The 229,110-nt window shown below is 65.5% G+C and carries 192 protein-coding genes, 4 tRNA genes, 3 rRNA genes and 1 pseudogene (1 of these 200 running past the window's edge); 121 read left to right on the top strand and 79 right to left on the bottom strand.

The genetic code is table 11. The annotated features are described in order from the left end of the window. Window positions 1-153: 153 nt before the first annotated feature. From CJ010_RS19860 to CJ010_RS19840, 5 genes are all read right to left on the bottom strand, one after another. Window positions 154-1,431: a glutamate-5-semialdehyde dehydrogenase gene (locus tag CJ010_RS19860; RefSeq protein WP_141019656.1), complete on the bottom strand. Its 1,278-nt coding sequence runs from the start codon at window positions 1,429-1,431 to the stop codon at window positions 154-156. A 99-nt stretch (window positions 1,432-1,530) separates the two neighbouring features. Further along, a complete protein-coding gene (holA, locus tag CJ010_RS19855) occupies window positions 1,531-2,541 on the bottom strand; it encodes a DNA polymerase III subunit delta (protein ID WP_141019655.1) in 1,011 nt (336 codons plus the stop codon). Further along, window positions 2,538-3,050, bottom strand: coding sequence for an LPS assembly lipoprotein LptE (gene lptE, locus CJ010_RS19850; RefSeq protein WP_141019654.1), 513 nt, complete (start codon window positions 3,048-3,050; stop codon window positions 2,538-2,540). The genes holA and lptE overlap by 4 nt, the downstream gene beginning before the upstream one ends. 11 nt (window positions 3,051-3,061) lie before the next feature. Further along, a complete protein-coding gene (gene leuS / locus CJ010_RS19845) occupies window positions 3,062-5,683 on the bottom strand; it encodes a leucine--tRNA ligase (RefSeq protein WP_141019653.1) in 2,622 nt (873 codons plus the stop codon). Window positions 5,684-5,910: 227 nt separating this feature from the next. Then, the gene (locus CJ010_RS19840) at window positions 5,911-6,237 is read right to left on the bottom strand and encodes a hypothetical protein (RefSeq protein ID WP_141019652.1); all 327 of its coding nucleotides are present in this window, start codon (window positions 6,235-6,237) and stop codon (window positions 5,911-5,913) included. A 331-nt stretch (window positions 6,238-6,568) separates the two neighbouring features. On the opposite strand from CJ010_RS19840, the gene CJ010_RS19835 reads away from it, so the two are divergent. Next, entirely contained in the window at window positions 6,569-8,782 is a 2,214-nt protein-coding gene (locus CJ010_RS19835; RefSeq protein ID WP_141019651.1) for a UvrD-helicase domain-containing protein, read from the top strand. Between the two features lie 43 nt (window positions 8,783-8,825). Here the strand turns inward: CJ010_RS19835 and CJ010_RS19830 are convergent, their stop codons facing one another. Next, window positions 8,826-9,605, bottom strand: a complete 780-nt coding sequence (locus CJ010_RS19830; RefSeq protein WP_141019650.1) for a ParA family protein — start codon at window positions 9,603-9,605, stop codon at window positions 8,826-8,828. 345 nt (window positions 9,606-9,950) lie between these two features. On the opposite strand from CJ010_RS19830, the gene CJ010_RS19825 reads away from it, so the two are divergent. From CJ010_RS19825 to CJ010_RS19800, 6 genes are all read left to right on the top strand, one after another. Then, on the top strand, window positions 9,951-12,239 hold the full coding sequence (locus CJ010_RS19825; RefSeq protein ID WP_141019649.1) for an NADP-dependent malic enzyme: 2,289 nt from the start codon (window positions 9,951-9,953) through the stop codon (window positions 12,237-12,239). A gap of 161 nt (window positions 12,240-12,400) precedes the next feature. Further along, window positions 12,401-13,576, top strand: coding sequence for a phospholipase A (locus CJ010_RS19820; protein ID WP_141019648.1), 1,176 nt, complete (start codon window positions 12,401-12,403; stop codon window positions 13,574-13,576). A 25-nt stretch (window positions 13,577-13,601) separates the two neighbouring features. Then, entirely contained in the window at window positions 13,602-14,576 is a 975-nt protein-coding gene (locus CJ010_RS19815; protein WP_141019647.1) for a quinone oxidoreductase, read from the top strand. Window positions 14,577-14,617: 41 nt separating this feature from the next. Next, window positions 14,618-18,136 carry a DNA polymerase III subunit alpha gene (gene dnaE, locus CJ010_RS19810; RefSeq protein WP_141019646.1) on the top strand — a complete coding sequence of 1,173 codons (3,519 nt, stop codon included), beginning with the start codon at window positions 14,618-14,620 and terminating at the stop codon, window positions 18,134-18,136. Between the two features lie 122 nt (window positions 18,137-18,258). Continuing rightward, on the top strand, window positions 18,259-19,116 hold the full coding sequence (locus CJ010_RS19805) for a hypothetical protein (RefSeq protein ID WP_141019645.1): 858 nt from the start codon (window positions 18,259-18,261) through the stop codon (window positions 19,114-19,116). A gap of 30 nt (window positions 19,117-19,146) precedes the next feature. Continuing rightward, window positions 19,147-21,219 carry an LTA synthase family protein gene (locus CJ010_RS19800; protein ID WP_141019644.1) on the top strand — a complete coding sequence of 691 codons (2,073 nt, stop codon included), beginning with the start codon at window positions 19,147-19,149 and terminating at the stop codon, window positions 21,217-21,219. Between the two features lie 13 nt (window positions 21,220-21,232). Here CJ010_RS19800 and CJ010_RS19795 read toward each other — a convergent pair whose 3' ends face one another. From CJ010_RS19795 to CJ010_RS19780, 4 genes are all read right to left on the bottom strand, one after another. Further along, window positions 21,233-21,541 (bottom strand): acylphosphatase, encoded by a 309-nt coding sequence (locus CJ010_RS19795; protein ID WP_141019643.1) that lies wholly within the window; start codon window positions 21,539-21,541, stop codon window positions 21,233-21,235. Then, a complete protein-coding gene (locus CJ010_RS19790; protein ID WP_141019642.1) occupies window positions 21,534-23,225 on the bottom strand; it encodes a SulP family inorganic anion transporter in 1,692 nt (563 codons plus the stop codon). The genes CJ010_RS19795 and CJ010_RS19790 overlap by 8 nt, the downstream gene beginning before the upstream one ends. A 222-nt stretch (window positions 23,226-23,447) precedes the next feature. Then, the gene (metG, locus tag CJ010_RS19785; protein WP_141019641.1) at window positions 23,448-25,631 is read right to left on the bottom strand and encodes a methionine--tRNA ligase; all 2,184 of its coding nucleotides are present in this window, start codon (window positions 25,629-25,631) and stop codon (window positions 23,448-23,450) included. 69 nt (window positions 25,632-25,700) lie between these two features. After that, window positions 25,701-26,294, bottom strand: coding sequence for an OmpA family protein (locus tag CJ010_RS19780; RefSeq protein WP_141019640.1), 594 nt, complete (start codon window positions 26,292-26,294; stop codon window positions 25,701-25,703). A 194-nt stretch (window positions 26,295-26,488) separates the two neighbouring features. Here CJ010_RS19780 and apbC point away from each other — a divergent pair, with 194 nt between their 5' ends. The 3 genes from apbC (at window position 26,489) to CJ010_RS19765 (ending at window position 30,639) form a co-directional block, all read left to right on the top strand. Then, on the top strand, window positions 26,489-27,580 hold the full coding sequence (apbC, locus tag CJ010_RS19775) for an iron-sulfur cluster carrier protein ApbC (protein ID WP_141019639.1): 1,092 nt from the start codon (window positions 26,489-26,491) through the stop codon (window positions 27,578-27,580). 105 nt (window positions 27,581-27,685) lie between these two features. Further along, complete coding sequence (gene dcd, locus CJ010_RS19770) at window positions 27,686-28,252, top strand: dCTP deaminase (protein WP_141019638.1); 567 nt, start codon at window positions 27,686-27,688, stop codon at window positions 28,250-28,252. A 143-nt stretch (window positions 28,253-28,395) separates the two neighbouring features. After that, entirely contained in the window at window positions 28,396-30,639 is a 2,244-nt protein-coding gene (locus tag CJ010_RS19765; RefSeq protein WP_141019637.1) for an arginine/lysine/ornithine decarboxylase, read from the top strand. Window positions 30,640-30,712: 73 nt separating this feature from the next. Here CJ010_RS19765 and CJ010_RS19760 read toward each other — a convergent pair whose 3' ends face one another. Together CJ010_RS19760 and CJ010_RS19755 are read right to left on the bottom strand one after the other, a co-directional pair. Further along, entirely contained in the window at window positions 30,713-31,210 is a 498-nt protein-coding gene (locus CJ010_RS19760) for a dihydrofolate reductase (protein ID WP_141019636.1), read from the bottom strand. After that, on the bottom strand, window positions 31,207-32,001 hold the full coding sequence (locus tag CJ010_RS19755) for a thymidylate synthase (protein WP_141019635.1): 795 nt from the start codon (window positions 31,999-32,001) through the stop codon (window positions 31,207-31,209). The genes CJ010_RS19760 and CJ010_RS19755 overlap by 4 nt, the downstream gene beginning before the upstream one ends. Window positions 32,002-32,173: 172 nt before the next feature. Here CJ010_RS19755 and CJ010_RS19750 point away from each other — a divergent pair, with 172 nt between their 5' ends. The 6 genes from CJ010_RS19750 to rrf all read left to right on the top strand — a co-directional run bounded on the left by CJ010_RS19750 (window position 32,174) and on the right by rrf (window position 39,084). Continuing rightward, window positions 32,174-33,514 (top strand): hypothetical protein, encoded by a 1,341-nt coding sequence (locus CJ010_RS19750; RefSeq protein WP_141019634.1) that lies wholly within the window; start codon window positions 32,174-32,176, stop codon window positions 33,512-33,514. Between the two features lie 390 nt (window positions 33,515-33,904). After that, window positions 33,905-35,440: ribosomal RNA gene (locus tag CJ010_RS19745) — 16S ribosomal RNA — on the top strand. A 71-nt stretch (window positions 35,441-35,511) separates the two neighbouring features. Continuing rightward, window positions 35,512-35,588: transfer RNA gene (locus CJ010_RS19740), tRNA-Ile, on the top strand. Window positions 35,589-35,614: 26 nt separating this feature from the next. After that, window positions 35,615-35,690 (top strand) — tRNA-Ala (locus tag CJ010_RS19735). 278 nt (window positions 35,691-35,968) lie between these two features. After that, a 23S ribosomal RNA gene (locus CJ010_RS19730) occupies window positions 35,969-38,853 on the top strand. Between the two features lie 117 nt (window positions 38,854-38,970). Beyond that, window positions 38,971-39,084 (top strand): 5S ribosomal RNA (gene rrf, locus CJ010_RS19725). Together the 16S, 23S and 5S rRNA genes with 2 tRNA genes alongside form the textbook arrangement of a ribosomal RNA operon. A 131-nt stretch (window positions 39,085-39,215) precedes the next feature. On the opposite strand, the gene CJ010_RS19720 is transcribed toward rrf, so the two are convergent. Together CJ010_RS19720 and CJ010_RS25520 are read right to left on the bottom strand one after the other, a co-directional pair. After that, window positions 39,216-39,662 carry a MaoC family dehydratase gene (locus CJ010_RS19720; RefSeq protein ID WP_141019633.1) on the bottom strand — a complete coding sequence of 149 codons (447 nt, stop codon included), beginning with the start codon at window positions 39,660-39,662 and terminating at the stop codon, window positions 39,216-39,218. 265 nt (window positions 39,663-39,927) lie between these two features. Next, window positions 39,928-40,973: pseudogene (locus CJ010_RS25520) on the bottom strand (IS5/IS1182 family transposase). A 438-nt stretch (window positions 40,974-41,411) separates the two neighbouring features. Here CJ010_RS25520 and CJ010_RS19710 point away from each other — a divergent pair. From CJ010_RS19710 to CJ010_RS19680, 7 genes are all read left to right on the top strand, one after another. Then, window positions 41,412-42,794 (top strand): TIGR03013 family XrtA/PEP-CTERM system glycosyltransferase, encoded by a 1,383-nt coding sequence (locus CJ010_RS19710; RefSeq protein WP_141019631.1) that lies wholly within the window; start codon window positions 41,412-41,414, stop codon window positions 42,792-42,794. A 97-nt stretch (window positions 42,795-42,891) separates the two neighbouring features. Next, window positions 42,892-44,970 carry an XrtA/PEP-CTERM system histidine kinase PrsK gene (gene prsK / locus CJ010_RS19705; protein ID WP_141019630.1) on the top strand — a complete coding sequence of 693 codons (2,079 nt, stop codon included), beginning with the start codon at window positions 42,892-42,894 and terminating at the stop codon, window positions 44,968-44,970. After that, on the top strand, window positions 44,963-46,321 hold the full coding sequence (prsR, locus tag CJ010_RS19700; RefSeq protein ID WP_141019629.1) for a PEP-CTERM-box response regulator transcription factor: 1,359 nt from the start codon (window positions 44,963-44,965) through the stop codon (window positions 46,319-46,321). The genes prsK and prsR overlap by 8 nt, the downstream gene beginning before the upstream one ends. A gap of 2 nt (window positions 46,322-46,323) precedes the next feature. Next, the gene (gene prsT / locus CJ010_RS19695) at window positions 46,324-49,128 is read left to right on the top strand and encodes an XrtA/PEP-CTERM system TPR-repeat protein PrsT (RefSeq protein WP_141019628.1); all 2,805 of its coding nucleotides are present in this window, start codon (window positions 46,324-46,326) and stop codon (window positions 49,126-49,128) included. Between the two features lie 37 nt (window positions 49,129-49,165). Continuing rightward, entirely contained in the window at window positions 49,166-50,446 is a 1,281-nt protein-coding gene (locus CJ010_RS19690; RefSeq protein ID WP_141019627.1) for a nucleotide sugar dehydrogenase, read from the top strand. A gap of 38 nt (window positions 50,447-50,484) precedes the next feature. Next, a complete protein-coding gene (locus CJ010_RS19685; RefSeq protein ID WP_371415672.1) occupies window positions 50,485-51,429 on the top strand; it encodes a lytic transglycosylase domain-containing protein in 945 nt (314 codons plus the stop codon). Further along, on the top strand, window positions 51,426-52,229 hold the full coding sequence (locus CJ010_RS19680; RefSeq protein ID WP_141019626.1) for a serine protease: 804 nt from the start codon (window positions 51,426-51,428) through the stop codon (window positions 52,227-52,229). The genes CJ010_RS19685 and CJ010_RS19680 overlap by 4 nt, the downstream gene beginning before the upstream one ends. A 168-nt stretch (window positions 52,230-52,397) precedes the next feature. Here CJ010_RS19680 and CJ010_RS19675 read toward each other — a convergent pair. Together CJ010_RS19675 and CJ010_RS19670 are read right to left on the bottom strand one after the other, a co-directional pair. Beyond that, window positions 52,398-52,472 (bottom strand) — tRNA-Arg (locus CJ010_RS19675). A gap of 87 nt (window positions 52,473-52,559) precedes the next feature. Beyond that, a complete protein-coding gene (locus CJ010_RS19670) occupies window positions 52,560-54,614 on the bottom strand; it encodes a site-specific recombinase (protein WP_141019625.1) in 2,055 nt (684 codons plus the stop codon). 114 nt (window positions 54,615-54,728) lie between these two features. On the opposite strand from CJ010_RS19670, the gene CJ010_RS19665 reads away from it, so the two are divergent. After that, entirely contained in the window at window positions 54,729-56,645 is a 1,917-nt protein-coding gene (locus CJ010_RS19665) for an ATP-binding cassette domain-containing protein (protein ID WP_141019624.1), read from the top strand. 18 nt (window positions 56,646-56,663) lie between these two features. On the opposite strand, the gene CJ010_RS19660 is transcribed toward CJ010_RS19665, so the two are convergent. The 3 genes from CJ010_RS19660 to CJ010_RS19650 all read right to left on the bottom strand — a co-directional run bounded on the left by CJ010_RS19660 (window position 56,664) and on the right by CJ010_RS19650 (window position 59,149). Beyond that, complete coding sequence (locus tag CJ010_RS19660) at window positions 56,664-57,566, bottom strand: hypothetical protein (RefSeq protein ID WP_141019623.1); 903 nt, start codon at window positions 57,564-57,566, stop codon at window positions 56,664-56,666. Between the two features lie 34 nt (window positions 57,567-57,600). Further along, window positions 57,601-58,176, bottom strand: coding sequence for a LemA family protein (locus CJ010_RS19655; protein ID WP_141019622.1), 576 nt, complete (start codon window positions 58,174-58,176; stop codon window positions 57,601-57,603). A 100-nt stretch (window positions 58,177-58,276) separates the two neighbouring features. After that, window positions 58,277-59,149 (bottom strand): HDOD domain-containing protein, encoded by an 873-nt coding sequence (locus CJ010_RS19650; RefSeq protein WP_141019621.1) that lies wholly within the window; start codon window positions 59,147-59,149, stop codon window positions 58,277-58,279. Window positions 59,150-59,330: 181 nt separating this feature from the next. On the opposite strand from CJ010_RS19650, the gene CJ010_RS19645 reads away from it, so the two are divergent. From CJ010_RS19645 to CJ010_RS19635, 3 genes are all read left to right on the top strand, one after another. Continuing rightward, complete coding sequence (locus CJ010_RS19645; RefSeq protein WP_141019620.1) at window positions 59,331-60,329, top strand: oxidoreductase; 999 nt, start codon at window positions 59,331-59,333, stop codon at window positions 60,327-60,329. A gap of 30 nt (window positions 60,330-60,359) precedes the next feature. Beyond that, window positions 60,360-61,556: a response regulator gene (locus CJ010_RS19640; RefSeq protein WP_141019619.1), complete on the top strand. Its 1,197-nt coding sequence runs from the start codon at window positions 60,360-60,362 to the stop codon at window positions 61,554-61,556. Between the two features lie 94 nt (window positions 61,557-61,650). Next, a complete protein-coding gene (locus CJ010_RS19635) occupies window positions 61,651-63,543 on the top strand; it encodes a propionate--CoA ligase (RefSeq protein WP_240794422.1) in 1,893 nt (630 codons plus the stop codon). A gap of 114 nt (window positions 63,544-63,657) precedes the next feature. Here CJ010_RS19635 and CJ010_RS19630 read toward each other — a convergent pair whose 3' ends face one another. Next, on the bottom strand, window positions 63,658-64,428 hold the full coding sequence (locus CJ010_RS19630; protein ID WP_141019617.1) for a PEP-CTERM/exosortase system-associated acyltransferase: 771 nt from the start codon (window positions 64,426-64,428) through the stop codon (window positions 63,658-63,660). Between the two features lie 328 nt (window positions 64,429-64,756). Here CJ010_RS19630 and CJ010_RS19625 point away from each other — a divergent pair, with 328 nt between their 5' ends. From CJ010_RS19625 to CJ010_RS19615, 3 genes are all read left to right on the top strand, one after another. After that, on the top strand, window positions 64,757-65,551 hold the full coding sequence (locus tag CJ010_RS19625) for a methyltransferase domain-containing protein (RefSeq protein WP_141019616.1): 795 nt from the start codon (window positions 64,757-64,759) through the stop codon (window positions 65,549-65,551). Between the two features lie 25 nt (window positions 65,552-65,576). Further along, window positions 65,577-66,287 carry a PEP-CTERM/exosortase system-associated acyltransferase gene (locus tag CJ010_RS19620; RefSeq protein ID WP_141019615.1) on the top strand — a complete coding sequence of 237 codons (711 nt, stop codon included), beginning with the start codon at window positions 65,577-65,579 and terminating at the stop codon, window positions 66,285-66,287. 162 nt (window positions 66,288-66,449) lie between these two features. Next, the gene (locus tag CJ010_RS19615; protein WP_141019614.1) at window positions 66,450-67,226 is read left to right on the top strand and encodes a PEP-CTERM/exosortase system-associated acyltransferase; all 777 of its coding nucleotides are present in this window, start codon (window positions 66,450-66,452) and stop codon (window positions 67,224-67,226) included. 256 nt (window positions 67,227-67,482) lie between these two features. On the opposite strand, the gene pepA is transcribed toward CJ010_RS19615, so the two are convergent. Further along, the gene (gene pepA, locus CJ010_RS19610; protein ID WP_141019613.1) at window positions 67,483-68,295 is read right to left on the bottom strand and encodes a flocculation-associated PEP-CTERM protein PepA; all 813 of its coding nucleotides are present in this window, start codon (window positions 68,293-68,295) and stop codon (window positions 67,483-67,485) included. A 236-nt stretch (window positions 68,296-68,531) separates the two neighbouring features. On the opposite strand from pepA, the gene CJ010_RS19605 reads away from it, so the two are divergent. The 4 genes from CJ010_RS19605 (at window position 68,532) to CJ010_RS19590 (ending at window position 74,049) form a co-directional block, all read left to right on the top strand. Next, window positions 68,532-69,437, top strand: coding sequence for a ThiF family adenylyltransferase (locus tag CJ010_RS19605; RefSeq protein WP_240794421.1), 906 nt, complete (start codon window positions 68,532-68,534; stop codon window positions 69,435-69,437). A gap of 88 nt (window positions 69,438-69,525) precedes the next feature. After that, on the top strand, window positions 69,526-70,389 hold the full coding sequence (locus CJ010_RS19600; RefSeq protein WP_240794420.1) for an outer membrane lipoprotein-sorting protein: 864 nt from the start codon (window positions 69,526-69,528) through the stop codon (window positions 70,387-70,389). 76 nt (window positions 70,390-70,465) lie between these two features. Further along, complete coding sequence (locus CJ010_RS19595; protein WP_141019612.1) at window positions 70,466-71,707, top strand: DUF1302 family protein; 1,242 nt, start codon at window positions 70,466-70,468, stop codon at window positions 71,705-71,707. 35 nt (window positions 71,708-71,742) lie between these two features. Next, window positions 71,743-74,049 (top strand): RND family transporter, encoded by a 2,307-nt coding sequence (locus CJ010_RS19590; RefSeq protein ID WP_141019611.1) that lies wholly within the window; start codon window positions 71,743-71,745, stop codon window positions 74,047-74,049. 58 nt (window positions 74,050-74,107) lie between these two features. Here CJ010_RS19590 and CJ010_RS19585 read toward each other — a convergent pair whose 3' ends face one another. From CJ010_RS19585 to rplU, 5 genes are all read right to left on the bottom strand, one after another. Continuing rightward, the gene (locus CJ010_RS19585; protein ID WP_141019610.1) at window positions 74,108-75,898 is read right to left on the bottom strand and encodes an FAD-binding oxidoreductase; all 1,791 of its coding nucleotides are present in this window, start codon (window positions 75,896-75,898) and stop codon (window positions 74,108-74,110) included. A gap of 31 nt (window positions 75,899-75,929) precedes the next feature. Further along, on the bottom strand, window positions 75,930-77,075 hold the full coding sequence (proB, locus tag CJ010_RS19580) for a glutamate 5-kinase (protein ID WP_141019609.1): 1,146 nt from the start codon (window positions 77,073-77,075) through the stop codon (window positions 75,930-75,932). A gap of 33 nt (window positions 77,076-77,108) precedes the next feature. Beyond that, window positions 77,109-78,290 (bottom strand): GTPase ObgE, encoded by a 1,182-nt coding sequence (gene obgE / locus CJ010_RS19575; RefSeq protein WP_141019608.1) that lies wholly within the window; start codon window positions 78,288-78,290, stop codon window positions 77,109-77,111. Window positions 78,291-78,444: 154 nt separating this feature from the next. Beyond that, the gene (rpmA, locus tag CJ010_RS19570) at window positions 78,445-78,720 is read right to left on the bottom strand and encodes a 50S ribosomal protein L27 (RefSeq protein WP_141019607.1); all 276 of its coding nucleotides are present in this window, start codon (window positions 78,718-78,720) and stop codon (window positions 78,445-78,447) included. A 15-nt stretch (window positions 78,721-78,735) separates the two neighbouring features. Continuing rightward, window positions 78,736-79,047: a 50S ribosomal protein L21 gene (gene rplU, locus CJ010_RS19565; RefSeq protein ID WP_141019606.1), complete on the bottom strand. Its 312-nt coding sequence runs from the start codon at window positions 79,045-79,047 to the stop codon at window positions 78,736-78,738. Between the two features lie 205 nt (window positions 79,048-79,252). Here rplU and CJ010_RS19560 point away from each other — a divergent pair, with 205 nt between their 5' ends. Further along, window positions 79,253-80,797, top strand: a complete 1,545-nt coding sequence (locus CJ010_RS19560) for a hypothetical protein (RefSeq protein ID WP_240794419.1) — start codon at window positions 79,253-79,255, stop codon at window positions 80,795-80,797. Here the strand turns inward: CJ010_RS19560 and CJ010_RS19555 are convergent. Continuing rightward, window positions 80,785-82,023 (bottom strand): YihY family inner membrane protein, encoded by a 1,239-nt coding sequence (locus CJ010_RS19555; protein WP_141019605.1) that lies wholly within the window; start codon window positions 82,021-82,023, stop codon window positions 80,785-80,787. The genes CJ010_RS19560 and CJ010_RS19555 overlap by 13 nt on opposite strands. Before the next feature lie 81 nt (window positions 82,024-82,104). Between CJ010_RS19555 and wrbA the strand changes: the two genes are divergently transcribed. Both wrbA and CJ010_RS19545 read left to right on the top strand, forming a co-directional pair. After that, window positions 82,105-82,704, top strand: a complete 600-nt coding sequence (gene wrbA / locus CJ010_RS19550; protein ID WP_141019604.1) for an NAD(P)H:quinone oxidoreductase — start codon at window positions 82,105-82,107, stop codon at window positions 82,702-82,704. 55 nt (window positions 82,705-82,759) lie between these two features. Beyond that, complete coding sequence (locus CJ010_RS19545) at window positions 82,760-83,110, top strand: DUF2069 domain-containing protein (RefSeq protein ID WP_141019603.1); 351 nt, start codon at window positions 82,760-82,762, stop codon at window positions 83,108-83,110. A gap of 63 nt (window positions 83,111-83,173) precedes the next feature. On the opposite strand, the gene CJ010_RS19540 is transcribed toward CJ010_RS19545, so the two are convergent. The 9 genes from CJ010_RS19540 to CJ010_RS19500 all read right to left on the bottom strand — a co-directional run bounded on the left by CJ010_RS19540 (window position 83,174) and on the right by CJ010_RS19500 (window position 92,773). After that, complete coding sequence (locus tag CJ010_RS19540; protein ID WP_141019602.1) at window positions 83,174-84,709, bottom strand: 2-isopropylmalate synthase; 1,536 nt, start codon at window positions 84,707-84,709, stop codon at window positions 83,174-83,176. A gap of 308 nt (window positions 84,710-85,017) precedes the next feature. Continuing rightward, window positions 85,018-85,692 carry a lipopolysaccharide kinase InaA family protein gene (locus CJ010_RS19535; RefSeq protein WP_141019601.1) on the bottom strand — a complete coding sequence of 225 codons (675 nt, stop codon included), beginning with the start codon at window positions 85,690-85,692 and terminating at the stop codon, window positions 85,018-85,020. Then, window positions 85,689-86,384, bottom strand: a complete 696-nt coding sequence (locus CJ010_RS19530; protein ID WP_141019600.1) for a class I SAM-dependent methyltransferase — start codon at window positions 86,382-86,384, stop codon at window positions 85,689-85,691. Before CJ010_RS19530 ends, CJ010_RS19535 begins: the two co-directional genes overlap by 4 nt. Before the next feature lie 86 nt (window positions 86,385-86,470). Next, complete coding sequence (locus CJ010_RS19525) at window positions 86,471-87,745, bottom strand: HAMP domain-containing sensor histidine kinase (protein ID WP_141019599.1); 1,275 nt, start codon at window positions 87,743-87,745, stop codon at window positions 86,471-86,473. Beyond that, on the bottom strand, window positions 87,735-88,424 hold the full coding sequence (locus CJ010_RS19520) for a response regulator transcription factor (RefSeq protein ID WP_141019598.1): 690 nt from the start codon (window positions 88,422-88,424) through the stop codon (window positions 87,735-87,737). Before CJ010_RS19520 ends, CJ010_RS19525 begins: the two co-directional genes overlap by 11 nt. Window positions 88,425-88,498: 74 nt before the next feature. Next, window positions 88,499-89,299, bottom strand: a complete 801-nt coding sequence (gene pssA, locus CJ010_RS19515) for a CDP-diacylglycerol--serine O-phosphatidyltransferase (RefSeq protein ID WP_205754826.1) — start codon at window positions 89,297-89,299, stop codon at window positions 88,499-88,501. A 147-nt stretch (window positions 89,300-89,446) separates the two neighbouring features. Further along, window positions 89,447-90,463 carry a ketol-acid reductoisomerase gene (gene ilvC, locus CJ010_RS19510; protein ID WP_141019597.1) on the bottom strand — a complete coding sequence of 339 codons (1,017 nt, stop codon included), beginning with the start codon at window positions 90,461-90,463 and terminating at the stop codon, window positions 89,447-89,449. A gap of 111 nt (window positions 90,464-90,574) precedes the next feature. After that, window positions 90,575-91,066: an acetolactate synthase small subunit gene (gene ilvN, locus CJ010_RS19505; protein WP_141019596.1), complete on the bottom strand. Its 492-nt coding sequence runs from the start codon at window positions 91,064-91,066 to the stop codon at window positions 90,575-90,577. 54 nt (window positions 91,067-91,120) lie between these two features. Then, the gene (locus tag CJ010_RS19500) at window positions 91,121-92,773 is read right to left on the bottom strand and encodes an acetolactate synthase 3 catalytic subunit (RefSeq protein ID WP_240794418.1); all 1,653 of its coding nucleotides are present in this window, start codon (window positions 92,771-92,773) and stop codon (window positions 91,121-91,123) included. On the opposite strand from CJ010_RS19500, the gene CJ010_RS19495 reads away from it, so the two are divergent. The 7 genes from CJ010_RS19495 to pepN all read left to right on the top strand — a co-directional run bounded on the left by CJ010_RS19495 (window position 92,702) and on the right by pepN (window position 101,377). Beyond that, window positions 92,702-93,520, top strand: a complete 819-nt coding sequence (locus CJ010_RS19495) for an RNA polymerase sigma factor (RefSeq protein WP_240794417.1) — start codon at window positions 92,702-92,704, stop codon at window positions 93,518-93,520. The two genes, CJ010_RS19500 and CJ010_RS19495, sit on opposite strands and share 72 nt — an antisense overlap. Then, a complete protein-coding gene (locus CJ010_RS19490) occupies window positions 93,517-93,930 on the top strand; it encodes a DUF3619 family protein (RefSeq protein WP_141019594.1) in 414 nt (137 codons plus the stop codon). Before CJ010_RS19495 ends, CJ010_RS19490 begins: the two co-directional genes overlap by 4 nt. Continuing rightward, a complete protein-coding gene (locus CJ010_RS19485; RefSeq protein WP_141019593.1) occupies window positions 93,903-94,352 on the top strand; it encodes a DUF3106 domain-containing protein in 450 nt (149 codons plus the stop codon). The genes CJ010_RS19490 and CJ010_RS19485 overlap by 28 nt, the downstream gene beginning before the upstream one ends. After that, on the top strand, window positions 94,349-94,849 hold the full coding sequence (locus CJ010_RS19480) for an RDD family protein (protein WP_141019592.1): 501 nt from the start codon (window positions 94,349-94,351) through the stop codon (window positions 94,847-94,849). Before CJ010_RS19485 ends, CJ010_RS19480 begins: the two co-directional genes overlap by 4 nt. Window positions 94,850-94,974: 125 nt before the next feature. Next, on the top strand, window positions 94,975-97,704 hold the full coding sequence (locus CJ010_RS19475; protein WP_141019591.1) for a cation-transporting P-type ATPase: 2,730 nt from the start codon (window positions 94,975-94,977) through the stop codon (window positions 97,702-97,704). Window positions 97,705-97,717: 13 nt separating this feature from the next. Next, window positions 97,718-98,614 carry a universal stress protein gene (locus CJ010_RS19470; protein WP_141019590.1) on the top strand — a complete coding sequence of 299 codons (897 nt, stop codon included), beginning with the start codon at window positions 97,718-97,720 and terminating at the stop codon, window positions 98,612-98,614. Window positions 98,615-98,704: 90 nt separating this feature from the next. After that, window positions 98,705-101,377, top strand: coding sequence for an aminopeptidase N (gene pepN, locus CJ010_RS19465; protein ID WP_141019589.1), 2,673 nt, complete (start codon window positions 98,705-98,707; stop codon window positions 101,375-101,377). 42 nt (window positions 101,378-101,419) lie between these two features. On the opposite strand, the gene CJ010_RS19460 is transcribed toward pepN, so the two are convergent. The 10 genes from CJ010_RS19460 to CJ010_RS19415 all read right to left on the bottom strand — a co-directional run bounded on the left by CJ010_RS19460 (window position 101,420) and on the right by CJ010_RS19415 (window position 109,265). Beyond that, window positions 101,420-101,866, bottom strand: coding sequence for a CBS domain-containing protein (locus CJ010_RS19460; RefSeq protein WP_141019588.1), 447 nt, complete (start codon window positions 101,864-101,866; stop codon window positions 101,420-101,422). Between the two features lie 150 nt (window positions 101,867-102,016). Then, entirely contained in the window at window positions 102,017-102,844 is an 828-nt protein-coding gene (panC, locus tag CJ010_RS19455; protein ID WP_141019587.1) for a pantoate--beta-alanine ligase, read from the bottom strand. A 17-nt stretch (window positions 102,845-102,861) separates the two neighbouring features. Then, on the bottom strand, window positions 102,862-103,677 hold the full coding sequence (gene panB, locus CJ010_RS19450; protein ID WP_141019586.1) for a 3-methyl-2-oxobutanoate hydroxymethyltransferase: 816 nt from the start codon (window positions 103,675-103,677) through the stop codon (window positions 102,862-102,864). An 84-nt stretch (window positions 103,678-103,761) separates the two neighbouring features. Next, entirely contained in the window at window positions 103,762-104,403 is a 642-nt protein-coding gene (locus CJ010_RS19445) for a deoxynucleoside kinase (protein WP_141019585.1), read from the bottom strand. A gap of 7 nt (window positions 104,404-104,410) precedes the next feature. Beyond that, window positions 104,411-104,794 carry a DMT family protein gene (locus CJ010_RS19440; protein WP_141019584.1) on the bottom strand — a complete coding sequence of 128 codons (384 nt, stop codon included), beginning with the start codon at window positions 104,792-104,794 and terminating at the stop codon, window positions 104,411-104,413. 10 nt (window positions 104,795-104,804) lie between these two features. Beyond that, window positions 104,805-105,344, bottom strand: coding sequence for a 2-amino-4-hydroxy-6-hydroxymethyldihydropteridine diphosphokinase (gene folK, locus CJ010_RS19435; protein ID WP_141019583.1), 540 nt, complete (start codon window positions 105,342-105,344; stop codon window positions 104,805-104,807). Further along, window positions 105,344-106,702, bottom strand: a complete 1,359-nt coding sequence (gene pcnB, locus CJ010_RS19430) for a polynucleotide adenylyltransferase PcnB (protein ID WP_141019582.1) — start codon at window positions 106,700-106,702, stop codon at window positions 105,344-105,346. Before pcnB ends, folK begins: the two co-directional genes overlap by 1 nt. A gap of 55 nt (window positions 106,703-106,757) precedes the next feature. After that, window positions 106,758-107,420, bottom strand: a complete 663-nt coding sequence (locus CJ010_RS19425; protein WP_141019581.1) for an HAD family phosphatase — start codon at window positions 107,418-107,420, stop codon at window positions 106,758-106,760. A gap of 37 nt (window positions 107,421-107,457) precedes the next feature. Next, window positions 107,458-108,150: a DnaA regulatory inactivator Hda gene (gene hda / locus CJ010_RS19420; RefSeq protein ID WP_141019580.1), complete on the bottom strand. Its 693-nt coding sequence runs from the start codon at window positions 108,148-108,150 to the stop codon at window positions 107,458-107,460. Then, window positions 108,147-109,265, bottom strand: a complete 1,119-nt coding sequence (locus CJ010_RS19415; protein WP_141019579.1) for an AI-2E family transporter — start codon at window positions 109,263-109,265, stop codon at window positions 108,147-108,149. The genes hda and CJ010_RS19415 overlap by 4 nt, the downstream gene beginning before the upstream one ends. A gap of 225 nt (window positions 109,266-109,490) precedes the next feature. Here CJ010_RS19415 and purM point away from each other — a divergent pair, with 225 nt between their 5' ends. The 4 genes from purM (at window position 109,491) to CJ010_RS19395 (ending at window position 115,391) form a co-directional block, all read left to right on the top strand. After that, window positions 109,491-110,549, top strand: coding sequence for a phosphoribosylformylglycinamidine cyclo-ligase (gene purM / locus CJ010_RS19410; RefSeq protein ID WP_141019578.1), 1,059 nt, complete (start codon window positions 109,491-109,493; stop codon window positions 110,547-110,549). A 179-nt stretch (window positions 110,550-110,728) separates the two neighbouring features. Next, the gene (locus tag CJ010_RS19405) at window positions 110,729-111,838 is read left to right on the top strand and encodes an efflux RND transporter periplasmic adaptor subunit (RefSeq protein WP_141019577.1); all 1,110 of its coding nucleotides are present in this window, start codon (window positions 110,729-110,731) and stop codon (window positions 111,836-111,838) included. A gap of 10 nt (window positions 111,839-111,848) precedes the next feature. After that, entirely contained in the window at window positions 111,849-114,923 is a 3,075-nt protein-coding gene (locus CJ010_RS19400; protein WP_141019576.1) for an efflux RND transporter permease subunit, read from the top strand. A gap of 21 nt (window positions 114,924-114,944) precedes the next feature. Beyond that, window positions 114,945-115,391: a hypothetical protein gene (locus CJ010_RS19395; protein WP_141019575.1), complete on the top strand. Its 447-nt coding sequence runs from the start codon at window positions 114,945-114,947 to the stop codon at window positions 115,389-115,391. A gap of 97 nt (window positions 115,392-115,488) precedes the next feature. Here CJ010_RS19395 and CJ010_RS19390 read toward each other — a convergent pair whose 3' ends face one another. Further along, the gene (locus CJ010_RS19390) at window positions 115,489-116,034 is read right to left on the bottom strand and encodes a DUF1415 domain-containing protein (protein WP_141019574.1); all 546 of its coding nucleotides are present in this window, start codon (window positions 116,032-116,034) and stop codon (window positions 115,489-115,491) included. 35 nt (window positions 116,035-116,069) lie between these two features. Further along, window positions 116,070-116,993, bottom strand: a complete 924-nt coding sequence (gene miaA, locus CJ010_RS19385; protein ID WP_240794416.1) for a tRNA (adenosine(37)-N6)-dimethylallyltransferase MiaA — start codon at window positions 116,991-116,993, stop codon at window positions 116,070-116,072. A gap of 322 nt (window positions 116,994-117,315) precedes the next feature. Between miaA and CJ010_RS19380 the strand changes: the two genes are divergently transcribed. Continuing rightward, window positions 117,316-118,158 (top strand): DNA ligase, encoded by an 843-nt coding sequence (locus CJ010_RS19380; RefSeq protein ID WP_371415714.1) that lies wholly within the window; start codon window positions 117,316-117,318, stop codon window positions 118,156-118,158. Window positions 118,159-118,176: 18 nt separating this feature from the next. Here the strand turns inward: CJ010_RS19380 and CJ010_RS19375 are convergent, their stop codons facing one another. Both CJ010_RS19375 and nikR read right to left on the bottom strand, forming a co-directional pair. Then, a complete protein-coding gene (locus tag CJ010_RS19375; RefSeq protein WP_141019572.1) occupies window positions 118,177-118,443 on the bottom strand; it encodes a hypothetical protein in 267 nt (88 codons plus the stop codon). 172 nt (window positions 118,444-118,615) lie between these two features. Further along, complete coding sequence (gene nikR / locus CJ010_RS19370) at window positions 118,616-119,098, bottom strand: nickel-responsive transcriptional regulator NikR (protein ID WP_141019571.1); 483 nt, start codon at window positions 119,096-119,098, stop codon at window positions 118,616-118,618. A gap of 269 nt (window positions 119,099-119,367) precedes the next feature. Here nikR and CJ010_RS19365 point away from each other — a divergent pair, with 269 nt between their 5' ends. After that, the gene (locus CJ010_RS19365) at window positions 119,368-120,009 is read left to right on the top strand and encodes a DUF4124 domain-containing protein (protein WP_141019570.1); all 642 of its coding nucleotides are present in this window, start codon (window positions 119,368-119,370) and stop codon (window positions 120,007-120,009) included. 29 nt (window positions 120,010-120,038) lie between these two features. Here CJ010_RS19365 and mutL read toward each other — a convergent pair whose 3' ends face one another. Next, a complete protein-coding gene (gene mutL / locus CJ010_RS19360; protein ID WP_141019569.1) occupies window positions 120,039-121,913 on the bottom strand; it encodes a DNA mismatch repair endonuclease MutL in 1,875 nt (624 codons plus the stop codon). Between the two features lie 199 nt (window positions 121,914-122,112). Between mutL and CJ010_RS19355 the strand changes: the two genes are divergently transcribed. The 7 genes from CJ010_RS19355 to CJ010_RS19325 all read left to right on the top strand — a co-directional run bounded on the left by CJ010_RS19355 (window position 122,113) and on the right by CJ010_RS19325 (window position 129,217). Then, a complete protein-coding gene (locus CJ010_RS19355; protein WP_240794415.1) occupies window positions 122,113-122,814 on the top strand; it encodes a hypothetical protein in 702 nt (233 codons plus the stop codon). Between the two features lie 51 nt (window positions 122,815-122,865). Further along, the gene (gene purN / locus CJ010_RS19350; protein ID WP_141019567.1) at window positions 122,866-123,510 is read left to right on the top strand and encodes a phosphoribosylglycinamide formyltransferase; all 645 of its coding nucleotides are present in this window, start codon (window positions 122,866-122,868) and stop codon (window positions 123,508-123,510) included. Window positions 123,511-123,516: 6 nt separating this feature from the next. Continuing rightward, window positions 123,517-124,695 carry a DUF3108 domain-containing protein gene (locus CJ010_RS19345; protein ID WP_141019566.1) on the top strand — a complete coding sequence of 393 codons (1,179 nt, stop codon included), beginning with the start codon at window positions 123,517-123,519 and terminating at the stop codon, window positions 124,693-124,695. A gap of 10 nt (window positions 124,696-124,705) precedes the next feature. Beyond that, entirely contained in the window at window positions 124,706-126,022 is a 1,317-nt protein-coding gene (locus CJ010_RS19340; protein WP_141019565.1) for an RsmB/NOP family class I SAM-dependent RNA methyltransferase, read from the top strand. A 4-nt stretch (window positions 126,023-126,026) separates the two neighbouring features. Continuing rightward, window positions 126,027-126,611, top strand: coding sequence for a phospholipase D family protein (locus tag CJ010_RS19335; RefSeq protein ID WP_371415713.1), 585 nt, complete (start codon window positions 126,027-126,029; stop codon window positions 126,609-126,611). A gap of 2 nt (window positions 126,612-126,613) precedes the next feature. Further along, on the top strand, window positions 126,614-127,963 hold the full coding sequence (locus tag CJ010_RS19330) for a mechanosensitive ion channel family protein (protein ID WP_141019563.1): 1,350 nt from the start codon (window positions 126,614-126,616) through the stop codon (window positions 127,961-127,963). A gap of 84 nt (window positions 127,964-128,047) precedes the next feature. Then, the gene (locus CJ010_RS19325; protein ID WP_141019562.1) at window positions 128,048-129,217 is read left to right on the top strand and encodes a fatty acid desaturase; all 1,170 of its coding nucleotides are present in this window, start codon (window positions 128,048-128,050) and stop codon (window positions 129,215-129,217) included. A 70-nt stretch (window positions 129,218-129,287) separates the two neighbouring features. On the opposite strand, the gene queD is transcribed toward CJ010_RS19325, so the two are convergent. Then, complete coding sequence (gene queD, locus CJ010_RS19320) at window positions 129,288-129,737, bottom strand: 6-carboxytetrahydropterin synthase QueD (protein ID WP_141019561.1); 450 nt, start codon at window positions 129,735-129,737, stop codon at window positions 129,288-129,290. A gap of 100 nt (window positions 129,738-129,837) precedes the next feature. On the opposite strand from queD, the gene CJ010_RS19315 reads away from it, so the two are divergent. Next, window positions 129,838-130,716 carry a radical SAM protein gene (locus CJ010_RS19315; protein WP_141019560.1) on the top strand — a complete coding sequence of 293 codons (879 nt, stop codon included), beginning with the start codon at window positions 129,838-129,840 and terminating at the stop codon, window positions 130,714-130,716. Between the two features lie 27 nt (window positions 130,717-130,743). Here the strand turns inward: CJ010_RS19315 and CJ010_RS19310 are convergent, their stop codons facing one another. Further along, a complete protein-coding gene (locus CJ010_RS19310) occupies window positions 130,744-131,040 on the bottom strand; it encodes a DNA-binding transcriptional regulator (protein ID WP_141019559.1) in 297 nt (98 codons plus the stop codon). Between the two features lie 272 nt (window positions 131,041-131,312). On the opposite strand from CJ010_RS19310, the gene CJ010_RS19305 reads away from it, so the two are divergent. The 13 genes from CJ010_RS19305 to CJ010_RS19245 all read left to right on the top strand — a co-directional run bounded on the left by CJ010_RS19305 (window position 131,313) and on the right by CJ010_RS19245 (window position 146,251). Next, complete coding sequence (locus CJ010_RS19305; RefSeq protein WP_141019558.1) at window positions 131,313-132,539, top strand: aspartate kinase; 1,227 nt, start codon at window positions 131,313-131,315, stop codon at window positions 132,537-132,539. 142 nt (window positions 132,540-132,681) lie between these two features. Then, a tRNA-Ser gene (locus CJ010_RS19300) sits at window positions 132,682-132,775 on the top strand. Window positions 132,776-133,112: 337 nt separating this feature from the next. Then, a complete protein-coding gene (locus tag CJ010_RS19295) occupies window positions 133,113-133,370 on the top strand; it encodes a hypothetical protein (protein ID WP_141019557.1) in 258 nt (85 codons plus the stop codon). A 212-nt stretch (window positions 133,371-133,582) separates the two neighbouring features. Beyond that, entirely contained in the window at window positions 133,583-135,520 is a 1,938-nt protein-coding gene (nosZ, locus tag CJ010_RS19290; protein WP_141019556.1) for a TAT-dependent nitrous-oxide reductase, read from the top strand. Between the two features lie 168 nt (window positions 135,521-135,688). Further along, entirely contained in the window at window positions 135,689-137,860 is a 2,172-nt protein-coding gene (locus tag CJ010_RS19285) for a NosR/NirI family protein (RefSeq protein WP_141019555.1), read from the top strand. Between the two features lie 14 nt (window positions 137,861-137,874). Continuing rightward, a complete protein-coding gene (locus CJ010_RS19280; protein ID WP_141019554.1) occupies window positions 137,875-138,306 on the top strand; it encodes a transcription regulator in 432 nt (143 codons plus the stop codon). Between the two features lie 7 nt (window positions 138,307-138,313). Next, on the top strand, window positions 138,314-139,591 hold the full coding sequence (locus CJ010_RS19275) for a nitrous oxide reductase family maturation protein NosD (protein WP_141019553.1): 1,278 nt from the start codon (window positions 138,314-138,316) through the stop codon (window positions 139,589-139,591). A 148-nt stretch (window positions 139,592-139,739) separates the two neighbouring features. Further along, window positions 139,740-140,660, top strand: coding sequence for an ABC transporter ATP-binding protein (locus tag CJ010_RS19270; protein ID WP_240794414.1), 921 nt, complete (start codon window positions 139,740-139,742; stop codon window positions 140,658-140,660). A 10-nt stretch (window positions 140,661-140,670) separates the two neighbouring features. Further along, window positions 140,671-141,486, top strand: coding sequence for an ABC transporter permease (locus CJ010_RS19265; protein WP_141019551.1), 816 nt, complete (start codon window positions 140,671-140,673; stop codon window positions 141,484-141,486). Between the two features lie 8 nt (window positions 141,487-141,494). After that, on the top strand, window positions 141,495-142,022 hold the full coding sequence (locus tag CJ010_RS19260) for a nitrous oxide reductase accessory protein NosL (RefSeq protein WP_141019550.1): 528 nt from the start codon (window positions 141,495-141,497) through the stop codon (window positions 142,020-142,022). Between the two features lie 4 nt (window positions 142,023-142,026). Beyond that, a complete protein-coding gene (locus CJ010_RS19255) occupies window positions 142,027-142,677 on the top strand; it encodes a nitrous oxide reductase accessory protein NosL (RefSeq protein WP_141019549.1) in 651 nt (216 codons plus the stop codon). A gap of 53 nt (window positions 142,678-142,730) precedes the next feature. Continuing rightward, the gene (locus CJ010_RS19250) at window positions 142,731-142,937 is read left to right on the top strand and encodes a DUF3565 domain-containing protein (protein WP_141019548.1); all 207 of its coding nucleotides are present in this window, start codon (window positions 142,731-142,733) and stop codon (window positions 142,935-142,937) included. A 293-nt stretch (window positions 142,938-143,230) separates the two neighbouring features. Next, window positions 143,231-146,251, top strand: a complete 3,021-nt coding sequence (locus CJ010_RS19245) for an ATP-binding protein (protein ID WP_141019547.1) — start codon at window positions 143,231-143,233, stop codon at window positions 146,249-146,251. A gap of 38 nt (window positions 146,252-146,289) precedes the next feature. On the opposite strand, the gene hmpA is transcribed toward CJ010_RS19245, so the two are convergent. Continuing rightward, window positions 146,290-147,471 carry an NO-inducible flavohemoprotein gene (hmpA, locus tag CJ010_RS19240; RefSeq protein ID WP_141019546.1) on the bottom strand — a complete coding sequence of 394 codons (1,182 nt, stop codon included), beginning with the start codon at window positions 147,469-147,471 and terminating at the stop codon, window positions 146,290-146,292. Window positions 147,472-147,648: 177 nt separating this feature from the next. On the opposite strand from hmpA, the gene norR reads away from it, so the two are divergent. Then, window positions 147,649-149,190 (top strand): nitric oxide reductase transcriptional regulator NorR, encoded by a 1,542-nt coding sequence (norR, locus tag CJ010_RS19235; protein WP_141019545.1) that lies wholly within the window; start codon window positions 147,649-147,651, stop codon window positions 149,188-149,190. Between the two features lie 26 nt (window positions 149,191-149,216). On the opposite strand, the gene CJ010_RS19230 is transcribed toward norR, so the two are convergent. After that, the gene (locus tag CJ010_RS19230) at window positions 149,217-149,618 is read right to left on the bottom strand and encodes a cytochrome c5 family protein (protein WP_141019544.1); all 402 of its coding nucleotides are present in this window, start codon (window positions 149,616-149,618) and stop codon (window positions 149,217-149,219) included. Window positions 149,619-149,931: 313 nt separating this feature from the next. On the opposite strand from CJ010_RS19230, the gene CJ010_RS19225 reads away from it, so the two are divergent. Further along, window positions 149,932-151,104, top strand: a complete 1,173-nt coding sequence (locus CJ010_RS19225) for an HPP family protein (RefSeq protein WP_141019543.1) — start codon at window positions 149,932-149,934, stop codon at window positions 151,102-151,104. A gap of 7 nt (window positions 151,105-151,111) precedes the next feature. Here the strand turns inward: CJ010_RS19225 and CJ010_RS19220 are convergent, their stop codons facing one another. Then, window positions 151,112-151,567, bottom strand: a complete 456-nt coding sequence (locus CJ010_RS19220; RefSeq protein WP_141019542.1) for an Rrf2 family transcriptional regulator — start codon at window positions 151,565-151,567, stop codon at window positions 151,112-151,114. Between the two features lie 147 nt (window positions 151,568-151,714). Between CJ010_RS19220 and ccoG the strand changes: the two genes are divergently transcribed. Together ccoG and CJ010_RS25645 are read left to right on the top strand one after the other, a co-directional pair. Then, window positions 151,715-153,121 carry a cytochrome c oxidase accessory protein CcoG gene (gene ccoG / locus CJ010_RS19215; protein WP_141019541.1) on the top strand — a complete coding sequence of 469 codons (1,407 nt, stop codon included), beginning with the start codon at window positions 151,715-151,717 and terminating at the stop codon, window positions 153,119-153,121. A 37-nt stretch (window positions 153,122-153,158) separates the two neighbouring features. Continuing rightward, the gene (locus CJ010_RS25645) at window positions 153,159-154,277 is read left to right on the top strand and encodes a methyl-accepting chemotaxis protein (protein ID WP_141019540.1); all 1,119 of its coding nucleotides are present in this window, start codon (window positions 153,159-153,161) and stop codon (window positions 154,275-154,277) included. 32 nt (window positions 154,278-154,309) lie between these two features. Here CJ010_RS25645 and CJ010_RS19205 read toward each other — a convergent pair whose 3' ends face one another. The 7 genes from CJ010_RS19205 to CJ010_RS19175 all read right to left on the bottom strand — a co-directional run bounded on the left by CJ010_RS19205 (window position 154,310) and on the right by CJ010_RS19175 (window position 161,605). Then, window positions 154,310-155,080, bottom strand: coding sequence for a Crp/Fnr family transcriptional regulator (locus tag CJ010_RS19205; RefSeq protein ID WP_205754823.1), 771 nt, complete (start codon window positions 155,078-155,080; stop codon window positions 154,310-154,312). Window positions 155,081-155,082: 2 nt separating this feature from the next. Further along, window positions 155,083-157,212, bottom strand: a complete 2,130-nt coding sequence (locus CJ010_RS19200; protein WP_141019539.1) for a nitric oxide reductase activation protein NorD — start codon at window positions 157,210-157,212, stop codon at window positions 155,083-155,085. A 3-nt stretch (window positions 157,213-157,215) separates the two neighbouring features. Further along, window positions 157,216-158,232: a 4Fe-4S binding protein gene (locus CJ010_RS19195; RefSeq protein WP_141019538.1), complete on the bottom strand. Its 1,017-nt coding sequence runs from the start codon at window positions 158,230-158,232 to the stop codon at window positions 157,216-157,218. Next, entirely contained in the window at window positions 158,225-158,629 is a 405-nt protein-coding gene (locus CJ010_RS19190; protein WP_141019537.1) for a hypothetical protein, read from the bottom strand. The genes CJ010_RS19195 and CJ010_RS19190 overlap by 8 nt, the downstream gene beginning before the upstream one ends. Before the next feature lie 16 nt (window positions 158,630-158,645). Further along, window positions 158,646-159,446: a CbbQ/NirQ/NorQ/GpvN family protein gene (locus tag CJ010_RS19185; RefSeq protein WP_141019536.1), complete on the bottom strand. Its 801-nt coding sequence runs from the start codon at window positions 159,444-159,446 to the stop codon at window positions 158,646-158,648. 165 nt (window positions 159,447-159,611) lie between these two features. After that, on the bottom strand, window positions 159,612-160,286 hold the full coding sequence (locus tag CJ010_RS19180; RefSeq protein WP_141019535.1) for a histidine phosphatase family protein: 675 nt from the start codon (window positions 160,284-160,286) through the stop codon (window positions 159,612-159,614). A gap of 8 nt (window positions 160,287-160,294) precedes the next feature. After that, window positions 160,295-161,605 (bottom strand): PilT/PilU family type 4a pilus ATPase, encoded by a 1,311-nt coding sequence (locus CJ010_RS19175; RefSeq protein WP_141019534.1) that lies wholly within the window; start codon window positions 161,603-161,605, stop codon window positions 160,295-160,297. 199 nt (window positions 161,606-161,804) lie between these two features. Here CJ010_RS19175 and CJ010_RS19170 point away from each other — a divergent pair, with 199 nt between their 5' ends. The 4 genes from CJ010_RS19170 (at window position 161,805) to CJ010_RS19155 (ending at window position 166,501) form a co-directional block, all read left to right on the top strand. Continuing rightward, window positions 161,805-163,328 carry a DUF4118 domain-containing protein gene (locus CJ010_RS19170; protein ID WP_141019533.1) on the top strand — a complete coding sequence of 508 codons (1,524 nt, stop codon included), beginning with the start codon at window positions 161,805-161,807 and terminating at the stop codon, window positions 163,326-163,328. Continuing rightward, window positions 163,325-164,017 carry a response regulator gene (locus CJ010_RS19165; protein WP_141019532.1) on the top strand — a complete coding sequence of 231 codons (693 nt, stop codon included), beginning with the start codon at window positions 163,325-163,327 and terminating at the stop codon, window positions 164,015-164,017. The genes CJ010_RS19170 and CJ010_RS19165 overlap by 4 nt, the downstream gene beginning before the upstream one ends. A gap of 28 nt (window positions 164,018-164,045) precedes the next feature. Next, the gene (locus CJ010_RS19160) at window positions 164,046-165,923 is read left to right on the top strand and encodes a potassium transporter Kup (protein ID WP_141019531.1); all 1,878 of its coding nucleotides are present in this window, start codon (window positions 164,046-164,048) and stop codon (window positions 165,921-165,923) included. A gap of 83 nt (window positions 165,924-166,006) precedes the next feature. Beyond that, window positions 166,007-166,501: a papain-like cysteine protease family protein gene (locus CJ010_RS19155; protein WP_168224991.1), complete on the top strand. Its 495-nt coding sequence runs from the start codon at window positions 166,007-166,009 to the stop codon at window positions 166,499-166,501. Window positions 166,502-166,560: 59 nt separating this feature from the next. Here CJ010_RS19155 and CJ010_RS19150 read toward each other — a convergent pair whose 3' ends face one another. The 3 genes from CJ010_RS19150 to CJ010_RS19140 form a co-directional block, all read right to left on the bottom strand. Beyond that, on the bottom strand, window positions 166,561-166,764 hold the full coding sequence (locus CJ010_RS19150) for a DUF3079 domain-containing protein (protein WP_141019529.1): 204 nt from the start codon (window positions 166,762-166,764) through the stop codon (window positions 166,561-166,563). Between the two features lie 85 nt (window positions 166,765-166,849). Then, window positions 166,850-168,229 (bottom strand): cbb3-type cytochrome c oxidase subunit I, encoded by a 1,380-nt coding sequence (locus CJ010_RS19145; RefSeq protein ID WP_141019528.1) that lies wholly within the window; start codon window positions 168,227-168,229, stop codon window positions 166,850-166,852. Window positions 168,230-168,255: 26 nt separating this feature from the next. Further along, the gene (locus tag CJ010_RS19140) at window positions 168,256-168,681 is read right to left on the bottom strand and encodes a cytochrome c (protein ID WP_141019527.1); all 426 of its coding nucleotides are present in this window, start codon (window positions 168,679-168,681) and stop codon (window positions 168,256-168,258) included. 228 nt (window positions 168,682-168,909) lie between these two features. Between CJ010_RS19140 and CJ010_RS19135 the strand changes: the two genes are divergently transcribed. From CJ010_RS19135 to CJ010_RS19125, 3 genes are read left to right on the top strand one after another with little or no spacing between them, the layout of a single operon-like run. Beyond that, window positions 168,910-169,374 carry a hemerythrin domain-containing protein gene (locus CJ010_RS19135; RefSeq protein ID WP_141019526.1) on the top strand — a complete coding sequence of 155 codons (465 nt, stop codon included), beginning with the start codon at window positions 168,910-168,912 and terminating at the stop codon, window positions 169,372-169,374. Next, window positions 169,367-169,606 (top strand): DUF2249 domain-containing protein, encoded by a 240-nt coding sequence (locus tag CJ010_RS19130; protein WP_141019525.1) that lies wholly within the window; start codon window positions 169,367-169,369, stop codon window positions 169,604-169,606. Before CJ010_RS19135 ends, CJ010_RS19130 begins: the two co-directional genes overlap by 8 nt. 34 nt (window positions 169,607-169,640) lie before the next feature. Further along, window positions 169,641-170,915, top strand: coding sequence for a hypothetical protein (locus CJ010_RS19125; RefSeq protein WP_141019524.1), 1,275 nt, complete (start codon window positions 169,641-169,643; stop codon window positions 170,913-170,915). 6 nt (window positions 170,916-170,921) lie between these two features. Here the strand turns inward: CJ010_RS19125 and CJ010_RS19120 are convergent, their stop codons facing one another. Beyond that, entirely contained in the window at window positions 170,922-171,623 is a 702-nt protein-coding gene (locus CJ010_RS19120) for a Crp/Fnr family transcriptional regulator (RefSeq protein ID WP_141019523.1), read from the bottom strand. Between the two features lie 91 nt (window positions 171,624-171,714). Between CJ010_RS19120 and CJ010_RS19115 the strand changes: the two genes are divergently transcribed. After that, the gene (locus tag CJ010_RS19115) at window positions 171,715-172,107 is read left to right on the top strand and encodes a SirB2 family protein (RefSeq protein WP_141019522.1); all 393 of its coding nucleotides are present in this window, start codon (window positions 171,715-171,717) and stop codon (window positions 172,105-172,107) included. 314 nt (window positions 172,108-172,421) lie between these two features. Here the strand turns inward: CJ010_RS19115 and CJ010_RS19110 are convergent, their stop codons facing one another. After that, window positions 172,422-173,510 carry an AraC family transcriptional regulator gene (locus CJ010_RS19110; RefSeq protein WP_141019521.1) on the bottom strand — a complete coding sequence of 363 codons (1,089 nt, stop codon included), beginning with the start codon at window positions 173,508-173,510 and terminating at the stop codon, window positions 172,422-172,424. 141 nt (window positions 173,511-173,651) lie between these two features. Here CJ010_RS19110 and CJ010_RS19105 point away from each other — a divergent pair, with 141 nt between their 5' ends. Next, window positions 173,652-174,824 (top strand): isovaleryl-CoA dehydrogenase, encoded by a 1,173-nt coding sequence (locus CJ010_RS19105; protein ID WP_141019520.1) that lies wholly within the window; start codon window positions 173,652-173,654, stop codon window positions 174,822-174,824. A gap of 80 nt (window positions 174,825-174,904) precedes the next feature. Here CJ010_RS19105 and CJ010_RS19100 read toward each other — a convergent pair whose 3' ends face one another. The 3 genes from CJ010_RS19100 to CJ010_RS19095 form a co-directional block, all read right to left on the bottom strand. Then, window positions 174,905-175,099: a hypothetical protein gene (locus tag CJ010_RS19100; RefSeq protein ID WP_141019519.1), complete on the bottom strand. Its 195-nt coding sequence runs from the start codon at window positions 175,097-175,099 to the stop codon at window positions 174,905-174,907. Between the two features lie 7 nt (window positions 175,100-175,106). Next, window positions 175,107-175,292, bottom strand: coding sequence for a hypothetical protein (locus tag CJ010_RS25210; RefSeq protein ID WP_168224990.1), 186 nt, complete (start codon window positions 175,290-175,292; stop codon window positions 175,107-175,109). A 403-nt stretch (window positions 175,293-175,695) separates the two neighbouring features. Beyond that, window positions 175,696-176,064, bottom strand: coding sequence for a VOC family protein (locus CJ010_RS19095; RefSeq protein WP_141019518.1), 369 nt, complete (start codon window positions 176,062-176,064; stop codon window positions 175,696-175,698). Between the two features lie 156 nt (window positions 176,065-176,220). Between CJ010_RS19095 and CJ010_RS19090 the strand changes: the two genes are divergently transcribed. After that, a complete protein-coding gene (locus tag CJ010_RS19090) occupies window positions 176,221-176,910 on the top strand; it encodes a YafY family protein (RefSeq protein WP_141019517.1) in 690 nt (229 codons plus the stop codon). An 11-nt stretch (window positions 176,911-176,921) separates the two neighbouring features. On the opposite strand, the gene CJ010_RS19085 is transcribed toward CJ010_RS19090, so the two are convergent. Further along, complete coding sequence (locus tag CJ010_RS19085) at window positions 176,922-177,227, bottom strand: hypothetical protein (RefSeq protein ID WP_240794413.1); 306 nt, start codon at window positions 177,225-177,227, stop codon at window positions 176,922-176,924. 330 nt (window positions 177,228-177,557) lie between these two features. On the opposite strand from CJ010_RS19085, the gene CJ010_RS19080 reads away from it, so the two are divergent. The 15 genes from CJ010_RS19080 to CJ010_RS19015 all read left to right on the top strand — a co-directional run bounded on the left by CJ010_RS19080 (window position 177,558) and on the right by CJ010_RS19015 (window position 195,089). Then, entirely contained in the window at window positions 177,558-178,589 is a 1,032-nt protein-coding gene (locus CJ010_RS19080; protein WP_141019516.1) for a hypothetical protein, read from the top strand. Between the two features lie 89 nt (window positions 178,590-178,678). Next, window positions 178,679-179,953, top strand: a complete 1,275-nt coding sequence (locus CJ010_RS19075) for an AAA family ATPase (RefSeq protein WP_141019515.1) — start codon at window positions 178,679-178,681, stop codon at window positions 179,951-179,953. 646 nt (window positions 179,954-180,599) lie between these two features. Next, entirely contained in the window at window positions 180,600-180,869 is a 270-nt protein-coding gene (locus tag CJ010_RS19070) for a transposase (protein WP_240794648.1), read from the top strand. Beyond that, window positions 180,839-181,675, top strand: coding sequence for an IS3 family transposase (locus CJ010_RS19065; RefSeq protein WP_240794647.1), 837 nt, complete (start codon window positions 180,839-180,841; stop codon window positions 181,673-181,675). Before CJ010_RS19070 ends, CJ010_RS19065 begins: the two co-directional genes overlap by 31 nt. A 110-nt stretch (window positions 181,676-181,785) precedes the next feature. Further along, window positions 181,786-182,496 carry a hypothetical protein gene (locus CJ010_RS19060; protein WP_141019512.1) on the top strand — a complete coding sequence of 237 codons (711 nt, stop codon included), beginning with the start codon at window positions 181,786-181,788 and terminating at the stop codon, window positions 182,494-182,496. A 254-nt stretch (window positions 182,497-182,750) separates the two neighbouring features. Continuing rightward, window positions 182,751-183,449, top strand: coding sequence for a hypothetical protein (locus tag CJ010_RS19055; protein WP_141019511.1), 699 nt, complete (start codon window positions 182,751-182,753; stop codon window positions 183,447-183,449). Further along, window positions 183,379-184,506: a hypothetical protein gene (locus CJ010_RS19050; RefSeq protein ID WP_168224989.1), complete on the top strand. Its 1,128-nt coding sequence runs from the start codon at window positions 183,379-183,381 to the stop codon at window positions 184,504-184,506. Before CJ010_RS19055 ends, CJ010_RS19050 begins: the two co-directional genes overlap by 71 nt. A 146-nt stretch (window positions 184,507-184,652) precedes the next feature. Next, window positions 184,653-185,102: a hypothetical protein gene (locus CJ010_RS25740; RefSeq protein WP_168224988.1), complete on the top strand. Its 450-nt coding sequence runs from the start codon at window positions 184,653-184,655 to the stop codon at window positions 185,100-185,102. Window positions 185,103-186,553: 1,451 nt separating this feature from the next. After that, a complete protein-coding gene (locus CJ010_RS19045; RefSeq protein WP_141019509.1) occupies window positions 186,554-188,161 on the top strand; it encodes a carboxyl transferase domain-containing protein in 1,608 nt (535 codons plus the stop codon). An 11-nt stretch (window positions 188,162-188,172) separates the two neighbouring features. Next, window positions 188,173-188,961 (top strand): enoyl-CoA hydratase/isomerase family protein, encoded by a 789-nt coding sequence (locus tag CJ010_RS19040; protein ID WP_141019508.1) that lies wholly within the window; start codon window positions 188,173-188,175, stop codon window positions 188,959-188,961. Between the two features lie 24 nt (window positions 188,962-188,985). After that, window positions 188,986-189,645: a DUF4126 domain-containing protein gene (locus CJ010_RS19035; protein WP_141019507.1), complete on the top strand. Its 660-nt coding sequence runs from the start codon at window positions 188,986-188,988 to the stop codon at window positions 189,643-189,645. A gap of 55 nt (window positions 189,646-189,700) precedes the next feature. Beyond that, complete coding sequence (locus tag CJ010_RS19030) at window positions 189,701-191,701, top strand: acetyl/propionyl/methylcrotonyl-CoA carboxylase subunit alpha (protein ID WP_141019506.1); 2,001 nt, start codon at window positions 189,701-189,703, stop codon at window positions 191,699-191,701. Between the two features lie 264 nt (window positions 191,702-191,965). Beyond that, the gene (locus CJ010_RS19025; RefSeq protein ID WP_141019505.1) at window positions 191,966-192,337 is read left to right on the top strand and encodes an endonuclease domain-containing protein; all 372 of its coding nucleotides are present in this window, start codon (window positions 191,966-191,968) and stop codon (window positions 192,335-192,337) included. A 132-nt stretch (window positions 192,338-192,469) separates the two neighbouring features. Beyond that, on the top strand, window positions 192,470-194,158 hold the full coding sequence (locus CJ010_RS19020) for an AMP-binding protein (protein WP_141019504.1): 1,689 nt from the start codon (window positions 192,470-192,472) through the stop codon (window positions 194,156-194,158). Window positions 194,159-194,168: 10 nt separating this feature from the next. Continuing rightward, the gene (locus tag CJ010_RS19015; RefSeq protein ID WP_141019503.1) at window positions 194,169-195,089 is read left to right on the top strand and encodes a hydroxymethylglutaryl-CoA lyase; all 921 of its coding nucleotides are present in this window, start codon (window positions 194,169-194,171) and stop codon (window positions 195,087-195,089) included. A gap of 40 nt (window positions 195,090-195,129) precedes the next feature. Here the strand turns inward: CJ010_RS19015 and CJ010_RS19010 are convergent, their stop codons facing one another. Continuing rightward, window positions 195,130-195,597 carry an Lrp/AsnC family transcriptional regulator gene (locus tag CJ010_RS19010; protein ID WP_141019502.1) on the bottom strand — a complete coding sequence of 156 codons (468 nt, stop codon included), beginning with the start codon at window positions 195,595-195,597 and terminating at the stop codon, window positions 195,130-195,132. A gap of 247 nt (window positions 195,598-195,844) precedes the next feature. On the opposite strand from CJ010_RS19010, the gene CJ010_RS19005 reads away from it, so the two are divergent. From CJ010_RS19005 to CJ010_RS18995, 3 genes are all read left to right on the top strand, one after another. Beyond that, window positions 195,845-196,780, top strand: a complete 936-nt coding sequence (locus CJ010_RS19005; RefSeq protein ID WP_141019501.1) for a DMT family transporter — start codon at window positions 195,845-195,847, stop codon at window positions 196,778-196,780. Between the two features lie 149 nt (window positions 196,781-196,929). Next, entirely contained in the window at window positions 196,930-197,874 is a 945-nt protein-coding gene (locus CJ010_RS19000; RefSeq protein WP_141019500.1) for a YihY/virulence factor BrkB family protein, read from the top strand. Window positions 197,875-198,094: 220 nt separating this feature from the next. Further along, the gene (locus tag CJ010_RS18995; protein ID WP_240794412.1) at window positions 198,095-201,607 is read left to right on the top strand and encodes an EAL domain-containing protein; all 3,513 of its coding nucleotides are present in this window, start codon (window positions 198,095-198,097) and stop codon (window positions 201,605-201,607) included. 60 nt (window positions 201,608-201,667) lie between these two features. Here CJ010_RS18995 and CJ010_RS18990 read toward each other — a convergent pair whose 3' ends face one another. The 6 genes from CJ010_RS18990 to CJ010_RS18965 form a co-directional block, all read right to left on the bottom strand. Beyond that, on the bottom strand, window positions 201,668-202,249 hold the full coding sequence (locus tag CJ010_RS18990) for a hemerythrin domain-containing protein (protein ID WP_141019499.1): 582 nt from the start codon (window positions 202,247-202,249) through the stop codon (window positions 201,668-201,670). A 105-nt stretch (window positions 202,250-202,354) separates the two neighbouring features. Continuing rightward, on the bottom strand, window positions 202,355-203,563 hold the full coding sequence (pcaF, locus tag CJ010_RS18985; protein ID WP_141019498.1) for a 3-oxoadipyl-CoA thiolase: 1,209 nt from the start codon (window positions 203,561-203,563) through the stop codon (window positions 202,355-202,357). Between the two features lie 150 nt (window positions 203,564-203,713). Continuing rightward, the gene (gene boxA / locus CJ010_RS18980) at window positions 203,714-204,967 is read right to left on the bottom strand and encodes a benzoyl-CoA 2,3-epoxidase subunit BoxA (protein WP_141019497.1); all 1,254 of its coding nucleotides are present in this window, start codon (window positions 204,965-204,967) and stop codon (window positions 203,714-203,716) included. 160 nt (window positions 204,968-205,127) lie between these two features. Next, window positions 205,128-206,552 (bottom strand): benzoyl-CoA 2,3-epoxidase subunit BoxB, encoded by a 1,425-nt coding sequence (gene boxB, locus CJ010_RS18975; RefSeq protein ID WP_141019496.1) that lies wholly within the window; start codon window positions 206,550-206,552, stop codon window positions 205,128-205,130. 204 nt (window positions 206,553-206,756) lie between these two features. Further along, entirely contained in the window at window positions 206,757-208,436 is a 1,680-nt protein-coding gene (gene boxC / locus CJ010_RS18970) for a 2,3-epoxybenzoyl-CoA dihydrolase (protein ID WP_205754821.1), read from the bottom strand. A 24-nt stretch (window positions 208,437-208,460) separates the two neighbouring features. Beyond that, window positions 208,461-209,372: a helix-turn-helix transcriptional regulator gene (locus tag CJ010_RS18965; protein ID WP_141019495.1), complete on the bottom strand. Its 912-nt coding sequence runs from the start codon at window positions 209,370-209,372 to the stop codon at window positions 208,461-208,463. Window positions 209,373-209,700: 328 nt separating this feature from the next. Here CJ010_RS18965 and CJ010_RS18960 point away from each other — a divergent pair, with 328 nt between their 5' ends. From CJ010_RS18960 to CJ010_RS18875, 18 genes are all read left to right on the top strand, one after another. After that, window positions 209,701-211,278: a 3,4-dehydroadipyl-CoA semialdehyde dehydrogenase gene (locus CJ010_RS18960; RefSeq protein WP_141019494.1), complete on the top strand. Its 1,578-nt coding sequence runs from the start codon at window positions 209,701-209,703 to the stop codon at window positions 211,276-211,278. A 129-nt stretch (window positions 211,279-211,407) separates the two neighbouring features. Then, the gene (locus CJ010_RS18955; protein WP_141019493.1) at window positions 211,408-211,872 is read left to right on the top strand and encodes a DUF4863 family protein; all 465 of its coding nucleotides are present in this window, start codon (window positions 211,408-211,410) and stop codon (window positions 211,870-211,872) included. Between the two features lie 87 nt (window positions 211,873-211,959). Further along, the gene (locus tag CJ010_RS18950; RefSeq protein ID WP_141019492.1) at window positions 211,960-213,552 is read left to right on the top strand and encodes a benzoate-CoA ligase family protein; all 1,593 of its coding nucleotides are present in this window, start codon (window positions 211,960-211,962) and stop codon (window positions 213,550-213,552) included. Between the two features lie 15 nt (window positions 213,553-213,567). Further along, window positions 213,568-214,065 carry a hemerythrin domain-containing protein gene (locus CJ010_RS18945; protein WP_141019491.1) on the top strand — a complete coding sequence of 166 codons (498 nt, stop codon included), beginning with the start codon at window positions 213,568-213,570 and terminating at the stop codon, window positions 214,063-214,065. A 68-nt stretch (window positions 214,066-214,133) separates the two neighbouring features. Then, complete coding sequence (locus tag CJ010_RS18940) at window positions 214,134-215,318, top strand: ABC transporter substrate-binding protein (protein ID WP_141019490.1); 1,185 nt, start codon at window positions 214,134-214,136, stop codon at window positions 215,316-215,318. Window positions 215,319-215,501: 183 nt separating this feature from the next. Then, entirely contained in the window at window positions 215,502-216,368 is an 867-nt protein-coding gene (locus CJ010_RS18935) for a branched-chain amino acid ABC transporter permease (protein ID WP_141019489.1), read from the top strand. Window positions 216,369-216,374: 6 nt separating this feature from the next. Continuing rightward, window positions 216,375-217,355 (top strand): branched-chain amino acid ABC transporter permease, encoded by a 981-nt coding sequence (locus tag CJ010_RS18930; RefSeq protein WP_141019488.1) that lies wholly within the window; start codon window positions 216,375-216,377, stop codon window positions 217,353-217,355. Continuing rightward, window positions 217,348-218,154: an ABC transporter ATP-binding protein gene (locus CJ010_RS18925; RefSeq protein ID WP_205754820.1), complete on the top strand. Its 807-nt coding sequence runs from the start codon at window positions 217,348-217,350 to the stop codon at window positions 218,152-218,154. Before CJ010_RS18930 ends, CJ010_RS18925 begins: the two co-directional genes overlap by 8 nt. A gap of 76 nt (window positions 218,155-218,230) precedes the next feature. Continuing rightward, window positions 218,231-218,935, top strand: a complete 705-nt coding sequence (locus CJ010_RS18920) for an ABC transporter ATP-binding protein (RefSeq protein WP_141020779.1) — start codon at window positions 218,231-218,233, stop codon at window positions 218,933-218,935. A gap of 1 nt (window position 218,936) precedes the next feature. Next, window positions 218,937-219,707: an alpha/beta fold hydrolase gene (locus CJ010_RS18915; protein ID WP_141019487.1), complete on the top strand. Its 771-nt coding sequence runs from the start codon at window positions 218,937-218,939 to the stop codon at window positions 219,705-219,707. Further along, entirely contained in the window at window positions 219,704-220,129 is a 426-nt protein-coding gene (locus CJ010_RS18910; RefSeq protein ID WP_141019486.1) for a thioesterase family protein, read from the top strand. Before CJ010_RS18915 ends, CJ010_RS18910 begins: the two co-directional genes overlap by 4 nt. Next, window positions 220,126-220,941 (top strand): enoyl-CoA hydratase/isomerase family protein, encoded by an 816-nt coding sequence (locus CJ010_RS18905; protein ID WP_240794411.1) that lies wholly within the window; start codon window positions 220,126-220,128, stop codon window positions 220,939-220,941. The genes CJ010_RS18910 and CJ010_RS18905 overlap by 4 nt, the downstream gene beginning before the upstream one ends. Window positions 220,942-220,957: 16 nt before the next feature. Further along, a complete protein-coding gene (locus tag CJ010_RS18900) occupies window positions 220,958-221,938 on the top strand; it encodes an NADPH:quinone oxidoreductase family protein (protein WP_141019485.1) in 981 nt (326 codons plus the stop codon). A 55-nt stretch (window positions 221,939-221,993) separates the two neighbouring features. Continuing rightward, entirely contained in the window at window positions 221,994-222,161 is a 168-nt protein-coding gene (locus CJ010_RS18895; protein WP_141019484.1) for a rubredoxin, read from the top strand. Window positions 222,162-222,235: 74 nt separating this feature from the next. Then, window positions 222,236-223,762 carry a 3-hydroxyacyl-CoA dehydrogenase PaaH gene (paaH, locus tag CJ010_RS18890; RefSeq protein WP_141019483.1) on the top strand — a complete coding sequence of 509 codons (1,527 nt, stop codon included), beginning with the start codon at window positions 222,236-222,238 and terminating at the stop codon, window positions 223,760-223,762. A gap of 332 nt (window positions 223,763-224,094) precedes the next feature. Further along, entirely contained in the window at window positions 224,095-225,810 is a 1,716-nt protein-coding gene (locus tag CJ010_RS18885; protein ID WP_141019482.1) for an NAD(P)H-dependent oxidoreductase subunit E, read from the top strand. Then, window positions 225,807-228,569, top strand: a complete 2,763-nt coding sequence (gene fdhF / locus CJ010_RS18880; RefSeq protein WP_141019481.1) for a formate dehydrogenase subunit alpha — start codon at window positions 225,807-225,809, stop codon at window positions 228,567-228,569. Before CJ010_RS18885 ends, fdhF begins: the two co-directional genes overlap by 4 nt. 527 nt (window positions 228,570-229,096) lie before the next feature. Further along, a protein-coding gene (locus CJ010_RS18875; protein WP_141019480.1) for a hypothetical protein crosses the window boundary here: on the top strand, window positions 229,097-229,110 show its start. It continues 691 nt past the right edge of the window; 14 of the gene's 705 nt are visible here — the first part of the coding sequence; the start codon lies at window positions 229,097-229,099; the stop codon falls past the right edge of the window.

Below are 229,110 nucleotides of genomic sequence, written 5' to 3'. Positions count from 1 at the left end.
ACCCGTTTGCTCTACCCCAGAGCAAAAACGCCAGGGGCCTTGGGCCCCAATATGGGCATTATGCCACGGTAGCCTTGTATCCGGCTGTCGTCGGGTCTACGTAGAAACCCGAACTCCGCAACGAATCTGCGCCGCGTGTCGCTGCGCGCAGGATCAACTGCGTACTTCACCATTGCCGAACACGATCCATTTCTGACTGGTCAGACCTTCCAGCCCCACTGGTCCGCGGGCGTGGATCTTGTCGGTGGAAATGCCGATCTCGGCACCCAGGCCATACTCGAAACCGTCGGCGAAGCGGGTGGACGCATTCACCATGACGGAAGCGGAGTCGACTTCTCTCAGGAAGCGCATGGCGTGGGTGTAGTTTTCGGTGACGATTGCTTCGGTGTGGCCCGAACTGTAGGTGTTGATATGCGTGATCGCTTCATCGAGTCCGTCCACGAGCTTGATGGCGATGATCGGGGCCAGATATTCCTCCTGCCAATCCTGGTCGGTGGCGGCAACGAGCTTGGCGTTGGCGATGCGTGCATCGCGCAGGATCGCCAGTGACTCGGCGCAAGCACGCATTTCGACCCCTTGGCCGGCAAGCATGCGGCCGATTTCAGGCAGAAAGGTCGCTGCGACAGTGCGTGCGACCAGTAGCGATTCGGTCGTGTTGCAGGTGCCGTAGCGCTGCGTCTTGGAGTTTTCGACGATGGGAACGACCTTGGCCGGATCGGCCTGTTCATCGATATAGACGTGGCAATTGCCGTCCAGGTGCTTGATCACCGGGACGCGGGCTTCGCGCGAAATCCTTTCGATGAGGCTCTTGCCGCCGCGGGGGACGATCACGTCGACGAACTCGGGCATGGTGATCAATTCACCGACCGCTGCCCGATCGGTGGTTTCTACCACCTGCACAGCGGTCTCGGGCAGGCCGGCTGCCGCGAGACCGGCGCGCACACAGGTGGCGATCGCCTGGTTGGCGTTGAGCGCCTCCTTGCCTCCACGCAGGATCGCAGCGTTGCCCGATTTCAGGCACAAGGCAGCGGCGTCGGCGGTGACGTTGGGGCGCGCCTCGTAGATGATGCCGATCACGCCGAGCGGCACGCGCATCTTGCCGACCTGGATGCCGGACGGGCGGCGTTTGACGTCGGTGATCTCGCCGACAGGGTCGGGCAGGGCTGCGACCTGTTCGAGGCCGGCGGCCATTGCCTCGATACCCTTGGCGGTCAGCGTCAGGCGGTCGATCAGGGCGTCTTCAAGTCCGTTGTGGCGTGCCGTTTCGAGATCGGCTGCGTTGGCGGCGAGCAGGGTTGAGCTGCACGCGCGGATCTCCGCGGCCATGGCCATCAGGGCGGAGTTCTTGGCTGCGGTCGAGGCGCTGGCGAGCGTGCGCGATGCGGCACGCGCCTGACGGCCGAGCGTTTGCATGTAGTGCTGGATGTCCATCGTGGTATCGGGCTGTCAGACCAAATACGAATTAGAACACCGAATTCCCCGGATGTGCTTACTCAAGGGGGCGTGACGCTGGCCGGCTGGCTGCTGCGGTCAGTTGCGTGCGAGTCGCAAGGTGAGTTGCAGGAACTCGTCCCAGATGTCGCCGCTGGCAAGCCCCTTGATCATCCGGTCGATGCGCGCAGCGTGCATCAGGGCGGCCCGCAGCTTTCCGAGGCTGAGGCGCTGGAGGGCGCGAGTGAGTGCCTGCTTGCGGCGTTCGTCGAAGACGCGCTCGGTCTTGAACAGCGCCGCCAGCGGTTGGCCTGCATCCTGCCCGGCGCGCAGGGCCGCCAGGCTGCGGGTCTCGTTGGCCAGCGCCCAGAGAATCAGGGGCGGTGCTGCGCCCTCGCCGCGCAAACCCTCCAGCAGTCGGGCGCAGCGCGCGGGGTCGCCGTCGAGTACGGCCTGACGCAGCTTGTCGATATCGTAACGCGCGACGTTGAGCACGGCGTCCTGGACCTGTTCCAGGGTGAGCGCCGAGCCTTCGGGGTAGAGCAGGCCGAGCTTGAGGATTTCCTGATGGGCCGCCAGCAGGTTGCCTTCCACGTGGTCGGCGATGAAGGCGAGGGCCGCGGCCGCCGCCGACTGCTGTTGCGCGGCCAGCCTGTGGGCAATCCAGCCAGGCAGTCGTTCGCGTTCGGGGGCGTTAAGCTCAAGGACGGTGCCTTGATCGGTCAGTGCCTTGAACCAGCTCGTCTTGCGAGCCTGCCAGTCAAGCTCCGGCAGCGTGACAAGCGTGAGGGTCGCCTGGGGGAGTTGGCTGGCGTAACGCTGCAAAGCCTCGCCGCCATCCCGTCCCGGTTTGCCGGTGGGGATGCGCAGGTCGATCAGCTTGGCGCCGCCGAACAGCGACATGTTGCCTGCCGCGAGACTGAGCGCATCCCAGCGAAAACCCTGGCCGACGACCAGGGTTTCGCGTTCCGAGTAGCCTTGCCGCCGTGCCGCGGCGCGGATCGCGTCGGCGGCTTCCAGAACGAGCAGGGGCTCGTTGCCGTGCAGTACCCAGAGCGGCGCGAGCGGTCTGTCGAGCTGGGCCTGGAGCTGTTCGGGGCGAAGGTTCACTGCGGGCGGCGGACGACGGCCAGACGGCGCATCAGCTGCTGAACAAGGTCGGTCTGCATGTCTTTGAACAGCAGGGCTTCTTCCTGTTCCTTGCCGAGGATCAGGGAGTCGTCGAAGGTGTATTCGCGCCGGGCCAGGATGTTGGTCGGAGCAATCAGCTCGGCGCCCGACTTGTCGGTCAGCCTGAAGCGCATGCGCTGGGTGAGTTGGTATTCACGCACCTTGCCGGAGCCGGTCAGGCTGAGAATCTCGCGTTCACGCTCGTTGGCCAGCATCTGCAGCTTGACGTCGGCCTTGGCTGGGTCCTCGACTACGGTGGTCGTGCCGCTGGTGGAGATCTGGCGGCGTAGCAGCGCACCCAGTTCTGAGAATTCGCTGACGCCGACGTGAATGGTGGCGAAATCGAGCGGCTGCGGTCCGCGCAGCCGGAATCCGCAGCCGCCCAGCGTGACGGCGGCGCCAAGCGCCGCTACCGTCAGGAAACGGCGGCGGGAAAAAGGGGAGGGCATGCGTGCAGTCCTCAAACCACGATGTTAACGAGGCGGCCGGGGACCACGACCACCTTCTTCGGCGGCTTCCCCTCCATGAATTTCTGGGCGGCTTCGGAGGCCAGCGCCAGGGCTTCGATGTCGCTCTTGCCGGCGTCGGCTGCCACCTTGACGGCGCCGCGCAGCTTGCCATTGACCTGCAGCATCAGCTCGATCTCGTCCTGCTTGAGCGCGGCTTCGAGCGGTTCGGGCCAGGCAGCCTGCACGAGGTCGTCGCCGAAGCCGCAGTCCTGCCACAGCGCGTGGGCGATGTGCGGGGTGATCGGCGACAGCAGGCGGACGAGGATGGAGAAGCCTTCCTCGGCGACTTCGGCGTGGGCGGCGGCATCCTCGCGCGGCGCCTTCTCGAGCGCGTTGAGGATCTTCATCGCGGCCGACACCACGGTGTTGAATTGGTGCTTGCCGAAGTCGTAGTTGGCCTGCTTGAGATGGGTGTGGATCTCGCGGCGCACGTCGGCCAGCGCGGCTGGCAGCGTGCCGGCCGCCAGCGCACGGGTGGCCGGCAGCGCGGGGCGGAATTCGCTGGCGAAGGCGTGGCCGAAGTTCCACACCCGGCGCAGGAAGCGCGACGCGCCCTCGACGCCGGAGTCAGACCATTCCAGTTGCTGGTCGGGCGGCGCGGCGAAGATGATGAACAGGCGCGCGGTGTCGGCGCCGTACTGGTCGACCAGGGACTGCGGATCGACGCCGTTGTTCTTCGACTTCGACATCTTCTCGGTGCCGCCGATGACTACCGGCAGGCCGTCGCTGGCGAGCCTGGCGGCGGTGATGCGGCCGCGCTCGTCGCGCTCGACCTGGACATCGGCCGGGTTGAGCCACAGCTTCTTGCCGCCCTCGAGCTCGCGGTAATAGGTCTCGGCCACCACCATGCCCTGGGTGAGCAGGTTGGTGAAGGGCTCGGAGACCTGGACCAGGCCGCAGTCGCGCATCGCGCGGGTGAAGAAGCGCGAGTACAGCAGGTGCAGGATGGCGTGCTCGATGCCGCCGATGTACTGGTCGACCGGCGCCCAGTAATTGACCCGCTCATCGACCATCGCGGTGGTGCTGTCGGGCGCGGCGTAGCGCAGGAAGTACCAGGACGATTCGACGAAGGTGTCCATGGTGTCGGTTTCGCGCCGGGCCGGCTTGCCGCACTTGGGGCAGCTGCACTGGTAGAACTCGGGCATCTTGGCCAGCGGCGAGCCGCGGCCGGTGATCTCGACGTTCTCCGGCAGCACCACCGGCAGCTGCTCGTCCGGCACCGCCACGTCGCCGCAGTCGTCGCAGTGGATCATCGGGATCGGGCAGCCCCAGTAGCGCTGGCGCGAGATGCCCCAGTCGCGCAGGCGGTACTGCACGCGCTTGTTGCCCAGGCCCTTGGCGGCGAGGTCGGCGGCGATGGCGTCCACCGCGTCCTGGAAGTGCAGGTTGTCGTACTTGCCGGAATTCACCAGCTTGCCGTGCTCGGCGTAGGCGTCGATCCACGGCGCGACGGTGTCTTCATACGCGTCGTGGGTGGAGCGCACCACCATCTTGATCGGCAGCTTGTATTTGGTGGCGAAGGCGAAGTCGCGTTCGTCGTGGGCCGGGACGGCCATCACCGCGCCTTCGCCGTAGCCCATCAGCACGTAGTTGGCCACCCACACCGGCAGGTATTCGCCGGTGAGCGGATGGACCACACGCAGGCCGGTGGGCATGCCTTTCTTTTCCATCGTTGCGAGGTCGGCCTCGGCGACGCCGCCGTGCTTGCATTCGTCGATGAAGGCGGCGAGTTCGGGGTTGCCGGCCGCCGCCTGGGTGGCGAGCGGATGCTCGGCCGCCACCGCGACGTAGGTGGCGCCCATCAGGGTGTCGGCGCGAGTGGTGAACACCTTGAGCACGCCCGAGCTGCCGATGGTGGAGAGGTCGTAGGGGAAGTGCACCTCCACGCCCTCGGAGCGGCCTATCCAGTTCTTCTGCATCAGCTTGACCTGCTCCGGCCAGCCGGGCAGGCCGTCCAGCGCCTCGAGCAGCTCGTCGGCGTAGGCAGTGATCTTCATGTAGTACATCGGGATCTCGCGCTTTTCCACCAGCGCGCCCGAACGCCAGCCGCGGCCGTCGATGACCTGCTCGTTGGCGAGCACCGTATCGTCGACCGGATCCCAGTTCACCGTGCCGAGCTTCTTGTAGATCAGGCCCTTCTCATACAGGCGGGTGAACAGCCACTGCTCCCAGCGGTAGTACTCCGGCGTGCAGGTGGCGATCTCGCGCGACCAGTCGATGGCGAAGCCCAGCCGCTTGAGCTGACCCTTCATGTAGTCGATGTTGGCGTAGGTCCATTTCGCCGGCGGTACGTTGTTCTGGATCGCGGCGTTCTCGGCCGGCATGCCGAAGGCGTCCCAGCCCATGGGCTGCAGCACGTTGTAGCCGCGCATGCGATGGAAGCGCGCGAGCACGTCGCCGATCGTGTAATTGCGCACGTGGCCCATGTGCAGCTTGCCCGACGGATAGGGGAACATCGACAGGCAGTAGTACTTCGGCCGGCTCGCATCTTCGGTGACGCGGAACGCCGCGGTGGATTCCCAGTGCTGCTGGGCGGCCGTCTCGACGGCTGCGGGATGGTATTTGTCCTGCATGGGCGGGGTGCGGGAATTCAAGGCGTTGAAAACGCGAAAGTATATCGCGAAGCCGGGGGGCGGCGCGCGAACGCCTTGGTTCGTCACGGCATCGGCGCGGAATCAGCCGGGCAAAAAAATGGCATCCAGCGAGGGGCTGGATGCCAAACTCCAATGAAGGAGAGGAGGGAGACGGTATGCGACCGCCTGGGCGGCCGCGCAGTGTTCTTGCCGGTCGGGCAGGCCGTTCAGGCGGCTTCGCGCGATTGGGTTGCGGCACGCTGCCAGTTCGCGGAGACGGCGGTGAACACGTCTTCCATGGCGATCAGCGGCAGTAGCCACATGCGGTTCTGGCTGCGCACCAGTGGCGTGACCTGCGGCGTGCACAGCGTGTTCTTTTCTTCTTCAAGCAGGCGGACGAAGTTGTCCATTGCCGCGCCCCAGTACTCGGAAGTTCCGACCCAGCCGGTTTCGGCTGTGGCGTAGCGGACGGCCTTGCGCCACAGCGTTTCGGCGCGTTCGATCGATACCCCCGCCTTGCGGGCATACCAGGGCAGAAGTTTGGGTGTTTGCATCGTTGCTCTCCAGAGGGCCGGGTAGGGCCTGTGCGTTGGCAGGCGGTTTCGTGGACCGTGCCTTATGAACGCAATTGTTGTGCTGCAAAAACGGGTTGAGACTCTATTTTCTTCAATGTTACGGGCTGTTTGTCCAGCGATGTGCCAACAAGTTCATAAATTTGTTGCTATGCACAATTTAAAAATAGTGGAAAAACCTTGCTTGCTCAAGTCGGGTGTTGCAAAGCAGCAACAGTCCCGGTGCGGCGATCGAAGCTTCCGGGCCGGCGTCGTGTGGATGCCGGGCCGGTAGGTGCGGGCAGGTAGAATGTCGGCACCTAAAGGAAGTCCGATGTCCAATCTGCTCGCCAACCTCAATACCGAACAGCTGCAGGCAGTCACGCTGCCGCCCCAGCACGCGCTCATCCTGGCCGGCGCAGGCTCCGGCAAGACCAAGGTGCTCACCACCCGCATCGCCTGGCTGATCCAGTCCGGCCAGGTCGACCAGGGCGGCATCCTCGCAGTGACATTTACCAACAAGGCGGCCAAGGAAATGCACGCCAGGCTGGCTGGCATGCTGCCGATCAGCACGCGCAACATGTGGATCGGCACCTTTCATGGCCTGTGCAACCGCCTGTTGCGGGCGCATCACCGCGATGCCGGCCTGCCGCAGCTGTTCCAGATCCTCGATTCAGCCGACCAGCTTGCCGCAATCAAGCGCTTGTTGAAGACGCTCAACGTCGACGACGAGAAATTTCCCCCGCGGGAGCTGCAGCATTTCATCAATGGCCAGAAGGAGGCCGGTATCCGGCCGCATGCGGTCGAGGCCTGGGACGACTACACCCGTCAGCGCGTCCAGCTTTACCAAGAGTATGACGCCCAGTGCCAGCGCGAGTCAGTTGTGGATTTTGCGGAGTTGCTGCTGCGCACCTACGAGTTGCTGGAGCGCAACGAACCGGTGCGGCGGCATTACCAGCGACGTTTCCGTCACATCCTGGTCGATGAGTTCCAGGACACCAATGTGCTGCAATACCGTTGGCTGAAGCTGTTGGCCGACGACGGCCGCGAAGGCGGCGCGGTGTTGTTCTGCGTTGGCGACGACGATCAGTCCATCTACCGCTTCCGCGGCGCAGAAGTCGGCAACATGCGCGACTTCGAGCGCGAGTTCCGGGTGCAGAACGTCATCCGTCTCGAGCAGAACTACCGCTCGCGCGGCAACATCCTGGACGCGGCCAATGCCATCATCCGCCACAACACCAACCGCCTTGGCAAGAACCTGTGGACGGATCAGGGATCGGGCGAGCCTATCCGAGTGTTCGAAGCCTTTTCCGACGGTGACGAGGCGCGCTGGGTGGTGGACGAGATCCGCTCGCTGGTGCGCGACGGGGCGCTACGCAGCGAGATTGCCCTGTTGTACCGGTCGAATGCGCAGTCGCGGGTCCTGGAGCATCAGCTGTTCACCGCCGGCATCCCATATCGCGTCTATGGCGGCTTGCGCTTCTTCGAGCGCCAGGAGATCAAGCATGCGCTCGCCTATCTGCGACTGATCGCCAATCCGGACGACGACACGGCCTTCGCGCGAGTGGTGAACTTTCCTACCCGCGGCATCGGCGCGCGCTCGCTCGAAGCATTGCAGGACGCGGCGCGCACCTTCAATACCAGCCTGTATGCCACCGTCCCGCATCTCTCGGGCAAGGCGGGGACGGTGCTGGCGCAGTTCGTGCGCCTGGTCGAGGACATGCGGCGCGATACCGCGCGTCTGGCGCTGCCGGAGCTGATCGACCACGTGCTCGATACCTCGGGTCTGCGCGCGCACTACAAGGCCGAGAAGGAAGGCCAGGAGCGCCTCGAGAACCTCGACGAGCTGCTCAATGCCGCGGCCAACTTCATTGCCGAGTCCGATGCTGACGCCGAGGCGCTGGCGCTGCCGCATGCCCTGTTGGCAGACTTCCTCGCCCATGCGTCGCTCGAGGCGGGTGACCATCAGGCCGACCAGGGCGCGGATGCGGTCCAGCTGATGACCGTCCATTCTGCCAAGGGGCTGGAATTCAACGTGGTCTTCGTCTCCGGGCTGGAAGAAGGACTTTTCCCGCACGAAAACAGCATCCTGGAAACCGAGGGGCTGGAGGAAGAGCGGCGGCTGATGTACGTGGCGGTGACGCGGGCGCGCGAGCGGCTCTACCTGTCCTTCGCACAAAGCCGCATGCTGCACGGCCAGACGCGCTACAACCTGCGTTCGCGCTTCCTGGAGGAGGTCCCGGCGGCGTTGATGAAGTGGCTGACGCCGCCCAATCCACGTTCGGCGGCGGGTGGAGCGATGGGGGGCATGGGTGGCGGCTACTTCAAGCCGTCCGTCAGTCCGCAGGTGCAGCGCGCACCGCGGCCGGCTTTTGCGCAATTGCCCAACGGCCTGCGCATCGGCCAGTCGGTGGCGCATCCGAAGTTCGGTCAGGGGGTGATCGTGGCTGCCGAAGGCGGCGGGGCCGATGCCAAGGTGCAGATCAACTTCGGCCCGGCCGGGGTGAAGTGGCTCTTGCTCGCGGTGGCGAAGCTGGAACCGGTATAGCGCTTGGACGCCCGGCGCGGTTGCCCCGCGCCGGCGCGCGCCGTCAGACGCCGTACTTGCGCGCCAGCGCGTCGTGCAGCGCGACGAACTCCTGCGACAGCTTGTGCTTGGGCTCGAGATGGATCATCGGCTTGGCCTGCTCGTGGGATTCCTTGATCTTCACCGATGCCGAGAGGTAGGGCGCCAGGACCGGCAGGCCTTCGGCGATCAGTTCCTGCACCACTTTCTGCGGCAGGCTCGCCCGCGGCTGGTACTGATTGACCACGATGCCCTCGACCGCCAGATTGCGATTGTGGTCGGCCTTGATCTCTTCGACGTTCTCCAGCAGCGAGTAGAGCGCGCGCCGTGAGAAGTCGTCGCAGTCGAACGGGATGAGGCAGGCATTGGCGGCGATCAGCGCCGAGCGGGTGTAGAAGTTGAGCGCAGGCGGGGTGTCGATGTAGATGTAATCGTAGTCGGCGGCGAGTTCGTCGAGCGCATCGCGCAGCTTGTAGATCTTGTAGCGCGATTCGAGCTTGCCCTGCAGTTCTTCGAGCTGCGGATGGGAGGGCATCAGGTGCAGCCCTTCAAAGGGCGTTGCGACGACGAAGTCGCCGGTGGCTTTGGGGTTCAGCTTGAAATTGAGCGTCTGGTCGAAGAAGTCGGCCAAGGTGGTGTCGAGCGAGTCCCCGGGTGCGCCGAGCAGGTAGTGGGTGGAATTGCCCTGGGGGTCGAGATCGATCACCAGCGTGCGCTTACCCTGATGGGCGCTGATTGCCGCCAGGTTGCAGGTGATCGTCGATTTGCCGACCCCGCCCTTCTGATTGAAAACCACGCGACGCATTCCTTCCCCTTTTGTCCCTGTGCGCTTGTCGGCACATTGTGCCAAAAATCCATCGTACCGACGGGATTCTGCCCGGTTTGCGGATATCCGGGGGGTGACAAGCGCCCCGGCCCACTGCCCAAGGCTGCGGCCCTGCGGTACACTCGGCGCTCGTCATCATTCATGTCCGCTACGGCCTACTCCCCGAAGCCGGCGGCATGCGGGTCTCCGAGACCCGGTTCGCGGCACGGCGCCGAGCGCCGATCAAAATCCAAGACGCTGCGAATGGTCCCAGTTGGCGAGGCGGCGGCGCGCGCCTGGATTTCGCCCGACGCTCATACCCACACCGTTCCGAGAGGAAGAACAATGGATCAGGATTTCATCGCCGCGGCGCTGGACTATCACCGTGCACCGACGCGCGGCAAGATTTCGGTCGTCCCCACCAAAGGTCTCACCAACCAGCGCGATCTGGCGCTGGCCTATTCCCCCGGCGTCGCCGCCGCCTGCGACGCCATCGTGGCCGATCCGGCTGAAGCGCGCGAACTCACCAGCCGCGGCAACCTGGTGGGGGTCGTCACCAACGGCACCGCGGTGCTCGGTCTGGGCAACATCGGCCCGCTGGCGGCCAAGCCGGTCATGGAAGGCAAGGGCTGCCTGTTCAAGAAGTTCGCCAATATCGACGTGTTCGACATCGAACTCGCCGAGAACGACCCGGACAAGCTGATCGAGATCATCGCCTCGCTCGAGCCCACGCTCGGCGGCATCAATCTTGAAGACATCAAGGCGCCGGAGTGCTTCTACATCGAGAAGAAGCTGCGCGAGCGGATGAAGATCCCGGTCTTCCACGATGACCAGCACGGCACCGCCATCATTTCCGCCGCCGGCCTGATCAACGGCCTGAAGGTCATCGGCAAGAACATCGCCGAGGTCAAGCTGGTCTGCTCCGGCGCCGGTGCCGCCGCGATCGCCTGCCTCGACATGATGCTCAGCGTCGGCCTCAAGCGCGAGAACGTCTATGTCTGCGACTCCAAGGGCGTGATCTACCAGGGCCGTGAAGAGAACATGGAGCCGACCAAGGCGCGCTACGCCCAAGTCACCGACGCCCGCACGCTGGGCGACGTGATCGTCGGCGCCGACGTCTTCCTCGGCCTGTCCACCGCCGGCGTGCTCAAGCCCGAGATGGTGGCGAAGATGGCCGACAAGCCGCTGATCTTCGCGCTCGCCAACCCGAATCCGGAGATCCTGCCCGCCGACGCCAAGGCGGTACGCCCGGATTGCATCATCGCCACCGGCCGCTCGGACTTCCCGAACCAGGTCAACAATGTGCTGTGCTTCCCCTTCATCTTCCGCGGTGCGCTCGACGTCGGCGCCACCACGATCAATGAAGAGATGAAGCTCGCCTGCGTGAAGGCCATCGCCGAACTGGCCCAGGCCGAGCAGAACGACATGGTGGCTTCGGCCTACGGTGGCGCCGAACTCAGCTTCGGCCCCGAGTACATCATTCCCAAGCCCTTCGACCCGCGCCTGATCGTCAAGATCGCGCCGGCGGTGGCCCGGGCCGCGATGGAGTCCGGCGTGGCGTCGCGCCCGATCGAGGACTTCGACGCTTACGTTGCCAGCCTGACCGACTTCGTCTACACCTCCGGCATCGTCATGAAGCCGGTGTTCTCTGCCGCCAAACGCGTTCCGCTTGCGCAAAAGCGCGTGGTGTACGCGGAAGGCGAAGACGAGCGCGTGCTGCATGCCGCCCGCGTGGTCATCGACGAAGGCCTGGCCCGTCCCATCCTGGTCGGGCGCCCCAGCGTGATCGAGATGCGGATCAAGAAGATCGGCCTCAACCTGGTGCCGGAGCGCGATTTCGACATCGTCAATCCGGAGTCCGATCCGCGCTACCGCGACCTGTGGAACGAGTACTACCGCCTCAAGGGCCGTGACGGCGTCACGCCCGACATCGCCAAGGCCAAGATGCGTCGCGACACCACGCTGATCGGCGCGATGCTGCTCCGCACCGGTGACGCCGACGCGCTGGTCTGCGGCACCTTCGGCACCTACGATTACCACTTCCAGCACGTCGAGGACGTCATCGGCCTGCGTGCGGGGGCCAAGCAGTTCGCCGCGATGAACCTGCTGCTGCTGCCCAAGCGCACGCTGGCCATCACCGATACCTATGTGAACGAGAACCCGAACGCCGAGGAAGTGGCCGAGATCGCCCGCATGGCGGCCGAGGAACTGCGTCGCTTCGGTATCGAGCCGCGCGTCGCGCTGCTGTCGCATTCCAACTTCGGCAGCTCCCGTTCCGCATCGGCACGCAAGATGCGCGAGGCGAGCGAGCTGCTGCGCAAGCTGGCGCCCGAACTCGAATGTGATGGCGAGATGCACGGCGACGCCGCGCTGTCGGTGGAGATTCGCAACAAGGTGCATCCGGATTCTTCGCTGGTCGGCGAAGCCAATCTGCTGGTGATGCCCAACCTCGACGCCGCCAACATCTCCTTCAACCTGATGAAGATCGCCAACGGCGACGGCGTGTCGGTGGGGCCCATCCTGCTCGGCGCCGCCAAGCCGGTGCACATCCTGACCCCCTCGGCCACCGTGCGCCGGCTGGTGAACATCACCGCGCTGGCGGTGGTGGACGCGCAGGAGTCGCGCCGCGTGTAGGTGGATCGGTCGATTCCGGCCAACGGAGGGCGCCGCGGGCTTGCGGCGCCCTTTTTGTTTGTGCCGCGTTTCCGTTTGGACAAATGGAAATGATTCCTAACCGTGCGGAAGGTGCTGCATCGCTAGAATCGTTGGAATTTCATGCTTAGGCGAGGTTCCGATTGAGCTTACGCGCGCGCTTTCCTGTACTGCGGCTGCTGGCACTGGCTGCCGTCAGCAGCTTCGCTCCAGCGGCGGCAGCCAGTGCCTGGCTGCTGGCGACCCCCGAACCCAGGGTCGTGCCCGGGCACGCCTTCGAAGTGATCGTCATCGCTCCAGCCGGCACGCAGAGCTTGCCGGCGCGCTTGCCGGCACAGATCGAGCTGCCCGACAACGGTCCGCGCATCGCGGTGGAGCTGGTGGCGATCGCGCTGCCAGGGCAGGGCGAACAGCGGCGCTACATCGGCACCTGGCCACAGGAAGTGGTCGGCGTGGCCACCTTGTCGCTGCGCGAGGCTGCATCGGCACGGCTGCTGCTCGATGCCGGGGCCGCGACGCGCACGGCGGTGGAGACCGCCCAGGCCGCGGCCGCAGCCGGCACGGCCGACGTCGCGGTACAGCGCCCCAGTGCCGAGCCGGCACAGCCGGCGCCGCTCGGCTTCCATGAACCGATGTATTTCGTCGTCGGCGGGCGCAATCCGCATGCTGCGCGCTACCAGTTGAGCTTCCGCTACCGCCTGTTCGACGATCAGGGGGTGGTGGCCGAGACTCTGCCGGTGACGCGCGGGCTGTATTTCGGCTTCACCCAGACGTCATTGTGGGATCTCGAGTCGGACTCCAAGCCCTTCCGCGATACCAGCTTCCGGCCTTCGCTGTTCTACCAGTGGAAGCTGCTCGATCCGAGCGACGGCGCGTCGCTCGCCTTGTCGGGTGGCTACGAGCACGAGTCCAACGGTCGCGGCGGCACCGAGTCGCGCAGCATCGACACGCTCTTCTTGCGTGCCGATGCCCGCTACTACTTCGGCGACGGCGAAACCTACCTCGGGGTGTCGCCCAAGCTGTGGAGCTACATCGACAAGGAGGACAACCCCGACATCGCACGCTATCGCGGCTATGCCGAACTCGGCCTGCGTTTCGGTCGCGACGACGGCCTGATGCTGGCGGCCCAACTCCGCCGCGGCACCGCCGGCGTCGGCAGCTCCCAGCTCGATCTGTCCTATCCGCTGCGTCGCAGCGTGTTCTCCGGGGTCGGCGCCTTCCTGCACCTGCAGTATTTCAACGGTTACGGCGAGACCCTGCTCGACTACAACGAGTCGCACGATCCCCAGATTAGAATCGGCTTTTCCATCGTCAGATGAGCGCCGCACGCGCCAGGAGACCCGCATGAGCCACGCCATCCGCTTCCATCAGACCGGCGGTCCCGAAGTCCTGCAATGGGAGGCGGTGGATCTGGCCGCTCCGGCTGCGGGCGAGGCGCGCGTGCGCCACCACGCGGTCGGTCTCAACTACATCGATACCTACCACCGGTCCGGCCTGTATCCGGTCAGCCTGCCTTCGGGTATCGGCCTGGAGGGCGCGGGCGTGGTGGAGGCGGTCGGCGAGGGCGTGACCGATGTCGCGGTGGGCGACCGCGTCGCCTATGCCGGCGGCCCGCTCGGCGCCTACGCCGAAGTGCGCAACATGCCTGCCCAATGCCTGGTGAAACTGCCGGACGCGATCGGCTTCGAGCAGGGTGCGGCGATGATGCTGCAGGGGCTCACCGCGCAATACCTGCTGCGGCGCACCTATCGCGTGCAGGCCGGCGACACCATCCTGATCCACGCCGCAGCGGGCGGCGTCGGCACCATCGTCTGCCAGTGGGCCAAGGCGCTCGGCGCCACGGTGATAGGCACCGTCGGCTCCGACGAGAAGGCGGCGGTCGCACGGGGCCATGGCTGCGACCACCCTATCGTCTACACCCGCGAGAACTTCGCCGAGCGCGTGCGCGAGATCACCGGTGGCGAGGGTGTGCCGGTGGTGTACGACTCCATCGGCAAGGACACCTTCATGGATTCGCTGTCCTGCCTGCGTCCGCTGGGCATGATGGTGCTGTTCGGGGCGGCTTCCGGCCCGGTGCCGCCTTTCGACTGCGGCGTGCTGGCCAGGATGGGATCGCTGTTCCTGACGCGGCCGACGCTCTTCACCTATGCGGCGAAGCGCGCCGATCTGCTGACGATGGCGGCGGACCTCTTCGAGGTGCTCGCCACCGGCAAGGTCAGGATAGAGATCAACCAGCGCTACGCGCTGCGGGACGCCGCCCAGGCGCATCGCGACCTCGAAGCTCGGCGCACGACCGGATCGACCATCCTGCTGCCGTAACGGTCGTATGAGGGGCGCGGGCCTCGGGTAAAATTCGCCCCATGACTGCCGCAGACCACGCTCCTCACGCCCCCCGTTTCGTTCACCTTCGCCTGCACACCGAATACTCGATCACCGACGGCATCGTCCAGATCGACCAGGCGATCGCCCAGGCGGCCGCCGATGGCATGCCGGCGCTGGGCATTTCCGACCTTGCCAACCTCTTCGGCATGGTCAAGTTCTACAAGGGCGCCCGCGGCAAGGGCGTCAAACCCGTCATCGGCGTCGATGCCTGGATCCAGAACGAGGCCGAGCGCGACAAGCCCTACCGCGTGCTGCTGATCTGCAAGAATCGCGCAGGCTACGGCCAGATGTGCGAGTTGCTGACCCGTGCCTACCTCGACAACAAATACCGCGGCCGCGCCGAACTGCGCCGCGAGTGGTTCGAGAACGGCGCCGCCGACCAACTGCTGTGCCTGTCGGGTGCCTTCTTCGGCGATGTCGGCCAGGCCATCGTCAACGGCAACATCGAACTCGCCGAACGGCTGGCCGCCGACTGGTCGCGGCTGTTTCCCGGCGCCTTCTACATCGAGATCCAGCGCGCCGGCCATCCCGGTACCGAGGCTTACATCCGCCAGGCGCTGCAGATCGCCAACCGGCTCGACCTGCCGGTGGTGGCGACCCACCCGGTCCAGTTCCTGAAGCCGGAGGACTTCCAGGCGCACGAGGCGCGCGTCTGCATCGCCCAGGGCTATGTGCTGGCCGACAAGCGCCGGCCGCGCGACTTCACCGAGGAGCAATACCTCAAGAGCCAGGACGAGATGTGCGCGCTGTTCGCCGACATCCCGGAAGCGCTCGAAAACGCGGTGGAAATCGCCCGCCGCTGCTCGGTGTCGGTGCAGCTCGGCAAGAACTTCCTGCCGCTGTTCCCGACGCCGGAGGGCATGACGCTGGACGACTTCCTGGTGCAGGAAGCGAAGAAGGGTCTGGAAGAGCGCCTCGTCCAGCTCTACCCGCATCCGGAAGAGCGCGAGAAGCAGCGCCCGCGCTACGAGGAGCGGCTTAAGTTCGAGACCGACACCATCATCCAGATGGGTTTCCCCGGCTACTTCCTGATTGTGGCGGACTTCATCCAGTGGGGGAAGAACAACGGCGTGCCGGTCGGCCCCGGGCGGGGTTCCGGCGCCGGCTCGTTGGTGGCCTATTCACTCAAGATCACCGACCTCGATCCGCTGGAGTACGCGCTGCTGTTCGAGCGCTTCCTCAACCCGGAGCGGGTGTCGATGCCCGACTTCGACATCGACTTCTGCCAGGACAACCGCTACCGCGTCATCGAATACGTGCGCGAGCGCTACGGCAAGGACGCGGTGAGCCAGATCGCCACCTTCGGCACGCTCGCCTCCAAGGCGGTGGTGCGTGACGTCGGCCGCGTGCTCGACATGCCCTACGGCCTGTGCGACCGCCTGTCCAAGCTGGTCCCGATCGAAGGCGCCAAGCCGGTGTCGCTGGCGCGCGCCTACGAGATGGAGCCGCAGATCGGCGAGATGATGAGGGACGGCAACGACGGCGAGGCAGTGCAGACCCTGTGGGATCTGGCCCAGCCACTCGAAGGCCTGACCCGCGGCGTCGGCATGCACGCCGGCGGCGTGCTGATCGCGCCGGGCAAGCTCACCGACTTCTGCCCGCTCTACATCGCCGACGGCGACGACGCTACACCGGTATCGCAGTTCGACAAGGACGACGTCGAAGCGGTCGGCCTGGTGAAGTTCGACTTCCTCGGCCTGCGAAACCTCACGATTATCGAACTCGCGCTGGACTACGTGGAGCGCCTCACCGGCGAGCGCGTCGACCTGATGAGCCTGGGCTTCCAGGATCCCGCCGCCTACCAGATCCTGAAGGACGCCAACACCACGGCGATCTTCCAGGTGGAATCGGACGGGATGAAGAAGCTCTTGAAGAAGCTCGCGCCCGACCGCTTCGAAGACATCATCGCGGTGCTCGCGCTCTACCGCCCCGGCCCGCTCGGCTCCGGGATGGTGGATGACTTCATCCTGCGGAAGAAAGGCCAGCAGGAGATCGACTACTTCCACCCCGACCTCAAAGCCTGTCTGGAACCGACCTACGGCGTCATCGTGTACCAGGAACAGGTGATGCAGATCAGCCAGATCATCGGTGGCTACACCCTGGGTGGCGCCGATATGCTGCGGCGCGCGATGGGCAAGAAGAAAGCCGACGAGATGGCCAAGCACCGCGCCACCATCGCCGACGGCGCCAGGCAGAAGGGCTACGATCCGGCACTGGCCGAGCAGCTTTTCGACCTGATGACCAAGTTCGCGGAGTACGGCTTCAACAAGTCGCACACCGCGGCCTATGCGGTCGTCACCTACCACACCGCCTGGCTGAAGGCGCACCACTGCGCGGCCTTCATGGCGGCGACGATGTCGTCCGACCTGGACAACACCGACACCGTCAAGATCTTCTTCGAGGACACCCTCGCCAACAAGATCGCCATCCTGCCGCCGGATGTGAACGAATCCGACTACCGCTTCGTGCCGGTGGACCGCAAGACCATCCGCTACGGGCTCGGCGCGGTGAAGGGCTGCGGCGAGCCGGCGGTACGCGCGATCATCGCCGGGCGCCAGGGCAAGCCCTATCGCGATCTGTTCGATTTCTGCGAGCGCGTCGACCGCCGCCTGGTCAATCGCCGCGTGCTCGAAGCGCTGATCCGCGCCGGTGCGATGGATACGCTCGAAGGCCACAAGGGCCGCGACCGCGCCCAGGTGATGGCGACGGTGCCGCTGGCGATGGAGGCAGCCGAGCAGGCTGCCGCCAACGCGATGCAGGGCGGCCTCTTCGACATGGTGCCGGAAGCGGCCGGCGCGGCGCTGGAGTTCGCCAATGTGCGGCCATGGACCGAGCGCGAACGGCTGAAGGAGGAAAAAACCGCGATCGGCTTCTTCCTGTCCGGTCATCCCTTCAACGCCTTCAAGGGCGAGGTGCGGCGCTTCGTGCGGCGTACCCTGGCCCAGCTCGAACCCTCGCGCGATCTGGCGATGATGGCCGGCGTGGTGATGGAGGTGCGGGTCAAGATGGGCAACCGCGGCAAGATGATGTTTGTGCAACTCGACGACGGCACCCAGCCGCGCGAGATCGCGGTGTATTCCGAGGTGCTCGATGCCAACCGCGGCAAGATCGTCACCGACGAAGTCCTGGTGGTCGAAGGCAAGGTCAGCCGCGATGACTTCGCTGGCGAGAACGGCCTGCGCATCATCGCCGACAAGCTGATGACCCTGGGCGAGGCGCGCAGCCGCTTCGCCCGCGGCCTCAACCTGCGGCTCAACGGCGAGGCGAAGAATGCGGTCGCCGCCGCCGACCGCCTGCAGTCCCTGCTCGAGCCCTTCTGCGAGAACGGCGCCAACGGTATGCCCGGCTGCCCGGTGCGGGTGCGCTACATCAACGACGTCGCCGAGGCCGATCTGCCGCTCGGCCAGCGTTGGCGGGTGAAGCTGGAGGAGGCGCTGCTCGACAGCCTGCGCGGCTGGCTGCCGGCGGAGGCGGTGGAGATCGACTACCCCAGCTGAACGTTTGATGCACGTCCACGCTGTGCAGGCAGTTTGACGAAATCTTTACGTTCCCTCCTGCACAGTCCGGTGTTTTCCACCCCAGTCGCGCAAGCGACTGCAATGCGGAGGGCACAGCCGGCATGGAGGGGCATACATCGCGTCGCGTCGGGTTGGGCCGTCTGTTGGCTCTGGTGGCCGTTCTCGCCTGCGCCGGTTTCGGTTTCCTGGCCTGGCAGCACTACTACCCCGTCCGTGACGTCGCGGACTGGCAGCATCGCGTCCTGATCGACCGGCTGCCGGTGGTCAGCGCGCTCGCGGCCGACGGCCAGGGCGGCGTTTTCGCCAGCCTCGAGCTCAAGCACGGCAAGGGCCGCATCCTGCAGATCGGCAGCGACGGCAGTCGGCGTACGGTGAAGGACGGACTCTCCAAGCTGGACGGCATGATCCGCTACCGGGGCGGCATCGCCTACTCTCAGGAAGCGGGGGAGGCGCCGGTGCGCTGGTGGCACGGCGACCGTGACGAGGTGCTGTTCCCGGGGCGCGACGTCGAGGAATTGGCGACCGACGGTCATTTTCTCTACGCGATCGAAGACCGGCCGCAACACGCGCGCCTGTTGCGTTTCGATCCGGACAAGGGCGAAGTGCGCGTGCTGCGCAGGGATCTGGAGGTCGCCGAAGGCGTCGCGGTCTGTCCGGACGGTCGCGTGTTCTATCTCGAGAAGAAGCGCGGCTGGGTCAAGCAGCTGCGAGACGATGGAAACGACAGCATCGTCGCCCAGGGGCTCAACGAGCCCGGCTTCCTGATGTGCGACCGCGCCGGCCTGTGGATCACCGAAGACGCCACGCACCTTGCCCGCCTGCTGCTGGTCGACGCTGCCGGCCGCCTGCAGACCATTCTCAGCCACTTGCGATCGGCCCAGACCATCCTGCCCTTTGGCGAGCATCGCTACCTCCTTGCCGAGCAGGGGCGTGATCGCATCCTCGAAATCACGCGCTGAAGCCGCTTTCAGACCATCGGAATCCCACACATGAGTCAATCGGCCGCGGCAGGCACGCCGCATCGATCCGCTACCGTCATCCCGCCGGGCATCGGCGCCCATCTCGCGTTCACCGGCCTGTCCGCCGTCGCGCTGCTGGTGATGTACTCGCTGCTGCGCGTGGCCATGCTGGTCTACAACCGGGCGCAGATTGGCGACACGCCCGCATCGACCTTCGTCGAGGCCTTCGCCACCGGCCTGCGCTTCGATCTGAGGCTGGTGGTCTATCTCTGCCTGCCGCTATTGTTTGTGCTGTTCAGCCTGCGGGCGATGGCGGCGCGCCGGTTGCAGCGCGCCTGGCTGACGCTGGCGGCAAGCGTCACGCTCTTCCTCGGCCTGATCGAACTCGATTTCTACCGTGAATTCCACCAGCGCTTGAACAGCCTGGTCTTCCAGTACGTGCAGGAAGACCCCGGCACGGTGATGAGCATGCTCTGGTACGGCTTCCCGGTGCTGCGCTACCTGCTTGCCTGGGCGCTGGGCTCCTGGCTGATGGCGAAGGTTTTTGCCGTGATCGACCGTCGCACCCGGCCGGCGGTCCAGATTGCGGCCCAGGCTGCTCACCCCGCCAGTCACTGGCGCTGGCTGACTCTGTTGCTATGCCTGGCGGTGTCGGTGGTGGCGGCGCGCGGTACCTTGCGTCACGGTCCGCCGATGCGCTGGGGCGACGCCTACACGACCGAATCCATGTTCGCCAACCAGCTCGGCCTCAATGGCAGCCTGACCCTGATCGCGGCGGCCAAGGCACGCTACTTCGAATCCGGTGACAAGATCTGGAAGGCGACGTTGCCGCAGCAGGAGGCCACCCGCATCGTGCGCGAGATGCTGCTGTCTCCGGCCGACCGGCTGGTTGATGCCGACGGCGCCGCGTTGCGCCGGGACTACACGCCGCCCGCCCAAGGCACGCTGCGGATCCGCAACGTGGTGGTGATCCTGCTCGAGAGCTTTGGCGGGCATTATGTCGGCGCGCTCGGCAACCCGGACGGCATTACGCCCAACTTCGACCGGCTGGCGCAGGAGGGCCTGCTGTTTACCCGCTTCTTCTCGAACGGCACCCACACCCACCAGGGCATGTTCGCCACCATGGCCTGCTTCCCCAATCTGCCCGGCTTCGAGTACTTGATGCAGATGCCGGAAGGCGGCCATCGTTTCTCCGGCCTGCCGCAGCTGCTGAGCGCGCGCGAGTTCGAGGACATCTACGTCTATAACGGCGACTTCACCTGGGACAATCAGTCGGGCTTCTTCAGCAACCAGGGGATGACGCGCTTTATCGGCCGTGGCGACTACGTTAATCCGGCCTTCTCCGATCCGACCTGGGGCGTGTCCGACCAGGACATGTTCGAGCGCGGCGCCGAGGAACTCGCCAGGGGCTTCGACGGCAAGCCTTTCTACGCGCTGCTGCAGTCGCTTTCCAACCACACCCCGTATGCGTTGCCCAGCCAACTGCCGGTAGAGCGGGTGACGGGCCACGGCGCACTCGACGAACATCTGACCGCGATGCGCTATTCCGATTGGGCGCTTGGCCAGTTCTTCGATAAGGCGCGCCAGTCGGCCTACTTCAAGGACACGCTGTTCGTGGTGGTCGGCGATCACGGCTTCGGTGCCGACGAGCAGCTGACCGAAATGGACCTTCACCGCTTCAACGTGCCGCTGCTGATGATAGGCCCCGGCATCCGCCAGGCTTTCGGCGAGCGCCGCGATACCGTCGGCACCCAGATCGACGTCGTGCCGACCATCATGGGGCGGCTCGGCGGCGAGGTGCGTCACCAGTGCTGGGGGCGCGACCTGCTGACACTGCCGGCCGGCGACGAGGGGCGCGGGGTGATCAAGCCTTCCGGCAGCGACCAGACGGTGGCCATCGTCGAGGGTGGGCACATTCTGGTTCAGCCCAAGGACATGGAGCCGCGCCTTTATGCCTATCAGCTCGGGGCAAAGCCGCGCAGCGAGCGCATCCAGGATGCCGCCAGCGAAGCAGCGATGGGGAGGCGTCTGCAGGCCTTCCTGCAGACGGCGACGCGCAGCCTGCTCGACAACACGGCCGGCGTGGCCAAGGTCCAGCAGTAGGCCGGCAGCTCCGTCAGCAGCTTGGCAGGCAGACGAAGCTGCCGGCCAGACCGTCGCCACCGCTGTCGGCCAGGTCGACGATCACGCGGTCGACGCGGGCAGCCGGCGGGCCGATGTGCGCCCAGCCGATGAAGTCTTCCACCGCTTCAACGCGACCGGACACCAGCGCCTCGACGCTGCCGTCGTGGCGATTGCGCACCCAGCCCGACAGGCCGAGACGCACCGCCTCGGTCTGCGCGCTGGCACGGTAGGAAACGCCCTGCACCCGCCCGTGTATGCGCAGCAGGCGGGCGATGACGACGATGTCGTTGCGGTCAGGCATAGGAAACCTCCGGGCTCTTGCCGCTCAACCACTGCGCGCGCAGCAGCGCGTCGGTGATGTTGGCGGTGACGTTGCCGCTGCCCAGTCGGTCCTGGAAGCCCGAGCGCGATACGAGGGATTCCGGTTGCGCATTGAGGCCGCACAGGATCAGGTGGGCACCACGCTTCTGCAGGTTGCGGTGCAGCGTCTGCAGGATGTCCAGGCCGGTGGTGTCGATGTTGATGACCTTGGCGAGGTCCAGGATCACCACGTCCGGATGTCCATGTTGCATCAATAGCAGGTTTTCCAGCTTGTTGGCGGCGCCGAAGAAGAGGCTGCCGAACATGCTGTAGGCGAGGATGCGCGGCGTGCCGTCTTCGCGCGACAGTGCCTCGACGCCGTAGTGGTCTTCCAGCGGAATGCGCTCGATGCGGGTGAGATCCGACATCCGGTAGATGAAGAAAAGGCTGGCCAGCACCATGCCGAGTTCCACCGCCAGTGTAAGGTCGAACACCACGGTAACGACGAAGGTGCCGAGCAGGATGGCGCGGTACTGCAGCGAATAGCGCGCCAGCTCCGAGGGCGCGAAGGCGTGCCATTCGCCCATGTTGACCGCGACGATCACCACGATGGCCGACAGCGTTGCCAGCGGAATGGCACTCGCCAACGGTGCCAGCGCCAGCACCACCGCCAGCAGCACGACTGAATGGATCACGCCGGCCACCGGGGTGCGGCCGCCGGTGCGGATATTGGTGGCGGTGCGGGCGATCGCGCCGGTGGCGGCGAAGCCGCCGAACAGCGGGGCGGCCACGTTGGCGATACCCTGTGCCATCAACTCCTGGTTGGGGTCGTGGCGGTCGTCGATCTGGCTGTCGGCTACGCGTGCCGACAGCAGCGATTCGATCGCACCCAGCAACGCGATGGTGAGTGCCGGTGCGATCAACTTGCCGAGTGTGCCCAAGGTCAGTTCCGGCAGACCGAAAGCCGGCACCTCCTGCGGGATGCCGCCGAAGCGGCTGCCTATGGTTTCCACCGGCAGATCCAGTAGCGCGTTGACCGCGGTGGCGAGGATCAGCACCGCCAGCGGCCCAGGCAGGCGGCGCATCCAGGGTGTGCGGACGGCCTGGCGGTTCCAGCCCAGCAGCACCGCCAGCGAGGCGATCGCGAGCAGTACGGTCGGTAGGTCCAGCGTTGGCAGCGCAGCCGTCAGCGCCTTCATCTTGCCGAAGAACTCGCCCGGCAGATGTTCGATCCTGAGGCCGAGGAAGTCCTTGATCTGCGAAAGAAAGATGACGACTGCAATGCCGTTGGTAAAGCCGATGACGACCGACAGCGGGATGAAGCGGATCATGTTGCCGAGGCGGAAGGCGCCCATGGCGAACAGCATCACCCCCGACATCATCGTGGCGATCAGCAGGTTCTGCACGCCGTAGTCGGCGACGATGGCGTAGATGATGGGGATGAAGGCGCCGGTGGGGCCGCCGATCTGGACCCGCGAGCCGCCGAGTGCCGCGATCAGGAAGCCGGCGACGATGGCCGTCCAGATGCCGGCGGTGGGCGACAGGCCGGAGGCGATGGCAAAGGCCATCGCCAGCGGCAGCGCGAGAACGCCTACGGTGATGCCGGCCGAGAGGTCGTGGGTGAAGGCTGCACGTTCGTAGCCGCGCAGTGTGTCAAGAAGCTTGGGGCGAAACTGGATGTTCATGGTGTCTCCGCGGTGGTTCTGCTTGTGCCTGGCGCATGCCTGGCCGGGTGTAGTGCGGAGACGCCCGTCCCGGGGCGGTACGCCGTCGAACGATCCAGCGTTTCGATTGCGTCAATGGCATGTTGGGGACGGGTCTTGTAGGTGTCGGTATTCTTGGACTTGCGGGCGGGCTTGTCCACCCGCAGTCCGGTATGTCGTTGGTGAGATGTTGGCCGTCGTGGACTACTTCACGCGCATGCCCGGCTGGGCGCCGCCGTCGGGCGACAGGATGTAGAGCCCGCCGGTCTTGCCGTCGGGGTCGGAGGCGGCGAGCACCATGCCTTCGCTCATGCCGAACTTCATCTTGCGCGGAGCGAGGTTGGCCACCATCACGGTGAGGCGGCCGACCAGGCTGGCCGGGTCGTAGGCCGACTTGATGCCGGCGAAGACCTGACGGGGCTTGGGGTTGCCGGCGTCGTCGGTTTCTCCGATGTCGAGTTGCAGGCGGATCAGCTTGTCGGCACCCTCGACATGCTGGGCGTCGACGATCTTCGCGATGCGCAGGTCGACCTTGGTGAAGTCGTCGATGGAGATGTGCGGCGATGCCGTCTCGGCCGCCTGCGCGGCATGCTGCTGCTTTTCCGCGTGGCGTTGCTGCGAGCTCGCTTCCTTGGCGGTCTTGGCGGTCGCGGCGGGTGCCGCGGCTGCGGCCGGTGCGAGCGAATCGCGGTTGGCTTCGAGCAGCGCATCGACCTGCTTGCGCTCGATGCGAGTCATCAGGTGCTGGTAGGCGGTGATGTCGTGGCCGGCGGGCAGCGGCTTCCAGCCGGCCTGCCAGTCGAGCGGGGCGATCGCGAGGAATGCCTCGACCTTGGCGGCGAGTGCCGGCAGCACCGGCTTGAGGTAGAGCGTGAGATCGCGGAACAGCGTCAGCGCCGTGCTGCAGACGACGTGCAGTTGCGCGTCCTGACCGTCCTGCTTGGCCAGCTCCCACGGTTTGTGGTCGTTCACATACTGGTTGGCGAGATCGGCCAGTCGCATGATCTCGCGCAGCGCGCGGCCGTAGTCGCGCTCCTCGTAAGCCTGGGCGATGGTGGCCGCCTCGTAGGCCGATTCGAATTCCGCCGTGGCCTTGGGGTCGACGCCGCCCAGCTTGCCGCCGAAACGCTTGGCGATGAAGCCGGCGCAGCGGCTGGCGATGTTTACATACTTGCCGACCAGATCGGAATTGACCTTGGCGATCATGTCGTCGAGGTTGAGGTCGACGTCTTCCATGGTGCCGTTGGACTTGCTGGCGAAGTAGTAGCGTAGCCACTCCGGGTTGAGTCCCTGCTCGACGTAGGAGCGCGCGGTGATGAAGGTGCCGCGGCTCTTGGACATCTTGGCGCCGTCGACGGTCAGGAAACCGTTCACACAGAGCTGGCTGGGCGTGCGGTAGCCGGCAAACTTGAGCATCGCCGGCCAGAACAGCGCGTGGAAGTAGAGGATGTCCTTGCCGATGAAGTGCACCAGCTCGGTGCCCTGGGCTTCGGCGCGGATGGTATCGGTGTAGTCCTCGACGGCGATCTGTTCCCCGGCAGCGCTGCGGCGCTCGGCGTAGTTGCGGAAGCTGGCGAAATAGCCGATGGGCGCGTCCAGCCAGACATAGAAGTACTTGCCCGGCGCGCCCGGGATCTCGAAGCCGAAGTAGGGGGCATCGCGCGAGATGTCCCAGTCGGACAGCTTGTTCTCACCGGCTTCGCCCAGCCATTCCTTCATCTTGTTGGCGGCCTCCGCCTGCAGGCGGCGCTCGCCGGTTGTGTTGGTGCCGCGTGTCCATTCGCGCAGGAACTCGACTGCGCGAGCGTCGGATAAGCGGAAGAAGTAGTGCTCGGAGGTCTTCAGCACCGGCTTGGCGCCAGATACCGCGGAGTAGGGGTTCTTGAGCTCGGTGGGGGCATAGGCGGCGCCGCACACCTCGCAATTGTCGCCGTATTGGTCGCCGGCGCCGCACTTGGGGCATTCGCCCTTGATGAAGCGGTCCGGCAGGAACATTTCCTTGACCGGGTCGTAGAACTGTTCGATCGAGCGCGTTTCAATGAAGCCGGCCGACAGCAGCTTGCCGTAGATGTCCTCGGCGTAGGCACGGTTTTCCGCGCTGTGGGTCGAATGGTAGTTGTCGAAACCGACGCCGAAGTCGGTGAAGTCGCGCAGGTGCTCGCCATGCACCCGGTTGATCAGCTGTTCCGGCGTGATGCCTTCCTTCTCGGCGCGCAGCATGATGGGCGTGCCGTGCGTGTCGTCCGCGCAGACGTAGTGCACCGAGTTGCCACGCATGCGCTGGTAGCGCACCCAGATGTCGCCCTGGATGTAACCGACGAGGTGGCCGAGGTGGATGTCGCCGTTGGCGTAGGGCAGGGCGTTGGTGACGAGTATCTTGCGGGGCATGATGGCAGGCAGGTCTGAATCAAAGGCGGGAGTTTAGCAAAGCCCGGCCTCCTTCCCTGCCTCGCCGCCTTATTGCGTGGTGCCGAGGATGATTTCGACACGCCGGTTGCGTGCCCGGGTGGCTTCCTTGGCGTTGTCGGCGATCGGTTCCATCTCGCCCTTGCCGTCGGCCGCCAGGCGTTCGTAGGCGATGCCGCGGCTGCGCAGGTATTCCATCACGGCTTCGGCGCGCTGGATGGAGAGCTGCAGGTTGTACATCTCGCTGCCCTGGCTGTCGGTGTGGCCGACGATCTTGACGGTTACCTGCGGACGCGATCCGAGCGGGGCGACCAGGCTGTCGAGCACCTTGGTCAGGGCCGGCCGCGGTTCGGCGCTGCCGGACGCGAAGCCGTTGCTGACCGGGATGCGCAGGTGGATGCCGCTCGCCGTCGGTTCGCCGAGCTCGGCTCCGGCTGCATCACGCAAGGCGGTGGCGAGCTCCTTGTGCAGGACGGGCCAATCGACCTTGGACGCCGGTGCCGTTGGCCGTGGCGTGGTCGTCGTGGACGAGTAGCTGCCGGTGCCGGTCTGATGCTGTGGGGCGTCGGTGGTGGCGCAGGCTGCCAGCAGCAGGGCGGCGGAGCAGGCGGCGAGCGCCCGGACGCAGATCTGGAATGTGCACATGGTCGGTTGCGGATAAGTTTGGAGTAAGGGGATCGTGCGCGATGCCGGGGCGGTGGCGTGATAACGATGATGCCGCGTATCGCCTCGGCAAGTAACCCCAGCGCGCAAGAGGGTGAGCGCCAGCGGGGGCTCCGGTATGATTTCGTTCGTTCCCGCCCGCGCGGACGGGCGGCCCGATTATCGAGGAATCCGACATGAGCTTGTCTCAAGAAAACGTAACAGAAGCCCTGAAGTCCGTCATCGACCCGAACACCGGCAAGGATCTGGTGAGCACCCGCTGTGTACGCAACCTGAAGGTCAGCGGCGCGGACGTCAGCTTCGAGGTGGAGCTGGGCTATCCGGCCAAGAGCCAGCACGAACCGATCCGAGCGATGCTGCAAGCTGCACTGGCGACGCTGCCCGGCTTGGGCAAGGTCGATATCCAGGTGAGCAGCAAGGTGGTGGCGCACGCCGTCCAGCACGGCGTGAAGCTGCTGCCGGGCGTGCGTAACATCATCGCCGTGGCATCGGGCAAGGGGGGCGTGGGTAAGAGCACCACCGCGGCCAATCTGGCGCTGGCGCTGTCCGCCGAGGGCGCGCGCGTCGGCATCCTGGATGCCGACATCTACGGCCCGTCGCAGCCGCAGATGCTGGGCATAGGCGACCGCCGGCCGGAGTCGCTTGACGGCAAGACGATGGAGCCGCTCGAGGCCTACGGCATTCAGACGATGTCCATCGGTTTCCTGGTCGACGTCGAGACGCCGATGGTGTGGCGTGGCCCGATGGCGACCCAGGCGCTCAACCAGTTGTTGAAGGAAACCCACTGGCAGGATCTGGATTACCTGGTGATAGACATGCCGCCGGGGACCGGCGACATCCAGCTGACGCTGTCGCAGAGCGTGCCGGTGACCGGCGCGGTGATCGTCACCACGCCTCAGGACATCGCGCTGCTCGACGCGCGCAAGGGCATCAAGATGTTCGAGAAGGTGGGCGTGCCCATCCTCGGCGTGGTCGAGAACATGAGTATCCACATCTGTTCCAAGTGCGGCCACGAGGAGCACATCTTCGGCACCGGCGGTGGTCAGAAGCTCTGCGACGATTACGGCATCGGCTTCCTCGGCGCCCTGCCGCTCGACCTGCAGATCCGCCAGGAGGCCGACAACGGTGCGCCCACCGTGGTGGCCGATCCGGACGGCCGCATTGCCGGGATCTACAAGGAGATCGCGCGCAAGGTGGCAGTGCGCATTGCCGAGAAATCCAAGGACATGACGCACAAGTTCCCCAATATCGTGATCCAGAACACCTGATCCGAAATTGCGCCGCGGTTCGCTTTCGCAACCGCGGCGCTTGCCCTAAACTACGCGGATTTTTCGCATCCGGCCCGACTGCGGCCGCAGAGGAAACCGCGTTCCATGTCCATCAAGTCCGACAAGTGGATCCGCCGCATGGCGGAGCAGCAGGGCATGATCGAGCCGTTCGCGCCCGAGCTCGTTCGGGCCAACGATGGCGGCAAGATCGTTTCCTACGGAACGTCCAGCTACGGCTACGACGTACGTTGCGCGAACGAATTCAAGATCTTCACCAACATCAACTCGACCATCGTCGATCCCAAGGATTTCGATGCGCGGAACTTTGTCGACTTCACCGGTGACGTCTGCATCATTCCGCCGAACTCCTTCGCGCTGGCCCGTACGGTCGAGTATTTCCGCATCCCGCGCAGCGTGCTGACCGTGTGTCTGGGCAAGAGCACCTACGCGCGCTGCGGCATCATCGTGAACGTCACGCCGCTTGAGCCGGAATGGGAAGGTCACGTGACGCTGGAGTTCTCCAACACGACGCCGCTGCCCGCCAAGATCTACGCGAACGAAGGCGTCGCGCAGATGCTGTTCTTCGAGTCCGATGAGCCCTGCGAAACCTCTTATAAGGATAGGGGCGGCAAGTACTTCGGCCAGACCGGCGTGACCTTGCCCAAGATCTGATTCCGAATCCGCGCCATGTTGCGCAAGACTGACGCCCGGGGCCGCTCAGCGGCCCTTTTCTACTTCTGGTAACGCGTCGGCAAACACCGCGCGGTTAAGATGCGCACAGCCCCGACCGGGGCTGCCTGCTGGAGAAACGAAGGATGCGATTCCACTTTCCGATCATCATCATCGACGAGGATTTCCGCTCGGAAAACACGTCGGGGCTGGGTATCCGCGCGCTCGCCAAAGCGATCGAGGAAGAGGGTATGGAGGTCCTCGGCGTCACCAGCTATGGCGACCTCACGTCCTTCGCCCAGCAGCAGAGCCGCGGTTCCGGCTTCATCCTGTCGATCGACGACGAGGAATTCTCGTCGCCCGAGGCATCGGCCAAGGCCATTGCCGACCTGCGCAGCTTCGTCGAGGAAATCCGCCTTCGCAACGCCGACATCCCGATTTTCCTGTACGGTGAGACGCGCACCAGCCGGCACATTCCGAACGACGTGCTGCGCGAGATGCACGGCTTCATCCACATGTTCGAGGACACGCCGGAGTTCATCGCGCGCTATGTGGTGCGGGAGGCGCGCAACTACCTCGATTCGCTGCCGCCGCCCTTCTTCCGTGCGCTTACCCACTATGCGGCCGACGGCTCCTACTCCTGGCACTGCCCGGGGCACTCCGGTGGCGTTGCCTTCCTGAAGAGCCCGGTGGGGCAGATGTTCCACCAGTTCTTTGGCGAGAACATGCTGCGTGCAGACGTCTGCAACGCGGTCGAAGAGCTCGGCCAGTTGCTCGACCACACGGGGCCGGTCGCGGCGTCGGAGCGCAACGCTGCGCGCATCTTCAACTGCGATCACCTCTACTTTGTCACCAACGGCACCTCGACCTCGAACAAGATGGTGTGGCACACCACCGTGGCGCCAGGTGACATCGTGGTGGTGGACCGCAACTGCCACAAGTCGATTCTCCACTCGATCATCATGACTGGCGCGGTGCCGGTGTTCCTGACGCCAACGCGCAACCATTACGGCATCATCGGCCCGATCCCGCTGGAGGAGTTCTCGATGGAGAACATCCAGAAGAAGATCGAGGCCAACCCCTTCGCACGCGAGGCCAAGAACAAGAAGCCGCGTATTCTGACCATCACCCAGTCGACCTACGACGGCGTGGTGTACAACGTCGAGACCATCAAGGAGATGCTCGACGGCAGGATAGATACGCTGCACTTCGACGAAGCCTGGCTGCCGCACGCCGCCTTCCACGACTTCTACGGCGACTACCACGCAATCGGCGAAGACCGCCCGCGCTGCCGCGAGTCGATGATTTTTTCGACGCAATCGACCCACAAGCTGCTGGCGGGCCTCAGTCAGGCTTCGCAGATCCTGGTGCAGGACTCGGAGACTCGCAAGCTCGATCGCGACATTTTCAATGAAGCCTACCTGATGCATACATCGACCTCGCCGCAGTACGCGATCATCGCGTCCTGCGACGTGGCCGCGGCGATGATGGAGCCGCCGGGCGGACCGGCGCTGGTCGATGAGTCGCTCTCGGAAGCAGTCGAGTTCCGCCGCGCGATGCGCAAGGTCGATGCCGAGTTCGGCGAATCAGATTGGTGGTTCAAGGTATGGGGGCCCGAGTTTCTCGCCGAGGAGGGCATCGGTGAGCGGGACGACTGGATGCTGAAGAACGGTGAGCGTTGGCATGGCTTCGGTCATCTGGCACCGGGCTTCAACATGCTGGACCCCATCAAGGCGACCGTGATTACGCCGGGTTTGGACGTTGAAGGCGATTTTGCCGAGTGGGGCATCCCAGCTGGAATCCTGACGCGTTATCTCGCCGAGCACGGCATCATCGTCGAGAAGACGGGACTGTATTCCTTTTTCATCATGTTCACCATCGGCATCACCAAGGGGCGCTGGAACACCCTCGTGACCGAGTTGCAACAGTTCAAAGATGACTACGATCGCAATCAGCCGCTTTGGCGGGTGATGCCCGACTTTATCGCCAAGCATCCGCGCTACGAGAAGGTGGGGCTGAAGGACCTTTGCGCTCAGATCCACAGCTTCTACAAGGCGCACGACGTCGCGCGCCTGACAACGGAAATGTACCTTTCCGACATGGTGCCGGCGATGAAGCCTGCAGATGCGTTCGCCAAGATGGCACACCGAGAGATCGAACGGGTGCCGATCGACGAACTCGAAGGCCGTGTAACCGCGATGCTGGTCACGCCCTATCCTCCCGGCATTCCGCTGCTGATTCCGGGAGAGCGCTTCAACGCGACCATCGTCCGCTACCTGCAGTTCGCACGGGATTTCAACGCGCGCTTCCCTGGTTTCGAGACGGACATTCACGGCCTGGTGAAGACCGACGACGGTCGTTACCATGTGGATTGCGTGCGCGCCGACTGACGACCTCCTGTTTGGGATGCATGAAAAAGCCGCCCTTGATGGGGCGGCTTTTTTTATTCCGGGTCCTGATGCCTCAAGGGCGTCGGCGGTACTCGACGAAGTCGAAGGCAAACGGGTTGTCGGCGTCGGCGGGGTGGGGTTCCCGGCTGACTTCGACAAAAGTCGTCCGGTCGAAAGGGGGAAAAAACGCGTCGCCGTCGATGTCGGTATGCACTTCGGTCAGGAGGAGGGCGTCCGCCTGGTCGAGCAACTGACGATAAAGTTCGGCTCCGCCGATCACGAAAACGGCGTTTTCATCAAGCTGCTGCAATGCCGCTTCCGGCGTTGGGAAGATTTCGGCCCCTGCCGCGGTGAATGCCGCGTTACGTGTCACCACCAGATTGCGACGCCCCGGCAGGGGCCGACCGAGTGAGTCCCACGTCTTGCGTCCCATCAGGATGGGATGTCCGAGCGTGACCGCCTTAAAGCGGGCAAGGTCTGCCTTCAGGCGCCAGGGCAGCGCGTTGTCGCGGCCGATGACACCGTTGCGGGCGACAGCTGCGATCAGTGTGATGAGGGCTTTCGTTGTCATACGGCGACCGGTGCCTTGATGTGCGGATGGGCGGTATAGCCCTCCAGGCTGAAGTCTTCGTAACGGAAGGCGAATAGGTCCCGCACGGCTGGATTCAGCCTCATGGTTGGTAGCGGATAGGGCTCCCGCGATAGTTGCTCGCGCGCCTGCTCGAGATGGTTGAGGTATAGGTGGCAGTCGCCGCCGGTCCATACGAAATCGCCGGGCGCAAGGTCGCACACCTGTGCAAGCATCACGGTCAGCAGGGCGTAAGAGGCGATATTGAACGGTACGCCGAGGAAAATGTCAGCGCTGCGTTGGTAGAGCTGACAGGATAGTTTGCCGTTAGCCACGTAAAACTGAAACAGCGCGTGGCAGGGCGGCAGGGCCATCCGATCGACTTCGCCCGGATTCCAGGCGGAAACGATGTGGCGACGCGAATCCGGGTTGCGCTTGATGCCCTCGACGAGTTTGGCGAGTTGGTCGACGCTGCGGCCGTCCGCGGTTTCCCAACGACGCCACTGCTTCCCGTACACCGGGCCGAGTTCTCCGTTGTCGTCGGCCCATTCGTCCCAGATCGATACGCCGTTTTCCTTCAGGTAGCGGATGTTGGTCTCGCCCTGCAGAAACCAGAGTAGTTCGTGGATGATGGACCGGGTGTGCAGTCTCTTGGTCGTGAGGAGCGGGAAACCATCGGCGAGCCGAAAGCGCATCTGCCAGCCGAACACTGACAGGGTTCCCGTGCCGGTGCGATCGGTCTTCTCGTCGCCGTGCTCGAGGACGTGACGCATCAGGTCGAGGTATTGCTTCATCGCGGTGCTCTCCAAAAGTCCATGATTCTACCTTGCAGGCGCCCGGCAGGCAGGGGCGACCCCTCCGTATGCGTTGGCCATGTGCTAATCTGGGCCGGTTAAGCGCAAGGCACGAGACGTGACACAGGGCACGCGTGATGGAGTTGTGGCGCGTGGCAACTCGGGAGCTGGGATGAAGCAAGCGAACGGAACATTCGATTTCACGGCGCAAGACAGTCTGGGCGTGCCGGCTGAGCTAGTCTCTATCGAGGCTGATCTGCGTTGTTTCGTGCGAGACGCGGTCGATGGTCTGTCCTTGGGTGTGGTGGCGGCGCTTGATGATCGCCTGCGTCGAACTCTCGATGCCTGGATCTCGGGTCTTGAGCCTGATACGTCAAGCGGTCCGACGTCATACGCGCGGGTTCACGCCGCCTTTGATGCCCTGCTTGCAGCCTATCGTTGTGTGACCCCCGCCTCCACCGCGGTCGACGTCGCGCGCGCTCGAACTGCGGCCGACTTGGTTTTTTGGGCGTGCGCAGCGCAGCATTCCGTCGTTGATGGGGTCTGGTCAGAGTTGATCGAAGGCTTCGAAACTGCGGCTAGTGGGATGGTGCGGGTGTCTGGCGACCTGCCTGGCATCGGTAGACAGTATCTGCGAGCCCTTGCCTTCGAAGTCGCGGCGGTCGACCAGCTGCAGGGGGCGGCACTGGTTGCGGCGGCGCATCTGGTAGATCTCGCGGTGCCGTTTCTGTCCTTGGCGCGGATGCAGTCCTCTGATGCCGTTTATTCCGTCGATGCCGGGCGGGCGGGTAGGCCGTTGAGATTTGTTGCTCATCCTGCCCCGAGCGCGTGGTTTTTCCTTTCGGGAGACGCGGTTGTATTTCTCACTGGTCTGTTGGCGAGAATGCAGAATGGGATGGTGCCGCCGTCGCTTCGAAATGCCGGTCTGACGGCAGGTGCTGCCCAGACGGCTGCAAGGCATTTGATTGTGCGCTGGTCGTCATCGCCTCCACTTCGGCGCTTCCGGCGCCACTTCGTTAGTGGCGTCCTGTCCGTCATCCGAGGTTTGGGGGAAATTCGCCATGCGCTCGGAGGGACTGCCAGCGCCGTCCCTGTTGAATGGGCAATCAGTGATTTGAGCCGCGGTGGCGTTGGGGCGAAGGTGGCCCCTGACTCGGTCTCCATTCCGATACGTGGGGAGTTGCTGAGCTTTCGACCCCAGGACGGCGCCAGCTGGCATCTCGGCGTGGTCAGGCGGGTCCGGTATCTGAATGGTGAGGTCGCTATCGGGATTGAGACACTCTCGCCGCGGCCAACTTTGGTGAGAGTTGATGACGGCCGAGCGCCACACGAAGTTTTTTTCTGTGATCCGGTTCAAAAGGGCGAAGCCGTCCGTGTTGCGGCTCCGGTCAATACCTTGCGTGCGGGTGTTCCGCTCTTTATCAGTGCAGACAACAGGCTTCAGAAGTTGAAGCCGCTTGAAGCGTGTGAAGTCGACGCTGGATTCGAGCTTCGGGTCTACCAGGTTCTTTGATTGCACCTTCTGGTCGTGGGGATGGGTCGGAGGCCGATATATCGTTGAGAGTGTGTGATGCCGCTTGACGTTTTTTGAGTGATGTATATACTGCGCGGCTCTTCGCGACTGTCTGTGTTTTTTTGCGGTGGTGAAGGGGTTTTGCGAGGTGGTTTTGCGAGTTTGTTCCGGCGTGATCGGTTTTAAAAAGGTTGCGGCGGGGGTTGACGAAGCGAAACGAGTGCTACATAATCTCGCTTCTCTGCTGCAGCGAATGCAGCGCTCTTTAAAAAATTGAACAACCGATAAGTGTGGGTGCTTGGTTGTTGTGGCGAAGCCGCTTCGGCGGTTTGGTTTCGCAATGATTAGGTGCTCATGTCAGTAAGTGACTTTGAGTGCTTTGTATGGATTGAACTTAAGAGTTTGATCCTGGCTCAGATTGAACGCTGGCGGCATGCTTTACACATGCAAGTCGAACGGCAGCGGGGGCTTCGGCCCGCCGGCGAGTGGCGAACGGGTGAGTAATGCATCGGAACGTGCCCAGTCATGGGGGATAACTACGCGAAAGCGTAGCTAATACCGCATACGCCCTGAGGGGGAAAGTGGGGGATCGCAAGACCTCACGTGATTGGAGCGGCCGATGTCAGATTAGCTAGTTGGTGAGGTAAAGGCTCACCAAGGCGACGATCTGTAGCGGGTCTGAGAGGATGATCCGCCACACTGGGACTGAGACACGGCCCAGACTCCTACGGGAGGCAGCAGTGGGGAATTTTGGACAATGGGCGAAAGCCTGATCCAGCCATGCCGCGTGAGTGAAGAAGGCCTTCGGGTTGTAAAGCTCTTTCGGACGGAAAGAAATCGCGCGGGCTAATATCCCGCGTGGATGACGGTACCGTAAGAAGAAGCACCGGCTAACTACGTGCCAGCAGCCGCGGTAATACGTAGGGTGCGAGCGTTAATCGGAATTACTGGGCGTAAAGCGTGCGCAGGCGGTTTTGTAAGACAGGTGTGAAATCCCCGGGCTTAACCTGGGAACTGCGCTTGTGACTGCAAGGCTAGAGTACGGCAGAGGGGGGTGGAATTCCACGTGTAGCAGTGAAATGCGTAGAGATGTGGAGGAACACCGATGGCGAAGGCAGCCCCCTGGGCCTGTACTGACGCTCATGCACGAAAGCGTGGGGAGCAAACAGGATTAGATACCCTGGTAGTCCACGCCCTAAACGATGTCAACTAGTTGTTCGTAGAGGTAACTCTGTGAGTAACGCAGCTAACGCGTGAAGTTGACCGCCTGGGGAGTACGGCCGCAAGGTTAAAACTCAAAGGAATTGACGGGGACCCGCACAAGCGGTGGATGATGTGGATTAATTCGATGCAACGCGAAAAACCTTACCTACCCTTGACATGCCTGGAATCTTGCTGAGAGGCGAGAGTGCCTTCGGGAACCAGGACACAGGTGCTGCATGGCTGTCGTCAGCTCGTGTCGTGAGATGTTGGGTTAAGTCCCGCAACGAGCGCAACCCTTGTCATTAATTGCCATCATTCAGTTGGGCACTTTAATGAGACTGCCGGTGACAAACCGGAGGAAGGTGGGGATGACGTCAAGTCCTCATGGCCCTTATGGGTAGGGCTTCACACGTCATACAATGGTCGGTACAGAGGGTTGCCAAGCCGCGAGGTGGAGCTAATCCCTTAAAGCCGATCGTAGTCCGGATCGTAGTCTGCAACTCGACTGCGTGAAGTCGGAATCGCTAGTAATCGCAGATCAGCATGCTGCGGTGAATACGTTCCCGGGTCTTGTACACACCGCCCGTCACACCATGGGAGTGGGTTTCACCAGAAGTAGGTAGCTTAACCTTCGGGAGGGCGCTTACCACGGTGAGATTCATGACTGGGGTGAAGTCGTAACAAGGTAGCCGTATCGGAAGGTGCGGCTGGATCACCTCCTTTCAAGAGAAAAGCCGCTAACGGCCAAGTATCCACAACTTATCGGTTGTTCAGGCGAAGAGCCTCGATGTCGAGGGTCTGTAGCTCAGCTGGTTAGAGCACCGTCTTGATAAGGCGGGGGTCGTTGGTTCGAACCCAACCAGACCCACCAGTCTTTTAGGTGCTCGAAGTCAGAATGGGGCTGTAGCTCAGCTGGGAGAGCATCGGCTTTGCAAGCCGAGGGTCGTCGGTTCGATCCCGACCAGCTCCACCAGTGCCGCAGCGCCCGCGCTGCTCGGTTGTTCGACATGTCGAGACGTCAGTCATGCGTATGCAAGTGCTCATGCCTGACTTCTTGGTCATCGTGCCAGAGGTTCGCTCTTTAACAAATTGGAAGAAGTTAGTGCAGCACATCTAGGTGTGTTGCACGGGTTGTGTGATTGCATTGATCCGACACTGCGTAGTCAGCACAGTGGCGGATCGCACAAACGAGTTCGACCTGTAGCCGGATCTTCAGTGCGTGAGAACGCGCGAGAGGATCTAAGGTTATAGGATCAAGCGACTAAGTGCATGTGGTGGATGCCTTGGCGATCACAGGCGATGAAGGACGTGCAAGCCTGCGAAAAGCGGGGGGGAGCTGGCAATGGAGCTTTGATCCCCCGATATCCGAATGGGGAAACCCACTGCGCAAGCAGTATCCCGTACTGAATACATAGGTACGTGGAGGCGAACGCGGCGAACTGAAACATCTAAGTAGCCGTAGGAAAAGAAATCAACCGAGATTCCCCAAGTAGTGGCGAGCGAACGGGGAATAGCCTGCACGACTAAACCATCAGCTTAGCAAAACGGTCTGGAAAGTCCGACGATACAGGGTGATAGTCCCGTATGCGAAAAGCCGGTGGCGGGTCTGAGCGTGCGACAAGTAGGGCGGGACACGTGTAATCCTGTCTGAAGATGGGGGGACCATCCTCCAAGGCTAAATACTCGTGATCGACCGATAGTGAACCAGTACCGTGAGGGAAAGGCGAAAAGAACCCCGGGAGGGGAGTGAAATAGATCCTGAAACCGCATGCATACAAACAGTGGGAGCCTCGTAAGGGGTGACTGCGTACCTTTTGTATAATGGGTCAGCGACTTACGTTCAGTGGCGAGCTTAACCGAATAGGGGAGGCGTAGCGAAAGCGAGTCTGATAAGGGCGATTTAGTCTCTGGGCGTAGACCCGAAACCGGATGATCTATCCATGGCCAGGATGAAGGTGCGGTAACACGCACTGGAGGTCCGAACCCACTAGTGTTGAAAAACTAGGGGATGAGCTGTGGATAGGGGTGAAAGGCTAAACAAATCCGGAAATAGCTGGTTCTCCCCGAAAACTATTTAGGTAGTGCGTCGTACGGACACTTGCGGGGGTAGAGCACTGTAATCGTTGGGGGGGTCACTGCGATCTACCCCGCGATAGCAAACTCCGAATACCGCAAAGTGATATACGGCAGACAGACATCGGGTGCTAACGTCCGGTGTCAAGAGGGAAACAACCCAGACCGCCAGCTAAGGTCCCAAATGCATGGCTAAGTGGCAAACGAGGTGGGAAGGCATAGACAGCTAGGAGGTTGGCTTAGAAGCAGCCACCCTTTAAAGAAAGCGTAATAGCTCACTAGTCGAGTCGTCCTGCGCGGAAGATGTAACGGGGCTCAAGCCATGAACCGAAGCTGCGGATGTGTCTTTGACACGTGGTAGGGGAGCGTTCCGTAAGCCTGCGAAGGTGTCTCGTAAGGGATGCTGGAGGTATCGGAAGTGCGAATGCTGACATGAGTAGCGATAAAGGGTGTGAAAAGCACCCTCGCCGAAAGCCCAAGGTTTCCTGCGCAACGTTCATCGGCGCAGGGTGAGTCGGCCCCTAAGGCGAGGCAGAAATGCGTAGTCGATGGGAAACAGGTCAATATTCCTGTACCGGTTCTAGATGCGATGGGGGGACGGAGAAGGTTAGGCCGGCCGGGTGTTGGACGTCCCGGTTTAAGCGTGTAGGCGTGCTCTCTAGGCAAATCCGGAGAGCTGAGCTGAGGCGTGATGACGAGCGAACTTGTTCGCGAAGTGGTTGATACCCTGCTTCCAGGAAAAGCCTCTAAGCTTCAGTCTAGAATCGACCGTACCGCAAACCGACACAGGTGGGCAGGTTGAAAATACCAAGGCGCTTGAGAGAACTCAGGAGAAGGAACTCGGCAAATTGATACCGTAACTTCGGGAGAAGGTATGCCCCATTAGCTTGTAGGAGTACATCCGAAGGGCGAAGGGGCCGCAGAGAATCGGTGGCTGCGACTGTTTATTAAAAACACAGCACTCTGCAAACACGAAAGTGGACGTATAGGGTGTGACGCCTGCCCGGTGCCGGAAGGTTAAGTGATGGGGTGCAAGCTCTTGATCGAAGCCCCGGTAAACGGCGGCCGTAACTATAACGGTCCTAAGGTAGCGAAATTCCTTGTCGGGTAAGTTCCGACCTGCACGAATGGCGTAACGATGGCCACACTGTCTCCTCCTGAGACTCAGCGAAGTTGAAATGTTTGTGAAGATGCAATCTCCCCGCGGCTAGACGGAAAGACCCCATGAACCTTTACTGTAGCTTTGCATTGGACTTTGACGGGACTTGTGTAGGATAGGTGGGAGGCTATGAAGCGGGAACGCTAGTTCTCGTGGAGCCGTCCTTGAAATACCACCCTGGTGTCGTTGAGGTTCTAACCCAGGCCCGTGAATCCGGGTCGGGAACAGTGCATGGTAGGCAGTTTGACTGGGGCGGTCTCCTCCCAAAAGGTAACGGAGGAGTTCGAAGGTCTCCTAGGTACGGTCGGACATCGTACTGATAGTGCAATGGCAAAAGGAGGCTTGACTGCGAGACCGACAAGTCGAGCAGGTGCGAAAGCAGGACATAGTGATCCGGTGGTTCTGTATGGAAGGGCCATCGCTCAACGGATAAAAGGTACTCTGGGGATAACAGGCTGATTCCGCCCAAGAGTTCACATCGACGGCGGAGTTTGGCACCTCGATGTCGGCTCATCACATCCTGGGGCTGTAGCCGGTCCCAAGGGTATGGCTGTTCGCCATTTAAAGTGGTACGTGAGCTGGGTTTAAAACGTCGTGAGACAGTTTGGTCCCTATCTGCCGTGGGCGCTGGAAGTTTGAGGGGACCTGCTCCTAGTACGAGAGGACCGGAGTGGACGCACCTCTGGTGTACCGGTTGTGACGCCAGTCGCATCGCCGGGTAGCTAAGTGCGGAAGAGATAACCGCTGAAAGCATCTAAGCGGGAAACTCGCCTCAAGATGAGACTTCCCTGGGGACTCGATCCCCCTGAAGGGTCGTGGAAGACCACCACGTTGATAGGTCGGGTGTGGAAGCGCAGTAATGCGTTAAGCTAACCGATACTAATTGCCCGTGAGGCTTGATCCTATAACCTTAAAATAGCGTCAAACTCGTCAAAGCGTGTACAACACGACGCAGTCACACAATCCAACACTTCTTCCAAATTTGGCTCGGATGACAAAAACGCCGAGCAACAAGTCAAAGTCTGACGACCATAGCGTCTGGGTACCACCCCTTCCCATCCCGAACAGGACCGTGAAACCAGACCGCGCCGATGATAGTGAGATCCGCTCTCGTGAAAGTAGGTCATCGTCAGACTAACCCATCAAAAAGCCCGTACAGTTCTACTGTACGGGCTTTTTTATTGCAAAATCGAGAAAGCCGCGGCGCCACCGAGCGTCAGCATCGACTCAAAACGCCGATTCACAGCATGAATCGTTGGAGGGGTCTTAACGCGCTGGGATAAGGATCTCCGCATCTCCTTCGAGCACGATCTTGTCGCCAACGCGACACTCCGTTGAGAAAATGGCACGGCGACGTTCTGACTTTAGCTCCTTAACTGTCACTCGAGCGACGACAGTGTCGCCTACATGTACAGGCGCTCGGAATTTCAGTTCTTGAGAAAGGTATATGCATCCGGGGCCGGGCAACCGTGTCCCGAAGACGGCTGAGACGTAGCTTGCCGAGAGCATGCCGTGCGCTATTCGGGATCCGAACATCGTGTTGCCAGCAAATTCGGAATCAAGGTGTACTGGGTTTGTGTCGCCAGAAACTCCGGCGAACATCAATATATCTGCGTCCGTGACCGTACGGGATATCGCGCTACTTTGACCGATCATTAGTTCCTCGAATCGGAGTCCGTAGAACTCAGAGAAATCGCGGCTACTTTCACTCATCGTCATGTCCTTTTTAAAAAACGGTGCTGATTGGATGTGCTGAGATTTAAGTGTGTGAGCATGGAGTTCTACCGTTGGTTTGACGAGTTGACGCACGAGCCCGTTAGTTCAACGTCCTATGTCGTGCCTCGGATGCGTGGTCGCGTCGTGTACCGATCCAAGCATTCTTCGTCGCGGAGCACCTAGCAGAGCGATGCAAGAGCGCCGGGTGCCGCGGCAATAGAGGGGTTCGGATGAGGGCAATGGTGACTTCGCCTATTGGACTTTAAACTCGATCTATTGCCCAAGCGCCTCCCCGGAGTTCCGTCGTCGCCCCAGAATCCCTCAATGTCACGATTCTCAGGGGGTTGTATGCGGAGCCAGGAATGAAGGTCGTAGTTTACGTGATCGCCGGGCTGATGAATCTCGTCGCGCATGCTGTCAACCATCTTCAACCTCCCTAAGAGTCTCCTCCAGGCGCTTTCGCTTGCGCTGGCAGATTCGAGAGCTCGGTGTGTGTGGTCCGAGCATCGATCCGCAGCGTGTTGTGATTGTTGATGTCGGCCATATTCAGACAAATTGAATGCTAGCGCAGATGGGTCATGAAATCATTGGCGCTGTAGCCATTGTCGGTCTCCAAGCGCCCCCGGATAACTGTGTCGCCCACGGACAGATGTGTCAGCTTGGAGCATTCGGCCTGTGTCGATTCAGTCACCAGGATGTCGACACACAGACCATCGCCCTTCCTCGTGAAGTGCGACTTGGGATCGGTGCTGGTCCTGTAGGGGGTGTTTGACAGCTTATCGCCGTCAGAGACGACCATCCTGGCGCGGTTGCCACTGTCATTGGGTGGTTCGCCGTCCTTGTGCGGGAATCTCTTGAAGGAGGTCCGGGGTTTGATCAAGGTGCCATCGACGGTGACGTCATCCGAAAATGGGAAATTGTCCCGGCGGACAAATCTCACCACGTCGGCGAAGAAGCCGAGTTTGACATCGGTGGCGACCAGGCGCTCGCGCAAGCGGCTCAACTTACACTCTCCAGATCCATGGTGAGAAGCCCGCGAAAGAGAATGCTATAGCCTAGTTGCTCGCCGAACTGCTGATTTGAGCAAACCGAGTAAAGCACAATCCATGACGAACTGTTGAGCAGGCCCACTGGTGGAGTCAGAGGCGGGTATGTCGCCGGGTAAAGAAGGTTCAGCTCCCCCGAAATCGCATTCAACGCTCGATTGGCCAGTATATTCACGTCGCGCAGCGGGTGATCGGCCGGTACGCTCGATCCCGGCGAGAAGTAATGGGGCGTTGAGGACTGGGGGGCGAGTTGGCTGCGCATTGTTGTCAGGACTGGAGGTTCGGGAGCGTTCTATGACCACCGGCTTTCTGGTTCGTTCACTGGGTTCTGCATCACCCTGCTAGCAGCATACATCGAGGTATGAATGCTATTCGCTTCTATCTGGCCTTCAGGGCGGTGTGCGTGGTGCGTCTGCGCGTCATCCGTCGAGCCTACTGCTCGCCGCGTTAGGTGACGGAAACGAGATGTTCGAAAATGCTTTTGTGTTATTATCTAACGTTTAAAAGTCAAAAGATATAAAAAAAGTTTTAATAAACAATGACTTGATGTGAATTTTGCTGAATGGTCGTTTCCCGCCCTCTGTTCGTGAAGAGTTTAACGCTGTTGCTCGAACGAATGCGTTACCTTGTCTCAAGCGTGTTCGGTCTCAATGCTCGTGCGTGGCATGAGGGTGCCTCTTGTGAGGCTTAGAGGGTCAAAATGTTGAAGGTCTTCAGTCACTATCTCCCGTCGCATACGGTACAGCAGATCTTATTCGACGCTCTGTTGTTGTTTGTTGCGGTCTTGTTGGCAGTGTTCATGCAACTGCAGACTGAGACGGTTGCATGGCCGGTCCTGATTCCGTCGGCTCTGTTGTTTGCCCTCACAATGGTGGTGCTGAATACTGCGATGGGACTTTATCGCCCATTGGTGCAGGAGTCTCAGAAGGGGGCGATGGCGCGTGTGGCGCTGTCGGTGGCAGTGAGTGTGCCAGTCGCATACGGGGTGTTCGGTCTGCTCCCCTGGGCTGAGTTTGCTACCTTGACGGTGCAGATCTCGGTTCTTGTTCTGCTCGGATTTCTGCTTGCAATGCGTGGGTTGGTGAATCGACGGCAGGCATCGGCGCTGTTTGCTCCTCGGGTGCTGATAATCGGCACGGGGAGTGATGCATGTGCCGTGCAGCAGGCGCTGACTACGCCACTACAGAGTGGCATGGAAATCGTAGGGTTTTATTCGCCGAGCCGGGAAGATTCCGTTGCTGTGGACTCCAGCAAGGTGGTAACGGGGGCGAGCCTGATGGAAGTTGTGCGACGGAGTCGCGTCAGCGAAATCATCGTCGCGGTTCGGGAGCGTCGGGGTGGAGTGTTGCCGCTGAGGGAGTTGCTTGACTGCAAGCTCGCGGGCGTTCGTGTGCTGGACTTGTCGTCGTTCTTCGAGCGGGTTCAGGGGCAAGTCCGGATTGACTCCCTGCGCGCCAGTTGGCTGATCTATGGTGACGGTTTCCGGCAGGGGTTGGGCAGGACGGTCGTCAAGCGTTTCTTCGACATTCTTGTCGCGCTTCTGCTACTTGTGCTGGCACTTCCCATCATGCTGGGGGCCGCACTCTTGATCTTGCTGGAAGATGGTGCGCCGGTGTTCTACCGGCAAGAGCGAGTTGGGCTCGGTGGCCGGGTCTTCAAAGTTATTAAATTTAGGAGCATGAGGCGGGATGCGGAGAAAGATGGGAAACCACGGTGGGCGTCTTCCAACGATGACCGTGTAACTCGTATCGGGCGTGTGATCAGGAAGCTGCGAATCGACGAGCTTCCGCAGCTGTTCAATGTGCTGGTCGGCGACATGAGCTTGGTTGGGCCTCGTCCCGAAAGGCCTTACTTCGTCGATCAACTGGCCGCTGAGATCCCCTTCTACGGGGTCCGTCACTGCGTGAAGCCAGGGGTGACCGGCTGGGCGCAAGTCCGTTACCAGTATGGTGCGTCGATTGACGATGCTATACAGAAGCTGCAGTACGATCTTTACTACGTCAAGAACCACACACTGGTGCTTGATACGCTGGTTCTGTTCGAGACAGTGCGGGTTGTGCTGACGGGGGAAGGAGCACACTGACCGACTTTGGGCGGGTGCGCCTTGGCTTTTGTGGGTGGACACGCTTCGTCGCAATGTCTGCGTAGGGCCAATGCTCTCGTTTATTAGGGGCGACTGATTGGACGTTGCCGTCTGGGGGTATGGGTTTGCTACCCTCGCTTACTGCGGTTTCGCCTTGTATGTCTTTCTTGCCTGGCGTGGTGGGCGGCCTGGTGGCGCCTTGCTTGCAGCCGTCGCGCTGTCGGCAGTCTGGGCGTTGTCATGCGTGGGCGCGGCCAGACACGCTGAGGGGCTGTTTCCATTTCTGTCCGCCATTGCGGATATTGCCCGCGGGGCCAGTTGGTACGTTTTTCTCCTCATCTTGCTGCAGCCACTTGGCGGACGGCGGCTTCTTTGGCCACGCATTTGCGCAGTTGCTGTTGTGGTTTCCCAGTTGTCGCCTGTTCTGCTGTTGTGGTTCGGACTGTTTGACGAAACACCTGGGAGGCTGTTGATCAGTGCCTCGCTGGCCAATGCCGTGCTCGGGCTCGTGTTGGTTGAGCAACTCTACCGAAGTATTCCGATGGTGTCCCGATGGGGCATGAAGCCGCTCTGTCTGGCGCTTGCGGCCGGCTACATTTTTGAACTTTACCTGTTTGCCGATGGCGTGCTCTTCGGACGACTGGATGAAGACGTATGGTCGGTGCGCGGAGTCGCGCATGCATTGCTGATTCCTTTGATCGGATTGTCTGCCAGCCGCAATCCGTCATGGACTTTGCGGATGTCGGTGTCGCGGGAGATGGTGTTTCATTCGACTGCGCTTGCCGTCTCCGGCTTGTATCTGCTGGTGATTGCCGCCGCTGGATACTACGTCAGGTATTTTGGCGGCGACTGGGGAAGGGCGCTGCAGTTGACGCTGCTCTTTGCTGGCCTGCTCCTGCTTGGTACCTTCGTGTTCTCGGGCGCGCAGCGAGCACGCTTGCGTGTACTCATCAGCAAGCATCTTTTCCCATATCGCTACGACTATCGAAACGAGTGGTTAAGGTTCACGCAGGCGCTGGCCTCGGCAGATGGGCAGCTCGATCTGGGGCAGTCCGTGATCAAGGCCTTGGGAGATCTTGTCGAAAGCCCAGGTGGGAGTCTGTGGTTGCGGGGAAATGACGGCAACTTCGCTATGCGCTCGCATTTGAATCAAGGGAGTAGCAATGCTGTCGAGCAGGCGGATTCCTCCTTGTGTGTCTTTCTCGATCACAGAGAATGGGTGATCAACCTAGAAGAGTATCGTTCCAGTCCGACCTTGTACCAAGGTCTCGTGCTGCCGGAATGGCTTTCCATGCAAGGAGACGCGTGGCTGGTCATCCCGCTGAAGAGCGCTGGGGCCTTGGTTGGTTTCGTCGTGCTGGCTGCTCCGCGGGCCCGCTTCGATATCGACTGGGAGGTGCTCGATCTGTTGAAGACCGCGCAGCGCCAGGCGGCGAGTTATCTTGCCCGGATGCTGACTGCGGAAGCCTTGCTCGAGGCTCGAAAGTTCGAATCCTTCAACAGGATGTCGGCCTTCGTCGTGCACGACCTGAAGAATCTGGTCGCGCAGTTGTCGCTGATGCTGAAGAACGCTGAGCGTCACGGACACAAACCGGAGTTCCAGGCCGACATGCTAGAGACGATCGCTCATGTCGAGGCTCGCATGCGTGGTTTGATGATGCAATTACAGGAGAAGCGCTCGATCGATCCGCCGCGTGCCGTCAATATGGGATTGCTTCTTGAGGCGGTCAGCCGCTTACGGCATGCGTCGAAGTCTGAGGTTGTGGTTTTCGATGAAACTGAAGGGGCAGCGGTTGTTCTTGGGCACCCGGAGCGCCTGGAACGGGTGTTGGGGCATCTTGTGCAAAATGCCCTTGATGCGACACTCGTGGGTGGTAAGGTATCAATACAAATACATAGTGCGGGGGCAGACCGGATCGCCGTCGTCGTGGAAGATACTGGGTGCGGCATGTCCCCCGAGTTCATCCGGGAGCGGTTGTCGCGTCCCTTTCAGACGACCAAGACGAGCGGTATGGGCATAGGGGTCTACGAGGCCCGGCAGTACCTGAGCGAACTGGGTGGAACCCTGCACTACGACAGCGAAGTCGGGCGCGGTACGCGGGTGACTGTCGAACTGCCACTGGTCAGACGGGATCCGATGCCTCCTGCTCGGGAAGTGGAGTTTCAGAATGGCTGACAAGCAACGCATACTCCTGATCGTCGAAGACGATCCGGCGTTGCAGAAGCAGATGCGCTGGGCCTTCGACGCCTTCGAGACTGTGGTTGCAGAGGACAGGGAGTCGGCGATCGCCCAGTTGCGGCGATACGAGCCGGCCGTGGTGACCATGGATCTGGGTTTGCCGCCGGCGCCGGACGACGTGTCGGAGGGCTTTCGCCTGCTGGGTGAAATGCTGGCGCTGGCGCCGGATACCAAGGTAATCGTTCTGACCGGACAGCACGACCGCGACAACGCAGTGCGGGCGGTCGGAATGGGTGCTTATGACTTCTTCGCCAAACCTTTCGAGCCCGAGTTGCTCGGGCTTACTCTCGAAAGGGCGTTCCGTCTGCACGATCTTCAGCTGGAAAACGCGCGCCTCCAGGCGCAGCAGGGAAGCGCGTTCGCCGGCCTGCTGACGCGGGATGCCGGCATGCTCAGGGTGTGCCGTACGGTAGAGAAGGTTGCCAATGCGGCTGTGACGGTTGCATTGCTGGGGGAAAGTGGCACCGGGAAGGAGGTTCTCGCACGCGGCTTGCACGCGCTTTCGTCGCGGGCGAAAGAGCGTTTCGTGGCGATCAACTGCGCGGCAATTCCAGAGAACCTGTTGGAAAGTGAGCTCTTCGGTTACGAAAAGGGTGCTTTCACGGGCGCAGTCAAACAGACTCTCGGCAAGATCGAAACGGCCCACAAGGGCACCCTTTTCCTGGATGAAATCGGCGATCTGCCGATGTCGCTGCAGGCCAAGCTGCTGCGTTTCCTGCAGGAGCGGGTCATCGAGCGGATCGGCGGTCGCGAGGAAATCCCGGTCGATGTGCGCATCGTCTGCGCTACCCATCGAGACCTGAAGATGCAGATCCGGCAGGGGCTGTTTCGCGAGGATCTTTACTACCGCTTGGCAGAGATCGTTGTCGACATCCCGCCGCTACGCGACCGCGATGGCGACGCAGCGTTGTTGGCGCATGCTTTCGTACAACGCTTTGCCCGCGACAACGGACGCGGCTCGATGGGCTTGACCGATGATGCGATTGTCGCAATCGAGGCACATCAATGGCCGGGAAACGTGCGCGAACTGGAAAACTGCCTGAAGCGCGCCGTGATCATGGCAGACGGCAACCGTATCACCGCCGACGACCTGGGCTTGGTCGTGGCGGACGAGGACATGGAGCGGCTCAATCTCCGGCAGGTGCGTGATGAGGCCGAGAGACGGGCGGTAGTGAGGGTGCTGGCACGGACCAACGGCAATATCGCCAAGGCGGCGGAGGTGCTGGGCATCAGCCGGCCGTCGCTGTACGACCTGATGAATCGCTTCGATCTTAAGAAGGAGAACTGATCTTGGCTACGTTTCGCGCAAACCGCGCCCGTAAACACGGCTCTGGTGGATACCGGCGCGCCGGTCTCAGCCTGATTGTGGCGCTGCTGGTGGGAGCCTGTGGCCCCAGCCCGGAAGCCATGGTCGATTCGGCCAAGTCCTATCTGGCCAAGAACGACCTGAATGCGGCGAGCATCCAACTGAAGAACGCCCTGCAGGAACGCAGCGACCTTGCCGAAGCGCGTTTTCTTCTTGGCAAGGTGAACCTCGAGCAGGGGAATCTTCCGGGCGCCGTCAAGGAGTTGCAGCGAGCGGCAGAGCTGGGCTTTGCCGACGAGCAGGTGGCCCCATTTCTCGCGCGTGCCCTCGTCATGTCAGGTGAGTTCGACCGTGTGCTCAAGGATTACGACGGGAAGAAGCTGAACGACACTGCTGCCCAGGTTGTCCTGACGACGGCGGTCGCGACCGCCCATTTCGGCAAGGCAGACCTGCCGGCGGCGCGTGCGGCATACGAACAGGCGCTGCAGCTCAGCCCCGAGGACGTCCAGGCGCGCATTGGCCTGGGCCGGGCGAAGTTGTTCTCCGGTGATGCGCCCGCTGCGCAGGCGGATGCGGAAGCGGTACTTGCCAAACAGCCGAAGGCCGCAGAAGCACAGGGATTGCTGGCTGACGCGTTACTGGCCCAGAACCGTCCGGACGATGCCGCCAAGGCGCTCGAGGCGGCGATCCAGGCCACCTCCGACAATGTCGGCTACCACTTCGCCCTGGTCTCGCTGTTACTGAGACAGAATCAGGAAGAGCAGGCGATCGCGAAGCTGGAAGAGATGAAAAAGGTGGCGCCGGCGCATGCGCTGACGCGATACCTGCAGGCCTTCATCGACTTTCGGAAGAATCGCATTAACGAGGCGCGCGACGGTGTGATGCTCGCGCTTAAGGACACCCCGGACTCTTTGCCGGCAAACTTGCTCGCAGGCGCGATATTCGTGCGATTGAATGAGCATGAGCAGGCTCGTGCGCATCTGAACAAGGTACTCGAGCGCGCACCGTCGCAGGTATTGGCGCGCCGATTGCTCGTTGCTTCCTATCTGGCTGCAGGGCAGCCGGATCGGGCGCTCGAAGGGTTGCAGCCCTTGATGGGGATCAGGAATCCCGATCCGACCTTGCTGTCGCTTGCCGGGCAGGTCTATATGGCCAACGGCGACGCAGAAAAGGCCGAAGAGCTATACAGCCGGGCGGCTGCGGCGCAACCCGACAGTGCCCAGGCTCGTACGCGACTGGCCATGGCCCGCATGGCTGCTGGCGATTCGGAGCGCGCTTTCGCCGATCTCGAAGCTGCATCGGATCTTGACCAGAATAGCGGACAGGCAGACGTGGCCTTGATCGTCTCGCACCTGGTGCGCCGCGAGTTCGACAAGGCGCTGGCCGCGCAGGCGCAGTTGGAGAAAAAGCAGCCGAACAACCCGCAGACCCATAACCTGAAGGGTGGCATTCTGATGGGTTTGAAGGATCTACCGAAGGCGCGGCTTGCTTTCGAGAAGGCGCTGGAATTGAAACCTGATTTCCTGCCGGCTGCGAACAATCTGGCACGGCTGGACATGGCCGACAAGCGCCCGGATATGGCAAAGGCCCGCTTCGAGACGCTCCTGCAGCACAATCCAAAGCATGCCAACGCCTTGATCGCCTATTCCGAGCTGCAGGTTGCTTTGGGTGAGCCCGCGGCTACGGTATTGGCCACACTGGAACGGGCAATCGCGGTAGACCAGACTGCAGTGCCGCCGCAACTGGCCTTGATTCGCCACCATCTGCGTCAGCGCGACGGGGCAAAGGCGCTCGCGCTTGCGCAAAAGCTTGCAGGCACGCAGTCTGGTAATCCGGCAGTCGTCGAGGCGCTGGGCCGCTCGCAACTGCTGGCCGGGGAGCAGCAGCAAGCGCTGGCGACGTTCAACAAGTTGGCGTCCATGCAGCCGCAGGCAACGGCGCCCTTGCTCCTGCTGGCCGACGTCCAGCGTGCGGCGAAGGAGACGACGCAGGCGGAGCAGTCGCTGCGCAAGGCGCTGGAAATCCAGCCGAACCTGGTCGACGCCCAGCAGCGGCTGGCGGGGCTGCTCATCCAGCGTGGTGCCAGTGGAGAGGCCCTGAGCGTGGCGAAGTCGGTCCAGAAGCAGCGGCCGGATGCCGCGGTCGGCTATGCATTGGAAGGCGACGCGCAGTTTGCGGCATCGAAGTGGCCGGAGGCGGCGAATGCGTATCGCGCTGCGCTGAACCGGCAGCGGACCGGGGATGTCGTCCTCAAGCTGCATGCGGCCATGATGCGTGGCGGAAAGCGGCAGGAGGCGGACAAGCTGGTTGCCGACTGGCTGAAGGATGAGCCCAGGGACATGGCTGTGCGAGGTTATATTGCCGAGCTTGCGCTGGCCGAAAAGCGTCTTCCCGAGGCTTTGCACCATTTCCAGGTCATGCATGAGGTCGCGCCGCGCAATGCGCTGGTACTGAACAACCTTGCCTGGACAGCAAGCCAGCTCAAGGATGCACAAGCGCTGAAGTATGCTGAACAGGCGCTCGAGCTTGCACCCGACAACGCAACCGTTCTCGATACCGCCGGCGTGATCCAGATGGACAACGGCCAGACGGAAAAAGGGCTTGCCAACCTGGTTCGCGCTGTATCGCTCGCCCCTGATGTGGCTGCCCTGCGCATCAATCTCGCCAAGGCCTATGTCAAAGTTGGCCGCAAGGATGACGCTCGCAAGGAGCTCGACATCCTGAAGCCCAAGCTCAAGGACGGGACTCCGCAGCAGCGCGAAGCCGCTGAACTCTTGAAGAGTCTCTGAACAAAACCAAGCAATTCGACACGATCAAGGATCCGTCATGACCACCATTGCCGTTATCGGCCTCGGCTACGTCGGACTGCCGCTTGCTGTAGCGTTTGGCAAGCAGTTCCGCACGCTCGGGTTCGACCTTTCTGCGGAGAAGGTTGCCGCGTATCGGGACCACTTTGACCCTACGGGCGAGGTCCCGACCGAGGATCTGAAGGCTGCCGTGCATCTGTCCTGCCATACCGATCCCAAGGTGTTGGCGGAGGCCGATTTCGTCATCGTCGCCGTTCCGACTCCGGTGGATGATGCACACAATCCGGATTTCACCCCCTTGGTCAAAGCCTCGGAGACGGCCGGACGCAATCTCAAGCGCGGCGCGATCATCGTCTATGAATCGACAGTCTATCCAGGGGCGACCGAGGAGGTGTGCATCCCCATCCTCGAGCGCGAGTCGGGCCTCAAGTGGAAGCAGGACTTCTTCGTCGGCTACTCGCCGGAACGGATCAATCCGGGGGACAAGGAGCGTACGGTTACCAAGATCGTCAAGGTGGTGTCGGGCGATACTGCCGAGACGCTCGCTACGGTTGCCAAGGTGTATGGGGCAGTCATCACCGCCGGTGTCTACCAGGCGAGCTCGATCAAGGTCGCCGAGGCGGCAAAGGTGATCGAGAACACCCAGCGCGACCTCAACATCGCCTTGATGAACGAGTTGGCGGTGATCTTCCACAAGATCGGCATCGACACGCTCGAGGTTCTGAACGCGGCAGGCACCAAATGGAACTTCCTGCCCTTCCGTCCCGGTCTGGTTGGGGGGCACTGCATCGGTGTTGACCCCTACTATCTCACCTACAAGGCCGATATGCTCGGCTATCACCCGCAGGTCATCCTGGCAGGGCGTCGCATCAACGACGGCATGGGCAAGTATGTGGCCGAGCAGACCGTGAAGCAGATGATCGCGGCGGGGTCGAGCATCAAGGGCGCCAAGGTGGTCGTGCTTGGGCTAACCTTCAAGGAAAACTGCCCCGATCTGCGCAACAGCAAGGTGATCGACGTCATCCGCGAGCTTCGTAGCTACGGTTGCGAGGTGTTCGTACACGATCCGGTTGCAGCGTCGTCTGAGGCGGTTCACGAGTATGGCGTCGAGCTTGTCGAATGGGAACAGTTGCCGGTTGCCGAAGCAATGGTCGCGGCGGTCGCGCATCGCGAGTACCTCGACATGCCGCTAGCGGAGTTGCTTGGCAAGCTCAGGCCGGGCGGGGTGTTCTCCGACGTCAAGTCGTCTTACGATCCGGCTGCCTTGGTTGCAGCGGGAGTGACGGCCTGGCGGCTCTGACGCGGCTGGGCTTCATCCCTTTGGCGAACGGGGGGATCATGGGCAGGGCGCTGGCGGGGTGGTCCAAGGGTAGGGCGCTGGTGCTTGGCCTGATGGTGGCGCATGGATTCTTTCTTGCCGCTACGGCGCATGCGGATACTCAGGTAGCAGAGGCGTTCGCCCGCCAGGCTCGTTACCTTGCCGAGCAGGCGTTGTCCTACGAGCACGGAGAGGGCGTGCGACGAGATCCGGAGCATGCCGCTGTGCTGTATTGCGAAGCGGCTCGCCTGGGTGATGCCGAGGCGATGTATGCGCTGGGCTGGATGTATGCCAACGGGCGGGGCCTGGTGCGCAATGATCCCTATGCTGGAACCTTGTTCGCCATGGCCGCCTTTCTCGGCAACGAGCACGCCGGGCGGATGGTGCGATATACCGGCGACTACACCGGAGCGGTTCCCGACTGCCTGCATCCGCCGCCGGAAACCATCCTTGAGGACTGGCCGGCCGAGGACTCCATCCTCGCCATGCCGCCCGAGCGGCAGCGCATTGCGCGTCTGCTGATGGCTCATGCTCCCAGCTACGGCATACGACCGCGTTTTGCGCTGGCGATAGCGCTTGCCGAATCCAACCTAAACCCCAACGCTTTGTCGCCCAAGAACGCCATGGGCGTGATGCAGCTCATTCCCGAGACCGCGCTGCGTTTCAACGTGCGCAAGCCCTTCGATCCGGAGGAGAACATCAAGGGGGGGCTGGCTTATCTACGTTGGCTGCTTGCTTACTTCCGCGGCGATATCGCGCTGGCGGCCGCTGGCTACAATGCGGGGGAAGGCGCGGTTGACCGCTTCCGTGGCGTGCCTCCCTATCGTGAAACGCAGCTCTATGTCGAGCGCATCCTGGCCTTCGTCCGTAACCGCTACCATCCCTTCGATCACCGGGTGGTCGACGCCAGTCCGGCACTGCAGCAGAACAAGACTGCAGCCACAACCGAGGAGCAGGGGTCATGAAGCAAGGAGTCAATTGTGCACAACGCAGGCGGCTGCTCGGTTGTCTTGCCGGCATGCTCATGGGGGCTACGCTGGTGTCGGCATCATCCGCGCGCGCGGATCTGATGGAGATCGTGCCGCGTATCAAGCATTCCGTTGTGGCGGTCGGCACCTACCAACGTACCCGCAGTCCGGCCTTCCGTTTTCTCGGCACTGGTTTCGTCATAGGTAACGGTCGGCTGGTAGCGACGAATGCGCACGTGCTGCCCGAAGCGCTGGCGGCCGACCAGCTCGAAACCCTGGTGGTCGTGCAGCCCAGTGGTGAGTCGGGGCAGGTGGCACGCCAAGCGACGCGTGCAGCAGTCGATCGCAATCACGATCTGGCAATCCTGAAACTGGACGACGGCGCAACGCTGCCGGCACTGTCGCTTGGCGGTGGCGGGAATGTCAGGGAAGGGCAGGCGATCGCCTTTACCGGGTTCCCCATCGGCAATGCGCTGGGGATGACGCCCGTCACTCACCGCGGCATCGTTGCTGCAATCACGCCTATCGGTATTCCTCAGGGCAATGCGCGTGATCTCAATCCAGCCCTGGTGCGACGACTGGGGGCAGGCTCTTTCCCCGTCTATCAGCTCGACGCAACCGCCTACCCGGGCAACAGCGGCAGCCCGGTGTTCGATCCCGAATCCGGCGATGTGGTGGGCGTCATCAACATGGTCTTCGTCAAGACCACCAAGGAGAGCGTGTTGAGCGACCCCTCGGGGATCAGCTACGCCATTCCGGTCGAACATCTGCGCGCGCTGCTTGCGAGCGTTCAGTAGCTGCGAGGCGATGGCCAGGCGACGGGGCGTTCTGCTGACCAGACGTGCGGATCCCGCCATTCCTCGTGGCCTACAGGGAAGCCCTTGGGAGTGCGGACAATAGGAAACCCGCAGAGCAGCATCTCAGGCGGGTTTTTGGCGTCTGGCGCCAGGCGTTGGTGCGCGATGTGGTCCCGCCAGCAGGAATCGAACCTGCATCTCAGACTTAGGAGGTCCGTGTTCTATCCATTGAACTATGGCGAGACGCGGGGCGCATTCTAGCTGCTCACGCGCTGCCGACCAAGCGAGGATTGCGTCGTGGCGCATTCACGGAGGTGGCAGGCGGGAGGCTTAGGGAAGGCGAGGGTCACCCGAGTTGCTCGGCGTTCCTTCCGATTCGTGCGTCTGTGTTGGCCGGTCTGCGGCTGGCGGCAGCAGGAAGTCCTGAGGTCGGGTGAGCAGGCGCTTGAGCAGGAGGCGGCCAAGGTCGCGGCCTTGGGCAAAACTGATGCGGCGGGCACGCATCGCCACATACAGCGTGAGGGTGAAGCTCACGACCAGATTGACCGCCCCGATCAGCGCGACGCCGAACAGGGCGAAGCCGAGCGTCTGCCATGGAAGGGAGAAGTCGAATGCGGCGCCGGCGTAGCCGACGTAGGCTGATGAAAAGGCGATATGGCGAATGTCCAGCGGCAGGCCGAAGAGTACGCCGAGGGCGCTTGCGCCGCCCAGCAGGAAACCGAAGAAGAAGTTGCCGGCGAGTGCCCCGAGATTGTTTTCGACGTAGGTGGCGACCCGCCCCATGCGCGCTTCGCCGAGTAGGCGGCGCGGCCAGCGCAACTGCAGGAGGCGCTGTGGAATACGGTTGTAGGCCGAGAGATTGTCGTGATAGGCGGCGATCAGCCCGGACAGGAACAGGCAGACGCCGGCCACGCCCGCAAAGAACAAGGCGCCGCTGCGCGGATCGACTTCTCCCAGCAGGTGGCTGGCTTTTGTGGCGTCGATGAAAGGGCTGCCGCTGATCGCCTGGACGGCGACGGCGAGCATGATGGCCATTGGAATGGCAACGCCGACGTTGCCCAGGATGGCGCCGATCTGGCTGCGGACAGTGCGCGCGATGAGGTCGGCAAGGGCGTCGAGGTCGCGTGTCTTGCCTTGTGCCTCGCCTATCGATGCGGCGATGGCATTGGCGGTCATCGCGGGTTGCTTGGTGGCGACGGTGCCGCCGAGCATGTGGATCAGTACGAAGCCGATGCCATAGTTGAGGCAGAAGCTCAGGGTCTCGTTGAGCGGTGCAAATCCCTGGCGACCGAGAACGATCTTGAGTGCGGCCATGCAGGCGATGATTACCCCGCCGAGGGCCGCCGAGCGCAGGATGCCGAGATACTCGCTGCGGGTGGTGGTGATGTAGTGCTCACCGGTTCGACTGGCGCTCTCTGTCATGCGCAGTGACAGCAGTTCGACGTTCTGACTCCAGTAGTCGGACAGCCGGTTCTTGCGGCACTCGGCGTGCACCAGTTGTTTGAACAGGCCAACGGCGGAAGGGATCAAGCTGCGAGGGTCGCGGCTGCGGTGCAGCTCGGTGAGCAGGGCAAGCAGTGCGGCGATGCGGTCCAGGTGCTGACGCAGGCGTTCAAGCTTGAAGGTTAGCGTGAGGCTGGTGCCGATCCGTGTCGCCTTGCGCCGCACGCGCTGCAGGACGTCGCGGCACTGGTCCAGCATGACCGTGAGGTGCTTGTCGTCGTCCGGCGGCGAGTCGGGCGCGCGCCACCAGGTCTGGAAGCGCTCCAGGTAGAGCAGTACTTCCGCGTTTTGGGCGAGGAAGGGAGATTCGTATTCCTCGAGGTCGGGATCGACCCGGATGAGTTCTGGATCGAGGCCAATCGCGGAGACGTGGTAGGAGAGCACGCGCAGCGCTTCGACGATTTCGGCGATGCCCTTGGGCAAGCCTTCGGCGCCGGGCGCATCGTCTGCGGGGAAGGCGAACAGCGTACGCAGCAGGTCCTCCCACGCGGCGTCGGGAACGGCGCTGACCCAGGCCTCGTCGTCGCCACGATGAAAGACGGCCGACAGCAGGTCCTTCATGTAGCTGGTGTCGATGACTGCCGGGAGCAGCCGGTCCGACAGGCGGCGGGCTGTTTCCGAAAAGAAGCCGGTCGATGGCAGCAAGCCCGACGACACATAGAGCGATACCTGCTTGCGGTCGTGGAACAGGCGTTCCAGCGCGCGGCGCAGGTTGGCGCACAGGGCGGGGTGCGCGGCGAGCGTGCGGGTGAGGGTGCGCAGGCGCTCCGTCGCGGCGTCCGCCTGGTGAGCGCGGGGTGGCCGCAGCATGTCGACCAGCGCGGTCCACAGTGCGGTGTCGTCCTCTCCGGCAGCGCCGAAGCGTGCGAGCAGTGTTTCCATAGGCCTTCCCTGTCGGTTACGTGGCCGGGGTGCGGCGGTGCATTATCCGGGATACCCCCGTTTCTGCGCAGACCGTTAAAATCCGTTTTCCTTTGCCTTGCCCCAGAGCACTCCATGCCCTTGCTTTCCGTCGAAAACGCTTGCCTGGCCTTCGGCCACGTCGATCTGCTGGATCACGCCGAGTTCCAGCTTGACACCGGCGAGCGGGTCGCGCTGATCGGCCGTAACGGTTCGGGCAAGTCCAGCTTGCTGCGTGCGTTGGCCGGGCAGGCCACGTTGGATGACGGCACGGTGTGGCGCCAGTCCGGTCTGGTGGTCGCCTATGTGCCGCAGGAAGCCGATTTCGAACTCGAACGTGACGTCTTCGCTACCGTGGCCGATGGGCTGGGCGACGCTGCCCGATTGTTGGTCGAATACCACGAGGCCATGCAGGCAGTGGCCGAGAATGCCAGCGCCGAGCATCTGGGCCGCCTCGAGTCGCTGCAGCATGAGGTGGAAGCCGCAGACGGCTGGCGCCTCAGCCAGCGTGTCGAGCATATGCTGGCCCGTCTCGGACTGCCGGCCGAGGCGAAGGTTTCCAGCCTGTCGGGCGGTGGTGTCAAACGCGTCGCGCTGGCGCGTGCGCTGGTGGCCGAGCCCGACCTGCTGCTGCTGGACGAGCCGACCAACCACCTCGACCTCGACGGCATCCTGTGGCTGGAGACGCTGATCCGTGAATTCCGCGGCGCGGTTGTCGTGATTACCCACGACCGTGTTTTCCTCGACAATGTCGCCACCCGCATCATCGAGCTCGACCGCGGTCGCCTGGCGAGCTATCCCGGCCGCTTCAGCGACTACCAGCGGCGCAAGGCCGAGGAACTGGACGCGGAAGACAAGGCCAATGCGCGGTTCGACAAGCTGCTGGCACAGGAGGAGGTGTGGATACGCAAGGGCGTGGAAGCCCGCCGTACCCGCAACGAAGGCCGGGTGCGCCGGCTTGAAGCGCTGCGGCGCGAGCGCGTGGCGCGGCGCGATCGCCTCGGCAACGTGAATCTGGCGATGGACCGTGGCGAGAAGAGCGGCCAGATGGTGGCCGAACTCACCGACGTTACCAAGCGCTACGGTGACCGCGTGGTGGTGCGTGATTTCTCCACCCGCATCATGCGCGGTGACCGCGTGGGCCTGATCGGGCCGAATGGTGCCGGCAAGACGACCTTGCTCAAGCTCATCCTCGGCGATCTGCAACCTGATGCGGGCACGGTTCGACGCGGCACGCGCCAGACGGTGGCCTATTTCGACCAGCTGCGCGCCCAGCTCGATCCGGAGCTGCCGCTGACCGAGGTGATCAGTCCGGGGTCGGACTATGTCGAAATCGGTGGCGAGCGCAAACATGTGATCGGCTATCTCGGCGATTTCCTGTTCGCGCCGCAGCGTGCCCGCTCGCCGGTGAAGTCGCTCTCCGGCGGAGAGCGCAACCGCCTGCTGCTGGCGCGCCTCTTTGCCCGGCCGGCCAACGTGCTGGTGCTGGACGAGCCGACCAACGACCTCGACATCGAGACCCTGGATCTGCTGGAAGACCTGCTTGCCGGCTACGACGGCACGCTTTTCCTCGTCAGTCACGATCGTGCCTTCCTCGACAACGTCGTCACCCAGGTGATCGCGGCCGAAGGCGATGGTCGTTGGGGTGAATACGCAGGCGGTTACGGCGATTGGCAGCGTGTCCAGCTTGCCCGTGACGCCGGGCGCCAGACTGAGCAGCGGGCGCAGCCGCAGGTGCCGAAGGCGGCCGCGGCGTCGCCGAAGCCGGCTGCGACCCGGCCGGCCAAGCTGTCGTTCAACGAAAAGCGCGAGCTCGAAACCCTGCCCGATCGCATCGCGGCACTCGAGGCCGAGCAGACAGCACTGCACGCACGCATGGCCGATCCGGCGCTCTACCAGCAGGCGCCGCAGGAAGTGGCCAGCATCAAGGCGCGGCTCGATGTGCTCGATGGCGAGATCGAGGCGGCGATGATGCGTTGGGAAGAGCTCGAGAGCCGCTCTGCCAGTACCTGAGCTGCGGCCTTCGCCCGTCTAGGGGATGACGGTCTGCGCGAACCGGGCACTGGCCGCCGCCGCACCAAGAAATACCGCCAGGTGAAAGGCGGCCCACAGCCGGTAACGTCGCGCGAGCCGGGCGGGTTCCAGATCGGAGATCAGGTAGAGGCGGCCGTCGGCCGGCGCCCTGACTACGTGGGCTTCCGGCGCGGCATCGAGGTCGCGGTGTCGTTGCTCTACCTCGTGTCGGGCTTGGGCGCGCGCATGTTCCCATTCATCGAGGTCGATCTCGCCGTTGCCGTCGTGGTCGAAGCGCTGCAGCAGCGCGCGATGGTCGGTTTTCCAGTGGGCAAGCAATTCACGCACTTGGGCGGCGATATCGAAATCGGGCGTGATGCTGCCCAAAGTGGCAAATTCGCCAAGTACGTAGATCGGGTCGTGGCGCAGCAGGCTCCACTGGATCTGGCGCAGCTCGCCACGCTCGATGACGTCGCGCCGGCGTACCAGCATTTCCGCACCTTCCGGATCGACCGCACATTGACCGCTGCCATCGTCCAGGAGGAAGGAGGCATCGCTTTCAGTGGTGGCTTCGTGGCGCCACTTGCCGTCGTGCTGCTTGCGGAAGGTCTGCAGCCGGTACCACAACACCGGCAGGCCGGTGAGGGGCGACAGCACCGGCACGCCACCGAGCGGCTGGCCGCATCCGCGCAGCTCGGCGTAGCCCTGCGCCGCAGAGGCGACGCGCGCGGTGGGGGTGTCGAGAATCTGGCGCGCGTGGCGCACGGAGCGTTGCCAGCCGAAGAGCCCGGAGACGAGCAGGAGCAACAGCGCCGCGAGGCGGCCCGGGCGGCTGTCGAGGCTCAGGGCAATTGCGATCAGACCGAGCTGAACGACGGGCAGGCTGAGGTTGAAGCCGTCGCGGCGCAGCCGGACCAGCATGGTGTGCGAACGCGTTGCAGCCGATGCGCGCGCTTCAGGCCCGGAACAGGGCCTTCAGATCGACGTCGGCTTTTTCCGCAGAGGCGAACTCGAGCAGCGGCTGGGCAATGAACTGGAACAGGCGCGCCACCAGCAGATCGGGGAACTGGTCGATGCGGATGTTGTGGAGATTGACCGCTTCGTTGTACCACTCGCGGCGGTCGGCAATGGCGTTCTCTAGCGCAGTGATCCGAGTCTGCAGCTGCATGAAGTGTTCGTTGGCGCGCAGCTCAGGATAGGCCTCGGCCACGGCGAAGATCTGGCCGAGGCCGCTGCGCAGCATGCCTTCGGCAGCGCCGAGAGCCGCGACGTCGTGTTGCTCCCGCGCACTTGCCACCCGGGCACGGGCTTCGGTGACGCGGGCCAGGGTTTCCTGCTCGAATTGCTTGTACTGACGGCAGACCTCCACCAGCTTAGGCAGTTCGTCGTGGCGCTGCTTGAGCAATACGTCGATGTTGGCCCAGGCCTTGGCGATGTTGTGCTTGAGCTGGACGAGGCCGTTGTACACGATCACGCCGTAGAGGGCGGCGATCACGATGAAGCCGAGGAAGATCGCGGCGGACACACTCATGCGGGGCTCCGAAAGTTTGCCGCATGATATACGCAAATGCGCTGAATCCGTTGATACGCTTGGCATTCAATCCGATGCCAGGCGGGAAGCGAGGCTCCGCTCAGCCCGCCGTGCCGGCATCGTTGGCCGGCAGAAACCGCGGGATCACCTCGTCAGGGGCGCCGAGGCGGCGCAACAGGGTTTCACGGCCTATCCGCAGCAGGGCTTCGATGGCGGCGATGTCGTCGGGCAGCGCCGCGTCGTCCCAGCCGTGGGCAACGTGGCGGGCGAAGTCGGCGGCCAGCGCGATTGTGCGTACGCGCGGATGCTCCGACTGGGTTTCGTCCAGCAACTGCACCAACAATCTCGGCAGGTGCCAGGCGTGGATCAAGGCGAGTTGAATCTCATGGGCGGTGGCGCCGAATACTGCGCGCTGGGCCGTGACGCTACGCAGCGTGCGGTCGGCCCGCTGCAGGGTATAGACCTGCTGCGTGAGCGTCGGCGCAAATACCCAGCACACGATTTCGGCGGCCTCGCTCAGCAAGGCCGCGACGGTGATCTCGTCGGCATCGAGGTCGTGGCGCACGATGGCCCAGTCGCGCGCGTAGCCGGCGGCCCGGCGGGCACGGGCTGTCACCTTGAGAACGCCGAGCAGCGCTTTGGGATAGGCCGCCAGCGTGTCTTCGACGGTGGGCATGTCGCTGAAGATATCGAAGAAGGGGGCAAGCCCCAGCATCATCACGGCCCGGTCTATCGTGGTGATGTCGTGATTCTGAGCCGATCCGCGGTGGGTCTCGAGGTAGGTGAGCAGCTTCATCGTCATCAGCGGATCGCCCAGCACGACGGCAGCGATCTTTCGGCTGCTGACGGTGTCGATCTCGGCACGCAAGGCGTCGAGGGCGCGGACGGTGTGGCGCAGGACCGGCAGCGGACGGGTCGAGAAATGCTCGACGTAGGCGTCGACCGAGGGCAGGGGGCGGGTAAGCAGGCTCATGGCGCTGACGAACGTGATGGGCTGTCCGGATTATCGGCTGTCATCGTGCCGAACTGAAGCGCGTCGGCAGCACAGGCGGGTGGGCGCAGGGGTTTTCGATATAATTCCCGGCTTGTGCGGGCCGCGCCAGGCTTGATGCCCCCGCCCGCTGCATGCCTTCGAACATCAAGGAGAGAGACTCGTGACGACATCCTTCAAGGCGTTCCTGATCGAGCAAGCCGAAGACAAGAAGGTGCAGGGCCGTCTCACCACGCTGTCCGCCGATCAGCTCGATGCCGGCGAGGTGCTGATCCGGGTGCACTATTCAAGCATCAACTACAAGGATGCGCTGGCGGCGACTGGTGCCGGCAAGATTATCCGTCGTTTCCCCTGTGTCGGTGGCATCGATCTCGCAGGTGTCGTGGTCGAGAGTGCGGATTCGCGTTTCAAGCCGGGCGACAAGGTGATCGCCACCAGCTTCGATATCGGCGTGGCGCATCACGGTGGTTATGCCGAATTGGCGCGGGTGCCGGCGAACTGGGTGGTGCCGCTGCCGGCCGGGTTGGACTTGTTCGAGGCGATGGCGCTCGGCACTGCAGGATTTACTGCGGCGCTCGGCATCGTTCGCATGGAAGACAACGGTCTGGCGCCCGCCAACGGCCCGGTGCTGGTCACCGGTGCGACTGGCGGCGTGGGCGGGCTGGCTATCGACATGCTGGCCAGCCTCGGCTATCACGTGGTTGCCCTGACCGGCAAGGAGAGCGAGGCGGGTTACCTGAAGATGCTGGGGGCGAGCGACATCAAGCTGCGTTCCAGCATCGATCTCGACAAGGTGCGTCCGCTCGAAGGCGCGCTCTGGGCCGGTGCCGTGGACAACGTCGGCGGGCAGGTGCTGCATTGGGTGCTGGCGACGATGAAGCAGGCCGGGACGGTGGCCAGCATCGGCAATGCGGCGAGTTTCAATCTCGACACCACGGTCTTCCCTTTCATCCTGCGTGGCGTCAGCCTGCTCGGCGTGGATTCCGGCTACATCGGTTTTCCGACCCGCCAGCGGGTGTGGGACAGGCTCGCGACCGATCTCAAGCCGCGCCATCTTGCCGCGATCACGCGTACCATCAGCCTCGACGAGCTTCCCGGCGCCTTCGACGCCTTCATCAAGGGGCAAGTCAAGGGGCGTACCGTGGTGCGCATTGGCGCCTGAGCGCCCACTCTGCATGCGGAGATCTCGCCTATGAGCGCTGACGACGACAACCCGACCATCACGAAGGTACTCGTCGTCGACGATTCCCGCATGGTGCGCGCATCGCTCATCAAGCACTTGCGCGGACGCTTCGAGGTGCGCGAGGAGACCGACGGCGAGGCCGGCTGGCAGACCTTGCTGGTCGATCCTTCGATACAGCTGGTCCTTACCGATATCGGCATGCCGCGCCTGGACGGCTTCGGTCTGCTCGAGCGCATACGCAGCTCCAAGGTCGCGCGGGTGCACGACATCCCGGTCATCATCATCTCGGGCGACGAAGACGATGCCGCGCGTGAACGTGCCATCAAGATGGGCGCAAACGACTTCATCACCAAGGGCATCGGCGGAGTCGAGCTGATCGCCCGGCTCGAGTCATTGTCGAGACTGGCCCAGACCCAGCGCGAGCTCGAAGCGAGCCGCGCCGCGCTGGCTAGCCAGAGCCCGCTCGATCCCGCGTCGGGCTTGGCCACCGAGGCCTATCTGAATGTGCACGGCGAGCAGGAAATGGCGCTCGCACGTCGTCACCAGGCCGACATCTCGGCCATGGTGATCGAGATCGATCACTACGAGCAGCTGGTGGAATGGCATGGTGCCCATGTCGCCCAGCTGATCACGCGCAAACTGTCGAAGATCCTGTCGAGCAAGGTACGCAAGGAAGACACCGTCGCCCAGCTCGCACCGGCGCAGTTTGCGGTGTTGTCGCCCAGCACCGATCCGCTCGGTTGCTGTGCGTTCGCGCTGCGGATGCAGCGGGCGATGGAAAAGCTGGTGATGACGTACCGCGAGGAACGCATCCGCATCAGCGTCACCATCGGTGTGGCGAGTTCGTCCATCGATGGCATGCAGACGGTCAGCCACCTCGTCGGGGTGGCTGCCGGTCGAGCCCAGGCTGGCAAGGCGGCGGGGGGTAACCGCGTCGTCAACGACCAGGGCGAGGTCGATCAGACCATGGTCGACCGTTACATGAAGCAGTTGATCAGCATCGACCATGCGCTGCTTCAAATCCGGATCGGGGCCGCCGACGAAGTGGCCGACCGGTTGCCGGAAGTCATTACCACCCTGCTCCCACTACTCGAGTTGATAGAATCCCGCGTGCATTGCGGGATCCCGCTCGGGGCGCTTAAAAAATACGATAAGGAGTCGGGGCCTGGCAATGACGAGGCGGAGGGAACCCGAACCTCTGCATAAAGCAGTTCCGGAAGGCGATCGCGGTGCAGAGAGGTGTGCCGTGGATCGTCACGTCATTTGCAAAAGCAGGGAAATTGGAAGGGAGAGGATGCTTATGACCACCTACAAGGATTTTCACCGTCGGTCGATCGAGAAGCGCGACGAGTTCTGGGCCGAGCAGGCCGAACTCGTGCATTGGAATAAACCCGCCGAGCAGATCTGCGACTTTTCGAAGCCGCCGTTCGTCAAGTGGTTCAAGGGCGGTGAAACCAACCTGTGCTACAACGCGGTCGATCGCCACGCAGCCAACCGCCCCAACGACCGGGCGCTGGTGTACATCTCCACCGAGACCAACGAGGAGAAGGTCTATTCCTTCGCCGAGTTGCAGCGCGAAGTCGAGCGCATGGCGGCGATCTACCAGGACTTGGGCGTCAAGCGCGGCGACCGTGTGCTGATCTATATGCCGATGATCGCCGAGGCGGCCTTCGCAATGCTGGCCTGCGCCCGCATCGGCGCGATTCACTCGGTGGTGTTCGGCGGCTTTGCCGCCGGCTCCCTGGCCACCCGCATCGACGATGCCAAGCCGGTGCTGATGGTCAGCTCGGACGCCGGCATGCGCAACGGCAAACCGGTGCCCTACAAGCATCTGGTGGATGAAGCCTGCAAGCTGGCCGAATTTCCGCCGGCCAAGGTGCTGATCGTCGACCGCGGCCTCGACAAGGGCTTCCCCAAAGTGGAAGGCCGTGACGTCGATTACGCCGAATTGCGCGCCAAGCACATTGACGCCAAGGTGCCGGTGACCTGGCTGGAGTCCTCCGAGCCGAGCTACATCCTGTACACCTCCGGCACCACCGGCAAGCCCAAGGGCGTGCAGCGCGACACCGGCGGCTATACCGTGGCGCTGGCCGCGTCGATGAAGCACATCTTCACCGGTGGCAGCGGCGAGACCATGTTCTCCACCTCGGACATCGGCTGGGTGGTGGGCCACAGCTACATCATCTACGGCCCGCTGATCGCCGGCATGGCCACCATCATGTACGAAGGCACGCCGCTGCGTCCGGATGCCGGCATCTGGTGGCAGATCGTCGAGAAGTACAAGGTCAGCGTGATGTTCTCGGCGCCGACAGCGGTGCGCGTGCTGAAGAAGCAGGACCCGGCCTTCCTCAAGAAGTACGACCTGTCCTCGCTCAAGCACCTGTTCCTGGCCGGCGAACCACTGGACGAGACCTCGCACCAGTGGATCATGAGCGAACTCGGCATTCCGGTCATCGACAACTACTGGCAGACCGAGACCGGCTGGCCGATGCTCGCCATCGTGCGCGGCGTGGAAGACAGCAAGATCAAGCTCGGCTCGCCCGCCTTCCCGGTGTATGGCTACGACCTGCGCATCTTCCGCGAGGACGGCAGCGAATGCGGTCCGAACGAAAAGGGTATCGTCGGCATCGTGCCGCCGCTGCCGCCGGGCTGCCTGTCCACCGTGTGGGGCCAGGACGAGCGCTTCGTCTCCACCTACTTCAGCCTGTTTACCGATCCGGTGGTGTATTCGTCGTCCGACTGGGGCATCAAGGACGAAAACGGCTACCACACCATCCTCGGCCGCATGGACGACGTCATCAACGTTGCCGGGCACCGTCTCGGCACCCGCGAGATCGAGGAGGCGGTGCAGACCCACCCGGCGATCGCCGAAGTGGCGGTGGTCGGCGTCCATGACGAGCTGAAGGGCCAGATGCCGATGGCTTTCGCGGTGGTGAAGGACGCGAGCACCGTCGACTCCGCCGAGAAGCGCGCCGCGCTCGAGAAGGAGGTGATGAAGAAGGTGGACGAAAGCCTCGGCGCGATCGCCCGCCCGGCCCGCGTGCACTTCATCAACGGCCTACCCAAGACTCGCTCGGGCAAGATGTTGCGCCGCTCCATCCAGGCGCTGGCCGAAGGCCGCGACGCCGGCGACCTGACGACCATCGACGATCCGACGACGCTGGATCAGATCAAGGCGGCGCTCGCCAGTTGACCCGCCCAGGCTAGGTTTCGCAACCGGCCCTGAAACAATGCCCGCCGTCTTCCGACGGCGGGCATTATATTTTTTGGGCTGTACCGCCGAAAATCGGGTAGTGGCAGGGCTGCGTCAGCCGGTCAGGGATCGCCCTCCGGCCGACTCCTCGAATCCCCTCTCTATCTCTTCCTGCACCACGCGCCAGATGGGGCGCACGAGCGAGCGCATGTTCTTGATCACGGTGGACACGTCCATCATTGACGGAACGCGGATCCCGCGGTGTTCCACCGGGCCGCCGATCTGCCGTATCTCCACGCCCAGTTTGCTGAAATGCGAGGCCAGACGGGGTTCGGTCAGCACGAACACGGTGTCGATGCCGCTGCGGGCGGCCAGCGCGATCGACCCCAGGTAGAGGCCGATCGGGATATAGGGAAACCGGGGGCGGCTTTCACTGCCGAAATCGTTCTCGCTGATGGTGACGGGCGCTTTTGCTTCACCGCTGCGGCGTCGATAGTTGCCTCGCACGGCGAGTCTCGACACCTCGGCAATGCATTCGCGTGGGAGCCTTGCGGGGTCGACAATCGAGCGGTCGAGCGTGGCTGCGCAGGTGTGCTCGAAGGGTAGGGGCGCCAGCGGGTCGCCTGGATCGGTCAACACCAGGCGGGTGCATCCTACCAGCTGCTTGGGGGCCGACGACGTGCGGATCAGGCAGTGCAGACTATGCGGATCATATTGGTCGATCTCGTGGCGATCGGCGCGCTCCGGCTCGTAATGCAATTCCTCGCAGTACACCTCGTGGCGAATACGGTAGACGTCGTTGCGTTGAGATTCAGTGATCGCGGGGGCGATTTCGAAGTACTTGCGAAAGCCATGCCCGAGATTGTGACGTTCGAATAGCTGCATGATCCTAGGGTCTGTTCACGATATGGTTTTTATCCCGGATTTGGACGCTGAACTTGGAATGCTGCCCCCGGTCGGCGATGGCATGTGAAAAAGTTATGGTGTCCGTGAATTTACCGCATTCTATGCGTGCGCAATGTGGCACTGTGGACCAAAATGGAAAAGCATGCGCGGGCTATCGAGTGCATGCGAAAACGGCCAAACGACGAGAAGGCGTCTGGCATGTGGTGCAGTCCCGGCGGTCGCGTGCAAGGCTGTCCTCGGGGTGTTCCCGGGTGCGAGTCTGCCGTTGCGGGGGCACGACTCAATTGACAGCGGGATTCCGTAGAGCATGACTACCGGTTCGTACAACTTTGAAGCTTTCAATGATGCGGGCTTTCAGACGGAACGCCTGCGTCAGCAGGCGCAGGCCATTCGCGGCATGGAGGCAAGTGTCCTGCGTGCGGCAGGTATCGCGCCGGGCCATGATGTGCTGGAGATCGGCTGTGGCCCGGGTTTCGTATCCGATCTGCTCGCAGAGCTCGCCCCCGACGGCAGCCTGCATGCCGTAGAGCCGAGTTCGACCCTGTTGGCGCAGGTGACTGCAAATGTGCGGCGAAAGCCTGCCGGTGGGCTGTTTCTGCACCAGGCCTATGGCGACGCCCTGCCTTTGGCCGACAGCTGCGTTGATTTCTCTTACGCGCGTTTCGTGCTTCAGCATGTGCCGGCGCCGGACGCTGTGGTGAGAGAGGTACATCGCGTGACTCGCAAGGGTGGGCGCTTTTGTGTGGTCGACTCGGACGACGGTCTGGTGATCCTGCATCCGGAAGCGCCAAAGGTGACGGAAGTGCTGAACCAGGCACAGGCGATTCAGGCAGCACAGGGCGGAGACCGCTTCATCGGCCGGAAACTGCAGGAATCCATGATTCGAGCTGGTTTCGTCAATGTGAAGAGCCGTGTGGTCACGCTCACCAGCAGTGAGCTTCCGTTTGCCGTGCTGTTCAATATTCTGCTGGGTTACAAGGCTTCACTGCTGGGTGATGCCATCGATGTCCGCAAGTTGTTCGAAGAGCTCTCCGCTGACGTACAGGCCGGACGTCAGCTAGTGGTGGCTGGCGTTTTCGTCGTGTCCGGAGAGAAGGCCTGAATCACGTGCATATTCGGGATTGAGCATGGAAACCGCTTATTTTCGCTTCGAAGAAGTCACGCCCGGTACGCCGGACTACGAACGCTACCTTGAGGCGCGCTATGAGGTGTTCTGCGAAGAGTTGGGCCGCGTCGATGCACCCGGCCTGCTTTCGGCACAGGGACGTCCCGTCGAGACGGACCAGTACGACCCCTTCAGCCGTCACTTCATCGCCTGCCACAAGCCGACCGATACCGTGGCCGGATTCGTACGCGTCATCCTGCCGAACGAGTCCGGTCTGAACGTTACCCCGCGGTACGTCATAGACCGACCGCTGCCGTACGACGATGCGACCGACGACCGGATCGGCGAGATATCCCGCATGGCGATCGCACCACACTTTCGTCGCCGTCATTCCGACCGGGGTAAGCCGGTTCATGGTGACCCCGAGTCGGAAATGTCCAAGAAGCCGGAGGGTTTGCGGCAGCATCAGCCGGAGCTTGTGCTGGGTATGTACCGTGAGGTCTACCAGCTTTGTCGACAGACGGGTCTCGACTACTGTGTGGCTGCCATGGACAGCCACTTCAGCCGGCTACTCATTGCATTGGGTTTCCCCTTTGTGCCGGTTGGTCCGGTCAATGAGCAGGTCGCTCCACCGAGGCGGGTATACCTGATCAGCGCACGGGAGATGGAGCGCAGCCTGGGTGAGCGCGAGGCCGACATCCTTCGCTTCATGCAGGAGAGGAAAGCTGCGTAAGGCTTAGCAGAAAGCGTTGAATTCTGACGTGATATTTTTCACGCACACATTTACATTTGAAACAAACCGAATTGGTTTGTCCTCGGTTATCTTTCATCGCAGGGCCACCGGAGCCAGCCTGGTCGGCAGTATTGCGTGGGAGTTTCGCCGTGGAGAATGTGGATGCTGTTGCAGAAGTATGAGTACTTGACGGTAAGCCCGGGGAGTCGGGAGTACCGTGAATACTTGGCATTGAGGCACGAGGTGTTCTGCGAGGAGCTTCGGCGCGTTCCGGCGAGTGGTCGTCGAGCGGCCGGTCTCTTGGTCGAAAGCGACGAGTACGATGTCCACAGCGTTCATGTCCTGTGTCGCTCGAAGGATACGGGTGCTGTGGTCGGGTGTTCCAGGTTGATTCTGCCGGGATCCAACGGCCTCAACGTCAAGGCGCGCTACAGGCTCTCTCACGACCTCACGGCGGTGCCGGCGGAGGTTGGCGAGATCGGTCGTTTGACGCTTGCCCATGCGCTGCGTCGGTATCGCAGCGACAATCCACTGCCGGAAGGGAAGAACAGGGCTGCCAGGCTGACGCATGCGGTCGAACGTCGTGACGGTCCGGCAGTGGCGCTCGGTCTGTATCGTGAAATCTTTCGTCTGGCGGGTGCTTACGGTATTGCCTATTGTTATGCCGCGATGGAGCCGGCGCTGGCCCGCTTGTTGAAGCGCTTGGGCTTTCCGTTTCACGAGGCCGGCCCGCTAAATAACGATGTGCGTCCGGCACGTCAGCCCTATGTCATTGGCGCGCAGGCTACGCGCTCGGCGCTCGCTGCAACGAATTCCTGGTTGTACCAGTTCATGTTCGGAGCGGAAGATAATATCGCTGTGCAGACTGTTGGCGCTTGGCCGTCGCTCGTATCGATGCCGGCAATGCGATCGCAGGCGCTTTGCATCGCAGCGGCCTGATTTGCCGGCACGCCTTCGCGTGCTACATCCCTTCTTTGGGCTGCCGATCCTCTGAATCAGCAGGTGCGGCCCAGTTCATCCCTTGCTGACGACTCATGGGTGCGCTTTGCAGAGGCGTGGCGCCTTCGTGCGCGATTCCGCGTGGCGTTCCATCCGATTGCACACAAGCCGGCCAGATCTGTCAGCGAGCACCGGTTCGGCGAACGAAAAAACCGCGCAGTTTCCTGCGCGGTTCTTATTCTGAGACTGCCTCTGTTCAGGCGGCTTTCTTCACGCGACGGGCAGCGCCCAGACCGATCAGGCCGATGCCCAGGAGCGCCAGCACGCCCGGTTCCGGAACGCGGTTGAAGCTCACGCTGCCGTCCAGGGTCGATGTGCGCTGATAGCGATCGTTGCCGTTGGCGTCGTCGGCGATCTGCGTCGGCACCAGGGGGTCGATGTTCGAGTCGATGCGGGCGACGATGGCAACCGTCAGGGTGCTCCAATCGGTCGCCGGCGGGAAGAAGAAGATGTTGGGATCGACGGCGGATACGGTTGCGTAGATGATCACGTTCCCAACGGTGCCGGTGCTGGCGAACACATCAAGGGTGAGCACTTCACCCTCGCCGGCGTCGGTAGTGTCTCCGTCGGCGTTGTTGTCGTTGTAGATGTGGATCGTGCCGCTGGTGTAGGAGGCCAGGATGCCGCCTGCGCCATCGTTGAAGGCGACGGTGCCGGAGAGGTCATCGTAGTCGAACACCAACTGGTGGGTGACGCCGACGCCCTCGTTGTTCTCGCCGCCGGCGATCGCGTTTGCATTCTGATCCAGGTAGCTGGATACCGTGCCGAAGCCGCTATCCACCACCGAGTCGCCCACCGTCAGGCCCGCATTGCCGTCGTCATCGGTAAATGTCGAGGTTGCGCTCCAGTTGACGCCGAGTTGGTAGATCAGGCTGGTCAGGCCGTCGGTGCCGCCGAGAGGGCTGGTGTCGAAGGTATTGACGTTGAGGTAGAACGGTTCGGCGAATGCAGCGCCGGATGCGAGCATCAGGGATGCGGCAAGCGGGGCGGTGAATTTCTTCAGTTTCATGATCCTTGCTCCTTCTGTGTGCTTTGACTGGCTGAGCGCTTGTCCTTCTGGCGAGGATGGAGCACGCTCCGTGCCAGTTCATATAAATCCTTTTAAATCAGTGCTATACGATTTCATTTTGGAAGGCGGGATTCCGGGGTGTAAGAATTTCCGACACTGCATCCTCTCGGGGTGATGATGTCCTCGCCCGCCATGCGTGAAACTTACGCTTGTCATGCCGATCCGCCTGAGAAAAGATGGTCGCATTTTCTTTGGGTCGGAGAACGGAAGTGTCAGCGTTTGCTTACCACGAGGCTTTCAGTCGCAATCTGGGGGTTGTCAGCATCGACGAGCATGCCCGTCTGCGTAATGCCACGGTGGCGATTGCAGGGATGGGAGGGGTCGGGGGCGACTACCTGATCAGTCTGGTGCGTGCGGGTGTGGGCGGGTTTCATCTTGCCGAGTTCGACGAGTTCGAACTGGTCAATTTCAACCGCCAGTACGGTGCCAATACCGAGACACTGGGACGAAAGAAACTCGACGTCATGGTCGAGTATGCGAAGGCGATCAATCCCGAGCTGCGCATCACCACCTTCAGCGAGGGGTTGAGCCCGGGTAACATCGATGCCTTCCTGATGGGGGTGGATGTGGCGGTCGACGCGGTCGACGCTTTTGCGGTCGATATGCACCCCTTGCTGGTGAATGCGGCGACGGCGCGTGGCTTGGCGACGATTGCGGCGGTACCGCTGGGGATGGGGGCCGGTGTGCTGGCCTTCGGCCCCAAGGGCATGCCGTATGGAGAGTACTTCCAGATATCTCCGGAGATGAGCGAGGACGAGAAGATCATCCAGTTCATGCTCGGCTTCGGTCCCGAGCTTTACCAGATGAAGTATCTCGATCCGAAATCGATAAACCTGAAGGCCCGCAAGGGCCCGAGCTCGGTGGCCGGCTGCAAGCTGTGTGCGGGCTACATCACCACGCTGGCGCTGGTCGCGCTGCTGCATCCCGAAGAGTTGAAGTGTGTGCCGTGGTATACCAACGTCGATGCGCGGCTGGGCCGTTTTCGTCATCGCCGTCTGTGGATGGGCAACCGTAATCCTCTGCAGCGGCTCAAGAGCCTGGTGGCAAGGAAGCGACTTGAAAAGGCCGGTGAGCCGACGTGAGCGTGGTACTTGCAGGGGCACGGAGCCCGGCTGATGGTCGTGGGGTAGAATCGGCCGGATACTTCCAGTGCAGCGACATGAGGGCAGTATGACGACTGCGATGCAGGATGGTCTGTCAGGCCGGTTCGGGTTTGTGAGCCGGACCATTGGAGGCGCACTTGCGGGAGCTCTGCTGGCGAGCTTGATGACCCTGGGCGGGATTTGTGCCGCTTGGGCCGATGAGGCCGGTGCCCGGCTCGCACAGCGGGTCTACGACCGTCCGGACGGCAATGATGCAACCTCGGCGGTGACCATGTCGCTGACCGAGGAGGGACGCAGCCCGCGGGTGCGCAGCATGATCCTGTACCGCCTCAGCGGCGCGGGTGGCGAGGTGTCGACGCTGATCCGCTTCACCGGCCCGGCCGACATCGAAGGGACGGGCCTGTTGACCCTGGATGCCGCGGATGGGGCGTCCAACCAATGGATCTACCTGCCAGCCATGAAGCGTGTTCGCCGGGTCGATTCGAATCGCAAGGGCGGGCGCTTCGTGAATTCCGACTATTTCTACGAAGACCTGCGTGACCGCAAGCCCGCCATGGATCAGCACCGGGTGCTGGGGCGGGAGCGCGTCGACGGGGTGGAGTGCGAGGTGCTGGAGAGCATTCCGGTCGACGCCGACAATTCGGTGTATCTGCGTCGCCTCAGCTGGATCGATCCGGTTTCACTGCTGCCGCTGCGAGTCGACTTTTTCGAGAAGGAGCGGGATCAGGCCAGCAAGCGTCTGGTGGTGTTGAAGCGCGAGCGGATCGATGCTTACTGGACGGTAATGGACAGCACGCTGACCGATCTGGGCAACGGGCATCAGACGCGGCTTACCGTGGAGCGCGTGCTCTACGACCGTAAACTGCCGGCCGAGTTGTTCAGTTCGAAGGCGCTCGAGGACGAGCGCACTGAGCGGAGCTACCGTCCATGAGGTGCATTCGGGTTTCAGGGGGCGTGGCGAGGTGGAGAGAAGGGGAAGTGGTGCGATGGGCTGTTGGGCAATGACGATGAAAACGCTGGCCGGCCTGTTGGCGGTCGTAGCCTTCGGGGGCGGTGGCGTGGCCGCCGCGGATGAGGGTTTCGCGCTGAAGGCGGACATGCTGCGCGCCGAGCTCGGTGGGTTCACAGATCATCCGGACGCCTCCGGCGACGGTTATCTGCATGGCGCAGTCAGCGCGCGGGGGGATTCCGGCAAGTGGGAGTATGTCCTCGGCGCCCGATTCGACGGCTATTCGCAGTTCGGTAGCCGCGATTTCACCCGTGCGCGGCTCGACTACACTGAGAACTATCTGCGCTGGCGCGGCGCGGATCTGAACCTGACTGTCGGGGCGCAGAACGTGCTCTGGGGCCGTGTCGATGAAATCTCTCCTATCGATCGCATGGGGCGGGTCGACGTTTCCCGGGCGATACTCGACAAACTGCCAGAACGCCGCCGTGCGGTGCCTGCCGTCCGCGCCGAATACTTCGGCGAAGAATACAAGGTCGACGCCGTCTGGCTGCCGATGTTCGACGACGCGGTAATGCCGAACGAGCGTAGCGTTTGGCATCCGGTCGACACATTCGACGGGCGGCTGTTGGGGATCGGCAAGGTGCCGGGGATCATCGGCGCGCGGGTGAGGAAGGCGGATTACGATGGCAGCGGGGGCGGCGGTATCCGCGTGACCCGCGGCGGCGGTGGATTCGACTACGGTTTCAGTGTGCAGCGGGTGCGCCAATCCCAGCCTTATTATCGTGTCGTGCCGGCGGGTTTGCAGGCGGTACACCCGTTCAGCACCGTGGCTGGCGGGGAGTTCGAAATCGAGAAGCTGGGTGCGACGTGGCGCATGGAGGCTGCATGGAGCAGCGATGTGCCCGTGACCGGCACCGATTTTCGTTATGACACCCGGCCGGGCTTCGACATGGTCATCGGCGCCGAGGTCTTTCCCGGCGACGGCGAGACCCGCGTGACCTTGCAACTGGTCGGACACAAGACTTTCGTCGACGATCCGGTGCTCGACCGCACGGAGGTGTACAGCTTCACCGGGGAGGTCGAGCATCCCTTTGCCCGTGGGCGCTGGCGGGCCGATCTGCGCTTCATCACCGGGCTGAATGCGCGCGATCTCTACCTGAATCCCAAGCTCAGTTATACCGGTATCGACCAGCACGAAATCTTCGTCGCCGGCCATTTCTTCAGTGGCGCCTCGCGTACGCTCGGTGGCTACTACGCCCGCAACGACACGGTCATGGTCGGCTGGCTGGCGAAGTTCTGACGACGGGCCCAGGGCGCACTAGCGATGGAGTGCCGATGCTGAAAACCCGCATCCAGGCCGTACTGCTGTTTCTGATGCAGCCGCGCCTGCTGCGCTGGCGCCGCTCGGTGGCGATCATCGTCCTCGTCTATCTGCTCGGTGGCGCCTTGCTGCTTCGACTGGAGCTCAATAACGCGCCCGAGCTCTATTTCCCCAAGGATGCGCCTGCCACGGTGCTGGAACGGGAGCTGCGCGCCGAGTTTCCGAACGACGAGTTCCTGGTCGGTCTTTTTGCGGGCGACGACCTTTATTCGAAGCCGGTGCTGGCGGCCCTCGATCGTGTCGCAGGACGGCTCGCGCGACATCCGGATGTCGATCGCGTCTTCGCCGTCACGCGGGTCGATCACATCGCCGGTACGGCCGATGGTTTCGTTGTCGAACCGTTGATCGACTCCCGCCGGCTGGATGCCGGTACCGCGGACGAACGTCTGGCCCGGGTGCTCAAGGACCGTTTCATGCCGGGCTGGCTGGCGGCGCGCGACGGCAAGGCGCTGGCCGTGATCGTGCGGACGCACAAGCTGACCGAGAGTCGTCAGCGTCAGTCGGTCGAGTTGGCGCTATACGACGCGGCGGATGCGGAGCAAGTGCGTGACCGGCTGGAGGCGGTTGCCGGAACGGTTGCGCTGGATGCGGCGCAGATGCGTTCGATGTTGCGTGACACGGTGGTGTTCACGCCCCTGGTGATGACGCTCGGTCTGTTGCTGCTGTACTGGGTGGTGGGGCGCATCGTGCCTGTGCTCATCGGTGCGGTGGCGATGGGCGTGGTGGTGGTGGCCTGCGTGGCGTTGATGGCGGCGCTGGGCCAGCCCTACACGCTGGTCACGGCCATGGTGCCAACGCTGCTGTCGGCTTACACCGTGGCCAATCTGCTGCACCTTTACGCGGCGCTCAAACGCATGCGCGATGCCGGCTTCCGGCGACCGAAACGCGTCGTCTTCGCCCTGCAGAGCGTGCACACGCCATCGATGTTCAACGTCGTGACGACGGCCGCGGGGATGATCAGCCTGGTGCTGGTGCCGATTCCACCGATCCAGGTGTTCGGCCTGATCGGGGCGGTCGGCGTGGTCGTCATCTATCTCGTCGTCTTCTATCTGGTCCCGCCGCTGCTGGTGAAATTCGACCGTGGGCCGTGGCCGCGGCGCGGTGGCGGTTTTGCGTGGACGAAACGGATTTCGTATGCGCTGGCAAGCTTCGGCATCCGCCATGCGGGATGGGTTGCCGGTTCGGCCGTGGTGCTTGCCCTGGCCACCGTGCCGCTCGTGCTGAAGGTCGAAGCCGAGTCCGATCTGCTGAAGTTCTTCAACGATGCCCACCCGCTGACCAAATCCACAGCGATGGTGGAGGAGCGGCTGGTCGGCGTGACGGCGCTCGAGATCGTGGTCGACGGACCGGGGCGGGATGCCTTCAAGAGTGCAAAGCGCCTGCAGCTGATCAAGGGCCTGCAGACGCGGGTCGAGGCCATGCCGGAAGTCGACCGCAGCCTGTCGATGATGGACATCATCGAAGAGATGAACTGGGCCTTCAATGAAGAGGACGAGGCTTTTCGACGCCTGCCGGATGACGACGGGATGTTGAGTCAGTTGCTGCTGATATACGACGGTCGGGATCTGCAGGAACTGGTCAATGGCGAGTACCAGCGCATGCGCATCCTGCTCAATCTCAATGTCCATGGAGCCAATGCGATACAGGGCGTGATCGAGCGCATTCAGGCGCAGATCGCCACCGTGGACGCTCCCGAGCTCAAGTGGCAGATCGCTGGGTATGGGAGGTTGTTCGCGGATCAGGAGGATCTGCTGGTGGTCGGCCAGTTGCACAGCTTTCTCGGTGCATTTGGCCAGATCTTCGTGATCATGCTGCTGCTATGGCGTTCGTTTCCGGCTGCGGTCATCAGCATGCTGCCGAACCTCGCGCCCCTGTTCTTTGTGTTTGCGCTGATGGGGGCTGCCGGCATACATCTCGACATGGCGACGGTATTGATCGCCGGCGTGGTGCTCGGCATCACCGTTGACGACACGATACACATCTTCCACAGCTATCTGTCGAGGCGGGAGCAGGGGCACGGCGTGGTGTTCGCGATCGCACGCAGCTTTGAGGCTTCCGGGCGGGCCGTGGTGGCGATCTCGCTGTTGCTGGTGTCCCAGTTTCTCGTACTCGGTACCTCGTCCTTCGTCCCGAGTTCGCACTTCGGCCTCCTTACCGCCACCGGCCTGCTTGCCGGGCAGCTGATGGAACTGTTGCTGTTGCCGGCGCTGCTTGTCCTGTGGGATCACGTCAGAACGCGTCGCAAGGCATTGCCGTCCTGACCCGGGCGGTGGGTATGGCCAGCCCCGGCAGAGCTTGTGCCGGCCGACTCGAGCGGAGCTAGGCGGAATACCGGCCGGGGGCGAGTATCGTCTGGGGGTCCAGAACGGCCTTGAGCCTGCTGACGAGCTGCCAGTGCTCCGGAGCGGCCGCTTTCAGCCAGTCCATGCTGACGTTGCCTACGCGATACGGTGCGAAGCCATGCGCAAGTGCGCTCGCCAGCAACTGCTCATGCGCCTGGCGTACTCGCTCCACCTCGGATGGCACCTGCGGGTCGAAAAGCAGTGGGACGGTGCTGTCGAAGCAGCGGTTGTTCACCGACGTGAGCGTGATGAGGGGTTCGAGTCGGTGTGCCCTCAAGGCGGTGGTGGTGAAGCGGACGAATTCACGCACCGACTGGGAATCCATCGGTACGAGGGGGGCAAACCAGGCCAGACCGCAGCCATCGCGCGCAGGATTGAGCGGAACCCCGGCGGGCATGGTGCCGCTGCGCCAGTATGCGAGTGGCAGCGCGGTTTCGTTCGGTCGGCCGGTAAGCAACTCCAGCGATTTGGTCAAGGTGGTCAAGAGGGGGCCGAGGCGGCGTCGGAGCGGAGCCGGGGCGTGCCGAACCACCCGCGAAAGCAGCGCAGTGTGCGCTGGCGAGAAGAACATCAGCCGTGATGCGATGCCGCGCAGGCGCTTGCGAATCTCGGAACGGGCTGCGCCGGCGGTCGCGCGGGTTCCATAAAGGGTGCCGTAGCCGGTCCACGGGAAGATCTGCAGTGTCCGTCCGATCGATTCGACCACGGCCTCCGGAATCAATCCGTCGGGTCCCAACTGGTCGCGGGGGTAGGGCGCCGACATTGCCAGCATGCGATGGCGGTTCATCAGGTTGATGCCGCCGACCAGACCGGGAAGCGACGTCAGGATGTCACGCGTCGCGATGATGGCGGGTTCGAGCTTGGTTTCATCCTTCAGCGAGAAGAGAAAGCACTCCATCGATTCGGCCTTCTTCGCCAGTGCGATGGACATCGCCGTCACGATGCCGAAGCCCGATTGGGTGAAAATACCGTCCAGGTAGGGGCCGATGTGCCACTTGAAGAGCCCGGCGACCTTGTCGGCACCCATGGCCGAGAGCGGCGATCGATAGAGGCTGCCATCGGCCAGCATCACCTCGACATTCGTCACCGCAAGGAAATGGTCGGCGCATGGCGTGATGCCGTAGCCGCGTTCCAGCGCATTGCCGACGATGCTGCAGTTGGGGCCAGCGCCGGTCACCGGCACGAGGAAGGGGTACCCGTGCTGATCCAGGAACTCGAACAACTGTTGCTGGGTTACGCCGGGTTCGAGCGTGACGACGCCGGAGTCGGGATCGAACGCCCGGATGCGGTTCAGGGCACCGAGGTCGAGGATCACGCACTCGCCAGCGGTGGGAGAGGCTGCGCCGTAGCCCCAGTTGTTGCCCGTGCTGATGGGGTAGAGCGGAACACGCAGCTGGTTTGCCGCGGCCAGGCATGTTGCGACTTCGTCGACCGATTGGGGACGCAAGGCGCCCTGCGCGCGCACCTGCGAGAAATGGGTTTCCGCCGGGTATTTGAGCCGCGCCCTTCCCCGATCGGCGACCCGGTCCGGGCCGAGTGCGTCAGCGACGATTGCGAGTAGTTGCGAGGATGGCAAGTGATGTCTCACGCAGGCGGGTGGTTGCCGACGCAGCAACGGCCGGCGAAAGGCCAGGCTGGCGCGCTGCGGTTGAAAGGGGGCAAAGTGTAGCGCGGGACGGTGGAATGGGCGCGCGCAAGGCGTCTCCGATGTCTGCGCTTTCGTCCGCTTGTCTGCGTGAAGAGCGGCCACGATGCGCGATCCGATCATCGGAATCGCCAACCGCAGCCACGTGCCGGGCTCAGCCGGGCAGGTCGGTGGGCGTGGCGCCTTGGCGAACGACCATGTTGTCGCGGTGTATCAGCTCGGGCTCGTCCAGATAGCCGAGCAGCGCCTCGATCTCGCTGCTCGGGCGTCGTGCGATCCGGCGTGCCTCGGAGCTGCTGTAGTTGATCAGGCCGCGCCCCACCTCGTCGCCGTTCGGCGCAAGGCAGGCAACGGCTGCGCCGCGTTCGAAATCGCCACGTACTTCGCTCACGCCGACCGGCAGCAGGCTGCGGCCGGCGCGCAGGGCCGCCACGGCGCCATTGTCCAGCACCAGGCCGCCAGCAAGCTGGAGGTGGTCTGCAAGCCACTGCTTGCGCGCTTGTAGCGGCGTGCTGCTGGCGTAGAGCAAGGTGCCGACAGGTTCGCCGTGGGCGAGGCGGATCAGCGGATCGGCTTCGCGTCCGCTCGCGATGCAGGTGTGGGCACCGCTGCGCGCTGCGCGTTGCGCCGCACGGATCTTGGTGATCATCCCGCCCTTGCTGATTCCGCTGCCGGCGCCACCGGCCATCGCCTCGTACTGCCGGTCTTCCGCGCGGCCTTCGCTGATGAGCGTCGCCGCGGGATCCTTGCGTGGGTCGGCGGTGTAGAGGCCCTGCTGATCGGTCAGGATGATCAGGGCTTCGGCTTCGATCAGGTTGGCCACGAGGGCGCCCAGGGTGTCGTTGTCGCCGAACTTGATCTCGTCGGTGACGACCGTGTCGTTCTCGTTGATGATGGGGACGACGCCAAGCTCCAGCAGTGTCGTCAGGGTCGAGCGCGCGTTCAGGTAACGCGTCCGGTCGGCCAGGTCTTCGTGGGTCAGCAGAATCTGCGCGGTGTGCAGGCCGTGACGCGAAAAGGCCTTTTCATAGGCCTCCACCAGGCCCATCTGTCCGACCGCGGCCGCTGCCTGCAGCTTGTGCATCTCATGCGGACGTCTGTCCCACCCCAGCCTTTGCATGCCCGCGGCGATGGCGCCGGAGGACACCAGCGTGATCTCGCGGCCCTGTGCCCGCAGGGTTGCGATCTGGCGCGCCCAGTCGTTGAGCGCGTCATGATCGAGGCCGGCACCGTTATTGGTGACGAGTGCGCTGCCCACCTTGACGACGAGGCGGCGGGCGTTCTTGATCTTGTCTCTCATGGTCGTGTGCTGAGGCAGGTGGTGGCGGCGAGGTCAGCGTGCGTTCGAGTCGGCCGCTTCGTCCTGGTCGTCGTCATCGGCGTCGTCGCTGGAAAGTGCGGCTTCGAGCGCCGCGGCTTCGGCAGCGGCACGGGCCGCGTCGGCTGCCGCAAGGCGCTGCCGTTCCTCCGCGTCGCGCGCGGCCTGCTCGGCGTGGATGCGTGTGCGCTCGCTGTCGAGGAAGTCCTGCAGGGCGAAGATGAGGCCGCGACAGCCGTCGCCGGTCAGGGCGGAAATCTCGAAGTGGCGCTCGACCGGCCCGTAGGCCTCGAGGAAGGCGGTGACACGTTCGGCGCGCTCTTCCGCGGGGATCAGGTCGAGCTTGTTCAGTGCGAGCCAGCGCGGCTTGTTGTACAGGCCTTCATCGTACTTGCGCAGTTCCTCGACGATGGCCAGCGCGTCACGTACCGGATCGGCTTCCGGATCGTAGGGGGCGAGATCGACCAGGTGCAGCAGCACATGGGTGCGTTGCAGATGGCGCAGGAACTGGTGGCCGAGGCCTGCGCCTTCGGACGCGCCTTCGATCAGGCCAGGAATGTCGGCGATGACGAAGCTGCGGTTCTCGTCGGTACGTACGACGCCGAGATTGGGTTGCAGCGTGGTGAAGGGGTAGTCTCCGACCTTCGGGCGTGCAGCGGACACTGCACGGATGAAGGTCGATTTGCCGGCGTTCGGCAGGCCGAGCAGGCCGACGTCGGCCAGCACCTTGAGCTCGAGATGCAGGTTGCGGCGTTCGCCTTCCTGACCCATGGTGCGCTTGCGCGGAGCCCGGTTGGTGCTGGACTTGAAGTGCAGGTTGCCCAGTCCGCCGCGACCGCCCTGGGCTACCAGCACCTGCTTGCCATCGACGTCGAGGTCGGCGACGCGTTCGCCGCTGTCGATGTCGGTGATCACCGTGCCCACCGGAAAGCGCAGGATGATGTCTTCGCCGCCCTTGCCGTAGCAATCCTTGCTGCCGCCGTTCTCGCCGCGCTCGGCGCGGAAGCTGCGCTTGAAGCGGTAGTCGATCAGCGTGTTGAGATTGCGGTCGGCGACCGCAAACACGCTGCCGCCACGGCCGCCGTCGCCGCCGTCGGGACCGCCGCGCGGAATGAACTTTTCGCGGCGGAAGGTGGCTGCGCCATTGCCGCCGTCACCAGCGACGACCTCGATGCGGGCTTCGTCAAAGAATTTCATGTCGGTATGGGCCGAGCCGTCTCAAGCGTATCGACGCCCCACCGGGGGTGGCGAACGCTGTGAGCGTGGGGGTTGTTCTATCCTGAATTGCCTGCGGGCATAAACAAAAAAGCCCTACCGCAAGGATAGGGCTTTTTCTTGCAAGATGCGGAGATCAGGCCGCAGCCGCTTCCGTCTCAGCTTCGATGATCACGGTGCGACGCTTGGCGGCGCCCTTGACCAGGAACTTCACGGTGCCGTCCTTCAGCGCGAACAAGGTGTGATCCTTGCCGATGCCGACGTTTTCGCCCGGATGGTATTCGGTGCCGCGCTGGCGAACGATGATGTTGCCGGCGAGCACGAACTGGCCACCGTAGCGCTTGACGCCGAGTCGTTTCGATTCCGAGTCGCGGCCGTTACGGGAACTACCGCCAGCTTTTTTGTGTGCCATGTCGCTACCTCCTGCTTAGGCCGAAATCGCTTCGATGCGGATTTCGGTGTAGTTCTGACGATGCCCCTGGTGCTTCTGGTAGTGCTTGCGGCGGCGCATCTTGAAAATCTTGACCTTGTCATGACGACCGTGGGAAACCACGGTGGCCTTGACGGCGGCGCCAGAAACCACGGGGGTGCCGATCTTGACCGACTCGCCCTCACCGACCATGAGAACCTGATCGATGGTGATTTCGGAACCCACGTCGGCCGGTATCTGTTCTACCTTGATCTTTTCGCCGGCGGACACGCGATACTGCTTGCCACCGGTTTTTATCACCGCGTACATGGTGTTGCTCCGTTGATGGTTTTGCAAAGAATCGGGCACTCTACTGGCGGATTTTTGAAAAGTCAATATTAATCAGTAGGTAGGCGCGCAAAGGCCACGATTGCCGGGCGCCCGGCACGTACGCGGACGCGGCTGGAGGCGGGCTCCGGGCAATTTGTGATCGGCGTGCCGTGTTTGCGTCAAAGTTGAATAAAATGACGCGTTATTGCGTAATGTCCTGCGAGCGGCCATGGCTGAAACCTTTCGCATCTCCGGCCAGGCGGAGGCCATCCTCGCGTGGCTTGCCGGTGAGCCCGACGACGACCCGGTCGCCGACCTTGCGGCTTTTCGCCAGCATTACGCACGGCTCGACGATCCGGATGTCTCCGTTGCGCAACGTCAGCGCTGTCTCGAGCAGTTCGGCATTCGCGTCCGCGACATCAACGGCCGTTTCCGGCCCAAGCTGCTGACAGCGAGCCTGCCGCTGCCGCGCGAACTGTACGCCGCTGCGAACGAACTGACAGAGACCTTGCTCGACGTCGCGGCGGGTTTTCAACGCCTGGCGGACGATGTGCGGCAGCGCTGGATCCGCAGCCAGATTCTCGATGATGCCTCGCTGGGCGCGCAGGCGCTGCAGCTGGTCGGCGAAGCCTTTCTGAATGGTGCGATGGCCGGCTGCTTGGCGCCCATGGGTTTGTGGCAACGGGCCCATGCCGTGATGCAGTCGATGGCACGTCACGAGGCCGGACGGGAAGGCGGCGTGGGCCAGTCGCGCGGGGGCTTCCACTACAAGCGCCTGCTCTGCGTGGCGGTGGTTCAGCCTGAAAGCCTTACCGCACGAGAGCTCGCGTGGCTGTTCGATTACCTCGAGGGAACGGCGGCACGTGCGGTGCTCGCGATGCAACGGCCGAGCCCGGATGCCGCCGGCTACTGGATGGACCTGGCTCAGGACAGCCCGCCGGTGGCGGTGGCGAGGCGCACGCCGCCGGATGAGACAGGGCTGTGGTACTTCGTCCCGGCTCCCCTGGCAGCCCGCGTCGCCGAACAGATTGAGTGGCTGGAGAACCGCATCCTCGAAGCGGAGGTCGTCGGCCTGGAGCGCGATGGCGAGCTGCTGAATCCGGATGTCTCGGGGCTGCCCGAAGGTCTGACGCCGGTCGAGGTGTTGTCGCTGCTGCGCCGGCTGAGGGAGCGCTGGAGCGCGCCACCGCTGCGCGAGCAGGTGCGTCGCCGCCACCATTACACCGTCCAGGTCTGCGCCGGGCTGCGTGCCATTTGGGAGCTGGGGCGAAATGGTGAAACCAGCGCACGCATTGCCGAGTGGATGGTGTTCAACGAGAGCCCGGGTGGTTACGCGATCATGTGCGTATCCGGCGTGGAAGGGCTGCTTTCGGCCGGGATGGCGCTCGCGCTGCGGCGCGACGCGAGTCAGCCGTGGTCGATCTGCATCGTGCGCTGGATACGCAGCGACAATCCCGATCAGGTCGAACTCGGCCTCCAGGTGGCGGCGCAGGATTTCACTGCAGTGCAGATTGCGTTTCGCGGGGGCGACGCTCACACGTCGGTGCCGGCGCTCATACTCGAACCGCTTGCGGCGGTACGGCGCCACCAGGCCATTCTCGCGCCGGCCGGCACTTATGTGTCGAGGCGCTTCGTCCTGGTCCGTGAGGCTCAGCACCTCTATGTGGCGCAATGTCGCGTGCTCGGACTCGACATGCAGACAGCCAACATCGAACTGTTCCAGTACGAGATCGATCCTTATCCGATCTGAGCCGCAGCCAGCGCTGGCGGGCGCTCCATCGGCGGGCCAAGCAATTCGGCGATGCTGATGTCGGCAGATGCGAGGCTGTCGCGCAGGCGCAGCGCAACAGCGCCGCTCGGATTGCCCTTGGATGCGTTCGACCAGGCGGCGGGGTCCAGCGCGAAGCGTTCCAGCACTTCGATCAGGCGAATATCGGTCGCCGCCCGCGTCAAGACCCAGCAACCCTGTTCGGTACGGCTGGTCAGGCCGGCCTCGCACAGCTGTTCGAGCAGGGTCTCGGCACTGTGCTCGGCAAGGCTGGCGCGGCGGCGCAGCGAGGCGAAGCTCGCCGGGCGGCCGTCGCGCTGGGCTTCCGCGAGCCCGGCAAGGACCTCGACAGCCGCCCATGCGCGGTCGCCGGGGAAGCCGGGGGCGATCTGCTGTCGTTCAAGGAAGGCCGGCAGGCTAGCGGCGACGAGGGCGCCGAGCAGGACGACCACCCAGGACAGATAGAGCCACACGAGGAAGATGGGCAGTGCCGCGAAGGTGCCGTAGATCAGCGTGTAGGTCGGGAAGCGGGCAATGAAGAGACCGAAGGCGCGTTGCATCAGCAGGAACACCAGCGCGGCGGCAAGTCCGCCGGCAAGGGCGTGGAGTGCCCGCACCGGATGGTTCGGCACCGCGTAGTACAGAAAGGTGAACAGGGCACCGAGCAGCAGGGGAGGCAGCAGCCGGGCGGCGACTTCGCCTATCCATGGCAGGTGTTCCGACCATTCCATCGAGGTCGTGACCAGGTAGCCGGTTGCGACGACGCTGCCGCCGAGCACCACCGGGCCGAGGCTGAGCATGAACCAGGATACGGTGATCCTCATCAGCAGGGGGCGCGGGTGGCGTACCCCCCAGATCTGGTTGAAGACGCGCTCGATGGTGCCCAGCAGCATGAGCGCGGTGATTGCGAGCATGGCGGTGCCGATGACGGTGAGGCGGGCAGCCTTCTGCGAGAACTGCAATGCGTAGGTGGTGATGATGCGGCCGGCGCGGTCTGGCAGCAGGTTCTCGAGCAGGAAGACCTTCAGCGAGGCGCCGAGCTTGTCCATGCCGGGCAGGTTGCCGAAGACGGCGATGGCCACAGTGATGAGCGGTACGAGGGCGAGCAGGGTGGTGAAGGCCAGGCTGCCGGCGACCTGCGGGCAGCGCGTGGCGGCGAAGCGGGCGGCAATCAGGCGCAGGAAGTCGCGGGTGGAGTGAAGACGCATGGCGGGTGTGCGTGGGCGGGCCGGTCATGGCCGGCAGGGGGCGCGGTTATAATCCGCGCATTCTATCGACTCCCTCATCTCATGCAGGAAATCCTCGTGCTGTATTACAGCCATCGCGGCTCGGTGCGCGCGCTGGCCGAACAGATCGCGCTCGGCATTCATCAGGTGCCGGGCATGGCGGCGCGGGTGCGTACGGTACCCAAGGTATCCACCGTCTGCGAAGCGGTGGAAAGCGATGTTCCGGGCGATGGCCCGCCTTATGTCGAGTTGGCCGATCTGCAGGAGTGCGTCGGCCTGGCCATCGGCAGTCCGACGCGCTTCGGCAACATGGCAGCGCCGATGAAGTATTTTCTCGACGGTCTGGCCGGTGCCTGGGTGAACGGCACCCTGGCCGGCAAACCGGCTTGTGTCTTCACCTCTACCGCCAGCCTGCACGGTGGCCAGGAATCCACCTTGCTTTCGATGATGCTGCCTTTGCTGCATCACGGCATGATGCTGGTCGGCATCCCCTATTCCGAACCCGGCCTGAATGCCACGCGCAGTGGCGGTACGCCCTATGGTGCCAGCCATGTCGCCGGCGCAGACGGCAGTGCCGCGCTGTCGGAAGACGAGCGGATGCTGGCCGTCGCCCTTGGGCGCAGGCTGGCGCTCGCGGCCAAGCGCTTGGCGGTGCCGGCATGAGCGCCCGGCTGTGCAAAGCCGGCACTGCATTGCTCAGTGACAGGAGGGTAGTCCAGTGAGCGCGCGCGTCCTGTCGTTGGTGGCCAGCATCAGCCTGCTTGCGCTGATCGTTCTGTGCGTGCTGTGGGAGGCCTGGCTGGCGCCGTTGCGCCCGGGGGGCTCGTGGATGATGCTGAAGGCGGTGCCGCTGTTGCCGGCGGTGTTCGGCATCCTGCGGGGCAGGCGCTACACCTATCAGTGGATGTCGATGCTGACGCTCCTTTACCTCACCGAGGGCGTGTTGCGGGCGACCGACCCTGGACTGACCGGCACGCTGGCCGGGATCGAGATCGCGCTCTCGGTGGTGCTGTTCATGGCAACGATGCTGTACGCGCGGGTCACCGCGCCGTCGCGCCAGGTGCATTGAGGCACATGTACGAAGGGGCGCCCCCTGCGGCGGGCGCCCCTTCGTCTTGTCGATGCGACCGGATCAGACTTGCGGGTTCAGCTTTTGCGAGCTGCCGCAAAGCTTGTTCAGCGCGTTGAGATAGGCCTTGGCCGAGGCGACGATGATGTCGGTGTCGGCACCCTGGCCATTGACCACGCGGCCATCCTTGGCCAGCCGTACTGTGACTTCGCCCTGCGCATCGGTGCCGGTGGTGATGGCATTGACCGAATAGAGCAGCAATTCGCTGCCGCTGTTGGCGACCGACTCGATGGCCTTGAACGCGGCATCCACCGGGCCGGAGCCTTCCGAGCGGCTGTGCGTTTCCTGGCCGCCGACGGCAAGCGTGATCTCCGCCTGCGGTGTTTCGCCCGTCTCGGAATGAAAGCGGGTGGCGACCAGGCGGTAGTGTTCCTGTTCGGGCGTGACTGCTTCGTCGCTCATCAGCGCGTGGAGATCTTCGTCGAAGATCTCGTGCTTCTTGTCGGCGAGCTCCTTGAAGCGGGTGAAGGCGTGGTTGAGCTGCTCTTCCGAGCCGACCTCGATGCCGAGCTCCTGCAGGCGGGCGCGGAAGGCATTGCGGCCCGAATGCTTGCCGAGCACCAGCTTGTTGGCACCCCAGCCCACGTCTTCGGCGCGCATGATTTCGTAGGTTTCGCGGTGCTTGAGCACGCCGTCCTGGTGGATACCGGATTCGTGCGCGAAGGCGTTGGCGCCGACGATGGCCTTGTTCGGCTGCACCGGGTAGCCGGTGACCTGCGAAACGAGCTTGGAGGCTGGCACGATCTGGGTGGTGTCGATGCGGGTTTCGACCGGGAAGACGTCGGCACGGGTGCGTACCGCCATAACCACCTCTTCCAGCGAGGCATTGCCGGCGCGTTCGCCGAGACCGTTGATGGTGCATTCCACCTGGCGCGCACCGGCCATCACGGCGGCGAGCGAGTTGGAGACCGCGAGACCCAGGTCGTTGTGGCAATGCACCGACCAGATCACCTTGTCGGCGCCGGGCACGCGTTCGATCAGGCTGCGGAGGGTGCCTGCGTACTGTTCGGGCACGTTGTAGCCGACAGTGTCGGGCACGTTGATCGTCGTCGCGCCAGCCTTGATGACGGCTTCGAAGATGCGACAGAGGAAGTCGAGTTCGGAACGGCCGGCGTCCTCCGCGGAGAACTCGACGTCGTCGGTGTATTCGCGCGCCCAGCCGATCGCCTTGACCGCCTGCTCGACGACCTGATCGGGCGTCATCCGCAGCTTCTTCTCCATATGGATGGGGCTGGTGGCGATGAATGTGTGGATGCGGCCGCGTGCTGCCGGGCGGATCGCTTCGCCGGCACGGCGGATGTCGTTCTCGTTGGCGCGGGCGAGGCCGCAGACCGTGGATTCCTTGACGGCCTCGGCGATCGCCCTCACGGACTCGAAGTCACCGTTGGAGGCGGCGGGAAAACCCGCTTCGATGACATCCACCCGCATGCGTTCGAGCTGGCGGGCGATGCGCAGTTTCTCGTCGCGCGTCATCGAGGCGCCGGGGCTTTGTTCGCCGTCGCGCAAGGTGGTGTCGAAGATGATCAACGCGTCTTTCATGGTCGGCTCCTGGGGGCATTCAAGATTGCGGGTACGACGCACCGCGGGCACGGGTGCGCCGGCAGCAGGGAATACGTCACGAGGGGAAGGGGTCTTTTTAGCGCGCGGGGCGCAGCAGCGGGCCGAGCAGCAGCAGGCTCGCCGGGAGAGGGCGAAGCGACAAGGGAGAAAGGTCGCGTTCGAAAGTCATGCGCCGCACTATAAAGCAGCGATTTGCGTCTGTGCAAGCCCTGCCGGGCGCATGGCGGCGATAGCGGAAAGCGATGGAATCGGGCGCTCCAGCAGTTGCGGCGGGCGCCCCGGGCTGCTCAACGACGGCTGCTCATCATGCTCGCGTGCGCCGCTTCCAGCTGGCGCCACTCGGATGCGGTCCACAGCTGTTGGTGACGGCGCAACTGGCTGAGGTCGCGGTCGGCCGCGATGCGTCGCGTCAGGCGCGGGCGCATTTTCTCCAGGTCGAGCAGGGCGACTTCCGGCGTGTCGGCGCTCCAGCGCACCATGATGTGCTTGTCGTACAGGCAGCCATGCTGCAAGCGCGCACGATGCAGGATGCCGATGGTGTGGCCGACGGCTGCGGCAAGCCTGATGCGTCGTTCGGCGTCCAGTGCCTGCGCCGACAGCGGTGCAAATCCGGCAAGGGCGCGGGTTGCGAGTACCGCGTCGACCTTGCCGTATTGCTGGCGGACTCCGTGATAGAGCACCTGCGGCACGATGATGCCGAGGGCGCCGACCCGGTTGAGGTAGAAATGCTCCCGACTCGCGGTCGGCCAACCGAACGGATGGCCGGCGCTGCGACAAAGGTGGTTGTGCTGGCGCTTGACGTAGCACGGCACTCCGTTCCACGTTGCACGTACGACGCCGCTCCAGCCGCCCCGGCGTTCGTTGGGTGTCTCGACGAACTCCCCCGACAGCGACCACCATGCGTCGAAGTCGTAGCGTTTGTCGTGGGCTGGGGTGAGGCCGGGGGCGAGCGTGCTTGTCATTTGCCCACCCGCCGCAGCACATACACGCGCCACATGGCATACAGCGGCAGAAAGTCGAAATGACCGAGGATGTCGAAGCCGGCTGTGTCGAACTCTTTCTCGATCTGGCGCGCGGGGATCACAAAGCGGTTCTGGATGCCGCGCCGCGTGCCGAGGTCGCGGACGCGCTCGAGGCGGGCGCGTTTCCAGGCCTTGTAGTTGCCGTCCACCCACAGCGACACGATCACGGTGTCGCGGGTGACCCGGTGGAACTCCCGGAGCATGGTCAGGCGATGGGCGGATTCGCCGATGTGGTGCAGCAGGCGCATGCAGAAAATGCAGTCGACGGCCTGATCAGGCAGCTTGATGTCGAAGGCCGAGGTCTGAAAGGTCTTTACCCGGCTGCTCACTTCCGGGGCTTGCGAGCTGCGCGCCACGGCTAGCATGTCGGCCGAGTTGTCGGCGGCGAGGATCACCCTGTTCGGCTGTTCCGCCAGCAGTGGCCAGAAGCGCCCGGCACCGCTCGGAAGATCGAGCACCAGGGTTGGATCGCTGGCGAGATGCAATGCTTTGCGTGCGAGTTGCTCGTCGCGGGCATGCGACAGGCGACGGGCCAGGCCGTCGCGGTGCTTTTCGAAATAGGCGGTCGCGTGACTGTGGTCGTATTTGTCGGAGAAAGGCAGCTGTACAGGGGGTTGGCCGGGGGCGCGCATCGTGGGCTCCGTGGGGGTACGGAGCGATAGCCTAGGGGGGCGGCTGTGACCGGTTCGTCAGCCGTCCGTGAAAATTCCGTTAGGCCTCAGGCCTGCCCGAGCCGGACGTGGAAGGCGCAGCCGCCGCCAGGGGCTTCGTCCAGCGTGATCTCCCATCCCTGGCGGGTGCAGATGCGTTGTACCAGCGAAAGCCCCAGGCCGATGCCGTCACCCCGGCTGCTGCCTCCGCGGACGAAGGGCTGGAAGATGCTGAGCCGCTCTTCGGTCGGAATGCCGGCGCCGGTGTCGATGACGCTGAAACCGTCGGCCTGCAGGCGCAGGCGCACGCCGCCGCGGTCGGTATAGTGAAGTGCGTTGCGCAGCAGGTTGGAGATGACGGCCCGCAGCAGTGGTGCCGGGTAGTTGCCGCCGATGATCTCCGGCTCCGTCTCGAGGCTCAGCTGCAGCTTCCTCAGCCTGGCGTCTTCCGACCAGCGGTCGATCTGTTCCGCCGCCACGGCCTCCAGGGATGCGCTGCGGATGGCGCCGTTGCCCGCCGCCGTGCCGCGGGCGAGGCAGAGGAAGGTCTCGATCAGCTCGCGCATCTCTTCGCAGGATTTCTGCAGCCGGAGCAATTGTTCATGCTCGCGGGTGCCGGCCGGCAACTCCTCCAGCAACAGCTCGCAACTGCTGGCAATGGCCATCAGCGGGGTGCGCAGTTCGTGGCTGACATCGCTGGTGAACAGGGTTTCGCGCTGCAGGGCCTGGCGCAGTTGTCCCAAGGTGTTGTCGAAGGCGCGGGCGAGCTGGCCGACCTCGTCGTCGGCATAGTCGGCGGCGAGCGGCGGTGCGAGCGGCAACAACTGGTCGCGATGCCGGACCTGGCCGGCGAGCCGGACCACCGGTGCGATTACCTTGCGTGCCATCGCCACGCCGAAACCGTAAGCGATCGCGACGCTGAGCGCGAAGCCACCCCAGACGATGGTGAAAATGGTGTCCTCGCGGGTCTCGAAGTCCTCCTGGTCGAGCAGCAGCACGTAACGCATGCCGTCCTGGTCGCGGACCAGGGTTTCGTACTCGGTGTCGTCGCGGGTGATCTCCTGGAAGCCGGGATTCAGGTTCTGCAGCCAGTCGGGCAGGGGCGGGTCGTCTGGGCCGCCGGTGCGGTGCAGATAGAGCCCGGCGCTGAGCCTCAAGGAGGCGGCCCCTTCTCCGCTGTCGATGACGAAGTCGAGCTGGCGATCCATGGCTTCGGTGACGAGCTGGTCCTCCGCCAGGCTGATCGCCGTCGTTACACCGATGGAGAACAACCCGGCGACGGCGCCCGCCATCAGCGTGAAGGCGAGGACGATGCGGCGGACGAGGCTGCGTTCAGCCTTCATCGGTGGTGGCGATCAGCCGGAAGCCGACGCCGTGCACGGTGTGGAGCAGCGGGGTCGGGAATGGCTTGTCGATTTGTTGTCGCAAAGCATGGATGTGACTGCGCAGACTGTCGCTGTCGGGTGGTTCATCACCCCACAACGCGCTTTCCAGGACTTCGCGCCGTACCACGGCAGGGCTTTTCTGCATCAGGACCGCCAGCAGCTTGAGACCGATTGGTCCGAGGTGCAGCGCCTGGCCGGCACGGCTTACTTCCAGCGTATCGAGGTCGTAGTCGAGATCCGCCACCCGCAGCAGCCGGCGCCCGCCGCCCCGCGTGCGCTTGAGTACCGCCTCGATGCGGGCAACCAGTTCGGACAGTGCGAAGGGTTTGGTCAGGTAATCGTCGGCGCCGGCACGAAAACCCGTGAGGCGGTCGTCGAGGGCGTCGCGTGCGGTCAGCATGATGACTGGGGTGTCACTGCGTTCGCCCTCGCGCAGGCGCTGGCACAGCGTGTAGCCGTCCATGCCCGGCAGCATCACGTCGAGCACGATCAGGTCGAAGTGCTGGGTAGCGGCCAGATGCAGGCCGGTGAGCCCATCCTGCGCACAATCGACCTCGAAACCCTTGAGCGTCAGGTAGTCGGCGAGGTTGGCGAGGATGTCGCGATTGTCTTCGACGATCAGCAGGCGGGTCGCCATGGGTGACTCCGGTGAGGTCGTGTTTGCAGGCGCGGGCCGGGCGCAGGGCGACGAGCCCAGGCCCGGCAGGAGGGTCAGTCGCCCGCAGCGTCAGTGTCACCGCCGCTGCGCTCGCGGATGGCCGCCTGTCGGCGACGCCGCCCAACCAGGCGCCAAGCCCACATCACGTAGCCCGAGGCCGCATAGGCAACGAACAGTGCGAACAGGACGCCCGGCGGATAGCTGGACACCAGGGCGAAGGCCATCACCAGCGCGATGACGACGATGAAGGGCACGCTCTTGCGCAGGTTGATGTCCTTGCCGCTCCAGAACAGCACGTTGCTGACCATGGATACGCCGGCCACGATGGTGAGGAAGCAGGCGTACCAACGGACGTCCTGGCCGGAAATGCCGTTGTCTATGGTGACCCACACCAGGCCGGCGATCAGTGCCGCCGCGGCCGGGCTGGGCAGGCCCTGGAAGTAGCGCTTGTCGACCACGTCGATGTTGGTGTTGAAGCGTGCCAGCCGCAGTGCGGCGCCTGCGCAGTAGATGAAGGCGGCGATCCAGCCGAGCTTGCCCATGTCCTTCAGGGCCCATTCATACACCACCAGCGCCGGTGCGGCACCGAAGGAGACCATGTCGGAGAGCGAGTCGTACTCGGCGCCGAAGGCGCTCTGGGTGTGGGTGAGGCGGGCGACGCGGCCGTCGAGGCTGTCGAGCACCATGGCGATGAAGATAGCCACCGCGGCAACCTCATAGCGTTGGTTCATCGCCTGGACGATGGCATAGAAGCCGGCAAAGAGTGCTGCGGTGGTGAACAGGTTGGGCAGGATGTATATCCCGCGGCGACGCTTTTCGAGCGCAATCAGGGGCGTGCGATCAGGATGGTCCACGATGAGGGATCGGGCTGAAGGGAAGGGTCATTCTAGCGCATCGGGCTGGCGGCCGCCTTCGGCGGCGGTCGTCAGCCCCACGGCGGTAAACGCAAAAGGGCCGGAAACCGCCCGCGGCGGTTCCGGCCCATGCAGCCTTGAAGCGGCTTAGTTCTTGGACTTGTCGACCAGCGCCTTGGCCTTGATCCACGGCATCATGTCGCGCAGCTGGCCACCGACCTGCTCGATCGGGTGCTCGGCATTGAGGCGACGACGCGCGGTCATGCTCGGGTAGTTGGTTTTGCCTTCCTGGATGAACATCTTGGCGTACTCGCCGGTCTGGATGCGCTTCAGGGCAGCGCGCATGGCTTCGCGCGACTGGGCGTTGATGACTTCGGGGCCGGTCACGTACTCGCCATACTCCGCGTTGTTGGAGATGGAGTAGTTCATGTTGGCGATGCCGCCTTCGTACATCAGGTCGACGATCAGCTTGAGCTCGTGCAGGCACTCGAAGTAGGCCATTTCCGGCGCGTAGCCGGCTTCGGTCAGGGTTTCGAAGCCCATCTTGACCAGCTCGACGGCGCCGCCGCACAGCACGGCCTGTTCGCCGAAGAGGTCGGTCTCGGTCTCTTCCTTGAAGTTGGTCTCGATCACGCCGCCCTTGGTGCCGCCGTTGGCCGCCGCATAGGACAGCGCGATGTCCTTGGCCTTGCCGGACTTGTCCTGGTAGACCGCGATCAGCGACGGCACGCCGCCGCCGCGCAGGTACTCGGAGCGCACGGTGTGGCCCGGGCCCTTGGGCGCGACCATGATCACGTCGAGGTCTTCACGCGGCACGACCTGGTTGTAATGCACGTTGAAGCCGTGGGCGAAGGCCAGCGTGGCGCCCTTCTTGATGTTGGGCTCGACTTCTTCCTTGTAGACCTGCGGGATGTTCTCGTCCGGCAGCAGGATCATGACGAGATCGGCGGCCTTGACGGCCTTGGCGATTTCTTCGACCTTCAGGCCGGCGGCCTTGGCCTTGTCCCACGAAGCGCCGCCCTTGCGCACGGCGACGGTGACCTTGACGCCCGAGTCGTTCAGGTTCTGGGCGTGGGCGTGGCCCTGCGAGCCATAGCCGACGATGGTGACCTTCTTGCCCTTGATCAGGGAGAGGTCGGCGTCCTTGTCGTAATAGACTTTCATGTTTTTCCTTTCAGCTTTCTAGGGCGGGGAGTGTAGGCCAGTGAGTAGGGCAGTGAGCCGGCGGCGGCCATGATGGGAGCCCGGCCGTGAACCCTAAAACGGCGGGAAGAATCAGAGTTTCAGCACGCGGTCGCCGCGGCCGACGCCGCACACGCCCGAACGTACGGTTTCGAGGATCAGCGCCGGGTCGATCGCGCCGATGAAGGCGTCCAGCTTGGACTGGTTGCCGGTCAGCTCGATGACGTAGGACGCGTCGGTGACGTCGATGATGCGGGCGCGGAAGATGTCCGCGGTGCGCTTCATTTCCTCGCGGTCCTTGCCGGTGGCACGGACCTTGATGAGCATCAGCTCGCGCTCGATGTGCGCGGCTTCGGAGATGTCGACTACCTTGACCACTTCGACCAGCTTGTTCAGCTGCTTGGTGATCTGCTCGATGATGTCGTCCGAGCCGGTGGTGACGATGGTCATGCGCGACATCGAGGCGTCTTCGGTCGGCGCCACGGTCAGCGACTCGATGTTGTAGCCGCGCGCAGAGAACAGGCCGGAGACGCGCGACAGCGCGCCGGATTCGTTTTCGATCAGCAGGGAAATGACGTGACGCATGGTGATTTCGGTCCGGAGCGGGTTAGGCGAAGTGCGGGCTGAACTGGCGGGGAATCAGAGGTCTTCGGCCGAGAGGATCATCTCGGTCAGACCCTTGCCGCCTTGCACCATCGGATAGACGTTTTCCGTCGGATCCACCTGGAAATCGAGGAAGACGAGGTCGTTCTTGTGCGTGGTGAAGGCCTCGCGCAGCGCGCCTTCGACGTCGGCCGGCTTGTCCACGCGGATGCCGATATGGCCATAGGCTGCGGCGAGCTTGGCGAAGTCGGGCAGCGAATCCATGTAGGACTCGGAGTAGCGGCCGCCGTGGAAGAGCTGCTGCCACTGGCGCACCATGCCGAGGTAGCGGTTGTTCAGGTTGCAGATCTTGATCGGCAGGCGGAACTGCTTGCAGGTCGACAGTTCCTGGATGCACATCTGGATCGAAGCTTCGCCGGTCACGCAGGCCACCGTTGAATCGGGGTGGGCGAACTGGGCGCCCATCGCGTAGGGCAGGCCGACGCCCATGGTGCCCAGGCCGCCGGAGTTGAGCCAGCGACGCGGCTTGTCGAAGCGGTAATACTGCGAGGCCCACATCTGGTGCTGGCCGACGTCGGACGTGATGAAGGCGTCGCCGCCGGTGACTTCCCACAGCTTCTGCACGACGAACTGCGGCTTGATGATCTCGTCCGAGTTCTTGAATTCCATGCACTTGCGGCTGCGCCATTCCTCGACCTGCTTCCACCAGGTGGCGAGGTTGGAGGCGTCCGGCCGCGTCGGCGAGGCTTCGAGCTGACGGATCATCTCTTCGAGCACGTCCTTGAGGTCGCCGACGATGGGTACGTCGACCTTCACGCGCTTCGAGATCGACGACGGATCGATGTCGATGTGGATGATCTTGCGCGGCTCTTCGGCGAAGTTGGCCGGGTTGCCGATGACGCGGTCGTCGAAGCGGGCGCCGACGGCAAGCAGCACGTCGCTGTAATGCATCGCCATGTTGGCTTCGTAGGTGCCGTGCATGCCGGGCATGCCGAGGTATTGGCGATCGGAGGCCGGATAGCCGCCCAGACCCATCAGCGTGTTGGTGACCGGGAAGCCGAGCAGGCGGGTGAGCTTGGTGAGCTGTTCGGCCGCATTGGCGAGTACCACGCCGCCGCCGGTGTAGATCATCGGGCGCTTGGCTTCGAGCAGCAGCTGGACGGCCTTCTTGATCTGGCCCTGATGGCCCTTGACCACCGGGTTGTACGAGCGCATCGAGATCTCTTTCGGATACTCGAACTCGCACTTGGCGATCGTGATGTCCTTGGGGATGTCGACCAGCACCGGGCCGGGGCGGCCGGTCTTGGCGAGGTAGAAGGCCTTCTTTATGGTCGCCGCGATGTCGCGCACGTCCTTCACCAGGAAGTTGTGCTTGACGCAGGGGCGGGTGATGCCCACGGTGTCGACTTCCTGGAAGGCATCCTGGCCGATCGCCGCAGTGGGCACCTGGCCGGAGATGATGACCATCGGGATCGAGTCGCAGAACGCCGTGGCAATGCCGGTGACGGCGTTGGTGGCGCCCGGGCCGGAAGTCACCAGCGCGACTCCGACCTTTTCGGTGCTGCGCGCGAAACCGTCGGCGGCGTGCACGGCAGCCTGCTCGTGGCGGACGAGTACGTGGCGGACCTGTTCCTGCTGGAAGAGCGCGTCGTAGATGTACAGCACGGCACCGCCAGGATAGCCGAACACGTATTCGACCTTTTCTTCCTGCAGGCACCTGATTACAATTTCGGCTCCGGTCAGCACCATCGCAAACTCGCTCAGATCACGTTCAAAGAAACAGCGAACGTTACCGGTCGCGGGGGGATTGGTCAAGGCTGCGGCAGTGCCGCCACGGCGCGCCGCTTGATCGGGCTTCTCAAGGACTTACCGCTGGCTTCCCGGGTCGAACTCTCCGCGTTTCTCGCAGGCGTTGAAAAGCGCGCGTTCAAACAGGCCGTCTGGTCCTTGCGCGACGAAGAGGCTGCCCTGGATGCGGTGCAGGACGCCATGCTCAAGCTGTCGTCGCGCTATGGCGACCGTCCGGCCGATGAGTTCCCGATGCTGTTCCAGCGCATCCTGCAGAACGTCATCCTCGACATGCACCGGCGGCTCAAGGTGCGGCGCACCTGGGTGTCGCCGCTGTCCGCCTTGACGGTGGAGACCGAGGAAGGCAACGATCCGCTCGACACGCTTGCCGACGGCCGCGATGAAGCCACCGCGGACACGCCGCACGGACAGTTCGAGCGCAAGCACCTGCTCGGGCTGATCGAGCGCGAGATTGCCCGGCTGCCGAATCGTCAACGGGAGGCTTTCCTGCTGCGTTACTGGGAGGAAATGGATATCGCCGAGACGGCCGAGGCGATGGGCTGCTCCGAGGGCAGCGTCAAGACCCACTGTTCGCGCGCCACGCACACGCTGGCCGCGGCCTTGAAGGCGAGGGGAGTAAGGCCATGAAGCAGGTGGCACACAACCGGACGGCAGCGGAGGAATCCCTGGACGAACAGGCGTTCGGACGGCGCGTCGCCATGCATCTCGGCGTCGCTGCCCACGATCTCGACGACGTCATCGTGCAGCGCCTGAGGGTGGCGCGTGAGCGCGCGTTGCAGGCCCATCGTCCGCAGGCCGGCCTGCTGGGCCGGCTGGCGGGCTCGCTGGCATTGGGCATGGCCGGCGCACGGGTGCGGCAGGCCTGCGCCCTGCTGGCGGTCATAGCCCTGTTGTACGCCGGCGACTACTGGACGAACTGGTCGCAACTGATCGACCTCGAAGAACTCGACGCGGCGCTGCTGGCCGACGAACTGCCAATCGACGCCTATCTGGACGCGGATTTCACCCGATGGTTGCAGCAAGACTCGCGGTCCTGATCGCCGGGCTTGTCCTGTCCTGCGCCGCCGCGGCAATCACGCCGGGCGGCGTGCCGCGCTGGTCCGAGCTTGGCGAGCGGCAGCGCGAGGTGCTGGCGCCGTTGGTGGAAGAGTGGAATGACATGGCTGTGGCCCAGCGGCGCAAGTGGCTGGGCATCGCTGCCCGCTACGACCGTCTGTCGACCGACGAGCAGCTGCGCCTGCAGGGACGCATGCGCGACTGGGCGCGGCTGCAGCCCGACGAACGCGATCAGGCGCGCGATCGTTATCGCGCCCTGCGCAACATGCCGCCGGAGAAGCGCGGCAATCTCAACGCCGAATGGGAGCGATACCAGAACCTGCCACCCGAGGCGCGCAAGCCACGGGTGGTGGACGTGCCACAGCGTTCCGGCGGCACGATTTCCGGGCAAGACAATCGATGAGTCGAACGAGCAAGGAGCGCGGCGCGAAGGCCGCGCGTAGCGTTGCGCCGGATGCTTCCGCGCGCGTCGTGGTGGAGCTGGCCGGCCTGCGGCGGCGGCTGGCGAGCATGCTGTACGAATCCATGCTGCTGCTCGGCGTGCTGGCGCTGACCTTCATGGTGCCTTACCTGATCGTGGGCGGCGTGTTCCAGGTGTCGCCGCCGGGCTGGTTTGCGTGGCTGCACCTGTTCACGGTGCTCGGCTGCTACTTCGTCTGGTACTGGCGGCGTAACGGCCAGACGCTGGCGATGCAGACCTGGCGCCTCAAGCTGGTCGATGCCGACGGCCGGCCGCTCGGACTGACGCGTTGCTGGCTGCGCTATGCATTGGCCTGGCCGTCGGTGCTGCTGTTCGGCATCGGGCTGCTGTGGGCGCTGGTAGACCGTGATCACCAGTTCCTGCACGACCGGCTCGGCGGCAGCCGGCTGGTGCTGTTGCCGCCCGCCATCAAGGGCTGAACAACGCCTGGCCGGCTCAGCCGCGAGTTGTCCGGCGCGGGTTGGATGACATCGGGGCGGCTGAAGGAGGCCCGGCGCGGCGATAACGGTTATATTCGGTGCAATGCTCCAGCATCCGCACCCACATGGATAGAACATCCGAGGCCGTCATTGGCCTGCCGCCGGCGACGGCGCATACTAGGCCCGCAGAGGCCGTGCTCGATGCGCTGGCGGTCGATCGCAGCGACGGGCTGAGCAGCGCCGAGGCGGCGGAGCGGCTGGCTCGTTGCGGCGCCAACGCCTTGCCGCCACCGCCGCGCCGTGGCGCGCTGATGCGCTTCCTGCTGCAGTTTCACAATGTGCTGATCTATGCCCTGCTGGTCGCCGGTGCGATCACGCTTGCGCTCGGCCACCTGGTCGATGCCGGTGTGATCTTCGGCGTGGTGGTGATCAACGCGGTGATCGGCTTCCTGCAGGAAGGCAAGGCCGAACGCGCGCTCGATGCCATCCGCAACATGCTGTCGCTGCAGGCGCAGGTGCTGCGCGACGGGCGTCGCATCAGCCTGGCGGCCGACGCGCTGGTGCCGGGCGACATTGTCTTCCTCGCCGCCGGCGACAAGGTGCCGGCCGATCTCAGGCTGGTCGAGGTGCGCAGTCTGCGCATCGACGAGGCCACCCTCACCGGGGAATCGCTGGCGGTCGACAAGGGCACCGGCGAAGCCGCCGAGGATGCCCCGCTCGGCGATCGCACCTGCATGGCCTACTCCGGCACGCTGGTTACCTACGGACAAGGTGTCGGCGTCGTCATCGCCACCGGCGCGATCACCGAGATCGGTCGCATCAGTGCGCTGCTCGATGCGGTGGAGGAAATGAGCACGCCGCTGCTGCGGCAGATCTCCGGCTTCAGCCGCAGCCTCACCTGGGGGATCCTCGCGATCGCCGCACTGGCTTTCGCCTTCGGCATCCTGCTGCGTGATTATTCGCCGGGGGAGATGTTTCTTGCCGCGGTCGGTCTCGCCGTGGCCGCGATCCCGGAAGGCCTGCCGGCCATCATGACGATCACGCTGGCGATCGGCGTGCAGCGCATGGCCAGGCGCAACGCCATCGTGCGCAGGCTACCTGCGGTCGAGGCGCTCGGCTCGGTGACCGTGATCTGCTCCGACAAGACCGGCACGCTGACCCGTAACGAAATGACGGTGCAGCAGGTGATCACCGCGGATGGCCCGGTGATGGTGTCGGGTGGCGGTTACGGGCCGGCGGGCGGTTTCGCCCGCCACGGGCGCGAGCTGGAACTGGCTGACGAGCCGGTGCTGGCGGCTATCGGCCGCGCGGTGCTGTTGTGCAACGATGCTGCCCTCGCGCACGTCGACGGTAGCTGGCAGGTGGTCGGCGACCCGACCGAGGGCGCCTTGCTCACGCTTGCGGCCAAGGCCGGGCTCGACGCCGCCTTCGAGCGCGAGGCGCTGCCGCGCACCGACGTGATCCCGTTCGAATCCGAACACCGCTTCATGGCGACGCTGCATCACGATCACGATGGCCAGGGCACCGTGCTGTTGAAAGGCGCGCCGGAACGGCTGCTCGGTTTGTGCAGCCGTCAGCTCCATCAGGCGGGCGAGCACGCGCTGGCCCCCGAAGCCTGGCTGGGCGCGATCGAGGCGCTGGCCGCGCAGGGCATGCGCCTGCTGGCAGTGGCGATGCGCCGGGGGGAGGACGCGCTGGGCGCGCTCACTTTTGCGGATGTCGAGCGTGGCGAGTTCACGCTGCTGGCCGTGCTGGCGCTTGCCGATCCGCCGCGCGACGAGGCGGTGCGCGCGGTGGCCCGCTGCCTGACTGCCGGGATAGACGTGAAGATGATCACCGGCGACCACGCCGCCACCGCCGGCGCCATCGGTCGCCAGCTCGGCCTCGCAGCGGAGCTGCGGGTGCTGACGGGCGCGGACATCGAGCGGCTGGATGACTCGCATCTCGCCGAGCTCGTGGTCGATACCCATGTGTTTGCCCGTGCCAGCCCGGAGCACAAGCTGCGCCTGGTGCGCGCGCTGCAGGCGCGCGGCGAGGTGGTGGCGATGACCGGTGACGGCGTGAACGACGCCCCGGCGCTCAAGCGCGCCGACGTCGGCGTCGCCATGGGCCAGAAAGGCACCGAGGCGGCCAAGGAGGCAGCCGAGATGGTGCTCGCCGACGATAATTTCGCTTCCGTGGCCGCTGCGGTGGAGGAAGGTCGCACCGTATACGACAACATCCGCAAGGCCATCGCCTACATCCTGCCGACCAACATCGGTCAGGCCGGCATGGTGTTCTTCGCCGTCCTGTTCGGGCTGACGATGCCGATCACGCCGGCGCAGATACTGTGGGTGAACATGATTACCGCCGTCACGCTGGCGCTGGCGCTCGCCTTCGAGGCGCCGGAGCAGGACATCATGCAGCGGCCGCCGCGCAACCCCGCGGAACCCTTGCTTACACGCTTTCTCGGCTGGCGCATCGTTTTCGTCGGCCTGTTGCTGGTGGGCGGTGGCATGGGGATGTTCCTGTGGGAGGTCGAGCGTGGCGCCAGCCTCGATGCCGCACGGACCGCGGCGGTGAACGCCTTGCTGATCGGCGAGGTCTTCTACCTTTTCAATGTGCGCAGCTTTTCCGGGTCCATCCTCAATCGTGCCGGTTTTTTCGGAAACCGCTACGTCCTGATCGCGATTGCGCTGTTGCTGGTCTGCCAGGCATTCTTTACCTACTGGCCCACCATGCAACACTTGTTCGGAACCGAGTCCCTCGGCGTCGATGCCTGGCTGCGCATCCTTGCTTTCGGCGTGGCGGTGCTGTTCGCCGTCGAAGCCGAGAAGGCCTGGCTGCGCTACCGCGATGACAGGGCCCATGACTGATGGAGGAGACAGCGTGAGCGCCATTGCAGACATCCTTGCAGCAACCGACATGTCTGCGCCGGCCCGCCATGCGGTGGCCCGCGCCGCACTGCTCGCGGGGGAAACCGGCGCCCGCTTCGGCGTGACGCATGTCGTCAGTCTGGGTGCGCTCGATGCGCTGCGCGGCCTGCTGGCCGCGTCGGCGGACGAAGTCACCGCGCGCCTGCTCGACGAAGCACGCGACCAGGTCGGTCAGCTGGCGGCCGAGATCGGCAAGCGCTATGGCGTCACCGCCGATGTGCATCTCGCCGTGGGGTCGGTGCTTGGCGAGATTGCAGCCCGTGCCGATGCGGTCGATGCCGGCTTGCTGGTGATGGGCGCGCGGGGCGCTGGTTTCATGCGCGAGCTGCTGGTCGGCTCGACCACCGAACGGGTCCTGCGCAAGCTCTCGCGGCCGCTGCTGGTGGTGCGCCAGATTGCGCACGAGCCCTATCGCCGGGTGCTGGTCCCGGTCGACTTCTCGGTGCGCTCGCTGGCGTCCCTGCGTCTTGCGCGGGCGGTGGCGCCGCAGGCAGACCTGATTCTCCTGCATGCCTTCGAGGTGCCCTTCGAGGGCAAGTTGCGGCTGGCCGGGGTTGAAGAGGATGCGGTGCATGGTTTGCGGGTGGCAGCCAAGCGCGCGGCGATCGAGCGCATCAACGCGCTGGTCGCGGCGGCGGGCCTGGAGGATGCCGGCGTGCGCCGCATCGTGCTGCACGGCGAGCCGTCCACGCTCATCCTCGAGCAGGAGCAGGAACAGGACTGCGACCTCATCGTGATCGGCAAACATGGCCAAAGCATGCTTGAAGACATGCTGCTGGGCAGTGTTACCAAGCATGTGCTGGCGCGTGCCGCCGCCGATGTACTGGTGGCGGATCGGTCGTCGGCCTGAGGCGGGCAGGGCCGCCGGTTTTGGCGGGGCGCCGGGCGGGGGCTAAACTGCAGGCTTGGCCGCGGGTCCGTCGCGGCAGCCGGAGTCAGAATGAAAACCGAACACGCCCCCACCATCGCGCGCGCCGATTACCGGCCGCTGTCCTGGACGGTCGAACGCATCGACCTCCACTTCCAGCTCGATCCCACCGCTACCGTCGTCACCAGCCGCATGGTCTGTGTCCGCAACGCAGAGGCCGAGCCCGGCCCGATCCGGCTGTGGGGTGAGGAGCAGGAACGGCTGTCGCTGACGGTGGACGGCGCCGCACCCAAGGCGCTGCGCGAAGCCGGTACGCTGCTGGAGATCGATGCCGACGGCGAGCGCGTGCTGGTCGAGGTGCAAAGCCGTATCGACCCCAAGGCCAACACCACCTTGTCCGGCCTCTACCTCTCCAACGGCGGCTTCTTTACCCAGTGCGAGGCCGAAGGCTTTCGCCGCATCACCTGGTTCCCGGACCGTCCGGACGTGATGGCGCGCTACACCGTCACGCTGGAGGCCGACCGCACCGCCTGCCCGGTGCTGCTGTCCAACGGTAACCTGCTCGAAGCCGGCGAACTGCCCGGCGGCCGCCACTACGCGAAATGGGAAGACCCCTTCCCCAAGCCGTCCTACCTGTTCGCGCTGGTGGCGGCAAAGCTGGTGGCGCTGGAGCGCGAGGTCGACACTGCCTCCGGCCGCAAGGTGCTGCTGCAGGTGTGGGTGGAGGAGGGTAACCTCGACCGCTGCGAGCACGCGATGGAGTCGCTGGTGCATTCGATGCGCTGGGACGAGGAGACCTTCGGCCTGGAACTCGATCTCGACCGCTTCATGATCGTGGCCGTCGCCGACTTCAACATGGGCGCGATGGAGAACAAGGGGCTGAACATCTTCAACACCAAGTTCGTGCTCGCCAAACCCGATACCGCCACCGACGTCGATTACGAGAACGTCGAGAGCGTGGTCGCCCATGAGTACTTCCACAACTGGACGGGCAATCGCGTCACCTGCCGCGACTGGTTCCAGCTGACCTTGAAGGAAGGCCTCACCGTTTTCCGCGACCAGCAGTTCTCGGCCGACATGCTGGCGCGTGCCGCGGGGCCGGAAGGCGCCGCTTCGGCGCGGGCGGTCAAGCGCATCGACGATGTCCGCGTGCTGCGCGCCGCGCAGTTCCCGGAGGATGCCGGGCCGATGGCGCATCCGATCCGCCCCGACAGCTACCAGGAGATCAACAACTTCTACACCGCCACGGTGTACGAGAAGGGCGCCGAGGTCATCCGCATGCTGCACACCCTGCTGGGGCCGGAGGGCTTTCGCAACGGCATGGATCTCTACTTCAGCTACCACGATGGTCAGGCGGTGACCTGCGACGACTTCGTCGAGGCGATGTCGGAGGCCAACAACGGCTTCGACCTCGACCAGTTCATGAACTGGTATGGCCAGGCCGGCACGCCGAGGGTCAAGGCGGGCGGCAGCTGGAACGCCGCGGACGGCAGCTACACGCTGACGCTGGCCCAGCACACCCCGTCGACACCCGGCCAGGCACTCAAGGAGGCGCTGGTGATCCCGCTCGCGCTCGGCCTGATCGGCCCGGACGGCAAGGATCTGCCGCTGCAGCTCGACGGTGAGAAACCGTCGGGCGCCACCACCCGCGTGCTGACCCTCACCGAGTCGGAGCAGACGTTCCGCTTCGTCGGCCTCGCCGCCGAGCCGGTGCCGTCGCTGTTGCGCGGCTTCTCGGCGCCGGTCATCCTTGAACTGGATGAGGATGATGCCCGGCTCGGCTTCCGCATGGCGCATGACGCCGATCCCTTCAATCGCTGGGATGCGGCGCAGCGCTACGCCGAACGCGTGGTTCTGGCGCTCGCAGCCGGGCGCGATATGGCGGCGCCGGCAAGCTTCGTCGGCGCTTTCCGTGCGCTGCTCACCGATGCTTCGCTCGATCCGGCTTTCCGCGCCCAGGCTGCGGCCCTGCCGGGCGAGGCCTATCTGCTCGAACGCATGGCACCGGCCGACCCGGCTGCGCTGCGCGCCGCCCTTGCCGGGCTCATGCGTCAACTCGGCAGCGAGCTCGCGGCCGACTGGCTGGCACTGTTCGAATCGATGCGGGTACCGGGGGCTTATCGCTACCATCCGGCGGACGCCGGCAAGCGTGCGCTGGGCAATCTCGCGCTGCGCTACCTCGCCGCCGCGAACGACGCGCAGGGGCTGGTCCACGCCCAGACCGCCTTCGCGCAGGCCGGCAACATGACCGAACGCTTCGGCGCACTCGCCGCGCTGGTGCAGAGCGCCAGTCCGGCGCGCGATGCGGCGTTGGCCGCCTTCCACGCGCGCTATCGCGACGACGCCCTGGTGCTGGACAAGTGGTTCGCCTTGCAGGCCGGCGCCTGGCGCTGGGACGCGGGGAGCGAGCCGACGCTGGTACGGGTGAAGCAGTTGATGGCCGATCCGGCCTTCAGTCTGGCCAACCCCAACAAGGTCTACGCGCTGCTGGGCACCTTCTTCCGCGCCAATGCGGGCGAGTTTCACGCGGCTGACGGCAGCGGCCATGCCTTCTGGGCGGAGCAAGTGATCGCGCTCGACGCGAAGAACCCGCAGGTAGCGGCGCGCATGGCGCGCGCGCTGGAGAACTGGAAGCGCTACACGCCGGCGCTGCAGGCGAGCATCCGGCCGCAACTCGAGCGCGTGCTGACGAGCGAGGGGCTGTCGCCCGACGTCGAAGAGGTGATCGGCAAGGCGCTGGGCTGATTACGCCCCGCTGCAGCCGGGCGGCTCACCCGGCTGCAGCGCTCAATTGACGGCGATATCGCCTGCGATGTAGCTGGACAGATGGCGGATGGTGGCCTGCTGCTGGCTCACCACCGACTTCACCATGTCGCCGATGGTGACGATGCCGACGATGCGGCCGTGGTCGACCACCGGGAGGTGGCGGAAACGGTTCTCGGTCATGATGTTCATGACCTCGTCCACCGTGTGCGCCGGCGTTACCGTGCAAGGATTGGGGGTCATCAGCTCGCTGATCTGCACGTCGCGCGATCCCAGCCCCTTCAACACCACTTTGCGGGCGTAGTCGCGCTCGGTGAAGATGCCGACCAGCCGGTCGTTGTCGGTGACGATCACCGAGCCGACGTCATGCTCGGCCATTACGCCGAGTGCCTCGAAAACCGAACACGCGGGGCTGACCGCCAAGGTCTTGTTGCCCTTTTCTTCCAGAATCTGTTTCACGGTTACGGACATCTGCATCTCCCTCGCAGGCATGGTGAAAGCGCCGCTGTGCACGGCACGCTTTAACCATAGCTTGGTACGTGGCTTTTGCAGACGCAACAAGGGCGAACCCTGATGCCGCGTCGCGGTTGCCGGCAAACGGGGGCTGGTCCGTCCGCAGCGTCAGATTTCGATGTTGTCGATCAGGCGGGTACGGCCGAGGCGGGCGGCAGCCAGCACCACCAGCGGATCGTCGGCATGCACCGGCGGCTGCAGGTCGGCCTGACGGCGGATGGCGATGTAGTCCGGCGCCCAGCCGCAGGCTTCGAGTTCGGCCATCGCTTCGGTTTCGAGCTTGAGGAAGTCGTGGTCGCCGGCGCGCACCGCATCCCGGATGCGCGACAGCAGGGCGTAGAGGCGCGGCGCCTCGGCGCGCTCGCCGGCCGACAGGTAACCGTTGCGCGAGGACAGCGCGAGGCCGTCGTCGGCGCGCACGGTGTCGCCCGGCAGCACTTCGATGGGCATGGCGAATTCGCGCACCATGTTGGAGAGCACCATCAGCTGCTGGTAGTCCTTCTTGCCGAACAGCGCGACGTCGGGCTGCACGATGTTGAGCAGCTTCAGCACCACCGTGGCGACGCCGCGGAAGTGGCCGGGGCGGAACTCGCCGTCGAGAATGGACACCTGCGCCGGCGCCGGGTCGACGTGGTAGCGCTGCGGCTGGGGGTACATCTCGGTCTCGTCGGGCGCGAACAGGTGCTTGACGCCGGCTGCCTCCAGCCGCTCGCAGTCGGCCTGCAGCGTGCGCGGGTACTTGTCGAAGTCCTCGTTGGGGCCGAACTGCAGGCGGTTCACGAAGATGCTGGCGATCACGCAGTCGGCATGCTGGCCGGCCTGGCGCATCAACGCGATGTGGCCGTCGTGCAGGTTGCCCATGGTCGGGACGAGGGCGACGCGGCCGGCCTGGGAGCGCGCGGCGCGCAGGCTGGCGATGGTGTGATGGATCTGCATGCGGGCAACCCGTGCGTTCAGTAGCAGTGTTCCGGCGCCGGGAAGGTGCCGTCCTTCACCGCGGCGACATAGGCGGCGACCGCTGCGTCGATGCTGTCGGCGCCGGCCATGAAGTTTCTGACGAAGCGGGCCTTCTTGCCGGGATAGACGCCGATCATGTCGTGCAGCACCAGCACCTGGCCGTCGCAATCGGCACCGGCGCCTATGCCTATGGTGGCCATGCTGGAGAGGCTGGCTGTGATGTCCTTGGCGACGGCGGCCGGCACCATCTCCATCACCATCAGCGCCGCGCCCGCCTGTTCCAGCGCCAGCGCATCGGCCTTGAGCTGCGCCGCGCCCTCTTCGCTGCGACCCTGCACGCGGTAACCGCCGAGCTGGTGCACCGACTGCGGGGTGAGGCCGATGTGGGCGCACACCGGCACGCCGCGCTCGACCAGGAAGCGCACCGTCTCGGCCATGAAGGCGCCGCCTTCGAGCTTGACCATCTCGGCGCCGGCCGCCATCAGCCGGGCGGCGTTGCGCATCGCCTGCTCCGGGCTTTCCTGGTAGCTGCCGAAGGGCATGTCGGTGACGACGAAGGGGCGGCTGCTGCCGCGTACCACGCATTCGGTGTGGTAGGCCATATGTTCGAGGGTGACCGGCAGTGTGGACTTCTGGCCCTGCAGCACGTTGCCGAGTGAATCGCCGATCAGCAGCACGTCCACGCCATTGCGCTCAAGCAGTGCAGCAAAGCTGGCGTCGTAGCAGGTGAGCATCGCGATCTTGCGGCCCTCGGCGCGCATCTTGCCGAGTTCGAAGAGCGTGACGGGCTTGTCGTCCTGAAGGTAGCTCATGGCAGACTCCATTGAGGAGGCGGAAGTTTTCCCCAAACTGGTGCAATGCACAAGTCCGGATAAGCTTATTGGTGCGCGGAGGGGTCAGCCGGCGTAGCCGAAGAACTCCCGGTAACTACGCATATTGCGTAAGCGGTCGAGCAGTAGCTCGAAATCCTCGTCGTGATCGACGGGGTTGAGCACGCCGGCATCGACGACGAAGAGCGGGGAGGCGTCGTACTCGTAGAAGAAGCGCGCGTAGCGCTCGGCGACGCGTTCGAGGTAGGTCTCGGTGATGCGGCGCTCGGCGTCCATGCCGCGCTTGCGGATGCGCTCGGCCAGGGTCTCGGGTTTGGCCTGCAGGTAGATCACCAGGTCGGGCGTCGGCGGCGCGGCGGGTTTCATCGCGTCGAAGATGCGGCGGTAGAGCGCGAGTTCGTCGTCGGTGAGATTGAGGGTCGCGAACAGCGGATCCTTTTCCAGGATGAAGTCCGACACGACCCGGCGCCCTTCGGTCTGGTCGTTCGCGTGGGTTCCCAACTGGTCGAAGCGCTGAAACAGGAAGGACAGCTGCGTGGCCAGCGCCCAGCGGTCGGAACCCTGGTAGAAGCGGCCCAGGAAGGGATTGGCCTCGGGTTGCTCGAACATCGTCTCGGCCGGCAACCGCTCGGCCAGCCGCCGTGCGAGCGAGGTCTTGCCGGCGCCGATCGGACCTTCGACGACAATGTAGCGGGCCTTGTCGAGCATGGTGGGCCTAGTTGCGGAAGATGAAATAGACCGCGCCCAGCATACACAAGGCTGCCCAGAGGTAGTCAAGCTTGAGCGGCTGCTTCATGTAGAGCACGACGAAGGGTACGAACACCAGCAGGGTGATCACTTCCTGCATGATCTTGAGCTGCGCGAGATTGAGCGAGCCGGCGCCGATGCGGTTGGCCGGCACCTGCAGCAGGTATTCGAACAGCGCGATGCCCCAGCTCACCAGCGCGGCGACGTACCACGCTCGGGTCTGCATGTTCTTCAGGTGGCCGTACCAGGCGAAGGTCATGAAGACGTTGGAGGCGGTGAGCAGCAGGGTGGTCTGCAGCCAGATGGGTACGGCCTGCAGCGAGCCGGTGGCGGTCTGTATCCAGGCGTTCATGCGGAAGCCTTCAGAGTCGGGCGATGGCCTGATCGGCCACGGTGGCGAGAAGCGCTGCGACGCTGCCGTGGCCGGGGATTGCCGCGTCAGGAGCGATGTCGGCCAGCGGGCGCAGCACGAAGGCGCGCAGGTGCATGCGCGGGTGCGGAACCACGAGGCCGGGTTCGCTCACCACCGCGTGGCCGTGCAGCAGCAGGTCGAGATCCATGGTGCGAGGGGCGAGGTGGAAGTCGCGGGTGCGGCCGCCTTCGAGTTCGATCGCCAGCAGGGCATCCAGCAGGGCGCGCGGTGCAAGCGTCGTGTCGAGCGCGATGACTGCGTTGATGTAGTCGGGCTGACCGGCGACACCTACCGGGGCGGTGCGGTAGAGCGGGGAGTGCGCAGCGACGCGGGTGCCGGGCAGGGCGGCGAGCCGTTCGAGCGCCAGGGCGAGGGCGGCGGCCGGATCGCCGAGGTTGGCTCCGAACGCCACAAAGGCGCGTACCGGGGCGCTTACCGGCACACCCAAGGGAGGCGCACGCCGTTCGGGTGGCCGTGCGGCGGCACTCATCAGGACGTCTCGGCGGGGACGGCTCCGGCGTCGGCGCCCGGCTTGCGGCGGCGCCGGCGGCGCTTCTTGGCAGGCGTCGCTTCGACCTGCGGCGCATCGCGCAGCAGCGCGTCGCGCTCGTCGTGACCGGCATGGGCGAAGCGGTCCCACCATTCCGGGACGTCCAGCGGAAGCTCGCCCGACTGCGCGCGCAGACGCAGGAAATCCCAGCCGGCGCGGTAGCGCGGCTGTTCGATCAGGCGATAGGGCATCTTGCCGGAACGCTTGTCGAAGCGCGGCTGCAGCGCCCAGATGTCCTTGATGTCGCCGACGATGCGGCGGGTGATCGCGAGCTTGCCGGCCTGGGCGTCGAGCACCTCGTCCATCGCCTCGAAAAGGGCGGGCTGGGCGTGCTCGCCGGCGCGCTTCCTGGTTTCCCAGCTGGCCAGCACTTCGTGCCACAGCAGGGTCGCGAAGAGGAAACCGGGCGATACCGGTTTGTCCTGGCGCACGCGCTCGTCGGTGTTTTCCAGCGACAGCCAGACGAAGCGTTCGCCCATCGGCTGCTCGAGGATGACGTCGAGCAGGGGCAGCAGGCCGTGATGCAGGCCTTCCTCGCGCAGCTGCTTGAGGCACTTCACCGCGTAGCCGGAGAACAGCAGCTTGAGCATCTCGTCGAACAGCCGTGCTGCCGGCACGTTTTCCAGCAGTACCGCCATCTCGCGGATGGGCTGGCGCGCGGCCGGGTCGATGCTGAGGCCGAGCTTGGCGCCCAGCCGCACTGCGCGCAGCATCCGCACCGGGTCTTCGCGGTAGCGGGTGCGCGGATCGCCGATCATCCGCAGGGTCTTCTGCTTGAGGTCGGCGACACCGTGGTGGTAGTCGACGATGGTCTCGGTGCCCGGGTCGTAATACAGCGCGTTGACGGTGAAATCGCGCCGGGTGGCGTCCTCTTCCTGCGAGCCGAACACGTTGTCGCGCAGCACGCGGCCGTGCTCGTCGGTTTCGGTGGATTCGGCGTCCTGCAGTGCGCGGAAGGTGGAAACCTCGATGGTTTCGGGCCCGCTCATCACGTGCACGATCTTGAAGCGGCGGCCGATGATGCGGGCCCGGCGGAACAGCGCCCGCACCTCTTCCGGCGTGGCGCTGGTGGCGACGTCGTAGTCCTTGGGCGGGTGGCCGATCAGCAGGTCGCGGACGGCGCCGCCGACGACGAAGGCCTTGTGGCCATGTTCCTGCAGCACGTTGCAGACCTTGCGCGCCGCGGGCGACAGCTGTTCGCGGCGGATGCCGTGCTGCTCGACGGGAATGAGAGCGGGTTCGGGGCGAATGGTCGGCGCGGCGCGGGTAAAGACCTTGCGCAGCAGTTTGCGGATCATCGGCGGATCAGGGGTTCGGGCGACATGAGCCCGCAATCATAACTGATGACGCCGCTCAACGTAGCGAGATTACCGGCCAGCCGTGCGCCTGGGCGTGGGCGCGCAGGGTGTCGTCGGGATCGACGGCCACCGGGTTGGAAACCCGCGACATGAGCGGCAGGTCGTTGTGGGAGTCGCTGTAGAACCAGCTGCGCTCGAAGCTGCCGAAATAGAGGCCGAGCGATTCCAGCCAGCTTTCCACCCGTTCGATCTTGCCGGCCTTGAAGGCCGGCATGCCGCGCGGTTTGCCGGTGAAGGCGCCGTTCTCGTGCGCCGGAATGGTGGCGACCAGGTGGGGGATACCGAACTCGCGCACGATGGGGCCGGTGACGAAGCTGTTGGTGGCGGTCACGACCGCGACCACGGCGCCGCGCTCGAGGTGCTCGTCGACCAGCTGGCGCGCCTTGGTGGTGATCATCGGCCGGATCGAGCCGTCGAGGAATTCGCGATGCCAGGCGTCGAGCTGGGCGCGCGGATGGCGCGCGAGTGGCGCGAGCTGGAAGTCGAGGAACTCGAAGATATCCAGCGTGCCGGCCTTGTACTGCTCGTAGAAGGCGACGTTCCTGGCTTCCTGCACCTCGCGGTCGAGCACGCCCTTGGCGATCAGGAACTGGGCCCAGGCGAAGTCGGAATCGCCATTGAGCAGGGTGTTGTCGAGGTCGAAGAGTACGAGGTCCACGAAAGCGTTTCCGTAAGCGGTGAATGGTTGTGCCGGATCAGATCGCCAGGCCCTGCTGCATCATCTCGCGCAGCAGCGGCAGGGTGACGGGGCGCTTGCGCTCCAGCGAGGCGGCGTCGAGCGCGTCGAGCACCGCGAGCAGGCTGGGCAGGTCGCGGCGGCCGTGGCGCAGCAGGAAGTCGACGACTTCGTCGGCCAGGCGCAGGCCTCGGCGCTCGGCAAGTGCAACCAGGATGGCGGCGCGCGAGTCGTCGTCGAGGGGCTGCACCTCGTAGATCAGACCCTGGCCGATGCGGGTGCGCAGGTCTTCCCGCAGCATCAGTTCCAGCGGTGCGCAGGGGCCGGCGAGCAGCAGCGACTGGCCGTTGCCGCGCGACCGGTTGAAGGCGTTGAAGAGGGCGATCTGCGCGTCGGCGCGGAGCTGGTCGATATCGTCGATGGCGAGCAGCGCAGCGGGGGTTTCCGGCAGGCTGTCGCCTATTTCGGCGGCGGCGATCAGGTGCATCGGGCGCTGTTGGCCGGTCGCGAGTGCCGCGGTCGCGCGCAACAGGTGGCTGCGGCCGCTGCCGCTGGCGCCCCACAGGTAGAGATGGGGCGAGGGCAGGGCGTCCTTGCCGGTCGGGTCCGCCAGCAGGGCAAGCGTTGCGACGAGTTCCGCATTGGTGCCGGCGACGAAGTTGTCCAGCGTCGGGGGCGCGTCGGGGCGGATGTCGAGTGTGAGCTGTTTCACCGGCTGGTGTCCTCTGGACCGAGCGGGGTAGGGGGCGTGATCTGCGGGCCGCTGCCGAGGTAGAGCGCGCTGGCGAACCAGGCCGTCTTCACCTCGCGCAAGCCGACCAGCAGCGCGGCGCTGGCGGGCAGGGCGATCAGCACGCCGACGAAGCCGAACAGCTGGCCGAAGGCCATCAGCGCGAAGATGACCGCCAGTGGATGCAGGCCGATGCGCTCGCCGACCAGGTAGGGGGTGAGCGCGAAGCTCTCGATCAGCTGGCCCAGACCATACACCACGGCGACGCCGATCAGCGGCGACCAGCCGTCGCCCTGCAGCAGTGCGGCAAGGATGGCAAGCACCAGACCGCCGCCGAAGCCGACGTAAGGGATGAAGACCAGCAGGCCGGTGATCACGCCGACCGGCAGTGCGAAATTGAGGCCCGCCAACCACAGGCCGAGGCTGTAGTAGATGGCGAGCAGCAGCATCACCGACAGTTGCCCGCGCAGGAATTCCGACAGTACCGAGTCGATGTCGCGGATGACGCGCATCGTGCGATCCAGCCACGGGCGCGGCACCACGTGCTGCAGGCCGGCCAGCAGGCGCGGCCATTCCTGCAGCAGGTAGAACATCACCACCGGGATCAGGAAGAGGTTGGCGACCAGGCCGATGATGGCCAGTCCGCCGGTCTTGAGATGGCCGAGCAGCACCGGGATGACGTCCTGCGCGGCGTCGGCGTGCTGGGTGAGCCACTTGCGGGCCTGCCCGGCATCGAGCTGCAACCGGATGCCGAGATGCTCGCGCAGCAGCGGCGACATACGTTCGTTGAAAATTTCCACCAGGTCGGGCAGGCGCTGGATCAGCGTCACCGCCTCGCGGTAGAGCATGGGTACCAGGATCAGCGTCAGCGCGATCAGGATCAGCGCGAGCGCGGTGATCACCAGCAGGACCGCCGCCGGCCGCGGCGTGCGCCGGGCCGCCATCCAGTTCACCGCCGGATCGCAGATGTACGCGAATACCGCAGCCACCACGAAGGGCGCAAGGATGGGGGACAGCAGCCAGAACAGGCCGACGAGTGCCAGCCCGGCGCCGGCCCAGGCGGCGGTTTGCAGGCGGTCGGCGCGGGCTAGGCTCATTTGGGCGTATCGGACGGGGCGCAAGGGGATGAATGGATGCGTGCGGGCAACAGCCGACGCGAGAAAGGGGGTGTCACAGGGGGTATTTCAAGTAAAATCGCGCACTTGGCGTGGGGCTCGGGTAGCCCCGCGGACCCGTAACTGTAGCCAGTTGGCGTTGCAGCCTCAAGCCTTATGCATTCGGGCTGGCGCCGACCCCGCATCCTGCAAGCCAGAGGACCGATCTTGAGCGTTTCCAATTCCGCCTCCCCAAGCTCCCTTTCCTATCGCGACGCCGGTGTCGATATCGAGGCGGGCGACGCCCTCGTCGATCGCATCAAGCCCTTTGCCAAGCGCACGATGCGGCCCGAGGTGCTCGGCGGCATCGGCGGCTTCGGCGCGCTGTTCGAGCTGTCGAAGAAGTTCAAGGAGCCGGTGCTGGTGTCGGGCACCGACGGCGTCGGCACCAAGCTCAAGCTCGCCTTCCACTTGAACAAGCACGACACCGTCGGCCAGGATCTGGTGGCGATGAGCGTGAACGATATCCTGGTGCAGGGCGCCGAGCCGCTGTTCTTCCTCGACTACTTCGCCTGCGGCAAGCTCGATGTCGACACCGCCGCCGACGTGGTCAAGGGCATCGCCCAGGGCTGCGAACTCGCCGGCTGCGCGCTGATCGGCGGCGAAACCGCCGAGATGCCGAGCATGTACCCCGAAGGCGAATACGATCTCGCCGGCTTCGCCGTGGGCGCGGTGGAAAAGGCCGACATCATCGACGGCTCGAAGATCGTGCCGGGCGACGTGGTGCTGGGTCTCGCTTCCAGCGGCGCGCACTCCAACGGCTATTCGCTGGTGCGCAAGATCATCGAGGTGGCCAAGCCCGACCTCGACGCCGATTTCCACGGCCGCAAGTTCCGCGACGTGGTGATGGAGCCCACCCGCATCTACGTCAAGCCGCTGCTCGCGCTGATGCAGGCGATGCCGGGCGTGGTGAAGGGCATGGCCCACATCACCGGCGGCGGCATCACCGAGAACGTGCCGCGCATCCTGCGCGACGAACTCACCGCCCGCATCGACGCCGCCAGCTGGACGCTGCCGCCGCTGTTTCAGTGGCTGCAGCAGGCCGGCAACGTCGACATCCAGGAAATGTACCGGGTGTTCAACTGTGGCATCGGCATGGCGGTGGTGGTGGCGGCCGATGTCGCCGATGCGGTGGCCGCGCAGCTCACCGCTGCCGGCGAAACCGTGTACCGCATCGGCCGCATCGACAGCCGCAAGGACGGCGAAGCCCAGACCATCGTCGCCTGAGCGTTTGCCCGGCCTGCTGACGCCGGCGCCGTGCCTTGCGGTGTCGGCGCATCCCCTGCAACTTGTCGGACGCCGGGCTGTCTTGGTTTGATCGCTGGCGCGCGGCTACCCCCCGCGCCGCTTTTCCCACCCGGCCCCGTCGACGTCCTGCGGCGCGGGGCAATCTCGCTGCCCTGCCCATGTCCGCTCGTCGTCCCGTCGTTCTTGCCGTGTGTGCCGCCGGTCTTGTCGCCCTCGGTGGCTATGCCTGGTACGCCAACCGTGGCACGTCGACTGCGCCCGCGGTCAATGGCAGCGATGCTTCGGCGGCCGCGCAGCTGGTGCCGGTCGAGGTCGAGGCGGTGCCGGTGGAGACGCGCAGCATGCCGGACGACGTCACCGCGGTCGGTACCCTGGTGTCCAACGAATCGGTGATCCTGCGGCCCGAGGTTGCCGGACGCATCGCCCGCATCCATTTCCGCGAAGGCGCGCCCGTCGCCAGGGGGACGGTGCTGGTCGAGCTGGATGCCGCGGTCCAGCTTGCCGAGCTGCAGCAGGCCAAGGCCAACCTGGCGCTGGCCGAAGCCAATTTCCGGCGCAGCGAGGATCTTTTCGCGCGCAACTTCGTCAGCCAGAGCGCGCGCGAAGAGGCCGCCTCCAGGCTGGAAGTGGCGCGCGCCAACAGCGCGCTGGCGGCGGCGCATTTCGAGCGCACCCGCATCCGCGCACCCTTCGACGGCGTGCTCGGCATCCGCAATGTCAGTGTCGGCGACTACATCAAGGAGGGCGAGGTGCTGGTGAACATCGAGGACATCGGCACGCTCAAGGTCGATTTCCGCCTGCCCGAGCTCTACCTGCAGCGCATCCGTCCAGGCCAGACGCTGGAGGTCACCAGCGATGCGCTGCCGTCGGCGCGCTTCGAGGCGACGGTGGATGCGATCGACCCGCTGGTGGATGCGCAGGGGCGTTCGGTGGTGATGCGCGCCAAGCTGCCCAACCCCAAGTCGGTGCTGCGCCCGGGCATGTTCGCCCGTGTGCGCCTGCTGCTGCAGGAGCGGCTGGACGTGGCGGTGGTGCCCGAGGAGGCGCTGGTGCCGGCGCCGGGCAATGTGCAGTTCGTCTATCGCATCGAGGGCGGCAAGGCGCAGCGCGTCGACGTCAAGACCGGCGCGCGGCGCGATACCGTGGTCGAGGTGACGGACGGCGTGGCGCCGGGCGACATGGTCGTCACCGCCGGCCACCTCAAGCTGCGCCATGGTGCGCCGGTGCGGGTGGTGCCGCCGGTGGCCGCGGCGGCGAACGCCGGCTGAGGCGCGGGCGATGGTCCTGTCCGAGATCTGCATCAAGCGCCCGGTGTTCGCCACCGTGCTGTCGCTGATGGTGCTGCTGATCGGCCTGATGTCGTATTCGCGGCTCACCGTCCGCGAGTACCCCAACATCGACGAACCGGTGGTCACGGTCGACACCACCTACACCGGCGCCAGCGCCGAGATCGTCGAATCCCAGGTCACCAAACCGCTGGAAGACTCGCTCGCCGGCATCGAGGGCGTCGACGTGCTGTCCTCGATCAGCCGCCAGGAGCGCAGCCAGATCACCGTGCGTTTCCGCATCGAACGCGACGCCGACAGCGCCGCCGCCGACGTGCGCGACCGTGTCTCGCGGGTGCGCCGGCGCCTGCCGGACGATGTCGAGGAGCCGGTGATCGCCAAGGTCGAGGCCGATGCCAGCCCCATCATCTGGGTGGCCTTCGCGTCCGACCGCCATTCGCCGCTGGAGATGAGCGATGTCGCCAGCCGCATCATCAAGCCGCGGCTGCAGACGCTGCCGGGGGCGGCCGACGCCCGGGTGTACGGCGAGCGCCGCTACTCGATGCGGATCTGGCTGGATCGCGACCGCCTCGCCGCCTTCGGCCTGACGCCGCAGGACGTCGAGGACGCCATCCGCCGCCAGAACATCGAACTGCCGGCCGGCCGCATCGAGAGCCGTGAGCGCGAGTTCGCGGTGGTGGCGCGTACCGATCTCGCCGAGCCGCAGCAGTTCGAGGCGGTGGTGGTGCGCCAGGCCGCCACGCCAGACGGCTATCCGGTACGTATCCGCGACATCGGCCGGGTCGAGGTGGCGGCGGCCAACGAACGCACCGCGGTGCGCTTCATGGGCAAGCCGGCGATTTCGCTCGGGCTGATCAAACAGTCCACCGCCAACCCGCTCGATCTCAAGCGCGGTCTGGTGGAGCTGCTGCCACAACTCGAGGCCGAGTTGCCGGAAGGCATGTCGATGACCATCGCCAACGACACCACGGTATTCATCGAGCGGTCGATCGAGTCGGTCTTCTCCACCATCTGGGAAGCGGTGCTGCTGGTGGCGGTGGTGTGCTTCTTCTTCCTGCGCAACTGGCGGGCGATGCTGGTGCCGCTGGTGACCATTCCGGTATCGCTGGTGGGTGCCTTCGCGCTGATGTTCCTGTTCGGCTTCTCGATCAACACGCTGACCCTGCTCGCCCTGGTGCTGGCGATCGGCCTGGTGGTGGACGACGCCATCGTGGTGCTGGAGAACATCTACCGCCACGTCGAGGACGGCATGGCGCCGCTGGCGGCGGCCTTCCGCGGCGCCAAGGAGATCGGCTTCGCGGTGGTGGCGATGACGATCACGCTGGCCGCGGTGTATGCGCCGGTGGCCTTCATGACCGGGCGCACCGGCAAGCTCTTCACCGAGTTCGCGCTCACCCTGGCCGGAGCGGTGATCGTGTCCGGCTTCGTCGCGCTGACGCTGTCGCCGATGATGTGCTCGAAGCTGCTGCGTCACGACAGGAAGCACGGCCGCGTCTACAACGCCATCGAAGCTTTCCTCGAGTGGCTGACCCAGGGTTATCGCAGCGTACTGGTGACCATGCTGGCGCGGCGCTGGGTGGTGATGCTGGGCTTCGCCGTCGTGGCCGGAAGCTCGCTGCTGCTGCTCGGCCAGCTCAAGTCCGAACTCGCACCGGTGGAGGATCGCGGTCGTGTCGTCGCCATCTTCTCCGGACCCGAGGGCGCAACCATCGATTACATGGCGCGCTATGCGGCACAGATCGAGCGCATCTACAGCCAGACCTCCAATGTCGACCGCTACCTGGTGATTGCGGGCAATCCGACGGTGTCGCAGGGCATCTCCTTCGTCGGCTTCACCGACTGGGCTCAACGCGAGCGCAGTGCGATGCAGATTGCCGCCGAACTGCAGCCGCAGCTGCGCGCCATCACCGGTATCAATGCCTTTCCGGTGCTGCCGGCATCGTTTGGGCAGAGTCCGCGCGTGCGGCCGGTGAGCTTCGTCATCGCCACCTCGGCCTCGTACGAGGAACTGGCCGCTTACACGGAGCGCATGCTCGACGAGATGCGCAAACATCCCGGCTTCCTGTCGCCGGACACCGATCTCAAGCTCACCACACCGGAACTCGCCGTCGATGTCGACCGTGACAAGGCGGCCGACCTCGGCGTGTCCATCGACGTCATCGGCCGCACGCTGGAGACCATGCTCGGCGGCCGCCAGGTCACCCGCTACAAGAAGGATGCCGAGCAATACGACGTGGTGGTACAGGTCGAGGCCGGCAACCGCGCCGGTCCGCGCGACATCCGCGACATCTTCGTGCGCGGCAAGAGCGGCGAGATGATCCCGCTGGCCAACCTGGTGCAGGTACGCGAGACGGTGAGCCCGCGCGAGCTCAACCACTTCGGCCAGCGCCGTGCCGTCACCGTCACCGCCAACCTCGCGCCCGGCTTTGCGCTGGGCGAGGCGCTGGACTACATGGACGCGGCCGCTGCCCGCATCCTGCCGGCCGGTTACTCCACCGACTACGACGGCATGTCGCGCGAGTACAAGACCAGCTCGGCCAGCCTCGCGCTTGCCTTCGTGCTGGCGCTGGCCTTCATCTACCTGGTGCTGGCGGCGCAGTTCGAGAGCTTCCGCGATCCGCTCATCATCATGCTGACGGTGCCGCTGTCGATGGCGGGCGCGCTGGCGGCGCTGTGGCTGGCTGGCGGCACGCTCAACGTCTACAGCCAGATCGGGCTGGTGACCCTGGTCGGACTCATCACCAAGCACGGCATCCTGATCGTCGAGTTCGCCAACCAGCTGCGCGATCAGGGCCAGGCCTTGCGCGAGGCGGTGGTCGAGGCCTCGGTGCTGCGGCTGCGCCCCATCCTGATGACCACCGGTGCCATGGTGCTGGGGGCGATCCCGCTGGCGCTGGCCGTCGGCGCCGGCGCCGAGAGCCGCCAGCAGATCGGCTGGGTGATCGTCGGCGGCCTCCTGCTCGGCACCTTCTTCACCTTGTTCGTGGTGCCCACGGTCTATACTCTGCTTGCTCGCCGCGAACGCGAGCACAGCACCGACCCCGCCGCCGCCGGTGCGGCAGGCTGAGAGCCGATACCCGGAGCAAAAATGGATACCTCGATGCGCCTGACAGCCGCCACCGACAGCGCCGCCGTGCAGGCCGCGCGGCAGCAGCGGCCCGCGGCCGACGCTGGCGCAGTGCCGGCCGCCGTGTCGCAAACGCCGCCGGCGGTGCAGGTGACGATCAGCGCGGAAGCGCGCGCCGCGGCGGCCACCGCAACCGAAACGGCAAGCCCGGTGTCTCCGACCGGCGCAGCCGAGCGCCCGGCGCCGAGCGCGGCGAGCACGTCGGCCCCGGCAGACGATGCCGTCCGGCTGCAGCCTGGCCGCGACGCCGGTGCCGAAGCGGCGGCGCAGGGCGTGGCGACGGCGCGGGCGGCCGAGCAGCCGGACGCCGCTTCCAGCAAGGGCAGTCCGGCGGTGCAGCTCTATCTGGACAACGCCACGCGGCCGGCCGGCCAGCCTACACCGACGGTGCTGCGAACCTCAGCCTGAGGCGCCCCGGCGAAACGCCGGGCAGGGATGGACGCAGCGGCGTCCGGGCCAGCCGCCCGGGCGCCGTTTTCTTTGGCCGCTGGGGCAGCGTTCGCCTTCAGCCGAACAGGTAGGGAAAGAGCTTTTTCTTCTCGTCGTCGCTCAGCGCCTTCATGCGCGCGATGTTGCGCTCCGGGATGGCGTCCACGTCGGGGAAGTGGGCGAGTACCGCTTCCAGGCTTTCCTCGCGGATCAGGTGCAGCAGCGGCCAGGGCGCGCGGTTGGTGAGGTTGCCGGCGTCGTCCGCTTCGGTATCGGCGAACTGGTAGTCGGGGTGGAAGCTCGCGACCTGCAGCTCGCCTTCCCAGCCGAACTGCTCCAGCCACAGATCGACAAGGTCGAGGAACTGGTTGTAGTCGTCGAAGTTCTCGAGCATTCCCGGAATGGCGATCACCGTGGTCTCAAGCTCGGCGGTCGGCGTGTCGGACAGGCGCTCGAGTTCGGCCTGCAGGTCGTCGAGCAGCGCCTCGTCGGTGGTGGCCGCGCTGACGTGGATGCGCACCCGGCGCTCGCCGAAGGGCTTGGCGGCGAAGGGGCAGAGGTTGAGGCCGATGACCACGTTTTCCAGCCACTGGCGGACGTCTTCGGTGACCTGTTGTTCCATGTCGGGTGATTCCTGGTAGATGAGGGAGCGGCCGTTCAGGCCGCCAGCTGCCGCAGTGCGGTGTCGCGCACGCGGCCGGGCAGGTCGGGGGCGAGGCAGTCCAGTTCGATCAGTTCCGGCCAGCTGTCGCGGAACTGGCGTTGCCAGGTGAGCTGGCGCTTGGCGAGCTGTCGGGTGGCGGCGATGCCCTTGAAGCGCAAGGTGGCGCGGTCGATCTCGCCGTCGAGGTACTCCCAGGCCTGGCGGTAGCCGACGCAGCGCATGGACGGCATGTCCGGGTGCAGGCGGTAGCGCTCGCGCAAGTGGGCGACCTCATCCAGCAGCCCGGCGGCGAGCATCTGGTCGAAGCGTTGCTCGATGCGCGCATGCAGCACGCTGCGGTCGGATGGCGCGAGCGCGATCGGCAGCAGCCGGCAGGGGAGCGCGACGTCTTCGCGGCGGGCGTAGCTGGCCGACAGCGGCGCGCCGGTGAGCCGGACGATCTCCAGCGCGCGCTGGATGCGCTGCGCGTCGGTCGGTTCCAGGCGGGCGGCGGCTTCGGGGTCGAGGCGGGCGAGTTCGGCGTGCAGCGCCGGCCAGCCTTCGACCGCGGCACGTTCGTCCATCGCCTGCCGCAGCGCGGCGTCGGCCGGCGGCAGATCGGAAAGCCCGTCGCGCAACGCCTTGAAGTAGAGCATGGTGCCGCCCGCGAGCAGCGGGATGCGGCCGCGGGCGGTGATCTCCTGCATCAGGCGGATCGCGTCGGCGCAGAAGCGGGCCGCCGAATAGGCTTCTTCCGGGCTGACCACGTCGATCAGGTGGTGCGGGCAGGCCGCCTGCTCCGCGGCACTCGGCTTGGCGGTGCCGATGTCCATGTCACGATAGACCAGCGCGGAATCGACACTGACGATCTCCACCGGCAGTTCCGCTGCCAGCGCCAGTGCGGACGCGGTCTTGCCGCTGGCGGTGGGTCCGAGCATCAGCAGGGCGGGCGGGAGGCGGTCGGCGGTGTCCAAGGCGGGCGGGCGGAGCGAAAGGGTCGCCATTATCCGCTGGACGGGCGGCCCATGCGAGTCTGACGTGGCGTTCGCAGGGCCGATGGGAAGGGCATCCGGGTACTTCGGATTATGCAAATGTGCTTTAATCGGGGCCGTCAAATCCCCTGAATCCCAGCTGGGCCATAGCGTCGCGCAACAATGCTGGCGTCGATGCGCAGTGCCCGGGAGCCGCGTGATGATCCCGTCAGTTCCGCCCTTGCGCAGTCGTGCAGGCTGCTCGTTCTCCACCCGCATCGGGCGCCGCATGCGGGTTCTGATGTGGGCCCTTCTGCTGATGGCGGGGGGCTCGGCGGCGACGCCGGCATGGGCGGACGAGGCACCGGCATTGATGCTGGCCGGGCGCTATCACGACGACATCGATCCCGCGGCGTACTGGGTCAGCGAGAAGCTGGACGGCGTGCGTGCCTATTGGGATGGCAGGCGTCTGCTTTTCCGCAGTGGCCAGCGGATCGCTGCGCCGGACTGGTTCGTGGCGGCGCTACCGCTGCAACCGCTGGATGGCGAATTGTGGCTGGGGCGGCGGCGCTTCGAGCGGTTGTCCGGCATCGTGCGCCAGCAGACGCCGGACGATACGGCCTGGCACGAGGTGCGCTACATGCTGTTCGACCTGCCGGGCGCGGCGGGCACATTCAGCGAGCGCATCGTGCGGATGCGCGCCATCGTCGCCGCGGCGCGGGTGCCGTGGCTGCAAAGCGTGGAGCAGGTGCGCGTTGCCGACCGCGCGGCCTTGCAGCGGCGGCTGGCGACGGTGCTGAAGGCGGGCGGCGAAGGCCTGATGCTGCACCGTGCCGATGCCCTGTGGACGGCCGGCCGCGGCGAAGCTGTGCTCAAGCTCACGCCCTGGCTGGATGCCGAGGCGCGGGTCGTCGCTCATGTGCCCGGCAAGGGCCGGCTGGCCGGCCTGCTCGGCGCGCTCGAGGTTGAGGCCGCCGACGGCCGCCGCTTCCGCCTTGGCAGCGGTTTCACCGATGCGCAGCGGCGCAGTCCGCCGGCCGTGGGCACGACGGTGACCTACCGTTACCGCGAGCTCACGGCCAAGGGGCTGCCGCGCTTTCCGCGCTACCTGCGGGTGCGCGATCTGCCCTGAGCCATCGCATTCGAGGATTCAGCGCCGCACCAGCTCCATCTGGTGGCGTTCCAGCCCCACGCTGGTGGTGGCATTGCCGTCGCCACAGCTCCACCACATCGTCACCCAGGCGCGGCCGGTGCTGTCGATGCGTTCGATCTCGCAGATGGCGCCGATCATGAACTCGAACATCTCGCGTTCGTCGTCTTCCATGTCGCCGTCCAGGCTGACCGAGAGCACCCGGACCTCATCGCCGATGGAGACCGGATCGCCGTGTTTGTCGGTGAGTGTGGCGAGTTCCTGCATGGCGGGCTCCGTGTGTCTGGTTGGCGTTCGCCAATACGATGCAAGTGCCGTGCCGTACCTTCTGGTCGGAATCCACCCTTGAGATTCAAGGGCTTGCCGGAAGCCGGTAGTGCTTCGCAGCTGCAGCCTGTCGCAGATGCGACGTCGCCGTGGTGGCGCTTGCGCCAGCGGTTCAGCTGCGTGGGCGGTAATGGAAGTGGGCCGGGCCCTGCGGGTGGCTGTGATCGTGGCCGTGGGCGCTATGGGTGTGGGCGACATCGACCGTGACCAGGTTGAGCTGGCCATGGCGTACGCCGCTTTGCGCCATGATCGAGTCGGCAAAGCGGCGCACGGCCGCGGTCGGGCCGCGCAGGATCGCGCATTCGATGCAGTTGTCGTGGTCGAGATGGGCGTGCAGCGTGGATACGCTGAGGTCGTGGTGATCGTGCTGGATGCCGGTCAGCCGCTCGGCGAGATCGCGTTCGTGGTGGTTGAACACGTAGCTGAGGCTGGCGATGCAGTGGCCGCTGTCGCCCCGGTTCTGGCGGGCGCCTTCCAGCTCGCGGCGCAGCATGTCGCGTACTGCTTCCGAGCGGCTGCTGTAGCCACGTTCGGCGATGAGGGCGTCGAATGCATGGGCGAGATCGTCTTCGAGCGAGATGGTGAAGCGTTCCATGCTGGGCTCCGGGCGGAAACGGGGTGGGGCGGCGAGGTGCCGGCGGCGCAATCTTAGTCGCTTGCACAAAATATGGGCAGCCTGGACAAGTGCTGCTGCATCATCGGTTTGGCGGGCTTATCCACAGCTTATCCCGCAGGCTGTGCACCTTGCCTGGGGACAAGCTCGCCGCGGCGGGCGGCGACCGCGGCGGGGGCGGCAGCTACACTGTAGACAAGACTCGATGCGCGCGATGTGGGGTCGGGAGTCACCATGGGGTGGAGAGCGGAATGAGGCGGATCTGGATCTACGGCGTGCTTGGCCTGGCCTGGGCCGTGGCGGCTCAGGCGCAAACCGTGTATCGCTGGAAGGACGCTGGCGGGCAGCTCAATTACGGAAGCCAGCCGCCGCCCGGCGTCAATGCCGAACCCATAGGCGGGCGCGGCAGCGTTACGGTAATGCCGGCTCCGGCGGCCGCTGCGACACCTGCTCCGGCCGACGCCACCGCGGCGCGGCTGGAGCGCCTCGAACGCGAACTCGAAGAGGAACGGCGCCTCCGCCGCGACGAGGAGGCGCGCCGGGAGGAAGAGGCGGACCGCAAGGCGGAAGCGCGTGCGGACTGCGAGCGCGAATACCGCGAGGCCTGCGACGAGGAGGGAAGACCGCTCGGGTCACGCTACATCGCGGTTCCGGTTCCTGTCCCGGTGCGGCCCTATCGACCGCAGCAGGCCTATCCACACACGCGCGACGATCATCGCGACGACGGCCGGCACCGCGATTACGACCGGCGCGATCGCCGGGAAATGCGGGACGCGCCATCGGTCACCAAGGGCAGTGTCGGGGTGACGCCGCAGGCGCCGTCGCAGCAGGGCAGCAAGCCGTCGGTCCGCGCCGGCAGGGTATCGAGCGAGGAGCGCCCCGCGACGCGTTGAGTCGCTCGACGCGCCTGCGATGTGCTCGGCTACTGGCCGCGCATGAAGAAGCGGTCGAGATCGCCCATGCTGAGCTGGGTCCAGGTCGGACGGCCGTGGTTGCACTGATCGGCGCGCTCGGTGGCTTCCATGTCGCGCAGCAGGGCATTCATCTCCGGTAGTGTGAGCTGGCGGTTGGCGCGGACCGCGCCGTGGCAGGCCATGGTGGCGAGCAGTTCGTTGCGCCTTGCGGTGGCGACTTCCGAAGCGGGGAATTCGCGCAGGTCTTCGAGCAGCTTGCGCATCAGCTCGGCCACCGGTGCGCCCGCCAGCAGTGCCGGTACGCTGCGCACGGCGAGTTCCTGAGGACCGGCCGCGCTCACCTCGAAACCCATGCGGCCGAGCACCTCGCTGCATTCCTCGGCGGCGGCGAGGTCGCGCGCGCTGACCGAGAACACCGCCGGAATCAGCAGGCGCTGCACCGAGGGGGTGCCGTCGAGCACCGTCTTCAGCTTCTCGTAGAGGATGCGCTCGTGGGCGGCGTGCATGTCCACCAGTACCAGTCCGGCCTCGTTCTGGGCAAGGATGTAGATGCCGTGCAACTGCGCCAGCGCGTAGCCGAGCGGCGGCGCCTTGTCGCCCCGGGGCAGCGGCGTCGGCGTGAAGTCGCCGGCGGGGCGCTCCTGGCGTGCTGGCGGCGACCACATGCGGGGTGCCGGGGCGTCGGCCGTGTTCGCCTCGCCGGCAGGATGCGCGCCGCCGACAAAGTCGTAATAGCGGTGACTGGCGGAATCCATCGCCAACCGGCCTTGCACGGTGGGCGCCTGCGACCAGCTCGGCCGGGTGGTGGGCGTCGCGGCTTTGTCGTCGAGCGCGCCGGAGTCTGCCGCCGGCGCAAGGCTACCTGTGATGGCAGCGCCGGCCTGCTCGCGGCCGGCGAGTGCCGCGCCGGATTCGGCGAGGCAGCGGCTCACCGCATGAAACACGAACTGGTGCACCGCGCGCGATTCGCGGAAACGCACCTCGATCTTGGCTGGGTGCACGTTGACATCCACCCCGGCCGGGTCGAGTTCGAGGAAGAGCACGTAGGCCGGGTGGCGGCTGCCGTGCAGGATGTCGGTGTAGGCCTGGCGCACCGCGTGGGTGAGCAGCTTGTCGCGCACGTAGCGGCCGTTCACGAAGAAGTACTGGGCGTCGCGGCTGGCGCGTGAATAGGCCGGCAGCGAGGCGAAGCCGGTGAGTCGAAGCAGGCCGCCCTCGGCGATCACCTCGCGCGCCTGCTGCAGGAAGTCGTCGCCCATCAGCGCGGCGACGCGCCGCATCGGCTCGCCCGCCGGCAGGCGATGGGCGACGCGGCCGTTGTGCGAGAGCTGCAAGGCGATGTCGGGGCGGGCCAGGGCGACGCGGCGGAACATCTCGTCGCAGTGGGCGTATTCGGTTGCCTCGGACTTGAGGAATTTCCGCCGCGCCGGCGTGTTGTAGTAGAGATCGGCGACGTCCACTACCGTGCCCTGGTTGAGCGCTGCCGGCGCAAGGCTGCGGTCGCTGCCGTCGATGCGCCAGGCGTGGGCCTCGCCCTCGGCGCGGCTGGTGATGGTGGTGCGCGCGACGCCGGCGATCGCCGCCAGCGCCTCGCCGCGAAAGCCCATGGTGCCGACGCGTTCGAGGTCGTCGAGGGTGGCGATCTTGCTGGTGGCGTGGCGTTCGAGCGCGAGCGCGAGATCGTCGCGAGCGATGCCGCAACCGTCGTCGGTGATGCGGATGCGGCGCACGCCGCCCTGTTCCAGCTGCACCTCGACTGCGCGCGCGCCGGCGTCGACGGCGTTCTCCAGCACCTCTTTCAGTACCGAGGCGGGGCGTTCGACGACCTCGCCGGCGGCGATCTGGTTGACGAGCAGGTCTGGGAGGCGGTGAATCTGCGGCATGGACGGTCCGGGTGTGCTGCGCGGGCAAGGGATTATACGGTGCCACCCGGGCCGGGACGGGCGAAGGCTGCCGGCGGCGCGGCGGGCGCATGCAGCCGCGCTATCATGTTTGCCGAAAACAAACCAGAAGACGCCGCGCGGCGCGGCGATGATCGCGCCTTGCGCGCGCAGGGGGAGGCGTATGGAGGGCAGGCCGGGAATGTTCCGGGGGGTGGCCGCGGTGGCGTTGTCGGTGTGCGTCGGCTGTTCGTCGCCCGGTACGGCGCCCAAGCAGGGCCGCCTGCCGGGTTACGCGCCGCAGCATCTCATCAAGACCGACGTCAATCGCTACTCCGACACCACCCAGCAGCGCATCTTCCTCAGCCTGCGGCGACTGGCCGAGAAGCTCTACAAGCGCAATCCGCGCGAGTGGCGCAAGGGCGACGCGGCCAGCATGGAGGCGGCGATCGCCCGCATCTTCGATGGCGATCACGGCTGGCGCGTCGAAGCGCTCGGTTACCGTCGCGACATCGAGGCACTGCAGGTAGCGTTGCACCCCGAATACCGCGGCGACCGGGTGCACGCCTACGTCGTCGGCCTGGCCAGCATGGTGCAGACGGCCTTCGGCGATCGTGAGGAGTTGTACATACTGGATGATCTGGACGCCCAGCACCTTTACAATGCAGCCCGTAACGTCGAGATCGCGGCCTGGAAGCTCACCGCCGCCCGCGATGCCCAGGGCCAGCCGCTGTTGCTGTCCAACGAGATCGGTACGGTGAGCAATCTCAGCTTCGAGCGCGAATTCGGACGCATCATCGGCATGCTGGAGGTGCTGTCCGACGTGATCGAGGAAAAAACCGAACGCAAGGTGACGCGCGTGGTCCAGAACCTGGCCAGCGCGGTCTTCCTGCCGGTGCGCTAGCGCGCCGGGCCCGCACAACACATTCTCCGCAAGACCTCTCCACTGCGCGACATGAAGTCCATCGTTATTCTCATTTCCGGGCGCGGCAGCAACATGGAAGCCATCGTCCGGGCCGCGATCCCCGGCGTGCGCATTGCCGCGGTGATCAGCAACCGGCCGGATGCCGCTGGCTTGGCGTTCGCCCGCGCGCACGACATTCCGGTCGCGGTTGTCGACCACAAGGCCTTTGCCGACCGCGCCGGTTTCGATGCCGCACTGGCCGCCGAGATCGATGCGCGTGGCGCCGACCTCGTGGTGCTGGCCGGCTTCATGCGGGTGCTGACCGAAGATTTCGTGCGCCGCTACGAAGGCCGCCTGCTCAATATCCATCCCTCGCTGCTGCCAGCCTTTCCCGGCCTGCACACCCATCGCCATGCGCTGGCGTCTGGTGTGCGCGTGCATGGGGCCACGGTGCATTACGTCACCGCGACGCTCGACTGCGGGCCGGTGGTGATCCAGGCGGTGGTGCCGGTGCTGCCGGGCGATGACGAAGCGCGGCTGGCGGCGCGGGTGCTGGAGCAGGAACACCGAATCTATCCGCAGGCCATCCGCTGGTTCGCCGAAGGACGGCTTGGGTTCGACCCATCCGGCCGGGTCCGGATCAGCGACGAGCCGGTATCCTCGAGCGGTTGCATCGTTCCGCCGGTGGAGGCCTGAACCACGATGATCAACCGGGGCATGGTCGCGGCCCTGACGATCTCGGTCGTCGCCCACGCGCTGCTGCTCGGCACGGCCGAATGGCCATGGCCGGCATCGAATCAGGCCGACGAGTTGCCGGTGATGGAGGCGCGGCTGGTGGCGCCGCCCATGCCGGTCAAGCTGGCCTCGCTGCAGCCTGAGCCGCCACCCCTGCCCAAGGCGCCGGCTCCCAAGCTGGTGCCGAAAGCCCCACCCAAGCCGCGGGTCGAAGCTGTGGCCCGGCCGCGGCCGGCGCCCGCTGAAGCTCTTGCGCCCGTCGACATGGGTGAGCCGACGATGCTGCCGGCGCCGGGTGAAACTGTGCTGGAAGCGGGGCCGGTTTCCGGCCCGACCGCCGAGCCCGCGTCGGCCGCGGTTCAGCCGGTGCTGGCCGCGGCCGACGAGGGCGAAACCTACAGCTCCGAGGGTTGGCCGACTCACGGCGGCATCGTGTTCCGGGTGGCGATGGGCGAGGGCGCTTTCGTGGTCGGCGAGGCAGTGCACGAGTGGTCGCACGACGACAGCCGCTACACCATGCAGGTGACCCTGCAGACCACCGGGCTGGCCGGGCTGGTGCGCGGATTTCACTACGTGCAGCGCAGCGAAGGCGAACTCGGGCCGCAGGGTCTGAAGCCGCAGCGCTTCCAGGTCGAGCAGCGCGGCAAGGCGCCGGAAAGCGCAGAGTTCGACTGGGCCGCCGGGCGCGTCAGCATTCGCCGCGGCGAGCGCGAACGGCGTGCCGCGGACATCCGTCCGGGCGACCAGGACGTGCTGAGCCTGTGGCATCAGATCGGCATCGTCGGCCTCAGCGGACTGCCGACTACGCTTACCGTGGCAAGCAACAAGGACGCCAAGGTGGCGCTGCTGGAACGGGTGGGCGAGGAAACGCTGCGCCTGCCCATCGGCCGCCTCGAAACCCTGCGCCTGCGCGCGCAGGCCGAGGACGGCAAGCTCACCATAGACATCTGGCTGGCGCGCAACTACGGCATGCTGCCGGTGCGTATCCGCATGGTGGATGACAAGGGCGAAGTGCTCGACCAGCAGGCGATCCGCCTGCGGCTGGCGCCGCCCGACGAAGGCGATGCTCCCAAACCTGCCGGACAGGCAGAGATGATTGAATTGAAGGAAGAGGCCGATCCCCTGGCCAGCCTTCCCCAGAACTGAAAAGAGTCCCATGCAAAAGAAGCCGATCAATAAGCAGGTCAACAAGCCGGTCAGCACCGACGCGCCCTCGCGTGCGCTGCTCATCCAGACAGCCCAGGCGCTCGGTGCCGTGCTCACCTTCGATCATCCGGCCGACGCGGTGCTGTCGCACTACTTCCGCGACAACCGCGAGCTGGGTCACCGCGACCGCGGTTTCATGGCCGAGACCATCTACGGCATCGTTCGCCGCCTGCGCTGGTTGCGCCGGCTGGCGGGCGAACGTGCGACGCCGCGCCAGCTGCTGCTGGCCTGGCTGGCGCGCGGCGAGGGCTGGCCGATGCGTCAGTTCGAAGGCCTGGTGTCCGCTACTGAACGCGACTGGGTGGGCGAAATCAAGGCTGCGACGCTGGAAGAGGGCTCGCTCGCGGAGCGGGCCGACCTGCCCGACTGGCTGGCCGAGCGCCTGCTGCGGACCCACGACGAGACGGCTCTGCTCGAACTCGCCCATAGTCTCAACCGTCAGGCGCCGCTCGACCTGCGGGTGAACGTGCTCAAGGCCGACCGCGACAAGGCGGCCGCTGCGCTGGCGGAGAGCGGTTATCCCTGCGAAGCCGGGAAGTTGTCGCCGCAGGCCATACGCCTGGCCGGCAAGCCCGCCCTGCAGAAGCATCCGCTCTTCCTCGACGGCAGCGTCGAGGTGCAGGACGAAGGCAGCCAGCTGCTCGGCCTGCTGGTGCAGCCGCGTCGCGGCGAGCTGGTGGTCGATTTCTGCGCCGGCGCGGGCGGCAAGACCCTGCAGCTTGGTGCGATGATGCGTTCGACCGGCCGGCTCTATGCTTTTGACGTGTCGGAAAAGCGCCTGGCCAAGCTCAAGCCGCGCATGGCGCGCGCGGGCCTGTCGAACGTGCATCCGGTGCTGATCGCGCACGAGAACGACGCCAAGGTGAAGCGCCTGGCCGGCAAGGCCGACCGCGTGCTGGTGGATGCGCCCTGCAGCGGGCTCGGTACGCTGCGCCGCAATCCCGATCTCAAGTGGCGGCAGACGCCGGCGGCGGTGGACGAGATGGTGCTCAAGCAGGGCGCCATCCTCGCTTCTGCGGCGCGGCTGGTGAAGCCGGGCGGCCGCTTGGTCTATGCCACCTGCAGCCTGCTGGCCGAAGAGAACGACGGCGTGGTGGATGCCTTCCTCGCCGCGCATCCGGACTTCCGCGCGGTCAGTGCCGAGGCGGTGCTGCAGAAGCAGGGCGTCGAGCTTGCCACCGGCGATCGTCTGCGCCTGTCGCCCAGCCAGCACGACACCGACGGCTTCTTTGCCGCGGTGCTGGAACGGGTAGCCGATGCCGGCTGAACCGATGCGGCCGGTCGCCGCGTTGGGCCGCTTGTTGAGTCTTCCGCTCGTGGCGCTCGCACTGGCAGCCGCACCGCCGGTGACGGCCGCCGAGCGCTTCGCGGCCAGGGGCGAGGTGGAGCTCGCCTTTTCGCCCTGGGACGATCCCGAGCAGGTCTTGCTCGGCGTCATCGCCGACGCGCGCCGTTCGCTGCTGGTGCAGGCCTATGCCTTTACCAGCAAGCGTATTGCAGATGCGCTGGTGCGGGCGCACCGGCGCGGCGTGACGGTCGAAGTACTGGCCGACGCCAGGATGAACCGCCGCGACAAGGGTAACGCGCTGCCGCGGCTGCTCGAAGCCGGTGTGCCGGTGGCGCTCGAAACCCGCTATGCAGCGGCCCACAACAAGGTGGTGATTGCCGACGCTGAGGGGCCGGGCTGCACCGTCGTCACCGGCTCGTACAACTTCACGTGGTCGGCGCGCAACCGCAATGCCGAGAACATGCTGGTGATGCGCGAGCATTGCGCGCTCGCCAGCAGCTACCGCGACAACTGGCGGCGCCACCGTGCGCAGGCCCAACCGATATCCCGCTTGCCCTGGAAGCCCTGAAGATGCAGGACACCGTCACCTCTGCCGAATTTGCCAAGCTGCTGCGCGACATCTGGAGCGACCTGCAGGAGCCCGCCGTGCTGTGGCAGATCGGCACGCTGCTGCTCTGCCTCGGTCTGGGCTGGCTGATACAGCGCGCCGCGCTGCGCCGCGGTGCCGCAGCGGCCGCAGCGGCTACGCACACCGTCAGCGCTGCGCGCCGTTTCGGCGAGCATGGCGTGAAGCGGGTGATCTTTCCCTTGTCGGCCCTGTTACTGGTGCTGATGGCGCGCGGCGTGCTTGCGCGCTATCACAACGTCTCGCTGCTCGATCTTGCGGTGCCGCTGCTGTCCTCGCTGGCGGCGATCCGCTTCGTCGTGTTCACCTTGCGTCAGGCGATAGGGCGTTCGAGCTGGCTGGGCGCGTTCGAACGCTTCTTCGCGACGCTCGCCTGGCTGGTGGTGGCGCTGCACATCGTCGGCTGGCTGCCGGAGGTGATCGACAGCCTGGAGTCGGTTTCCTTCACGCTGGGCAGCCAGAAGCTCTCGCTGTGGACGCTGCTGCAGGGCCTGGCGATGGTAATGCTGACCCTGCTGCTGGCGATGTGGGTGGGCGGTGCGCTGGAGCGCCGGCTGGCGCTGGCGGTCGGGATGGATTCCAATCTGCGGGTGGTGCTTGCCCGCGTCCTGCGGGCGGTGCTGATCGTGGTAGCGGTGCTGGTGGCGCTGCCCATGGTCGGGATCGATCTCACCACGCTGTCGGTGTTCGGCGGTGCGCTTGGCGTCGGTCTCGGCTTCGGCCTGCAGAAGATCGCTGCCAACTATGTGTCGGGCTTCATCCTCTTGCTCGACCGTTCGCTGCGCATCGGCAACCTGATCACCGTCGGCACCGAACGCGGCATTGTCAAGGAAATCACCACCCGCTACACCGTGATCCGCGCCGCCAACGGCGTCGAATCCATCGTGCCGAACGAGACCCTGGTGGGTTCGGTGGTGCAGAACGAAACCTTCAGCGACAGCCAGGTGGCGCTGCCGCTGACCTTCCAGGTCGGCTACGAGGCCGATCTGGAGCGGGCGATGGGCATCCTGATCGAGGTTGCGCTACAGCAGCCGCGGGTGCTGAAGGACCCGGTGCCCAAGGCATTCCTCGCGAGCTTCGGCGACAACGGCATCAACCTGCGGTTGGGCTGCTGGATCGCAGATCCAGAGGAGGGCACGCTGCAGATCACTTCCGACATCAACATGGCCGTGTGGCGGCGGTTCAAGGCGGAGGGGATCAGCATCCCCTTCCCGCAGCGCGAGGTGAGGTTGCTCGGCGCCGTGCCGGAACCGGTCGCGACCGCGCCGGTCTCATCGCAGCCGGCACAAACTTGACGTCGCGCATCGGGATGTGGTTGGTGCTGTTGCGGGCTTCGCGTAGAATCGTCAAGCTTTTCTTCTGAAAGGAAATTTCATCGCATGATATCCGGGTTGTTCGATCTCCCGTGGTGGGGCTACATCGTCGTCGCCCTCGTCCTGACCCACATCACCATCGCTTCGGTGACCATCTTCCTGCACCGTCACCAGGCGCATCGGGCGCTGGAACTGCATGCGATTCCGAGCCATTTCTTCCGCTTCTGGCTGTGGTTGACCACCGGCATGGTCACCAAGGAGTGGGCGGCCATCCATCGCAAGCACCACGCCAAGTGCGAAACGGTCGATGACCCGCACAGCCCGCAGACACGCGGCATCATGAAGGTGCTGCTCGAAGGTGCCGAGCTTTACCGGGCCGAGGCAAAGAATCAGGAAACCCTGCAGCGTTACGGCCACGGCACGCCCGACGACTGGCTCGAACGCAATGTCTATCGCCACAACATCGTCGGCATCTCGCTGATGATGATCATCAACCTGATCTGCTTCGGGCCGATCGGCCTGACGATCTGGGCTGTGCAGATGGTCTGGATTCCGTTCTGGGCGGCCGGCGTGGTCAATGGCCTGGGCCATTTCTGGGGCTATCGCAATTTCGATTGCACCGATGCCTCCACCAACCTGTTCCCCTGGGGCATCCTCATCGGCGGCGAGGAACTGCACAACAATCACCACAGCTTTGCCACTTCGGCCAAGCTGTCTGCCAAGTGGTACGAGTTCGACATAGGCTGGATGTACATCCGCCTGATGGAAATCGTCCGGCTGGCCAAGGCGCGCAAGACCATCCCGCTGCCGAAGTTCGGCGAAGCCAAGGGCATGGTCGACTTCGACACGCTGCAGGCGGTGATCACCCATCGTTATGATGTCATGACCCGCTACATGGCCAGCCTGAAGCAGACCTGCTCGGAAGAGATCGAGCGGCTCAAGGCGACCCACGGCAGCGTGCTCGACGCCAAGGCGCTCAAGCGCTGGGTACTGTCCGGCGAGGAGCGTCACCTTGCGGCCGGCCAGAAGCAGCAGCTCGAACTGCTGCTCAAGGACAGCAAGGCGCTGGCGACGGTGGTGACGATGCGCGAGGAACTGGCCGCGATCTGGGCACGTTCCAACGCGACCCGCGAACAATTGCTGGGCCAGTTGCACGACTGGATCGTGCGCGCGGAGCAGAGCGGCATCCAGCAGTTGCAGGAGTTCTCGCTCCGCCTGCGGCGTTACGCACTCTGACGCGCGTACTCGGAGAATGAAAACGGGGGAGCCAGGCTCCCCCGTTTCGTTTTAGTCGTCGCGTAGCGATTCAGACTTCGGCGCGCACTGCGTCCGCCCAGCAGTTGGGCGTCTCGAACAGGCGTACCCGCTCCAGGCGCAGGTGGTTGCCGTAGATGTCGTGATAGACAGGATCGAGGATGCGGAATGCGGTGGCGGCGAGGTTTTCCGCCGTCGGTACGACGTCGAGCACCACCGTCTTGTGGCCGGGCAGCGAGGTCAGGAAGTCGGCGACGGCGGTGTCGCCGCGATAGACCAGGAAAGCGTGGTCCCAGCGGCTGACGACATGTTCGTTGGCAAGCTTCTTGACGTCGCCGAAGTCCATCACCATGCCATTGACCGGCTGTCCGGCGGCGTCGATGATGTCACCCGAAAGCGTGATCTCGATGGCGTAGCGATGTCCGTGCAGATGACGGCACTGGCTGGCGTGGTCCGGAATGCGATGGCCGGCGTCGAATTCCAGCCGACGGGTGATGCGCATGTTGATTCCTCTTGGAAACGGAGGCGGATTATAGCATCGCCGCTGCGACGGCCGGCGTCGCGCGTCCTTCCCCGGTTTTCCGCAAGTTACTGAAGTCACGATGAATTCCAGTATCAAACCGCTAGATGGTCAGCTTTCCGTCCGCAATCATGATCGCGATCTCGCCGGTCTGACTTACGTCTACCCGGTGCTGTCGCGGCGCGCCGGCGGCGTTTCCGTCGGCATCAACCTGAATCCCAACAATGCCTGCAACTGGCATTGCGTGTATTGCCAGGTTCCCGGGCTGGTGCGCGGCAAGGCGCCGCCGATCGACCTCGCCTTGCTGGAAGAGGAATTGCGCCTGTTCCTCGGTGCGCTGATACATGGCGACTGGCTGACGCGCAATGCGCCGGAGGGGCTGCGTGTGGTACGCGATATCGCCTTTTCCGGCAACGGCGAGCCGACCAGTGCGGCCGTGTTCCCGGAGGCGATTGCGCTTGCCATCCGCTTGCGGGCCGAATTCGGGCTCAGTGGGGAGCGGGGCGATGCGGTGCCGCTACGGCTTATTACCAATGGCAGCCTGATGGCGCAGTCGCGCGTGCAGGACGGCGTGCGCCGGCTGGGGGAGGCCGGGGGCGAGGTGTGGTTCAAGGTCGATGCCGGAACGCCCGACGCGATCGAGCGCATCAATGGCGTGCGGCTGGAGCCGGAGGCGGTTGCACGTCATCTGGCGCAAAGTTGCGCCTTGTGTCCCACCTGGGTGCAGACCTGCATGTTCCGTTGGGACGGCGAGGCACCCGACGAGGCTGCGCTTGAAGCCTATCTGGGCGTGCTCGAAGAGGCGGGTGTCGGCAAGCTGCAGGGGGTTTTGCTGTACGGCATTGCGAGGCCGTCGATGCAACCGGAAGCCGGCCATCTGGAGCCGCTGTCTGCGGAGGAACTGGAAGCGATAGGCGAATGCCTGCGCCAACGGGGGCTGACGGTGCGCGTCAGTCCCTGATGGCGCAGGGCGGCCGGCGCGAGGCGATCAGCTGCGTTCCTTGCGCTTGGCCTTGGCTTCCTTTTTGAGGGTCTTGTACAGATCCGGGTTGGTCGCCTTCAGGTACTCGGCGACTTCAACGTCGTCCTTCTTGACCTTGTTGATATCGATCTGTTCGATATGCACGAGGCGGAGCAGGGCCTGCACCGGGCGCGGGATGTTGCGACCGCTTTCGTAACGGGAGCCGCCGCTTTGGGTCACGCCGATCTTGGACCAGAACTGCGACTGGTTCATGCCGAGCTTGCGGCGGATCTCGCGAACGTCGAAGTTTTCCGTGTTTTTCATGATTTCGTCCTGTGTTGGGCAGGAAGGCGCTGCGACTGACAACCCGTACGCGATATGCCGACTGCGCTCCCGCTGATTTAGCTCCTACGACTTAAGTTGTAGGATGGACAAAGTATAGATCACTATTCGCAATACATACAACGGCGATATTTGAGCGGATGTTTCAGCGTTGCAGATATCACGGATTGACCGCGCCGTTGTCGTAGTCCTGCAAAGTCCGCCCGCTTTCGCTAGAATCCTAGCCCTTTATCCACAAGCACTTGGATACGACGATGGCACTGATAGTTCAGAAGTACGGCGGCACCTCGGTGGGCAGCCCTGAGCGCATCAAGAACGTCGCCAGCAAGGTGGCGAAGTTCCGCGCGGAGGGCCACCAGGTGGTCGTCGTGGTGTCGGCCATGAGCGGTGAAACCAACCGCCTCATCGCGCTGGCGAAAGATGTTGCGGCCAAGCCCGATCCGCGTGAGCTCGACGTGGTGATTTCCACCGGCGAACAGGTCACGATCGGCCTGCTGTGCATGGCGCTGCAGGACATCGGCGTGCCGGCCAAGAGCTACACCGGCGGCCAGGTGCGCATCCTCACCGACAACGCCCATACCAAGGCCCGTATCCTGAACATCGACGAGGCGCCGATCCGCAAGGATCTCGACAGCGGTTCCGTCGTTGTCGTAGCCGGCTTCCAGGGCGTGGACGAGCACGGCAACATCACCACGCTCGGCCGTGGCGGCTCGGACACCACCGGCGTGGCGCTGGCCGCGGCGTTGAAGGCCGACGAGTGCCAGATCTATACCGACGTCGACGGCGTCTATACCACCGACCCGCGCATCGTCCCCGAAGCCCGCAAGCTGGACACCATCACCTTCGAGGAAATGCTCGAGATGGCCAGCCTGGGCTCCAAGGTGCTGCAGATCCGCTCGGTCGAATTCGCCGGCAAGTACAAGGTCAAGCTGCGCGTCCTCTCGAGCTTCCAGGAAGGAGGAGAGGGCACGCTCATCACCGTTGAGGAAGACAAGAACATGGAACAGCCCGTTATCTCCGGCATCGCCTTCAACCGCGACGAAGCCAAGCTCACCGTGCTCGGCGTGCCCGACAAGCCCGGTATTGCCTACCAGATCCTCGGGCCGATCGCCGACGCCAACCTCGACGTCGACATGATCATCCAGAACGTCGGCCATGACGGCACCACCGATTTCTCCTTTACTGTCGCCCGCGGCGACCTGGACAAGGCGGTTGCCATCCTGGAAGGTGTCAGGAGCCACATCGGCGCGCGCGCGATCGAAGGCGACAAGACCATGTGCAAGGTCTCCATCGTCGGCGTCGGCATGCGTTCGCATCCGGGCGTGGCATCCAAGATGTTCCGTACCCTGGCCGAGGAAGGCATCAACATCCAGATGATCTCCACCTCCGAGATCAAGATCTCGGTGGCGATCGACGAGAAGTACCTGGAACTGGCCGTGCGCGTGCTGCACAAGGCCTTCGGCCTCGACCAGGGCGTCTGAGCGACGTCGTCCGGGCGCTCCCGGCAAGTGCCTGTGATTGCGTCGCTGCGGTTTGCGATGGCACTTGGCAGGAAAGCACTAGGGGATGTCGAACGGAAATTGACCACGCGGGGCGGAATCTATATAGTGCCGCCTTCGTGTTGGAGACGTGGCCGAGAGGTCGAAGGCACTCCCCTGCTAAGGGAGCATGCGGGCTAAAACTCGCATCGAGGGTTCGAATCCCTCCGTCTCCGCCAAGCATCATCAAGAAAGCGCCTTTCGGGGCGCTTTTTTGTTGCCCGCGGCACAGCGTGTTGCCCGCGGGGCCGGGCGAGTGGTGAGGTTGCAAAAACCACAACAACAGTGTGGTTGTGATGAATCAAACATCACTTTTCCCTCGTGCGCCTAGCACAACGCCGCGGAGTCTGGCGCGGTTCGTTTGCGAATAATGATTATTCGCGTGGGCATATATCTTGCGGAATGGGGCGGTCCAAAGCATCCGTGTGCGGCCGCGGCCTGGCTTGCGCTTGCCGTAGCGGATGGCGATGGCGAAGTCATCCTGCCTGATCACCATTCACCGAGAAGAGCCCGCACATGTTTTCCAAGATGCTTACCGGCCTGATGGCCGTCACCCTCAGCCTCCTGGCCGGATCGGCCCTGGCCGGTCCCGACTGGGCCGCCATCGAGCGCGCCCGTGCCGAACGCAAGGCACAGGCAACGGCCAAGCCGGCCCTGGAAGTGGCGGAGCAGAAGGTGCTGCCGGTCAATCATGGTCCTCGCGCGGAGTTCCGCCCGGTGTCGGCTGCGCCGGAAGCGTCGGTCGTGGCGCCGACCAGCGTCGCGCGCCAGTAAGCGCTTGCCGGTGTGCGGCGGGGCGTGCGCTCCGCCCCGCCCGAATGCATCCCGAGGCGGCCCTGGTGGCCGCCTTGTCGTTTGCGGGCCGCGTCGGCGGTTTCGGCCTGCGGATTTTTCATTCTTGCGGTGAATCAAGGATTCCGGCAGCCCTGGCTCCGAGAATGCCTCCGTCACAGACCTCATCCCATCTGAAACGGAGTCACGAGACCATGAGCCGAGAACAAGACAACATGCCGGACGCCCAGCCGGACCAGAGCCGCCGCAGGTTCCTGAATACCGCGGCGGTCGCGGGTCTTGCCGGAGCCAGCATGACTGTAGGCCTGTCGGCCTGCAACCAGGAGAAGAAAGCTGCTCCGGCGGCCGCTGCGCCTGCCGCGGCAGTGGCCGACGACGGCCACGGCCCCCACCTCAAGCCGGGTGAGCTCGACACCTACTACGGATTGTGGAGCGGTGGCCACACCGGCGACTTCCGCGTGCTCGGCCTGCCCTCGGGGCGTGAACTGCACCGCGTGCCCTGCTTCGTGCCGGATGCGCTGGTCGGCTGGGGGATCACCAACGAATCCAAGGCCATCATGGGCACCAAGCCCGACGGCAGCCTGAAATACACCGTCGGCGATACCCACCACACCCATGCGTCCTACAAGGACGGCAACTACGACGGCCGCTACGCCTGGATCAACGACAAGATCAACAGCCGCATCGCCCGTATCAGGCTCGACTACTTCATCTGCGACAAGATCACCGAACTGCCCAATGTGCAGGGCTTCCACGGCATCTTTCCGGACAAGCGCGACCCGGTCGATCCGGCGATCAACTACACCACGCGGGTATTCTGCGGGGCCGAGTTCCATATTCCGCTGCCCAACGACGGTCGCGACATGGAAACGCCGGAGAAGTACCGCACGCTGTTCTCCTGCGTGGATGCGGAGAGCATGGAAGTGCGCTGGCAGGTGCTGATCGACGGCAACTGCGACCTCGTTGCGACGTCCTACGACGGCAAGCTTGCCGCGACCAACCAGTACAACACCGAGGGTGGCTTCCGTTACGAAGGCATGATGTCGGCCGAGCGCGACGCCTGCCTGTTCTTCAACATCGCCCGCATCGAAGCCGCGGTGAAGGCCGGCAAGTTCACCACCTTCGGCAATTCGAAGGTGCCGGTGGTCGATGGCACCCGTGCCGCCAACGCCGACCCCAAGACCGCGCTCACTGCCTATGTGTCGGTGCCGAAAAACCCGCACGGCGTGAATGCCAGCCCGGATGGCAAGTACTTCATCTGCGCCGGCAAGCTGTCGCCGACCGCGACCGTGATCGAACTCGCCAAGGTGCTGGAATGGTTCGAGGGCACGCTGCCCGAACTCGACAAGGCCATCGTCGCCGAGGTCGAGATCGGCCTCGGTCCGCTGCACACTGCGTTCGACGGCCGCGGCAACGCCTACACCACGCTCTTCCTCGACAGCCAGATCGTGAAGTGGAATGTCGACGCGGCAATCAAGTTCCAGGCTGGCGACCAGAACGCCAAGTACGTGGTCGACCGCCTCGACGTCACCTATCAGCCGGGTCATATCAATGCCTCGCAGTCGGAAACCATGTTTGCCGACGGAAAGTGGCTGGCGGTGGGCTGCAAGTTCTCCAAGGACCGCTTCCTGCCGGTCGGCCCGCTGCACGCCGAGACCGAGCAGCTGGTCGACATCTCCGGCGAGAAGATGAAGCTGGTGGCCGATCACCCGGTGCGCCCCGAGCCGCACGACTTCATCATTTTCAAGCGCGAGCTGCTGCGTCCGAAGCAGATCTACGACATGAACGAGTTCCCGCTCGCGGTCAAGGATCAGAAGGAAGCCGGTGTGTTCCGCGAGGGCAAGAAGGTCACGGTGAAGATTGCCTCGCTGGCGCCGGCCTTCGAGCCGCGCGAGTTCAAGGTCAAGCTGGGCGACGAGGTCACCATCATCCTGACCAACCTCGACAAGGTCGAGGACCTGACGCACGGCTTCGCCATCCCGAAGTACAACGTCAATTTCATCGTCAATCCGCAGGAAACCAAGTCCGTCACCTTCAAGGCCGACAAGCTCGGGGTGTACTGGTGCTACTGCACCCACTTCTGCCACGCGCTGCACCTCGAGATGCGCACCCGGATGATCGTGGAAGCCTGATCCTGCATTTGCTGGGTTGTATGGGGTGAGTTTCGAGGGGCCGCGTGCCCCTCGCTTTTTTTCCGTGCGGCGGCGGGGGCGGTCGCCCGGCGGAAATTGACCCGCAACAAGTACAGCCGCCACGGCAGTTTCTAGACTGCCGTCACACCGTCCCCAACGGACCGTACCATGAACATGCCGAACGCCTTCAGAGCGCTGATCGTCCTTATTGTCTTCCTGCTCGCCGCGCCGCTGGTGCGTGCCGATGCCTACGAGGCCAAGCTGCCCGCCGAGCTCAACACCGCACCCAGGCTGTGCGATTACGCGCCCTGCACCGAGGTGCTGCCGGGTGCAAGCACGTTCTCCGAGCGCAAGGGCCGGCCTTTCTACGTCGAGGGCTACGCGGAGGAAGCCGGCAAGCGCCGCCTCGTCGGCTACGTGATGCTCTCGACCGACATCACCGACATCCCTGCCTATTCCGGCAAGCCGGTGGTGACGCTGATCGGCATGGACGCCGCCGGCCGCTTCACCGGCAGCCGCATCCTCAAGCACTCCGAGCCCATCCTGCTGCTAGGCATCCCGGAATCCGCGCTGGTGCGCTTCAACCAGCAGTACCTCGGCAAGTTCGTCGGCGACAACATCGAGATCGGTCATTCGCGGCCGGAAGAGGACATCATCGGGCTGGACGCGATCTCCGGCGCCACCGTCACCGTGATCGCGCAGAACCAGGTGATGATGACCTCCGGCGCGGCGGTGGCGCGCCAGGTCGGCATCCTGGAGCGCACCGTGCGGCCGCCGGCACGCTACCGCGAAACCGGCGCACGGCCCGACTGGGCGGCGCTGGTGAAGGAAGGCAGCGTGCAAAGGCTGACGGTGAAGCCGGAGCAGGTCGGCCTGCCGCGTGGCGACGAACCCTTCATCGAGCTCTGGTTCGGCCATCTCAACCAGCCCGACGTCGGCCGTGCGCTGCTCGGCGACACCAGCTGGAACAACCTGATGGCGCAGCTCAAGCCCAACGAGCAGGCGATCTTCGTGATCCGCAGCGCCGGCAAGGAATCCTTCAAGGGCTCCGGCTTCGTGCGCGGCGGGCTCTACGACCGGGTGCAGGTGCGCCAGGGCCAGGACGCCTTCACCTTCCGCGACCTCGACTACCTCAACCTCTACGGTCTCGCGGCGCCGGGCGCGCCCGCCTTCAACGAGTCGGCGATCTTCATCATCCGCTCGGATGCCTTCTCCGCCGCCTACCCGTGGAAGTTCATCTTCCTCGGCAACCGGGTCGACCGCGAAACCGGCGCGCGCAGCTTCGCCAACTTCGACAGCGAATACTGGCTGCCGGCGCACTACCTCGAAGGCGGCCGCCCCGAGGTGAAGAAGCCGGCGCCGCCGTGGCTGAGGGTGTGGCAGACGCGTACCGTCGAAATCGCCGCCTTCGCCGCGCTGCTGCTGGCGGTGGGCGTGGTCTATGCCCAGCGCGACCGCCTCACGCGCGCCGCTACGCGCACCAACAAGTGGCCGGTCAATGCCTTCAAATACACCGGCTGGGTGATCAGCATCGGTTTCGTCGGCTTCCACCTGATGGCGCAGCCCTCGATCACCCAGGTGCTCACCTGGTTCCACGCGCTGCTGTTCCAGTGGCAGTGGGAGCTCTTCCTCACCGACCCCTTCATCTTCCTGTTCTGGATCTTCATCATCGTCACCGTCTTCCTGTGGGGCCGGGGACTGTTCTGCGGCTGGCTGTGCCCCTTCGGCTCGCTCTCCGAACTGCTCTACAAGATCGGCGGCGCGGCCGGGTTGAAGCGCTGGCAGTTCAAACTGCCCAAGCGCTGGCACAACCGGCTGAAGTGGGTGAAGTACGGCGTGTTCGCCGGCCTGCTGGCGGTGTCGGTGTTCTCGATGGGGCTGGCAGAAATGCTGGCCGAGGTCGAACCCTTCAAGACCACCTTCCTGGTCGGCATCTTCAACCGCAGCTGGCCCTACACCCTGTTCGCCGCCGGCCTGCTCGGGCTGTCGATCTTCACCGAGCGGCCGTTCTGCAAGTACCTGTGCCCGCTCGGCGCCTCGCTGGCAATGCCGACGACCTTCCGCTGGTTCGGCCTCAAGCGCAAGCAGGAATGCACCAGCTGCAAGGCCTGCGCGGTCGGCTGCGGCTCGCAGGCGATCGACGACGACGGCCGCATCGACCAGCGCGAATGCCTGCACTGCCTGGACTGCATGGTGCTGTACACCGACGACCACGCCTGTCCGCCGCTGGTCCAGGAGCGCAAGCGCCGCAGCAAGGCCGGTCTGGCGATCACTCCAATCGGCGCCGACGGCTATTACATCCCGATCAAGCCGGTGCCGGCCGCTAAGGCCGCGGACTGAAGGAGAACGCGAACATGGTCGATCCGAAAATGCTGACCGAGCCGGTGCAGCTGCCCTATGCCGGCGACGACAAGGGCGTGGCCGCGCGGCTGGCGGCGGAGGCCTGGGACCACCTGTGGCCGTGGAGCCGCAGCGGCTTCCAGCGCCAGCGCGCACTGCAGGGCGCCGGCCTAGCGCTCGCGCTGGCGGCGAGCGTGGTGTGGGTGCTGGCGGCGATGGGGCGGCTGGAGGCCGGTGCCGTCATCGGCTGGTGGTTCGGCTGGAGCGTGTTCGAGGTGGTGGTGCGGCTGGGCGCCAAGCCCTACGTCAAGGAAGGCCCGTGGTGGGGCCGGCGCTACCGCGCGGCTTCGCTGATGGACATGCTCTGCTACGTCGGCTTCAAGAACCTGCTGATCGGCGCCGCGCTGTTCCTGGCGCTGAAGTCGCTCGGCCTGCTGGTGGTGTGATCCCGCCATGCGCCGCGCCGTCGTCCGCCTGTTGATCCTCGCCGCCTGCGCCGCACTCGCGCAGGGCGCCGCCGCTGCCACGCTGCAGGTGGCGCCAGGCGAATCCATCCAGGCGGTGCTGGATCGCGCCGAAGCCGGCGATGTGATCGAGGTGGCGCGCGCCCGCTATGAGGAAAACCTGCGCATCACCCGGCCGCTGACCCTGCGCGGCATCGACCGCCCGACGATTTCCGGCGGCGAACGCGGCGACACCATCCGCGTCACCGCCACTGACGTGGTGATCGAAGGCCTGATCGTCGCCGACTCCGGCGGCAGCCTGCGCGAGCAGAACGCAGGCATCTACCTGCAGCCCGGCGCCCACCGCGCGGTGGTGCGCAATTGCGACCTCACCTACAACCTGTTCGGCCTGTGGGTGGAGCAGGCCGACGACGTGCTGATCGAAGGCAACGTCATCACCGGCAAGCGCGACTACCTGTCGTCCCAGCGCGGCAACGGCGTGCAGCTCTACAACACCCGGCGCGCCAAGGTGATCGGCAACGAGGTCAGCTTCGTGCGCGACGCCCTCTACGTAGACGTCACCCACGACGCGGTCTTCCGCGGCAACAAGCTGCACCACAGCCGCTACGGCACCCACTACATGAACTCCTACCGCAACCTGTGGGAGGACAACGACGTATGGATGAACCGCGGCGGCCTGGCGCTGATGGAAGTGCGCGACCAGATCGTGCGCAACAACCGCGTGTGGGCCAATTCCGACCACGGCATCATGCTGCGCACCATCCAGGATGCGGTGGTGGAGAACAACATCGTTGCCGGCAACTCGCGCGGCTTCTTCATCTACGACGCCGAATACAACACCCTGCGCGGCAACCTGCTGGTCGACAACATCGTCGGCGTGCATCTGTGGGCCGGCTCCAAGAACAACCAGGTCGAGCGCAACGACTTCGTCGCCAACCGCGAGCAGGTGCGCTACGTCGGCGCCCGGGACGAATTGTGGGGGATCAAGGAAGGCAACCACTGGAGCAACTATCTTGGCTGGGACCGCAACGGCGACGGCCAGGGCGATGTGCGCTACGAAGCCAACGACCTGGTCGATCGCCTGAGCTGGAAGCACCCGCTGATGAAGCTGCTGCTCGCCAGCCCGGCGGTTCAGACCCTGCGTCTGGTCGGCCAGCAGTTTCCGCTGCTGCGTGCCCCCAGCGTGGTCGACCCCAAGCCGCGCATGCGGCCCGACAAGGACAACTGGAGAGACTGGCGTGGCAAGACTTTCCCTGGTGCGCGCTGAGATGAACGACCCCCACGCTCACTTCGTTCGCTGCCCCCCTAGGGGGCTGCGCCGCCCTTGGGGTGGCCCGGCGGGCGGCGCGGCGCCCGTCTCATACGCCGTGGGTCGCGCCGCGCGCTGTGGCGCAACTGAGATGCGAGCCGATGCCATGACCGACGCCGCCGAGGTGGTGATCGCTGCCCGCGGGGTGCACAAGCACTACGGCGCGGTGCATGCGGTCGACGGCGTCGATCTCGACATCCGCCGTGGCGAACTGTTCGGCCTCATCGGCCACAACGGCGCGGGCAAGAGCACGCTGTTCAAGATGATGCTGGGCCTGATCCCGGCCACCGCGGGCGAGATCCGCATCGCCGGCACCGGGGTCGGCGGGCGCGACTTCCGCGCGGTGCGCCGCAGCGTCGGCTACCTGCCGGAAAACGTGGTGCTCTACGACAACCTCACCGGGCTGGAGACGCTGCAGTTCTTCGCCCGCCTCAAGGGCGCGCCGGCCGCCGACTGCGCGCCGGCGCTGGAGCGCGTCGGCCTCGCCCACGCGGCGCGGCGGCGGGTACGCGAATACTCCAAGGGCATGCGCCAGCGGCTCGGCTTCGCCCAGGCGCTGCTCGGCAAGCCGCAGATCCTGTTCCTCGACGAACCCACCACCGGGCTGGACCCGGAGGCGATCCGCGAGTTCTACGCCATCCTGCGCGGCCTGCGCGCCGAGGGGGTGACCATGGTGCTTACTTCGCACATCCTCGCCGAGATCCAGGAGCGGGTGGATCGCCTCGCCATCATGGCCGCCGGCAAGGTGCAGGCGCTCGGCACCGTGCAGGGCCTGCGCGAGCAGATGGACCTGCCGCTGTGGTTCGAGGTGCAGGTCGCCGACGCCGACTTCGGCGCGGTGCGCGCCGCGCTCGGCCACCTGCCGGTGAGCGCCATCGAGGCGCGCGACGGCCGCGTCGCGGTGCAATGCCGGCGCGAAGCCAAGATGGCGGTGCTGGAAGCGCTCGCCGCGCTCGACGGCAAGGTGCGCGACATCCATGTGCGCGAACCCTCGCTCGAAGACGTGTTCTTCGGCTTTTCGGACTGAGGAGGCGGGCATGGAAATCCGTCAGGTCGCCACCATCGCCGGCAAGGAATTCTGGGACCGCATCCGCAACCGCTGGGTGCTGGCGGTGGCGCTGGTGTTCACCGCCTTCGCGCTGGTCATCGCCTACTTCGGCGCGGCGCAGCAGGGCGCGGTCGGCTTCCGCTCGATCGAGGTCACCATCGCCAGCCTGGTCAGCCTGGTGATCTACCTGATCCCGCTGATCGCGCTGATGCTGGGCTTCGACGCCATCGTCGGCGAGCGCGAGCGTGGCTCGCTCGACCTACTGCTGACTATGCCGATCACCCGCTTCGAGCTCATCCTCGGCAAATACCTCGGGCTGGCCGGCGCGCTGACCTTCTCCACGGTGGCCGGTTTCGGCCTGGTGGCGCTGGTGCTGGCGCGCCAGCTCGATCTGGCCGCGTTGTTCCACTACTTCGGCTTCATGGCGAGTTCGGTGCTGCTGGGCATGGCCTTCCTCAGCCTGGCGGTGATGCTGTCGGTGTTCGCCGCCGACCGCACCCGCGCCTCCGGGCTGGCGATCGCGCTGTGGTTCTTCTTCGTGCTGGTGTTCGACCTGCTGCTGCTCGGCGCGCTGGTGCTCACGGGCGACAGCTACGGCGGCGAGATCTATCCCTACCTGCTGCTGGCTAATCCGGCCGACGTGTTCCGCATCCTCAACATCTTCAGCCTGGACGACGTGCGCACGCTCTACGGCCTCGCCACGGTGTTCCCGCCGGCGCTCGCCCAGCCCTGGCTGCTCGGTGCGGTAATGGCCGGCTGGATCGCCGCGCCGCTGGGCATCGCCGCCTGGCGCTTCCACAAGTGAGAACGATCATGACCCCCACGCCCCTCCGTCGCCTGCTGCTCGTCGCGCTCACATCCGGCCTGCTCGTCGCCTGCGGCCAGCCCGCCGACGAGGCGCCGGCCTCGCTGGTGGTCGAAATCGACCAGAGCACCGCCTGCGCGCTCGACGGCATGCTGCTCGCCGACTATCCCGGCCCCAAGGCGCAGATCCACTACGAGGGCCGCGCCGAACCCGATTTCTTCTGCGATACGGTGGAGATGTTCTCCATTTACCTCAAGCCCGAACAGGTGCGCGGCGTGCGCGCGCTCTACGTGCAGGACATGGGCAAGGCCAACTGGGACGAACCGCGCGGTCACTGGATAGACGCCAAGGCCGCCTGGTACGTGCACGGCTCCAAGCGCAAGGGCTCGATGGGGCCGACCATCGCCAGCTTCGGCAGTGAGGCGGACGCGCAGAAGTTCGTCGCCGAGTACGGCGGCAAGGTCTACCGCTTCGAGGCGGTGACGCCCGAGATGGTGGCGCTCGACGGCGGCGCGCTGCACGACCAGCGGATGTAGTCGCATGCAACTCAGCCGCCGCCTGCCTTCGCTGCGCCTGCCGGTCAGGCGTATTGGCTTGTTGTCCGCTGCCGTCTGCGTGCTCGCGGGCGCCGCCTACGCATGGAGTGCTCACAAGCCGGCAGCCGAAGCAGACGCGGCGTTGCCGCCCGACGTCTGCATCGTCCGCCCCGGCGCGCCTTTCCCCGGCGCGGTGCACGCCTACGATCCGGCTTCGGGCTTGGCGATGCTGGCGGCGCGGCCGGTGCCCGCCCATGCCCGCTGCGCGGTGTGCGGCATGTTTCCGGCGCGCCATCCCGATTGGGCGGCGCAGCTGATCACCGACAATGGCGACGCCTGGTTCTTCGATTCACCGGTGGACATGCTGCTTTTCCTCGCCGACAGCGCGCGCTACACCCGCGGCATCGCCATCGGCGCCATCGCGGCGCGCTACGTCAGCGACCACGCCGGCGGCGGCTGGGTGGCGGCCGACGAAGCCTGGTTCGTGCACGGCTCCTCGGCCACCGGCCCGATGCGCGGGCCGGACCTCCCTGCCTTCGCCAGCCGCGCCGCGGCCGAGGCGCTGGCTGCGGCGCAGGGCGGCCGTGTGCTGCGCTTCGCCGAACTCGACGCCACGCTCGTCGCCGCCCTGCGCCAGACCTATCCCGCGCACTGAGCAGCGCGGGCACTGGTAAGCTGCGCGCCTTCCCCATCCGTCAGGCCCGCGACATGGACCAGCGCATCGTCGGCTACCACCTCGACGAGGAAAACCACTGGGTGGCCGAACTGGAGTGTGGCCACTTCCAGCACGTGCGTCACGATCCGCCCTGGCAGAACCGGCCGTGGGTGGCGACGGACGCTGGCCGCAAAGCCATGCTCGGTCATCGCCTCGCCTGCAAGAAGTGCGATGCAGGGGCGCCGCCGGACAGCTGCTAGACCGCGTCCGCCGGCAGGATCTGCCAGGCGCTGCCCGATATGAGTAGCTAATCGCCCCATTCTGGGGCGTTTGTGGGCTTTTGATGGACAAATGCACGATGTTGGTGCATATTCCCGGCCCGCTGTCGTCCCGTCCGACGCTGTCTGCTCGTTTCGATTCAGCGGCGCTGGCGGTCCCATCGCGGACCGCTTCCGCCTGTGCCGCAGCGGGAAAGCGCGCGGCAGCCGATCTATTTTCGTCCTTTTCGAACCCCCGTCCAATCCGGCATGCGTGCCGGACCGCAGCCGCGAGCATGGCCACCAGCACCGCCCTCCGTCCATCGGCGAAATCCGCCGGCGATCTACGTCCGCAATGGCTGCGCTTCGTGCTGCCGCTGCTTGCCGTGTCCTTGCTGATGGGGGTGACAGGGGTGGTCGGCTATCGCTACCTGAGCGAGGAGATCCGCCGCGAGACCCATCGCACGCTGGTAGCGATCGCGGAGCAGAAGCGGCAACTGATCGAAGACGCGCTCGCCGAGACGAGTGCCGACGCCGAGCTGTTCTTTGCCCGCCATACCCAGCTCGAAACGCTGTTCGGCCAGTGGCTGAGCGGTGGCCGGCGCGACGCGGCCCTGCTGGAGCGGATGCGCTTCCTCATGGACAAGCTCACGCGGACACGCGGCTGGGGCGGGCTGGCGGTGATCGACAGCGAAGGGCGCCCGGCGGTGGTGGTCGGCGAGGCGGACATCAGCCAGCATGCCGCCCTGATCCGCGACGTGCTGCGCAGGCCGCGCGTCGAATTGGTCGATCTGCACCGTGACGCACGGGGCGTGGCGCATTACGGCGTACTGGCGCCCATCGGCAGCGCGGGCGCGCCGCCGCAGGGGGTGGCTTACCTCAGTTGGCGGGCCGACCGCGCCCTGTATCCGCTGGTCGAGTCGTGGCCGGTGCCGACCCGCAGCGCCGAGACCTATCTCGTCCGGCGCGACGGCGAAGGGGTGCGCTTCCTCACGCCGCTACGCCATCTGCAGGATGCTGCGCTGTCGCTGACCCGTCCGCTGGATGCGCCCGATCTGCCCGCCGCGCGCGCCGCGCAAGGCGAACTCGGCATCCTTTCCGGCGGGCGCGACTATCGCGGCGTGCCGGTACTTGCCTACGCGTCGCCGGTCGCCGGAACGCCCTGGCTGATGCTGGCCGAGATCGACGAAGTCGAGGCCTATGCCGGTATCCGGTCGATGGCCTGGGCCACCGGCCTGGTCATGGGGCTGGGCCTGCTGCTGGTCTATTCGGCGGGTTACCTGCTGTGGCGTCGCAGCCGCCAGCGCCAGGAGCTGGCCACGCTGCAGGCCCAGCGGGCGGCCGAAGCCCGCTTCCGCGTCATCTTCGAGCAGGCGCCGCTGGGCATCGTGCTGCTCGATGCGCACAGCGGCTGCATCACCGAGGCCAACTGGCGCTACGCCGACATCGTCGGCTACACGCCCGACAGGCTGGTCGGGCTCGATCCGCTGAGCCTGACCCATCCCGACGACGTCGACGACAGCCGCGACCACATTGCCCGCCTGAACGCCGGCACGCTGGCTGGCTACCGCATCAACAAGCGCTACCTGCGGCTCGACGGCACGGTGGTGTGGGCCAGCCTGACCTGCGCCCCGGTCCAGGTCGAGGCCGAGGAGGCGCCGCGCTATCTCTTCATCGTCGAGGACATCACCGCGCGCCGGCAGATGGAGGAGCAGCTGCGCCAGGCTTACGACGCCGCCGAAGCCGCCAACGCCGCCAAGAGCGAATTCCTCGCGCACATGAGCCACGAGATCCGCACGCCGATGAATGCGGTGCTCGGTCTCGCCCAGGTGCTGGAGCGCGAACCGCTGGCCGCGAATCAGCGCGAGATGGTCGAACGCATACGCAGCGCGGGCCAGTCGCTGCTTGCCATCCTCAATGACGTGCTCGACCTTTCCAAGATCGAGGCCGGCCAGTTGCGCCTCGAAATCCGGCCCTTCGACCTCGGCGGCCTGCTCGCCAATCTCGACAGCCTGATGGGCCAGGCGGCCAGGGCCAAGGGACTGGTGCTGCGCATCGAGGAAGCCTCGCCGCTGCCGAGCGGCCTGCTGCTCGGCGACGGGCTGCGGCTGGAACAGGTGCTGTTCAACCTCACCGGCAACGCCATCAAGTTCACCGGGCAGGGTACGGTGACGGTGTCCGTCCGCCTGCAGCCGGCCGGCGAGTCCGCACTGCGTTTGCGCATCGAGGTGCGCGACACCGGCATCGGCATTGCCCCCGCGGTCAGGGCCCGGCTGTTCCTGCCCTTTGCCCAGGCCGACGCCGGCATTGCCCGCAGTTTCGGCGGTACCGGTCTGGGCCTGTCCATCTGCAAGCGCCTGGTGGAGCTGATGGGGGGCGAGATCGGCGTCGACAGCAAGCCGGGCGAGGGCAGCACCTTCTGGTTCGAACTGCCCTTGCAGCGCGCGGCCGAAGGCGAGCAGCCGGTCGCGGCGGTGCGTTCAGCACCATCCGGTCCGCGCCTGTCGGGCGCACACCTGCTGGTGGTGGACGACAGCGCCATGAACCGGGACCTGGTGGCGCGCGCGCTCAAGCTGGAGGGCGCCACCGCCACGCTGGCGGCCGACGGCCAGCAGGCGGTCCAACTGCTCAAGACCGACGCCACGCGTTACGACGCGGTGCTGATGGACGTGCAGATGCCGGTGATGGACGGCCTGACCGCGACCCGGCTGATACGCAGCGAGCTTGGTCTGCTCGACCTGCCCGTCATTGCCTTCACCGCCGGCGTGCGCGACGAACAGCAGGCGGCAGCGCGTGCGGCGGGCGCGAACGACGTGCTTGCCAAACCGATGGATCTGGACGAGATGGCGGTGCTGCTGGCGGGGTGGGTCCGCCCGCGGACGGAGGCAGTCGCCACCGCGGCACAATGCGCGGTGGCCGACGCCGGATGCGCGGAACCGGCGCAGCCCGCCGTGGCAGCAGCCGATGATGCCGACGTTTTCCCGCACATCGCCGGCATCGATCGCGACCGCGCCGTGCAGCGTCTCGGCGGCGACCGCGCCATGTTCCTCAGCCTGCTGGAGATGTTCGTCGAGGACAATGCCGACGCTGCCGAATGCGCGCGGCGCGAGCTGGCCGCGGGCCAGCGCGACAAGGCGGCCCGGCGCATGCACACCCTGGCCAGCAACGCCGGCTTCCTGTGCGCGCTGGAGCTGATGGAGTCGGCGCGCGCGCTGGAAGGCGCGATCGACCGCGGCGAGACGGCGCTGGATGCCCGGTTTGCCGCCGTCGCCGGTCAGATTGCCGAGGTGGTCGACGCCAGCGCCGCCTGGCGCTGACGCACGATACCGGCGCTGCCTCCGCCGGGCCGGAACGCTCAGGCGTCCAACGCCGCTGCCGGGCCGAAGAACTCGTAGTGCGTCCGTTCGGCCGGCACGCCGAGCGCCGCCAGGTGCTTCTTCACCAGCGCCATGAAGGGCTTGGGGCCGAGGAAGTAGGCATCCAGCACGGCCGGGTCGGGCAGCCAGTCGCGCAGCTGCTCGCGGGTGAGGAAACCCTCGCCATGCGCCTGGTCGCCACGGCGCGGTTCGCTGTAGCAGTAGAAGCGCTTGAGCGCCGGGTGGCGCTCGGCGAGCGCGTCCACCCAGTCGCGGAAGGCGTGCACGCCGCCGTGGCGGGCGCAGTGGATGAAGTGCACTTCGCGGCCGCCGGCCAGCGCGGCTTCCAGCATCGGCAGCGTCGGCGTGATGCCGACCCCGGCGGTGATCAGCGCCAGCGGACGGTCGCCGTCCTTCAGCTTGAAGTCGCCGGTGGGCGGATAGAGCGCCAGCACGTCGCCTTCGTTCACCGCGTCGTGCAGGTGGCCGGACACCTTGCCGCCGGCCTCGCGTTTGACGCTGATGCGGTAATCGATGCCATTGGGCGCCGCCGACAGCGAGTAGTTGCGGCGCATTTCGTCGCCGCCGATGTTCAGTCTGATGCCGATGTACTCGCCCGGCTGGTGGCGCAGGACCGGCTTGCCGTCCGCCGGCACGAGGTAGAAGGAGGTGATCTCCTCGCTCTCGCGCTCCTTGCGGGCGACGCGGAATGCGCGCTCGCCGCGCCAGCCGCCGTCGGCCGCGGCGTGTTCCGCGTAGACGGCTTCCTCTGCGCCGATCAGCAGGTCGGCGAGCTGGCCGTAGGCCGCCGCCCAGGCTTCGATCACGGCGTCGGTGGCGATTTCGGCGCCGAGCACTTCGCGGATCGCGCGCAGCAGGCAGCTGCCGACGATGGGGTAGTGCTCCGGCAGCACCTGCAGCGACACGTGCTTGTGCACGATCTGGCCGACCAGCGGGCCGAGCGCGTCGAGCCGGTCGATGTGCTTGGCGTACATCAGCACGCCGTTGGCGAGCGCGCGGGGTTGGTCGCCGCTGGCCTGGTGCGCTTGGTTGAACAGCGGGCGCACCTGCGGGAACTCGTTCAGCATGATGCCGTAGAAGTGCTTGGTGAGCGCCTCGCCGCCGGTTTCGAGCAGCGGTACGGTGGCCTTGATGATGTCGCGGTGTTGCTGGCTCAGCATGGTCTCTCCTGGGGATTTTCGCTTGTAGGACGCACCGCCTTGGGCGGCAATGCGCGAAGGCGATGTAGATCAGGTTTCGTGCCAGGATGAAAAACCCGTAAGATCAGTTGCTTGAAAAGTGAAGGAGTCAATCTGACAGCGCTGCAGCGTTGTCGAAATAACTCTTTAAGTGTCGATATGACAACAAATCCGCTGCTGTTCACGCTGATCCCGCTGGTAGACGACCTGGCTCGCGAGCTACCCGAACAGGAACGCTACCGCCGCCTGCTGGAGGCACTGCGCACGCTGCTGCCCTGCGACGCCACCGCCTTGCTGCGCCTGGAGGGCGACACCCTGCTACCACTGGCGATCAACGGTCTCAGCCCGGATACCCTGGGCCGGCGTTTCCGGGTGGCCGATCATCCGCGCTTCGCCGCCTTGCTCGGCGGCGATGGGCCGACCCGCTTCGCTGCGGATTCGCCGCTGCCCGATCCCTATGACGGCCTGGTGCAGGGCGCACAGCTCGAGGTGCACGACTGCCTCGGCTGCCCGCTCTTTCTCGATGGCCGGCCCTGGGGTCTGCTGACGCTGGATGCGCTCGATCCGCGCCGCTTCGCCGACGCCGACCTGGAAATGCTGGAGAACTTCGCCAGCCTGGCCGCCGCCACGGTGCGCGCGGCCCAGCGCATCGACGCACTCGCCCGCAGCGAGGCCGACGCCAGGGCCCGCGCCGAAATCTATCGCCAGGCGGCGGGGCAGGCGCCGGCGCACCAGCTGATCGGCCACAGCGCCGTCTTCCGCCGGCTGCAGAAGGAGATCGCGGTGGTGGGCGACAGCGATCTCACCGTACTCGTCAACGGCGAAACCGGGGTCGGCAAGGAACTGGTAGCGCAAGCCATCCACGCCCATTCGCCGCGCGCGGGGCGGGTGCTGGTGAGCGTGAACTGTGCGGCGCTGCCGGAAAACCTGGTGGAAAGCGAACTCTTCGGCCATGTGCGCGGCGCCTTCTCCGGCGCCGTCAGCGACCGCCGCGGCAAGTTCGCGCTGGCCGATGGCGGTACGCTCTTCCTCGACGAGGTCGGCGAGCTGCCGCTGCCGGCCCAGGCCAAGCTGCTGCGGGTGCTGCAGGGCGGCCAATTGCAGCGGCTGGGGTCGGACCAGGAGCAGACGGTGGATGTGAGGGTGATCGCCGCCACCAACCGCGACCTTGCCGACGAGGTGCGCAGCGGGCGTTTCCGCGCCGACCTCTATCACCGCCTCTGCGTCTATCCGCTGCGGGTGCCGCCGCTGCGCGAACGCGGCCGCGACGTGCTGTCGCTGGCCGGCTTCTTCCTTGAACAGAACCGCGCCCGGCTCGGCCTGCGCGGCATCCGGCTGGCGGCCGATGCGCAGGCGGCGCTGCTGGCCTACGACTGGCCCGGCAATGTGCGCGAGCTCGAACACCTGATCGGCCGCGCGGCGCTCAAGGCGCTCGCCGCCCAGGCCGAACGGCCGCGCATCCTCAACCTGGGTGCGGCCGACCTGGAACTGCCGCTGGCGGCGAAGGTGGAGGAGGCGGCCGGCCACACCGCGGCCACGACGGGGCCGACCGAACTGCGCGTCGCGGTCGAGCAGCTGCAGCGCAGCATGGTCGCCGCCAGCCTCGCCCGCCAGGGCGACAACTGGGCGGCGGCCGCACGCGAACTCGGCATCGACCGCGCCAACCTGCTCCGGCTGGCGAAGCGGCTCGGACTGCGCTGAGCCCGGCGCCGCGCGGTGCCGGCTTGTTACTCCGATTTGGAAACGAGGTAGTCCACCGCCGACTTGACCTCGTCGTCGGTCAGCGTGGCCGCGCCGCCGCGCGCCGGCATCATGCCCTTCTGGCCGGTGAAGCCTTCGAGCGCATGCTTGTACAGCGTGTCCTTGCCCTGGGCGATGCGCGGGCCCCAGTCGGCCTTGTCGCCCGGCTTGGGTGCGCCGGCGACGCCGGCAGCGTGGCACATGGCGCACACCTTCTTGTAGACGCTCTCGCCTGTGGTGTTCTGCGCCACCGCAGGCGCAGGGGCCGGTGCGGGAGCGGCGGCGGTCGGGGCTGCCGGGGCCGGGCTGGCCGGCGGGCTGCTTTCCTGCTGGCCACAGGCGGCGAGCAGGCTGGTAAGGAGGGCGGCGGCGAGCAGGCTGCGTTTCATGGAGGACTCCGTTTCTCTGATGATCGGGGGGATCGCGTCGGCCCGATACGTTCGGGGCTGGCGTCGAGCTGGAGCCATGCTACGAAACCGCGTGCGAAAAGTGCTTGATTCGGGTCAAAATTGGCCCCCCGCGGCGCAACGAGGCGTTCCGCGGGCTTGATCGGCGTCATATCCGCGGCTGCCGCGCCTGCGCTCCAATGCGCATGTGGCGCATGCCGCGGACGCCCTGCGCGTGTCGCCGAGCGACTGCGATTCCCGGCTGCAACGGCGCGGCCCGCGTCCTTCCGTCCTGTTCCCCACCAGGTTGCCCCGATTGAAAGCCCCCGCTCCCGTCCTCGTCTTCCTTTCCGGTTTTCTGCCCGACCAGCAGCGCGTCAACGGCCGCGAGCGCCTGCGCGCGGCGTTCGGTGCGCTGCTCGGCATCCTTGCCACCGCGCTGCTCGGCCGCCTCTTCGTCGATGCCGACGCGGCGCTGCCCTGGGTGATCGCCCCGATGGGCGCCTCGGCCGTATTGCTGTTCGCGGTGCCGGCCAGCCCGCTGGCGCAGCCCTGGGCCATGCTGGGCGGCAATCTGCTGGCGGCCTGCGTCGGGGTGACCTGCGCGCACGGTTTTCACGACCCGACGATCGCCGCGGCGACGGCCGTGTCGGTGGCCATCGGCCTGATGTTCGTGCTGCGCTGCATCCATCCGCCGGCGGGGGCGGTGGCGCTTACCGCGGTGGTCGGGGGCCCGGCCATCCACGCCATGGGCTACGGTTTCGCGCTCTATCCGGTGCTGCTGAATTCGCTCTGCCTGCTGACGCTGGCGATGATCTACAACCGCGCCACCGGCCGCGAGTATCCGCAGAAGAAGGCGGTGATCGCCGCCGCTGCGCCGGAACCGGTCGGCCCGCCCATCCCCCGGCGGGTGTCGGAGGAAGACCTCGACGCGGTGCTGGACGAGTACAACCAGGTCCTGGACATCAGCCGCGAGGACCTGCGCGACCTCTTCATGCGGGCCGAGGCGCACGCCTACCGCCGCCGCTTCGGTACGGTGCATTGCGCTGACATGATGACGCGCGCGGTGATCGCGGTGGAATACGGCACCTTGCTGGAAGATGCCTGGGCGCTGATGCGCCGCCACCGGGTCAAGGCGCTGCCGGTGGTGGACCGTGCGCGCCGGGTGGTCGGCATACTGACCCAGGCGGATTTCATGCGCCATGCCGATCTCGGCGGCTATCGCGGCTTCGACGAACGGCTGCGCCGCTTCATCCGGCGCAGCGGCCGCACGCACGCCGACAAGGCGGAGGTCGTCGGCCAGATCATGACGGCGCCGGCCCAGACCGCGACCGAAAACACGCCGGTGGTCGAGCTGATCGCGCTGCTCGGCGGCGCCGGCCACAGCCACATTCCCATCGTCGACGGGGAGGGGCGCCTCACCGGCATCGTCGCGCCGCGCGACCTGATCGGCGAGCTCTACCAGGGCAGGCTGGCTGCGCCGGGTTGAGTCGCAGTCAGGCGTTGCCGGCTGCAGGACGCGGCGTGAAGGCGAGCACCCGTGTCGAACCCTCGGGCCGGTGCAGCAAATCGGCCAGGGTGTAGGCGTCCAGCACGCGGAACATCGCCGCCAGGGCCTCGCCCAGCACCGCCTGCAACTGGCAGGCGTCGTCCATGTAGCAGTGCGATTCGCTGCCGAAGCACTCGACCAGCGCGAAGTCGGTCTCGGTCTGGCGCAGGACTGCGCCCAGCACGATATCGCGCGGCGGCCGCGCCAGCCGCATGCCGCCGCCCTTGCCGCGCAGGGTTTCGACGTAGCCGGCGCGGCCGAGCTGGTGCACCACCTTGGTCAGGTGGTTCTCGGAGATCGAGTGCGCGCGGGCGATCTCGCCTATGGTGCTGAGGCGGTCGGTATGCTCGGCGAGATACATCAGCACCCGCAGGCAGTAGTCGGAAAAGGTGCTCAGGCGCATGACGCGGCCCTTAAGGTGTATGGAACATATTGATTATGGCCTGCCGCGCTGGTAGTCTGAAAGCTGCATAGGAAATGCAGCTTATGCGCGCCGGTAACGCCGCTGGCAACGGCTCTTCCCGTCCACCGTTTCCTGCGGCGATTCTCCATGTCCGAGCAGCAAAAAAGCCAGCGCGTCATCAACATCCAGCCCCTGTTTGCTTCAGAACCCAAGGTCTATCCGCGCTGGATCGGCGGCATTTTCCAGCGCTGGCGCTGGGTCTTCGCCTGGCTGACGCAGATCGTCTTCTACGGCCTCTGCTGGCTGCCCTGGAACGGCCGGCAGGCGGTGCTGTTCGACCTCGACGCGCGCCGTTTCTACGTGTTCGATTTCGTCCTGTGGCCGCAGGACACCATCTACCTGGCAGTGCTGCTGGTGCTCTCGGCGCTGGCGCTGTTCCTGTTCACCACGGTGGCCGGGCGGGTGTGGTGCGGCTACACCTGTCCGCAGACGGTCTATACCGAGATCTTCCTGTGGATAGAGAAGACCATCGAAGGCGACCGCGCCAAACGGATGAAGCTCGACGCCGCGCCATGGACCCCGCGCAAGCTCGGCCTCAAGACCGCCAAGCATGCGGTCTGGCTGCTGGTGGCCTTGTGGACCGGTTTCACCTTCGTCGGCTACTTCACGCCCGTCCGCGAGCTGGCCGATGTGGCGCTCAAGGTGTCGCTCAGCGGCTGGGAGACTTTCTGGGTGTTGTTCTACGGCGCCGCCACCTACGGCAATGCCGGCTTCATGCGCGAGCAGATGTGCAAGTACATCTGCCCCTACGCCCAGTTCCAGTTCGTGATGTTCGACCCGGATACCCTGATCGTCGCCTACGACGAGGAACGCGGCGAACCGCGCGGCGGCCGTGCGAAGAAGGACGACGCGCGCGGGAAAGGGCTGGGCGACTGCATCGACTGCAGCATGTGCGTGCAGGTGTGCCCCACCGGCATCGACATCCGCAAGGGCCTGCAGCTGGAATGCATAGGCTGTGCCGCCTGCATCGACGCCTGCGACCAGGTGATGGACAAGATGAACTACCCGCGCGGGCTGATCCGCTACTCCACCGAGAACGCGGTCAAGCAGCACAGCTCGCGTGCGCAGATCCTGCGCCGCACGATACGGCCGCGGGTGCTGGTCTACAGCGCGGTGTTCCTCGCTGCGCTCGGCGCGACGGTGTGGTCGCTGGCGACGCGGGTGCCGCTCAAGGTGGACATCCAGCGCGACCGCGCCGCGCTGGCCAGCGAAGCCGCCGACGGTTCCATCGAGAACGCGTTCCGCCTGCAGCTCATCAATGCCAGCGAGCAGCCGCGTGTCTATGCGGTGAGCGTGGACGGGCTGGAGGGCATCCATCTGGCCGAACCGCTGCGGGTGAGCGTGCCGCCAGCCTCCACCGCCGCGGCCACCGCGCAGGTGCGGGTGGAGGCTGGCGCCGCGGCGGGCGGATCGCACGCCATCCGCTTCACCGTGGCCGACACCGCCGACCCGGCGGTGACGGTGAGCGAGGAAGCCAAGTTCTGGATGCCGTGAGGCGCCTGACCCAACCCGAATCGAGCGGAGAGCCGCAATGTTCCTGACCCGAGGTGGCCGCGCCCTGCGCGAGGCCGAGCAAAAGCGCGATGCGCTGGCCGAAGAGAATGCCGTGCTGCGCGCCCGGCTGGAGGCGGTGGAGGCCGAGCGCGACGCGCTCGCCGGGTGCGTGGCCGCAGGCGAGGGCGAGCGCACCACGCTGGATGGCGTGTTCCGCAACCTTGGCACCTTCGGCGAATCGCTCGCCGGGGTGGGGCGCTCCTTCCTCGGCCTGGTGACCGCGCTCAACGACGACAAGCGCAGTGCGGTGGAGGCGGCGGCCCATGCCGACGCCAGCCGGCTGGCCTTCGAACGCATCGCCGGCAATCTGCGGTTGATGGTGGGCAAGATCGGCACGGCTTCGACCAATGTCGAAGGCCTGCACCGGCGTGCCACCGAGATCGACCGCATCGTCCAGCTGATCCGTGAAGTGGCCGACCAGACCAATCTGCTGGCGCTCAATGCCGCCATCGAGGCGGCACGCGCTGGCGAGGCGGGACGCGGCTTCGCGGTGGTGGCCGACGAGGTGCGCAAGCTCGCCGAGCGCACCGGCAAGGCGACCAGCGAGATCGGCGCGCTGGTCGCCACCATACAGGGCGAGACAGAAGCGGCGCGCGCGGTGATGCAGCTCGGCGCGCAGGACGTCGAGCGCTTCTCGCACGACAGCGAGGAAGCCACCCTCAGCATGCAGCACCTGATCGGCCTGTCGCGCGGGGTGGAGCGCTCGGCTGCGGCCTCGGCCCTGCTCGCCAACGTGGAGCTGGCCAATATCGAGGAGCTGAGCCTCAAGCTGGAGGTGTACAAGGTGTTCCTCGGGCTCTCCACACTGCGCCCCGACGCGCTGCCCGACGAGACCGCCTGCCGGCTCGGCCAGTGGTATTACGACGGCGAAGGCAAGGCCCGCTATGCGCGGCTGCCGGGCTATGCGGCGTTGGAGAAACCGCACCGCGCGGTGCACGAGCACGCCCGCCGCGCGCTCGAACTGCACTATGCCGGCGAGGCGGCCGCCGCGCTGGCGGCGCTGGCAGCGATGGAGGAGGCCAACCTGGAAGTGATGGCCGGCATGGCGGAGATGCTGGCGCAGCCGGTCGGCGGCGCGCTACGCGCGCGCGGCTGAAGTCCGTGCCCGGTGGCGTGAGCCGCCGGGGCTCAATCCAGGCTGGCGCGCAGCCGGGCGATGTCCGGCACGTGGATGGTGCGGCCTTCGACTTCGATCAGGCCGGCGTCGATCAGCTCGTGCAGGATGCGCGAGAAGTGTTCCTGGGTCAGGTTGAGGCGCGAGGCGATGGTGCCCTTGCTGGTCGGCAGGCGGATCGACACCCGGCCGCTGGCGGGCGTGTCGTCGTCCAGGCCTTCCTCGCGCAGCAGGTAGCCGACGATGCGGTCGCGCCCGGAGCGCAGCGAGTAGCTTTCGACGTCGGCCATCAGATGGTGCAGCCGGCGCGACAGGCCGGCGATGATCTTGCGGCAGAACAGCGGGTCGCGTGCCATCTCCTCGAACACCACCTGTTTGGCGATGTGCAGCAGGCTGCAGTCGGCCAGCGCCTGCGCCATCACGACGTAGGGCTTGTCCATGAACATCACCGCCTCGCCGAAGCTCTGGCCGGGGCGCAGGATTTCCACCACCTTCTCGTTGCCCGCCGCCGACAGGAAGGCGAGCTTGATCTGGCCGGACAGGATGAGGTGAAAGCCGCTGCAGGCGTCACCGCGGTGGAACAGGATTTCGCCGCGCGCCACCTTGAGTTCGCGCACGCCGCGGGCGAAGCGGGCGATTTCGCCCTGGGCCAGGCCTTCGAACAGCGGCGCGGTGGCCAGCAGCTGGCAGATGCGTTCGGTCGGGATGTCGAGCGCGGCGGTCGGCTCGGGCAGGCGGGTTTCGGCGTCCGCTTGCGACAGGCAGGGCGGCATCTCGTGCAGCATGGTTACCTCGTGAGCTGGGCGTAGAACATCGGCAGCCGGGCGGGGAGTTCCTCCGGCTTGCGGATCACCGCGTAGCCGGCCGGGCCGAACAGGTGGGGCAGGTAGTCGGCGCCTTCGCGGTCGATGGTGACGCAGAAGGGCAGCACGCCGCGGCGGCGGGCTTCCACCACCGCCATGCGGGTGTCCTCGATGCCGTAGCGGCCCTCGTAGAGGTCGAGGTCGTTGGGTTTGCCATCGGACAGGATGAGCAGCACCCGGCGCTGCGCCGGCTGCGGTTCGAGCAGCGCGGTGGCATGGCGGATGGCGGCGCCCAGGCGGGTGTAGTAGCCCGGCTTGATCGCCATCACCCGGCCGCGGATGCGGTCGTCGAAGCGCTCGCCGAAATCCTTGAGGCGATGGAAGCGCACCTGGCTGCGCTTGACCGACGAGAAGCCGCATAGCGCGAAACGGTCGCCGGTGGCGGCCAGGGCCTCGCCGAACAGCAGCAGGCTGTCGCGGATCACGTCGATGACGCGCGCCTCGCTCGATACCCAGCTGTCGGTCGACAGCGACAGGTCGGCCAGCGCCAGGCAGGCGAGATCGCGCTCGCGCCGCTCCAGCGACAGCCACAGCTGATCCGAAGGATGGCGGCCGCAGGCGCGGTCGGTGGCGGCGCGCACCGCGGCGTCCACATCGAGTTCGCTGCCGTCGGCCTGCGCCTTGATCCAGCGTCGCGCCGGTTGCAGCGCGGCAAACTGCTGCTGCAGCCGGCGCGCCCCGCGACGCAAGCGCGGCGGCAGCGGCGCCGGCGCGGCGCGCGGATCGGCCGGGTTGGCGGCGAGTTCGAGCAGGCGCACATGGTCCTCGCGCAGCAGGTTCTTGCGGTAGTCCCATTCCGGCAGCGCGATGCCGTCGCCGAGCACCACGTCATCCTCGGCCGCCGAGGGCAGGTCGAGGTCGAAACGCACCCTGGAGGCAACGCGCTCGCCGTCGCGTGCGAGCGAGAGGTGGTCGAGGCCGGCCGCGGCCGAGGCAGCGTCGCGGTCGGGATCGTCGTCGGTGCTGCGGTCGAACTTGATGAACTCCGCCACCGACAACAGGCTCTCGGCGCGGAACAGCATCAGCAGACCGTGCTTCTGCTGAGGGGCATCGACGCGTTCGGCGCGATGGGCGCGGCGTTCGGTGTCGTCCGCGGCAGAGGTGGCGGCGGCTTGGTTGTCGGTGTGCTGGCGGGCGGCCGCTGCGGTGTCGGTGGTGGCGGCCGGCGACGGCGCCAGCCACAGCAGCACCGGGTAAGCGGCGGGGGTGCCGGGCGGGACATCGGGGAGGCGGTCGACGGCGCCGGGCTGGATCAGGGCACGCCGCAGGGCCCGCTCGCGCTCCGCCTCGGCGGGCGGGAGCCGGGACGGGTCGGGGCGTAGGGCCAGGGTGGCGGTGACCAGGCGCCGGTAACTGGCGGCGAGGCCGGGCCAGCGGGTGAGGAGGTGGAGGGTGGCGAGTTGGTTGAGGTGGAGTTGGTCTTGCTCCTCCCCCTTCAAGGGGGGCGTAGCAGGGGTTTCGGCGAGCACTGCTCGCCGCCTGCGGAGCGGTGAGGCGAAGCCGAGACTATTGGCTAGGAGGGGGATGGGGTTGGAGCTTGCGTGGGAGCCTAACCCCATCCCCACCCCAACCCTCCCCTTGAAGGGGAGGGGGAAAACCGGCGCTCGCTGAGCGGCCGAGTATCCCTGGGCTGACGACAATGGTTGCGAGGCTTGAACCTGCTGATACTGAATAGGGGTTGTTGAGTGAGGATGCAGCCTCCCCGCCTCCACCCAAGCCCCCGCCAGCGCCCCCAGCCACACATACAAATCCCGATTCAGCCCCGCATCCGTGAACACCTCGATCTTCGGCGGCAGCCGCAGCGTGTTCTCGTCCAGCCGCGCGCGCGCGATCTTCTCGCCGCTGCCGGCGACGCGCGCGAGCCAGCTCCGTCGCGCACCGTGCTCGTCCTCGGTTGCCGCGGCGACCCGCAGGCCACCGTCGCCGCCGAGCGCCCGGAACACCACGCCGACGCGGCGCTCCACTTCCTTCAGCGTCACCGCCGCTTCCGGATGGCTGCCGCCGGCGGCGCGGGTGACGAGGCGGTGCCAGAGCTTGCCGACGACCTCCTCCATCGCTTAGCGCTCCCGCCCGGCGCGGAAGCCGGCTTCGTTCTGGCGCGCGGCCTCGCCGCTCACCCACTGCAGCAGCGGGCCCTGCGGATTGTCGGCCTGGGTCTGGGCGCAGGCGTCGATGCACTGCGCGCACTGGGTGCAGGTGAACATGTGGCGCTTGATGTTGCGCGGCGTCAGCCGCATCGGGCATACCGCGTCGCAGGCGGACTGCTTTTCCGGCAGGCAACTCGCGCAGTCGGCGGCGCGGGCGCGCTCGAAGCCGACCACCATGGCCTTGCGGTTGCCCATCCAGGTCAGGCTCTGGAACATGCCGACCGCGCAGGCGTAGCGGCAGAACAGGTGGCGGGCGAAGAGGAATTCCAGCGACAGCACGGTGGTCGCGGCGGCGAGGAAGATGCCCGGATTGCGGCCGAGTTCGCCGTGGAGCAGCGCCGGGTAGACCTCGGCCGGCGGCAGCAGATAGGTGAGGAAGACCACCGCCCAGGTGAAGGCGAAGCCGACCGCCGCCGGCATCACCACCAGCCACCAGCGCGCGTCGATGCGGCGCTTGCTGCCGTCCGGCAGCCAGGGCGTGATCGGCTTGCGTTCCCACACGCTGTGCTTGCCGGTGGCGCGCAGCATGAGCGAATTGATGGTCTCGACCACCGAGAAGTGCGGGCACAGCCAGCCGCAGTAAAGCCGGCCCCATTTCCACGCCACCCACAGGAAGAGCGCGGCGCCGCCGAAGAGCGGCAGGAAGAGGCGCAGCAGTACGTTGGCCGCCGCCTGCCCGGCACCGATACGGCCGGCGAGGAAGTCGTCCAGCCCCAGCCGCCACTCGAAGCCGAGCAGCCAGGCGTGGCCGGCGGCGAGGTCGTAGCGGAACAGGTCGAACACCGGCGCCAGCACGAAGAGCAGGAAGAAGCCGGCCTGGAAGGCGAGGCGGCGGCGCTGCAGATTGGGCGTTGGCGCGGTGTCGGTACGGGCGATCGGTATCACCCGGCGCGCCGGCTTGGGAGCAGGGGAGGAAAGTTCAGTCATCGCGGCGGGGGCCCACCAGCGGATAGCGCCAGCTGCGGCCGTTGATCGCGCGTGCCAGGCCCATCACCCCGAGCAGGATCAGGCTGGTATGCACGAAGGTGAAATAAAGCACGCCTATCACCCAGGTCCACGGGTTGTCGAGCCCGCCGATGGCAAAGATCGCCACGCTCAGCACCACCAGCAGGCTGCCGCCCCACAGGCAGGTCACCACCGTCTGGCGCAGGTGGTTGCGCACCAGCGGATCGGCGTGGTCGCGGTGGCGCAGCCACAGCAGCACCAGCAGCACGAAGGCGAGACCCGGCAGCAGCATCAGGTTGATGATGAACAGCGCTTCGGCGGCGATCGCCAGCGGTGGGCCGGGCATCACCGTCTTGAGCGGGTCGGGGCGTTCGATCATGGCGTCGGCGCCCGGGTCATCGGCCGAAGCTGGCCGCGACCACGTCCATCAGCGCGGCGGCGATCTCGATGTCGTCGGTCAGGCTGTCGACGATGGCGACGCGGCAGGCCTCCACCGCGTCCATGCCATCCTTCACCAGCAGCGCCGCATAGACCAGCAGCCGGGTGCTGGCGGCTTCCTCCAGGTCGCGGTCCTTGAGCGCGCGCAGCGCGCCGGCGATGCCGACCAGGCGGCGGGCGAGGTCGGTGTCGCAGCCGGTTTCGCCGACCAGCACCGCCTCTTCGCGCGCGGGCGCGGGGAAGTCGAAACGCAGGCTGACGAAGCGCTGGCGGGTGGAAGGCTTCATGCCCTTCATCAGGTTCTGGTAGCCGGGGTTGTAGGACACCACCAGCATGAAGGCGGGCGGCGCCTGCAGCAGTTCGCCGGTGCGGTCTATCGGCAGCAGGCGGCGGTCGTCGGCGAGTGGATGCAGCACCACCGTGGTGTCCTTGCGCGCTTCGACCACCTCGTCGAGGTAGCAGATGCCGCCTTCGCGCACCGCGCGGGTGAGCGGGCCGTCGCACCACACGGTTTCGCCGTTGCCGATCAGGTGGCGGCCGACCAGGTCGGCGGCGGTGAGATCGTCGTGGCAGGCCACGGTGTAGAGCGGCAGGCCGAGGCGCGCCGCCATGTGGGCGACAAAGCGCGTCTTGCCGCAGCCGGTCGGACCCTTGATGAGCAGCGGCAGACGGTTCTTCCAGGCATGCTCGAACACCGCCACCTCGTTGCCGGCGGGCTGGTAATAGGGGAGGTCGAGGGCGGGGAGATCGTTCTTCATGCCCGCGAGTCTAGGAAGACGGGCGGGCGATGGCCTTGATTCGGGACAAGTTCGGCCGGCGCAATGCATGCCGCTGCGGCCGGCCACGAAACTTGTCCGCCTCAAGGGGACATCGCCGCCCCACCGGCGCCGGATGGGGCTGGCGGGGCTGCCGGCGGGCCAGGCTCAGGGGGCGTCGTCGAAGCCGCCGCGGTGATGCTCGCGGTAGGCCGCGTGCAGCCCGCCGGCGTCGCGCCAGAAGAAGGCGCCTTCCAGGTAGCGCGGCCAGCGTTCCGCTTCGGTCGGGGCGCCGAGGTAGCGTGCCGCGGTGACCGCGACCAGGATGTCGTGGCTGACGAAGACGTGCAGCCCGGCCCGTTCGCCGGCGGTGTCGAGCATGTGGCGCACCAGCCGGCGGGCGCCTTCGTCGGGGTGGCGGGTGCCGGGCAGGGTGTCGGCGCGCTCGGCGAGGTGGGCCATGATGCCTTCGCTGCCCAGGCGCAGCCAGTTCTCGCCGGCGAGCTGCGCATCCAGCACGTAGGCGCCGGGGTCGCCCAGCATGCGGTCCTCGACGATGGCGAGCGTGTCCGCGGCGGCCGCGCGCAGCTGTTCGGCGGTATGCAGGCAGCGCTGCAGCGGGCTGCTGTGCAGGGTGTGCAGCCGGCCACGCAGGGCCGCACCGAATTCGCCGGCCAGGCGGGCGCCGACCGGCGTGAGCGGATGGGCGTAGCCGAGGTCGCCGGGCGGCAGTTCGTCGCGCACCGAGTGGCGCAACAGCAGCGCCACCGGGCGGTCGGCCGGCACGGTGGCGAGCCAGTGCAGCGTGGATGCGGGGATCGCGTGCTGCGCCGGCGTTTTCATGGCGCTACCTATTCGAGCGACAGCTCGGCCGGCGGCGCCGGCGTGGCGGGCGCTTCGGCGGGGGCCGGCTTGGGCTGCAGGCGGGCCAGCATCTGCTGCTGTTCGATTTCCTGGCGGCGGGCTTCCTGCTTCTGCATTTCCTCTTCGCGCATCGCTTCGACCTCTTCCGGCGTCGGTTCCTGGTCGAAGGTGAGTTCCAGGCCGGAGGCGCTGCTCGGCTCGCCGCGCTTGCTCTTGAGCTTGATCGCCAGGCGCAGCTCGTTCACCGAATCGGCGTTGCGGATCGCTTCCTCGTAGGTGATGTGACCTTCGTTGTAGAGCTCGAACAGTGCCCAGTCGAAGGTGCGCATGCCCAGCTCGCGCGACTTCTCCATGATGGCCTTGATGTCGTTGTACTGGCCCTTGAAGATGCGCTCGGCAATCGTCGAGGTATTGAGCAGGATCTCGATCGCGGCTTTGCGGCCCTTGCCGTCGGCCGTCTTCACCAGACGCTGCGAGATGATGCTGCGCAGGTTGGAGGAGAGGTCCATCAGCAGCTGGTTGCGCCGTTCCTCCGGGAAGAAGTTGATGATGCGGTCTATGGTCTGGTTGGCGTTGTTGGCGTGCAGGGTGCCGAGGCAGAGGTGCCCGGTCTCGGCGAAGGCGATGGCGTGCTCCATGGTTTCGGCGTCGCGGATCTCGCCGATCAGGATCACGTCGGGCGCCTGGCGCAGGGTGTTCTTCAGCGCGTGGTGCCAGGAGTGCGTATCGACGCCGACCTCGCGGTGGGTGATGAGCGACTTCTTCGACTTGTGCACGTACTCCACCGGGTCTTCGATGGTGATGATGTGCCCGGCCGAGGTGCTGTTGCGGTAGTCGATCATCGCCGCCAGCGTGGTCGATTTGCCCGAGCCGGTGCCGCCCACCAGCAGCACCAGCCCGCGCTTGTTCATGATGACTTCCTTCAGCACCTCGGGCAGGCCGAGCTTGTCGAAGTTCGGGATCTCGGCCGCGATGGTGCGGATCACCATGCCGACGAAGGTCTGCTGCACGAACACGTTCACCCGGAAGCGCGACACGCCCGGCACGCTGATCGCGAAGTTGCACTCCATCTCGCGCTCGAACTCCTCGCGCTGGGCTGCGTTCATCAGCGAATACGCCAGCGAGCGCGTGAGCTCGCCGGTGAGCTTCTGCGAGGTCATCGGCTGCATGCTGCCGTGGGCCTTCATGCTGGGCGGGAAGTCGTGCGAGATGAACAGGTCGGAGCCGCCGGCGCTGCTCATCGCGGCCAGCAGCTTGTGCATGTAGGCACGTGCCTGTTCTTCGGTGAACGTGGTCATTCGTGCATCCTTTCTTCGATCCGGTGAGGAGGGCCAGCGGGCGACGGCCGCCCGCGGTATTCCATCATATTAACGGGGCCCAGCGCCACCGGCGGGCGCCGGGCCGTTTATGCCGTTTTTATCCCGCGGGTAGGAAAATGCGCGGCATCGAGGTTCCCGGCGATGCCCTGTGCGCCGGGCGGGATGAAGGGGTTCGAGCATGCGCATGGCCAGCCTGGCGCGTCTTTCCGGTACGCATCGTCATCTGCTTGCGGTCGCGCTGTGCGCGCTCGCGGCGGCGGCCGTCTATCCGGTGCGCAAGCTGCTAGAGCCGGTCAACACGGCCATGCTGCTGTTGCTGGTGGTGGCCTTCGTCGCCGCCCGGCTGGGAAGGGCGCAGGCCATCGTGGCCAGCTTCGTCAGCGTGGCGCTGTTCGACTTCTTCTTCGTACCGCCGCAGCTGTCCTTTGCGGTGAGCGACGTGAAGTACCTCGTCACCTTCGTGGTGATGCTGCTGGTTTCGCTGCTGGTCGGCCAGCTGACCAACAGCCTGCAGGCCAGCGCGGACGATGCCCGCCGGCGCGAACGGCGGTCCAATGCACTCTATGCGTTGGCCCGCGGCCTGGCGGGGGCGATGACGGTCGGGCAGGTGGTCGAGCAGGTCACCGCTTTCCTGCGCGACGAGGCGGACAGCGAGGTGCGCTTCCACATCCCCGACGACGACGACCGCCTGCAGCCGGCCGGCCCGGCGGCGAGCGCCGCCGAGACGCTCGCCGCCAACGGGATCTACCTGTCGAGCGGCGGGCCGGCGGGGCGCTGCGTGGCGCTGGACGGTGTCGGCCTGCTGCTGGCGCTGGACGGCGCCACCCGCTGCCGCGGCGTGCTCGCCGTGCAGCCCCGCGGTGGCAGCGACCGGCTCGATACGCTGCGGCCCATGCTGGAGGCGGTGGCCTCGCTCGCGGCGATTGCGCTCGAACGCCTGCATTTCGTCGCGGTCGCCCAGGCCAGCCAGCTCGAGACCGAGGCCGAGCGCCTGCGCAGCTCCATCCTGTCGTCGATCTCGCACGACATCCGCACGCCGCTGACGGTGCTGTTCGGGCTGGCCGATTCGCTGACCCTGGCCGAGGGGCCGCTGAGCGAGGACGAGCGCGAGGCGGCGCAGTCGATCCGCGACCAGGCGGGACGGCTGCACGAAATGGTCGACAAGCTGCTCGACATGGCGCGGCTGCAGGCCGGCAAGGTGCGGCTGCGCAAGGAATGGCAGGCGCTGGACGAGATCATCGGCGCGGCGATCGCGTTGCTGGGCGATGCGCTGCGCGAGCACCCGGTGACGGTCGCGCAGCCGCCGGAGCTGCCGCTGGTGGCGGTCGATGCGGTGTTGATGGAACGGGTGTTCTGCAACCTGTTCGAGAACGCTGCCAAGTATGCGACGCCGGGCACGCCGATCGCGGTGGAGCTCGCCTGCGAGGGGCCGATGCTCGTCGTTACCGTGCGCGACCGGGGCCCCGGTTTTCCGCCCGGCAGTGTGGCGCGCATTTTCAGTCTGTTCGAACGTGGTCAGCCGGAGTCGACGACCGCCGGCGTCGGCCTTGGCCTGACGATCTGCCGCGCCATCGTCGAGGCGCACGGCGGTTGGATCGCCGCCAGCAATCTCGCCGATGGCGGCGCCTGCGTGCGCTTTGCGCTGCCGCGCAACGATCCGCCGGCGATAGAGCCCGAAGCCGCGGCGGGAGAGGGCACATGAAGGAGCAGGCAGCCCGCATCCTGGTCGTCGAGGACGAGCACCAGATCCGCCGCTTCGTCCGCCAGGTCCTGGAACGCGCCGGCCATGCGGTGAGCGAGGCCGCGACCTTCGCGCAGGGCCTCGACGAGGCCGCCGCGCGGACGCCGGACCTGGTGATCCTCGACCTCGGCCTGCCGGACCGCGACGGCGTGGCCTTCGTGCATGCGGTACGCGACTGGTCGCGCCTGCCCATCCTGGTGCTGTCCGCCCGCAGCGACGAGCAGGACAAGATAGGCGCGCTCGATGCCGGCGCCGACGACTATCTCACCAAGCCGTTTTCCGTCGGCGAACTGCTTGCCCGCGTGCGTGCCCTGCTGCGCCGGGCCGAGGGCGACCGCGGCCAGGAGGCGGCGCTGATCCGCTTCGGCGAGGTCGAGGTCGACCTGGCTCGCCAGCTGGTGACGCGGGCCGGCGCGCCGGTGCACCTCACCGCGATCGAATATCGCCTGCTCGCCACCCTGCTCGCCAATGCCGGCAAGGTCATGACCCATCGCCAGCTGCTGCGTGAGGTGTGGGGGCCCGGCTATGCCGATGCCACCCATTACCTGCGCGTCTATGTCGGGCACCTGCGCCAGAAGCTCGAAGCCGATCCGCTGCGGCCGGCGCATTTCCGCACCGAAATCGGTGTCGGCTACCGCTTTCAGCTCTAGCCGGCGCCGCCCTGACCACGGAGAACCCATGTCTGCAACCCATCAAGCGCCGAAGAGTCGTCTCGGCGGTCTCGCCCTCGCCGCACTCGGCGTCGTCTACGGCGACATCGGCACCAGTCCGCTCTATGCGTTCAAGGAAGCCTTTCATGGCTCGCATGCGCTGGCGGTGAGCGAGGCCAACGTGCTGGCCGCGCTGTCGGCCTTCTTCTGGGCGCTGATGCTCATCATCTCGCTCAAGTACGTATGGATCGTGCTCCGCTACGACAACGACGGCGAAGGCGGCGTGCTGGCGCTGACCGCGCTCGCCCACCGCCACGCCGCTCATGCGCCGCGGCTGGCGGCGCTGGTGATCGGGGCCGGCGTGTTCGCCGCCGCACTGTTCTATGGCGACGCGATCATCACGCCGGCGATCTCGGTGCTGTCGGCGATCGAGGGGCTGTCGGTGGCGGCGCCGCAGTTCGAACACCTGATAGCGCCGATCACCGTCGGCATCCTGGTCGGCCTGTTCGTGATCCAGAAGCACGGCACCAGCCGCGTCGGGCGCCTGTTCGGCCCCATCACGCTGCTGTGGTTCGGCGCGCTCGCCGTCCTCGGGCTGGTGTCCATCGTGCAGACGCCGCAGGTGCTGGCGGCGGTCAATCCCGTGCATGCGCTGCGCTTCGCCATCGAGCATCCGGGCGCGGCCTTCCTGTTGCTGTCGGCGGTCTTCCTGGCGCTGACCGGCGGCGAGGCGCTCTATGCCGACATGGGGCACTTCGGCGCCAGGGCCGTGCGCCTGGCCTGGTACGGCCTGGTCTGCCCCGCGCTGCTGATCAACTATTTCGGCCAGGGCGCGCTGGTGCTGCGCGATCCCGCCGCGGCGGAAAACCCCTTCTACCTGCTCGCGCCCGACTGGTTCGTGTTCCCGCTCATCGGCCTCGCCACTGCGGCCACGGTGATCGCCTCGCAGGCGACGATCTCGGGCGCCTACTCGATGACCCTGCAGGCGGCGCAGCTCGGCTACCTGCCGCGGGTGCGCATCCTCCACACCTCCGACAGCGAGCGCGGCCAGATCTACATTCCCAGCGTGAACTGGCTGATGCTCGCGGCGGTGGTGGTGCTGGTGCTGGAGTTCGGCTCCTCGGCCGCGCTGGCGGCGGCTTACGGCATCGCGGTGTCGGGCACGATGATCATCACCACCGCGCTCACCGCCTTCGTCACGCTCGCCGTCGGCGGGCGCTGGCGCTGGCTGCTGCTGGCGGCGATGGCCGTGTTCGTGCTGCTCGAATGCGCCTTCTTCGGCTCCAATCTCACCAAGATCGCTGCCGGCGGCTGGTTCCCCATGGTGCTCGGCGCTGCCATCTTCACGGCGCTGACGACCTGGAAGGCGGGCAGCGGGCTGGTAGCCGAGCAGCGGCGGCGCATCGACGTACCGATGGACGGCTTCGTCCGCGGCCCGCATCCGGACGTGCCGCGCGTGCCCGGCACCGCCGTCTACCTGACCTCGGACACCTCGGTGGTGCCGAGCGCGCTGTTCCACAACCTCAAGCACTACAAGGTAATGCACGAGCAGACCCTGTTCCTCCACGTGGTCAACGAGGACGTGCCCTATGTGGCCGACGACGAACGCCTGAAGCTGACGCCGCTTGCGCCGGACATCTACCAGCTCGACGTGCGTTTCGGCTTCCGCGAGGAGCCCGATCTGCCGCAGGCGCTGGCCGGGCTGGAGCGGCTGGGGCTCGCGCTCGAACCGATGGCGACCACCTATTTCGTCGCGCGTTCGGTGATCGTCGACGGTCCGGGGGCGCTGCAGCGCTGGCGCTGCGCCCTGTTCTCGTGGATGAACCGGCAGGCCGAAGGCGCCGCCACCTATTTCCGGCTGCCGGCCAACCAGGTGGTGGAACTCGGCACCCAGGTTCTGCTGTAGCGGCAGGCCGCTGACGCGGGGCGGTGGCGTTTGCTATCGTCCCGGCTCGCATCGTCCCGAACCCCGACCACATGGAGGCCACCGTGGCCAGCATCATCCTTCGCGAGCCCGATTTCATCCGTCAGACCAAGATGAACAGTTGCTGGTACGCCTGCCTGAAAATGCTGCTGAAGTGGCACGCGGGCAGTTCGACCATCAACGACGACACCGTCTCCGGGCTCGCCAGCCACTGGACGCCCCGTTCCTACGACGAGATCCCGCAGGCCTTCCGCAGCACCAACAACCTGCGCTTCGAGGACAGGAACTTCGCTTCCACCGACGAGATCGCGGCCTTCCTGAAGCAGAACGGCCCTTTCATGGGCGGCGGCAAGGTCGGCAAGTTCTTCATCGGCAAGCGCCGCTTCGGCCATGCCATCCTGATCTACGGCGTCATGCCCGACGGCCACATCCTGCACCACGACCCCACCCTGGGCGCGCACTGCACGATCAAGGGCGACAACTACCTGCGGCTGCAGGACGGCGAGCGCATGTACTACACCAGCAATCCGCGGGTGGAGATCGAGGCGATGGGGAGTTGAGCGCAGTGCCGGGCGTTGCGTCTGGCGCTGCAGCGCGGTGAAAGAGGCGGATGAACCGCTCAGGACGGGGGCAAGGCCGTGTCTTCGGCGACGTCCAGCTCCCAGTCGCCGCAGAGGTACCAGTCGTCGCCCAGCAGTTCGGCCGGGTGCTGGGTGCGGCCCGAGCCGTTGCCGCAGGCCAGCGAATCGGCCGGGCAGTATTTGTCGCAGCCCCAGCAGATGCGTTCGGGGTGCTTAGGATGCAGTGGGAATTTCCTGGCCATCTGCCGGACCTCCGGATGGAAATGGGGCGGCTGTCGCCGCCCCCGGGCCGGCCCCGCCGCGGCGGGGCAACCGGAATCCGCTTCGTCAGGCGGTCGCGGCCTTCTTCTCGCCCTTCACGAAGAAGCTCGCCAGGTAGATCAGCAGGCCGATGAAGAACACCGCGCCCGAGGCCTCGCGCATCCAGTAGAACAGCGAGATCTGGTCCTGCGCTGCCATGAAGGACAGCGGCGTGTCGGAGACGCGCTGCAGCCAGATCTGCAGGATGCCGGCGGCGGTGAGGAAGAGGGTGATGAACACCATCGCGATCGTCATCAGCCAGAAGCTCCACATCTCCATCACCTGCGCCTTGTTCGAGTTGGCGGCGCGGCCGCGCAGGATGGGCATGGCGTAGCTGATGATGCACAGCACCACCATCACGTAGGCGCCGTAGAAGGCCATGTGGCCGTGGGCGGCGGTGATCTGGCTGCCGTGGGTGTAGAAGTTCACCGGGGCCAGCGTGTGCAGGAAGCCCCACACCCCGGCGCCGAGGAAGGCCATCACCCCGGTGCCCAGCGCCCACAGCGTGGCGGCGCGGTTGGGATGCTCGCGGCGGCGGCGGTTGACCATGTTGAAGGCGAACACCGTCATCGCGAAGAAGGGAATCGGCTCCAGCGCGGAGAAGATCGAACCCCACCACTGCCAGTATTCCGGCGCGCCGATCCAGTAGTAGTGGTGGCCGGTGCCGATGATGCCGGTCACCAGCGTCAGCGTGATGATGACGTACAGCCACTTCTCGATGACTTCGCGGTCGACACCGGTGACCTTGATCAGCACGAAGGCCAGCAGCGCGCCAAGGATCAGTTCCCACACGCCCTCAACCCACAGGTGCACCACCCACCACCAGTAGAACTTGTCGCGCACCAGGTTGTGCGGATTGACGAAGGAGAACAGGAAGAAGATCGCCAGCCCCCACAACCCCAGCAGCAGCACCATGCTGATCGCCGTCTTGCGCCCGCGCAGCATGGTCATGGTGATGTTGAACAGGAAGGCCAGCGCCACCACCACGATGCCGATCTTGGTGATCAGCGGCTGCTCCAGGAACTCGCGCCCCATGGTCGCCAGGATGTCGTTGCCGGTCATCTCGGCGAGCTTGGCGTAGGGCACGAAGAGGTAGCCGAGGATGGTCAGCGCGCCGGCGGCGAGGAAGACCCAGAACAGCGCCAGCGCCAGTTTCGGGCTGTAGAGCTCGGTTTCGGATTCCTCCGGCACCATGTAGTAGGCCGCGCCCATGAAGCCGAACAGCAGCCACACGATGAGCAGGTTGGTGTGCACCATGCGTGCGACGTTGAAGGGCAGGGCGGGGAAGAGGAAATCCCCGACCACGTACTGCAGGCCCATGATCAGGCCGAACACGATCTGGCCGACGAAGAGTCCGATCGCCGCCACGAAGTAGGGCTTGGCGACCGCCTGTGATTTGTATTGCATGAGTTTCTCCTTGCGGACGCGGGCGGTCAGCCTTCGATGTTGGGAGGCCAGTTGGCGGTCTTGATCTCGGAGCTGTACTTCAGGAAGGCGACGAGGTCGTCGAGTTCCTGCTCCGTCAGGTTGAACTGCGGCATCTGGCGGCGGCCGGGGGCGCCGGTGGGCTGGGCCTTGATCCAGGCCTTGATGAAGTCCGGCCCGCGGCGTACATAGACGTTGCCGAGCTCGGGCGCGAAGTAGGCGCCTTCGCCGAGCAGGGTGTGGCAGCCGATGCAGTTGCGCGTCTCCCAGATCTTCTTGCCGGCGATCACCGCCGGGGTGAGGTTTTCGCGGTTGTCGAGCTTGGGCAGCTCTTTCTCGGTATGGAAGGTGAGCGCAAGGAACAGCAGGAAGAAGAACATCGATCCGCCGTAGAAAATATTGCGCGCCATCGCCTTGGTCATGATGCCGCTCATGGCAGTGTCCTCATGTCGGGTCTCTTCTGGTTGGGGAGGGAAAACGGGTAATGCGGCGGATTCTCGTTTCTGCAGGGACGCTTTCTCCATGATTCAAATCAAGAACCACCCGGCATCGGCGCAAGGTCCGGGCGCCGCCGGCGAGGGAATTTCACGACTTGATGGGCGTCAAGGAGCGGCGCCGCAGCGGCGCGAACAATCCGGCCATCCACCACCCGGAGCCGCGCAATGGACCGACTGACCCGACTGATGCATCAACACCATGGCCACTGCGACGAGGTCTTCGCCGCCGCCGAGGCCGCCGCCCGCAGCGCCGACTGGCCGTCCTGCGCCGACAGCTTCGCGCGCTTTCGCGCCGACCTGCTGGGCCACCTCGACGTGGAAGAGGGGCGCATCTTCCCGGCCTTCGAGCGGCAGACCGGCAATGCCGGCGGGCCGACGCGGGTGATGCGCTCGGAGCACGACGAAATGCGCGAACTGCTGAGCTGGCTGGACGATGCGCTGGCGGCACGCGATGCCGACGCCTTCGGCGATGCCACCGAGACCCTGCTGATCCTGATGCAGCAGCACAACATGAAGGAGGAGAACATCCTCTACCCGATGTGCGACCAGGTGCTCGGCGGCGACGCGGCTGCCTTCGGTGCCCTCATGGGCGAGGTCGAGCAGGCGCTGGCGGAGGTGTCCCATGGCTGACGATGTTCCGCCGCGCGTGATCGACGCCCGCGACCTGCAGCCGCCGGGGCCGATGGAGCTGACCCTGGAGGCGCTGGACACGCTGCCGCGCGACGAAACGCTGCAGCTCTGGCTCAACCGCGAGCCCTTTCCGCTCTACAACATCCTGAAGAACAACGGTTTCGCCTACCGCGTCGAGTACTGCGAGGACGACGGCCGCTTCATCATCCACATCCGCCACGCCGGTACATGACGGCCGCTGCGGGCAGTCGGGAGGAGGGCGACTGATGGCCACCGATATGTCCTTCGAGCAGGCTCCGCCGCTGTCGGTGCCGCTGCGCTTCTTCTTCACCGCACCGCTGTTCGCCATCGCCGCCGGCCTGCTGCTGGCGCTGCGCGGCGAGGCGGTGTTCGCCAGCCGGTGGACGCCGGAGGCGCTCGCCGCCACCCATCTGCTCACCGCCGGGATGATGTTGCAGATCATGCTGGGCGCGCTGTTCCAGGTGCTGCCGGTGGCGGCCGGTGCCAACGTCTGGCAGCCGCGCATCCTCGCCGGGCTGGTGCACCTGGCGCTCAGCCTCGGCGGCGGCGCGCTCGCCGCCGGCTTCCTGCTGGGCGACGCGGTGTTCTTCCATGCCGCCCTGTCGCTGCTCGGTCTCGCCATCCTCGCGCTCTTTCTCGGTGTTTCCGTCGGCCTGTGGCGCACCGCGGCGCTCGGCGCCACGGTGTGGGGCTTGCGTGGCGCGATGGTGGCGCTGGTGGTGACGGTGGGCTTGGGGTTCGCGCTGGCGCTGGCGCGCAGCGGCGACATCGCGCCGGACTGGCTGGCGTTGTCGGTGCTGCATCAGGCCTGGGGCCTGGGCGGCTGGGGCGGTCTGCTGCTGGCGGCGGTGGCTTGGTTGGTGGTGCCGATGTTCCTGCTCACGCCGGCTTACCCGGTGCGCTTCACGCGTGGCCTGCTGATCGGCATGGTCGTCCTGCTGGTGGCCGGCAGCCTGGCCTGGGCGTTCGGGTGGGCCTGGACGGACGCCGCGCTTGCGCTCGGCCTTGCGCTGGCTGCGGCTGCTTTCGCGTGGGCGACGCTGGCGCTGCAGCGGCGTCGCCGGCGCAAGGTGACCGATGCCTGCTTCCGCTTCTGGCGGCTGGCGATGGTGGCGCTGGCCGCCGCCGCGGCCCTGCTGGCGGCAAGCGTCGCGGGGGTGGATCTCGGTGCCGGCCTGCCGCTGCTGCTCGGCGTGCTGGTGCTGGCAGGCGCCTTCCTGTCGGTGATGCTGGGCATGCTCTACAAGATCGTGCCCTTCATCCTGTGGCTGCATCTGCGCCGCAGCGTCAGCCGTCCGCCGGCCATGACCAGGCTGGTGACCGAGGCGCGCCAGCTGCTGCACTACCGCCTGCATCTGTCCGGCCTGCTGGCGATGATCGTCGCGCTGGCGTGGTCGCCGGCGGCGCTGGCGGCGGGGCTGCTGCTGGCCGCATCGGGCGGATTGCTGCTGGCCAATCTCGGCGGCGCGCTGCGCGCCTATCTGGCCGCGCTGCCGGCGCCGCTGGACACGCCGCTGTAGCCGCGTTCAGCCCTCGTGGGCGCGCAGGCGGCGCAGGTCGTGCAGGGTGATGCGTTTGCCCGCCACGGTGATCAGGCCGCTTTCGGCGAGGTCGTGGAAGATGCGCGACAGGGTTTCCGGGGTGAGGTTGAGACGCGAGGCGATCACCTGCTTGCTGGTCGGCAGGTCGATGCGGCATTCGCCGGCATTGATGTCTTCCGGCGTTTGCTGCAGCAGGTAGCCGATGACGCGTTGCATGCTGGAGCGCAGGGTGTAGGTCTCGACATCGCGCACCAGGCTGTGCAGCCGGATCGACAAGCCCGCCAGCAGCTTGCGGGCGAAGCGCGGGTTGTCGTCGAGCTGGCCGAGGATGGCATCGTGGCCGATGGCGAGCAGGGTGGTGTCGACCAGGGCCTCGGCGAACACCGGATAGGGCCGCTCCATGAACATCACCGCTTCGCCGAAGCTCTGGCCGGCGCCGATGACCTCGACCACTTTCTCGTTGCCGGCAGCCGACGAGAAGGCGAGCTTGATCTGGCCGCGCAGCACGCAGAAGAAACCGCGCGGCATGTCGCCGCGCTGGAACAGCACGTCGCCCCGCGTCAGTGTGCGTTCGCGGCTCTGGCGGGCGATGCTTGCGATATCCTCGTCGCCGAGTTCGGAAAACAGCGGCACCTGGCGCAGTTGCGCGATCAGGGCGGGGGAGGCGTTGGGGAGGTCTCCGGCCATGGGGGCAAGCCTGTTGTGGGTATGCCCTGATTCTAGCCCATCGCGGCCGCGGCCCGCCCGCGGCGGTGCCGCACACCGGGAGAACAGTCGAATGTACATGGCAATCAAGCACATCCATCTGGCCTGCGTTGTGTTGAGCGGCCTCGGTTTCCTGCTGCGTGGGCTATGGGTGCTGATGCGCGGCGGCCTGCCGCAATGGCTGCCGGTCCGGGTGCTGCCCCACGTGGTGGACACCCTGTTGCTGGTAAGCGCGATCACGCTGGCGGCGATGAGCGGCCAGTACCCGCCGCATTCGGCCTGGATTACGGCGAAGATCGTCGGGCTGCTGGTGTATATCGGGCTGGGCACGGTGGCGCTGAAGCGCGGGCGCACGCGGGGGGTACGGGCGGTGGCGTTTGTCGGGGCGCTGGCGGTGTTTGCGTGGATCGTGTCGGTGGCGCTGACGCGGAACTCGGCGGGGTATCTGGCAGCGGTGGTGGGGTAGGGCGAGGTTCTATTCCCTCCCCTTCAAGGGGGCGGAGGCGGGGTTTCGCAGAGCACTGCTCTGCGCCGCCGTAGCGGCGGAGCGAAGCGCAGACTGCCGGGCTGGCCCGTTTGCTCCCTCCCCTTCAAGGGGAGGGCTGGGGTGGGGATGGGGTTGAACTCAGCGCCGTAGGACGTCCAATTCCTGCCGGAGCGGTGGCCGGGGCGGAGCGGCGCCACAGTCCGCGGGGCTCTAACCCCATCCCCACCCTAACCCTCCCCTTGAAGGGGAGGGGGCAAACGGGCCAGCCCGCCTAAAGGGGAGGGAAGACAACCTCACTCCCCCGCCCGCCTTCCCCGAAACCCGCTCGGCGATTCCCCCGTCCACTCCCGAAACGCCCGTGCAAAGCTCTTCTCGTTGCGAAACCCCACCGCCAGCGCAATCTGCTTCACCGGTCGGGTGCTGCGGTTGAGCAGTTCGATGGCGCGTTCGCGGCGCGCCTCGTCCTTCAATTGCTGCAATGACGCGCCTTCTTCCTGCAACTGGCGGTGCAGGGTGCGGGCGGAGAGATGCAGATGCGCGGCGACGCCCTCGGCGGTGAGCGATTCGCCGCCTTCCCGGGTGAGCGTGCGCAGCAGCTCGCGCACCCGCTGCACCAGCAGGCGGTCGCGGCGGTATTGCAGCACGGTGAGCGGCAGCGCGCGTTGCAGCATGGTGCGCAGCGCGCGTTCGTCGCGGCGGATCGGCAGCGTCAGGTATTGCGCATCGAAGCGGATGCCGGCGCACTCGGCGTCGAACGCCACCGGCCCGGCGAACAGCAACGGGTACACCGCGTGGTGCTCCGGCCGCGGATACGGGAAGTGCGCCGCCTGCAGCGGAATGCGCGAATCCACCGCCCAGCAGGCGTAGCCGAGCAGGTAGCGCAGCAGGGTGACGCAGCAGAATTCGCGCATGCCGGCGGTGAGCGCGGGCGGCTCCAGCCGCCGTTCCAGCGTGATCGTCGCGGCGCTTTTGGTGACCTTGAGGTGCAGTAGCACGTCGTCGGTCAGCAGGCGGTGGTGGCGGCACCAGCGCTTGATCGCCACGCCCAGGTCGGGTGCGCCGAGCGAGGCGCGGCACAGCATGCCGTAGCTGCCCCACGGCAAGCGGCGCGAGAACCAGCCCAGCGCTTCGTCGTCGAGTTCCTGCATCGCCACCGCGGACATGATCTCCAACTGCAGCGCGGTGACGTGGGCGCCGTCGTCGGCCAGCTGCGGCGGCGTGATCTGTGCCAGCCGCAGCGCCGTGGCCGGATCGGTGCCGTAGCCTCGGTAGGCATCGACGATGGCGCGGATGAAGGCAATGGGCGTGGCGGCGGTGCCGCGCGTCGGATCGACGCCGGGGCCGACCGGCAGGGTGAGGGCGGGCGCGGGCGGGGCTTTCATGGTTGGCGCGATGCTAGCCGAGGCGGCAGGATTTGCAACCATCTTGGCGCGCGTTGCGCCGGCCGCTGGATTACGCTCGGATCATCCGGCCTGCCGTGCCTTCGCCGCGGCCGGCCTACATACAGAACGAGGAGACACGCGATGAACATTCCCAGCCTGGACTTCAACCTCGGCGAAACCGTCGAGGCCCTGCGCGACACGGTGAAGCGCTTTGCCGACGAGGAAATCGCGCCGCGCGCCGCCGCCATCGACCAGAACAACGAATTCCCCGCCGACCTGTGGAAGAAGCTCGGCGACCTCGGCCTGCACGGCATGACGGTGGAAGAGGAATACGGCGGCAGCGCGATGGGCTACCTGGCCCACATCATCGCGCTCGAAGAAGTGTCGCGTGCCTCCGCTTCGGTGGGCCTCTCGTACGGCGCCCACTCCAACCTGTGCGTCAACCAGATCCGCCGCAACGGCAACGCGGCGCAGAAGCAGAAATACCTGCCCAAGCTGATCTCCGGCGAGCACGTCGGCGCGCTGGCGATGAGCGAGCCCAACGCCGGTTCCGACGTGGTCAGCATGAAGCTGCGCGCCGACAGGAAGGGCGACCGCTACGTGCTCAACGGCAGCAAGATGTGGATCACCAACGGCGGCGACGCCGACACCCTGGTGGTCTATGCCAAGACCGACATCAACGCCGGCCCCAAGGGCATGACCGCCTTCATCATCGAGAAGGGGATGAAGGGCTTCTCCCACGGCACCCACCTCGACAAGCTCGGCATGCGCGGCTCCAACACCTTCCCGCTGTTCTTCGATGACGTCGAAGTGCCGGAAGAGAACGTGCTGGGCGGCATCGGCAACGGCGTGAAGGTGCTGATGAGCGGGCTGGACTACGAACGCGCGGTGCTGTGCGGTGGCCCGCTCGGCATCATGGCCGCCTGCATGGACGTGGTGGTGCCCTACCTGCACGAACGCAAGCAGTTCGGCCAGAGCATCGGCGAATTCCAGCTGATGCAAGGCAAGCTTGCCGACATGTACTCCACCTGGATGGCGACCCGCGCCTACGTGTACGCCGTGGGCCAGGCCTGCGACCGCAGCGACCACGCCCGCACGCTGCGCAAGGACGCCGCCGGCGCGATTCTGTATTCGGCGGAAAAAGCGACCTGGATGGCGGGCGAAGCAATCCAGACGCTGGGCGGCGTCGGCTATACCAATGAATATTCCACCGGCCGGCTGTGGCGCGATGCCAAGCTCTATGAAATTGGCGCCGGCACGAGCGAAATCCGCCGGATGCTGATCGGGCGGGAATTGTTTGCCGAAACGATGTAAAACCCCAGCCTGGCCGGTCGAGCAATTCGCCCGATCGGCCAGCGCTGGAAATGAAAAACCGGATTATTCGCGGGCTTGAATCAGCCCATGCACACCGGACAGGCGGTGGAAGCCGAATACCAGTAGTGCGCGGCTTCCTGCAGCGGTGCATAGGTGTTGTTGCGCACGCCTATGAAATGCAGCTTCTCTTTGGCGGGCAGGGACGGGCAGTTGGCCCGGTGAACCATATGCTCGTCTTTGTCGTTGCCGCTCTTTTCAACATAGAACTCATTCATGTCGGTCTCACCTGTTGGATGAAGGAAGGTCATCTATTGCAGCCATGACCGCGACGCTGGAACAGCCTTGTCGGTTGTCGTGCGCTTGTTGTTTTTTTTGCGCCGCATCCGACAGGGGCGCTTGGGTTTTTCCAAGCTGAATCGCGGTCAGTTGGAATAGGCGCAAGATCTGTTCCTGAATATCCAGGGTCAATATGAATGAAATTTCATTGAATTGACGGGCCGGGTAAAGCGCTATTGGATTTTTAGGTAAACGAAGAATAAGAAATGACCGTCCAAGGCGACGCTCCGGTGGGCGCTGGCTTGCCCCTTCGAAGCGAAGACTCCCGGGCAGACCTGTCTTTCTCCCTCCCCTTCAAGGGGGCGTAGGCGGAGTTTCGCAGAGCACAGCTCTGCGCCGCCGGAGCGGCGGAGCGAAGCGGAGACTACCGGGTTGGGGTGGGGATGGGGTCAATCGCAGCGCCGCTTCAACCCCATTCCCGTCCTAGCCAGTAGTCTTGGCTCCGCAGGCGTCGAACAGTGCTCGCCGAAGCCTCTGCTCCGCCCCCTTTGAAGGGGGGCAAAGCGGACTCCGAACATTCCTTCCCCCAAAACCCTCAGTGCCTCGAATACACCCCCACCCGATTCCCCTCACTATCCACAAACAAGGCAATAAACCCGATCTCCTCCCCGATCGAAGTCTTCTCCATCGCCACCTCGCCACCCGCCGCCTTCACCCGCTCCAGCACCAGGTTCAGATCCTCCCCGCCATTCAGATACACCAGCGTGCCGTTGTCGCGCGGAGCCAGCTGCGGCATCTGCACCAGCGCGCCCGACGGCTGCGGCTCCGCATACGGAAAGATCGCCATCGGGTGCCCACCGCAAACCTCGCGGCGCAGCGTCACCGCAAACACGCTTTCGTAAAAGCGCACCGCGCGCTCGATATCCACGGTGGGCAGCTCGAACCAGCAAATCGGGTTGTTCATGTCAGGGCTCCTGAAAGGTCTCCGCCGCGAAATGCAGCAGACAGGTGCATTGTCGGCACCCCCTCCTGACAACGTGGTGTCAGCAGACCCGGCGGCCACACCACGCCAGCGTGCTAAGGTGAGCCGTCCGTCATCCCCGTAGCCCAACAGCCCCCCATGCGCCCCGCCGACCGCCTGTTTCAGATCATCCTCATGCTGCGCAACGGCCGCGTCATCACCGCGCGGGCGCTGGCCGAAGCCCTGGAAGTTTCCGAGCGCACCATCTACCGCGACATCGCTGACCTCATCGGCTCCGGCGCGCCCATCGATGGCGAAGCCGGCGTCGGCTACCGCCTGCGCCGCGGCTACCAGGTGCCGCCGCTGATGTTCACCGGCGACGAACTCGAAGCCCTCGTCATCGGCGCCAAGCTCGTCCAGTCCTACGCCGACCCCGCCCTCGGCAAAGCCGCCGCCCAGGCCATGGCCCGCATCGAAGCCGTGCTGCCGCGCGCGCTGGAAGAACGCATCGCCGGCAGCGAAATGCGCTTCTGCGCCCCCGCCTTCATGCAACCGGAACCGCTGCGCGAACCGATGACGCTGCTGCGCACCGGCATGGAAAAAGGCCAGAAGGTGCAGGTGCGCTACCGTAGGGAAGACGGCGAGGTTTCCGAACGCACGCTATGGCCGCTGGGGCTGGTGTTCTGGGGGCACTGCTGGACGCTGGGGGCGTGGTGCGAACTGCGGCAGGGGTTCCGGACGTTTCGGGTGGATAGGATCGAGGCGGTGGAATTGGGTGTCGAGCGCTTCGATGACCGGTATGGGCATTTGTGGGGGAAGTATCTGGCGGAGGCGCGGGGGGATTGCTGAGGCGGTTGAGTCTATCGCTTGAAACCGACCTCCCGCCAGCTGAGCACGGCGCGGTCTTCCAGATAGCGCCGCATCTCGTCCCACGGAGTCGTCTGCCCGGATTCGACGATACGGGCATAGCGCTGCTCGGCTTCCGCATCCAGGCCCGCGCGCGCTTCGGCCTGCGCGGCCTTTCCCGCAATCGCCTCCAGGAAGAAATTGCGGGAGATTGTTCCCGCACGCTTGGCTGCCTCGGCGACGCGGGCCTTGAGTTCATCGGCAGGCGGATGGCCGTGGTGCTCATGGAGGACGCTCCGGTCGTTTGGCCTGCGGTGCAACGTAGCACTGCTGTGCTACATGGGGAGAGGAACGAGCGGGTGGGTGTAGCGCCGCTCCACCCGTCCATCTGGCACACGGGGACGTGCGCCATCGATGCTAGGCCAGCGCGACTCGCCTGACGGGTTTGGCGGCTGAGCACGAGTGGAATATGCGTCATGGGCGGGTTGTTTTTCCCGGAAGACGTGGCTTTCGCTATGCAGTGTGAAATTTCTTATACGTCATGCGTCGGGTTTATACGTCAAACTGACGTCTACAACACGTTGGGCAGCACAAGAGACAAGGCCTTAAACGCTTACATAGAATTCATAAAGCATAGGTAATCGCAGATCATGGCAACCACTCCGCAAGTCACATTTCTTGAGCAGAACGCGCCTATCGACGAGTATGGCCGAGCGTTGTACGCGGTCGCAAGATCGATAATCCGTGCCTTACTCGACTCCTTGAGCGCTGAAGACCTTCTTGATCTCAATACGGAAATCAAGAAGGTCCGCATGCGGCAGCTCGCAAAGGTTGTCCGGCTTGAGCGAGACAAGGGCATGCGCGGTGATGGCTTCGAATGGGCAGTACATGAGGCTGTATCTGGCGGCGAGCCGAAAGTACTGGAACCTATTCACACCGCGCTGCGAAGGGCCTCTTCCTTTGTAAAGGATGCTGCCCCGCGCTCGTTATTGTTTGGTCACGAACGTGCTCGGTACCTTGGATTCCTTGACGCGGTAGTCGAGGAAGCTGGAAATGATGCTTTTCTTCTTCCTGAGGGGAGCGGTCGACCTTTCAGATTCGGTCCATGGGTGCAGGTCGCTGCCAAAGGTCAAGCGGCGGAAGCCGAGTTGAATGAGCGCATCCAGCAGATATGGAAGACAGATCTCTTCCTGTCTGCCGAAGGTGACACGCGCCACTTTGCAGCAACTGTTAAGTCCAACGTTGCCCAGTTGGAAGGCGGCCGTGGCTTACGCTTGGGAATCGTTCCAGAATCAACCCAATATGCGAATCATGCTGGAGTCAAGTACGACCGAAGCAAGGGCCTCTGGGTCGTGTCTCTCGCAGATCCGAATGGCTTTATGGGCCTCTTCAACGACGCATACCATGCCGTCGCACGAGCGATGTGCACCCTAGGCAAACAACCGACTCCGCCCTACTACACCAAGCCGAGCGCGAAGGCGCAGAAAGTCCAAGAGCAAATCGAAAAATATCCCGACGCGACAGTGTTTGACATAGAGGGGGCGCTCAATGAGGCGGCACAGCAATCACTGATTGTTGAGACGCACCGTTTGATCAGCGTCAATGCTCCAGATTGGCTTCACATAAAGCAAAAAGCGCCTAAGGTGTTCTCCCCAAAGCCGAAGTTCCACAAACTCACGTGAGCGTGGCCCAACAAGCGCTTGCAGCCGACCGGCTACTCGCTGCGCTCGCTGCCGTCGGCTGACGCTTCACGTTGGGCCTCAGAGGCAACATGACCGACTCGGCCGCTCTCGACTACATCAGCGAGTTCTATCTCTCTTCGCGAGACTTCAACGGTGTGCCAGTCCGGACGCTTAGAAAGCACCTCGGACTCGACATGCTCGCTACAAGTGAATTGCTTGAGAGATTGGTCAAGTCCGAAGAAGTCGATCTGCTTTTTGGCAACGTTCACCCGAACCCTCACATCAAGGCGTTCTCCCACATTACTCATGAGCAGCAGCTTGAGTTCCTGAAGGAATTGGGCCTCACTGACTCTGTCTGTGTGTATCCGGGAAAGAAGCACCTAGCAAAGCTTCCCTTAGCTTCACGATTCGAAGGTCGCCCATTCGACTTGGAGCTCGCGCGGGGCTATGGACAGTTGGAGCACCGCGCATTTGATCTCTCCGTTCTAGAACATTATCGGAACGACCCACGGTACTACTACGAAACCGACTTTATCAACGGCTCCATTTCGATTAAGGATGAGTACTTCGAAAACCAGTCGATGCCAAAGCACGACCAAGTGCTCCTGCAATCCTTTGGCTTTGCATACGACAAAGATCTGAACCGCGCAGTCGCGGTATTTCTGCGCTACTTGGCAGATCTGAGTCCAGAGCATCAGCGTGTGTGGCACGCCAAGATGCTTTCTGGCGACTACAAACTCCACCCTGACTATTATCGCAACAGCATTCTCGGTGATTGGGGCACCAGAATCTCGATATTCGAGGCGTTCACACTGGAACTGAAGGTCATTAACCAAATGGCCGCGCTAATTGGAAAGCCAGCGCTCTTCCGAAATGTGTTTCAGTCCGAGAGACCGAAGGAATTTGGATTCCTGCTTCGCCCAACGCTTGCAGAGTTCAATGCCTTTATTTTGCTACTGGACAAGATGTTGTCGGACAATATCGACAAGGCGTTCTTCGAGAACGATGTACGTCTTGAAGAGGATAAGACGCGATCCGATGGAAAAATTGAGGTAAGGCAAAAAGGCACTCTCGCATTGTTGGAGGAGTGGCTCCGCAAGTACTTTCGTCCGGCAGACCCGGAGCCCTTCGAAAGTATGTTCAAGGCATTCCGAACCGTTCGCCGTCTGCGGCAGAAGCCAGCCCATGCCGTGAATGAGAACCTCTTTGACCTGACCTACTTCAAGGAACAGCGCAAGATCATGATCGACGCCTACGACGCGCTCCGTACGCTGCGCCTCGTTCTTGCGAACCATCCCAAGGTTCGTCGGAGTCCGCCCGAGATTCAAGAGCACTTGGCGAAGGGCGAGATATGGGACATCTGAGGCCCAACCCATCCATCAACACGGGCGCTGCGCGATGAAGTCGCGCAGCGCCGGTTATGTCAGACGTTAGAGCGCGCTACCGAGTCTATGGGCTACCGTCGTAATCGTCGAAAACGCTCCTCCTCTAGTGGTGCGTTGGCCGACACCGCGTACATTGCCAATCGTCTTTCTTGGCAAGGCGCTGCGGTTTTTGGTGTTGTTCTCTTTGTGATTTTCTACTGGGCACTGCCTGCTTGGATCAATCACCAACTGTCCTCGCTTCAAAGCAATATGTTCCGGCCAATGATTGAGGCAGTCTTTGCTCGCCGCGTGCATTGGGTTCAGTGGCTTGGTATTGCGTTCGCACTTATCTGTGCTTTCTTCGCCGTTCGCAATTACCTTGCATGCCAAAGGCTTGGCGCCTACGGGGAACGCAATGTCAGTTTCTTCAGTCGGCTATTTGCACGGTGGCTAGATTAGTGATCGTTAAGCCCGCTCGCTCTAACCTCTCATTCCACCGGACCTGATAGTTCCTACGGTTTTGTGGACACTCTGAACCAACCATTCAGGAGTGTTTGCGATGGGAAAGCCAGGGCCGAGAACGGTCTATCGATATAGTGCGAATTTCAAGGCAACGGCTGTACGGCTAAGTCGGTTACCTGGGGTGATGGTGAGTGACGTTGCTGCGTCGTTGTGCATTCATCCGTTTATGCTTTCGAAGTGGCGTAAGCAAGCGCGCGAGGGGCTTATCCTGACCAAGGAGATCGACATCGATAAGGATGTGGCGGCCGAGCTCAAGGAATTGCGTAAGCTCAAGAAGGATTTCGAGCGTCTGAAGGTGGAGCACGACCATTTAAAAAAAGCCATCGCGTTCACTTCCGCTCGAAAGGGGACGTCTTCGCCTTCATCGAGCACTGCCAGGAAACGTTCCCGGTGAGAATCATGTGCCGTATCCTGAACGTCAGTCCATCTGGCTACTACGCATGGCGTCGGCGCCCGCTCAGTGCCCGAGCGGCAGAGGACGCTCGCCTGCTTGAACAAATCGAATCGGCCCATCGGGCGAGTCGGGAAACCTATGGCAGCCCGCGGGTGCATGCCGCCTTGAAAGCTCAAGGTGAAGCAGTCGGCAAGCGACGCGTCGAGCGCTTGATGCGTGAGCACGGTGTGCGGGCTTGTTCTGCCAAGCTCTATCGACGTATGCCTGGTCTTACCCAGTTCTTCGATAGCGTCGAGAGCAAAGCACATCAGGTCAAGGAGGAACGTCCAGATCAGGTCTGGGTCGGCGACGTGACTTACCTGAAGGTCAAGGATCAGTGGCGTTATCTGGCCACCGTGATGGATCGCCATTCCCGCCGCCTGATCGGCTGGTCACTCGGTTCAGAGAAGACTGCAGCGCTGACCCGGCGAGCACTGGCGTCCGCGGTGCGGACGCGCAGGCCGCAACCGGGCGTTCTTTTCCATAGTGATCGCGGTGTCGAATTTCTGGCAGCCGATTTCAAGCGCTGTCTGCAGCGTGCGGGTATCGATCAATCCGTTAATCGGCCCCGGCGCATGACGGACAATGCGCACATGGAGTCTTGGAACAAGACCATGAAATCCGATATGTATCACCGCTACCGTTTCAATTCCGACTACGAACTGCAGCGCGCCATTCGCGATTACGTGGATTTCTACAATCATCGGCGACTACACTCAGCACTCGGCTATCGGTCGCCTGCAGATTTCGAGCGTCAATTCACATGACTAGCGGGTGTCCACTTTTTCGCAGAAACTCTCTCGTCAAAATGCTACGCATTTTGCCGTCCGCTGAAGCTTTACGTTAGGCCAGCATCGTTTATGGCGATCGTTGAAATATGGGCGTTCTGATCTTCAAGGGCATGAGCATCGGGATACTACCCGGCGACTTCGTGATCTCGATGGACGAGTCTGGGCAGTCGGCGTCCAAGCTCGTCCTTTCAACAGCCTACAACGTCATTCCGCTTTGGTTGAGAATTGCCAGAGATAGACTGAATGACGCCAAGCGCGCGTCAGAGGATATTGCTTCGAATTGGGACGACGACGCCGATCACCAAAAGTCCATGCTTATTGCCGAATTAGCCCCTTCAATGGAAGTCGTTGTTGCCTGCGGCATTGCTCTTGATTCGCTCTATGACATGCTACGTCCGTACGCTAAGCTTTCCGAATCGGACATCAATAGGTGGAAGGCAAACAGAACGGGGCGCGGCGCTCAGATTTTTGAAGTATTCAGGCGCGTACTGAAGCCGGAGAACAAGCACGTTAAGGAGTTCAAGAAGGCCATCACTGACATCATTAAGTTCCGCGACATGGCCGTGCACCCGACTCTAGAACTCAAGAACGCGCTTTCCCGTCCCGATCTTGACGTGGCAGTTGACTGGAAGTTTTCCGCCTATAGGTTCTCGAATGCGTGGGCATGCTTCAACACTACAACGCAGGTGCTCTTGTTTGCGCATCAACGAGAGCACTTGGACCAAAGGCTTGTCGTGGCTTTCAAGAGCATATTCGAAGCACTTGAAGAACTCGGCGTTGTGAGGACAAATGCCTAACACAGCAATCAACCCCGCTCCCTTCGGTCGCTGGACGGGCAAAAGCTGCGCTTTTCCCCGCCGGTTATTTCTACGTTCGGCCTCAAGGAGGAATCGTGCAGCACGCAGGTAGAACTTGGGCGTACTCATACCGAAAGCTCTTTGACCTGTGCTCAGAGAAAGAACTGGCGAAGGTCGCTAGCCGCATTTCAGTGCAATACGCAAAATTGACGAAGGATTGGACATGCGAAAGAAACTCCGAATGGTCGTGCCGAATGTACTTCACGACCAAGATGATCCTCAATGCAACCGTTCTTCTCAATAGCCTCGAATTTGCGCGCACCTCCGGGCTTCGCGCGGCCAATCCATACTTTGAGTACTACGCCGCACTGTCCCTATTACGCGGCCTCGTCTATACGATTCCTACAGAGGACTGGAACTCTGGCGAGTTGATGGCAATCTCGCACACTCGTGCCATCAATGTGGCATTTGATTGGGTCGCAAAGTTCAATAAGTCGCTGGCGGCAGAGATGAAGAAAACTGCTTTGCAGCTCAAGGCACAGCGCGAGCTGATCGCTTACAAGGCTCCCGCCAGTGGCGACAAGAACCTCGGGGAGAATTACGATCTGACTGACTTTCTGACCATCCTTGCGGAAGTCGCCGAATTCAACTCGGAACTACTAGAGGGTTCAATAACCAAGAATGCTGACCCAGCGTCCTTCGAAGTGCTTGACGAACACATTCACCAGATCGCAACGGTTGAGGTTGAAGGATTTACCTTCTCAGATAACGAAGACTACTGGCGCCTCGGTTATGTGCAACGTAAGACACGAAGGCCATATCACTTAGGGTTGTTCATGCACCCCGGCCAGTCTGAGGACTTCATTGGCGCCTGGGACGGAGATGAAGACGCTGGCGAAGCATTTTCTAATGGCGCCCCATCCAACTGGCAAGCAATCTTTGATGTGCCATGAGGCCGAACCCATCATTCCACCGGACCTTGCGCATAAAGCCGCGCAAGGTCCGGTGAATTCAAACGTTGGGCGTCACCAGTCCAGTCAGCGATACGTTTTCACAAGGCGGAGAAACATGACACAACTACCATCTGAAGCAGGCAACTTCGCTAGTGGCGCCTTCGAGCCGGATGATGATTGGCTCGCTTCTGCTCCAAAGGAACTTCAAATCGCTGCCATGCGGCGGTGGTTTCTTGATCGCTACGAAGATCCCGCGAACGAAACGCCTTGGGATGGTGAAGACAAAGAGTACGTATTTGTCTGGGGTGGCCCATACGACCCGAATGACGAAATCCAGAGCCGCTTTGGTGGCATCGTTGAGTTCGACACGATGTGGGAACTGATCGAAGAGCTTTGGCGTGAAGTTGGGGATAAATGGGCTCCTATCGAACACGAAGGCATCGACTACGACGACTACGTAAGCCATCTAGTGGTCATTGACCGTAGTGACCCCAATCGCTTTTTGGAAGAACGCATTGCTGAAATATTTGCGGTGTTAGACGCCGCTGTACTGGACGGCGCCAACAACCGACTTCTTCATCAAATGGCGCATAGTTCTCTGATTGCGGCGCTTGAGGCGTATTTGGCAGATACGGTGTCCTTCTGGGTCGAAAAGGACGAGCGTGCCCTGCGGCGTTTTGTGAATACCAACAAAGATTTTCAGGCGCGGTCACTCACCGTAGCTGAACTCTTCGAAAGACTTGAAAACCTTACGGGCGAGGTCAAGACATACCTTGCTGACTTTGTCTGGCACAGGCTAGACAAGGTTAAACCCATGCTAGCTAGTGGCTTAGAGATTAAAGTTCCCGAGATCGGCGACCTGATGAAAGAGATCATAGTCCGCCACGACATCGTGCATCGTGCTGGGCGCAGAGCCGACGGCACCCTCGTCGAACTCTCAACCGAAGATCTGTCTCGCGTACGCGAGGCCATCAAACAATTCTCCAATGGAATCGAGGAAGAACTTGCTCGTCGCTTTCCGGTGCAATTGGATTCTGTTGCTCAGGACATGTTCTAGCATGCGTGCGGCGACGCCCAACCCTGCGTTCGAGCGGACCTGCGCGAAAAGCCGCGCAGGCCGCTCAACTCCACGTTATGCGTCACCAGCCTGCGTCGTGCTCGACGGTGGATGGCTTTCAATTCGAACTATGCGGTAGGTGAAACATGAGTAGCTGTTGTTCATCATCAGCCAGTGATAGCGCGCATCCGAATAAAGGCCGTTGCCCTGGCAACGGGTTGGAGTATTCAGAGGTTTCGGCGACAACCATCGCGCATCACATCAAGGAACCGTGGGCCTGGGTGCCGTCTGCCAAGCACTACTACTTTTGCGATGCCGCTGATTGCGACGTTGCCTATTTCGGTGATGACAATTCGGTTGTTTTAAAGTCGCAGTTACGCACTCGCGTTGGAGTGAAAGAGCGAGGCGAGCACGATTTGTTGTGCTATTGCTTTGGTGTCAGTCGCGCGGATTTTGAGCGCAATCCGACTACAAGAGAATTCGTGATAGCCCAAACAAGGGCCGGAGCGTGTTCCTGTGAAACCAGTAACCCATCAGGGCGCTGCTGTCTGAAAGACTTTCCCAAGTCGTCAAAGCCAGGCGGCAGTCTTGGGTAACGGGCAAACATTGCGGGCCGTAGAAGTGCCGCATAACCCTGGGGCACGCGGACCTGCCGAACACCCGCCTTGGTTTTCATCAATCTTCTGGATGGCCGGTGCCGGCATGGAATCTGCCCGCGAAGCGCCAATCGGTACAAGCGGCTGCTGGAGAGCCGGCAGCGTGATCGGCGTCCTGTCGGGTGGGTGTGACCCGCTTTGCGATGATGAGCGATCAGTCCCGGCCCCAGGGTGAGGAGCAAGGGCGATTCGGTCAGGCGGGGATGGCGAAGGCGGTACCTTCGAACCTCTTGTTCGGGCGAGGCTGTGGATTGCCGTAGGCGGCGTGGTCGCGCAGCACGGAGTGCGGATGCGGGCGAGCGTGTTGGCCAGCGTGCAGACGGGCCTGTTTTGATTGGTGCGGCGCTGCACTCAGTCGCCTAGGTGCGCAGGCCGTCCAGGGGCTCGCGTTGCGGGCCAGCGCGCTGAGTTCGCGTTCCAGTTGCGCGTTGCGTTGTTCGAGCACGCGGATCTTCCCGATTGATGGGCCGTGGAAGCTCTATTGCCCGCTGCACAATGTCGAGAGACTGGAACGCCGCGGGTATGCACAATCGCAGGATCGGACCGTGGAGCAGGTCACAAACCACGCGGGACGAACGTGTGACGGACTCAGGCCGGGTCTGACCCACATATGATGAACATGACATCGTCGCCTGTTGCCGCGACCGAGAGCCTGCCCGGAAGCGGGTTTTTCGATATCGTCGTTAGGCGCCACATCACGAGAGGTTTCTGCCATGCGCTACGTAGTCGCAGCCTTCGCACTTCTCACAAGCTCTACGTATGCCCAGGAGCAGGCCCCGGTGGCCGTGTCAGCCGCGGTGCTGGCGTATGCCCGGTCACAGGGCGACTACGATCAGCCCAAGTTTCGTCACGCAAGCGTTGATCTTAACGGTGACCGCGATCCGGATGCCGTTGTGCTCTTGCTTGGCCCGAATTGGTGCGGATCGGGTGGCTGTACCTTTTTGGTTCTCCAGGGCCGCGAGGGCACATTCGCATACCGAAGTTCCACGAGCGTCACGCTCGAACCGATCAGGCAGGCAAACGAGCTAAGGCACGGCTGGCACTCGCTCATTGTCCATTCACGAGGCCGCGGAGAAGTCTTGCTCCGTTTCGACGGCAACACGTACCCGAGCAATCCATCTCGGCAGCCTGTGGCAAGCAAGCGCCAGCTCGCATCAGCCAAGATCCTCATCGAATAGCAACTCGGGAACGGTACGCCGAGCTGCAAAATGGTGCCCAGCCCCTCGCTCGACTCGCTGGCGCATTTTGCAACCCCCTTGTCCCCCCTTATCCCCCCCAAAGGTCTAGTCTTCCCCCATCCGTAAGCGGACGCGGCCACCCGCATCCGTAAGCGGCGGTTCCCGCACCCTGATGCAGGTTCCGCCGCGCAAACCAACAAGGGACGGGGAGACATGAGCACCATCAAGTCCAGCATCAACACCCGCGCGGCGGATTTCCAGGCCAATGCCGCCAGCCTGCGCGGGCTGGTCGAGGATCTGCGCGCCAAGGCGGCCGAGGTGTCGCTTGGCGGCGGCGAGTCGGCGCGGGCCAAGCACACCGCGCGCGGCAAGCTGCTGCCGCGCGACCGCGTCGATCATCTGCTCGATCCGGGCACGCCTTTCCTCGAAGTCGGCCAACTCGCCGCGCACGGCATGTACGACAACGAGGCGCCCTCGGCCGGGGTGATCACCGGCATTGGCCGGGTGCAGGGCGTGGAGTGCATGATCGTGGCCAACGATGCCACGGTGAAGGGCGGCACCTATTACCCGATGACGGTGAAGAAGCACCTGCGGGCGCAGGAGATCGCCGAGCAGAACAACCTGCCCTGCGTCTATCTGGTGGATTCGGGCGGCGCCTTCCTGCCGCGTCAGGACGAGGTGTTTCCGGACCGCGACCACTTCGGCCGCATCTTCTACAACCAGGCCAACATGTCGGCCAAGGGCATTCCGCAGATCGCGGTGGTGATGGGCTCCTGCACCGCCGGCGGCGCCTATGTGCCGGCGATGTCTGACGAGACGGTCATCGTCAAGAATCAGGGCACCATCTTCCTCGGCGGCCCGCCGCTGGTGAAGGCGGCCACCGGCGAGGTGGTGAGCGCGGAAGACCTGGGCGGCGGCGACGTGCATACGCGGCTCTCGGGCGTGGCCGATCACCTGGCGGAAAATGATGCCCACGCGCTGTATCTGGCGCGGCGGATCGTCTCCAATCTGAATCGCAGCAAACCCGTGAATCTGGCGCTGGGGCAGGGCGAAGAGCCGCTGTACGACCCGGAAGAGATCTACGGGATCATCCCCACCGACACCCGCAAGCCCTTCGACGTGCGCGAGATCATCGCCCGCGTGGTCGATGGCTCGCGCTTCGACGAATTCAAGGCGCGCTACGGCACCACCCTGGTGTGCGGCTTCGCCCAGCTCTACGGCTACCCGGTGGGCATCGTCGCCAACAACGGCATCCTGTTCGGCGAATCGGCGCAGAAGGGCGCGCACTTCATCGAGCTGTGCGGCCAGCGCGGCATTCCGCTGCTGTTCCTGCAGAACATCACCGGCTTCATGGTCGGCCGTAAGTACGAGAACGGCGGCATCGCCAAGGACGGCGCCAAGATGGTGACCGCGGTGGCCACCGTGCAGGTGCCCAAGATCACCACGCTGATCGGCGGTTCGTTCGGCGCCGGCAACTACGGCATGTGCGGCCGTGCCTATTCGCCGCGCTTCCTGTGGATGTGGCCCAACGCGCGGATTTCGGTGATGGGCGGCGAGCAGGCGGCGAGCGTGCTCGCCACCGTGCGCCGCGACGGCATCGAGGCCAAGGGCGGCAGCTGGAGCAAGGACGACGAAGACGCCTTCAAGTCGCCGATCCGCGAGCAGTACGAAGTGCAGGGCCATCCCTACTACGCCACCGCGCGCATGTGGGACGACGGCGTGGTCGACCCGGCGCAGACGCGCCGCATCCTCGGCCTGTCGCTGTCGGCGGCCTTGAACGCGCCGATCCAGCCGACCAAGTTCGGCGTGTTCCGGATGTAAGGGGAGGCGACATGTACGAAACCCTGGAAATCCTGCGCGACGGCGGCGTCGCCACCGCGTGGATGAACCGCCCCGAGGTGCACAACGCCTTCAACGCGCAGCTCATCGCCGACCTCACCGCCGCCTTCCGCGCGCTGGATGCGGACGAGACCGTGCGCGCGGTGGTGCTGGCCGGGCGCGGCAAGAGCTTTTCCGCCGGCGCCGACCTCAACTGGATGAAGGCCGCCGGCGCGGCCAGCGTGGAAGAGAACCTCGCCGACGCGCGCAAGCTCGCCGGCATGCTGCGGGTGATCGCCGAGATGACCAAGCCGACCATCGCCCGCGTGCACGGCGCGGCGTTGGGCGGCGGCATGGGGCTGGCGTCGGCCTGCGACATCTGCGTGGCGGGTGACAAGGCGCTGTTCGCGACCTCGGAGGTGCGCTTCGGCATCATCCCCTCGGCGATCAGCCCCTATGTGATCCGCGCCATCGGCGAACGCCAGGCTTATCGCTACTTCCAGACGGCGGAGCGGATTTCCGCTGTGCGCGCGGTGGAGCTGGGCTTGGCGCATGAGCTGGCCGAGGGCGACGCGCTGGATGCCAAGGTGGCGGAGATTGTAGGTGCGCTGCTGCAGGGCGGGCCGAAGTCGCAGGCGGCGGCGAAGGATCTGATCCGCGCGGTGGCGAACCGGCCAGTGGGGGATGAGGTAGTGGAGAACACCGCGCGGCGGATCGCGGAACTGCGGGCAACGCCGGAGGCGCGGGAAGGGCTGGATGCCTTCCTCTCCAAGCGGCCGGCGGCCTGGGTGCCGCAGGCCTGATCGGACCGCAAGCACGGGGCCGCGATGGAAAGCCTCGGCGATCTCGGTGCCGCCCTCGGCGGGCTCACCCCGCTGCTGGATTGGCGCGAACTGCCGCTGGACCTCGCCTCGCTGGCAGCGCTGGCGGCAGGGCTAGGCTGGGCCAGCGGGCTGCGGCTGTACGCGCTGGTGTTCGCGCTCGGGGCGCTGGGCCGCTTCGGCGGCGTGCAGCTGCCGGGCGGGCTGGAGGTGCTGACGCATCCGCTGGTGCTGGGGCTGTCCGGCCTGATGCTGGTGACCGAGTTCTTCGCCGACAAGCTGCCCTGGCTGGATTCGCTGTGGGACGCGGTGCACACCTTCATCCGCATTCCCGCCGGCGCGGCGCTGGCGGCGGCGGTGATGGGCGACCAGAGCGGGGCGATGCAGGTGGCGGCGGCGCTGGCCGGCGGCACCCTGGCGGCCGGCACCCACTTCGCCAAGGCGGGCGCGCGGGCGGCGATCAACACCTCGCCCGAGCCGGTGAGCAACGTCGCCACTTCGCTGGGTGAGGATGCGCTGTTCGCCGGTGGCCTGTGGACGCTGCTGCACTACCCGCTGTGGTTTCTCGGCGGTCTGGCGGTTTTCGTGCTGGTCGCGCTGGTGCTGATCGTGGCGCTGTGGCGCTTCATCCGGCGGATCTTCCGGCGCAGGCCGGCGACGACTTGACGACCCAAACACCCAAACGACGCATACGACGAACAAAAGAGAGCGTGGAGACGACATGTTCAACAAGATCCTGATCGCCAACCGGGGCGAGATCGCGTGCAGGGTGATCAAGACCGCCCGCCGCATGGGCATCAAGACGGTGGCGGTGTATTCCGAGGCGGACGCCAACGCCCGCCATGTGCGGCTCGCCGACGAGGCGGTGCTGATCGGGCCGGCGGCGGCGCGCGAGAGCTATCTCGTGATCGACCGCATCATCGCCGCGGCCAAGGCCACCGGCGCGCAGGCCATCCATCCCGGCTACGGCTTCCTGTCGGAAAACGAGGACTTCTGCGAGGCCTGCGAACGCGAGGGCATCGTCTTCATCGGCCCGCCGGTGTCGGCGATCCGCGCGATGGGCTCCAAGTCCGAGGCCAAGAAGCTGATGGAGGCGGCAGGTGTGCCGCTCACCCCCGGCTACCACGGCGACAATCAGGAGCCGGCGCTGCTGCACGCGCAGGCGGAGCTCATCGGCTACCCGGTGCTGATCAAGGCCGCGGCCGGCGGTGGCGGCAAGGGCATGCGGCTGGTCGAGCGAGGCGAGGACTTCATCGACGCGCTGGCCTCGTGCAAGCGCGAGGCGATCTCCAGCTTCGGCGACGACCATGTGCTGGTGGAGAAGTACATCACCCGCCCGCGCCATATCGAGATCCAGGTGTTCGGCGACAGCCACGGCAACTGCGTGTATCTGTTCGAACGCGACTGCTCGGTGCAGCGCCGCCACCAGAAGGTGCTGGAAGAAGCGCCCGCGCCCGGCATGACGGCCGAACGCCGCGCGGCGATGGGCAAGGCGGCGGTGGAGGCGGCGCGGGCGGTGGGCTACGTCGGCGCCGGCACGGTGGAGTTCATCGCCAACCAGGACGGCAGCTTCTACTTCATGGAGATGAACACCCGGCTGCAGGTGGAGCATCCGGTCACCGAGATGATCACCGGGCTGGATCTGGTCGAATGGCAGCTGCGCGTGGCGTCGGGCGAAAAGCTGCCGCTGGCGCAGGAGCAGCTGCAGATCCGCGGCCACGCGCTGGAAGCGCGGATCTACGCCGAAGACCCCGCCAAGGGTTTCCTGCCTTCCACCGGCAAGCTGGTGCATCTGGCGCCGCCGGCCGAAGGCCTGCATGTGCGCGTGGATACCGGCGTGGAGGAGGGCGACGAGATCAGCCCGCACTACGACCCGATGATTGCCAAGCTCATCGTCTGGGATATCAATCGCGACCGCGCCTTGGCCCGCATGCTGCAGGCGCTGGCGGATTACCGGGTGGTGGGCGTCGCCAACAACATCGAATTCCTGTCGCGCCTCACCGCCTGCCCGGCCTTCGCCACCGCCGACCTCGACACCGGCCTGATCGAGCGCGAACGCGCCTATCTCTTCCCCGAAGGCGACACGATTCCCGCCGAAGTCTGGCGGGTCGCCGCGCTCGCCGAACTGCTGCGCGACCGCCGCTATGGTGAAGACAAGGCGCAGCGCGGCCGCGATCCGCTGTCGCCCTGGCATGCGCGCGACGGCTGGCGGATGAACGCCTCGGCGCGTCGCAACCTGGTGTTCCGCGCCGGCGAAGCGCAGCAGACGGTGAGCGTGTCCTACCGCGCCAACGGCTTTGCGCTGACGGTGGACGGCAACACGGTGTCCGCCCGCGGCGAACTCAACCCGCGCGGCCTGCTGCACGTCGATTTCGATGGCGCCCGCATGGATGCCACCGTGATCGCCGCCGGCGAAAAGCGCCACATCTTCCTGCACGGCCGCAGCTGGCAGCTGGCGAGTGTCGATCCGCTGCACCACGCGGGCGAAGGCGGCGGAGCGGAAGGCGGCCTGCTGGCACCGATGCCGGGCAAGGTGATCGCGCTGCTCGCCGAAGCCGGCGCCAAGGTGGAGAAGGGCGCACCGCTGCTGATCCTGGAGGCGATGAAGATGGAACACACGATCACCGCGCCGGCGACGGGGACGGTGAAGGCGTTCAGGTTCGCGGTGGGGGATCAGGTGGGGGACGGGGCGGAGTTGGTGGAGTTCGAGGTGGCGGGGTAAGAGCGGGCGCTCGGAGGCTAGCGGGTTTTGCCTCCTCTCCGTCACGGAGGTGAAACAGGGGGGCGGCAAGCACCTGTGGCACCGGATGAGTAATGAACTGGAGAGCGCAGAAGGGGTTGGGGAATGCGCAACGCAGGGGCCGTCGGCGGTTTGCCCCCTCCCCTTCAAGGGGAGGGCTGGGGTGGGGATGGGGTAAACACGCCGCTTGCCGCCCCCACGAAACGCTGTAGATTCGTGACGTTGTCATTATTCGCGTGCCCCACAATGCAAGGACGCAACACCCCGACCAAGAACTTCGCCCGCAACCTGCGCCGCAACTCCACCGACGCTGAACGAGTGCTCTGGCGGCATCTGCGTGGTGGTCAGTTCGGCGCGAAGTTCCGCCGCCAGCATCCTTTCGCGGACTACGTGCTCGATTTCGTATGCCTTGAACTGAAGCTGGTGGTGGAACTCGATGGCGGGCAGCATGCCGAGCGCGTCGCGTATGACGATGCGCGTACCGCGATGCTGCGGACGGCGGGCTTCGATGTAATTCGCTTCTGGAACAGCGAGGTATTTCAGGAGCCGGACGCGGTGGTGGAGCGGTTGCGGTTGGTGATCGAGGGGCGGCGACCGTTGTTCGAAGCCCGCGGCTGACCCCATCCCCACCCTAGCCCTCCCCTTGAAGGGGAGGGGACTCAAACCGCCGCGTTCGGAAACGGCGATACGACAACCATGAGCCGGCGACAGAAACCGGCCACCTCACATACGAGGAAGAGAGGAGACAACATGACCACCCCGAGCTACGTCCACGGCGCGTCCGAAAAGCCCCTCATCGGCCAGACCATAGGCCGCTACTTCGACGAAGCCTGCGCTCGCCATGCCGAGCGTGAAGCCCTCGTCGTCCGCCACCAGAACGTCCGCCTCACCTACGCCGAACTCAAGCACAGGGTCGATGCGCTGGCCTGCGGGCTGATGCGGCTCGGGCTGCAGCCGGGCGAGCGCATCGGCATCTGGTCGCAGAACCGGCTGGAATGGACGCTGACGCAGTTCGCCAGCGCCAAGGCGGGGCTGGTGCTGGTCAATATCAACCCGGCGTATCGGCGCAGCGAGCTGGAATACGCGCTGAACAAGGTCGGTTGCCGCGCGCTGATCCTGTCGCCGGCGTTCAAGAGCAGCGATTACCTGGAAATGCTCGCCGACCTCGCGCCCGAACTTGCTCACTGCGAACCCGGCCTGCTGCGCGCCCACAAACTGCCGACGCTGGAGATGGTGATCCGCATGGGCGCGGAAAAAACGCCCGGCATGCTCAATTTTGACGACCTGCTCGCGCCGCCCACGCGCGACGAACTCACCGCGCTGGCGCTGCTCGGCGAGAAGCTGCAGTTCGACGAGCCGATCAACATCCAGTTCACCTCCGGCACCACCGGCAATCCCAAGGGCGCCACGCTGTCGCACCACAACATCCTCAACAACGGCTTTTTCGTCGGCGAGGCGATCCGGCTGGTGGCGGGGGACCGCGTCTGCATTCCGGTGCCGCTCTACCACTGCTTCGGCATGGTGATGGGCAATCTCGGCTGCCTCACCCACGGCGCGACGATGGTGTATCCGGCCGAGGCCTTCGAGCCGCAGGCGGTGCTGAAGACGCTGGCGGAGGAACGCTGCACCGCCGCCTACGGCGTGCCGACCATGTTCATCGCGGTGCTGGACCACCCGGACTTCGCCGCCGCGGATCTGTCCGCGCTGCGCACCGGCATCATGGCCGGCAGCCCCTGCCCGATCGAGGTGATGAAGCGGGTGGTCGACAAGATGCACATGAAGGAAGTGACCATCGCCTACGGCATGACCGAGACCTCGCCGGTGAGCTTCCAGAGCGGCACCGACGATCCGCTGGAACGGCGCGTGTCCACCGTCGGCCGCATCCAGCCGCACTGCGAGGTCAAGATCATCGACAACGAAGGCCGCATCGTGCCGCGCGGCATGCCGGGCGAGTTGTGTACCCGCGGCTATTCGGTGATGCTCGGCTACTGGGACGACGAGGCCAAGACCAGGGAAGCGCTCGACGCCGCCGGCTGGATGCATACCGGCGACCTTGCGGTGATCGACGACGAGGGCTACTGCAACATCGTCGGCCGCATCAAGGACATGGTGATCCGCGGCGGCGAGAACATCTACCCGCGCGAGATCGAGGAATTCCTCTACCGCCATCCGCAGATCCTCGACGTGCAGGTAGTCGGCGTGCCCGACCAGAAATACGGCGAGGAACTGTGCGCCTGGATCATCCTGCGCGAAGGCGCGGAGCTCTCCGCCAACGACGTGCGCGCCTATTGCCAGGGCCAGATCGCGCACTACAAGATCCCGCGCTACATCAAGTTCGTGGACAGCTTCCCGATGACCGTGACCGGCAAGATCCAGAAATTCCAGATCCGCGAGCAGATGAAGCGCGAACTGGCGCTGGACGAAGCGAAGACCGCGTAAGGAGTTTGCGATGACCCTGCCCAAGACCGTCCGCGTCGTCGAGGTCGGCCCGCGCGACGGGCTGCAGAACGAGAAGCAGCTGGTGAGCGCCGACACCAAGGTGGAACTCATCCGCCGGCTGGAGGCCGCCGGCCTGAAGGCGATCGAGACCACCTCCTTCGTGTCGCCCAAGTGGGTACCGCAGATGGGCGACAACACCGAGGTGCTGACCCGCGTGCTGGCCGCGGCGAAGCCGGGTGTCGCCTACCCGGTGCTCACCCCCAACCTCAAGGGCTTCGAGGCGGCGCTCGCCGCCGGTGCCACCGAGGTAGCGGTGTTCGGGGCGGCGAGCGAGTCCTTCAGCCAGAAGAACATCAACTGCTCGATCGCCGAATCGCTGGAACGCTTCCGCCCGGTCACCGAGGCGGCGCGCGCGGCCGGGGTCAAGGTGCGCGGCTACGTCTCCTGCGTCGCCGGCTGCCCCTACGAGGGCCCGATCGCGCCGCAGGCGGTGGCCGATGTGGCCGCGACACTGCTGGAGATGGGCTGCTACGAGATCTCGCTCGGCGACACCATCGGCAGCGGCAACCCGGCGAGCATCGCCCGCATGCTGGAAGCGGTGATGAAGCGGGTGCCGGTGGCGCAACTCGCCGGCCATTACCACGACACTTACGGCATGGCGGTGGCCAACATCCACGCCTCGCTGCAGATGGGGGTGGCGGTGTTCGATGCGTCGGTCAGCGGGCTGGGCGGCTGTCCCTATGCCGCGGGGGCGTCGGGCAATGTCGCGACCGAGGATGTGGTGTGGATGCTGGATGGGCTGGGGGTGGAGACCGGCGTCGAACTGGCGGCGCTGGTGGATACCGCGGCGTGGATCAGCGCGCAGCTGGGGCGCGAGCCGGCGTCGAGGGTGGCGCGGGCGGTGCTGGCGAAGCGCGGGGCGAGTCATTGATTTTCCCCTCCCCTTCAAGGGGAGGGGAAAACCCAGCCCCCTACGGCACCACCGAATGCGCCCGCTTCAAACACCGCAGCGCAAACGTCGACCGGCTGTGCCGTATCCCCCGGATCTTGTACAGCTTCTGCCGCAGGAAGCGCTCATAGCCCTCGGTGCCCGACACCGCCACCTTTATCAGGTAGTCGTACTCGCCGGTCACGAGATAGGCCTCCATCACCTCGGGCAATTCCACCAGTGCGTCGCCGAAGGCCTGGAAGACCGCGTCGTCGTGGCGTTCCAGCTGCACTTCGATGATCACCGTGTCCGGCATGCCGAGCGCGCGCTGGTCCAGCACCGCGACGTAGTCGGTGATGATGCCCGCCGCTTCCAGCGCGCGCACCCGGTTCCAGCAGGGCGTCGGTGACAGGCCGACGCGCTCGGCCAGTTTCTGGTTGCTGATGCGGCCGTCGCTGCGCAGCTCGCGCAGGATCTTGCGGTCGATCTCGTCGAGCCGATCTTCTTTCATGCAGGGCTTCCTTGGTCTATTTTCGTATCGTATGGATGTTACATCCTGATAATCGACATTAAAAGGATGGTTCTTCTGTAAATTCGCTGAAATGACGGAGTAAACAAAAGCACATTCTCGGCCCGTCCCGGTAGGATTCCCTCCGTGCCCACAAGGCACAGACCAGGCCTGAGTGTCCCCGCCTTCCCCCACCCCGGGAAGGCGGCGATACCCCGGCCAACCCGGACCATCCGCCCAGGAGTGCATCGTGCCCAACGTCTTTGCCCGTACGGCAGTCGGCTACAGAGGCGACCCCCGCGTCGCCGGCCTGCCGCTGATGTTGATTGCGCCCGCGCTGTTCGCCGCCAACATGGTGGCGGCGCGCTGGGCAGAGAGCGCCGCGATTCCGCCCATCTTCCTGGCTTTCGGGCGGTGGACGCTGGCCTTCTTCATCCTGCTGCCCTTCGTCGCGCCGCGGCTGTGGGCCTGCCGTGCCGTGTTGCGCGCCGCCTGGCCGCGCATCCTGCTGCTGGCTTCGCTCGGCATGGGCGTGGCGGTGGCGCCGCAGTACATGGGCGCGCACGACACCAGCGCCACCAACGTCGCGCTGATCTTCGCCGCCTGCCCGACCCTGATTGCGCTGATCGAAGCGCTGGTGTGGCGGGTGCCGGTCGGTACGCTGCGCGCGGTGGGGATGTCGCTGGCGATCTGGGGCGTGCTGTTGGTGCTGGCCAAGGGCGAGGTGGCGGCGCTCGGTCGTTTGCAGTTCGGCCGCGGCGACCTGTGGGTGGTGCTGGCAGCCTGCGGCTGGGCGCTCTACACCGTGCTCGGCAAGCGCCGCCCGCTGCCAACGTTGCCCGGCGAAGTGAAGCTGTCGGCGCTGATCGGCGGCGGCGCGCTGGCGCTGGCGCCGTTCGCGCTGCTGGAGGCGGCGGGCGGCACGGTGGCCGACTTCGGCGACGGCCGGCTGTATGCGGCGCTCGGCTTTCTCGCCATCGTTCCCAGCCTCGGCGCCTATTTCTGCTACGACCGACTGGTCGGACTGGTCGGCCCCGGCGGCGCCAGCGTGTCGATGTACCTGGTACCGCTCTACGCCGCGCTGGCCGCCTGGCCGCTGCTCGGCGAAGTGCCGCAAGCCTTTCACATTGCCGGCTTCGGCCTGATCCTCGGCGGCGTGCTGCTGTCCGGTCTGCAGCGCGATTGATGCCGGCGTCCTGCACGGCCCGCCTTGGGCGTGCGGGGCGGCTGGCTCTACAATCCGGGGCATCGAAATATCCCCGGACGAACCGCCATGTCAGTGTCGATGCTCCGTGCGATCCTGCTGTCGCGACGCCGGCGGCTCCGGGGGCGGCCATGAGCGCCTGGCTGCGGTTCTGGCTGGGCGTCCTCCAGCACACCGTGCGGCTGTGGCTGGATGCGCAGGTCTTCATCCACGCGGCGGCACTCGCCTTCTTCACCGTGTTTTCGGTAGCGCCGGTGGTCATCGTGGTGGTGACCATCGTGGGTCTGGTGTTCGGCGAAAGCGCGGCGCAGGGCCAGATCGCGCAGCAGCTCGAAGCGGCGATCGGGCCGGAGGCGGCTGCCGCGGTGCAGACCGCAGTGGCGGGCAGCCGTATCGAACACAGCGGCATCCTGCCATCGCTGGCCGGGGCGGCGGCGATGCTGTTCGGCGCCACCACCGTGTTCGCGCAGATGCAGAACGCGCTCAATGCGATCTGGGGTGTAGCGCCGCGGCCCACCCGCAGCAGCTTGTTCATCTATCTGAAGGGGCGTCTGCTTTCGCTCACCGTGGTGCTTGCGCTCGGCTTCGTGCTGCTGGTGTCGCTGCTGCTGAGCGTGCTGGTGCAGGCCCTGGTGGCCTTCGCCCAGGACTGGCTGCCCTTGCCGCCGGCTGTGCTGCTCAGTCTGGATGGCGTGGTGTCGCTGGCAGTGGTGACGCTGCTCTTTGCCACCATCTTCCGGGTGCTGCCGGACGTGCTGCTCGGCTGGCGCGACGTCTGGCTGGGCGCCTTCGCCACGGCATTGTTGTTTGCGTTGGGGCGCGAACTCATCGCCTTCTATCTGTCCACCACGGCCACCGCCTCCACCTACGGCGCGGCCGGTTCGCTGGTGCTGCTGCTGATGTGGGTGAATTATTCTTCCCTGATCCTGCTGCTCGGCGCGGCCTTCACCCGCGCCAACCTGCAGGCGCGAGGCCTGCCGGTACGGCCCCGGGCGACCGCGGTCTGCGTCCACAGGGAACTGGTCGAAGAGCGCATCCAAGCGGCTGCGGTGAGGGACGGCAGCCCGTCCGCTTGAGCGCTTTCGCGGGGCGTCACCCGGCGTATGCGAGGTGCGTGCAGCCGGCACTGGCGTCGGCCTGTATACTGCCGCTAAAGTACAAGAGCGGCCCCGTGCCGCGTCCGGCTGCCCGTGCGGCGAGCCTCGGAAATCAGGGGGAGGTGGTTTGGCTGCACGGCGGTGCTCTGGATGGCGGTGCGCGCTCGGTCTCCTGCGCTGGAGCGGGCCGGCTGCTGCCTTGCTGCTGCTGATGGGCAGCGTGGATGCGCAGGCGGCGCGCCAGGTCCGTGTAGGCGTCTATGAGAATCCGCCGAAGATCTTCACCGGTACCGACGGCGTCCCGACCGGCCTGATGATGGACCTGCTGCGCGAGATCGCCGGGCAGGAGGACTGGCAGCTCGAGTTCGTGCCCTGCGAATGGCAGGCCTGCCTGGCCGGGGTGGAATCCGGCAAGATCGACCTGATGCCCGACGTCGCCCACAACGGCGAACGTGCGCGGCGTTTCGCCTTCCACCGCACGCCGGCGCTGAGCAGCTGGTCGCAGATCTATCGCCGCGGCGACGTCACCATCGATTCCATCTTCGATCTCAAGGGCAAACGCATCGCCCTGCTGGTCGGCAGCGTGCAGGAGCAGTCGTTGCGGGCGATGCTGAGCGGCTTCGACATCCCGTTCGACATCGTGCCGACGACCTCGCCGGAGGAAGCCTTCCAGCTGGCGGCCACCGGCAAGGCCGATGCCGCGGTCGCCAACCACTTCTTCGGCACCTATCGGGCGGCCTCGCTGCGGCTGATGGAAACGCCCATCGTCTTCCAGCCGGCCAATCTTTTCTACGTGACGGCGCTTGGCCGCAATGCCGAGCTGCTCGCGGCGATCGACACCCATCTCGAAGCCTGGATACGTACGCCGGGTTCTCCTTATTACGTGGTCGCCAAGCGTTGGGGCGGGCGGGCGCCCGAGTTGCCCCTGCCGGAAGCGGTGCGCAAGGCCTTGCAGTTGCTGGCCGGGCTGGGGGTCGTGCTGGCCGGCGGGGTGGTGTTGCTGCGCCGACGGGTGCAGGCGAAGACGCGCGAACTGCAGCAGGTGAACCGGCAGCTCGCCGCGACGCTCGATGCGGTTCCGGACCTGCTGTTCGAAGTGGATGCCGACGGCCGTTACATCGACGCACACGCCGCGCGCAGCGAGCCGACGCATACGCCCTTGCAGCCGCTCGTCGGCAAGACCTGGCACGAGGTGCTGCCGCCCGAGGCGGCGGCGACATGCACGCGTGCGGTGCGCGAGGCCGAGGCCCACGGCTGGGCCGGTGGTCACCAGATCGAACTGCCGGGGCCGGACGGTACCCGCTGGTTCGAGCTGTCGGTGGCGCGCAAGCAAACCGAAGCCGCCGGCCTGCCGCACTTCATCGTGCTGTCGCGCGACGTCACCGCCCGACGCAGCGCCGAACTCGGCGTGCAGCGCCTGTCTCGCCTGTATGCCACCCTGAGCCAGTGCAACCAGGCCATCGTCCGCTGTCGCGAGCAGGACGAACTGCTGCGGCAGATCTGCCACGACGCCGTGGTGTATGGCGACATGAAGATGGTCTGGATCGGTCTGCTCGACGCCGCTGACGGTCTGGTGCGGCCGGTTGCCGCTTACGGCGACGGCACCGAGTACCTCGACGGCATCTGCATCTCGACCGACCCTGCCAGCCCCCACGGCCGTGGCCCCAGCGGCACCGCGATGCGCGAGGACAGGCCGGTGTGGTGCCAGGACTTCGCCAACGATGTCGCCACCGCCGCCTGGCACGAGCGCGGCAGCCGCTACGGCTGGCGGGCATCGGCCGCCTTGCCGCTGCACCGTGACGGCGCCGTGTTCGGCGTCCTCAACCTGTACGCCGGCGAGGCAAGCGCGTTCGACGAGGCGGCGCAGCGGCTGCTGGTCGAGATGGCGATGGACATCGACTTCGCGCTTGGCCGCTTCCGCCAGGATGCCGAGCGCGCACGCCTGGCCGCGGCCATCGTCGAGAGCGAGCAGAAGTACCGGTCGCTCACCGAGAGCGTGAACGACGTGATCTGGACGATAGATGCGGAGAACCGGCAGCTGCTCTACATCAGTCCGGCGGTGCAGCGCTTGTGCGGCTATACCCCGGACGAGTTGTGCGAAATGCCCTTCGGCTTCGTGTTGCGGCCCGAGCAGGCGGCGGAATTCGCGGCCCGCATCGATCTGCACCTGGCCGAATTCCGCGCCGGCACGCGCAGCAGCGCCGACGTCATCGCCGAGGAGATCGAGGTTTTGCGCAAGGGGGGCGACTTCGTCTGGGCCGAGATCGTCACCAACATGGTGACCAACCCGCGCAGCGGCCGGGTGGAGATCCACGGCGTCGCACGCGACATTTCCGAGCGCAAGCGTGCCGAGGCGCAGATCCAGCGGCTGGCGCATTTCGACCAGCTCACCGGCCTGCCCAACCGCACGCTGCTCAAGGATCGCTTTCGTTATGCGCTCGGTATCGCACAGCGCAGCGGGGGAGCGTTCGCCGTGATGTTCCTCGACCTCGACCACTTCAAGAACATCAACGACACCCTCGGCCACGATCTCGGCGACCAGTTGCTGGTGGAGGTCGGCCGCAGGCTGGAGTCGGTGCTGCGTGCCGGCGACACGGTGTCGCGCCAGGGCGGCGACGAATTCGTCTTCCTGCTGCCCGATACCGACGCCGAAGGCGCCGGCAGCGTTGCGGCCAAGCTGCTGGAAATCACCTCGCAGCCTTATGTGCTCGGCAACCACGAGCTGAGCGCCACGCCTTCGATCGGCATCGCGATGTACCCGGACGACGGCAAGGACATGGACACGCTGGCGCGCAATGCCGATGCCGCGATGTACCACGTCAAGCGCGATGGCCGTAACGGCTTCCGCTTCTTTACCGAAGAGATGCAGGCGCGTTCGGCGCGCACGCTGGTGCTGGCCGGCGCCCTGCGCCACGCGCTGGAGCGCGACCAGTTCTCGCTGCACTACCAGCCGCAGGTTTCGCTTCGTACCGGGCGGCTGGTCGGCGCCGAGGCTTTGCTGCGATGGACGCATCCGGAGCTGGGCCCGGTGTCGCCGGCCGAGTTCGTACCGATCGCGGAGAGCAACGGGCTGATCGTGCAGATCGGCGAATGGGTGCTGCGGCGCGCCGCGACCGAGGCCAGGCGCTGGACAGATGCCGGCCTGCCGCCGCTGGTGGTGGCAGTGAACCTGTCGGCGGCACAGTTCCGCCATCCCAATCTGCCGGAGGTGGTGTCGCGCATCGTCGAAGAGGCCGGTCTGCCGCCGCGGCAGCTGGAGCTGGAGCTGACCGAGGCGATGGCGATGGACAACCCGCAGGCGGCCATCGAGGTCATGGACAGGCTCTATGCTTGCGGCATCCGCATGTCGATCGACGATTTCGGCACCGGCTATTCATCGCTCGGCTACCTCAAGCGCTTCAAGGTGGACAAGCTCAAGATCGACCAGTCCTTCGTGCGCGACATCACCGAGGATGCCGACGACAAGGCCATCGTCACCGCGATCATCAATCTGGCCGACAGTCTCGGTGTGCTGACGGTGGCCGAAGGCGTGGAAACATCGGGGCAGCTCGATTTCCTGCGCAGGCAGGGCTGCGACGCGGTGCAGGGTTACTACTTCAGCAAGCCGCTGCCGGCCCAGGCCTTCGAGGCCTACGCGCGTCAGGCGGGCGCAGGGCCGCTGGTCGCCGGCGAGTCGAGCGTTCAGCTCGGCACTGCCGGCGAGGGCATCTGACCGGACCGGCGGCGCCGGCGCGCTCCCGCGGGCGCGCGCCGGCATCGTCCGGCCGCGCGTTCAGGAGGCCGGGCCGAAACCCATCGGCGCAGGGGCGAGCGCCAGGATCTTCTGGTACAGCGCTTCCGCCTCTTCCTTGGGCTTGATGCCGAACAGCGGGTTGTCGTTTTCGCGGAAGGCAGCGTCGATCTCGGTCCAGTCCTCGGCGGTGAGCACCCGTTCGGCCACCGGCAGCAGCTGCTCCTCTTCGGTCTGCAGGTGGGCCCACTCCAGCTCGGCGTAGTGCTCGGCCGCCTCGAAAAAGCGCTCGCGCGCACCGGCGTCGCCGTTCTGGAAGCCGATCAGCTGCTGCTTGATGTCGTCCATCATCGGATGGCCTAGCACGTGCTCGCGCTCCAGCTTGGCGATCAGCGCGTCGGCGTCGTGGGTGCGGCGCTTGATCGCGGTGAAAAGGAACTTGTCTTCCTTGGGGTGGTGCCAGCGATCCGGGTAGGACACGATGTAGTCGAGGATGGCCTTGAGCACCGGAAAGTTGGGCTCGGCGCCGTTGCGCATCTGGCGGATGAGGTAGCGCAGCGAATAGAGCACTGCGCTGATGGCGAGGTGTTCGTCCTTGATGATCTGTATGGCTTCGGGTCTCACGATGGTCTCCTCCTTGTTGGTGTCCCGCTCCGCGAACCGGATGCCGTTCGGGCTCAGTAACAACGGTGTCGCTGTTCGACTGCCGGATCAATGATCCAGATCAACTTACACGCGTTCGATGGCGAGTGCGATGCCCTGGCCGACGCCGATGCACATCGTCGCCAGGCCGTAGCGGCCGCCGCCGGTTTCGAGCTGGTTGAGTGCGGTGGTCACCAGTCGCGCGCCCGAGGCGCCGAGCGGATGGCCGATGGCGATGGCGCCGCCGTTGGGGTTCACGCGGGCGTCGTCGTCGGCTAGGCCGAGGCGGCGGGTCACCGCCAGTGCCTGGGCGGCGAAGGCCTCGTTGAGTTCGATCACGTCGAACTGGCTGATGGTCATGCCCAGCCGGGCGATCAGCTTCTCGCTGGCCGGCGCCGGGCCGATGCCCATGATGCGCGGCGCCACGCCGGCGGCGGTGGAACCGAGGATGCGCGCGCGCGGGGTGAGGCCGTGGCGCTTGACCGCGGCTTCGGAGGCAAGCAGCACCGCGGCGGCGCCGTCATTCACGCCGGAGGCGTTGCCGGCGGTCACGGTGCCGTCGGGGCGCACCACGCCCTTCAGTTTCGCCAGCATCTCCAGGGTGGTGTCGGGGCGGGGGTGTTCGTCGGTGGCCATGTGGATGGGATCGCCCTTCTTCTTCGGGATGACGACCGGCACGATCTCGCGCGCGAAGAAGCCGCGTTCGTTGGCGCTCGCCCAGCGCTGCTGGCTGCGCAGCGCGAAGGCGTCCTGGTCGGCACGATTGACGCCGAAGTCGGTGGCCACGTTCTCGGCGGTCTCCGGCATGGAATCCACGCCGTACTGCGCCTTCATCAGCGGATTGACGAAGCGCCAGCCTATGGTGGTGTCCTCGATCTTCGCGCTGCGCGAAAACGCGCTGTCGGCCTTGCCCATGACGAAGGGTGCGCGGCTCATGCTCTCGACCCCGCCGGCGATCATCAGCTCGGCCTCGCCGGCGGCGATCGCGCGCGCAGCGCTGCCGATGGCGTCCAGGCTGGAGCCGCACAGGCGGTTGACCGTGCTGCCCGGCACTTCCACCGGCAGCCCGGCAAGCAGCGCAGCCATGCGGGCGACGTTGCGGTTGTCCTCGCCGGCCTGGTTGGCGCAGCCGTAGATGACGTCGTCGACCAGGTTCCAGTCGACGTTCGCGTTGCGCGCCATCAGGGCCTTGATCGGCAGCGCGGCGAGATCGTCGGCGCGCACGGAAGAGAGCAGCCCGCCGTAGCGGCCGAAGGGGGTGCGGATGGCGTCGCAGAGATAGACGGTGTGGGTCATGGTGTCCTGCCGTGCGCGTTGGTGTGCAGAAAAAAGTGGGCGTGTCGCCACGCCCACCCAAGAGAAGAGAGTTGGAGACAACCCTCTGGAGAAACTGTTGGAGTGTTGGGGGGCTCCCTCCCCTTGAAGGGGAGGGGAGAACCCGCCCCCTCAATACGTCTCGATATGGAACCGGCCCTTCGCCAGCAGCTGCGGCCGCAGCGTGTCCCAATCCGCGCCGTTCGCCCGGCAGATGTCGCGGAAGGCTTCGATCACGCCGGCTTCCATGCCCTTGAGGCCGCAGATGTAGATGTAGGCGTTGTCGTCGGTCAGCATCCTGAACACCTTGTCGGCGCGTTCGCGGATGCGGTCCTGCACGTACATCTTGGGTTCGCCGGGCACGCGCGAGAAGGCGAAGTTGATGTCGATGAAGTCCTTGGGCAGCTTCTGCAGCGGGCCGAAGTAGGGCAGTTCGCCGGGCGAGCGCGCGCCGAAGAACAGGATCAGCTCGCCGCCTTCCTTCTGCTCCATGCGGCGGCGGCGGCGCTCGGTCATCGCCCGCATCGGTGCCGAGCCGGTGCCGGTGCAGATCATCATGATCGACGAACCCGGATTGTTCGGCATCAGGAAGGTCGAGCCGTAGGGGCCGGTGACCTGCACCTTGTCGCCCTTCTTGAGGTCGCACACGTAGTTGGAGGCGACGCCCTTGGCCGGATTGCCTTCGTGGTCTTCGGTGACGCGCTTGACGGTCAGCGACAGGTTGTTGTGGTGCGGGCGCTCGCCTTCGCGCGGGCTCGCCACCGAATACATGCGCAGCAGGTGCGGTTTGCCCTTTTCATCCACGCCCGGCGGGATGATGCCGATCGACTGGCCTTCGAGCACCGGGAACGGGGTGCTGCCGAAATCCAGCACGACATGGTGGATGTCGCTGGAGGCGTCCTCGTCGGTCAGCCGGTAGTTGCCGGTGACGGTGGCGGTGACCGGGTTGGTGGGGCCGTAGAGGTTGAGGTAGGGGTGCGAGGCCGACCACGGCGCCAGCGCCGGGCCGCCGTGGCCGGCAGTGGCGACGTCGGTGATCTTCTGCACTTCGGCCGGGGTTTCGGCGACGGCGCCGGTCGCGCCGGTCCTGGCCTCGAAATTGTCGAGGTCGCGGGTGTCGGGCAGCACGTCCCAGCTGTATTGGTCTTCGAGCGTGTAGGAGCTTGCGGATTCGACATTGCGCCAGGAGTCGATCGCGCCGGTCGGACAGGGCGAGATGCAGGCGAGGCAGCCGTTGCAGACGTCGAACTTGACGACGTAGTTGCGTGCGTCGTGCGTGATGGCATCGACCGGGCAGATTTCCTCGCAGGTGTTGCAGCGGATGCAGATTTCCGGGTCGATCAGGTGCTGGCGGGCGATGTTGGCGTGCTCTGCTGGCGCGTTCATGGTGTCTCCTTTCTCCGTGGGCTGGGGAGCGACCCGGCTCCTCCCCCTTCAAGGGGGAGGTTGGGAGGGGGATGGGGTTCCGCTCCTGCCGGTAAGCAACCCCATCCCCACCCCAGCCCTCCCCTTGAAGGGGAGGGGGCAGGTGCGCTCCTTCTCTTTTTTAGTTGAAACGAACGTAGTCGAAGTTGATCGGCTGGTTGTTGATGCCGCGTCCCGGCGGTGCGATCCAGTTGGCGAACTTGCCCGGCTCCAGGCAGCGGCCCATCAGCGAATGCACGTACAGGCGGTCTTCGTCGCTGGGCAGCCAGTTCAGGTGCTGGTGCGTCCATTCGGCTTCGGACAGCAGGCGGCCGTCGGGCGACACATGCACGTCGGCGAACATGCCGATGGCGCGGTGGAAGCCCTTGTGCGGCAGCGTGAACTTGAAGTCGATGCCGAACTTGGCCGGGATGCGGTTCCAGCGGTCGACACCGGCCTGCACGTCGGCGATCCAGTCGTCGCGCAGACGCTCGTTCAGCGCCGACAGCGCGCCGACGTGGCGGGTGTTGATCTTGTCGCCGGCGACGTCCATGACTTCGTATTCGGCGTTCATCAGCTTGTGGTCGTCGTTGATCTTGGTCTCTTCGAAGCGACCCTTCAGACCGGTGGTGTAGTAGGTCGCGGCGTTCGACGACACTTCGTTGCCGTAGAGGTCGCTGGTCACGCTGAAGTGGAAGTTCAGGTATTTCTGCAGCGTCGGCAGGTCGATCACGCCGGCGGCGCGCAGCTTGTCCTTGTCGTCGGTCTTGAGCTGCTGCATCACTTCGCAGGTGCGCTGGATGACGCGGGCGATGCCGGATTCGCCGACGAAGAGGTGGTGCGCTTCTTCGGTCAGCATGAACTTGCAGGTACGCGCCAGCGGGTCGAAGGCGGATTCGGCCAGCGAGGCGAGCTGGTACTTGCCGTCGCGGTCGGTGATGAAGGTGAACATGAAGAAGGACAGCCAGTCCGGGGTCTTCTCGTTGAAGGCGGTGAGGATGCGCGGATTGTCCTCGTCACCGGAACGGCGCTCGAGCAGCGCTTCGCCTTCTTCGCGGCCGTCGCGGCCGAAGTGGGCGTGCAGCAGGTAGACCATGGCCCACAGGTGGCGGCCTTCTTCCACGTTCACCTGGAAGAGGTTGCGCAGGTCGTACAGCGACGGCGCGGTCAGGCCGAGGTGGCGCTGCTGCTCGACCGAGGCCGGCTCGGTGTCGCCCTGGGTGACGATGATGCGGCGCAGGGTGGAGCGGTATTCGCCCGGCACTTCCTGCCACACGTCTTCACCCTTGTGGTCGCCGAAGGTGATCTTCTTGTCGGCTTCCTGCGGGGTCAGGAAGATGCCCCAGCGGTAGTCCGGCATCTTGACGTGGTCGAAGTGCGCCCAGCCGGTCGGGTCCACGCTCACCGCGGTGCGCAGGTAGACGTCGTAGTTGGTCGAGCCGTCCGGGCCCATGTCGTCCCACCACTGTAGGAAGGCCGGCTGCCAGTGTTCCAGGGCGCGCTGCAGGGTCTTGTTTTCCGACAGGTTGACGTTGTTCGGGATGCGTTCGCTGTAGTTGATGCTCATGTCTGTCTGCTCCTCCAGATTCTTCGGTGTCGCGGGCCGGGCCTGTTGCGCCGCGGTCCCGCCCTGATTTCAGCTATGTGCTACTGACCTCCTGAATCACGCCAAGGCGCCGGCTGCTACGGCAGGGGGACGGCTTGCCACGCGATTGACCGAGGGATGCGGTGGCCGGGCGCGCGCGTGCCAGCGACGCGCCCGGCGTGTGCCTTACACCCGGTTCCAGTCGAACTGGGCCTTCTTGCCGGAACCGAAGAGCTTCAGCGCGCCGTTCTCGCCGACGGCGTTGGGGCGGATGAAGATCCAGTTCTGCCAGGCCGACAGGCGACCGAAGATGCGGGTGTTCATGGTTTCGGTAATGCCGAAGCGCAGGTTGGCTTCCAGGCCGGTGAGCGCGTCCGGCGACAGCGCGGCGCGTTCCTCGACCGCGATGCGCACTTCGTCGGCCCAGTCGAGGTCGTCCGGGATCGCGGTGACCAGGCCCAGCTCGAAGGCTTCGGCGGCGGTCAGCAGGCTGCCTTCCTTGGCTTTGACAGCGGCGACCGGCGCCTCTTCCTGGTAGAAGCGGGCGGCGATGCGCGACAGGCCATTCACCATCGGCAGCGGGCCGAAGTTCATCGCCGACAGGCCGATCGCGTTGGGCGCGCTGGTGGTGTCGAGCATGTAGCTGCGGTCTGCGGCGAGCGCGACTTCCAGCAGGGTGCCGGCAAAGCAGGAGCCCGGCTCGATCAGCGCGTACAGGCTGCGCGAGGACACGTCGATGCGGGCCAGGGTGCGGCGCAGCATGCCGAGGGTTTCGCGCACGAACCAGTTGGCCTGGTTGGCGACGATGGTGGCGTCCATGTCGAGCACGACCTGGGCGTCGCCTTCGGTGCGCAGCTGCCACAGGCCGATGTCGAGGTGGTTGGTGCGCAGGTTGAGGATGGCGTCGTCGAGTTCGCGTGCCATCTTCAGCGGCCACCAGTTGGCGCCCTGGGCTTCGATCTCGGCGGCGGTCTTCGCGGTGACGGCGGACGGGGCGCGCACGGTCAGGGTGACGGTGCGGCCGGCGGCATCGATCACCGCATCGACGAATTCATAGTGGTAGCCGCTGGCATCCACGGTGCGCTCCAGGGTCGGCAGCGCCACGCCCTTGGCACCGCTCGGGCGGTCGGACAGCTTGGCGAGTTCGGCGGCGCGCTTGGCGATGTGCTCGCCGAACTGCTGGGCCTTGACCACGTCGTCGACCAGGCGCCAGTCCTTCGCACGCTGACCGCGCACGCCTTCGGAAATGGTGCAGAAGATGTCGGCGTGGTCGCGGCGCACCTTGCGCTTGTCGGTGACGCGGGTGAGGCCGCCGGTGCCGGGCAGCACGCCCAGCAGCGGGACTTCCGGCAGCGACACCGACGAGTTGCGGTCGTCGACCAGCACGATCTCGTCGCAGGCCAGCGCCAGCTCGTAGCCGCCACCTGCGGTGGTGCCGTTGCAGGCGGCGATGAACTTGAGGCCGGAGTACTGGCTGGCGTCCTCGATGCCGTTACGGGTTTCGTTGGTGAACTTGCAGAAGTTCACCTTCCAGGCATGGGTGGACACGCCCAGCATGTAGATGTTGGCGCCGGAACAGAAGATCTTCGGCTTGCCGGAGGTGAACACCACCGACTTGACGGAGGGGTTCTCGAAGCGGATGCGCTGCAGTGCGTCGTGCAGCTCGATGTCGACGCCGAGGTCGTACGAGTTCAACTTCAACTTGTAGCCCGGACGGATGCCGCCGTCCTCGTCGATGTTGAGCGTGAGCGTGGCGACTTCGCCGTTCACGTCGAGCTTCCAGTGCTTGTAGCGCGACGGTTCGGTGCGGTAGTCCACCGGCTGGGTCTTGGCGGCTTCGATCTTGTTGGCGCTTGCAGCTTCCACTTTCTGTCTCCTCTTCTTTGGGGGTCAGCTCATGACGAGCTGTCTTAACTTCATGAAACTCTCGTCCACCGTCTCGCCCGAGGTGTCGATCACGGTGTCCGCCTTGGCGTAGAGCGGCTCGCGCGCTTCGAGGATGCGCTTGAGGTCTTCCATCGCCTCGTCGTTGCCCGCCATCGGCCGCAGGTCGCCCTGGGCCATCACGCGGGCCATGTGTTCTTCCGGCTGCGCCTTGACCCACACGGTCAGGCAGTTCGACAGCAGCATGTCGTAGGTTTCCTGCTGGGCGACGACGCCGCCGCCCACCGAGATGACGCCGCGTTCGTTGTCGCGGATCACCCGTTCCAGCGTGCGCTGCTCGATCCGGCGGTAACCCGCCTGGCCGTACAGCGCGAACAGTTCGCTCGCCGGCATGCCGGTTTCGCGTTCGATCTCGCGGTCGAGCTCGATGAAGCCGACGCCCATTTCCTTGGCCAGCCGGTTGCCCAGCGTGGATTTGCCCGCGCCGCGCAGGCCGATCAGCGCCACCCGCTTCCTGCGCACCGCTTCTTCATGGCCGAAGTCGCGCATCAGGCGGAACACCACTTCTTCCAGGCGGTGCTGCGGCAGCCGTTCGAGGAAGCGGCGGATCAGCCGCTTCTCCACCGTGTCTTCCGCTTCCGGCGCCAGCAGCTCGATCAGCGAGACATCCAGCGCGCGGGTGATGTGGCGCAGCAGCACGATCGAGACATTGCCTTCGCCGGCTTCCAGGTGGGCGAGGTGGCGTTCGGAAACGCCGGCCTCGCGGGCCACCAGCTTGCGCGTCATGCCGCGGCGGTCGCGCACTTCACGTACCCGCTTGCCCAGCGCGAGCAGAAACTCACCGTCGTCGCGCTCGTCGGTCTGGCGCGCTTCGGCATTGCTCTGATCGTTTTCCGGGGTGTCGGTCCTGGCGTTCATTTACTCGGTTCCTGTGCAGTGTGCTGCACCGTTTGTTGAACAATAGTGCAGCTTAAAATTAGAGTCAAGAGGTAAAGTGCAGTTTAGTTCCGTCGAATGCGCACTCGATTGCATCTTATGTAGTCCTTGTTAAGAGATAATCCAAGCTGCGCTGCTATATATTGCGTTGCAGCATGGAAATCGCCTTGTGAAGATGAACTAAAGTGCTTGACGACGAGATGTTGGGGTGTATTCTATATCCAGTGACGGACGCCGCCGATGCATTCGGCTGCAGGTCCAACCCCAGCGACGCGGCGCAGACCGCAGAAAAGGTCAACAGGAGGAGCAGGTGAAGCTTGCCAATCATGTATGCGGGCAGTGGGTGGAAGGCGCAGGGGAGGGCATTGCGCTCTTCGATCCGGTGACCGGCGAGCGCCTGGTCTCGGTGTCTTCCGAAGGCGTCGATGTCGCGGCGGCGCTGCGCTACGCCCGTGAAAGCGGCGGCGCGGGCCTGCGCGCCATGAGCTACGAAGCGCGTGCCGCGCTGCTCGGCAAGATCGCCGAAGTGCTCACCGCCAATCGTGACGCCTATTACGACATCTCGCTGCGCAACTCCGGCTCGAATGCGGCGGACGCCGGCTTCGACGTCGATGGCGCGATCTTCACCATCAAGACCTACGCCCGCGCCGGCAAGGTGCTGGGCGACGCCCGCCACCTGAAGGAAGGCGCGCGGGTGCCGCTGGCCAAGACCGACGCCTTCCAGGGGCAGCACTTCCTGACGCCGCTGTCGGGCGTTGCGATCTTCATCAATGCCTTCAACTTTCCGGCCTGGGGGCTGTGGGAGAAGGCGGCGCCGGCGCTGCTCGCCGGCGTGCCGGTTCTGGTGAAGCCGGCCACGCCCACCGCCTGGCTGACCCAGCGCATGGTGGCCGACGTGGTCGCCGCCGGCATCCTGCCGCCGGGCGCGATCAACATCGTCTGCGGCTCCGCCCGCGACCTGCTCGACCACGTCGGCGAATGCGACGTGGTGTCTTTCACCGGTTCGGCCGACACCGCCGCCCGCATCCGCAACCATCCGGCGGTCGTCGCCAACGCGGTGCGCGTCAATGTGGAAGCGGACAGCGTCAACTCCGCCATCCTCGGCCCCGACGCCCAGCCGGGCAGCGCCGAGTTCGATCTCGCGGTGAAGGAGATCGTGCGCGAGCTCACCATCAAGACTGGTCAGAAGTGCACCGCCATCCGCCGCATCTTCGCCCCGGCCGCGGTGGCGCGGCCGCTGGCCGACGCGGTGGCGGCCAAGCTCGCCGGCATGACCGTCGGCAATCCGCGCAGCGAAGGCGTGCGCGTCGGCCCGCTGGTGAGCAAGGCCCAGCAGGCGGCGGCCTTCGAGGGTCTCGCCAAGCTGCGCCAGGACGCCGAACTGGTGTTCGGCGGCGGCGAGGGCTTCGTGCCGGTCGATGCCGACCCGGCCGTCTCCGCCTTCGTCCAGCCCACGCTGCTGTTCTGCGACAAGGGTCTGGCTGCGCAGCATGTACACGATGTGGAAGTGTTCGGCCCGGTGGCAACCGTGCTGCCTTATGCCGATACTGCAGAAGTAATAGCGCTCGCGCGCCGCGGTCGCGGTTCGCTGGTGGCCTCGGTGTATTCCGCCGACGCCGGCTTCCTCGCCGAGCTGGTGCCGGGCATCGCCGAGCTGCACGGCCGGGTGATGGTGGTGGATGCCGCCGTCGGCGGCCAGCACACCGGCCACGGCAACGTGATGCCGACCTGCCTGCACGGCGGGCCGGGCCGCGCCGGCGGCGGGGAAGAACTCGGCGGTCTGCGTGCGCTGGCGATGTATCACCGCCGCTATGTGGTACAGGGCGGGCCGGGCTTGCTGGATGCGCTGTCGGCGGGGGCTGCGGACGCGGCGCTGCTGGGGGCTTGACGGTTTGGTCCCTCCCCTTGAAGGGGAGGGGGATTTACGCCGCCGCTCGGCGGCCGGTTCGCCGGACACCGCTGCTTTTTCGATGCCGGACGAACACACACAAAAAACCAACTTCGACAGGAGAGACGCATGACGCCTGAAGCCTTCCAGGCCCTGATCGCCAAGGTCACCGCCACCATCGCCGGCAAGCCGGTCGATGCTGCGCTGGCCACCTTCCTCAACGAGCGCTTCCCGCCCGGCAGCGCCGAATTCGACGACATCGCCGCGGCCTGCAAGCAGGCCGTCGCCGATGGCTGGATGTGCGAGCGCGAGCATGGCGGCATCAAGTACGGCCGCGTCATCAAGCCCTGTGACGCGATCCACGGCTTCAGCGTGGACGTGGTCGAGATGGCCGACGTGGTCGGTCCGCAGCATGCCCACCCCAATGGCGAGGTCGACATGATCATGCCGCTCGACGGCGAGCCGAAGTTCGACGGCCACGGCGCCGGCTGGTTCGTCTATGGCCCGGGCACGGTGCACAAGCCCACCGTCGCCGGCGGGCGCGCCTACGTGCTCTACCTGCTGCCGGGCGGCGCCATCGAATTCACCCGGTAGCAAGCATCACGACAGGGTGCAGCGCCGGCGACAAGATCGGGCACACCCATGGTCTGGCAGGGAATCAATAAACGGAGGAGACACACGATGCCCACCCTGAGTGCGGCGGATCACGCCACCAGTCCGCCCAGTATCGAGATCCCGCGGCAGTACAACGCCGCCGACGATCTTATCGGCCGCAACCTCGTCGCCGGCCGCGGCGCCAAGCTCGCCTACATCGACGATCTCGGCAGCTACAGCTACGACGAACTCGCGCGCCGCATCAACCGCTGCGCCAGCGCGCTGCGTACCACCCTGGCGCTGCGCCAGGAAGACCGCATCCTGATGTGCGTACACGACACGATCGAATTCCCGACCGTGTTCCTCGGTGCGATCAAGGCCGGCGTGGTGCCGATCGCGGTCAACACCCTGCTCACCGCCCACGACTACGAATACATGTTGACCGACAGCCGCGCCCGCATCGCAGTGGTGTCGGCCGCGCTGCTGCCGTTGTTCCAGCCGTCGCTGGGCAAGGTGCCGACGCTGGAGCGCATCGTCGTCGCCGGTACGGCCAACCCCGGCCCGGACAGCCTCGTCGCGCTGCTCGACAGCGGCAGCGACCAGTTCGACGCGGCGCCGACGCTGGCCGACGATGCCTGCTTCTGGCTGTATTCCTCCGGTTCCACCGGCGCGCCCAAGGGCACGGTGCACATCCATTCCAGCCTGATCCAGACCGCCGAGCTCTATGCCCGCCCGGTGATCGGTATCAACGACAACGACGTGGTCTTCTCGGCGGCCAAGCTGTTCTTCGCCTACGGCCTCGGCAACGGCCTGACCTTTCCGCTGGCGGTGGGCGCCACCGCGGTGCTGATGGCCGAGCGGCCGACCCCGGCGGCGGTGTTCGAGCGCCTGCGCAAGCACAAGCCGACCATCTTCTACGGCGTGCCCACGCTCTACGCTTCGATGCTGGCCAGCCCCGACTGCCCGACCCGCGACGAGATGCGGCTGCGCGCCTGTACCTCGGCCGGCGAGGCGCTGCCGGAGGAAATCGGCAAGCGCTGGACCGAACGCTTCGGCGTCGACATCCTCGACGGCATCGGCTCCACCGAGATGCTGCACATCTTCCTGTCCAACCGCGCCGGCAGCGTGCGCTACGGCACCACCGGCAAGGCGGTGCCCGGCTACGCGCTGCGTCTGGTCGACGACGAGGGCAAGGACATCACCGCGCCGGGCGAGCCGGGCGAGCTGCAGATCAGCGGCCCGACCTCGGCCGCCTACTACTGGAACAACCGCGAGAAGACGCGCAACACCTTCCAGGGGCCGTGGACCCGAAGCGGCGACAAGTACCAGATGGATGCCGACGGCTACTACGTCTATGCCGGACGCAGCGACGACATGCTCAAGGTAAGCGGCATCTACGTGTCGCCGATCGAGGTCGAATCGGCGCTGATCGCCCACGCCGCGGTGCTGGAGGCGGCCGTGGTCGGCTGCGAGGACGACGACAAGCTGATCAAGCCCAAGGCCTACATCGTGCTCAAGCCCGGCCTCGAAGTGACCGATGCGCTGCGCGACGAGCTCAAGGCCCACGTCAAGAGCATGCTCGCGCCCTACAAGTATCCGCGCTGGATGGAGTTCGTCGAGGAACTGCCCAAGACCGCCACCGGCAAGATCCAGCGCTTCAAGCTGCGCGCCGCGCGCTGACCGGGAGACAGGAACATGACAGCGATGCAGCAGGCGATAGCCATCATCAAGGACGAGCACCAGTCGATGGGCGCGGTGCTCAAGGGCCTGCAGGCCCACCTGGACGCGGTGCGCGAAGGTAGGGACAAACCCGACTTCCCGCTCTTCCAGGCGATGTTCGATTACATTGAAACCATTCCCGACCGGGTCCATCACCCCAAGGAGGACGAGTACCTGTTCCGTCTGCTGCGCATGCGCAGCGACGAGGCCAACGTCATCCTCGACGAGCTCGAAGGCCAGCACAATGTTTGCGCCACGCTGCTGGCCTCGGTGCGCAAGGCGATGAACGCCTACCGCGAGAGTGGCGAACTCGCAGGCTTCGAACGCAGCCTGCAGGCCTACGCCACCTTCCTGTGGGACCACATGAGAAAAGAAGAAGAAATCGTCCTGCCGCTGGCCGAGCGTCATCTGACCGGCGAGGACTGGGAAGCGATCCACGCGGCCTTTCAGGCCAACCGGAGCCAGGCCTGGTAAGGGTCTGGAAAGCAGGGCCGCGGGCGGCAGGAGAAGCCGCCCGTTCATCAAAACAGGAGGAGACAACGATGCAAAAGCAACAACAGAACAAGGCCGCACGCATGGTGGTCGCACTGGCCGGACTGAGCCTGGCCACGCTGCTGCCGCTGGGTGCGCATGCGGCGGAGAAGATCAAGGTCGGCCTGATGCTGCCCTACACCGGCACCTATGCTGCGCTCGGCACCGCCATCACCAACGGCTTCAAGCAGTACGTCGCCGAGCAGGGCGGCACGCTGGCCGGCCGCGAGGTCGAGTACTTCGTCGTCGATGACGAGTCCGATCCGGCCAAGGCCACCGAAAACGCCAACAAGCTGGTCAAGCGCGACGAGGTCGATGTGCTGGTCGGTACGGTGCACTCCGGCGTTGCGCTGGCGATGGCCAAGGTCGCGCGCGACACCAAGACCCTGATGATCATCCCCAACGCCGGCGCCGACGAACTCACCGGCCCGCTGTGCGCGCCCAACATCTTCCGCTCGTCCTTCAGCAACTGGCAGCCGGGTTACGCCATGGGCAAGGTCGCGGCCGAGAAGGGACACAAGACCGCGGTCACGCTGACCTGGAAGTACGCCGCCGGCGAAGAGGCCACCAACGGCTTCGCCAAGGCCTTCGAGGCGGGCGGCGGCAAGGTCGTCAAGCAGCTCACGCTGCCCTTCCCGAACGTCGAGTTCCAGGCCCTGCTGACCGAGATCGCCTCGCTCAAGCCGGAGGCGGTGTATGTGTTCTTCGCCGGCGGCGGCGCCGTCAAGTTCGTCAAGGATTACGACGCGGCCGGCCTCAAGAAGAGCATCCCGCTGTATTCGAGCGGCTTCCTCACCGACGGCACGCTCGAAGCGATGGGCGGTGCCGGCGAAGGCCTGCTGACCGCGCTGCACTACGCCGACGGCCTCGAAGTGCCGAAGGACAAGGCCTTCCGCACAGCCTATGCGATGACCTACAAGATGCAGCCCGACGTCTACGCGGTGCAGGGCTACGACGCCGCGCAGATGCTCAAGTCCGGTCTCGACGCGGTCAAGGGCGGCAAGCTCGACCAGGCGGCGATCATCAAGGCGATCGGCTCGGCCACGGTGGATAGCCCGCGCGGCGCCTTCACCCTGTCGTCGGCACATAACCCGATTCAGGACATCTACCTGCGCAAGGCCGAGGGCAAGGACAACAAGCTGGTCGGCGTCGCGGTCAAGAAGCTCGCCGATCCGGCGCGCGGCTGCCGCATGTAAGGCGGCTTGCATGCGTCCCCGGCCCGTTTCGCGGTCTCGCCTCCCAAGGGAGCCGGGCACGCGTTCCGGGGCGGGCCGGCGACGCTTGCCCGCGGGCGTCCCCGCCATGGACGCCATTCCAACCCCTTCGCATCAAACCCACCGTATCCGGACGCCGTTCGCGGCGCCCGGAGGGGAAGGCTCATGGATTTCACGACGTTCCTGATACAGATACTGAACTCGCTGCAGTACGGCCTGCTGCTGTTCTTGGTGGCAAGCGGCCTGACGCTGGTGTTCGGCATCATGGGCATCATCAACCTGGCGCACGGCAGCTTCTACATGATCGGCGCCTACCTCGCGTTCGCGCTCACCAGCCTCACAGGCAACCTGATGCTCAGCATCGCCCTCGGCATCCCGCTCGCCTTCGTGTTCGGTGCGCTGCTGGAGTGGCTGCTGTTCGCCCACCTCTACAAGCGCGACCACCTCGAGCAGGTGCTGCTGACCTACGGCCTGATCCTGATCTTCGAGGAACTGCGCAGCCTCGCGGTTGGCGACGACGTGCACGGTGTCGACATCCCGGCCCTGTTCTCGGCCTCGATCCCGCTGTCGGACACGCTGTCCTATCCGGTGTACCGCATCCTCATCTCCGCGGTCTGCCTGTTGCTCGCCGCCGGCCTGTGGTGGCTGATGCAGCGTACCAAGCTCGGCATGATGATCCGCGCCGGCAGCCACGACCGCGACATGGTCCAGGCGCTGGGCATCGACATCAACCTGCTCTACCGCACGGTGTTCGCGCTCGGCGTGGTGTTGGCGGCGCTGGCCGGCATGCTGGCCGCGCCGATCTCCTCGGTGTATCCGGGCATGGGGTCCAGCGTGCTCATCATCTCCTTCGTCATCGTCGTCATCGGCGGCATCGGCTCGGTGTGGGGCGCGCTCGTCGCCGCGCTGCTGATCGGCTTTGCCGACACCTTCGGCAAGGTGCTGCTGCCCGATCTCGCCGGGCTGGCGGTCTACGTGCTCATGGCCGTGGTGCTCCTGTGGCGCCCCGAAGGCATCTTCAAGAAGGGGTAAGGCGCAATGAACCCGCAATCCAATTCCCGCGGCGCGCTGGTGGCCAAGCTGGTGGTGCTCGCCGCACTGCTGGCCTTCCCGCTGGTCGGCTCCGCCTTCTATACCGAGATGGTGGCCAAGGTGCTGGTGATGGCGATCTTCGCCATGAGCCTGGACCTGCTGGTGGGCTTCACCGGCCTGGTCAGCCTCGGCCATGCGGCCTATTTCGGCATCGCTGCCTACGCGGTCGCGCTGCTGACGCCGAAGTACGATCCGGCCAGCCTGTGGGTCGCGCTGCCGGTGGCGGTGCTCGGCGCGGCGCTGGCGGCCTTCGTGATCGGCATCTTCGTGCTGAGGACCAAGGGCATCTACTTCATCATGGTGACGCTGGCCTTTGCCCAGATGGCCTACTACGTGTTCCACGACACGCCGGTCGGCGGCGGCTCGGACGGCATCTACATCAACTTCAAGCCGGAGGCGGCGATCGCCGGCTGGGCGCCGTTCGACCTCAACGAACCGCTGCACATGTATTACTTCATCGTGGCGGCGCTGGTGCTGGTGTTCGGGTTCCTCACGCTGCTGCTGCGCTCGCCTTTCGGCAAGGTGCTGGTCGGCATCCGCAGCAACGAGCACCGCATGCAGTCGCTCGGCTACGCCACCTTCCGCTACAAGCTGGCCGCCTTCACCGTGGCCGGCGGGCTGGCCGGTGTGGCGGGCTTCCTCTACGGCGTGCTGTTCGGCTTCGTCACGCCGGAATACCTGTCCTGGCACCAGTCCGGCAACGTGCTGATGATGGTGATCCTCGGCGGCATGGGCAACCTGGCCGGCGCGGTGGTGGGCGCCTTCGCCTTCATCGGCCTGCAGGAGGTCTTCTCCGGCTGGACCAAGCACTGGCAGCTGCTGATGGGCGGCGTCATCGTCGCCGCGGTGCTGTTCATGCCGGGCGGGCTGTCGGCGCTGCCGCGCCGGCTCTACAAGAAGTTCAAGGAGGAGCGCATCCATGGGTGAGATGACCGGCGACATCAAGGCCGCGGTGCAGCCCCACCTGACGGGGGAGGCGCTGATGGTGGCCGACAAGCTGACCCGCCGCTTCGGCGGCCTGGCGGCCAACCAGGGCGTCTGCCTCACGCTGGAGCGCGGCAAGCTGCACGCGCTGCTGGGGCCCAACGGCGCCGGCAAATCGACCTGCATCAACATGCTGTCGGGCGACCTGCCGCCGTCCGAGGGCCGCATTCTGTTGAAGGGCAAGGACATCACCGGCCTGACCAACGCACAGCGTTCGAAGATAGGCGTCGGCCGCAGCTACCAGCGCACCAACATCTTTCCGCAATTCACCGTGCTGGAGAACTGCCGGCTCGCCGCGCAGTCGCGCCATCCGCGGCCGTGGAGGATCTTCACCGACGCGCTCAGGCTGTCCGACACCCTGGAGCGCGCCCGCGCGGCCATCGTCGAGGCGGGGCTTGCCGGCCGTGAGGACCGTATCGCCGGGATCATGTCGCACGGCGAGCAGCGCCAGCTCGAGATCGCGATGGTGCTGGCCACCGACGCCGAGGTGCTGCTGCTCGACGAGCCGCTCGCCGGCATGGGCTCGGAGGAGTCGGCGCAGATGGTCGGGCTGCTCAACAAGCTCAAGCAGAACCGCGCCATCCTGCTGGTGGAGCACGACATGGACGCGGTGTTCGCGGTCGCCGACACCATCACCGTGATGGTCAACGGCGTGGTGCTGGAATCGGGCACGCCGGAGCAGATACGCAACAGCCCTGACGTGCAGCAGGCCTACCTTGGACACGAGGCGGAACATGAGTGAGATGACGATGGACATCGTGCGCACTGCCGGGGCCGAGCAGCATGAACTCGCGCAGCAGGGCGCGGACGAGCGCGAGATGCTGCTCGAAGGCGTCGGCCTCCACACCTACTACGGCGCCAGCCACATCCTGCACGGCGTCAATTTCCACATCTGCAAGGGCGAGGCGCTGGGCCTGATGGGCCGCAACGGCATGGGCAAGACCACGCTGATCCGCACCCTGCTCGGCTTTGTCAATCCGCGCGCAGGCGGCGTGCTGGTGCGCGGTCAGCGCATGACCGGCGGGCCGACCTACAAGATCGCGCGCATGGGCATCGCCTACGTGCCGGAAGGCCGCGGCATCTTCCCCAACCTGTCGGTGCGCGAGAACCTCAACATGGCCGCGCGCGCCGGTGTCGATGGCCAGCAGGACTGGACCTTCGACCGGGTGATGGCGACCTTCCCGCGGCTGGCCGAGCGCATCAACAACGGCGGCGGCCAGCTCTCCGGCGGCGAACAGCAGATGCTCACCATCGGCCGCGCGCTGATGACCAACCCCGACCTGCTGATCCTCGACGAGGCCACCGAAGGCCTGGCGCCGCTGATCGTGCGCGAGATCTGGCGGGTGATCCGCGAGATCCGCGACAGCGGCATCGCCACCGTGATCGTCGACAAGAATCACGCTGCGGTAACCTCGATCACCGACCGTTCGATGATCGTGGTCAAGGGCCAGGTGGTGTTCGACGGTCCGAGCGAAGAGGTCCGCAACAATCCCGAACTCATCCAGAAGCACCTGGGAGTCTGACGTGAAGTCGGTAAACATCAACGGCACCCACCTCGAATACGTCCGCCTGCCCTCGGCCCACCCGCGCGAGGGCGCGCCGGCCATCGTGTTCCTGCATGAAGGCCTGGGTTCGGTGTCGATGTGGCGAGACTTCCCGCAGAAGGTGGCCGACGCCACCGGCTGCGAGGCGGTGGTGTATTCGCGTGCCGGCTACGGCCGTTCCGACCCGGCGCCGCTGCCGCGGGCGGTAGGCTACATGCACGACGAAGGCCTGGCGGTGCTGCCGGCGCTGCTGGCCGCACTCGATCTGGACCGGCCCATCCTGTTCGGCCATTCCGACGGCGGTTCGATCGCGCTGATCTGCGCTGGCGGCACCGATACCCCGCTCGCCGGCGTGATCGCGATGGCGCCGCACGTGCTGGTGGAAGACATCTCGGTGAAGAGCATCGCCCAGGCCAAGGTCGCCTGGACTACCACCGACCTGCCGGCCCGGCTGGGCAAGTACCACAACGACGTAGACGCGGTGTTCCGCGGCTGGAACGACATCTGGCTGCACCAGGACTTCCGTGCCTGGAACATCGAGGAATACCTGCCGCGCATCGCGGTGCCGGTGATGGCGATCCAGGGCGAGGACGACGAGTACGGCACGATGGACCAGATCGAGCGCATCGACGCACAGGCGAAGGATGTGGAGCTGGTGAAGCTGGCGGACTGCCGGCATTCGCCGCACAAGGACCAGCCGCAGGCGGTGATCGATGCGGTGGTGGAGTTCGTGGAGAGGATCGCTCAATGACCTACGACCGCCCCAAACGCATCCGCTTCGCCCACTGCGATCCCGCCGGCATCGTGTTCTACCCGCGCTACGTCGAGCTCTTCAACGAGGTCGTCGAAGACTGGTTCGCCGAGGGCCTGGGCGTGGACTTCCACACCCTGCACGAAGACATGCGCCTCGGCATCCCGATGGTGAAGCTCGAGGTCGAGTACCTCGCGCCCTCGCGCTACGGCGACCTGCTGACCTTCCGCCTGCAGGTGGTGGAGATCGGCAACGCCTCGCTGCAGCTGGAGATCGGCGCCTGGGCCGGCGAGCAGCTGCGGGTGCGCGGGCGGCTCAAGATCGTGCTCGCCGACATCGACAAGCTGCGCCCGGTGCCGATCACCGAAGAATTCTGGCGACCGAAGTTCGCCGCCTACCTGAAACAACCGGAACAGAAGTGAGCGCCCGCATGGACTACAGCCGCTACACCAGCCTCGAAATCGTCCGCCACGCGCGCGGCGTCGTCGAACTCGTCATGGGCCGCGATGGCAAGCTGCCGGCGGCCGACCACGCCGGCCACGGCGAACTCGCCGACATCTGGCGCGACATCGACCGCGACCCGGACATCTCGGTGGTGATCGTGCGCGGCCAGGCCAAGGGCTTTTCCGCCGGCGGCACGCTGGAGCTGGTCGGCGACATGGTGGAGAGCTTCGAGCACCGCGCCCGCGTCTGGAAGGAGGCGCGCGACATCGTGTACAACATGATCAACTGCTCGAAGGTCATCGTCTCCGCGATCAACGGCCCGGCGGTCGGCGGCGGCCTGGCGGTGGCGCTGATGGCGGACATCTCCATTGCGGCGAAGAACGCGCGCCTGATCGACGGCCACACCCGGCTGGGCGTCGCCGCCGGCGATCACGCCGCGATGATCTGGCCGCTCTTGTGCGGCATGGCCAAGGCCAAGCTCCACCTGCTGCTCTCCAACGAAATCTCCGGCGAGGAAGCCGAGCGCATCGGCCTGGTGTCGATGGCGGTGGAGGCCGACGCGCTGATGGACACCGCGCTGGAGATCGCCGGCAAGCTCGCCGCCGGACCGCAGAGCGCGCTGCGCTGGACCAAGCACAGCCTCAACAACTGGCTGCGCCAGGCCGGGCCGATCTTCGACAACTCGGTGGCGCTGGAAATGCTCGGCTTCACCGGCCCCGAAGTGCGCGAAGGCCTCGCCGCGGTGCGTGAACGCCGCCCGGCGGTGTTTCCGCCCAACGCGCCGTTCTGAGCCGGGGAGATCGACCATGCGCGCACTCGTCTGCCAGGAATTCGCCCCGCTCGACGTCCTGCAGGTCGGCGAACTGCCCGACCCGCAACCGGCGGCGGGTGAAGTCGTCATCCGCGTCTTCGCCGCCGGCATCAACTTCTACGACACCCTGATCGTGCAGGGCAAATACCAGGTGAAGCCGGCGGCGCCGTTCTCGCCCGGCGGCGAAGTGGCCGGCACGGTCGCTGCGGTGGGCGACGGCGTCAACCATGTGCGGCCGGGCGATCGCGTCTGTGCTTTCACCTCCTACGGCGGCTATGCCGAACTGTGCCGCGCCAAGGCCAGCCAGACCTGGCCGTTGCCGGATGCGGTCGGCTTCGAGGCCGCCGCCGCCGGGCTGGTGACCTACGGCACCGCCTGGTTCGGCCTGCACGACCGTGCCCGCATCAAGGCCGGCGAAACCGTGCTGGTGCTCGGCGCCGCCGGCGGTGTGGGCCTGGCCGCGGTGCAGATCGCCAAGGCTGCCGGCGCGCGGGTGATCGCCGCCGCAGGCAGCGCCGAACGGTTGGCGCTGTGCCGCGAGCACGGCGCCGACGACGTCATCGACTACACCGCCGCCGACCTCAAGGACGCCGTCAAGGCCGCCACCGCAGGGCAGGGCGCCGACATCGTCGTCGATGTCGTCGGTGGTGCTTATACCGAGGCCGCGCTGCGCGCCACCGCCTGGCGCGGCCGGGTGCTGATCATCGGCTTCGCCGCCGGTGAGATCCCGCGCATTCCGGCCAACCTGCTGCTGCTGAAGGGCTGCGAGGCGTCGGGCGTGTTCTGGGACGAACTCATGCGGCGCGAGCCGCAGGAAGCCGCGCGCCAGGTGGCGGCGGTGCTGGCGCACTTTGCCGACGGCAGCCTCAGGCCGCCGGTGACCGCGGCCTGCGGCCTGGACGGCGCGGTCGAGGCCATGCGTGCGCTCGCGGGCCGCAAGGTCGCGGGCAAGCTCATCGTGCTGCCGCAGCAGTAAAACAATCACAACACCTACATAAATCGGGCAACCCCGCCCACAACGGAGAACGACCATGGCTCAATACCAGTGCAGCGCCTGCTATTTCCCCTACAACGAAGAGACCGGCCTGCCCGACGAAGGCATCGCTCCCGGCACCCTGTGGGACGACGTGCCGGAAGACTTCGTCTGCCCCGACTGTGGCACGCCGAAGTCGAACTGGATGCAGTACCAGCCGGAATGAGTCCGCCGCGGCCCGGTCGATCCGGCGCCGCCGCACCTTCCGATTTCGTCATCACACGCAGGAGGAATTCCCGCATGGCCGCACTCGCTCCCTCCATCAAGGTCGCGGTGATCGGTGCCGGCGCCATGGGCAGCGGCATCGCCCACGTCGCCGCGCGCGCCGGGCACACCGTCTATCTGTACGACATGAACGCCGAGGCAGTCGCGCGCGGCAAGGCCGGCATCGAGAAGGACCTGCGCTTTCTCGTCGGCAAGGGCAAGCTGGCCGAGGCCGACTGCGACGCCACGCTGGCGCGGGTGAAACCCACCAGCCGTGTCGAGGATCTCGCCGACGCCGGCCTGCTGATCGAGGCCATCGTCGAGAACCTCGAGATCAAGCAGAAGCTCTTCCGCCAGCTCGAAGAGATGGTGACGTCCGACGCCATCCTCGCCACCAATACCTCGTCCTTGTCCATCACCGCGATGGGTTCGGCGCTCGCCCGCCCGCAGCAGCTCGCCGGCCTGCACTTCTTCAATCCGGCGCCGCGCATGGCGCTGGTGGAAATCGTCTCCGGTCTCGCCACCGATCCGGCGATTGCGGCCGTGCTGTACGACACTGCCAAGGCCTGGGGCAAGGTGCCGGTGCATGCCACTTCCACGCCCGGCTTCATCGTAAATCGCGTGGCGCGGCCCTACTACGCCGAAGCGCTGCGGGTGCTGGCCGAACGCGCCGCCACCCCGGCGACGCTGGACGCGATCATGCGCGAAGCCTGCAACTTCCCGATGGGGCCGTTCGAGCTGATGGACCTGATCGGCCACGACGTGAACTACGCGGTGACGCGCTCGGTGTTCGACGCCTATTTCGGCGACAAGCGCTTCACCCCCAGCCTGATCCAGCAGGAGCTGACCCTGGCCGGCCGCCTCGGCCGCAAGAGCGGGCAGGGCTTCTACGACTACCGCGACGGCGCCGACAAGCCGCAGCCGGTGGTGGAGCCGCACGCCGCGCCGGCGAAGGTGGTGTCGGTCAGCGGCGACCTCGGCGTGGCCGCGCCCTTGCTGGCGCGGCTGGAGGCGGCCGGCATTGCGGTCGAACATTGCGCCGGCGCGCCCTCGCACGGCGGCGAACTGCTGATCGGCGATGCCCGCCTGCTGATGTCCGACGGCCGCACCGCCACCCATCGCGCCGCGGAGGAAGGCACGCCCGACCTGGTGCTGTTCGACCTCGCCCGCGACTACGCCAACACGCCGCGCATTGCGCTGGCGCGCGCCGACCAGTGCGGCGAGGAAGCCTGGCAGCTGGTGGTCGGCACGCTGCAGGCGGCCGGCATCGCGGTCAGCCGGCTGGACGACGTCGCCGGCCTGGTGGCGCTGCGCACCGTCTGCATGCTCGCCAACGAAGCTGCCGACGGCGTGGTCCAAGGCATAGGTACGGCGGCCGACATCGATACCGCGATGCGCTACGGCACCAACTACCCGGAAGGCCCGCTGGCCTGGGCGGATCGGTTGGGTGTGGATTTTGTTGCGCGGGTGCTGACGAATCTGCGCGCGCACTATGGCGAGGAACGATATCGGCTGTCGCCGCTGATTCAGCGGCGGGCTTATGGGAGGCGGGGGTTGCTTTGAGGGGGGTATAGGTGGGGAGAAGGAGCGAGGGATGGCGGTTCGGCTACCCCGCGCCGGCGGAGGGTTTTGCCTTTAGTCCCTCCCCCTTCAAGGGGGAGGTTAGGAGGGGGATGGGGTTGGATTCCTCGCCGTATTTAACCCCATCCCCACCCCAGCCCTCCCCTTGAAGGGGAGGGGGAAGAACAGGGCGGCCCGGGAAGGTTCGCGGTTTCCGGGGCACTGCGCGATCTACTCTCAACCCCCAAGCCCGCCGGCTTGCACCCGCGAGCAAAAGCTCCGCTCATTCCTCCAGCGTCACCCGCCAGTTCCCGCACCAACAACGGACCAACAGCATGACCGAAGCAAACCGAGCGATCTCTCCCAGCCGCGGCCGTGGCCGGCCGCCCTTGCCCGAGGCGGCGCGCGCCGCAGCAAACGCCGCGCTGGCCGGCGAAACCCCGCGTGCCGACCACCTGATCGAATACCTCCACCGGCTGCAGGATGCCCACGGCGCGCTCTACGCCGACCACCTCGCCGCATTGGCCGAGGCGATGAAGCTGGCGCAGGCGGAGGTCTATGAAGTGGCGACCTTCTACCACCACTTCGATGTGGTGCGCGCCGGCGAAACGCCGCCGCCGCCGCTGACCGTGCGGGTGTGCGATTCGCTCACCTGTGCGCTGTACGGCGGGCCGGAACTTGCCGCCGAACTCGAAGGCCGGCTCGGCGCGGAAGTGCGGGTGCAGCGCGTGCCCTGTGTCGGCCGCTGCGATTGCGCGCCGGTGGCGGTGGTCGGGCAGAACCCGGTGATGCACGCCGATGCCGACAAGGTGGCCGCGGCGGTGGCGGCCGGCGAGCGTGAGGAGCCGGCGCCGGAGATCATCGACTTCGACGCCTACCGCGCGGACGGCGGCTACCGGCTGTTCGAGGCCGTGCTGCGCGGCGAGCATGACGCAGAGGAAGTGCTCGGCGTGCTCGATACCGCCGTCCTGCGCGGTCTCGGCGGCGCCGGCTTTCCGGCGGCGCGCAAGTGGCGCACGGTGATGGCGCAGCCGGCGCCGCGCAACATGGCGGTGAACATCGACGAAGGCGAACCCGGCACCTTCAAGGACCGCCACTACCTCGGCCGCGACCCGCACCGTTTCCTCGAAGGCATGCTGATCGCCGCCCGCGTGGTCGGCATCTCGGCGATTTGGATCTACATCCGCGACGAATACCCGGCGCTGCGCCGCATGCTGCTCGCCGAACTCGACAAGCTGCGCGCGGCGTGGCCCGATCTGCCGCCCATCGAGCTGCGCCGCGGCGCCGGCGCCTACATCTGCGGCGAAGAGTCGGCGATGATCGAATCCATCGAAGGCAAGCGCGGCATGCCGCGGCTGCGCCCGCCCTATGTGGCGGAGGTGGGCCTGTTCGGCCGGCCGACCCTGGTGCACAACCCGGAAACCCTGTGGTGGGTGCGCGACATCGTCACCGCCGGCCTGGTGCAGGGCGCGCAGTGGCTGGAAGGCCGCGGCCGCAACGGCCGCCGCGGGCTGCGCAGCTTTTCGGTGAGCGGCCGGGTGGCGAAGCCCGGCGTGGTCGTCACCGATGCCGGCATCACCCTGCGCCAGCTGGTCGACGAGCACTGCGGCGGCATGCTGCCGGGGCACGAGTTGTACGGCTATTTCCCCGGCGGCGCCTCGGGCGGGATCCTGCCCGCCAGCCTCGCCGACGTGCCGTTGGACTTCGACACGCTGGCGCCCTACGGCTGCTTCATCGGCTCGGCGGCGATCGTGGTGTTCTCGCAGCACGACAAGGCCCGCGTGCTGGCGGAGAACGCGATGCACTTCTTCGCCCACGAGTCCTGCGGCCAATGCACGCCCTGCCGCGTCGGTACCGCCAAGGCCGCCGACCTGATGGCCGCGCCCAAGTGGGATGCCGGCCTGCTCGACGAACTCGGCAGCGCGATGATGGACGCCTCGATCTGCGGCCTCGGCCAGGCCGCGCCCAACCCGATGCGCTCGGTGCTGCGCTACTTCCCGCAGGAAGTCGGCGCAGTGGGCGCACGCGAACAGAAGGAGGGCGCAGCATGAACGCCCCCGACACCATTGCCTTCGAACTCGACGGCCGCGCGGTGGAAGCCGCGCCCGGCGAATCCATCCTGCTCGCCGCCCGCCGCGCCGGCGTCGACATTCCCCACCTGTGCTACACCGACGGCCTGCGCGCCGACGGCAACTGCCGCGCCTGCGTGGTCGAGATCGACGGCGAGCGTGTGCTGGCGCCGTCCTGCTGCCGCGCGCCCAAGCCCGGCATGAAGGTGCAGAGCGCCAGCCAGCGCGCCCGCGCCTCGCAGCGCATGGTGCTGGAGCTGCTGCGCGCCGACGTGCCGGTTGAAGCCGAAAAGGCGGATTCGGAACTGGCCTACTGGTGCGACCAGCTCGGCGTCGGCGAGAGCCGCTTCGCACCGCGCGAACAGCCGGCGGCGGATAGCAGCCACCCCGGCATTGCGGTGAACCTCGCCGCCTGCATCCAGTGCAACCGCTGCCTGCGCGCCTGCCGCGAGATCCAGGTGAATGATGTGATCGGCTACGCGCATCGCGGGGCGGAATCGAAGATCGTGTTCGATCTGGACGTGGGGATGGGGACCTCGACCTGCGTGGGCTGCGGCGAGTGCGTGCAGGCCTGTCCGACGGGGGCGCTGGCGCCGGCGGTCGCCAAGCCGGTGCAGGCGCCGGCACCCGCCACCTACACTCCCACCCGCCAGATCGACTCCCTCTGCCCCTACTGCGGCGTCGGCTGCCAGGTCACCTACCACGTCGCCGGCGAGGGCGCTTCCCAGAAGATCGTCTTCGCCGAAGGCCGCGATGGCCCGGCCAATGCCGGGCGCTTGTGCGTCAAGGGCCGCTACGGCTTCAGCTACAGCCGCAACCGCGAACGCCTCACCGTACCGCTGATCCGCAAGCCCGGCATCCCCAAGGGCGTGAACCTCGACCCGGCCAACCCGCTCGCCGCCTTTCGCGAGGCGAGCTGGGAAGAGGCGCTGGACTTCGCCGCCGGCGGGCTGGCGCGCATCAAGCGCGAGCATGGGCCGCAGGCGCTGGCCGGGTTCGGCTCGGCCAAGGGCAGCAACGAGGAGGCCTACCTGTTCCAGAAGCTGGTGCGCACCGGCTTCGGCACCCACAACGTCGACCACTGCACCCGGCTGTGCCACGCCTCCTCGGTGGCGGCGTTGCTCGAAGGCATCGGCTCGGGCGCGGTCTCCAACCCGGTGCGCGATGTGGAATTCGCCGACCTCGCCATCGTCATCGGCGCCAATCCCTCCGCCAACCATCCGGTGGCGGCGAGCTTCATCAAGAATGCCGCCGAGCGCGGCATGAAGCTGGTGATGATGGACCCGCGCCAGACGCCGCTCGCGCGCCATGCCTGGCGGGTGATGCAGTTCCGCCCGGATGCCGACGTCGCGCTGCTGCTGTCCATGGCCTGCGTGATCATCGAGGAAGGACTGATCGACGCCGACTTCATCGCCCGCCGTACCGAAGGCTTCGACGCCTTTCGCGAGGCCGCGCTGCAGTATCCGCCGGAGCGGATGGCGACCATCACTGGTATCGCCGCCGACACCGTGCGCGAGGTCGCCCGCGCCTACGCAAAAGGGCCGAATTCCATCATCTTCTGGGGCATGGGCGTGTCGCAGCACACCCACGGCACCGACAACGCGCGCTGCCTGATCGCGCTCGCGCTGATGACCGGCCAGATCGGTCGCCCCGGCACCGGCTTGCATCCGCTGCGCGGCCAGAACAACGTGCAGGGGGCGTCCGACGCGGGCCTCATCCCGATGATGCTGCCGGACTACCAGAAGGTGGCCGACCCCGAAGTGCGCGCCCGCTTCGAGGCGCTGTGGGGCCAGCCGCTGCCCACCGAGCCGGGCCTCACCGTGGTCGAGATCATGGACGCCGCCTGCGAAGGGCGCATCCACGGCATGTACATCGAGGGCGAGAACCCGGCGATGTCCGACCCCGACCTCGGCCATGCGCGCGAGGGGCTCGCCAACCTGGAACACCTGGTGGTGCAGGACATCTTCCTCACCGAGACCGCGATGTTGGCCGACGTGGTGCTGCCGGCGTCCTCGCTCTACGAGAAAGCCGGCAGCTTCACCAACACCGACCGCCTGGTGCAGCTCGCGCGGCCGGTGCTGCCGCTGCCGGGCGAGGCGCGCCAGGACTGGTGGGTGATCCAGGAAATGGCAAAGCGCCTCGGCCTGGCCTGGGACTACGCCGGCCCGCACGAGGTGTTCGCCGAACTCGCTCAGGCGATGCCGAGCTATGCGGGCATCACCTGGGCGGCGCTGGAAGGCGAGGGCGCGGTGGTGGCGCCCAAGGTGGCGGTGGACCAGCCCTCGCAGCCGGTGCTGTTCCAGGCGGATTTCCCCACTGCGACCGGTCGCGGCCGTTTCGTGCCGGCGACGCCGCTGCCCGCGGCCGAGCTGCCGGATTCCGAGTTCCCGATGGTGCTGATCACCGGCCGCGTGCTGGAGCACTGGCACACCGGCTCGATGACGCGCCGCGCCGACGTGCTCGACGCGCTCGATCCGGTGCCCTGGTGCGGCATGCATCCGGCCGATCTCGCCCGCCTCGGCGTGGCTTCCGGCGGCCGGGTGGTGCTGGAGACGCGGCGCGGCCACATCGAACTGGAAGCGCGCGCCGACGAGGGCGTGCAGCCGGGCTCGGTGTTCATGGCCTTCTGCTATGTGGAGGCCGCGGCCAACCTGCTGACCCAGCCGGCGCTGGACCCCTTTGGCAAGATCCCGGAGTTCAAGTACTGCGCGTTGAGGGTGGGGGTGCCGGTGGGGGCTTGAGGGGGCTGAGTCGAGGCTACCCGTCAGGAAGACGCCGTTCCTCCCCCTTCAAGGGGGGCGAAGCAGGGGTTTCTGCGAGCACTGCTCGCAGCCTGCGTAGCGGCGAGGCGGAGCCGAGACTACTGGTTAGGAAGGGAATGGGGTTGGAGTGCGCGCTGCACCTAACCCCATCCCCACCCCAACCCTCCCCTTGAAGGGGAGGGGGAAAAACCGGTGAGTCTCGCACCGCCTAGGTGACCCAGCCTCACCCTGATTTCGCCCGAATCCATGCGCCCCCAATGCGAACCACGTGAGCACCCCAGCCGCTCCGTTATGCCACACCCCTACCCACCCTCCTGCTCCACAACGTTCCGCTTTGAAACACCCCCGGTTTTGCTGCCCAGCAGCAGGCGTGCAGCGCACCTTGCGGCGGTCCGCAGCCGATTCACCATGATCTCCCGATGCTGCCCTGCGCCATGCCGTGGAGCTGTGCAACTGGCATGAGCGTTGCCCCGTCGCCCGGATCGTAATCACGCGGGAGTGGCGACATGACGGATGCGCG

Source organism: Azoarcus sp. DD4, from assembly GCF_006496635.1.
In the GTDB taxonomy this organism is placed as follows: Bacteria; Pseudomonadota; Gammaproteobacteria; order Burkholderiales; family Rhodocyclaceae; genus Azoarcus.
This window is presented reverse-complemented; position numbering and strand designations above follow the sequence as displayed.

Excerpts from the sequence above, each read along its gene's own strand:
- CJ010_RS19860 (WP_141019656.1), bottom strand. The coding sequence starts at position 1,431 with ATGGACATCCAGCACTACATGCAAACGCTCGGCCGTCAGGCGCGTGCC.
- lptE (WP_141019654.1), bottom strand. The coding sequence starts at position 3,050 with ATGCCCTCCCCTTTTTCCCGCCGCCGTTTCCTGACGGTAGCGGCGCTT.
- leuS (WP_141019653.1), bottom strand. The coding sequence starts at position 5,683 with ATGCAGGACAAATACCATCCCGCAGCCGTCGAGACGGCCGCCCAGCAG.
- CJ010_RS19840 (WP_141019652.1), bottom strand. The coding sequence starts at position 6,237 with ATGCAAACACCCAAACTTCTGCCCTGGTATGCCCGCAAGGCGGGGGTA.
- CJ010_RS19835 (WP_141019651.1), top strand. The coding sequence starts at position 6,569 with ATGTCCAATCTGCTCGCCAACCTCAATACCGAACAGCTGCAGGCAGTC.
- CJ010_RS19830 (WP_141019650.1), bottom strand. The coding sequence starts at position 9,605 with ATGCGTCGCGTGGTTTTCAATCAGAAGGGCGGGGTCGGCAAATCGACG.
- CJ010_RS19825 (WP_141019649.1), top strand. The coding sequence starts at position 9,951 with ATGGATCAGGATTTCATCGCCGCGGCGCTGGACTATCACCGTGCACCG.
- CJ010_RS19815 (WP_141019647.1), top strand. The coding sequence starts at position 13,602 with ATGAGCCACGCCATCCGCTTCCATCAGACCGGCGGTCCCGAAGTCCTG.
- dnaE (WP_141019646.1), top strand. The coding sequence starts at position 14,618 with ATGACTGCCGCAGACCACGCTCCTCACGCCCCCCGTTTCGTTCACCTT.
- CJ010_RS19805 (WP_141019645.1), top strand. The coding sequence starts at position 18,259 with ATGGAGGGGCATACATCGCGTCGCGTCGGGTTGGGCCGTCTGTTGGCT.
- CJ010_RS19800 (WP_141019644.1), top strand. The coding sequence starts at position 19,147 with ATGAGTCAATCGGCCGCGGCAGGCACGCCGCATCGATCCGCTACCGTC.
- CJ010_RS19795 (WP_141019643.1), bottom strand. The coding sequence starts at position 21,541 with ATGCCTGACCGCAACGACATCGTCGTCATCGCCCGCCTGCTGCGCATA.
- CJ010_RS19790 (WP_141019642.1), bottom strand. The coding sequence starts at position 23,225 with ATGAACATCCAGTTTCGCCCCAAGCTTCTTGACACACTGCGCGGCTAC.
- metG (WP_141019641.1), bottom strand. The coding sequence starts at position 25,631 with ATGCCCCGCAAGATACTCGTCACCAACGCCCTGCCCTACGCCAACGGC.
- CJ010_RS19780 (WP_141019640.1), bottom strand. The coding sequence starts at position 26,294 with ATGTGCACATTCCAGATCTGCGTCCGGGCGCTCGCCGCCTGCTCCGCC.
- apbC (WP_141019639.1), top strand. The coding sequence starts at position 26,489 with ATGAGCTTGTCTCAAGAAAACGTAACAGAAGCCCTGAAGTCCGTCATC.
- dcd (WP_141019638.1), top strand. The coding sequence starts at position 27,686 with ATGTCCATCAAGTCCGACAAGTGGATCCGCCGCATGGCGGAGCAGCAG.
- CJ010_RS19765 (WP_141019637.1), top strand. The coding sequence starts at position 28,396 with ATGCGATTCCACTTTCCGATCATCATCATCGACGAGGATTTCCGCTCG.
- CJ010_RS19760 (WP_141019636.1), bottom strand. The coding sequence starts at position 31,210 with ATGACAACGAAAGCCCTCATCACACTGATCGCAGCTGTCGCCCGCAAC.
- CJ010_RS19755 (WP_141019635.1), bottom strand. The coding sequence starts at position 32,001 with ATGAAGCAATACCTCGACCTGATGCGTCACGTCCTCGAGCACGGCGAC.
- CJ010_RS19750 (WP_141019634.1), top strand. The coding sequence starts at position 32,174 with ATGAAGCAAGCGAACGGAACATTCGATTTCACGGCGCAAGACAGTCTG.
- CJ010_RS19720 (WP_141019633.1), bottom strand. The coding sequence starts at position 39,662 with ATGAGTGAAAGTAGCCGCGATTTCTCTGAGTTCTACGGACTCCGATTC.
- CJ010_RS19710 (WP_141019631.1), top strand. The coding sequence starts at position 41,412 with ATGTTGAAGGTCTTCAGTCACTATCTCCCGTCGCATACGGTACAGCAG.
- prsR (WP_141019629.1), top strand. The coding sequence starts at position 44,963 with ATGGCTGACAAGCAACGCATACTCCTGATCGTCGAAGACGATCCGGCG.
- CJ010_RS19690 (WP_141019627.1), top strand. The coding sequence starts at position 49,166 with ATGACCACCATTGCCGTTATCGGCCTCGGCTACGTCGGACTGCCGCTT.
- CJ010_RS19685 (WP_371415672.1), top strand. The coding sequence starts at position 50,485 with ATGGGCAGGGCGCTGGCGGGGTGGTCCAAGGGTAGGGCGCTGGTGCTT.
- CJ010_RS19680 (WP_141019626.1), top strand. The coding sequence starts at position 51,426 with ATGAAGCAAGGAGTCAATTGTGCACAACGCAGGCGGCTGCTCGGTTGT.
- CJ010_RS19670 (WP_141019625.1), bottom strand. The coding sequence starts at position 54,614 with ATGGAAACACTGCTCGCACGCTTCGGCGCTGCCGGAGAGGACGACACC.
- CJ010_RS19665 (WP_141019624.1), top strand. The coding sequence starts at position 54,729 with ATGCCCTTGCTTTCCGTCGAAAACGCTTGCCTGGCCTTCGGCCACGTC.
- CJ010_RS19660 (WP_141019623.1), bottom strand. The coding sequence starts at position 57,566 with ATGCTGGTCCGGCTGCGCCGCGACGGCTTCAACCTCAGCCTGCCCGTC.
- CJ010_RS19655 (WP_141019622.1), bottom strand. The coding sequence starts at position 58,176 with ATGAGTGTGTCCGCCGCGATCTTCCTCGGCTTCATCGTGATCGCCGCC.
- CJ010_RS19650 (WP_141019621.1), bottom strand. The coding sequence starts at position 59,149 with ATGAGCCTGCTTACCCGCCCCCTGCCCTCGGTCGACGCCTACGTCGAG.
- CJ010_RS19640 (WP_141019619.1), top strand. The coding sequence starts at position 60,360 with ATGAGCGCTGACGACGACAACCCGACCATCACGAAGGTACTCGTCGTC.
- CJ010_RS19635 (WP_240794422.1), top strand. The coding sequence starts at position 61,651 with ATGACCACCTACAAGGATTTTCACCGTCGGTCGATCGAGAAGCGCGAC.
- CJ010_RS19630 (WP_141019617.1), bottom strand. The coding sequence starts at position 64,428 with ATGCAGCTATTCGAACGTCACAATCTCGGGCATGGCTTTCGCAAGTAC.
- CJ010_RS19625 (WP_141019616.1), top strand. The coding sequence starts at position 64,757 with ATGACTACCGGTTCGTACAACTTTGAAGCTTTCAATGATGCGGGCTTT.
- CJ010_RS19620 (WP_141019615.1), top strand. The coding sequence starts at position 65,577 with ATGGAAACCGCTTATTTTCGCTTCGAAGAAGTCACGCCCGGTACGCCG.
- CJ010_RS19615 (WP_141019614.1), top strand. The coding sequence starts at position 66,450 with ATGCTGTTGCAGAAGTATGAGTACTTGACGGTAAGCCCGGGGAGTCGG.
- pepA (WP_141019613.1), bottom strand. The coding sequence starts at position 68,295 with ATGAAACTGAAGAAATTCACCGCCCCGCTTGCCGCATCCCTGATGCTC.
- CJ010_RS19605 (WP_240794421.1), top strand. The coding sequence starts at position 68,532 with ATGGTCGCATTTTCTTTGGGTCGGAGAACGGAAGTGTCAGCGTTTGCT.
- CJ010_RS19600 (WP_240794420.1), top strand. The coding sequence starts at position 69,526 with ATGACGACTGCGATGCAGGATGGTCTGTCAGGCCGGTTCGGGTTTGTG.
- CJ010_RS19595 (WP_141019612.1), top strand. The coding sequence starts at position 70,466 with ATGAAAACGCTGGCCGGCCTGTTGGCGGTCGTAGCCTTCGGGGGCGGT.
- CJ010_RS19590 (WP_141019611.1), top strand. The coding sequence starts at position 71,743 with ATGCTGAAAACCCGCATCCAGGCCGTACTGCTGTTTCTGATGCAGCCG.
- CJ010_RS19585 (WP_141019610.1), bottom strand. The coding sequence starts at position 75,898 with ATGATCGGATCGCGCATCGTGGCCGCTCTTCACGCAGACAAGCGGACG.
- proB (WP_141019609.1), bottom strand. The coding sequence starts at position 77,075 with ATGAGAGACAAGATCAAGAACGCCCGCCGCCTCGTCGTCAAGGTGGGC.
- obgE (WP_141019608.1), bottom strand. The coding sequence starts at position 78,290 with ATGAAATTCTTTGACGAAGCCCGCATCGAGGTCGTCGCTGGTGACGGC.
- rpmA (WP_141019607.1), bottom strand. The coding sequence starts at position 78,720 with ATGGCACACAAAAAAGCTGGCGGTAGTTCCCGTAACGGCCGCGACTCG.
- rplU (WP_141019606.1), bottom strand. The coding sequence starts at position 79,047 with ATGTACGCGGTGATAAAAACCGGTGGCAAGCAGTATCGCGTGTCCGCC.
- CJ010_RS19555 (WP_141019605.1), bottom strand. The coding sequence starts at position 82,023 with ATGCGTCTTCACTCCACCCGCGACTTCCTGCGCCTGATTGCCGCCCGC.
- wrbA (WP_141019604.1), top strand. The coding sequence starts at position 82,105 with ATGCAGGAAATCCTCGTGCTGTATTACAGCCATCGCGGCTCGGTGCGC.
- CJ010_RS19540 (WP_141019602.1), bottom strand. The coding sequence starts at position 84,709 with ATGAAAGACGCGTTGATCATCTTCGACACCACCTTGCGCGACGGCGAA.
- CJ010_RS19535 (WP_141019601.1), bottom strand. The coding sequence starts at position 85,692 with ATGACAAGCACGCTCGCCCCCGGCCTCACCCCAGCCCACGACAAACGC.
- CJ010_RS19530 (WP_141019600.1), bottom strand. The coding sequence starts at position 86,384 with ATGCGCGCCCCCGGCCAACCCCCTGTACAGCTGCCTTTCTCCGACAAA.
- CJ010_RS19525 (WP_141019599.1), bottom strand. The coding sequence starts at position 87,745 with ATGAAGGCTGAACGCAGCCTCGTCCGCCGCATCGTCCTCGCCTTCACG.
- CJ010_RS19520 (WP_141019598.1), bottom strand. The coding sequence starts at position 88,424 with ATGGCGACCCGCCTGCTGATCGTCGAAGACAATCGCGACATCCTCGCC.
- ilvC (WP_141019597.1), bottom strand. The coding sequence starts at position 90,463 with ATGAAAGTCTATTACGACAAGGACGCCGACCTCTCCCTGATCAAGGGC.
- ilvN (WP_141019596.1), bottom strand. The coding sequence starts at position 91,066 with ATGCGTCACGTCATTTCCCTGCTGATCGAAAACGAATCCGGCGCGCTG.
- CJ010_RS19490 (WP_141019594.1), top strand. The coding sequence starts at position 93,517 with ATGAAGCAGGTGGCACACAACCGGACGGCAGCGGAGGAATCCCTGGAC.
- CJ010_RS19485 (WP_141019593.1), top strand. The coding sequence starts at position 93,903 with ATGGTTGCAGCAAGACTCGCGGTCCTGATCGCCGGGCTTGTCCTGTCC.
- CJ010_RS19480 (WP_141019592.1), top strand. The coding sequence starts at position 94,349 with ATGAGTCGAACGAGCAAGGAGCGCGGCGCGAAGGCCGCGCGTAGCGTT.
- CJ010_RS19475 (WP_141019591.1), top strand. The coding sequence starts at position 94,975 with ATGGATAGAACATCCGAGGCCGTCATTGGCCTGCCGCCGGCGACGGCG.
- pepN (WP_141019589.1), top strand. The coding sequence starts at position 98,705 with ATGAAAACCGAACACGCCCCCACCATCGCGCGCGCCGATTACCGGCCG.
- CJ010_RS19460 (WP_141019588.1), bottom strand. The coding sequence starts at position 101,866 with ATGTCCGTAACCGTGAAACAGATTCTGGAAGAAAAGGGCAACAAGACC.
- panC (WP_141019587.1), bottom strand. The coding sequence starts at position 102,844 with ATGCAGATCCATCACACCATCGCCAGCCTGCGCGCCGCGCGCTCCCAG.
- panB (WP_141019586.1), bottom strand. The coding sequence starts at position 103,677 with ATGAGCTACCTTCAGGACGACAAGCCCGTCACGCTCTTCGAACTCGGC.
- CJ010_RS19445 (WP_141019585.1), bottom strand. The coding sequence starts at position 104,403 with ATGCTCGACAAGGCCCGCTACATTGTCGTCGAAGGTCCGATCGGCGCC.
- CJ010_RS19440 (WP_141019584.1), bottom strand. The coding sequence starts at position 104,794 with ATGAACGCCTGGATACAGACCGCCACCGGCTCGCTGCAGGCCGTACCC.
- folK (WP_141019583.1), bottom strand. The coding sequence starts at position 105,344 with ATGAGTGCCGCCGCACGGCCACCCGAACGGCGTGCGCCTCCCTTGGGT.
- pcnB (WP_141019582.1), bottom strand. The coding sequence starts at position 106,702 with ATGATCCGCAAACTGCTGCGCAAGGTCTTTACCCGCGCCGCGCCGACC.
- CJ010_RS19415 (WP_141019579.1), bottom strand. The coding sequence starts at position 109,265 with ATGAGCCTAGCCCGCGCCGACCGCCTGCAAACCGCCGCCTGGGCCGGC.
- CJ010_RS19405 (WP_141019577.1), top strand. The coding sequence starts at position 110,729 with ATGTCCGCTCGTCGTCCCGTCGTTCTTGCCGTGTGTGCCGCCGGTCTT.
- CJ010_RS19400 (WP_141019576.1), top strand. The coding sequence starts at position 111,849 with ATGGTCCTGTCCGAGATCTGCATCAAGCGCCCGGTGTTCGCCACCGTG.
- CJ010_RS19395 (WP_141019575.1), top strand. The coding sequence starts at position 114,945 with ATGGATACCTCGATGCGCCTGACAGCCGCCACCGACAGCGCCGCCGTG.
- CJ010_RS19390 (WP_141019574.1), bottom strand. The coding sequence starts at position 116,034 with ATGGAACAACAGGTCACCGAAGACGTCCGCCAGTGGCTGGAAAACGTG.
- miaA (WP_240794416.1), bottom strand. The coding sequence starts at position 116,993 with ATGCTCGGACCCACCGCCAGCGGCAAGACCGCGTCCGCACTGGCGCTG.
- CJ010_RS19380 (WP_371415714.1), top strand. The coding sequence starts at position 117,316 with ATGCGGGTTCTGATGTGGGCCCTTCTGCTGATGGCGGGGGGCTCGGCG.
- CJ010_RS19375 (WP_141019572.1), bottom strand. The coding sequence starts at position 118,443 with ATGCAGGAACTCGCCACACTCACCGACAAACACGGCGATCCGGTCTCC.
- nikR (WP_141019571.1), bottom strand. The coding sequence starts at position 119,098 with ATGGAACGCTTCACCATCTCGCTCGAAGACGATCTCGCCCATGCATTC.
- CJ010_RS19365 (WP_141019570.1), top strand. The coding sequence starts at position 119,368 with ATGAGGCGGATCTGGATCTACGGCGTGCTTGGCCTGGCCTGGGCCGTG.
- mutL (WP_141019569.1), bottom strand. The coding sequence starts at position 121,913 with ATGCCGCAGATTCACCGCCTCCCAGACCTGCTCGTCAACCAGATCGCC.
- CJ010_RS19355 (WP_240794415.1), top strand. The coding sequence starts at position 122,113 with ATGTTCCGGGGGGTGGCCGCGGTGGCGTTGTCGGTGTGCGTCGGCTGT.
- purN (WP_141019567.1), top strand. The coding sequence starts at position 122,866 with ATGAAGTCCATCGTTATTCTCATTTCCGGGCGCGGCAGCAACATGGAA.
- CJ010_RS19345 (WP_141019566.1), top strand. The coding sequence starts at position 123,517 with ATGATCAACCGGGGCATGGTCGCGGCCCTGACGATCTCGGTCGTCGCC.
- CJ010_RS19340 (WP_141019565.1), top strand. The coding sequence starts at position 124,706 with ATGCAAAAGAAGCCGATCAATAAGCAGGTCAACAAGCCGGTCAGCACC.
- CJ010_RS19335 (WP_371415713.1), top strand. The coding sequence starts at position 126,027 with ATGCGGCCGGTCGCCGCGTTGGGCCGCTTGTTGAGTCTTCCGCTCGTG.
- CJ010_RS19330 (WP_141019563.1), top strand. The coding sequence starts at position 126,614 with ATGCAGGACACCGTCACCTCTGCCGAATTTGCCAAGCTGCTGCGCGAC.
- CJ010_RS19325 (WP_141019562.1), top strand. The coding sequence starts at position 128,048 with ATGATATCCGGGTTGTTCGATCTCCCGTGGTGGGGCTACATCGTCGTC.
- queD (WP_141019561.1), bottom strand. The coding sequence starts at position 129,737 with ATGCGCATCACCCGTCGGCTGGAATTCGACGCCGGCCATCGCATTCCG.
- CJ010_RS19315 (WP_141019560.1), top strand. The coding sequence starts at position 129,838 with ATGAATTCCAGTATCAAACCGCTAGATGGTCAGCTTTCCGTCCGCAAT.
- CJ010_RS19310 (WP_141019559.1), bottom strand. The coding sequence starts at position 131,040 with ATGAAAAACACGGAAAACTTCGACGTTCGCGAGATCCGCCGCAAGCTC.
- CJ010_RS19305 (WP_141019558.1), top strand. The coding sequence starts at position 131,313 with ATGGCACTGATAGTTCAGAAGTACGGCGGCACCTCGGTGGGCAGCCCT.
- CJ010_RS19295 (WP_141019557.1), top strand. The coding sequence starts at position 133,113 with ATGTTTTCCAAGATGCTTACCGGCCTGATGGCCGTCACCCTCAGCCTC.
- nosZ (WP_141019556.1), top strand. The coding sequence starts at position 133,583 with ATGAGCCGAGAACAAGACAACATGCCGGACGCCCAGCCGGACCAGAGC.
- CJ010_RS19285 (WP_141019555.1), top strand. The coding sequence starts at position 135,689 with ATGAACATGCCGAACGCCTTCAGAGCGCTGATCGTCCTTATTGTCTTC.
- CJ010_RS19280 (WP_141019554.1), top strand. The coding sequence starts at position 137,875 with ATGGTCGATCCGAAAATGCTGACCGAGCCGGTGCAGCTGCCCTATGCC.
- CJ010_RS19275 (WP_141019553.1), top strand. The coding sequence starts at position 138,314 with ATGCGCCGCGCCGTCGTCCGCCTGTTGATCCTCGCCGCCTGCGCCGCA.
- CJ010_RS19270 (WP_240794414.1), top strand. The coding sequence starts at position 139,740 with ATGACCGACGCCGCCGAGGTGGTGATCGCTGCCCGCGGGGTGCACAAG.
- CJ010_RS19265 (WP_141019551.1), top strand. The coding sequence starts at position 140,671 with ATGGAAATCCGTCAGGTCGCCACCATCGCCGGCAAGGAATTCTGGGAC.
- CJ010_RS19260 (WP_141019550.1), top strand. The coding sequence starts at position 141,495 with ATGACCCCCACGCCCCTCCGTCGCCTGCTGCTCGTCGCGCTCACATCC.
- CJ010_RS19255 (WP_141019549.1), top strand. The coding sequence starts at position 142,027 with ATGCAACTCAGCCGCCGCCTGCCTTCGCTGCGCCTGCCGGTCAGGCGT.
- CJ010_RS19250 (WP_141019548.1), top strand. The coding sequence starts at position 142,731 with ATGGACCAGCGCATCGTCGGCTACCACCTCGACGAGGAAAACCACTGG.
- CJ010_RS19245 (WP_141019547.1), top strand. The coding sequence starts at position 143,231 with ATGGCCACCAGCACCGCCCTCCGTCCATCGGCGAAATCCGCCGGCGAT.
- hmpA (WP_141019546.1), bottom strand. The coding sequence starts at position 147,471 with ATGCTGAGCCAGCAACACCGCGACATCATCAAGGCCACCGTACCGCTG.
- norR (WP_141019545.1), top strand. The coding sequence starts at position 147,649 with ATGACAACAAATCCGCTGCTGTTCACGCTGATCCCGCTGGTAGACGAC.
- CJ010_RS19230 (WP_141019544.1), bottom strand. The coding sequence starts at position 149,618 with ATGAAACGCAGCCTGCTCGCCGCCGCCCTCCTTACCAGCCTGCTCGCC.
- CJ010_RS19220 (WP_141019542.1), bottom strand. The coding sequence starts at position 151,567 with ATGCGCCTGAGCACCTTTTCCGACTACTGCCTGCGGGTGCTGATGTAT.
- ccoG (WP_141019541.1), top strand. The coding sequence starts at position 151,715 with ATGTCCGAGCAGCAAAAAAGCCAGCGCGTCATCAACATCCAGCCCCTG.
- CJ010_RS25645 (WP_141019540.1), top strand. The coding sequence starts at position 153,159 with ATGTTCCTGACCCGAGGTGGCCGCGCCCTGCGCGAGGCCGAGCAAAAG.
- CJ010_RS19205 (WP_205754823.1), bottom strand. The coding sequence starts at position 155,080 with ATGCTGCACGAGATGCCGCCCTGCCTGTCGCAAGCGGACGCCGAAACC.
- CJ010_RS19200 (WP_141019539.1), bottom strand. The coding sequence starts at position 157,212 with ATGGAGGAGGTCGTCGGCAAGCTCTGGCACCGCCTCGTCACCCGCGCC.
- CJ010_RS19195 (WP_141019538.1), bottom strand. The coding sequence starts at position 158,232 with ATGACTGAACTTTCCTCCCCTGCTCCCAAGCCGGCGCGCCGGGTGATA.
- CJ010_RS19190 (WP_141019537.1), bottom strand. The coding sequence starts at position 158,629 with ATGATCGAACGCCCCGACCCGCTCAAGACGGTGATGCCCGGCCCACCG.
- CJ010_RS19185 (WP_141019536.1), bottom strand. The coding sequence starts at position 159,446 with ATGAAGAACGATCTCCCCGCCCTCGACCTCCCCTATTACCAGCCCGCC.
- CJ010_RS19180 (WP_141019535.1), bottom strand. The coding sequence starts at position 160,286 with ATGAAAACGCCGGCGCAGCACGCGATCCCCGCATCCACGCTGCACTGG.
- CJ010_RS19175 (WP_141019534.1), bottom strand. The coding sequence starts at position 161,605 with ATGACCACGTTCACCGAAGAACAGGCACGTGCCTACATGCACAAGCTG.
- CJ010_RS19170 (WP_141019533.1), top strand. The coding sequence starts at position 161,805 with ATGCGCATGGCCAGCCTGGCGCGTCTTTCCGGTACGCATCGTCATCTG.
- CJ010_RS19165 (WP_141019532.1), top strand. The coding sequence starts at position 163,325 with ATGAAGGAGCAGGCAGCCCGCATCCTGGTCGTCGAGGACGAGCACCAG.
- CJ010_RS19160 (WP_141019531.1), top strand. The coding sequence starts at position 164,046 with ATGTCTGCAACCCATCAAGCGCCGAAGAGTCGTCTCGGCGGTCTCGCC.
- CJ010_RS19150 (WP_141019529.1), bottom strand. The coding sequence starts at position 166,764 with ATGGCCAGGAAATTCCCACTGCATCCTAAGCACCCCGAACGCATCTGC.
- CJ010_RS19145 (WP_141019528.1), bottom strand. The coding sequence starts at position 168,229 with ATGCAATACAAATCACAGGCGGTCGCCAAGCCCTACTTCGTGGCGGCG.
- CJ010_RS19140 (WP_141019527.1), bottom strand. The coding sequence starts at position 168,681 with ATGAGCGGCATCATGACCAAGGCGATGGCGCGCAATATTTTCTACGGC.
- CJ010_RS19135 (WP_141019526.1), top strand. The coding sequence starts at position 168,910 with ATGGACCGACTGACCCGACTGATGCATCAACACCATGGCCACTGCGAC.
- CJ010_RS19130 (WP_141019525.1), top strand. The coding sequence starts at position 169,367 with ATGGCTGACGATGTTCCGCCGCGCGTGATCGACGCCCGCGACCTGCAG.
- CJ010_RS19125 (WP_141019524.1), top strand. The coding sequence starts at position 169,641 with ATGGCCACCGATATGTCCTTCGAGCAGGCTCCGCCGCTGTCGGTGCCG.
- CJ010_RS19120 (WP_141019523.1), bottom strand. The coding sequence starts at position 171,623 with ATGGCCGGAGACCTCCCCAACGCCTCCCCCGCCCTGATCGCGCAACTG.
- CJ010_RS19115 (WP_141019522.1), top strand. The coding sequence starts at position 171,715 with ATGTACATGGCAATCAAGCACATCCATCTGGCCTGCGTTGTGTTGAGC.
- CJ010_RS19110 (WP_141019521.1), bottom strand. The coding sequence starts at position 173,510 with ATGAAAGCCCCGCCCGCGCCCGCCCTCACCCTGCCGGTCGGCCCCGGC.
- CJ010_RS19105 (WP_141019520.1), top strand. The coding sequence starts at position 173,652 with ATGAACATTCCCAGCCTGGACTTCAACCTCGGCGAAACCGTCGAGGCC.
- CJ010_RS19100 (WP_141019519.1), bottom strand. The coding sequence starts at position 175,099 with ATGAATGAGTTCTATGTTGAAAAGAGCGGCAACGACAAAGACGAGCAT.
- CJ010_RS19095 (WP_141019518.1), bottom strand. The coding sequence starts at position 176,064 with ATGAACAACCCGATTTGCTGGTTCGAGCTGCCCACCGTGGATATCGAG.
- CJ010_RS19090 (WP_141019517.1), top strand. The coding sequence starts at position 176,221 with ATGCGCCCCGCCGACCGCCTGTTTCAGATCATCCTCATGCTGCGCAAC.
- CJ010_RS19080 (WP_141019516.1), top strand. The coding sequence starts at position 177,558 with ATGGCAACCACTCCGCAAGTCACATTTCTTGAGCAGAACGCGCCTATC.
- CJ010_RS19075 (WP_141019515.1), top strand. The coding sequence starts at position 178,679 with ATGACCGACTCGGCCGCTCTCGACTACATCAGCGAGTTCTATCTCTCT.
- CJ010_RS19070 (WP_240794648.1), top strand. The coding sequence starts at position 180,600 with ATGGTGAGTGACGTTGCTGCGTCGTTGTGCATTCATCCGTTTATGCTT.
- CJ010_RS19060 (WP_141019512.1), top strand. The coding sequence starts at position 181,786 with ATGGGCGTTCTGATCTTCAAGGGCATGAGCATCGGGATACTACCCGGC.
- CJ010_RS19055 (WP_141019511.1), top strand. The coding sequence starts at position 182,751 with ATGTACTTCACGACCAAGATGATCCTCAATGCAACCGTTCTTCTCAAT.
- CJ010_RS19050 (WP_168224989.1), top strand. The coding sequence starts at position 183,379 with ATGAAGACGCTGGCGAAGCATTTTCTAATGGCGCCCCATCCAACTGGC.
- CJ010_RS25740 (WP_168224988.1), top strand. The coding sequence starts at position 184,653 with ATGAGTAGCTGTTGTTCATCATCAGCCAGTGATAGCGCGCATCCGAAT.
- CJ010_RS19045 (WP_141019509.1), top strand. The coding sequence starts at position 186,554 with ATGAGCACCATCAAGTCCAGCATCAACACCCGCGCGGCGGATTTCCAG.
- CJ010_RS19040 (WP_141019508.1), top strand. The coding sequence starts at position 188,173 with ATGTACGAAACCCTGGAAATCCTGCGCGACGGCGGCGTCGCCACCGCG.
- CJ010_RS19035 (WP_141019507.1), top strand. The coding sequence starts at position 188,986 with ATGGAAAGCCTCGGCGATCTCGGTGCCGCCCTCGGCGGGCTCACCCCG.
- CJ010_RS19030 (WP_141019506.1), top strand. The coding sequence starts at position 189,701 with ATGTTCAACAAGATCCTGATCGCCAACCGGGGCGAGATCGCGTGCAGG.
- CJ010_RS19025 (WP_141019505.1), top strand. The coding sequence starts at position 191,966 with ATGCAAGGACGCAACACCCCGACCAAGAACTTCGCCCGCAACCTGCGC.
- CJ010_RS19020 (WP_141019504.1), top strand. The coding sequence starts at position 192,470 with ATGACCACCCCGAGCTACGTCCACGGCGCGTCCGAAAAGCCCCTCATC.
- CJ010_RS19015 (WP_141019503.1), top strand. The coding sequence starts at position 194,169 with ATGACCCTGCCCAAGACCGTCCGCGTCGTCGAGGTCGGCCCGCGCGAC.
- CJ010_RS19010 (WP_141019502.1), bottom strand. The coding sequence starts at position 195,597 with ATGAAAGAAGATCGGCTCGACGAGATCGACCGCAAGATCCTGCGCGAG.
- CJ010_RS19000 (WP_141019500.1), top strand. The coding sequence starts at position 196,930 with ATGAGCGCCTGGCTGCGGTTCTGGCTGGGCGTCCTCCAGCACACCGTG.
- pcaF (WP_141019498.1), bottom strand. The coding sequence starts at position 203,563 with ATGACCCACACCGTCTATCTCTGCGACGCCATCCGCACCCCCTTCGGC.
- boxA (WP_141019497.1), bottom strand. The coding sequence starts at position 204,967 with ATGAACGCGCCAGCAGAGCACGCCAACATCGCCCGCCAGCACCTGATC.
- boxB (WP_141019496.1), bottom strand. The coding sequence starts at position 206,552 with ATGAGCATCAACTACAGCGAACGCATCCCGAACAACGTCAACCTGTCG.
- CJ010_RS18965 (WP_141019495.1), bottom strand. The coding sequence starts at position 209,372 with ATGAACGCCAGGACCGACACCCCGGAAAACGATCAGAGCAATGCCGAA.
- CJ010_RS18955 (WP_141019493.1), top strand. The coding sequence starts at position 211,408 with ATGACGCCTGAAGCCTTCCAGGCCCTGATCGCCAAGGTCACCGCCACC.
- CJ010_RS18950 (WP_141019492.1), top strand. The coding sequence starts at position 211,960 with ATGCCCACCCTGAGTGCGGCGGATCACGCCACCAGTCCGCCCAGTATC.
- CJ010_RS18945 (WP_141019491.1), top strand. The coding sequence starts at position 213,568 with ATGACAGCGATGCAGCAGGCGATAGCCATCATCAAGGACGAGCACCAG.
- CJ010_RS18940 (WP_141019490.1), top strand. The coding sequence starts at position 214,134 with ATGCAAAAGCAACAACAGAACAAGGCCGCACGCATGGTGGTCGCACTG.
- CJ010_RS18935 (WP_141019489.1), top strand. The coding sequence starts at position 215,502 with ATGGATTTCACGACGTTCCTGATACAGATACTGAACTCGCTGCAGTAC.
- CJ010_RS18930 (WP_141019488.1), top strand. The coding sequence starts at position 216,375 with ATGAACCCGCAATCCAATTCCCGCGGCGCGCTGGTGGCCAAGCTGGTG.
- CJ010_RS18925 (WP_205754820.1), top strand. The coding sequence starts at position 217,348 with ATGGGTGAGATGACCGGCGACATCAAGGCCGCGGTGCAGCCCCACCTG.
- CJ010_RS18920 (WP_141020779.1), top strand. The coding sequence starts at position 218,231 with ATGCTGCTCGAAGGCGTCGGCCTCCACACCTACTACGGCGCCAGCCAC.
- CJ010_RS18910 (WP_141019486.1), top strand. The coding sequence starts at position 219,704 with ATGACCTACGACCGCCCCAAACGCATCCGCTTCGCCCACTGCGATCCC.
- CJ010_RS18900 (WP_141019485.1), top strand. The coding sequence starts at position 220,958 with ATGCGCGCACTCGTCTGCCAGGAATTCGCCCCGCTCGACGTCCTGCAG.
- CJ010_RS18895 (WP_141019484.1), top strand. The coding sequence starts at position 221,994 with ATGGCTCAATACCAGTGCAGCGCCTGCTATTTCCCCTACAACGAAGAG.
- paaH (WP_141019483.1), top strand. The coding sequence starts at position 222,236 with ATGGCCGCACTCGCTCCCTCCATCAAGGTCGCGGTGATCGGTGCCGGC.
- CJ010_RS18885 (WP_141019482.1), top strand. The coding sequence starts at position 224,095 with ATGACCGAAGCAAACCGAGCGATCTCTCCCAGCCGCGGCCGTGGCCGG.
- fdhF (WP_141019481.1), top strand. The coding sequence starts at position 225,807 with ATGAACGCCCCCGACACCATTGCCTTCGAACTCGACGGCCGCGCGGTG.